Source organism: Zwartia lucis, assembly GCF_965234455.1.
Taxonomy (GTDB): Bacteria; Pseudomonadota; Gammaproteobacteria; order Burkholderiales; family Burkholderiaceae_B; genus Zwartia; species Zwartia lucis.
Genome location: NZ_OZ248472.1, coordinates 1,033,495 through 1,264,180, shown reverse-complemented (window position 1 = coordinate 1,264,180; position 230,686 = coordinate 1,033,495). Strand labels below are relative to the sequence as shown.

General features: G+C 50.7%; 195 protein-coding genes, 3 tRNA genes, 3 rRNA genes and 1 other RNA gene (2 of these 202 running past the window's edge). 74 read left to right on the top strand and 128 right to left on the bottom strand.

The window, feature by feature from the left end:
* Positions 1-620: the final stretch of a transglycosylase SLT domain-containing protein gene (locus AC8GE9_RS05960; RefSeq protein ID WP_506676194.1), read on the top strand. Its footprint begins 739 nt before the window's first position; the window shows 620 of its 1,359 coding nt (coding positions 740-1,359); its start codon lies off the left edge, out of view; its stop codon occupies positions 618-620.
* A 62-nt stretch (positions 621-682) separates the two neighbouring features.
* Entirely contained in the window at positions 683-1,468 is a 786-nt protein-coding gene (gene fabI, locus AC8GE9_RS05955) for an enoyl-ACP reductase FabI (RefSeq protein WP_506676193.1), read from the top strand.
* Positions 1,469-1,487: 19 nt separating this feature from the next.
* Here fabI and AC8GE9_RS05950 read toward each other — a convergent pair whose 3' ends face one another.
* The 4 genes from AC8GE9_RS05950 to AC8GE9_RS05935 are packed head-to-tail and all read right to left on the bottom strand — an operon-like array spanning position 1,488 to position 5,108.
* Positions 1,488-2,021, bottom strand: coding sequence for a chromate transporter (locus tag AC8GE9_RS05950; RefSeq protein ID WP_506676192.1), 534 nt, complete (start codon positions 2,019-2,021; stop codon positions 1,488-1,490).
* Positions 2,018-2,587: a chromate transporter gene (locus AC8GE9_RS05945; RefSeq protein ID WP_506676191.1), complete on the bottom strand. Its 570-nt coding sequence runs from the start codon at positions 2,585-2,587 to the stop codon at positions 2,018-2,020. The genes AC8GE9_RS05950 and AC8GE9_RS05945 overlap by 4 nt, the downstream gene beginning before the upstream one ends.
* On the bottom strand, positions 2,584-3,429 hold the full coding sequence (locus AC8GE9_RS05940; protein WP_506676190.1) for a hypothetical protein: 846 nt from the start codon (positions 3,427-3,429) through the stop codon (positions 2,584-2,586). Before AC8GE9_RS05940 ends, AC8GE9_RS05945 begins: the two co-directional genes overlap by 4 nt.
* Positions 3,430-3,455: 26 nt before the next feature.
* Positions 3,456-5,108 carry a SulP family inorganic anion transporter gene (locus AC8GE9_RS05935; protein WP_506676189.1) on the bottom strand — a complete coding sequence of 551 codons (1,653 nt, stop codon included), beginning with the start codon at positions 5,106-5,108 and terminating at the stop codon, positions 3,456-3,458.
* Positions 5,109-5,358: 250 nt separating this feature from the next.
* Between AC8GE9_RS05935 and AC8GE9_RS05930 the strand changes: the two genes are divergently transcribed.
* Positions 5,359-6,873, top strand: a complete 1,515-nt coding sequence (locus AC8GE9_RS05930; RefSeq protein WP_506676188.1) for an amidase — start codon at positions 5,359-5,361, stop codon at positions 6,871-6,873.
* Here the strand turns inward: AC8GE9_RS05930 and AC8GE9_RS05925 are convergent.
* Positions 6,859-7,437 carry a hypothetical protein gene (locus AC8GE9_RS05925; RefSeq protein WP_506676187.1) on the bottom strand — a complete coding sequence of 193 codons (579 nt, stop codon included), beginning with the start codon at positions 7,435-7,437 and terminating at the stop codon, positions 6,859-6,861. The genes AC8GE9_RS05930 and AC8GE9_RS05925 overlap by 15 nt on opposite strands.
* A gap of 22 nt (positions 7,438-7,459) precedes the next feature.
* Positions 7,460-8,539: a GTP cyclohydrolase II gene (ribA, locus tag AC8GE9_RS05920; RefSeq protein ID WP_506676186.1), complete on the bottom strand. Its 1,080-nt coding sequence runs from the start codon at positions 8,537-8,539 to the stop codon at positions 7,460-7,462.
* 152 nt (positions 8,540-8,691) lie between these two features.
* On the opposite strand from ribA, the gene AC8GE9_RS05915 reads away from it, so the two are divergent.
* Complete coding sequence (locus tag AC8GE9_RS05915; RefSeq protein ID WP_506676185.1) at positions 8,692-9,504, top strand: RibD family protein; 813 nt, start codon at positions 8,692-8,694, stop codon at positions 9,502-9,504.
* 3 nt (positions 9,505-9,507) lie between these two features.
* Here the strand turns inward: AC8GE9_RS05915 and AC8GE9_RS05910 are convergent, their stop codons facing one another.
* Genes AC8GE9_RS05910 through AC8GE9_RS05900 form a run of 3 tightly spaced genes read right to left on the bottom strand, consistent with a single transcriptional unit; the run spans position 9,508 to position 12,008 of the window.
* Positions 9,508-10,566, bottom strand: coding sequence for a glycosyltransferase family 4 protein (locus AC8GE9_RS05910; protein WP_506676184.1), 1,059 nt, complete (start codon positions 10,564-10,566; stop codon positions 9,508-9,510).
* A gap of 3 nt (positions 10,567-10,569) precedes the next feature.
* Entirely contained in the window at positions 10,570-10,971 is a 402-nt protein-coding gene (locus AC8GE9_RS05905; protein ID WP_506676183.1) for a 6-pyruvoyl trahydropterin synthase family protein, read from the bottom strand.
* 38 nt (positions 10,972-11,009) lie between these two features.
* Positions 11,010-12,008: a zinc-dependent alcohol dehydrogenase gene (locus AC8GE9_RS05900; RefSeq protein WP_506676182.1), complete on the bottom strand. Its 999-nt coding sequence runs from the start codon at positions 12,006-12,008 to the stop codon at positions 11,010-11,012.
* A gap of 107 nt (positions 12,009-12,115) precedes the next feature.
* Here AC8GE9_RS05900 and mdoH point away from each other — a divergent pair, with 107 nt between their 5' ends.
* Genes mdoH through AC8GE9_RS05885 form a run of 3 tightly spaced genes read left to right on the top strand, consistent with a single transcriptional unit; the run spans position 12,116 to position 16,508 of the window.
* Positions 12,116-13,861: a glucans biosynthesis glucosyltransferase MdoH gene (mdoH, locus tag AC8GE9_RS05895; RefSeq protein WP_506676181.1), complete on the top strand. Its 1,746-nt coding sequence runs from the start codon at positions 12,116-12,118 to the stop codon at positions 13,859-13,861.
* On the top strand, positions 13,858-15,636 hold the full coding sequence (locus AC8GE9_RS05890) for a glucan ABC transporter ATP-binding protein/ permease (RefSeq protein ID WP_506676180.1): 1,779 nt from the start codon (positions 13,858-13,860) through the stop codon (positions 15,634-15,636). The genes mdoH and AC8GE9_RS05890 overlap by 4 nt, the downstream gene beginning before the upstream one ends.
* Positions 15,637-15,656: 20 nt before the next feature.
* The gene (locus AC8GE9_RS05885) at positions 15,657-16,508 is read left to right on the top strand and encodes a hypothetical protein (RefSeq protein WP_506676179.1); all 852 of its coding nucleotides are present in this window, start codon (positions 15,657-15,659) and stop codon (positions 16,506-16,508) included.
* 23 nt (positions 16,509-16,531) lie between these two features.
* Here AC8GE9_RS05885 and AC8GE9_RS05880 read toward each other — a convergent pair whose 3' ends face one another.
* From AC8GE9_RS05880 to AC8GE9_RS05870, 3 genes are all read right to left on the bottom strand, one after another.
* Positions 16,532-18,373 carry a potassium transporter Kup gene (locus tag AC8GE9_RS05880; protein WP_506676323.1) on the bottom strand — a complete coding sequence of 614 codons (1,842 nt, stop codon included), beginning with the start codon at positions 18,371-18,373 and terminating at the stop codon, positions 16,532-16,534.
* 100 nt (positions 18,374-18,473) lie between these two features.
* Positions 18,474-19,319, bottom strand: a complete 846-nt coding sequence (locus tag AC8GE9_RS05875; protein ID WP_506676178.1) for a fumarylacetoacetate hydrolase family protein — start codon at positions 19,317-19,319, stop codon at positions 18,474-18,476.
* 115 nt (positions 19,320-19,434) lie between these two features.
* A complete protein-coding gene (locus tag AC8GE9_RS05870) occupies positions 19,435-20,781 on the bottom strand; it encodes a class-II fumarase/aspartase family protein (protein ID WP_506676177.1) in 1,347 nt (448 codons plus the stop codon).
* 159 nt (positions 20,782-20,940) lie between these two features.
* On the opposite strand from AC8GE9_RS05870, the gene AC8GE9_RS05865 reads away from it, so the two are divergent.
* A complete protein-coding gene (locus tag AC8GE9_RS05865) occupies positions 20,941-21,921 on the top strand; it encodes a tripartite tricarboxylate transporter substrate-binding protein (RefSeq protein ID WP_506676176.1) in 981 nt (326 codons plus the stop codon).
* On the opposite strand, the gene AC8GE9_RS05860 is transcribed toward AC8GE9_RS05865, so the two are convergent.
* Positions 21,918-22,856, bottom strand: a complete 939-nt coding sequence (locus tag AC8GE9_RS05860; RefSeq protein WP_506676175.1) for a reductase — start codon at positions 22,854-22,856, stop codon at positions 21,918-21,920. The two genes, AC8GE9_RS05865 and AC8GE9_RS05860, sit on opposite strands and share 4 nt — an antisense overlap.
* Positions 22,857-22,900: 44 nt before the next feature.
* The gene (locus AC8GE9_RS05855; RefSeq protein ID WP_506676174.1) at positions 22,901-23,812 is read right to left on the bottom strand and encodes a DMT family transporter; all 912 of its coding nucleotides are present in this window, start codon (positions 23,810-23,812) and stop codon (positions 22,901-22,903) included.
* Positions 23,813-23,893: 81 nt separating this feature from the next.
* Between AC8GE9_RS05855 and AC8GE9_RS05850 the strand changes: the two genes are divergently transcribed.
* Positions 23,894-24,733, top strand: a complete 840-nt coding sequence (locus AC8GE9_RS05850) for an NADPH-dependent oxidoreductase (protein ID WP_506676173.1) — start codon at positions 23,894-23,896, stop codon at positions 24,731-24,733.
* Between the two features lie 54 nt (positions 24,734-24,787).
* Here AC8GE9_RS05850 and AC8GE9_RS05845 read toward each other — a convergent pair whose 3' ends face one another.
* Positions 24,788-26,629, bottom strand: coding sequence for an ABCB family ABC transporter ATP-binding protein/permease (locus tag AC8GE9_RS05845; protein WP_506676172.1), 1,842 nt, complete (start codon positions 26,627-26,629; stop codon positions 24,788-24,790).
* Positions 26,630-26,754: 125 nt separating this feature from the next.
* On the opposite strand from AC8GE9_RS05845, the gene AC8GE9_RS05840 reads away from it, so the two are divergent.
* Positions 26,755-27,978, top strand: coding sequence for a serine hydrolase domain-containing protein (locus AC8GE9_RS05840; RefSeq protein ID WP_506676171.1), 1,224 nt, complete (start codon positions 26,755-26,757; stop codon positions 27,976-27,978).
* A gap of 10 nt (positions 27,979-27,988) precedes the next feature.
* Here AC8GE9_RS05840 and AC8GE9_RS05835 read toward each other — a convergent pair whose 3' ends face one another.
* A complete protein-coding gene (locus tag AC8GE9_RS05835) occupies positions 27,989-28,795 on the bottom strand; it encodes an enoyl-CoA hydratase-related protein (RefSeq protein ID WP_506676170.1) in 807 nt (268 codons plus the stop codon).
* Positions 28,796-28,984: 189 nt separating this feature from the next.
* On the opposite strand from AC8GE9_RS05835, the gene AC8GE9_RS05830 reads away from it, so the two are divergent.
* Positions 28,985-30,589 carry a flavin-containing monooxygenase gene (locus AC8GE9_RS05830; RefSeq protein ID WP_506676169.1) on the top strand — a complete coding sequence of 535 codons (1,605 nt, stop codon included), beginning with the start codon at positions 28,985-28,987 and terminating at the stop codon, positions 30,587-30,589.
* 93 nt (positions 30,590-30,682) lie between these two features.
* Here AC8GE9_RS05830 and AC8GE9_RS05825 read toward each other — a convergent pair whose 3' ends face one another.
* Together AC8GE9_RS05825 and AC8GE9_RS05820 are read right to left on the bottom strand one after the other, a co-directional pair.
* Positions 30,683-31,228: a YeeE/YedE thiosulfate transporter family protein gene (locus AC8GE9_RS05825; RefSeq protein ID WP_506676168.1), complete on the bottom strand. Its 546-nt coding sequence runs from the start codon at positions 31,226-31,228 to the stop codon at positions 30,683-30,685.
* Positions 31,228-31,794 carry a YeeE/YedE thiosulfate transporter family protein gene (locus tag AC8GE9_RS05820; protein WP_506676167.1) on the bottom strand — a complete coding sequence of 189 codons (567 nt, stop codon included), beginning with the start codon at positions 31,792-31,794 and terminating at the stop codon, positions 31,228-31,230. Before AC8GE9_RS05820 ends, AC8GE9_RS05825 begins: the two co-directional genes overlap by 1 nt.
* Positions 31,795-32,020: 226 nt before the next feature.
* Between AC8GE9_RS05820 and AC8GE9_RS05815 the strand changes: the two genes are divergently transcribed.
* The gene (locus AC8GE9_RS05815) at positions 32,021-33,394 is read left to right on the top strand and encodes a hypothetical protein (RefSeq protein WP_506676166.1); all 1,374 of its coding nucleotides are present in this window, start codon (positions 32,021-32,023) and stop codon (positions 33,392-33,394) included.
* A gap of 106 nt (positions 33,395-33,500) precedes the next feature.
* Here the strand turns inward: AC8GE9_RS05815 and AC8GE9_RS05810 are convergent, their stop codons facing one another.
* Together AC8GE9_RS05810 and AC8GE9_RS05805 are read right to left on the bottom strand one after the other, a co-directional pair.
* The gene (locus AC8GE9_RS05810) at positions 33,501-34,571 is read right to left on the bottom strand and encodes an extracellular solute-binding protein (RefSeq protein ID WP_506676165.1); all 1,071 of its coding nucleotides are present in this window, start codon (positions 34,569-34,571) and stop codon (positions 33,501-33,503) included.
* A 66-nt stretch (positions 34,572-34,637) separates the two neighbouring features.
* Positions 34,638-36,230, bottom strand: a complete 1,593-nt coding sequence (locus AC8GE9_RS05805; protein WP_506676164.1) for an ABC transporter permease — start codon at positions 36,228-36,230, stop codon at positions 34,638-34,640.
* Positions 36,231-36,301: 71 nt separating this feature from the next.
* Here AC8GE9_RS05805 and AC8GE9_RS05800 point away from each other — a divergent pair, with 71 nt between their 5' ends.
* From AC8GE9_RS05800 to AC8GE9_RS05790, 3 genes are all read left to right on the top strand, one after another.
* On the top strand, positions 36,302-37,366 hold the full coding sequence (locus AC8GE9_RS05800; protein WP_506676163.1) for an ABC transporter ATP-binding protein: 1,065 nt from the start codon (positions 36,302-36,304) through the stop codon (positions 37,364-37,366).
* A 139-nt stretch (positions 37,367-37,505) separates the two neighbouring features.
* Positions 37,506-39,401, top strand: coding sequence for a TRAP transporter permease (locus AC8GE9_RS05795; RefSeq protein WP_506676162.1), 1,896 nt, complete (start codon positions 37,506-37,508; stop codon positions 39,399-39,401).
* Positions 39,402-39,410: 9 nt separating this feature from the next.
* The gene (locus AC8GE9_RS05790; RefSeq protein ID WP_506676161.1) at positions 39,411-39,830 is read left to right on the top strand and encodes a VOC family protein; all 420 of its coding nucleotides are present in this window, start codon (positions 39,411-39,413) and stop codon (positions 39,828-39,830) included.
* Positions 39,831-39,835: 5 nt separating this feature from the next.
* Here AC8GE9_RS05790 and AC8GE9_RS05785 read toward each other — a convergent pair whose 3' ends face one another.
* From AC8GE9_RS05785 to AC8GE9_RS05755, 7 genes are all read right to left on the bottom strand, one after another.
* The gene (locus AC8GE9_RS05785; RefSeq protein ID WP_506676160.1) at positions 39,836-40,744 is read right to left on the bottom strand and encodes a DUF6268 family outer membrane beta-barrel protein; all 909 of its coding nucleotides are present in this window, start codon (positions 40,742-40,744) and stop codon (positions 39,836-39,838) included.
* Positions 40,745-40,774: 30 nt separating this feature from the next.
* Complete coding sequence (gene phnE, locus AC8GE9_RS05780) at positions 40,775-41,575, bottom strand: phosphonate ABC transporter, permease protein PhnE (RefSeq protein ID WP_506676159.1); 801 nt, start codon at positions 41,573-41,575, stop codon at positions 40,775-40,777.
* Complete coding sequence (locus AC8GE9_RS05775) at positions 41,572-42,417, bottom strand: PhnE/PtxC family ABC transporter permease (RefSeq protein WP_506676158.1); 846 nt, start codon at positions 42,415-42,417, stop codon at positions 41,572-41,574. The genes phnE and AC8GE9_RS05775 overlap by 4 nt, the downstream gene beginning before the upstream one ends.
* Complete coding sequence (locus AC8GE9_RS05770; protein WP_506676322.1) at positions 42,408-43,244, bottom strand: phosphonate ABC transporter ATP-binding protein; 837 nt, start codon at positions 43,242-43,244, stop codon at positions 42,408-42,410. Before AC8GE9_RS05770 ends, AC8GE9_RS05775 begins: the two co-directional genes overlap by 10 nt.
* 8 nt (positions 43,245-43,252) lie before the next feature.
* A complete protein-coding gene (locus AC8GE9_RS05765; protein ID WP_506676321.1) occupies positions 43,253-44,095 on the bottom strand; it encodes a putative selenate ABC transporter substrate-binding protein in 843 nt (280 codons plus the stop codon).
* Between the two features lie 170 nt (positions 44,096-44,265).
* Positions 44,266-45,255 (bottom strand): Bug family tripartite tricarboxylate transporter substrate binding protein, encoded by a 990-nt coding sequence (locus AC8GE9_RS05760; protein ID WP_506676157.1) that lies wholly within the window; start codon positions 45,253-45,255, stop codon positions 44,266-44,268.
* Positions 45,256-45,277: 22 nt separating this feature from the next.
* On the bottom strand, positions 45,278-46,393 hold the full coding sequence (locus tag AC8GE9_RS05755; protein WP_506676156.1) for a DSD1 family PLP-dependent enzyme: 1,116 nt from the start codon (positions 46,391-46,393) through the stop codon (positions 45,278-45,280).
* Positions 46,394-46,514: 121 nt separating this feature from the next.
* Between AC8GE9_RS05755 and AC8GE9_RS05750 the strand changes: the two genes are divergently transcribed.
* From AC8GE9_RS05750 to AC8GE9_RS05730, 5 genes are all read left to right on the top strand, one after another.
* Positions 46,515-47,588, top strand: coding sequence for an ABC transporter ATP-binding protein (locus tag AC8GE9_RS05750; protein ID WP_506676155.1), 1,074 nt, complete (start codon positions 46,515-46,517; stop codon positions 47,586-47,588).
* A gap of 10 nt (positions 47,589-47,598) precedes the next feature.
* Entirely contained in the window at positions 47,599-49,266 is a 1,668-nt protein-coding gene (locus AC8GE9_RS05745; RefSeq protein ID WP_506676154.1) for an ABC transporter permease, read from the top strand.
* 15 nt (positions 49,267-49,281) lie between these two features.
* Entirely contained in the window at positions 49,282-50,286 is a 1,005-nt protein-coding gene (locus AC8GE9_RS05740) for an extracellular solute-binding protein (protein WP_506676153.1), read from the top strand.
* Positions 50,287-50,322: 36 nt separating this feature from the next.
* Positions 50,323-51,510, top strand: coding sequence for a voltage-gated potassium channel protein (gene kch, locus AC8GE9_RS05735; RefSeq protein WP_506676152.1), 1,188 nt, complete (start codon positions 50,323-50,325; stop codon positions 51,508-51,510).
* 222 nt (positions 51,511-51,732) lie between these two features.
* Positions 51,733-52,686 (top strand): TAXI family TRAP transporter solute-binding subunit, encoded by a 954-nt coding sequence (locus AC8GE9_RS05730; RefSeq protein WP_506676151.1) that lies wholly within the window; start codon positions 51,733-51,735, stop codon positions 52,684-52,686.
* Between the two features lie 89 nt (positions 52,687-52,775).
* Here the strand turns inward: AC8GE9_RS05730 and AC8GE9_RS05725 are convergent, their stop codons facing one another.
* Both AC8GE9_RS05725 and AC8GE9_RS05720 read right to left on the bottom strand, forming a co-directional pair.
* A complete protein-coding gene (locus tag AC8GE9_RS05725; RefSeq protein ID WP_506676150.1) occupies positions 52,776-53,276 on the bottom strand; it encodes a cupin domain-containing protein in 501 nt (166 codons plus the stop codon).
* Between the two features lie 110 nt (positions 53,277-53,386).
* A complete protein-coding gene (locus tag AC8GE9_RS05720; protein WP_506676149.1) occupies positions 53,387-54,313 on the bottom strand; it encodes a histone deacetylase family protein in 927 nt (308 codons plus the stop codon).
* An 83-nt stretch (positions 54,314-54,396) separates the two neighbouring features.
* Between AC8GE9_RS05720 and AC8GE9_RS05715 the strand changes: the two genes are divergently transcribed.
* On the top strand, positions 54,397-55,290 hold the full coding sequence (locus AC8GE9_RS05715) for a DUF6279 family lipoprotein (RefSeq protein WP_506676148.1): 894 nt from the start codon (positions 54,397-54,399) through the stop codon (positions 55,288-55,290).
* Between the two features lie 25 nt (positions 55,291-55,315).
* On the opposite strand, the gene AC8GE9_RS05710 is transcribed toward AC8GE9_RS05715, so the two are convergent.
* Complete coding sequence (locus tag AC8GE9_RS05710) at positions 55,316-56,941, bottom strand: MFS transporter (RefSeq protein ID WP_506676147.1); 1,626 nt, start codon at positions 56,939-56,941, stop codon at positions 55,316-55,318.
* 173 nt (positions 56,942-57,114) lie between these two features.
* Between AC8GE9_RS05710 and AC8GE9_RS05705 the strand changes: the two genes are divergently transcribed.
* Complete coding sequence (locus tag AC8GE9_RS05705) at positions 57,115-58,086, top strand: Bug family tripartite tricarboxylate transporter substrate binding protein (RefSeq protein WP_506676146.1); 972 nt, start codon at positions 57,115-57,117, stop codon at positions 58,084-58,086.
* 74 nt (positions 58,087-58,160) lie between these two features.
* On the opposite strand, the gene AC8GE9_RS05700 is transcribed toward AC8GE9_RS05705, so the two are convergent.
* From AC8GE9_RS05700 to AC8GE9_RS05670, 7 genes are all read right to left on the bottom strand, one after another.
* Positions 58,161-58,940 (bottom strand): SDR family NAD(P)-dependent oxidoreductase, encoded by a 780-nt coding sequence (locus AC8GE9_RS05700; RefSeq protein ID WP_506676145.1) that lies wholly within the window; start codon positions 58,938-58,940, stop codon positions 58,161-58,163.
* Positions 58,941-58,974: 34 nt separating this feature from the next.
* Entirely contained in the window at positions 58,975-59,940 is a 966-nt protein-coding gene (locus AC8GE9_RS05695) for a Bug family tripartite tricarboxylate transporter substrate binding protein (protein ID WP_506676144.1), read from the bottom strand.
* 39 nt (positions 59,941-59,979) lie between these two features.
* Positions 59,980-60,861, bottom strand: coding sequence for an ABC transporter permease (locus tag AC8GE9_RS05690; RefSeq protein ID WP_506676143.1), 882 nt, complete (start codon positions 60,859-60,861; stop codon positions 59,980-59,982).
* A complete protein-coding gene (locus AC8GE9_RS05685; RefSeq protein ID WP_506676142.1) occupies positions 60,854-61,651 on the bottom strand; it encodes an ABC transporter ATP-binding protein in 798 nt (265 codons plus the stop codon). Before AC8GE9_RS05685 ends, AC8GE9_RS05690 begins: the two co-directional genes overlap by 8 nt.
* A gap of 2 nt (positions 61,652-61,653) precedes the next feature.
* Entirely contained in the window at positions 61,654-62,661 is a 1,008-nt protein-coding gene (locus AC8GE9_RS05680; protein ID WP_506676141.1) for an ABC transporter substrate-binding protein, read from the bottom strand.
* Positions 62,662-62,759: 98 nt separating this feature from the next.
* Positions 62,760-63,683 carry an NAD(P)-dependent oxidoreductase gene (locus AC8GE9_RS05675; RefSeq protein ID WP_506676140.1) on the bottom strand — a complete coding sequence of 308 codons (924 nt, stop codon included), beginning with the start codon at positions 63,681-63,683 and terminating at the stop codon, positions 62,760-62,762.
* Positions 63,684-63,696: 13 nt separating this feature from the next.
* Positions 63,697-65,043, bottom strand: coding sequence for an MmgE/PrpD family protein (locus AC8GE9_RS05670; protein ID WP_506676139.1), 1,347 nt, complete (start codon positions 65,041-65,043; stop codon positions 63,697-63,699).
* Between the two features lie 104 nt (positions 65,044-65,147).
* Between AC8GE9_RS05670 and AC8GE9_RS05665 the strand changes: the two genes are divergently transcribed.
* Entirely contained in the window at positions 65,148-66,497 is a 1,350-nt protein-coding gene (locus tag AC8GE9_RS05665; protein ID WP_506676138.1) for an MmgE/PrpD family protein, read from the top strand.
* A 12-nt stretch (positions 66,498-66,509) separates the two neighbouring features.
* On the opposite strand, the gene AC8GE9_RS05660 is transcribed toward AC8GE9_RS05665, so the two are convergent.
* Positions 66,510-67,487, bottom strand: a complete 978-nt coding sequence (locus tag AC8GE9_RS05660) for a Bug family tripartite tricarboxylate transporter substrate binding protein (RefSeq protein WP_506676137.1) — start codon at positions 67,485-67,487, stop codon at positions 66,510-66,512.
* Positions 67,488-67,598: 111 nt separating this feature from the next.
* Here AC8GE9_RS05660 and AC8GE9_RS05655 point away from each other — a divergent pair, with 111 nt between their 5' ends.
* Positions 67,599-69,191: a class I adenylate-forming enzyme family protein gene (locus tag AC8GE9_RS05655; protein WP_506676136.1), complete on the top strand. Its 1,593-nt coding sequence runs from the start codon at positions 67,599-67,601 to the stop codon at positions 69,189-69,191.
* A gap of 83 nt (positions 69,192-69,274) precedes the next feature.
* Entirely contained in the window at positions 69,275-70,300 is a 1,026-nt protein-coding gene (locus AC8GE9_RS05650) for a methionine synthase (RefSeq protein WP_506676135.1), read from the top strand.
* A gap of 123 nt (positions 70,301-70,423) precedes the next feature.
* Here AC8GE9_RS05650 and AC8GE9_RS05645 read toward each other — a convergent pair whose 3' ends face one another.
* A complete protein-coding gene (locus AC8GE9_RS05645) occupies positions 70,424-71,248 on the bottom strand; it encodes a mechanosensitive ion channel family protein (protein ID WP_506676134.1) in 825 nt (274 codons plus the stop codon).
* A 176-nt stretch (positions 71,249-71,424) separates the two neighbouring features.
* On the opposite strand from AC8GE9_RS05645, the gene AC8GE9_RS05640 reads away from it, so the two are divergent.
* The 6 genes from AC8GE9_RS05640 (at position 71,425) to AC8GE9_RS05615 (ending at position 78,468) form a co-directional block, all read left to right on the top strand.
* Positions 71,425-72,729, top strand: coding sequence for an ABC transporter substrate-binding protein (locus AC8GE9_RS05640; RefSeq protein ID WP_506676133.1), 1,305 nt, complete (start codon positions 71,425-71,427; stop codon positions 72,727-72,729).
* A 36-nt stretch (positions 72,730-72,765) separates the two neighbouring features.
* Positions 72,766-74,460: an ABC transporter permease gene (locus tag AC8GE9_RS05635; RefSeq protein ID WP_506676132.1), complete on the top strand. Its 1,695-nt coding sequence runs from the start codon at positions 72,766-72,768 to the stop codon at positions 74,458-74,460.
* The gene (locus AC8GE9_RS05630; protein ID WP_506676131.1) at positions 74,457-75,536 is read left to right on the top strand and encodes an ABC transporter ATP-binding protein; all 1,080 of its coding nucleotides are present in this window, start codon (positions 74,457-74,459) and stop codon (positions 75,534-75,536) included. The genes AC8GE9_RS05635 and AC8GE9_RS05630 overlap by 4 nt, the downstream gene beginning before the upstream one ends.
* A 22-nt stretch (positions 75,537-75,558) precedes the next feature.
* Positions 75,559-76,422: a methyltransferase domain-containing protein gene (locus AC8GE9_RS05625; protein WP_506676130.1), complete on the top strand. Its 864-nt coding sequence runs from the start codon at positions 75,559-75,561 to the stop codon at positions 76,420-76,422.
* 88 nt (positions 76,423-76,510) lie between these two features.
* Complete coding sequence (locus AC8GE9_RS05620) at positions 76,511-77,497, top strand: Bug family tripartite tricarboxylate transporter substrate binding protein (protein ID WP_506676129.1); 987 nt, start codon at positions 76,511-76,513, stop codon at positions 77,495-77,497.
* Positions 77,498-77,661: 164 nt separating this feature from the next.
* Positions 77,662-78,468: a class I SAM-dependent methyltransferase gene (locus tag AC8GE9_RS05615; RefSeq protein WP_506676128.1), complete on the top strand. Its 807-nt coding sequence runs from the start codon at positions 77,662-77,664 to the stop codon at positions 78,466-78,468.
* Between the two features lie 26 nt (positions 78,469-78,494).
* Here the strand turns inward: AC8GE9_RS05615 and AC8GE9_RS05610 are convergent, their stop codons facing one another.
* The gene (locus AC8GE9_RS05610) at positions 78,495-79,463 is read right to left on the bottom strand and encodes a Bug family tripartite tricarboxylate transporter substrate binding protein (protein ID WP_506676127.1); all 969 of its coding nucleotides are present in this window, start codon (positions 79,461-79,463) and stop codon (positions 78,495-78,497) included.
* A gap of 108 nt (positions 79,464-79,571) precedes the next feature.
* Here AC8GE9_RS05610 and AC8GE9_RS05605 point away from each other — a divergent pair, with 108 nt between their 5' ends.
* The 5 genes from AC8GE9_RS05605 to AC8GE9_RS05585 are packed head-to-tail and all read left to right on the top strand — an operon-like array spanning position 79,572 to position 84,387.
* Positions 79,572-80,435 (top strand): methyltransferase domain-containing protein, encoded by an 864-nt coding sequence (locus AC8GE9_RS05605; RefSeq protein WP_506676126.1) that lies wholly within the window; start codon positions 79,572-79,574, stop codon positions 80,433-80,435.
* Positions 80,436-80,491: 56 nt separating this feature from the next.
* Positions 80,492-81,991: a class I adenylate-forming enzyme family protein gene (locus tag AC8GE9_RS05600; protein ID WP_506676125.1), complete on the top strand. Its 1,500-nt coding sequence runs from the start codon at positions 80,492-80,494 to the stop codon at positions 81,989-81,991.
* Positions 81,992-82,023: 32 nt separating this feature from the next.
* Positions 82,024-82,827 (top strand): citryl-CoA lyase, encoded by an 804-nt coding sequence (locus AC8GE9_RS05595; RefSeq protein WP_506676124.1) that lies wholly within the window; start codon positions 82,024-82,026, stop codon positions 82,825-82,827.
* Complete coding sequence (locus tag AC8GE9_RS05590) at positions 82,820-83,548, top strand: SDR family oxidoreductase (RefSeq protein WP_506676123.1); 729 nt, start codon at positions 82,820-82,822, stop codon at positions 83,546-83,548. Before AC8GE9_RS05595 ends, AC8GE9_RS05590 begins: the two co-directional genes overlap by 8 nt.
* Complete coding sequence (locus AC8GE9_RS05585; protein WP_506676122.1) at positions 83,545-84,387, top strand: SDR family NAD(P)-dependent oxidoreductase; 843 nt, start codon at positions 83,545-83,547, stop codon at positions 84,385-84,387. The genes AC8GE9_RS05590 and AC8GE9_RS05585 overlap by 4 nt, the downstream gene beginning before the upstream one ends.
* Here the strand turns inward: AC8GE9_RS05585 and AC8GE9_RS05580 are convergent.
* The 3 genes from AC8GE9_RS05580 to AC8GE9_RS05570 are packed head-to-tail and all read right to left on the bottom strand — an operon-like array spanning position 84,384 to position 87,805.
* The gene (locus AC8GE9_RS05580) at positions 84,384-85,397 is read right to left on the bottom strand and encodes a Bug family tripartite tricarboxylate transporter substrate binding protein (protein WP_506676121.1); all 1,014 of its coding nucleotides are present in this window, start codon (positions 85,395-85,397) and stop codon (positions 84,384-84,386) included. The genes AC8GE9_RS05585 and AC8GE9_RS05580 overlap by 4 nt on opposite strands.
* A gap of 51 nt (positions 85,398-85,448) precedes the next feature.
* Positions 85,449-86,798 carry an amidase gene (locus AC8GE9_RS05575; RefSeq protein WP_506676120.1) on the bottom strand — a complete coding sequence of 450 codons (1,350 nt, stop codon included), beginning with the start codon at positions 86,796-86,798 and terminating at the stop codon, positions 85,449-85,451.
* Positions 86,799-86,833: 35 nt separating this feature from the next.
* Positions 86,834-87,805, bottom strand: coding sequence for a Bug family tripartite tricarboxylate transporter substrate binding protein (locus AC8GE9_RS05570; RefSeq protein WP_506676119.1), 972 nt, complete (start codon positions 87,803-87,805; stop codon positions 86,834-86,836).
* Positions 87,806-87,978: 173 nt separating this feature from the next.
* On the opposite strand from AC8GE9_RS05570, the gene AC8GE9_RS05565 reads away from it, so the two are divergent.
* The gene (locus AC8GE9_RS05565) at positions 87,979-88,911 is read left to right on the top strand and encodes a LysR family transcriptional regulator (RefSeq protein WP_506676118.1); all 933 of its coding nucleotides are present in this window, start codon (positions 87,979-87,981) and stop codon (positions 88,909-88,911) included.
* Between the two features lie 3 nt (positions 88,912-88,914).
* On the opposite strand, the gene AC8GE9_RS05560 is transcribed toward AC8GE9_RS05565, so the two are convergent.
* The 4 genes from AC8GE9_RS05560 to AC8GE9_RS05545 form a co-directional block, all read right to left on the bottom strand.
* Positions 88,915-90,246, bottom strand: a complete 1,332-nt coding sequence (locus AC8GE9_RS05560) for an MmgE/PrpD family protein (RefSeq protein WP_506676117.1) — start codon at positions 90,244-90,246, stop codon at positions 88,915-88,917.
* A 173-nt stretch (positions 90,247-90,419) separates the two neighbouring features.
* Positions 90,420-91,433, bottom strand: a complete 1,014-nt coding sequence (locus tag AC8GE9_RS05555; RefSeq protein ID WP_506676116.1) for a Bug family tripartite tricarboxylate transporter substrate binding protein — start codon at positions 91,431-91,433, stop codon at positions 90,420-90,422.
* Positions 91,434-91,502: 69 nt separating this feature from the next.
* Positions 91,503-92,504, bottom strand: coding sequence for a Bug family tripartite tricarboxylate transporter substrate binding protein (locus tag AC8GE9_RS05550; protein WP_506676115.1), 1,002 nt, complete (start codon positions 92,502-92,504; stop codon positions 91,503-91,505).
* A 35-nt stretch (positions 92,505-92,539) separates the two neighbouring features.
* Positions 92,540-93,166 (bottom strand): glutathione S-transferase family protein, encoded by a 627-nt coding sequence (locus AC8GE9_RS05545; RefSeq protein WP_506676114.1) that lies wholly within the window; start codon positions 93,164-93,166, stop codon positions 92,540-92,542.
* Positions 93,167-93,388: 222 nt separating this feature from the next.
* On the opposite strand from AC8GE9_RS05545, the gene AC8GE9_RS05540 reads away from it, so the two are divergent.
* The 3 genes from AC8GE9_RS05540 to AC8GE9_RS05530 all read left to right on the top strand — a co-directional run bounded on the left by AC8GE9_RS05540 (position 93,389) and on the right by AC8GE9_RS05530 (position 96,412).
* Positions 93,389-94,366: a tripartite tricarboxylate transporter substrate binding protein BugD gene (locus tag AC8GE9_RS05540; RefSeq protein WP_506676113.1), complete on the top strand. Its 978-nt coding sequence runs from the start codon at positions 93,389-93,391 to the stop codon at positions 94,364-94,366.
* A 106-nt stretch (positions 94,367-94,472) separates the two neighbouring features.
* The gene (locus AC8GE9_RS05535; RefSeq protein WP_506676112.1) at positions 94,473-95,018 is read left to right on the top strand and encodes a TRAP transporter small permease subunit; all 546 of its coding nucleotides are present in this window, start codon (positions 94,473-94,475) and stop codon (positions 95,016-95,018) included.
* Between the two features lie 5 nt (positions 95,019-95,023).
* The gene (locus tag AC8GE9_RS05530; protein WP_506676111.1) at positions 95,024-96,412 is read left to right on the top strand and encodes a TRAP transporter large permease; all 1,389 of its coding nucleotides are present in this window, start codon (positions 95,024-95,026) and stop codon (positions 96,410-96,412) included.
* Positions 96,413-96,491: 79 nt separating this feature from the next.
* On the opposite strand, the gene AC8GE9_RS05525 is transcribed toward AC8GE9_RS05530, so the two are convergent.
* On the bottom strand, positions 96,492-97,589 hold the full coding sequence (locus AC8GE9_RS05525; protein WP_506676110.1) for a TRAP transporter substrate-binding protein: 1,098 nt from the start codon (positions 97,587-97,589) through the stop codon (positions 96,492-96,494).
* 195 nt (positions 97,590-97,784) lie between these two features.
* Here AC8GE9_RS05525 and AC8GE9_RS05520 point away from each other — a divergent pair, with 195 nt between their 5' ends.
* The 3 genes from AC8GE9_RS05520 (at position 97,785) to AC8GE9_RS05510 (ending at position 101,135) form a co-directional block, all read left to right on the top strand.
* Positions 97,785-99,623, top strand: coding sequence for a gamma-glutamyltransferase family protein (locus AC8GE9_RS05520; protein ID WP_506676109.1), 1,839 nt, complete (start codon positions 97,785-97,787; stop codon positions 99,621-99,623).
* Between the two features lie 70 nt (positions 99,624-99,693).
* Positions 99,694-100,662 (top strand): Bug family tripartite tricarboxylate transporter substrate binding protein, encoded by a 969-nt coding sequence (locus AC8GE9_RS05515; RefSeq protein WP_506676108.1) that lies wholly within the window; start codon positions 99,694-99,696, stop codon positions 100,660-100,662.
* 14 nt (positions 100,663-100,676) lie between these two features.
* Entirely contained in the window at positions 100,677-101,135 is a 459-nt protein-coding gene (locus tag AC8GE9_RS05510; protein ID WP_506676107.1) for a GAF domain-containing protein, read from the top strand.
* Here AC8GE9_RS05510 and AC8GE9_RS05505 read toward each other — a convergent pair.
* The gene (locus tag AC8GE9_RS05505; protein WP_506676106.1) at positions 101,108-101,398 is read right to left on the bottom strand and encodes a hypothetical protein; all 291 of its coding nucleotides are present in this window, start codon (positions 101,396-101,398) and stop codon (positions 101,108-101,110) included. The two genes, AC8GE9_RS05510 and AC8GE9_RS05505, sit on opposite strands and share 28 nt — an antisense overlap.
* 180 nt (positions 101,399-101,578) lie before the next feature.
* On the bottom strand, positions 101,579-103,186 hold the full coding sequence (ggt, locus tag AC8GE9_RS05500; RefSeq protein ID WP_506676105.1) for a gamma-glutamyltransferase: 1,608 nt from the start codon (positions 103,184-103,186) through the stop codon (positions 101,579-101,581).
* A 105-nt stretch (positions 103,187-103,291) separates the two neighbouring features.
* On the opposite strand from ggt, the gene AC8GE9_RS05495 reads away from it, so the two are divergent.
* A complete protein-coding gene (locus AC8GE9_RS05495) occupies positions 103,292-104,302 on the top strand; it encodes an alpha/beta fold hydrolase (RefSeq protein WP_506676104.1) in 1,011 nt (336 codons plus the stop codon).
* 7 nt (positions 104,303-104,309) lie between these two features.
* On the opposite strand, the gene AC8GE9_RS05490 is transcribed toward AC8GE9_RS05495, so the two are convergent.
* Complete coding sequence (locus AC8GE9_RS05490) at positions 104,310-104,660, bottom strand: DUF805 domain-containing protein (protein WP_506676103.1); 351 nt, start codon at positions 104,658-104,660, stop codon at positions 104,310-104,312.
* A 180-nt stretch (positions 104,661-104,840) separates the two neighbouring features.
* On the opposite strand from AC8GE9_RS05490, the gene AC8GE9_RS05485 reads away from it, so the two are divergent.
* The 3 genes from AC8GE9_RS05485 to AC8GE9_RS05475 are packed head-to-tail and all read left to right on the top strand — an operon-like array spanning position 104,841 to position 108,787.
* Positions 104,841-106,016: an MFS transporter gene (locus tag AC8GE9_RS05485; protein WP_506676102.1), complete on the top strand. Its 1,176-nt coding sequence runs from the start codon at positions 104,841-104,843 to the stop codon at positions 106,014-106,016.
* Positions 106,017-106,023: 7 nt separating this feature from the next.
* On the top strand, positions 106,024-107,424 hold the full coding sequence (locus tag AC8GE9_RS05480; protein ID WP_506676101.1) for a DUF2868 domain-containing protein: 1,401 nt from the start codon (positions 106,024-106,026) through the stop codon (positions 107,422-107,424).
* Positions 107,417-108,787, top strand: coding sequence for a GTPase/DUF3482 domain-containing protein (locus AC8GE9_RS05475; RefSeq protein ID WP_506676100.1), 1,371 nt, complete (start codon positions 107,417-107,419; stop codon positions 108,785-108,787). The genes AC8GE9_RS05480 and AC8GE9_RS05475 overlap by 8 nt, the downstream gene beginning before the upstream one ends.
* On the opposite strand, the gene AC8GE9_RS05470 is transcribed toward AC8GE9_RS05475, so the two are convergent.
* Positions 108,788-109,672 (bottom strand): NAD(P)-dependent oxidoreductase, encoded by an 885-nt coding sequence (locus AC8GE9_RS05470; RefSeq protein WP_506676099.1) that lies wholly within the window; start codon positions 109,670-109,672, stop codon positions 108,788-108,790.
* A gap of 189 nt (positions 109,673-109,861) precedes the next feature.
* Here AC8GE9_RS05470 and AC8GE9_RS05465 point away from each other — a divergent pair, with 189 nt between their 5' ends.
* Both AC8GE9_RS05465 and AC8GE9_RS05460 read left to right on the top strand, forming a co-directional pair.
* The gene (locus tag AC8GE9_RS05465; RefSeq protein WP_506676098.1) at positions 109,862-110,758 is read left to right on the top strand and encodes an amidohydrolase family protein; all 897 of its coding nucleotides are present in this window, start codon (positions 109,862-109,864) and stop codon (positions 110,756-110,758) included.
* A 121-nt stretch (positions 110,759-110,879) separates the two neighbouring features.
* Entirely contained in the window at positions 110,880-111,854 is a 975-nt protein-coding gene (locus AC8GE9_RS05460) for a Bug family tripartite tricarboxylate transporter substrate binding protein (RefSeq protein ID WP_506676097.1), read from the top strand.
* Positions 111,855-111,905: 51 nt separating this feature from the next.
* Here the strand turns inward: AC8GE9_RS05460 and AC8GE9_RS05455 are convergent, their stop codons facing one another.
* The 10 genes from AC8GE9_RS05455 to AC8GE9_RS05410 form a co-directional block, all read right to left on the bottom strand.
* Entirely contained in the window at positions 111,906-112,640 is a 735-nt protein-coding gene (locus AC8GE9_RS05455) for an SDR family oxidoreductase (RefSeq protein ID WP_506676096.1), read from the bottom strand.
* The gene (locus AC8GE9_RS05450; RefSeq protein WP_506676095.1) at positions 112,637-113,461 is read right to left on the bottom strand and encodes a TauD/TfdA dioxygenase family protein; all 825 of its coding nucleotides are present in this window, start codon (positions 113,459-113,461) and stop codon (positions 112,637-112,639) included. The genes AC8GE9_RS05455 and AC8GE9_RS05450 overlap by 4 nt, the downstream gene beginning before the upstream one ends.
* Positions 113,462-113,469: 8 nt before the next feature.
* Positions 113,470-114,444, bottom strand: a complete 975-nt coding sequence (locus AC8GE9_RS05445; RefSeq protein ID WP_506676094.1) for a Bug family tripartite tricarboxylate transporter substrate binding protein — start codon at positions 114,442-114,444, stop codon at positions 113,470-113,472.
* Between the two features lie 111 nt (positions 114,445-114,555).
* The gene (locus tag AC8GE9_RS05440; protein ID WP_506676093.1) at positions 114,556-115,542 is read right to left on the bottom strand and encodes a Bug family tripartite tricarboxylate transporter substrate binding protein; all 987 of its coding nucleotides are present in this window, start codon (positions 115,540-115,542) and stop codon (positions 114,556-114,558) included.
* Between the two features lie 116 nt (positions 115,543-115,658).
* Positions 115,659-116,576 (bottom strand): allantoinase PuuE, encoded by a 918-nt coding sequence (locus AC8GE9_RS05435; protein WP_506676092.1) that lies wholly within the window; start codon positions 116,574-116,576, stop codon positions 115,659-115,661.
* A 34-nt stretch (positions 116,577-116,610) separates the two neighbouring features.
* Entirely contained in the window at positions 116,611-117,087 is a 477-nt protein-coding gene (locus AC8GE9_RS05430; RefSeq protein WP_506676091.1) for an ureidoglycolate lyase, read from the bottom strand.
* Between the two features lie 35 nt (positions 117,088-117,122).
* The gene (locus AC8GE9_RS05425) at positions 117,123-117,944 is read right to left on the bottom strand and encodes an ABC transporter permease (protein WP_506676090.1); all 822 of its coding nucleotides are present in this window, start codon (positions 117,942-117,944) and stop codon (positions 117,123-117,125) included.
* Positions 117,937-118,791, bottom strand: a complete 855-nt coding sequence (locus AC8GE9_RS05420; protein WP_506676089.1) for an ABC transporter permease — start codon at positions 118,789-118,791, stop codon at positions 117,937-117,939. Before AC8GE9_RS05420 ends, AC8GE9_RS05425 begins: the two co-directional genes overlap by 8 nt.
* Positions 118,788-119,816: an extracellular solute-binding protein gene (locus AC8GE9_RS05415; RefSeq protein WP_506676088.1), complete on the bottom strand. Its 1,029-nt coding sequence runs from the start codon at positions 119,814-119,816 to the stop codon at positions 118,788-118,790. Before AC8GE9_RS05415 ends, AC8GE9_RS05420 begins: the two co-directional genes overlap by 4 nt.
* Positions 119,817-119,844: 28 nt before the next feature.
* Entirely contained in the window at positions 119,845-120,918 is a 1,074-nt protein-coding gene (locus AC8GE9_RS05410) for an ABC transporter ATP-binding protein (protein WP_506676087.1), read from the bottom strand.
* Positions 120,919-121,072: 154 nt separating this feature from the next.
* Here AC8GE9_RS05410 and AC8GE9_RS05405 point away from each other — a divergent pair, with 154 nt between their 5' ends.
* Together AC8GE9_RS05405 and AC8GE9_RS05400 are read left to right on the top strand one after the other, a co-directional pair.
* Positions 121,073-122,047: an MBL fold metallo-hydrolase gene (locus AC8GE9_RS05405; RefSeq protein ID WP_506676086.1), complete on the top strand. Its 975-nt coding sequence runs from the start codon at positions 121,073-121,075 to the stop codon at positions 122,045-122,047.
* A 94-nt stretch (positions 122,048-122,141) separates the two neighbouring features.
* Positions 122,142-122,462, top strand: coding sequence for an addiction module antidote protein (locus AC8GE9_RS05400; RefSeq protein ID WP_506676085.1), 321 nt, complete (start codon positions 122,142-122,144; stop codon positions 122,460-122,462).
* Positions 122,463-122,471: 9 nt separating this feature from the next.
* Here the strand turns inward: AC8GE9_RS05400 and AC8GE9_RS05395 are convergent, their stop codons facing one another.
* The 3 genes from AC8GE9_RS05395 to AC8GE9_RS05385 are packed head-to-tail and all read right to left on the bottom strand — an operon-like array spanning position 122,472 to position 123,734.
* A complete protein-coding gene (locus tag AC8GE9_RS05395) occupies positions 122,472-123,089 on the bottom strand; it encodes a MarC family protein (protein WP_506676084.1) in 618 nt (205 codons plus the stop codon).
* Positions 123,090-123,108: 19 nt separating this feature from the next.
* Positions 123,109-123,486 (bottom strand): type II toxin-antitoxin system PemK/MazF family toxin, encoded by a 378-nt coding sequence (locus AC8GE9_RS05390; RefSeq protein WP_506676083.1) that lies wholly within the window; start codon positions 123,484-123,486, stop codon positions 123,109-123,111.
* Positions 123,480-123,734 carry an AbrB/MazE/SpoVT family DNA-binding domain-containing protein gene (locus tag AC8GE9_RS05385; protein ID WP_506676082.1) on the bottom strand — a complete coding sequence of 85 codons (255 nt, stop codon included), beginning with the start codon at positions 123,732-123,734 and terminating at the stop codon, positions 123,480-123,482. The genes AC8GE9_RS05390 and AC8GE9_RS05385 overlap by 7 nt, the downstream gene beginning before the upstream one ends.
* Before the next feature lie 234 nt (positions 123,735-123,968).
* On the opposite strand from AC8GE9_RS05385, the gene AC8GE9_RS05380 reads away from it, so the two are divergent.
* The gene (locus AC8GE9_RS05380) at positions 123,969-124,727 is read left to right on the top strand and encodes a thioesterase II family protein (protein ID WP_506676081.1); all 759 of its coding nucleotides are present in this window, start codon (positions 123,969-123,971) and stop codon (positions 124,725-124,727) included.
* A gap of 58 nt (positions 124,728-124,785) precedes the next feature.
* Positions 124,786-125,652, top strand: a complete 867-nt coding sequence (locus tag AC8GE9_RS05375) for a dienelactone hydrolase family protein (RefSeq protein WP_506676080.1) — start codon at positions 124,786-124,788, stop codon at positions 125,650-125,652.
* 54 nt (positions 125,653-125,706) lie between these two features.
* Here the strand turns inward: AC8GE9_RS05375 and AC8GE9_RS05370 are convergent, their stop codons facing one another.
* From AC8GE9_RS05370 to AC8GE9_RS05330, 9 genes are all read right to left on the bottom strand, one after another.
* Positions 125,707-127,017, bottom strand: coding sequence for a hypothetical protein (locus AC8GE9_RS05370; protein WP_506676079.1), 1,311 nt, complete (start codon positions 127,015-127,017; stop codon positions 125,707-125,709).
* Between the two features lie 29 nt (positions 127,018-127,046).
* A complete protein-coding gene (locus tag AC8GE9_RS05365; RefSeq protein ID WP_506676078.1) occupies positions 127,047-127,913 on the bottom strand; it encodes an ABC transporter permease in 867 nt (288 codons plus the stop codon).
* Positions 127,906-128,700, bottom strand: a complete 795-nt coding sequence (locus AC8GE9_RS05360) for an ABC transporter ATP-binding protein (protein WP_506676077.1) — start codon at positions 128,698-128,700, stop codon at positions 127,906-127,908. Before AC8GE9_RS05360 ends, AC8GE9_RS05365 begins: the two co-directional genes overlap by 8 nt.
* 28 nt (positions 128,701-128,728) lie before the next feature.
* Positions 128,729-129,736, bottom strand: coding sequence for an ABC transporter substrate-binding protein (locus AC8GE9_RS05355; protein WP_506676076.1), 1,008 nt, complete (start codon positions 129,734-129,736; stop codon positions 128,729-128,731).
* 70 nt (positions 129,737-129,806) lie between these two features.
* Positions 129,807-131,411, bottom strand: coding sequence for an acyl-CoA carboxylase subunit beta (locus AC8GE9_RS05350; RefSeq protein WP_506676075.1), 1,605 nt, complete (start codon positions 131,409-131,411; stop codon positions 129,807-129,809).
* A 4-nt stretch (positions 131,412-131,415) separates the two neighbouring features.
* Positions 131,416-131,634: a biotin/lipoyl-binding carrier protein gene (locus AC8GE9_RS05345; RefSeq protein ID WP_506676074.1), complete on the bottom strand. Its 219-nt coding sequence runs from the start codon at positions 131,632-131,634 to the stop codon at positions 131,416-131,418.
* A 65-nt stretch (positions 131,635-131,699) separates the two neighbouring features.
* Positions 131,700-133,217 carry an acyl-CoA carboxylase subunit beta gene (locus AC8GE9_RS05340; RefSeq protein WP_506676073.1) on the bottom strand — a complete coding sequence of 506 codons (1,518 nt, stop codon included), beginning with the start codon at positions 133,215-133,217 and terminating at the stop codon, positions 131,700-131,702.
* A 48-nt stretch (positions 133,218-133,265) separates the two neighbouring features.
* Positions 133,266-134,513 (bottom strand): CaiB/BaiF CoA transferase family protein, encoded by a 1,248-nt coding sequence (locus tag AC8GE9_RS05335; RefSeq protein WP_506676072.1) that lies wholly within the window; start codon positions 134,511-134,513, stop codon positions 133,266-133,268.
* Between the two features lie 10 nt (positions 134,514-134,523).
* Entirely contained in the window at positions 134,524-135,252 is a 729-nt protein-coding gene (locus tag AC8GE9_RS05330; RefSeq protein ID WP_506676071.1) for a GntR family transcriptional regulator, read from the bottom strand.
* Positions 135,253-135,500: 248 nt separating this feature from the next.
* Here AC8GE9_RS05330 and AC8GE9_RS05325 point away from each other — a divergent pair, with 248 nt between their 5' ends.
* A complete protein-coding gene (locus AC8GE9_RS05325; RefSeq protein WP_506676070.1) occupies positions 135,501-136,256 on the top strand; it encodes an IclR family transcriptional regulator in 756 nt (251 codons plus the stop codon).
* 53 nt (positions 136,257-136,309) lie between these two features.
* Here AC8GE9_RS05325 and AC8GE9_RS05320 read toward each other — a convergent pair whose 3' ends face one another.
* The 5 genes from AC8GE9_RS05320 to AC8GE9_RS05300 all read right to left on the bottom strand — a co-directional run bounded on the left by AC8GE9_RS05320 (position 136,310) and on the right by AC8GE9_RS05300 (position 142,975).
* Positions 136,310-137,086: an enoyl-CoA hydratase/isomerase family protein gene (locus AC8GE9_RS05320; protein ID WP_506676069.1), complete on the bottom strand. Its 777-nt coding sequence runs from the start codon at positions 137,084-137,086 to the stop codon at positions 136,310-136,312.
* 4 nt (positions 137,087-137,090) lie between these two features.
* Positions 137,091-138,059, bottom strand: a complete 969-nt coding sequence (locus tag AC8GE9_RS05315; RefSeq protein ID WP_506676068.1) for a Bug family tripartite tricarboxylate transporter substrate binding protein — start codon at positions 138,057-138,059, stop codon at positions 137,091-137,093.
* Between the two features lie 84 nt (positions 138,060-138,143).
* Positions 138,144-139,796 carry an AMP-binding protein gene (locus AC8GE9_RS05310; RefSeq protein ID WP_506676067.1) on the bottom strand — a complete coding sequence of 551 codons (1,653 nt, stop codon included), beginning with the start codon at positions 139,794-139,796 and terminating at the stop codon, positions 138,144-138,146.
* 12 nt (positions 139,797-139,808) lie between these two features.
* Complete coding sequence (locus AC8GE9_RS05305) at positions 139,809-140,585, bottom strand: enoyl-CoA hydratase/isomerase family protein (RefSeq protein WP_506676066.1); 777 nt, start codon at positions 140,583-140,585, stop codon at positions 139,809-139,811.
* 83 nt (positions 140,586-140,668) lie between these two features.
* On the bottom strand, positions 140,669-142,975 hold the full coding sequence (locus AC8GE9_RS05300) for an acyl-CoA dehydrogenase family protein (protein ID WP_506676065.1): 2,307 nt from the start codon (positions 142,973-142,975) through the stop codon (positions 140,669-140,671).
* Between the two features lie 218 nt (positions 142,976-143,193).
* Here AC8GE9_RS05300 and AC8GE9_RS05295 point away from each other — a divergent pair, with 218 nt between their 5' ends.
* The 3 genes from AC8GE9_RS05295 to AC8GE9_RS05285 all read left to right on the top strand — a co-directional run bounded on the left by AC8GE9_RS05295 (position 143,194) and on the right by AC8GE9_RS05285 (position 147,090).
* The gene (locus tag AC8GE9_RS05295; protein ID WP_506676064.1) at positions 143,194-144,126 is read left to right on the top strand and encodes an acyl-CoA desaturase; all 933 of its coding nucleotides are present in this window, start codon (positions 143,194-143,196) and stop codon (positions 144,124-144,126) included.
* Positions 144,127-144,288: 162 nt separating this feature from the next.
* Entirely contained in the window at positions 144,289-146,181 is a 1,893-nt protein-coding gene (locus tag AC8GE9_RS05290; protein ID WP_506676063.1) for a carboxylesterase/lipase family protein, read from the top strand.
* Between the two features lie 33 nt (positions 146,182-146,214).
* Positions 146,215-147,090, top strand: a complete 876-nt coding sequence (locus AC8GE9_RS05285; protein ID WP_506676062.1) for a lysophospholipid acyltransferase family protein — start codon at positions 146,215-146,217, stop codon at positions 147,088-147,090.
* Between the two features lie 18 nt (positions 147,091-147,108).
* Here AC8GE9_RS05285 and AC8GE9_RS05280 read toward each other — a convergent pair whose 3' ends face one another.
* The 7 genes from AC8GE9_RS05280 to AC8GE9_RS05250 all read right to left on the bottom strand — a co-directional run bounded on the left by AC8GE9_RS05280 (position 147,109) and on the right by AC8GE9_RS05250 (position 156,353).
* A complete protein-coding gene (locus AC8GE9_RS05280) occupies positions 147,109-148,302 on the bottom strand; it encodes an MFS transporter (protein WP_506676061.1) in 1,194 nt (397 codons plus the stop codon).
* Between the two features lie 158 nt (positions 148,303-148,460).
* Positions 148,461-149,264, bottom strand: a complete 804-nt coding sequence (locus AC8GE9_RS05275; RefSeq protein WP_506676060.1) for a metallophosphoesterase — start codon at positions 149,262-149,264, stop codon at positions 148,461-148,463.
* A 26-nt stretch (positions 149,265-149,290) separates the two neighbouring features.
* Entirely contained in the window at positions 149,291-149,902 is a 612-nt protein-coding gene (locus AC8GE9_RS05270; protein ID WP_506676059.1) for a class I SAM-dependent methyltransferase, read from the bottom strand.
* Between the two features lie 10 nt (positions 149,903-149,912).
* A complete protein-coding gene (locus AC8GE9_RS05265; protein WP_506676058.1) occupies positions 149,913-151,043 on the bottom strand; it encodes a DUF3419 family protein in 1,131 nt (376 codons plus the stop codon).
* 71 nt (positions 151,044-151,114) lie between these two features.
* Entirely contained in the window at positions 151,115-154,333 is a 3,219-nt protein-coding gene (locus tag AC8GE9_RS05260; protein ID WP_506676057.1) for a cytochrome P450, read from the bottom strand.
* The gene (locus tag AC8GE9_RS05255; protein WP_506676056.1) at positions 154,330-155,484 is read right to left on the bottom strand and encodes an acyltransferase family protein; all 1,155 of its coding nucleotides are present in this window, start codon (positions 155,482-155,484) and stop codon (positions 154,330-154,332) included. The genes AC8GE9_RS05260 and AC8GE9_RS05255 overlap by 4 nt, the downstream gene beginning before the upstream one ends.
* A gap of 89 nt (positions 155,485-155,573) precedes the next feature.
* Positions 155,574-156,353: a DUF5765 domain-containing protein gene (locus AC8GE9_RS05250; RefSeq protein ID WP_506676055.1), complete on the bottom strand. Its 780-nt coding sequence runs from the start codon at positions 156,351-156,353 to the stop codon at positions 155,574-155,576.
* A gap of 271 nt (positions 156,354-156,624) precedes the next feature.
* Between AC8GE9_RS05250 and AC8GE9_RS05245 the strand changes: the two genes are divergently transcribed.
* From AC8GE9_RS05245 to AC8GE9_RS05230, 4 genes are all read left to right on the top strand, one after another.
* A complete protein-coding gene (locus AC8GE9_RS05245; RefSeq protein WP_506676054.1) occupies positions 156,625-157,788 on the top strand; it encodes an iron-containing alcohol dehydrogenase in 1,164 nt (387 codons plus the stop codon).
* A 138-nt stretch (positions 157,789-157,926) separates the two neighbouring features.
* Positions 157,927-160,203, top strand: a complete 2,277-nt coding sequence (locus AC8GE9_RS05240; RefSeq protein WP_506676053.1) for a hypothetical protein — start codon at positions 157,927-157,929, stop codon at positions 160,201-160,203.
* A gap of 233 nt (positions 160,204-160,436) precedes the next feature.
* Positions 160,437-162,275, top strand: coding sequence for an SLC13 family permease (locus AC8GE9_RS05235; protein WP_506676052.1), 1,839 nt, complete (start codon positions 160,437-160,439; stop codon positions 162,273-162,275).
* The gene (locus AC8GE9_RS05230; RefSeq protein ID WP_506676051.1) at positions 162,272-163,309 is read left to right on the top strand and encodes a hypothetical protein; all 1,038 of its coding nucleotides are present in this window, start codon (positions 162,272-162,274) and stop codon (positions 163,307-163,309) included. Before AC8GE9_RS05235 ends, AC8GE9_RS05230 begins: the two co-directional genes overlap by 4 nt.
* A 203-nt stretch (positions 163,310-163,512) precedes the next feature.
* Here AC8GE9_RS05230 and AC8GE9_RS05225 read toward each other — a convergent pair.
* From AC8GE9_RS05225 to AC8GE9_RS05205, 5 genes are all read right to left on the bottom strand, one after another.
* Positions 163,513-163,589 (bottom strand) — tRNA-Lys (locus AC8GE9_RS05225).
* A 44-nt stretch (positions 163,590-163,633) separates the two neighbouring features.
* Positions 163,634-164,935: an amidase gene (locus AC8GE9_RS05220; RefSeq protein WP_506676050.1), complete on the bottom strand. Its 1,302-nt coding sequence runs from the start codon at positions 164,933-164,935 to the stop codon at positions 163,634-163,636.
* Between the two features lie 80 nt (positions 164,936-165,015).
* On the bottom strand, positions 165,016-167,184 hold the full coding sequence (locus tag AC8GE9_RS05215; RefSeq protein WP_506676049.1) for a glycoside hydrolase family 31 protein: 2,169 nt from the start codon (positions 167,182-167,184) through the stop codon (positions 165,016-165,018).
* Positions 167,185-167,232: 48 nt separating this feature from the next.
* Positions 167,233-168,951, bottom strand: a complete 1,719-nt coding sequence (gene mnmC1 / locus AC8GE9_RS05210; protein ID WP_506676048.1) for an FAD-dependent 5-carboxymethylaminomethyl-2-thiouridine(34) oxidoreductase MnmC1 — start codon at positions 168,949-168,951, stop codon at positions 167,233-167,235.
* A gap of 2 nt (positions 168,952-168,953) precedes the next feature.
* Positions 168,954-170,621 carry an AMP-binding protein gene (locus tag AC8GE9_RS05205; RefSeq protein ID WP_506676047.1) on the bottom strand — a complete coding sequence of 556 codons (1,668 nt, stop codon included), beginning with the start codon at positions 170,619-170,621 and terminating at the stop codon, positions 168,954-168,956.
* 86 nt (positions 170,622-170,707) lie between these two features.
* Between AC8GE9_RS05205 and AC8GE9_RS05200 the strand changes: the two genes are divergently transcribed.
* The 3 genes from AC8GE9_RS05200 (at position 170,708) to mgtE (ending at position 174,509) form a co-directional block, all read left to right on the top strand.
* Positions 170,708-171,907 carry a M20 aminoacylase family protein gene (locus tag AC8GE9_RS05200; RefSeq protein ID WP_506676046.1) on the top strand — a complete coding sequence of 400 codons (1,200 nt, stop codon included), beginning with the start codon at positions 170,708-170,710 and terminating at the stop codon, positions 171,905-171,907.
* A gap of 72 nt (positions 171,908-171,979) precedes the next feature.
* Positions 171,980-173,023: a YeiH family protein gene (locus tag AC8GE9_RS05195; RefSeq protein WP_506676045.1), complete on the top strand. Its 1,044-nt coding sequence runs from the start codon at positions 171,980-171,982 to the stop codon at positions 173,021-173,023.
* A gap of 19 nt (positions 173,024-173,042) precedes the next feature.
* A complete protein-coding gene (gene mgtE / locus AC8GE9_RS05190) occupies positions 173,043-174,509 on the top strand; it encodes a magnesium transporter (protein ID WP_506676044.1) in 1,467 nt (488 codons plus the stop codon).
* Here mgtE and AC8GE9_RS05185 read toward each other — a convergent pair.
* Positions 174,472-175,113: a cysteine dioxygenase family protein gene (locus AC8GE9_RS05185; RefSeq protein WP_506676043.1), complete on the bottom strand. Its 642-nt coding sequence runs from the start codon at positions 175,111-175,113 to the stop codon at positions 174,472-174,474. The two genes, mgtE and AC8GE9_RS05185, sit on opposite strands and share 38 nt — an antisense overlap.
* 133 nt (positions 175,114-175,246) lie before the next feature.
* Between AC8GE9_RS05185 and AC8GE9_RS05180 the strand changes: the two genes are divergently transcribed.
* Positions 175,247-175,711 carry an Lrp/AsnC family transcriptional regulator gene (locus tag AC8GE9_RS05180; protein WP_506676320.1) on the top strand — a complete coding sequence of 155 codons (465 nt, stop codon included), beginning with the start codon at positions 175,247-175,249 and terminating at the stop codon, positions 175,709-175,711.
* Here the strand turns inward: AC8GE9_RS05180 and ydiK are convergent.
* The 3 genes from ydiK to AC8GE9_RS05165 all read right to left on the bottom strand — a co-directional run bounded on the left by ydiK (position 175,696) and on the right by AC8GE9_RS05165 (position 180,624).
* Entirely contained in the window at positions 175,696-176,757 is a 1,062-nt protein-coding gene (ydiK, locus tag AC8GE9_RS05175; RefSeq protein WP_506676042.1) for an AI-2E family transporter YdiK, read from the bottom strand. The two genes, AC8GE9_RS05180 and ydiK, sit on opposite strands and share 16 nt — an antisense overlap.
* Before the next feature lie 37 nt (positions 176,758-176,794).
* Entirely contained in the window at positions 176,795-179,554 is a 2,760-nt protein-coding gene (gene secA, locus AC8GE9_RS05170) for a preprotein translocase subunit SecA (RefSeq protein ID WP_506676041.1), read from the bottom strand.
* A gap of 89 nt (positions 179,555-179,643) precedes the next feature.
* The gene (locus tag AC8GE9_RS05165) at positions 179,644-180,624 is read right to left on the bottom strand and encodes a M23 family metallopeptidase (protein ID WP_506676040.1); all 981 of its coding nucleotides are present in this window, start codon (positions 180,622-180,624) and stop codon (positions 179,644-179,646) included.
* Positions 180,625-180,641: 17 nt separating this feature from the next.
* On the opposite strand from AC8GE9_RS05165, the gene AC8GE9_RS05160 reads away from it, so the two are divergent.
* Complete coding sequence (locus tag AC8GE9_RS05160; protein ID WP_506676039.1) at positions 180,642-181,190, top strand: DciA family protein; 549 nt, start codon at positions 180,642-180,644, stop codon at positions 181,188-181,190.
* Here the strand turns inward: AC8GE9_RS05160 and lpxC are convergent.
* The 16 genes from lpxC to rnpB form a co-directional block, all read right to left on the bottom strand.
* Entirely contained in the window at positions 181,129-182,052 is a 924-nt protein-coding gene (gene lpxC / locus AC8GE9_RS05155) for a UDP-3-O-acyl-N-acetylglucosamine deacetylase (protein ID WP_506676038.1), read from the bottom strand. The genes AC8GE9_RS05160 and lpxC overlap by 62 nt on opposite strands.
* Before the next feature lie 170 nt (positions 182,053-182,222).
* Positions 182,223-183,386, bottom strand: a complete 1,164-nt coding sequence (gene ftsZ, locus AC8GE9_RS05150; RefSeq protein WP_506676319.1) for a cell division protein FtsZ — start codon at positions 183,384-183,386, stop codon at positions 182,223-182,225.
* A 170-nt stretch (positions 183,387-183,556) separates the two neighbouring features.
* Positions 183,557-184,783 carry a cell division protein FtsA gene (gene ftsA, locus AC8GE9_RS05145; RefSeq protein ID WP_506676037.1) on the bottom strand — a complete coding sequence of 409 codons (1,227 nt, stop codon included), beginning with the start codon at positions 184,781-184,783 and terminating at the stop codon, positions 183,557-183,559.
* A gap of 4 nt (positions 184,784-184,787) precedes the next feature.
* A complete protein-coding gene (locus tag AC8GE9_RS05140; RefSeq protein WP_506676036.1) occupies positions 184,788-185,594 on the bottom strand; it encodes a cell division protein FtsQ/DivIB in 807 nt (268 codons plus the stop codon).
* Positions 185,595-185,606: 12 nt separating this feature from the next.
* Positions 185,607-186,563: a D-alanine--D-alanine ligase gene (locus tag AC8GE9_RS05135; RefSeq protein ID WP_506676035.1), complete on the bottom strand. Its 957-nt coding sequence runs from the start codon at positions 186,561-186,563 to the stop codon at positions 185,607-185,609.
* Positions 186,560-187,957 (bottom strand): UDP-N-acetylmuramate--L-alanine ligase, encoded by a 1,398-nt coding sequence (murC, locus tag AC8GE9_RS05130; protein WP_506676034.1) that lies wholly within the window; start codon positions 187,955-187,957, stop codon positions 186,560-186,562. The genes AC8GE9_RS05135 and murC overlap by 4 nt, the downstream gene beginning before the upstream one ends.
* Positions 187,954-189,033 (bottom strand): undecaprenyldiphospho-muramoylpentapeptide beta-N-acetylglucosaminyltransferase, encoded by a 1,080-nt coding sequence (gene murG / locus AC8GE9_RS05125; protein WP_506676033.1) that lies wholly within the window; start codon positions 189,031-189,033, stop codon positions 187,954-187,956. The genes murC and murG overlap by 4 nt, the downstream gene beginning before the upstream one ends.
* Complete coding sequence (ftsW, locus tag AC8GE9_RS05120; protein ID WP_506676032.1) at positions 189,030-190,220, bottom strand: putative lipid II flippase FtsW; 1,191 nt, start codon at positions 190,218-190,220, stop codon at positions 189,030-189,032. The genes murG and ftsW overlap by 4 nt, the downstream gene beginning before the upstream one ends.
* A complete protein-coding gene (gene murD, locus AC8GE9_RS05115; protein ID WP_506676031.1) occupies positions 190,217-191,749 on the bottom strand; it encodes a UDP-N-acetylmuramoyl-L-alanine--D-glutamate ligase in 1,533 nt (510 codons plus the stop codon). Before murD ends, ftsW begins: the two co-directional genes overlap by 4 nt.
* Complete coding sequence (gene mraY / locus AC8GE9_RS05110; RefSeq protein ID WP_506676030.1) at positions 191,746-192,918, bottom strand: phospho-N-acetylmuramoyl-pentapeptide-transferase; 1,173 nt, start codon at positions 192,916-192,918, stop codon at positions 191,746-191,748. The genes murD and mraY overlap by 4 nt, the downstream gene beginning before the upstream one ends.
* Positions 192,908-195,742 (bottom strand): bifunctional UDP-N-acetylmuramoyl-L-alanyl-D-glutamate--2,6-diaminopimelate ligase MurE/UDP-N-acetylmuramoyl-tripeptide--D-alanyl-D-alanine ligase MurF, encoded by a 2,835-nt coding sequence (gene murF / locus AC8GE9_RS05105; RefSeq protein ID WP_506676029.1) that lies wholly within the window; start codon positions 195,740-195,742, stop codon positions 192,908-192,910. The genes mraY and murF overlap by 11 nt, the downstream gene beginning before the upstream one ends.
* Positions 195,739-197,469 (bottom strand): peptidoglycan D,D-transpeptidase FtsI family protein, encoded by a 1,731-nt coding sequence (locus AC8GE9_RS05100; RefSeq protein ID WP_506676028.1) that lies wholly within the window; start codon positions 197,467-197,469, stop codon positions 195,739-195,741. The genes murF and AC8GE9_RS05100 overlap by 4 nt, the downstream gene beginning before the upstream one ends.
* Positions 197,466-197,762: a cell division protein FtsL gene (gene ftsL / locus AC8GE9_RS05095; protein WP_506676027.1), complete on the bottom strand. Its 297-nt coding sequence runs from the start codon at positions 197,760-197,762 to the stop codon at positions 197,466-197,468. The genes AC8GE9_RS05100 and ftsL overlap by 4 nt, the downstream gene beginning before the upstream one ends.
* The gene (gene rsmH, locus AC8GE9_RS05090) at positions 197,762-198,796 is read right to left on the bottom strand and encodes a 16S rRNA (cytosine(1402)-N(4))-methyltransferase RsmH (protein ID WP_506676026.1); all 1,035 of its coding nucleotides are present in this window, start codon (positions 198,794-198,796) and stop codon (positions 197,762-197,764) included. The genes ftsL and rsmH overlap by 1 nt, the downstream gene beginning before the upstream one ends.
* Positions 198,797-198,799: 3 nt before the next feature.
* Complete coding sequence (gene mraZ, locus AC8GE9_RS05085; protein ID WP_506676025.1) at positions 198,800-199,228, bottom strand: division/cell wall cluster transcriptional repressor MraZ; 429 nt, start codon at positions 199,226-199,228, stop codon at positions 198,800-198,802.
* A 241-nt stretch (positions 199,229-199,469) separates the two neighbouring features.
* An RNA gene (gene rnpB / locus AC8GE9_RS05080) (RNase P RNA component class A) lies at positions 199,470-199,878 on the bottom strand.
* A gap of 83 nt (positions 199,879-199,961) precedes the next feature.
* Between rnpB and AC8GE9_RS05075 the strand changes: the two genes are divergently transcribed.
* Complete coding sequence (locus AC8GE9_RS05075) at positions 199,962-201,818, top strand: ATP-binding cassette domain-containing protein (RefSeq protein ID WP_506676024.1); 1,857 nt, start codon at positions 199,962-199,964, stop codon at positions 201,816-201,818.
* Here AC8GE9_RS05075 and pyrC read toward each other — a convergent pair whose 3' ends face one another.
* Both pyrC and AC8GE9_RS05065 read right to left on the bottom strand, forming a co-directional pair.
* On the bottom strand, positions 201,819-202,874 hold the full coding sequence (gene pyrC / locus AC8GE9_RS05070) for a dihydroorotase (protein ID WP_506676023.1): 1,056 nt from the start codon (positions 202,872-202,874) through the stop codon (positions 201,819-201,821). It lies immediately after the preceding gene.
* A gap of 47 nt (positions 202,875-202,921) precedes the next feature.
* Positions 202,922-204,109 carry a M20 aminoacylase family protein gene (locus AC8GE9_RS05065; RefSeq protein WP_506676022.1) on the bottom strand — a complete coding sequence of 396 codons (1,188 nt, stop codon included), beginning with the start codon at positions 204,107-204,109 and terminating at the stop codon, positions 202,922-202,924.
* A gap of 210 nt (positions 204,110-204,319) precedes the next feature.
* Between AC8GE9_RS05065 and AC8GE9_RS05060 the strand changes: the two genes are divergently transcribed.
* Positions 204,320-204,739 carry an SWIB/MDM2 domain-containing protein gene (locus AC8GE9_RS05060; protein WP_506676021.1) on the top strand — a complete coding sequence of 140 codons (420 nt, stop codon included), beginning with the start codon at positions 204,320-204,322 and terminating at the stop codon, positions 204,737-204,739.
* Positions 204,740-204,833: 94 nt separating this feature from the next.
* Here the strand turns inward: AC8GE9_RS05060 and AC8GE9_RS05055 are convergent, their stop codons facing one another.
* The 6 genes from AC8GE9_RS05055 to AC8GE9_RS05030 form a co-directional block, all read right to left on the bottom strand.
* On the bottom strand, positions 204,834-205,190 hold the full coding sequence (locus AC8GE9_RS05055) for a DUF4870 family protein (protein WP_506676020.1): 357 nt from the start codon (positions 205,188-205,190) through the stop codon (positions 204,834-204,836).
* Positions 205,191-205,385: 195 nt separating this feature from the next.
* Positions 205,386-205,498, bottom strand: a 5S ribosomal RNA gene (gene rrf, locus AC8GE9_RS05050).
* A gap of 269 nt (positions 205,499-205,767) precedes the next feature.
* Positions 205,768-208,646 (bottom strand): 23S ribosomal RNA (locus tag AC8GE9_RS05045).
* Between the two features lie 398 nt (positions 208,647-209,044).
* Positions 209,045-209,120 (bottom strand) — tRNA-Ala (locus AC8GE9_RS05040).
* 8 nt (positions 209,121-209,128) lie between these two features.
* A tRNA-Ile gene (locus AC8GE9_RS05035) sits at positions 209,129-209,205 on the bottom strand.
* A 126-nt stretch (positions 209,206-209,331) separates the two neighbouring features.
* A 16S ribosomal RNA gene (locus tag AC8GE9_RS05030) occupies positions 209,332-210,862 on the bottom strand.
* Together the 16S, 23S and 5S rRNA genes with 2 tRNA genes alongside form the textbook arrangement of a ribosomal RNA operon.
* A gap of 551 nt (positions 210,863-211,413) precedes the next feature.
* On the opposite strand from AC8GE9_RS05030, the gene rng reads away from it, so the two are divergent.
* The 3 genes from rng (at position 211,414) to AC8GE9_RS05015 (ending at position 215,113) form a co-directional block, all read left to right on the top strand.
* Positions 211,414-212,877, top strand: coding sequence for a ribonuclease G (gene rng, locus AC8GE9_RS05025; RefSeq protein WP_506676019.1), 1,464 nt, complete (start codon positions 211,414-211,416; stop codon positions 212,875-212,877).
* A gap of 194 nt (positions 212,878-213,071) precedes the next feature.
* The gene (locus tag AC8GE9_RS05020) at positions 213,072-214,067 is read left to right on the top strand and encodes a Bug family tripartite tricarboxylate transporter substrate binding protein (protein WP_506676018.1); all 996 of its coding nucleotides are present in this window, start codon (positions 213,072-213,074) and stop codon (positions 214,065-214,067) included.
* 2 nt (positions 214,068-214,069) lie between these two features.
* Positions 214,070-215,113: a hypothetical protein gene (locus AC8GE9_RS05015; RefSeq protein ID WP_506676017.1), complete on the top strand. Its 1,044-nt coding sequence runs from the start codon at positions 214,070-214,072 to the stop codon at positions 215,111-215,113.
* Between the two features lie 7 nt (positions 215,114-215,120).
* On the opposite strand, the gene AC8GE9_RS05010 is transcribed toward AC8GE9_RS05015, so the two are convergent.
* The 4 genes from AC8GE9_RS05010 to msbA are packed head-to-tail and all read right to left on the bottom strand — an operon-like array spanning position 215,121 to position 219,385.
* Positions 215,121-216,500, bottom strand: a complete 1,380-nt coding sequence (locus AC8GE9_RS05010; protein ID WP_506676016.1) for an amidase — start codon at positions 216,498-216,500, stop codon at positions 215,121-215,123.
* Positions 216,497-216,706, bottom strand: a complete 210-nt coding sequence (locus tag AC8GE9_RS05005) for a hypothetical protein (protein ID WP_506676015.1) — start codon at positions 216,704-216,706, stop codon at positions 216,497-216,499. Before AC8GE9_RS05005 ends, AC8GE9_RS05010 begins: the two co-directional genes overlap by 4 nt.
* 39 nt (positions 216,707-216,745) lie before the next feature.
* Positions 216,746-217,597, bottom strand: a complete 852-nt coding sequence (locus tag AC8GE9_RS05000; protein ID WP_506676014.1) for a nitroreductase family protein — start codon at positions 217,595-217,597, stop codon at positions 216,746-216,748.
* Between the two features lie 3 nt (positions 217,598-217,600).
* Entirely contained in the window at positions 217,601-219,385 is a 1,785-nt protein-coding gene (msbA, locus tag AC8GE9_RS04995) for a lipid A export permease/ATP-binding protein MsbA (protein WP_506676013.1), read from the bottom strand.
* 172 nt (positions 219,386-219,557) lie between these two features.
* Between msbA and AC8GE9_RS04990 the strand changes: the two genes are divergently transcribed.
* Both AC8GE9_RS04990 and AC8GE9_RS04985 read left to right on the top strand, forming a co-directional pair.
* Positions 219,558-220,457: a glycosyltransferase family 9 protein gene (locus AC8GE9_RS04990; protein WP_506676012.1), complete on the top strand. Its 900-nt coding sequence runs from the start codon at positions 219,558-219,560 to the stop codon at positions 220,455-220,457.
* Positions 220,458-220,472: 15 nt separating this feature from the next.
* Positions 220,473-221,240 carry a YdcF family protein gene (locus AC8GE9_RS04985; protein ID WP_506676011.1) on the top strand — a complete coding sequence of 256 codons (768 nt, stop codon included), beginning with the start codon at positions 220,473-220,475 and terminating at the stop codon, positions 221,238-221,240.
* On the opposite strand, the gene AC8GE9_RS04980 is transcribed toward AC8GE9_RS04985, so the two are convergent.
* Genes AC8GE9_RS04980 through dnaE form a run of 4 tightly spaced genes read right to left on the bottom strand, consistent with a single transcriptional unit; the run spans position 221,216 to position 227,763 of the window.
* Positions 221,216-222,370: a glycosyltransferase family 4 protein gene (locus AC8GE9_RS04980; RefSeq protein WP_506676010.1), complete on the bottom strand. Its 1,155-nt coding sequence runs from the start codon at positions 222,368-222,370 to the stop codon at positions 221,216-221,218. The genes AC8GE9_RS04985 and AC8GE9_RS04980 overlap by 25 nt on opposite strands.
* Entirely contained in the window at positions 222,363-223,118 is a 756-nt protein-coding gene (locus AC8GE9_RS04975; RefSeq protein WP_506676009.1) for a polysaccharide deacetylase family protein, read from the bottom strand. Before AC8GE9_RS04975 ends, AC8GE9_RS04980 begins: the two co-directional genes overlap by 8 nt.
* A complete protein-coding gene (locus tag AC8GE9_RS04970; protein WP_506676008.1) occupies positions 223,111-224,259 on the bottom strand; it encodes a glycosyltransferase family 4 protein in 1,149 nt (382 codons plus the stop codon). Before AC8GE9_RS04970 ends, AC8GE9_RS04975 begins: the two co-directional genes overlap by 8 nt.
* 15 nt (positions 224,260-224,274) lie before the next feature.
* Positions 224,275-227,763, bottom strand: a complete 3,489-nt coding sequence (gene dnaE, locus AC8GE9_RS04965; protein WP_506676007.1) for a DNA polymerase III subunit alpha — start codon at positions 227,761-227,763, stop codon at positions 224,275-224,277.
* A gap of 104 nt (positions 227,764-227,867) precedes the next feature.
* Here dnaE and AC8GE9_RS04960 point away from each other — a divergent pair, with 104 nt between their 5' ends.
* On the top strand, positions 227,868-228,767 hold the full coding sequence (locus AC8GE9_RS04960; RefSeq protein ID WP_506676006.1) for an aspartyl/asparaginyl beta-hydroxylase domain-containing protein: 900 nt from the start codon (positions 227,868-227,870) through the stop codon (positions 228,765-228,767).
* 41 nt (positions 228,768-228,808) lie between these two features.
* On the opposite strand, the gene hrpA is transcribed toward AC8GE9_RS04960, so the two are convergent.
* Positions 228,809-230,686, bottom strand: partial view of an ATP-dependent RNA helicase HrpA gene (gene hrpA, locus AC8GE9_RS04955; protein ID WP_506676005.1) — the final stretch only. Its footprint extends 1,983 nt past the window's final position; 1,878 of the gene's 3,861 nt are visible here — the last part of the coding sequence; the start codon falls outside the window, past its right edge; it ends in the stop codon at positions 228,809-228,811.

Sequence of the window (230,686 nt, the reverse complement as noted above, 5' to 3'; positions counted from 1 at the left end):
AGAAAACCGTCAATATCGACTATGTCCTAGCCGCTCAGTTCGCCGAACTATCGTTGGAGGACTTTCAGGCGCTGAACCCCTCGTTCAACCAGTCCGTGATCTCCGTCAAAGAAAACCACGCTATCATCCTGCCACGCGATCGGGTCGCCATCTACAACAAAAACCTTGCTCAATATCGCGGTGATCTGACCTCATGGAGAACCTATGAGGCACAAGAGGGTGAAAATCTAGCCGCCATCGCGAGTAAATTCGGTGTCCCTGAGGGACGTTTACGCCAAGCGAATCGCATTCCCGGCAACGTACGGCTCGTGAGCGCTCAGACACTGCTCATCCCCGGCCCAAGCGGCGAAGGCATTCGCCTCAATCCCGCCGACAAAACTTCGTTAGCGCAAGCCGGCCAAGGCAACACAGCACGAACAACGACAACCTCAACGCCTAGTCGAACGGCGACGAACGCCCCAACGCGTACTCACATCGTTCGCTCTGGCGATACGCTGGGCAGCATCGCTCAACAGTACAGCACGACGGTGGCCGCCATTCGAGCGCTGAACAACTTAAAATCGGATACTCTGCGGGCTGGCACTCGGTTACAAATGCCAAGCGCTGCGAGTCGCATTTAATTGACTCGCCTCAGCAATAATGACAGTTAAATTTTTTAATTTTTTATCTTTAGGACTAGTCCATGGGCTTTCTATCTGGCAAACGTATCCTGATTACAGGCGTGATTTCCAATCGCTCGATCGCCTATGGCATCGCAAAAGCCTGCCACGAACAAGGTGCAGAACTCGCCTTTACCTTTGTGGGTGAACGTTTTCAGGAGCGGGTCACTGAGTATGCCGCGGAGTTTGGTAGCTCAATCGTCTTACCCTGTGATGTCGGCGACGATGGCCAGATCGAAGCCACCTTCACCGAACTTGTCAAACACTGGGATGGCCTCGATGGCCTCGTGCACTCGATCGGTTTTGCACCTCGCGAAGCGATCGCGGGCGAGTTTTTAGATGGACTATCGCGCGAAGCCTTTCGGATCGCGCATGACATCTCCGCCTACAGCTTTCCTGCGCTCGCCAAGGCAGCTCGTCCCATGATGCAGGGTCGCAATGGCGCGCTGCTTACGCTGACCTATCTAGGTGCTGAAAAAGCAATGTCCAACTACAACACGATGGGTCTGGCCAAAGCCTCACTCGAAGCCTCGGTGCGCTATCTCGCGTCCAACCTCGGCCCAGAGGGGATTCGCTCAAATGGTATTTCAGCGGGACCGATCAAGACCTTGGCTGCCAGTGGGATCAAGGACTTTTCAAGCATCCTCAAGGTCGTCGAAGCCAATGCGCCGCTGCGTCGCAACGTCACCATCGAGCAAGTCGGTAACGTCGCCGCCTTTTTGCTGTCCGACCTTTCGGCTGGTGTCACGGGCGAGATCATCCATGTCGACTCTGGCTTTTCAAATGTGGTGTGCGGCCTGATTGACTAAGCTCACCGCTTGAGCCACATCACCGCATTCCAGTGAGATGCATCAATAATGCTCCGACCGCACCGGCCCCCAAAATCAAGAAAACGGGGTTGATGCGCGTACGGAGAAGCAAACCAAAAGCCACGAGTGCAAGAATGATGGTCAAGGGTCCGACAAGGGCGGCCTTGGCAACAGCGTAGACGCCTGAGCACATCAACCCGATCGCAATCGGCTCCAAAGCCCTTTGCACGGCTCGACGCCAAGGGCGTTCACCGATTTTGTTCCAAAGACGCCCTACCGCTAAACACAAAATGCTTGAGGGCAGAAAGAACGAGAGCAATACGACGCCCGCGCCGAGCAGTCCTGCAATTTGAAAACCAAAGACCAAAACCATCATCATATTGGGGCCCGGTGCGAGCTGACCCAAACTATAAATATGTACAAAAGCGGTGTGATCGATATTGAAACGCTGCGCCAAGATAGTCTGCATTTCAGGTAGCACCGCCGTGCCTCCACCGACGGCCAGCACGGACAACATCCCAAAGGTCATCGCGAGTTGTAGTAAAGCGCTCATTGAGAAGAAGCCTCCTCTTTGCGCGGGCGATAAAGAAACAAACCGATCGGCGCCATAATCAGCAGTACTGTCACGAGTGAGAGCTTGAACATGCTCATCAAGACAAAGGTCGCGATGATCATCGACAAGGAGCGCATATGCCGAAAATGCTGATCACCTATTTTGTAGGTAATAGAAGCCAATAGACCCGTCGCTCCTGCAGCAATACCAGCCAGTAAAATATTCATGATCGGGTAATCAGCACCCTCGCTATACGCGACCCCCGTCATCAACACAAACAAACCTCCCGGCAAGATCAAGCCGATGGAAGCGACGCATGCGCCAAAAAAACCACGCAGCCGATCGCCTGCGAGGAGCGCAAGATTGACTGAATTTAAACCCGGCATGGTTTGACTGATCGCAAGCGTCGCCATGAACTCGTCGGGCGTCAGCCACTTACGCTTGTCGACAAGCAAAATGCGCTCATACGCCACGATACCACCGCCAAAGCTTACGGCGCCAATCAAGAGAAACTCTCTAAAGATAAGCCAAAGCGTCGTGGTTTGGCTCGACGTGGAATCACTCATTCCTCACTCCCGTATACAAGCGCGGTCTTGGTGCTTCCTTCAACAAGCCACTCAGGGATCGCGAGCTGTAAATTTTTGAAAAACTTATCCGCGAGTTGATGGGCAACGCTATCGTCACGGTTCGTTTTTTGGACCCGGTATGAAAACGCGAGCTCCCCCACAATCGGTTCGCCTACGCTGCGCATCCAAATCGCCACATCGATATGCGCACTCACGTTAGGTCCAAACACAATATTGCCAAGTGGCAAACAAGCCTCGAGGATTTTATTTGCCTTGCCACCCACAACCGAAACGGGCACCTCGGGCTTGAGTTCTAAACGTCCTAAATCAGGAAAGAGGCGTACGAGACTACCCATTTTTCCCTCAAAAACCTGATCGACGGGTACGGAGTCCATGATGGCATTGTTGGAGTAAATCATCCGTGTCGTACCTGATTTATCGCCTCGCAAAATTTCTTCTTTCAGGCGCATTTTTGTTTTAAAGGCCGTATCAGGTGTTGGATCGTAGGCAATTGATGCTTGCAAAGATTTGGCACGACACTTTAGCGTGACCTCGCACCAGTCGTCGATCCAAACGTTTTGTCGCGACTCACGCACTCGCAAGATTAAATTATTTTTCCTGAAATCTTGCTCAGGCGTATCAAAAAAATAAACGCTACGCAGTCCCGTGTTGGCATTATCAAGATGAAAAAAATCCACGCCCTCTTTCTGACAAAATGCCACAATCAGATGACTCAGTTGGGTAATACGACTGTAGCGATCAAGGCCCTCAGGTTTAAGCAATAGCTTGAACTCACGATTCGTAATCTTCTTGTCGAGTGGTGTCGTCGTCATAGTATTCATAGAGTGAGTTGTTATATAAAATTAAGTTAGATCGTTTTGAGTGAAAGACGTGCGTGTTCGAACGCTTGCTCAAGCGTGTCGCAATACTGGGCAAAACCATGCTCGCTTACTAAACCAGAACGGCGCATTTTTTGTAGGACTCTTGCATTCGCCTCACACAGAAAAACTTGAACGCCGCGTTTGTGTATATCACTCACGACATCCTCGATGGACTGCAAACCCGTCGCATCGATAAAGGGAACTCGGCGCAAGCGAATCACGAGAGCCTCCGGATCGGTAGCGGTGTGTTTAAGTACACGCTCAAAACTTTCGATTGCCGCAAAAAACATGGGGCCATCGATTTCATAGACCATCACACCCTCGGGGCGCTTAAAGTTCTGGCAGCCTGCAAACTCGCGTTCGAGAGTATCCTCTGCGATTTCGCGCGTTTCAACTGACGCGGCCATACGTCTGAGGAAATGAAAAATTGCGAGCATCACACCGATATTGACCGCGACTACGAGATCCACGAAGACTGTCAATAAAAAAGTGACAATCAACACAACGCGATCAGCGGTCGGCGCACGAAACAAAAGACGACCAAAATTGTGCAACTCACTCATATTCCACGCAACGACAAACAAGATCGCTGCCAAAGCCGCCAAGGGAATGCTTGAAGCGAGAGGTGCAAGCACTAAGAGGATCAACACAAGGGTCAACACATGGACGATACCGGCTAAGGGACCCGTACCACCGTTTCTAATATTGGTCGCAGTACGCGCGATCGCCCCAGTCGCGGCAAAACCACCAAACAATGGCGTCACGATATTGGCCACGCCTTGGCCGATGAGTTCTTGATTGGAGTTGTGGTGCGTGCCGGCCATTCTGTCGGCAACAACCGCCGACAGCAGGGACTCGATCGCACCTAACATCGCAATCGTGAAAGCCGGCCCAACCAGACTGAGAACCTGTGAAACGTTCATATCGGGCCAGGCAAACGATGGCAGACCCTGTGGCACACCGCCAAACATAGACCCGATCGTGGCGACCCCGGGCAACTGCACCACCGCCTGAAAAATGGTCGCAAACACCATCGCCAATAATGGACCAGGGATGCGTTTAAAAATTTTAATTTTATTGGTGAACAATACGATCACCAAACTGAACGCAGCGATCAGCAATGTCGGCCAATGGGTCTGAGGCAATGCCAACAGCAACGACCAGATTTTTTCATGGAAATGATCGCCGCCGGTTTTAGGTAAGCCTAGGAAATACCCCCACTGTCCGACAAAGATGATCACCCCAATACCGGTCGTAAAACCAATAATGACAGGCGACGGGATGAACTTGATGAGGCCGCCCATTTTGGCCAATCCCATGACGAGCAAAATAATCCCAGCCATCAACGTCGCGACCTGCAAACCGGCGATACCGTACTTGGCGGTGATGCCAGCCAAAATCACGATAAACGCACCCGTGGGTCCTGAGATTTGCTGTCGGCTACCCCCCAACAACGTGACGAGTCCTCCACCAATGATCGCTGTGTAGATGCCTTGCTCAGGTCGCGCACCCGAGGCAATCGCAAACGCCATGGAAAGAGGCAACGCCACAATACCGACGATGAGTCCTGCCAGGATGTTAGGCCACCATTGGCTGCGGGCGAACAGTCCCGCGCGATACCCTTCTACTAAAGCAATCATAATTGTGCCTTCAATGGATCAATCGTGATAGCGCCGCAAACGAAATAGTCAATGACAGCGCTGAAAGGTCTGATTGATTATAGGGGCATGTACCAGAGTATTGATCTCTCTCAAGACAAGTGTTTACATAAACGTCGCCAAACTTGTCGTCAGCGAAATCGGCAAGGACTATACTCATATGGCCATCAACGAATTGTAAAAGACGCTGATGAGTATCCACTCAATCCCTCATCTAAGGATCGCAGGCGCCATGAACCTTCCCGAACTTTCTGCCCTTGAGTTACGTCGACTGATCGGCACTCGACAGATTTCCCCGGTTGAGTTGATGGAGGCCTGCATCGCGCAGATCGAAAAATACAATCCGGCGATCAATGCGATCGCTGCAACCGACTTTGATCGCGCGCGCCAAACTGCTAAAAAAGCCGAAACAGCTGTAATGCGCGGCGAATCGCTGGGTTTGCTACATGGCTTGCCGTTGGGTGTCAAAGATTTGCAGGACACCGCGGGTCTTTTGACGACTTACGGTAACGTCGGTTTGCGTGGCAATATTCCTGTAAAAGACAATAGCCTCGTCTCACGCTTGCGCCAAGCAGGTGCAATCGTGACGGCTAAAACCAATACGCCCGACATGGGCGCTGGCGCAAACACCCGCAACGCCGTGTGGGGCGCGACCGGCAACCCCTTTAATCCGACACTCAACGCAGGCGGCTCTTCGGGCGGCTCGGCAGCGGCACTCGCGACCGACATGCTCCCTATTTGTACGGGCTCAGATACAGGCGGCTCGCTCAGGATACCCGCGGCAATATGCGGCGTGGTGGGGATGCGTCCTTCTCCTGGCACGGTTGGAAACGATACGCGCGCATTGGGCTGGTCCGTCATTTCGGTGTTAGGTCCGATGGGACGCACTGTCTCGGATGCGGCTTTTATGATGGCTGGATGCATCGGACGAGACGCCATGGATCCCCTCGCCTATCCCGTCGATCCGGCAAGTATTTGGCCGATGCGCCACATTGACCTGTCGACTTTACGCATCGGCTATACCGAAGACTTCGGCGTGTGTATTGTTGATCAGGAAACACGACGAGTATTTCGTAAACGCATGGCGGCCATCACGCCACTCGTGCAAGTATGCGAACCTGTCGATCTGCGCTGCACCGAAGCAGATCGCGCCTTTGATGTGTTGCGCGCGGAAAATTTCGTCGCGGGTTTTTCTGATATCTGGCGCAACAAACCTGAAACACTCGGACCGAATATTTGCGCCAATATGGAAATGGCCGTCACGATCACGCTCGAAGACCGCGCGCGCGCACACCTTGAGCAAACACGCATTGCACGTCAGTTTGCGGCAGCCACTGAACAATACGATTTGATTTTGTCACCCGTTGTGCCCGTCACGCCTTTCCCCTGGACGCAGCTCTATGCGCCCGAGGTCGACGGTCAAAAGATGAGAAATTATTATCACTGGCTCGCACTGACGTATGTCGTGACGCTCGCCACCAATCCTACGATTGCGCTACCTTGCGGACGTGACGAGCAGGGCATGCCGTTTGGCTTACAAGTCACAGGTAAACTTTTCGAAGATGGTCGTTTGATGGCAGCTGCGCATGCACTCGAGCAGGCCTTCAGTTTCGACTCCGAACTCAAGCGCGCCAAGCCAGAGATGAATCAGCTGCTAGAGCCCCACCCCGAGCTCAAATCAATCGTCACGCATCCTCCAGTCTATGAAGGCCTTGTGACGGATCATCCCACCTCACCAGCGGTATAAAGTAATTCCGCCGCCGATGTCTTCGTTGCGCGTTTCATCAGGGAGAGAGCGGTATTTGGTCACGCGCGCGCCATCGTTACCAAGATAGACGTACATAATCTCGGCATTACCTTGGCCGCGCATATAGCGGTAGGACCAGATCCACTGTCGATCATCACCCCAGTCGTCGCGGGTAATGTTTGCGGGAGGACCGAACTCGCAGTGCACTCGCTCGCGCGTCCAGACCTCTCCATTGCCCAAAATACTGAAGCTCTGATCGGTGAGGATCTGCTGTGGTCCGCCAACAGTCCCTTGCTTGGAAACATGCAAGGCATAGGCAGTTTCACCCTCGGGTTGCTGTGTCCACACCATACGCTTTCCCCCGTCTCGCGACGGACAAATGATGTCAGGGGTGCCGTATTGCTTGATCACCTGGGTCACCGGTGTACCGGGCTGTACACTTGAAATCTGTGCGCAGCCCGACAAGATCAATGCAGAAAGACCGAGAGAAACCCAACCAATCGCTTTAGCACGCTGGGCTGCGGTAAAGGTACTCTGCACACCAAATTTTTCTTTTTGAATCATGACATCCACCTATGGGGTCAAGTTAAAACTCGAACATGTGTCCGCTTTTCGCGGCCTTGGTCCGGAGATAACCATCATTATGCTCGTTTGACGGATAGATGTGTGGCACGCGTTCAACGACCTCGATGTCGTGCTGAGCCAAAGCGGCAACCTTGGTTGGATTATTAGTCATCAATCTGACGCGGCTCACGCCCAACAAACGCAACATCTGCGCAGCCGGTAAATAATTGCGCTCGTCCGAATCAAAGCCAAGATGCAAATTAGCATCCACCGTATCGAAACCAGAATCCTGCAGTTGGTAGGCCCGCAGCTTGTTCACCAAGCCGATACCGCGGCCTTCTTGGGCAAGATACAAAAGGATACCGCTACCGACTTTGGACATCTCTGCAATCGCGCCGCGCAACTGATTTCCACAGTCACAACGCAACGATCCAATCAAATCACCCGTAAAACATTCAGAATGCAAACGCACCAAAACGGGTTGCGTCGTATCGACATCGCCGATCATGACCGCAAGGTGTTCGATACCACCGTCTCGCGGACGAAATGCCACGACACGCGCGTTTTCAGCGTTTTCCAATGGAACACGCGCCTGGCTCACAAGTGTGAGAGCCTTGGCTGCGTTTTGGATATAGTCCTGAATAAGACTGGCTTTGACCGACAAAATATCTGGTGTGCCGACGCCCTCGACAATCAGCGCCGCTGGCAACAACCGTGAAAGCTTAGAAAGCGTCACGCAAGATCGAGCAAGCGTATCGGCATCACTCAAGACAAGGCCAGACAAATCCGGACGCTGTATCAGCGCCGCCAGTGGATTGGCCAAGAACTCAATGATCGTTAATTCCAGCCCTTGGGGATGTGTCACCACACAGGCTAAACGGTCGGTCTTGTCAAGACCGAGCACATTGGCACGCGTGCCTGTCATGACAAGGCGGGGAGCGCTATGACCTTTTCGTGTCAACAGCCCAAGATGCTCGGGCGTCAGGGCTTCGGCAGCCAGCATTAAAAGACTGACATCGCCATGATGCACACGCACAATCGCTCCGCGGCGCAATTCGGAAATGGCGCGGTCTACTTCAATGAGTGGATCAGGATTTGACAAGGTAGGCTGGGCTAAAAGGTGAATAGGAGGTGAATAGGGCTTTAAATATAAAAACTTAGGCAATAAAGAGCACAATCTAATATTATTACAGCATAAGGTAAATCCCTAATGGAATACACCTACTTCGTTCTCAATTTCGGGAATTTTTAACTTTGGTTTCATCTACACCCGACTTTCACCTTCAGGGCGAGCAAACCCCCTCAGAGGCGCTTGCTCAGTGGAAAATGTTTTTAAAGGAATTCTTTAGTTCCGATCCTCTGGTTATCTCACCCTTTCAGGCGCTTTTCGAGCCCCTCAGAATCAGTCAAGTAGATACGATGATGGTGGTCGGACAACTCGGTCAAACCATGGACGGTCGAATTGCCACGGTGACCGGTCAATCTAAATACATCAATGGCCGTCCAGGTTTAACGCATCTCCACCAGTTGCGCGCCTTGCTTGATGCAGTCGTAGTTGGAGTCGGCACCGCCATCGCCGACGATCCGCAACTCAATGTCAGATTAGTCAGTGGTAAAAATCCAGCACGGGTCGTCATTGACCCCAAAGGCAAACTCAATCCTGAAGCACGGGTCTGGCTTGACAATGGCGCACGTCGATTATGGATCATCTCTGAAGGCGTTGGAATCACCGCACCGGCAGGCGTTGAAATAGTCGCGCTCCCTGCGCTTGATGGACGCATCGCGCCTCCAGACATCTTGAGGTGCTTGCATCAGCGCGGGCTGAACCGCGTGTTGATCGAAGGGGGTGCGGAAACGGTCTCACGCTTTTTGCAAGCGGGTTGTCTCGATCGACTGCACTTGATCGTTGCGCCCATTTTGATGGGTTCGGGTCGTGCAAGTCTCAATCTACCCGCGATCGAACATATGGATCAGGCACTGCGCTTGAATGTTCTCACGCACTTGCTGGGCAATGAAATTTTATTTGATTGCGATTTGACTACGCAACGCACAAAAATTTCTGCTTAACGTCTAAGACTGCGTCTGCAACCGCTCCAGCACCTCAGCAAAACGCTGAACTGTTTGCTCCCAAGTCGGCTGCTGCATCGCTGCACGTTTCGCACCTTGAGAGAGGCGCTCACGCAACGCCTTGTCCTGCATCACCGCACGCAAAGCCTGCGTCAGACGCAGCACATCACCTGGAGGCACGAGCACGCCTGCCTCTTGGGGTACGGTATCGGGGATCGCACCACCCGTTGTGCCAATGACCGGTAAACCTCGCGCCAAAGCCTCGGCATAGGCCATCCCATACCCTTCAAAAAACGAAGCCAACACAAACACATCCGCACTTTGATAAAGTGCTTCTAATTCTGTGTCATTGACCGCGCCGAGCGTCCGGACGCGTTGCTGAAAACCAAAACGCTCAATATCCCATGCAAGCTGCTCAGGCGCCTTGTCATCACGCATCAGATCACCCGCGATCGTCAGAGTCCAGGGTAGTGCCGAAAGAGGTTGCAAGGCTGCGAGCAACACGTCAAAGCCCTTGCGGGGCGTGACCGAACCCACCGACACTAGATGCAAGGTCTCAGAACCGCTCCCCTGAGCGAGTGCAGCACGCGCGGTACCGGGACGGACAACATCAATCGACGCAGCAGCAACCGCAAAGAATTGCTCCAAATCTCTTGCAGTCGAAGGCCCAGTCACGATCACCTGTCTGACGTGACTGAGAGCCCGCGTCTCGCTGTCTCTAAAAGCTTCGGCTTGAAGCGGAGTGATACCCGTCTCAAAGGCCAACGGGTGGTGTACCAAGGCGATCACCGGATGATGCCGAGACAAGGCCGCGACCGCTTCGGGCAACACACCTGAAGCTAGACCATCGATCACAACGAGAGTGCCTGAAGGTACCGTTTGCAAAAGCGTTGAGGCGCGCGCGAAGGTTTCCGCATTAGGATAGGGAAAGCCGGCACCTAAACTGAGTAAGTCGACTTGCCACCCCAAGCGCTGCAGTCCTTCAATGATGCGCCGATCGTAGATGTAACCCCCCGTCGGTGTTTCAAGCTCACCGGGAAAGGCAAAGACCAGTCGTTTCATGTTTTAGTGAATCGCGGCTTCGTACCAAGCACGGGCCACATGGGACTCGGAAATCGTCACACGGATGGCATGCAACTCTTTGCCATCTCGTCCGAGGCCGCCACTTCGCGCGGCCTTGGCCAATTGATCAAAAATATATTTTGTCAGAAACTCGGTAGTGGTGTTGACCCCCTTGAACTCAGGGCGCTCGTCAAGATTGCTGTAGTTCAAGGGTTTGAGCGTGTCCTTGAGGACATCGAGTGCACGGCCGATATCGATCACGATGCCGTTGGGATCGAGCTCTTTAGAAATAAATGCTGCATCGACCACGAAGGTCGCGCCGTGCAATGCCTGCGCAGGTCCAAAAACGTCTCCGCGAAACGAATGGGCAATCATGATGTGGTCACGGACTTCGACTGTAAACACGGCAACTCCTTAGGAAAAAATGGATCAAAAAGATGAAATCAAGGGTAACGGATCAGCTGACAAAGAACGGTGCTCTGACGGCCTAAAATTTCGGGTAAACATGCAGGTAAAGTTGTGAAATCTACCGCGGGAGCCAGCAGTACATCGAGACGCGCGTCCTGAAGCATATTCAAGGCAGCGCCCAAGCGACGACGGTAGGTCCAGCGTGGCCGACGAGAAGCCGAAATATGACCAACCTGACTGGATTGCAGTCTAAGCTGACGGCTATGAAAAGCGCCCCCTAGCGGAGCGTTGACAACGCCAGAACCATACCAGCTGAGTTCCAGAACGGTCGCCTCTTCGCCGGCACAAGCCAGCGCCGTCGCGAGTCCGGCGGGATTGGCGCTGCAATGGATCACTACATCGCACTCGAGAGGAGCGGCTGCAGGCGGCGCAAAATTCACACCCAAGGCCTGAGCGATCCCGGCTCGCTCAGGGTTGACATCCACCAACGTCACTTCAGCACCGGGAAAATGTCCGCACAAATAGGCGACCAAGCAACCGACAACACCCGCGCCCACCACCGCAATACGGTCACCGGGTCCGGGGGCTGCGTCCCAAACGGCATTGAGCGCGGTTTCCATATTGGCCGCCAATACGGCGCGGGATGCTTCCACCCCCTCTGGAACAACCATCACAGCACTCGGCTCGGCCTGAAACACGGTCTGGTGCGGCATGAGGCTGAATACGAGCTTACCCAACAGAGACTCAGGTCCCACTTCGACACGTCCCACGTTCGAATAGCCATACTTTACGGGAAAGGGAAAGGCGCCACCCATAAATGGGGCGCGCATCCGAGCGAACTCGCTCTCGGGAACCTGTCCGCGATAAACAAGTGACTCCGTTCCTCGGCTCAGGGCTCCAAATACCGACCGCACTTGGAGGGTCTCACCTGTCAAGCCGACAAGCGTCTCCTCGCGTAACTCCGAACGCTCAGGAGCGACATACCAAAGCGCCTGAGCGCTAGTCGACACGGATAAAGGGGGCTGATCTCTCACCACGCATGCGTCCTAGGTTTTAAATGTAAACAATCCGCTCTGATTTATACTAATAGAGCATTTCGCAGAGTATAAGTGAGCCAGAGGCCATCCCCTTGAAAACCTTTATGAATAACCCTTCTGCGCGTGCGATCTCCGCACGCCGCAGCCTTTTTTGTTTGCTTTCAGTCAGTTCAGCTTTATTCATGCTTTGGCTCATGCATGAAGCCCTCTCCCCCCAAGTACCAACCGCGTTGTACATCGCACTCCTGATCATGCAGGGGGTGACTTTACCTTGGATGGTGGTGGGCTTCTGGAATGGTTTAATTGGCCTCTTGTTGTACCAACTTTCGACTGGACCTACCGCTGCTGTCTTGCCTCGGGAAATGGACATCTCAGGGACAGAACTCCTGACAAGCTCCACGGCCATTTTGTTGAGTATTCGCAATGAAACGCCCGAACGCATCGAACGCAATCTTGAAACGATGCTCCACGGTCTCGCACAACCCGGGATTGGCGAACACTTTCATCTCTACATCTTGAGCGATACCAATGACCATGTGATTGCCGCACAAGAGCAAGCCTGTTTTGACGCCATGCAGCAACGCTGGAGTTCACGCATCGCGATCACCTATCGCTGCCGTACGGAGAACATAGGGTACAAAGCAGGAAACATCGCAGACTTTTGTAAACGTTGGGGCACCCAGCACGATTTTGCACTGACGCTCGATGTGGACAGCTTCATGACGAGCGATTCGATATTGCGCTTAGTGCGTATGATACAAGCCAGTCCTCGTTTAGGGATCTTGCAAGGCCTAGTCGTTGGACTACCTTCGACCAGTGCGTTTACCAGACTGTTCCAATTCGGCATGCGTCTGGGCATGCGTTCCTACACGATGGGTTCGGCTTGGTGGCAGTATGACTGCGGCCCTTATTGGGGACACAACGCCGTGATTCGTCTCGCTCCTTTTATCGAGCACTGCGAGATGCCCACACTCACAACGCGTGATGGTTCGACACGTCATATTCTGAGTCATGATTTAGTCGAAGCCGTGCTCATGCGGCGCGCCGGTTTTGAGGTGCGCGTCTTTCCTCAAGAGGATGAGAGCTGGGAAGAAAATCCGCCCACACTGACCGAGTTCATTCGTCGCGATCTACGATGGTGCGAAGGCAATTTGCAATACATTCATTTGCTAACCTTGCCCGGACTCAAGCTGATGAATCGCTACCAACTGGCCCTGGCGATTTTTATGTTCTTGGGTTCAGCTGCCTGGATCGCCATGCTGGTGCTTGGAACACTGGCGCTCAGTCTGCATACGAACGCTGCAGACTTTGCTCAAAGCACGGCGTCACTCATATTGTTGATCTGTACACTCTTGATGTGGTATCAACCAAAAATCGCAGGCGCTTTGGATGTCCTACTGCGTCCAGAAGAACGCGCGCGCTTTGGTGGTGGCTGGCGCTTTGCGTTAAATCTGAGCTTGGAGATGCTTTTCTCAATCTTGATGAACCCCATCTCTTGGTTGAATCAGACGATGTTTATGACTGGTCTGATTTTTGGTAAAAAAGCGGGCTGGACAGCTCAGGCCAGAGACGATCACACCATTCCATTATCGGTTGCGATCAAACAATTTTGGCCGCATACGCTATTGGGTCTGATACTGTCAGGACTTCTACTCGTCACCCACCCTGCAGTTCTGCCCTTCGCTCTGATATTTTTTAGTGGTCTGCTGCTCGCCATACCCCTTGCGGTCTTCACCTCACAACCTTGGCTAGGGCGGTGGATGATTTCGCATCGCCTACTTTCCTTGCCTGAGGAAATCAATCCACCCGAGGCTTTAAACGCACTCCTTAAGCCCTCTGAGCGCTCATGAAATTTATTCGCCTGTACTTGCGGGTGCTCGACAAACTAGGCTCGGATCGCCGACTCGGCTGGATGCTTGCCTTGGCCAACGTCATGCTCGCCATGGCGCTCTTTGCGGAGCCAGTTCTTTTCGGGCGTGTGATCGACACGCTGTCTTCAATCCCCAGCGATCAGCCAGCCGCAATTTGGGCGGGCGTCTGGCCTTTGCTATTGCTGTGGACCGGCTTTGGTTTATTCACCATTTTGTGCTCAACGCTGGTCGCGCTTTTTTCTGATCGCCTTGCCCATCGTAGGCGTCACGCAATATTCGGCGAGTATTTTGCACACGTGCTTCACTTGCCCCTTGCGCAACAGTCACGTACGCATTCCGGTAGGCTCATGAAAATCATGCTGCAAGGCACGGACACACTGTGGTGGCTCTGGTTGAGTTTTTTCAGAGAGCACCTGGCGGCCTTTGCGTCCTTGGTCGTCTTGGTGCCGCTCGCGCTCTATATTAACTGGCGTCTCGCTCTCGTATTGATTGTCTTGTGTCTGCTATTTGGTGTGCTGACTCATTTCATCTTGAGAAAAACCCAAAACCTACAACAACAAGTCGAGAGTCATCATTCTGATTTAGCAGAGCTTGCATCAGATACGTTGGGTAATATCGCGCTTGTGCAAAGTTTTTCGCGCATTCAAACCGAAGTCAAAGCGTTGCATACGATTAGTCAACGCGTACTTGGTGCTCAACTTCCGGTTTTGTCTTGGTGGGCACTCGTCACAGTATTGACTCGCTCAGCCACAACGTTAAGCATTTTGTGTATTGTCATTTTAGGTGCATGGCTCTATACCAAATCACTCATCACGATCGGCGAGATCGTGACGTTTATCGCTTTTGCTGGCATGGTGATCGGACGTCTCGAACAAATTGTCGCATTTGCCAACAAACTCGCGATGGACGCACCGCGATTAAAAGAGTTTTTTAGCGTACTCGATACTGCGCCTGAGATTCTGGATGCGCCAAACGCGATTGATCCAGGTCGTTGCGAGGGGAACATCGAATTTCACAACGTCAGTTTTTCTTATGATGGCAAACGACCCGCAGTCGACAAACTCAGCTTCAAGGTCGCGCCCGGTCAAACCTTGGCTTTAGTTGGAACCACCGGCGCTGGAAAATCCACCGCACTCAGTCTGCTTTATCGCGCCTTTGACCCACAGTCTGGCACGATTACGATCGACGGTCAGGATATACGATTGTTTCAGCTGACCGCGTTACGACGCAACATTGGCGTTGTCTTTCAGGAGCCTCTGCTCTTTAATCGCTCGATCGCGGAAAACCTTCGTGTCGGCTCCCCAGAGGCGACCGAGGCCGACCTGAGACAAGCCTGCGCACGCGCTCAAGCCTTAGACTTTATTCTGAAACAACCCAAAGGCTTTGACACGACGATTGGTGAGCGTGGACGCAGCCTGTCGGGCGGTGAGCGTCAACGGCTATCGATTGCTCGCGTACTGCTCAAAGATCCCCCGATATTGATTCTGGACGAGGCGACGAGTGCGTTGGATAGCTCGACCGAGACCAGTCTGCTCAAGGCGATGGACGAGGTCACGCGTCAACGCAGTACTTTGGTCATCGCGCATCGACTCAGCACGATTCGTCAAGCCAATATGATTTTGGTGATGGACGCGGGTCGCGTCATCGAAGCGGGCACCTTTGATGCGCTCTTTGCACAAGGCGGTCGATTTACCGAAATTGTGAAACAACAATTCAATGCGCCCGTTGAGCATACGCCTCAACCGATTAAATAGTTTCTTTAAATGGAATCAATATGACAGGTTTTTCTGCACAATGGCTCGCCCTTCGAGAGCCTGCGGATCATCGCGCTCGCGATGTTTCCTTACACGATAAAGTGGTGCACGACCTTGCCCATTTGGCTCGCGTGCGTCCGGGTCCCATCAACCTTGTGGATCTTGGTTGTGGTTCGGGCTCTAACTTACGTGCCTTGGCGCCACATCTGCCTGTGACACAGCATTGGACGCTGGTTGATTATGATCCTGCTTTGCTGAGTGCAGCAAAGGCCGCACTGATGCAATGGGCCGACAAGATTATCTCCGAACAAGAAACACTCGTAGTACTTAAAAATGAAAAACATATTTCTATCGACTTTCTCTGCGAAGACTTGTCGAGCAATCTTGAAGCGGTGCTTTCTCGGCCTATGGATCTGCTGACTGCGGCTGCATTTTTTGATCTGGTCGCCGAGGGCTGGCTGGAGCGGTTTTGCGGCTTACTCAGCGCTCCGCTCTACACCGTTCTAACGTATAACGGCCAGGAATCCTGGAGCCCACCCCAGCCCACCGATTTAGCGATGCTTGAGGCCTTTCGTGCCCACCAGCAAACTGACAAGGGTTTTGGCGCAGCAGCGGGCCCAACTGCTGCCGGCGTGATGGAGAGACTTTTAAAAGCGCGAGGTTTTGCTGTGTCGAGCGCTCAGAGCCCTTGGAAACTAGACGCGTCTGACCGTAGGCTGATCGAGCAATTAGCGATCGGGAGTGCGGGCGCCGTATTAGAAACGAAACGGGTCTCTGTTGAAGAAGTCAGCGCTTGGAAGCAAAGCCGAAGCTTGGCCCAAACTTGCGAGATCGGTCATACAGATCTGTACGCACGGCCTCGTCAGTTTTAAGCATCGTCCAAACGACTCAGGGTTTAAATTTCTATCTTGGCGCCTAGCTCAACCACGCGATTAGGCGGAATCTGGAAAAAGTCAGAAGGTTTTGCCGCGTTCTGATACATCCAGGAAAAAAGCTTTTCACGCCAAAGCGCCATGCCGGGTAGCTTGCTGGGCACAATCGTGTCGCGCGCCAAAAAGAATGAGGTGTCCATTTCATCAAACTCGAGCCCGTGCTTGGCGGTAATTAATGCCAAGACAGATTTCATGTCGGGAGTTTCTTTGAAACCATGTACCGCCCGCACCACGTAAATGTCTTTACCTAGCTCTTTGAGTTGCAAGCTTTCATCATCATTCACATAGGGCACATCCCACGTGCTTAACTTGATGAAAAATACGCGTTTATGTAACACCTTGTTGTGCTTGAGATTGTGCAGCATCGTAGCCGGCGTGTGATCTACATGTGCGGTTAAAAATACGGCGGTTCCCTCGACGCGGTGTGGAGGGTAAGCCAAAATGCTAGTCACAAAATCAGCCAAGGGGATCGAACCGTCGATCGCTTTTTCACGTAGCAAACGCCGCCCTGTGTACCATGTGATCAAACACGTAAAACACCCTAACCCGAGTAACAGGGGATACCATCCACCATCTTTGAGTTTCATCAGTGTCGCCGCCCATAAAGAAAAATCAATCGCAAAAAATACGATTAAAAAAACTCCGGCAATCCATGGGCTCAGTTTCCACTCTCTTATCATTACCACGGACAACAAAAGCGTAGTGATCAGCATCGTTGTCGTGACGGAGATCCCGTAGGCTGCAGCAAGATTGCTGGACTCGCGAAACTGGATGACAGTAAAGAGAACCATCACCAAAAGAGCCCAGTTCACCACGGGAATATAAATCTGACCACGCTCGGCGGCGGAGGTGTGGTTGATACTCATTCTTGGTAAAAAACCAAGAAGAGTCGCTTGATTTGCCAAGGAGTATGCGCCGGAAATCACCGCTTGCGAGGCAATGACCGTCGCGCTTGTTGCAAGGATTAACAAAGGTATGAGTGCCCAACTCGGCGCCATTAAATAAAAGGGATTGCGGATCGCGCTTGGATCCAGCATCAACAAAGCGCCCTGACCGAAATAACATAACAACAGGCTGGGCATGACAATAAATAACCAGGCGTAGCGGACAGGTTTTTTACCAAAGTGACCCATATCTAAATAGAGCGCCTCAACGCCCGTCACCACCAACACCACTGAACCCAAAACAATGAACGCTAAAAAAGTATGATCATAGATAAAATTGATTGCGAACATTGGATTGATCGCCAACAAAATTTCAGGGTATTTCAAAATATTGAAAATACCCAGTGCAGCGAGCGATATAAACCATAACAATGTAATCGGCCCAAAAAGCTTACCGACAGCGGCTGTACCGTACTTTTGAATCACAAAAAGGGCAATCAGAATGCCGACGGTAATCGGGATCACGACTCTTTTTAACTCTGGGGCAATAATTTCTAGCCCTTCAACAGCAGACAAGACGGAGATCGCTGGTGTGATAACAGATTCTCCCACCAACATGCAGGCACCAAACATTCCCAACACCATAATGGCGAAATGAGGCTTGCCTGTGCTCTTGAGCGATCGGATGCCTAGCGCCATCAGAGACAACACGCCTCCCTCACCCCTGTTGTCGGCGCGCATCACAATCGCGACATATTTGATCGTGACGATGAGCATCAAGGCCCAAAACAGCATCGACAAAATACCGAGCAAAGCTTCAGTTGAGTAAGGAATACCGTGCAAAGGGCTAAAGCATTCCTTGAGTGCGTAGAGAGGGCTGGTACCAATATCGCCAAAGACGACACCGATCGCCGCAAGCATCAAAAGGTGAGTCGGACCATGCTCCACCTGACTCGCTTTCACCGCAACCGGCTCAAGGATGCTGGACTGCGAGTACTGAGGATCGCTGATTGTCATATTGCTAGGAAACTTGATTGCGTAAAACGCCTATTTTATCAATGATGACCTCGACAACGTCACCCTTTTGCAAAAATCTAGGTGGCGTACGACTAAAGCCCACCCCTTCGGGGGTACCCGTCGCAATCACATCGCCCGCATGCAACGCCGTAAAACCAGAGATGTATTCGATCAGCTTTGGAATCGTAAAAATCATATTGTCGAACGCGGTGTGCTGCATCGTTTCACCTGACACGCGGGTGGTCAGCGTCAGCGGATCAAGATCGCCGACCTCGTCGGGGGTCACCAACGCGGGACCGATCGAGCTCGAACGATAAAAGTTTTTACCTTGGTCAAGTGTGCGCTGAAACTGATAATCCCTGACAGAACCATCCATAAAGCAGGTATAGCCCGCGATGTATTGAGCGGCGTCTTCGGCGCGGACTTTACGGGCAGTTTTACTGATGATTACTGCAAGCTCGCCCTCGAAATCAAACTCGGGAGACAGTGTCGGCTTTTCAAAATCTTCGTTATGGGCCACGAGCGCCGCAGGAGTTTTAAAAAAGGTGCGCGGAAACTCGGGGAGCTTGTGTCCCGCTTCGGCGGCGTGGGCTGCATAATTAAGCCCAACGCAATGGATCGTCACGGGCTCTAAAAACAGGGGCAAATAACGAATCGAAGATTCGTGCATATCAGCAACAGCGGCATCCGCAACAGCACGCTTCGCCGCGGCAAAACCATTTTTCTGGACCAACTGCAACAGCGTTGGGTAGTCTTTGCCGATACGTGAATCTAGATTCACAATACCACCGTCCTCACGCAACATACCGTAGGCGTTGTTTCCTTGATGAATGTAACTGACGAACTTCATGCTGATGTCCTTATAAGTATCGATACTGAGCTTTTGGAATATTAGGCTAGAAATACGCGGATCGCTTTCGCCGATCAGGATTTTCTAAATAGTCCCGAAGACGCCTCCGCGATCCTTAAGCCTTATTCCACGCACGCATACGATCCACCATTTGTGGGGCGGCTCCCAAGTAATTCGCGGGATCGCAGAGTCGGTCGATTGTGGCGCGGTCAAGCTTGCTGCTGACGGTGCTGTCTTGATAAAGCACCTCAGCGAGCTTTTTTCCTTGTATCGAGGCGATCCGGCACGCGTCATACACAACATCATGTGCGGTCTGACGACCAATGTGTGGCGCCAAGCCCATCATCACTGCTTCGGCCACAATCAAGCCACCCGTCAAGTCAAGATTTTTAAGCATACGTTTAGTGTCGACCTCGAGACCACTGAGCATAAACTTCGCTTGCTTGAGAGCCCCCGCTGTCAAAATAAACGACTCGGGAATCGCTGACCATTCGATATGCCAGGGTCCCGTCGCACGTTCAAAATCTTGCACCATCGCATCGAGTGCGAGGCCCGCATGTTGACGTACGGCCTTTGAAGCACTGAGCATGAGCTCACAGGAAATTGGATTTCGCTTTTGTGGCATGGTGCTCGAGGCGCCCCGACCTTTGACAAAGGGCTCAAAAGCTTCACCCAGTTCGTTTGCCATCATCAGCATAATGTCGAGGGCGATCTTGCCAAGAGAACCCGTAACAAGCGCTAGAAACTGAATCGTTTCAACCAAACCATCGCGCGCGACATGCCACGTCACAGGCGCCGAGCCCAAGCCGAGTTCTTTCATGAGCGCGTCTTGGACAGCCAAGCCCTGCTCACCGAGTGACGCAAGCGTACCGGCGGCGCCACCAAACTGTCCGATCAACACGCGCGGTTTTAGTTGTGCCAAGCGCTCGCGATGACGACGCACCATCAATAACCACACCGCCGCTTTATAGCCAAAGGTGATCGGTAATGCGTGTTGCAAGTGCGTCCGTCCGGCCATTGGGGTGTCACGGTATTGCAATGACAGCTGATCCAGGATCGCATCGAGTTCGTCTAAATCTTTTTCAATAATCGCAAGACCATCGCGCACCTGTAACACAGTCGCAGTGTCCATGATGTCTTGCGTGGTCGCCCCCCAATGCAGATACTCGCCTTCGGGGCCGCACATTTTTGAAATCTGATGCACGAGCGGCAAAATCGGGTAACCCACGATTTCTGTTTCACGCTTGAGTTCAGCCATATCGAGTTTGGTCGAGTCGGCACGCGCGATGATTGCGGCCGCCGCAGACTTAGGGATAACGCCTAGCTCACCCTGCACTTTCGCCAACGCGATTTCAGTATCGGTATAGCGTCGCAACGTGGCCGCATCATCGAACACCTCACGCATCGCTGCGGTCCCAAACATATCCTTAAAAATAGAGGATTCGATCATTGAAATTGGCATGAGAATAGACTCGAAAATGGCTCGGAAAAGTGTCGAAAATAGCAAAAAAACGGCAGCCCATAAGGCAATATCGCCCAATAAACGTATCGCATAGTATATTCGGCTTCACGGTCTGGCCTCATTCGCCCGAAACCCAATCACGATCAGGAGATTTTCAATATGAACAAGGCATTCTTGCGCACACTTTGCGCTTCCTTGCTGCTTAGCGCGGGCTCATTTTCCGCGGTTGCTCAAGACTATCCCAACCGCACCATCACCATGGTCATGCCCTATGCTCCGGGCGGTCCGGGCGACACCATCACGCGCTTGTTTGCAGCCGCGATGCAAAAAAATATTGGTCAGCAAATCATTGTTGATAATCCAGCGGGTGCGAGTGGCAGCATCGGTACCGCGCGCGTCGCACGCTCGGCTCCAGATGGCTATACGCTCTTGATGACGCACATTAGCCATGCCACGAATCCGATGATGATTAAAAATCTTTCATATAGCCCTGTGACCGACTTTTCACCGGTCGGCCTTGCGACCGTAGGCCCGATGGTGGTGGTCGCGCGCAAGGACTTTCCTCCTGCAAACACCAAGGAATTTGTCGAATACGTCAAAAAGAATCAAGACAAAATCAGTATGGGTAACGCCGGCGTGGGCTCTGCGTCACACATGTGCAGTTTGATGTTCATGGAAGCCCTCGGCGTCAAGCTCAACAACATCCCTTACAAGGGTACGGCACCCGCCATGAACGACTTGATGGGCGGTCAAATCGATATCTTGTGCGACCAAACCACCAGCACCGTCGGCCACATCAAGAGCAATCGCGTCAAAGCGTATGCTGTGGCGGGAACACAGCGGATCGATTCCTTGCCTGATCTGCCAGCGATCACCGAAGCTGGTGTCAAAGGCTTCGATCTGAGCATTTGGTTTGGAATCTATGCGCCAAAAGGCACGCCCCAGCCCGTGATTGACAAGCTCTCGGCCTCCTTGGCCAAAGCTGTGCAAGACCCTGACGTCAAGTCGCGCTTGGCCGGCATGGGCACTTCACCTGTTTCGCCAGACCTCGCTGTGCCAGCAAAACTCGCTGAGCATCTGAAAAAGGAAATCGATACGCTCGGTCCCCTCCTTCAGAAAGCAGGCGTTCAAGCAAACTAAGTCAGCTGATCCGCGCGCAAGGCGCGAGCAGCTTCTTTGGCCCGGTCGTTCTCGGAACGCAACCGGGCCAATTCTTGTGGGCTCACCCGCGCAACATTCGAATAGTCTTGTTTCCACGCATGCGACGCACTCCAACGCTGAGGTGATTGAACCGTCGTGCGTCCCGCAGGTGCCGACTCCAACGTGCGCAACGCCAACTCGAGTGTCGCGCTCTGCGAAGCAGGATCGTTCGGCTTGCCAGCGGCATTACCGAGAGGAAAATCACTAAACATCACACGTGGAACGCCACAGTGCTCAACGATGTCTTTGGCACATGCCAGTAATACCGTCGAAATACCGGCAGCCTCGAGATAGCGCGCGACCAAACTCAGTGTTTGATGGCACACGGGACAATTGGGAACAAGCACGACTGCTTCCACACCATCCGCCTGGCAACGCCTAAGAACCTCTGGACAATCCACTTCGATCGTATGTCGTTGACTGCGATTAGTAGGGATACCAAAAAAATGCGGAGCTAAGCGTCCGATACGTCCTGCCGCCTCAGCCTCTCTAAGGGCAGGTAAAGGAAACCACGTTCGGCTGTCCTCCATTGTGGTGTTTTTACGATCGATTGCCACATGAGAAATACGCACATCATGGTCTTGCCGGACATCGCCTGAGTAAACCTTGTAAAACTTGGCCTCTGCGTTGTAGGGCGCGCCAATGCCTTGTTCACCCTTGGCGGGATCATAAGGTGAAGCGGTGGAGATCAAGGCAACGGTCATTTGCGCAAGCGGCTTGCGCAAGGGTGTATGCGGCACCTCAGCATAATGCGCCCAACGATAGGGATTGCCGTAACCCAAAGCAAGATACCAATCGCGCGTTCGGGTCATGTAGGAGATCGGTACGTCCTCATCCGAGGCGAAGCCGAGGTCTGATTCCGTTTGACTCATCATGACTAGCTCCTTGAGATCACTGAAATGAAGATCGCTGAAATTCTTTACTGCTCAATATTTTTTTTACGACCCGACATCGTGCCCAGCACGATACCCACAATAATCAGTCCCGCGGCCAAGACCAAGGGCAATCCGAGTGTCTCACCCAAGAATACGCTCGCGCAGACCAGGCCGATCACTGGCACACCCAGCAAACCCATCGACACCATTCCCGCAGGTAGGTCTCGGCTGACCAAGTTCATCAACAAATACGCCACTCCGTTGCCGATCAGACAGTTAAAACCAATGAGCAACCAAAGCTCAAGCGTCCAGTTGATCTCCGGGATGCCCTCAAGCACCAACGCCAACACCAACTGAACCACACCTCCAACCAACATTTGCCAGGGCAATAACGAAAAGGGCGGCGTCACCCATTTGTGTACGCGTCCATACACGATAGACATCGCCCAACAAAGGGCCCCCGTCAGCATAAAAACATGACCAATGACAATGTTGGAATCACTCCAATCCATCTGTCCGGGCTGCATGATCAACACCACACCCGAGAGTCCGATTAATAAACCCAGTAGCCGTCTGATCGTCAAAGGCTCTCGCAGAAAAAACCAGGCGGCGGGAACGACCCAGAGCGGCGAGGTATAGGCCAGCACGATCGACTTGCCCGCCGGTAGAAACTGTAAGCCAACGCTGACCAAGACAGAAAACCCCACCATGTGAAGCAAGCCGATACTGAACACCACGGGAAGATCCGCTTTAACGGGGATACGCAGCTGCCCCGTCGTCAGACACAACACAAAAAACAACGCACAAGCCGGTAGCAAGCGTAACGCAGTCACCCAGACAGGCGTCACATACTCAAGCGTCATCTTGGCGATCACCCAATTCAGGCCCCATGCCAGCACGAGCAGCGCCAATAGCAACATCGCCCGACGGCGGCGCTTTTGCTCCTCTAAAGTCAACGTGTACTCCTCTGTATTTTGGCATTGACTGTAACCCAAGGTATGCTATGGCATCTTCATGTCGCAACGGAAAGCAAGCAAATGAGCACACAAACAACAAAAGACCTCGAAACGCTCCTCAAAGCACGGTACGGACAAGGCACTAAAGTCCTCGACGCGTTGAACCCTACGATCGAAACCCTTTTCCAGCACAAATCGGTACGCGGATTTACCGATCAGCCCTTGGCGCCCAATACCGCGGAGCTCCTCGTGGCTGCAGCCCAGTCCGCTTCGACCTCCTCCAACCTGCAAACCTGGAGTGTGGTCGCGGTCGAGGACCAAGGTCGTAAAGACCGTCTGGCGGCGATGGCCGGCAATCAAAAGTGGATTAGCGCCTGTCCTTTGTTTTTAGTTTGGGTGGCCGACCTCGCCCGGCTCAAAGCCTTGGGCGATGAACATCAGCATGCCTATGAAAGTCTGAACTACCTCGAAATGCTGATAATGGGTACGATCGATGCCTCGCTGGCCGCCCAAAATGCCACGATCGCTGCTGAGTCCCTCGACTTGGGCATCGTTTATATCGGTGGTATTCGTAACAAGCCATTGGACGTCGCCAAAGAGCTAGGCCTCCCACCCATGAGCTTTGCGACTTTTGGTATGTGCGTAGGACATCCTGATCCCGCCACAACCGCTAAAAACGTCGTCAAGCCACGCTTGCCACAAAGCGCAGTGCTGCACAGAGAAACCTACAATCCGATCGCGCACAAAGAGGCAGTGGATGCGTACAACGTCACGATGGAAAAGTTTTACGCCGAACAAGCCATGAAGCCGCTCGGCCCCTGGCACATCCAGTCATTAAATCGTGTCCGCGGACCAGAGGCGATGACGGGACGTGACTTGCTGGTCGATGCTCTGAAACAGCTTGGTTTTGACATGCGCTAAACGTTCGACATCCTGACGGAGTTGACGGGATATTGATAAAGGGGGTGAAGAGCGTCAGCTCTCACCCTCTTCTCTTTTCTGCATCCGCCACATTTGTGCGTACGTACCGTTGGCTGCGATCAAGTCCTGATGCGTGCCGCGCTCAATCACCCGACCATGCTCCATCACTAAAATCTGATCGGCATGCACGATCGTCGATAAACGATGCGCGATGATCAAGGTGGTGTGGTTGCGCGCGAGACTGGCGAGCTCGTCCTGAAGCGCGCGTTCGGTCTTGGAGTCAAGCGCGGAGGTCGCCTCATCAAAAATCAACATGGCAGGTTTTTTCAGCAAAGTCCGTGCGATCGCGACTCGCTGTTTTTCACCGCCTGAGAGTTTGAGTCCGCGCTCACCCACCTGAGTTTTATACCCATCGGGCAAATGCTCAATGAATTGATCCATCTGCGCGGCGCGCGCCGCAGCCTGCACCTCTTGCTCGGTCGCACCCGGTCTTCCGTAGGCGATGTTATAGCCAATCGTGTCGTTGAACAGGACCGTATCTTGCGGAACGATCCCAAGCGCTTGACGCAAACTGCTCTGTTGCACCGAGCGTAAGTCTTGGCCATCCAGCAAAATCCGACCATGCTGGACATCGTAAAAACGGAACAACAAACGCGCCAAGGTACTTTTGCCCGCGCCGCTGCGCCCTACTACGGCCGTCGTCGTACCCGCCGGCATCACAAAGCTCAGATCGTGCAGGATTTCCCGATTGGACTCGTAGTGAAACGACACATTTTCAAAGCGTACTTCAGGTCCATTCTTTTGATCGGCGATACGTAAGGCAGGCGCGTTTGGTGCATCGGCAATCTCGCGATCCGACTCAAGCAACGTAAACATCCGATCAAGATCCGTGAGCGACTGTTTGATTTCACGGTAAATCACGCCAAGAAAATTTAGAGGGATGTAGAGCTGGATCATCAAGGTATTGACCAACACTAAATCGCCTAGCGTCATCGAGCCGTCCGCGACGCCTAAGGTCGCACGCCAAAGGATCAACACTAAACCCGTTGCGATAATGGCTTGCTGACCGACATTTAATAACGATAAAGACTTTTGTGACTTGATCGCGGCTGACTGGTATCGCAGCAAATTTTCGTCGTAACGTTTGGCTTCGAAAGCTTCATTACCAAAATACTTGACCGTTTCGAAATTCAGTAACGAATCAATAGCTTTTTGATTCGCGCGCGAATCCATATCGTTCATGGTCCGGCGCAAGTGTGTGCGCCACTCAGTCACGTAAATGGTAAAGATGATGTAAATCACCAAGGCGCTGAGCGTAATGCCAGCAAACCAAATGTCGTAGTTGTAGGCGAAATAGCCCAACACCAACAAAAACTCGAACAGCGTGGGCACAATGCTGTAGAGAGAAAATGAGACTAAAGATTGGATGGCACGCGTACCGCGTTCAATATCTCGACTCACCCCACCCGTTTGCCTTCCAAGGTGAAACCTCAGCGATAGCGCATGAAGATGCTGAAAAACCTCAAGCGCGATCTGTCGCACGGCATGTTGCGTGACGCGCGCGAAAAACAATTCGCGCAGCTCAGTAAAAAGAGAAGACGAAAATCTCAGCAACCCATATCCGATGATCAACGCGATCGGTACCACCAACAACGCGCCTGCGGTGTTGTTACGCACATCCAAAGCATCGACCATGTGCTTGAGCATGATCGGGATGCCCAAGTTAGCGAATTTAGCGGCGAGCAAACAGGCCACGGCCATGGCGACGCGCAGCTTGTATTTCATTAAATAAGGGAGCAAGTCACCAATGATGCGCCAGTCGCTTCGCTGACGTTGAACACGAGGGCGATTGGGATCGTGAGAAAAATCGGGGGAATTACGGCTTGAGTGTCTCATGCATTGATTCTATCGCCGAAACAACTTGACGGTCGGAATAGACCTTCGTGTATAAATTCCCTTACGACGCCTATATTCTCCTTTACCCTCCTTTACCCTCCTCGCTCCCAACCTGGCCGCCTTCCATGACCCTACCGCATCACGCCACAGACGCCACGCAAAGTCAGCGCCTTCTGCTCAGCCGACAAGCTGATAACGTGCTGAACGAGGCAGTCTCCCGTGGCCGTATTCCCGGTGTAGCTGCCGCGGTCACCCATGCGACAGAAACTCTTTACGAGGGCGCCTTTGGTTTACGTGTGCAAGATCAACCGACGCCAATGACCTTGGACACGGTGATGTGGATCGCCTCCATGACCAAGCCGTTGGTGGGTGCAGCGGCCATGCAGCTTGTCGAACAAGGCAAGCTCAAACTCGATGAGCCCATCGCACGCATCCTGCCCGAGATCGATACGATCCAAGTCATCACGGGGTGGGATGCTCAGGGTCAGCCCATGCTTCGGCCGCCCAAAACGCCGATTACGCTGCGACACCTCATGACGCACACCGCAGGTTTTACCTCGGACATTTGGAGCCAGAACGCATCGCGCTTTCTCAAGCTGCATAAACTGCCGCGCGCGGGCTCAGGACAACGTAATGCGCTCCACATCCCGCTTTCCTTCGATCCCGGCGAGCGCTGGGAGTACGGGATCAACATCGACTGGATTGGCTTGGCGATCTCAGCAGTCACCGGTATGCGTTTGGGCGAATACCTCCAGAAACACATCACTGCGCCCTTAGGTATGCACAGTACCGGCTTCAAAATCACCTCCGAGATGCGTGCGCGCGTGGCCAAAGTGCATTTACGCAACGCCACCGATCAATCTCTGAGCGTGCTCGATTTCGAGGTTCCGCAAGAGCCCGAGGTCGACCCGGGTGGTGGTGGCATGTACTCCACCGCGAGCGATTATCTGCACTTTACCCGCATGATGCTCAACGACGGATACGCCAATGGACAACAGCTTCTCAAACCTCAAACCGTTGCCCTGATGTCTAAAAATGCGATGGGACCGCTGCGTGTCAAAATGCTACATACGGTCAATCCCAACATGTCACTGGATGCAGAGTTTTTCCCTGGCGTTGAAAAAACATGGGGGCTGACCTTCATGATTAATGAAGCGACAGCCCCTACGGGTCGTTCAGCTGGGAGTTTGGCGTGGGCGGGTTTGCCCAACGCTTATTTCTGGATCGATCCAGTCCGCAAGATCGCAGGCGTGTTAATGATGCAGATCTTGCCTTTCGTCGATACATCCGCGATCAAACTGTTTACGGATTTTGAGACAACGGTTTACCAGTCGCTCAACACCGCATAGATAAAATCGTTCACTGCCCGGGATACCAGCTAGGCAAACGCTTTTCGATAAAAGATGCCGTCCCTTCCGCGGCCTCAGCCTGTTGACGCATCTCCGAATGCTGTTTGATTAAATCGTCAAACAGCGCATCGTCTAGAAAGGACCCGGCGACTGCCATCGTTCGCAGCTTGGTCGCCGACACCGCGCCTGGTGCGTTCATCAACAAGGCATCAACAATGCGCGCCCCGGTAGCCTCGAGTTCCTCAAGCTTGCAGACCTCGTGCGCGAATCCAATGCGAAGCGCCACATCCGGACCAAAACGTTCGGAAGACAAAGCATAGCGACGCACGTTCCGCACCCCCATGGCCTGGCAGAGTTGCGGCAAAATAATTCCGGCGATCAACCCCCAACGGGCTTCGGTAATGGCAAAAACAGCATTGTCTGCAGCCACAACGATATCGCACACCGAAGCGACGCCTGTACCGCCCCCAAAACACCCACCCTGAATCAGTGCGACGGTTGGAATCGGCACGATATCCAGACGGCGGACTGCTTCGGCGGTCAAGCGCGACACCCGCTCATTTTCTGCGGGCGATGTGTGCGAAACGCTGGAAATCCAAGCCAAATCAGCACCCGCCTGAAAATGACGACCGTTGCCTTTGATCACCACCACCCGTGCATCAGGCTTGGGGCCCAACAAATCAAGCGCCTCGTGCAGTCCTGCAATCATGTCGCCGTTATAGGCGTTATTGACCTGCGGACGATTCAAGGTCACGGTCACGACCCCACGCATATCGACGTCACAGAGGACGGTTCCTTTGCCGAGTTCTTTTGTCATCACTCCCCCTTTTTTCATTCATCATTGGTATTTTTAACCTGACGATCAGCATAACTCGTAATGACTCGACCAAGCCTTGAGGGAAATCCATGCCGCTCCTCAGGCATTTGTCACAGTTTGATGTACTATTTCTGAAAAATAATCAGAATAATCGGATCCACTCAAACCTAAGAGACAGCAGAACATTCCATGCAGACATTAGACGCCATCATCATAGGCTCTGGCTTTTCGGGCATGTATCAACTCTACAGCTTGCGGGACAAGCTTGGCATGACCGCCAAAGTCCTCGAAGCCGGGAGCGGAGTCGGAGGCACTTGGTTCTGGAATCGTTATCCAGGCGCACGTTGCGACTCCGAAAGCCATACCTACATGTATTATTTTTCCAAAGAAATCATCCAGGAATGGGAGTGGTCAGAGCGCTATCCTCAGCAACCTGAAATCTTGCGCTATTTAAATTTTGTCGCAGACAGGCTCCAACTGCGCTCTGATATCGAACTCGATACGCGGATGTCGCAAGCCCATTTTGACGAAGCGACGCAGCGTTGGCATGTGAAAACGGAAAACGGCAAGGAGTACAACGCCAAATTCCTGATCACCGCGGTGGGTTGTTTGTCCTCGGCCAACATGCCCAAGATCAAAGGTTTATCCGACTTTAAAGGCAAGTGGTTTCACACAGGACAATGGCCTCACGAGGGCGTGGACTTCACCGGCAAACGCGTCGGTGTGATCGGTACAGGTTCGACCGGCATTCAGGCGATTCCGGTGATCGGCGCAAGCGCTGGACACCTAACGGTGTTTCAGCGCACCCCCAACTACAGTTTGCCCGCACGCAACGCGCCGTTGACGCCTGAGTTTAAAAAATACGCGAAAGAACACGCAGAAGATATCCGCAAAATCATGACCAGCAACACCAATGGCCATGGTTTTTATATCGAAGATAAATCTGCACTTGATGAGCCCGAAGCCGATCGCGTCCAAGCCTATGAAAAAAAGTGGGAGCAAGGCGGCTTTCAGTTTCGAGCCCTCTATCGCGATATTTTGACGAGTTCAGAGGCGAACGAAACAGCGGCCACCTTTATCCGTAACAAGATAAAGCAGGTCGTTAATAACCCTGAAGTCGCCGAATTGTTAGCGGATATTGATCACCCCTTCGCCGCCAAACGTCCCCCAATCGATTCGCAGTATTTTGAAACCTACAACCGCGATAACGTTTCACTGGTCGATATCCGCAAAGCACCGATCGAATGCATCACGGCAACGGGCATTCAAACGGCCGACCAGGAATATCCGCTAGATATCATCGTGTTCGCGACAGGCTTTGATGCCATGACGGGCTCCTTGGTCAAGCTCAATGTGACAGGTCGGGAGGGTCGCACGCTCAAGGACTATTGGCACGCGGGCCCACGTACCTATCTGGGTCTGCAGATTCCTGGCTTTCCTAATTTCTTCACAATCACCGGTCCCGGCAGTCCCTCCGTGCTGTGCAATATGCCACCCGCGATCGAGCAACACGTTGAATGGATCACACGCTGCATCCAACACATGCGCGATAAGGATCTGGCGTCTATCGAGGTCCCAGAAGCCTCGGGTGATCTGTGGCAAGCAGAAGTCGATGCGGCGGCTAACGCCACCCTACTTCCAAAGGTTAAACACTCTTGGTATCTCGGTGCGAACGTCCCGGGTAAACCACAAGTGTTCATGCCTTATGCGGGCGGATTGAGCCACTATCGTGACATTTGCGAAGATGTCATCAAGGACAATTATCGGGGCTTTGAGTTTCAGGCCGCGCGCTGACGTTTAAAGCCCATTCACCTCTTTCGGGTGGTGATCGTAAAAATGCCGGGATGAGTGATCATCACCGGCATTTATTTGTTTTACTGTTTTTATTTATTTCCCATTCTTTTCGACCCAGGCAAACAGCGCGATCCCAATCACGATCAGTGCACCAAAAATCGTCCATGCCGGTATGTGCATGAGCTGAGGAAGTGTCAACTTGCCAAGCTTTCCAACCGACAAGATATTGGCCCGCACCCACTCAAACGAGAACGCATAGAGGATTGCCCCAAAGATCATGCCTACCGCTCCCACGAGCGCATGGATGCTGCCTGTTCCAATCGCAGCGATCCCAGTACCCGGACAGTAACCGTACAACACCATACCGATCCCAAAAATGGCCGCGCCGATGATGGTACCCAGCATATTGGCATCACGCACATGCCACTTGGCGAGCTCCATGTTGGTCAATACCAGCACACCAATGCCTCCCACAATGATGGCTGGAAACATCACCTTGAGGACAGTGAAGTCCTTGAGGCGGAACTGATTCACGATCACGTTGTAGTTTGTGACTTTGCCTCGCTGCAACAACCAGCCAAATACAAAGCCAAACACAACGGCCAAGAGCAATGCGCTTTCACCTTTAATTGGAAACATTATTTTTCTCCAGATACTGTTGAACGTGATCCACCGTAGATGATCGCTGCGGTGATGATTCCAGACACAAACATCACCGCCAGAAATGTCCAACCCACCACGGCAAGTTGCAAGGACTGGGATATGCCATTACCGCTTGTGCACCCACCGGCCATGCGAGCGCCATACATGGCGAGCGCACCGCCGATAAAGGCGACGCTAAAGCGACGTGTTTTCGAAGAACCAAATCTCTCTTGCCACACACTCGGAATCGACTCGAACTTAAACGTGCGTGACAAGAGTGCCGAGGCCAAGGCACCAAAAAAGGTACCGATCAAAAATAATGTGCCGTAGTCCAGTTTCATCGCATTGGTTCGCCAGTAGGCGTTTGCCGCTACGGTATCCGCACCTACGATCGGTGAAATCATACCCCCCGCAATTTGACCTATTGAAGTCGTGATGCCCAGAGGTGCCGCCACCACGACAAACACGACCCAACTCAATACGCCGATACCTATGCCCACGATATAAGGTGACCACCTGCCAGCAAAGCGCCCTGCTAAGTGAACCGATTGTTGTTGTGTCATGAACGTTCTCCTTATGACGGTACTTAAAGAAATTGCTAACCCGCAAAATCAATATACTTTTTAACAATTTATTTTTATATATAATAATTTCATTGATTTTTTTTGGTCTTGATCTAGATCAAAGGCATACGCTTGTTTAAGCAACTTGGTGACATCCGCCACTAGTGCGATAATCCCTAGTTGCACAGATGTCTTTTACTCACTTCACATTTGAGGCTTTACGCTCATGGCACAAGAATTGGATTTGCTAAAAATCGCCCAAGAAGAACAGAACGGCGATCTTTTCAATATGCTCGACGGTATTTACAAGCGTTCATCGGCCAAACCCGTTGGCTGCCCTGACGCAATCATCTGGGAAGGCGGCAACGCCACAGGTGGCGTCAAACCCGTCGCACACGCATTCACAGACATGTTCGCTTTGAACGGCACACTGATGGCACTCGACGTGCTGGGCTTGCCTTTCCTCGGCGTCCCGATGATGGCGCAGTTCCGTCATGACAGCAAACTCCAGTCACTCGAGTGGTTCGGCAAGCTGGACTACACAGCGCTGAAGTGGTCGACTGCTGGCGACTTCATGGTCAACGAAGGTGGCAAAAAAGTCGTGGTGAACGGCAAGTCTGCTAACGCCCCCCTGCGCACCGCCGCAGGCGTGTATTGCAACGTGCGCCCATACGGCGGCATCACCAGTATTCGCTTTATGCCAGGCCTGCCTTACTCGCAAGACAAAAAGAAGTTCAATGTTGATCACGCCACCGGCGTCATTCACTCCGAAATGAACACTCCCGGCATTCGCATGGCCTATGCGGCACGTCTGTTCTTGAAAATGGTACACGAGACAGGCCAAATCGGACGCGTGGCGACCAAGCCCACACAGGCTCAAGAAGACGCCATCAATGCAGGCATCATGCGTTGGTTGTTGCAAGGCACCAAGTTCAAGCTCAAGCGTCAATACACCGTTGACGCCTACGAAGAGCACCGCGCCAGTGTTGATGCCATCGTAGCCTTGCTCCCCAAGGACTTTAAAGCTGGCATGGAAAACTGGACAGGCGATATTTACGAACACATTTCCGACACCAACTTCGGTTTGTTGTTGCATGACATGATTCGTCAGCGTCCTTGCATCGTCTATGCAACAGACTTGGACGGCGATCGTTTGACCGACTTGATGGCCGATGCACCAGACGTTTTGCGTGACTGGGGCCAAATCGTGCTGGACAAGGTTGGCGCCAAAGTCGACATGAAGAAACTGTGGGTGGACATGGGCTACACCATGACCAATGGCAAAGACATGACCAGCGTGATGTATCGCGTGCATGGCGCCCCCATCTACGAACAGACACTTGGCTCAGCTGATGCCATGTTGTTGCGTTTGCTGGACGGTGACGAAACAGTCGGCGGTGAAAAGCAGCCTTATGATCCACGCATCCACTTTGTTCTGATTAATGAGGCTTACAAAGCCGCGAACCCAGACAACAAAGAGTTGGCTAAGTGGCTCGACGAGCAACTCGCGACGTTCGACAAGATTTATTCGGTTGAGCGTCCACGTTATATCGACGGTTACAAGAAACTCAAAGCTGCAATCCGTCCTTGGGGCGCTTAAGTTTCTAAAATTTAAGAAACTCAATTAAAAAAAATCCCGCGAGTTTAAATGTTCGCGGGATTTTTTCACTTCTTCTTCACTTCATCACTTCTTCTTTACTTCAAACTCATTTGAACCGTGCGCGGTCCAGAATTTTCTGAGCGGCGATTTGGTTGCGCCCCATCGCAGCAACCGGAACGTCCTCAACCTTGAAAGATCCGAGCTGTTTTAGGCCTGGATTTTCAATCTGGACCGACGCGACTGCGGGCCACTCGTTGTTACCGTCTGCAAAATAAACCTGCGCGTCATCGGTCGCGAGGTACTCAAGAAACTTCTTAGCGGCCTCTGGGTGTGGCGCATTTTTGGCCATCCCGCCACCAGCGATATTGATGTGCGTCCCACTTGTCGCTTGATTGGGCCACAAGAAGCCTACCTTGGCCATGAGCGCTTGATCCTCAGGCTTAGTCGAGCGCATCATCCGTACAAAATAGTATGAATTCGTCAGTGCCACACCACACTCACCTGCAGCAACGGCTTTGATCTGATCGGTATCTCCACCTCGAGGCGCACGTGCTTGGTTGGCCACCATGCCCTTGGCCCACGCCTCGGTGGCAGCCTCTCCACTGCGGTCGATCATCGCACCCACAAGGGACAACATATAGGGGTGCGAACCAGAGCGCGTGCAAACCTTTCCTTTGTTCAGAGGATCTGCTAGTTTTTCGTAGGTGTCGACATCCTCAGGCTTGACGCGGGCCTTGTTGTAGACGATGACGCGGGCGCGGGTGGAATAACCTACCCAGGTGCTGCCCCCGCCTTCGACTTTCGCTCTCAAGTTTTGTGGGATACGCTCGTCTATCAAGGCTGACTGGAAGGGCTGAAACATGCCATCCTTTTCAGCGCGCCACAAACGGGCAGCATCCACCAGCAAAATAACGTCTGCGGGACTTTTAGCACCCTCGCTTTTCAAACGCTCTATCAGGGCGTTGTCGCTCGCCTCAATACGATTAATCTTGATCCCTGTCGCCTTGGTAAATCCACCATAGAGAAGCTCATCCGTCTGATAGTGACGCGCGGAGTAAATATTGAGTTCCTGGGCGGGCTTGCCCGACTGGGCGAGAGCCCCTCCAACAGAAGCGATTGACAACAGGCCGGATGCTAAAGTTTTGAAAACAGTTTTGAAAACGCCTTGCTTGTTCATCAAAGAATGATCCGTAAAAGCCCTAAGAGTCAGAAACATCATCATACCACTAAATGCGAATCATTATCAATAGCGATTGGCTTTTGACATCGCTCGAGACAGCAAAATGACCGGAATCAGTCCGGCAACCACAATCGTCAAGGAGGGCAAGGCTAACTCTGACAAGCGTTCATCGGCGGCGAGTTGATAGGTGGCCACCGCCAAGGTGTCAAAATTAAAAGGACGCAGCAGCAGCGTTGCGGGCAACTCTTTCATCACATCGACAAAGACAAACAAGCCCGCGGTCAGGACACTGCGTTTGAGTAGCGGAAAGTGAATGGCGCGCATCGTTTGCCAAGGGGTCGCGCCTAATAGGGCTGCACTGCCGTCCATCGAAGGCGTAATCCGTGAAAGCCCCGCTTCCACACTTTGCAAACTCGAGGACAGAAACCGAATCAAATACGCGTAAATCAACACTGACACCGTCGCAGACATGATCCAGGCCATTTGAAACAAGCCTAAAACGGACAACATACCCACTGCCAGCACAGCTCCGGGAAGGGCGTACCCCAACCCCAGCAGCCGGTTGACCCAATGCATGGTGGCGCTTTTAGTCAGCCTCGCCCCATAGGCCAGAATCAATGCGCATGCAACTGAGATCAACGCCGTGATTGCAGAGAGTCCAAACGAGTTTTGCAACCAGTCCAGGTAGCGCGCATCTAGACTCAAGCCCTGCTCCCACAAAAGTTTCAGCAAAGCGGCCACCGGCAAAAGAAACGCACATGCCAAGGTCGAACCGCAGGCGGCAAACGCCCAAAAAGCTTTTTTACCCCGCAAAAGACGAGGAGGCGCGACGCGTTGTACAACTCCGGAACTGACATAGCGCATGCGGGCGCGATTGGTCTGCTCAATATAGAAAATCAGCACTACAAAGACCAGCAAACCCAGTGACAACTGCACTGCGGCCAAGCGGTCACTAAAGGACAACCATGCCCTGAAAATACCGGTTGCAAACGTCTCCACACCAAAGTACGCCACGGCACCGTAGTCGGCCATGACCTCCATCAAGGCGAGAGCCATTCCGGCAAAAATCGCAGGGCGCGACATGGGCAGCACCAAGCGGTAAAACGCCTGAAAGCCGCTATAACCAAGAGTTTCAGCTGCTTCGGACAAACGGGCGCTGCGATCCAGAAATGAGGTCCGGGCGATCAAGTACACATAAGGAAATAGGCAAAAAGAAAACGCCCACATCGCGCCGCCCAGAGACCGCGGATCGGGAAAGAACCAGAGCTGCTCCAGACCCAACACATTGCGTAACGCAGTTTGAATCGGACCCGAAAACTGCAAAATATCGACAAATAAATAGGCCATCACATACGTCGGGATCGCGAGCGGCAAAATCAGCGCCCATTCAAAGAGCTTTTTGCCGGGAAACTGGTAGTTGGCGACCAGCCAGGCATTGCCAACCCCGAGGACAAACACCCCAAACCCTACCCCGATGAGCAGCAACAGTGTGGACGTGACATACTCACCCAATACGTGCTGCCAGAGATGTTGCAGAGTGCCTTGGCGGCTGAGCTCCTGCGAGGCCTCACCCGTGCCCTCGGTAAAAAGGGGGATAAACAGGCCCAGCAGCGGAAGCGACAACAAAACTGCGATCAGGACAACGACTCGACTCATTCGTGTTGCGCTCGGCTAAAAATATAAAAGGGTTCTAGAATCAAACTGTTGTTAATGAGAAAATTATAAAGATGAATTCCCCACCGCCTTTGCTAGCCCTCGATCACGTCGAAATTAGTTACCCGCGTCTAGACGGTCCAGGGCGCGTGCAGATTGTTCGGGATTTAACCCTCAGTCTAGCCCGAGGCAGCATTGCGTGTTTGCTCGGCCCCTCAGGCTGTGGCAAATCCACCATTCTCAGAGCCATTTGTGGCTTCGAAGCCCTGCAAGACGGCACCGTCAGTATGCATGGCAAAGTAGTCAGTGCCCCAGATATCCAAGTCGCTCCCAACCTGCGCAAGGTTGGAATGGTATTTCAGGATTTTGCGCTTTTCCCCCATCTCAGCGTTTTGGAAAACGTCATGTTCGGTTTACGTGCCCTTTCACCGGCGAAACGCCGCGAGGTCGGACTCCAGTGGCTTGAGCGCGTCTCTCTCGCGGACAAGGCGGGAGCTTACCCACATGAATTGAGTGGCGGTCAACAGCAACGCGTCGCGCTCGCGCGCGCCATGGCACCCGAGCCTGACTTGATTTTGCTCGATGAGCCCTTCTCCAGTCTAGACATTGATCTACGCGAAAGACTCGCCAGTGAAATGCGCGATATTTTAAAAACCAATGGCGTGACCGCCTTGCTCGTCACACATGACCAATTTGAAGCCTTTGCGATTGCGGATCATATCGGCGTCATGTCCGAGGGACGTATCGTGCAATGGGATACCCCCTACGACCTGTACCACGAGCCCATTAACCGTTACGTCGCGGACTTCATCGGCCGTGGCGTCTTTGTCAAAGGCATCATTCAACCTAACGCCATGGTCAAGATCGAGCTCGGGGAGCTACAGCTCGACAATGACCACCACGACCCGCTCGGTACCGAGGTCGAGGTCCTTTTGCGTGCCGACGACATCCAGCATGACGATGCCAGCCCACAGCTCGCCGAGGTCGTGCGCAAAACATTTAGAGGCGCGGATTTTCTCTATACCTTGCGCTTGCCTTCCGGTCAGGAAGTACTGGCTTATGTGCCCAGCCACCACGACCATTCGCTTGGCGAAAAAATTGGGATCCGGCTCGGCGTAGACCACGTCGTGACCTTTTAGACAAAGCCTGGTTAGGACCTCCTTATTGATCCACCTAAAGGAAAACCCTGTGTTTGAACAAAATGCGCCCATCCCTGGGGACTGCCTGTGTAGAATCACTTAGCCTTTAACGAGTCAGCGCAACACCAAGGATATCGCTATGCAGCAGGTTATTTCCGATGAAAGTATTGCCGTAGATCCCACCTCGAAAGTTCTAAAAAAACTTATTACAGTCATCGCTGTCGCGATGTCGCTGTACCACATGTACGTGGCAGCATTCGGTCCTCCGGAGGCGGTGGTTTTTCGTGGCACGCACTTGATGTTTGCCTTGGCGCTGGTCTTCTTGCTCTACCCTTCCCGTGCAACAGGTGGATTGTTACCGCGCTCCTATGACATGCTGCTGCTGGCATTAGGTCTAGCGGCGATCGCTCATATCTTTGTCGACTATGAAAACTTCACCAACCGCATTATTTACATCGACGAATTGACCAAGCAGGACGTGTTCTTTTCCTTTGTCATGGTGATTATCGTCCTAGAGGGGACACGCCGGGTGATTGGTTGGGCACTACCGATCACTGCGATTGTGTTTGTGATCTACGCCGCGTTTTTTACTCAAATTAAGTTACCGGTTCTGTTGGAGCAGCTCTATCTCTCAACCGAGGGTATTTTTGGCTCTACGCTGGGTGTTTCCGCCTCCTACGTCATGTTGTTCGTGATTTTTGGCGCTTTTATGGAAAAGAGCGGAACAGGCCAACTGTTCATGGACTTTGCCATGGCACTAACAGGACGCAGTGCGGGCGGCCCTGGTAAGGTCGCTGTCGTGAGCTCCTCTCTTTTCGGAACCGTTTCTGGCAGTGCTGTTGCAAACGTGATGGTCGATGGTCCGATTACGATTCCCCTGATGAAACGCACAGGTTTCAGGCCGCCTTTCGCTGCGGCGGTGGAGGCCGTCGCCTCGACAGGAGGGCAGTTGATGCCTCCCGTGATGGGCGCGGCAGCCTTCGTGATGGCTGAGTTTTTATCCGTCCCCTACGCACAAGTCGCTATGTGGGCCGTCATTCCCGCCCTGCTTTACTACGCCTCTGTCTTTTTTGCCGTGCACTTTGAAGCAAAACGCCACGGCCTAGGCGGCGTGCCCGAAAATGAATTGCCCAAATTTATGCACGTCATGAAAGAACGGGGCCATCTATTCATTCCAATTCTGATCATCCTTGTTGGTTTGTTTAATGGTTACTCGGCACCTCTTTGCGCGTTGGTGGCTGCCATCAGCTGTCTCCCGGTCGCACTCGCTCGCAAACTGACGCGCCAAGGTATCACATGGATGTCCGTAATCAACGCGCTTGAAGAAGGCGCGCGCAATGCTTTGTCCGTGGCCATGGCTTGCGCCTGCGCGGGTATTGTCATTGGTTGCGTCACCATTACAGGCCTGGGGATTGTTTTCACACAGGTTGTCATTGAGCTTGCGAATAACTCCCTGTTCCTCGCTCTCTTGCTGACAGCGATGGCCGGCATCATCTTAGGCATGGGAATGCCGACAACTCCTGCCTATATCGTGATGGTGTCGTTATTGATCCCTGCAATCATCAAACTCGGCGTTGAGGTGCCTGCCGCACACATGTTCGCGTTCTACTTCGCGATTTTGTCAGCGATCACTCCACCCGTCGCGCTTGCCGTGTTTGCAGCCGCAAGTTTAGCCAAAGCAAATATGTGGGAATCGGGCTTTGCTGCCATGCGCGCCGCGGCTCCAGCCTATATTGTGCCTTTCATGTTTGTCTATGAGCCATCCTTGCTGTTGATCTTTAAAGAGGACACTTCCTACCTCACCGTCTTTTGGTCAGTCGTGACAGCCTTAATAGGCGTCATTGCGCTCGCGGGCGGATTTTTCGGCTGGCTTGTCGGCTATGCGACGACCCTACAACGCATCCTCTTATTTATCTCGGCGATTTGTCTGATTAAACCAGGCCTCATCACGGATACGATCGGCTTCGGTCTCTTGGCCTTTGTTGCGATTACCCAGTGGTATCAAAACAAAAAAACTCCCGGCGTGACAGCTTAGGAGAAGCTTATGAGCATGGCCATGATTCACCTCTCTATCCCGATCAAAGACATCGCGTCCACGGTGCGCTTTTATCGGGATATCCTAGGTTGCACCATTACACGTCAACAGACCGATCGACTTGATATCGATTTTTATGGACATCATCTCGTCGCGCAACTCTCGGAGCTTGAGGCCTCGCACAAGTCAATCACGATCGGAAGAGGTGATTATCCTTTGCGGCACTTTGGTGTGATTGTGAAGCCTGAGGTGTACGAACGGATGCTGGCAAATCTGATTTCAGCCCAGGTCACGTTCGCGATGGCGCCTGATAGGATTTTCATCGGCACGCCTCGCGAACAAACCGTTTTCCTGGTTTTCGACTTTTCAGGCAATGCCGTTGAGGTCAAAGGCATGCCTGACCCTCAGCAGGTTTTTGCTGAGGGTTAAAGCGGTTAGAAACGTTTTGAGAACGACAGCGCCATCGCGAAGCCCGTCTGATAATTGTTGCTGAACTGCGTTGTACCTGACGTATCCGTCGCCGAGAGTCGTCCACCTGTCGTCGCAGCCGCGTACAAATCCACACGCGAAGTACGATCAATCGCATAGGACAGTCTGGCAAAAACGGGGACGAAACTGTTTTGACCAACTCCGTTTGCCACCGGGCTATTTTCGTTCAAACGAAAGCGATAAGAACGATACGCACCCCCACCACCCAGGGTCCAACGATCCGTCAAAGCATATGACAACTCAAGACCCGCGCCGCCAGAGGGGCCGGCGGGCAGCGGGTTGCTCAATCTCAACTTGTCCGTGATGTTCCAGTTGACTAAGAGATAGGGAAAAATTTTAGTTTGATCGATCTGCCGAAAGACACCCGCGCCCAATCCGAGCGTCAAGTCTTTGGAAAACGTTCTCGCCACACTCATCACAGCGCCATAGGTCGCCGTGCCGCCCGTACCCGTGCCGGTTTCACCCGACCACTCAATTGTTGGCGCGAAACCAAGGCGCCACTCAGGGCTAGGGGAGTAGCCGAAATTCATGCCTAAAGCAGGGGTATTGATAGACGTCCAAGGCGCCTGGCTGTTGAGTCCGCTCCACGACCATTTCTGATAGTTATACTTGGCACTCACGCCTGCGGAAAACGCGCTGGTGACTTGGCGCGTCACGTTGACATTGGCGGAGGCATCCCACCAGTTAAAACTTCCGCTGTCCACGATACGCGTATTAAATTGGTTCAAGCCTGTCACACCCACGGACACGCTGGTTTCACCTGGCGCTTGACGTGGTTGCGCGACAACCGCGGCAGACAAGGTCCCCAAAGCGAGGGCGATTCCGAGACTTAGTGGGTAGGTGAAGCGAGACATAGTGAATGACCTTTTAGAGATGATGGAGCACTAGCGCGACAATAAGCGTCTAGCAAAATAAGACAACGTATCGACGAGAATCACAAGCAAAATCATAGCCGCTAAGATGCTGCTTGTTTCTTGCATCTGAAATAAACCCATGTGAAACGACAACATTTGACCCAAACCACCGCCGCCGACGACCCCTAGCACGGCAGCGGCCCGAATATTATTTTCCCAACGATACAACGCATAGGACATCAATTGGGGAGAAACGGTCGGCAGTGTTGCATATAAGAACACCCGGCCCTCGCCCACACCCTGAACGCGAAGAGCCGTTGCGGCATTTTGCGGGGAATTTTCGATGGATTCAGCAAATAAACGACCTAAAACACCCGTCGTGTGCAAAGCAAGGGCCAAGGTGCCGGCAAACGGTCCAAGACCGGCGGAAATCAACAGCAAAGCCGCCCAAACCAGCTCGGGAATCGCGCGTAAGGCATTGAGCAATAAGCGGGTCAAAAACCGCCAACGCGCGGGATCACCAGCAAAACTACGACTGGCGGGCACGGCGAGTAAGAGACCGAAGATTGTTGCAAGCAAGGTCCCTACCGCGGACATCGCGAGTGTCTCAAGGCTGGCGCGCAACAGCTTGCTTAAAAATACGGGCTCAAGGTTGGGTGATAACAACTCCCCCAAGAACTTACCCATGCGGGCCAAGCTCTCAAGGGACAACACCCGGGCAAGCTGCAAATCAAGGGACCAAAAACTCAATACGATCAGCGCGATGGTTCCAAACAACACCCAAAAGACGGACGAATCCAGTCTTAACCAATGTCTTGGGCGCGTCATCATTGCAAAGCCCTCCGCATCCAGGTGCTCAAGAGATCGGCCAAACCGACCAATAAAATAAACACAATCAACATGGTTGCGACTTCGGAACCGTTGAACATGCGCATCGAATTGTCCATTTGCTGTCCGAGTCCACCGGCGCCGACAAAACCGAGCACGGTTGACGCACGAATGGCGCACTCCCAACGGTAAATCGTGTAACTGGTCAATTCGGTCGCATTACCTGGCAAAACGCTGAAGAAAAAAGTCTGAATGCGCCCAGCACCGTTTCGCAGTAACGCCGTTGCAGGCTCGCGCTCGCCACTCTCAAGAATCTCTCCATACACTTTGCCAAGCATCCCGGCGTAAGTCAGTGCGATCGCCAACACGCCCGCGGCCGGACCGAGTCCCACCACACGCACAAACACAAGCGCCCAAATCAATTCCGGCACGCTACGCAACAGAATCAACAACCAACGAATCAATTGCCGTACCACAAAGGGTAAAGCGCGCATCCGTCCAGACAAGGAGGACACCGACAACACCGTCGTGGACAAGAGCGTCAAAGGAATCGCAAATAACAATGCTAGAAAAGTGCCCGCGGTCGCAATCGCGACAGTACGCCAAGCCTCTCGAGCCACAAGTTCCAAAAACTCGAGGTTGAGTGCGGGCGGGAAAAATTCAGAGAGAAAATGGGTCGTGACTTTGAGGTTTTGCGCCTCAAAAAACACCCACGGTCGAAACTCGGTACTCACCAAGGCAGGCCAAAGAATCACGCATGCGACAACAAACCAAAACACGCGTCGCGACCAAGCGGGATCGCGCAAAGAGGGGTCTTTGATACGGGCCATCGGAATCAGGCGCATCCCACACGAACTTCCCGCTTGGCGGGAGGGAGCTCTTCGGGAGCCACTGGCGCTTCTACTTGCGCCAGCTCATACTCAAACTGCGCGTACAGATGTGCTAAGCGCTCAGGTGTGACTTCGTGTCCCGGGAGATCAAAAACGAGTTTTCCCTCTCGCAATCCAAGCACGCGAGGAAACTCCGCCGTCGCGACATTGACTTGATGCAAGGTGGTCACCAAGGTGACCCCTTTGGCGCGCGCTTCACGCAACAGCGTTGCGATGGCTTGCCGTGCTCGCGTGGGATCAAGCGCCGACAGTGGCTCATCGATGAGCCAGAGTCCTGCAGGGGCGAGCAAGGCACGCGCGAGACCGACACGTTGCCGTTCTCCACCAGAAAGCCGGTCGACACGCTCCCATATTTTTTCCTGCAAATCAAACTGGGCCAAGGCCTTGACGACCTCATCCACGTGCTGCGGGTAGAGCAAGTTTTGTAGACTGCGCCAAAGCGACAGCGCCGGCAACTTGGCTGCGAGTAGGGAGACAACGACACGCTGCCTAGGTGGCAAGGGCGGGCTTTGAGGCGCATAAAAAAGGCGCCCCCGCTGCCGCTGGAGTTGACGCGTCGACAAGGTCCAGACTGACTCCAGATCTAATGTCACCGCACCTTGCGAAGGCCTGAGTGCAGCACCCAACAGTTGCAACAAAGTCGTTTTGCCTGCACCCGAAGGGCCAATGACAGCCACATGCTCGCCGGGCTCGATCGAAAGCGTCAACGCATCGATGGCCGGGCGGGATTGAGCAGTCGCCGCCGGATGACGTGCGGTGACGCCGTTGAGCTCAACGCGCAGGCCGGACATTATTTAATCAAACCCGCGCTTTTACCTGCCGACTCAAGACCTTTGTAGTTGTCAGGTGTCGTGGGGATGTATTTACTCGCGCGATTCAGTGTCAGGATTTCCTTACCCTCGGGCGTATTCATATCAAGCGCCAATAAGGCTTTGGTAATTTTTTCACGCAAGGCGACAGGCATGTCTGCATTGACAGACCAGTTGTAATTGAAATAAGGCGGTGTGGTGAAAAAGACATCGACCTTGTTGGTGTCGACCTTTTTTTCGTTCACAAATTTGTTCCACACGGTAATGTCGAGCGCGGCGGCATCGACGCGGCCACTAACGACAGAGGCGATCGTTGCATCGTGCGCACCCGAATAGGCGACACGCTTAAAGTCACGATCTGGGTCGATACCGGCATCCAACAAGAAAGAACGAGGCATCAAGTGACCCGAGGTACTGGACTGCGATCCAAAGCTCACTTGCTTGCCCTTCAGGTCAGCCAGCTTGGTGATACCGGAGTTTTTTTGCGTGATGAATACTGAACGAAATTTGGTGTCTTCTTCGCGCTGCGCGATCGGAACAATCTTGCCTCCGGAGCGAATTTGAGCCTGCACATAAGTGAAGCCTCCAAACCACACCAAATCCACTTGCTTGTTGACCAAGGCTTCTACCGCGGCCGGATAGTCATTGACAGGCACAAAGCTGACCTTCATCCCGACGGTTCGCTCGAGGTATTTGGTCAGAGGACCGAATTTACGCATTTGCTCGGTGGCGGCCTCTTCGGGAATCGTGGTCACACGTAGCACCTGCTGTGCGTGCGAAACACCAGAAATCAAGGTCACAAAAGTGACTAGCGCGCCTGCGATGAGTCGCGAAAAGCGAAAGGATTGAAGGGTTGAAGACAAAGAAGTCACCTGAAAACGGTTAAGGATGTATCAGTATAGGAGAGACCCGAGGCTCTCGCGCCGATAGACCCTTTTTAGCCGTCCCGTTTAGTCAAAGTGACTTCTTGTTTGCTAAGATTTATTTAAATTTGTTATTTAATATTTAACGCTTTAATAAGCGTCGTCCATTTCTTCTCGTCGGTCTTGAGATTGGCGGTCACCACCTCGGGTGTCGAGGTATCAAGCTCAATGCCTAATTGACTCAAGCGTTTACGCAACTCGTCGTCCTTGCCCAGAGACTGCATCGCGGTTGAGATTTTGGCCTGCAAGGCCTTATCCATCACGGCCGGAGAGACCAAGGCCAACCAGAATGTCGCTTCAAAATCCTTGGTACCCAAGGCCTCGTTCATCGTGGGCAAGTCAGGCAAGGTCGAGATGCGTTGCATCGAGGTCACTGCTAGACCTCGCGTCTTGCCGCTCGTGATAAAGGGCATTGCTTCGCTCGCGGCTGAAAACATCATCTGTACTTGACCACCGATCATGTCTTGCGCAGCGGGCATACCACCCTTGTAATGCGCGACCACCATTTTCAGACCAAATTCCTTGATGAAATATTCGGCGGCGAGGTGATTGATCGAGCCCACCCCCGAAGTGCCAATCGCATATTTATCGGGATTTTTCTTGATGAGTTCAACGAGCTCTTTTGCGTTTTTAACTGGCAAATCTTTATTCGTCTGCAAGACAAAAGGCGCCTTCATCATCATCGAAATCGGCGTAAAGCTCTCGTAGGGTTTGTAGCTCACCGTACCTTGAAGGGTTGGATTAATGACAATAGAGACTGGCGCTGCATAAAGCGTATAGCCATTTGGCTTTTGACTGGCCACATAGGTGCTGGCGACAGTCGAAGCTGCCCCGGCCCTGTTCTCGATCACCATATTTGCTCCAAGCTTATTGCCAAGGGCTACGGCAATCGCGCGACTCGACACATCACTCACACCGCCTGCTGGGTAGGGCACGATGAATTTGACGGGTTCTTGTGGATAAGCGGCGACTGATTGCGCGGCACTCAACTGGGGTAACGCGAGCGCGCTCAAGGTCACTGCGGCTAACGCTAAACGAATTCGTGAATGATACTGATGCATGATGTTATCTCCAGATATTATTTTAAAGTGCGGCACCACGTGCGGCGATCGGCCAAACTGCTTCGACCTTTCCACCACGAATACAAATCAATTCATCATATAAATTTACGGTCGGGTCGCAATGCCCGGGAACCAGCAACAAGCTATCGCCCAACGCGGGATGATTGGCCTGCGCGGTCTCCAACACACCATGCTCGTCGCTTGCCTTGGTGTACTCGACACCGGGCATTTGCCACACCACAGGCAGGCCGGAGTCGACACTCGATGCTTTCAATCCGGCATCGACCACTGCTCGGTTCGCCGTCGGGCGACTCAAGACCGCGGTTTTAACGAATAACGCATGCTCGAACTGAATATCTTGAGGACCTTGTTGATTTTTAGCGTAATCGGCATCCATAAAAATATAGGAGCCAGACTGCACTTCATTAAAGACGCCTGAATCGCGCTCAAGCACCACCGACCCAGTCCCGGCCCCGGTAATACGCTCGACTTTCATCCCCAGCTTTTCAATCGCCGCACGCATGGTGAGGGCGATATCGCTGGCTTGACGAATGGCAGCTTGTCTTTTTTCAGGTTCGCGGTAGTGCTGAGCACTTCCGTGATAGCACTGTAAACCCATAAAACGTAGGTAAGGCGCAGCCTTGATTTGCTTTGCTAACGCGGTCACTTCATCGACTGAGACCGCACCGCAGCGTCCCATCCCGACGTCGACTTCGATATAGACATCCACCTTAATCTTGCGTAGGCTCGTCGCTTGCGCAAACTGTGCCACCTGTTCGGGGTGATCGACCAGCACGCCAATCGTCGCGCGGGCTGCCATATCCAGCACATGACCAACCTTTTTTGCACCGACGACCTGATTAGTGATCAGCACATCCTGAACACCGGCCTCGACAAAGCGGGCGGCTTCGCTGACCTTTTGACAACAAATCCCGATCGCGCCTTGCTGAATTTGACGCAATGCGATGTCGGGGCACTTGTGGCTCTTGGCGTGGGGCCTGAGACGCATATTGCTGCCCTCGAGCGCTTTTTGCATCCGCGCGAGGTTGCGCTCAAACGCATCGAGGTCAAGAACCAAGGCCGGTGTATCGATATCTTCGAAGGCATCACCAGGATGCGCTGCTTTCCAAGGGGACATGTCAGTTTCTCAAAATGATCAATCCAGAGATTGATCTAAAACGAATAGGCTACCATTAAGACCTATAAGCATAGCCTTCAAAATCTTTCTCGGCAAAAAATTTCTTTATATACCGGCAGACATGGCAGACATCACACTCAAAAACGTTGTCAAACAATATGGCGACGTCACTATCATAGATAAGCTCTCTCTTGCTGTCGCTCACGGTGAGTTTTTCACACTTCTAGGACCAAGTGGCTGTGGTAAAACGACATTGCTTCGGATGATCGCAGGATTTATCATCCCCGACGCAGGTCAAGTACACATTGGCGACGAAGATGTCACTCATCTTGAGGCATACAAACGAGAAACCGGTATGGTTTTTCAGGACTATGCATTATTTCCCGACAAAACCGTATTCGATAACGTCGCCTATGGCTTACGCGTAAGAAAGTTTTCTAATCAAAGGATTGATGAGAAAGTCGATCGGATTTTGCAACGCGTCGAACTTGCTCACCTGAAAAAACGCTATCCCGGAGAGCTGTCTGGTGGTCAACGACAACGTGTCGCGCTCGCTCGAGCGCTGGTCATCGAACCAAGAATTCTTCTGATGGATGAGCCACTCTCAAATCTTGATGCAAAACTGCGGATTCAAATGCGCGACGTCATCCGCGAACTCCAACAAGAAGCCAACATCACGACTATTTTTGTTACCCACGATCAAGAAGAAGCGCTTTCGATGTCAGACCGAATCGCATTATTGCGCAACGGCAAGATCGATCAGCTCGACACACCCGAAGGCCTTTACTCACGTCCGCTCACCGCCTACGCCGCTGACTTTATAGGTGGAGCTAACTTGATTCCCGTTTCGCACAGTATTGACCGCGGCGCGCTGACTGAAGTTGCCGTTGCGGGTGGATTGATCATGATTGCCACTGACGCGCAGTCTTTGAGAGACACTGAGCAACCGAAGTATCAACTCGCCGCGCGGTCGGAGCATATTCATATTCAGTCTACTTCGACAACAAGCATTCATCATATACCCGCACAGGTCGTGTTCAGACGCTATCTGGGTTTCAAAGTGACCTACTGCCTCCGACTTGCGGATGGCAGCACTCTGATGGCCGATGTTCCCAGCGCCGCTGATCCTCGAAAAATTGCGGGCGACGCGGTTTTTCTGAGCTTCTCTCCCGAATGCCGGCTAGTTTTGGCTTAGGTGAGTGCACATGAACCTCTTTTTTAAAAAAACTGTATCCCCTTGGTTCCTTCCGGCCCTTCTTTGCCTTGGCGTATTGACATTTTTTGTCTTATGGCCACTACTTTCGCTTTTCTACTACAGCGTTGTCGACACCAAGACCGGCGCCTTCAGTCTGTCAGGCTTTCAGGCTTTTCTGGATAATCCCAGATACGTCGAAGCCTTCTTTAATACTTTGCGACTAGGCATTACCGCAACACTAGGGTGCATGCTGCTCGGTGCACCGCTCGCTTACATCGTGACACGCTTTGATTTTCCGGGAAAGTCTATCGTTGCTCTTTTACCTCTGGCGACAATCGTCTTACCCGACATCGTAGTGTCCCAGGCGTGGTTAATGCTTCTTGGTAATAATGGTCTGGCGCGCCGTGCGCTTGAGTTTATCGGGATCGAGCTGCCGAGCTTTTATGGCTGGTTCGGCATGACTTACACCCTGATACTGAACGATTACACCTACGCATACATCGGCATGCTTGCCGCGCTAAAAGCGATTGATGGCACAATAGAAGAGGCAGCGACCAACTTAGGCGCCAGCGGACTGAGGCGCACATTCACTGTGACTTTGCCGGTGCTGGCGCCTGCCCTATTAATCAATGCGATGGTGGTCTTTACCCTGGCTGTAGATAACTTTTCGATCCCGATGATTTTAGGCGGGTCGGTCGATGTGTTGTCTTCTCTCACCTACACGACCTTTCTTTCTGAGATGGGCTCAGACCCTACGATGCAAAGCGTGCTCGCCGTACTTTCCGTGCTGCTAGTGGGTTTGGTGCTTTTTATCCAAAAAACCATCGTAGAGCGTAAGACGTATCACATGCAACAAGGTCGAGCACCCAAGCCCATTCGCGCCAAAGGTTTTTCCGCTGGGCTACTTACCTTTGTCGTGCTGCTCTTTGTCGCGTTGTCGCTAATCCCCGCGATGATTGTTTTAATTGGCGCCTTTACCAAATCAAGTGGTCCTGTGATGCAATATGGAACGTTCACGCTTGAAAATATGGATCGTGCATTGCGGCAAGCGCCCGGTCCTATTTTTAATTCGCTCTCACTGGCCAGTATCGCAACACTGATCGGCACCTGTTTTGCCACGATCGTCAGTTACCTGATCGTCAAAAAAAGGATGTGGGTCGTTTCGATTTTGGATTATGTCGTGATGTTACCGTTAGCGATTTCAGGAACGGTGCTCGGTATCGCATTGATTCAAACTTATAACAGCGGCATGATTATTCTCACGGGCACTTGGGCCATTATGGCAGCAGCCTACTTTGTACGAAAAGTTCCTTTTTCAATTCGCTCTGCCTCCGCCTCCCTCTACAGCATCCCGGACTCAATAGAAGAGGCTTCAATCAATCTTGGTGTACCCCCGATTAAAAGCTTTTTCAAAGTCATTCTCCCCGTCATGAAACCCGCGATCCTTGGAGCCGCTATTTTGATGTGGGTGACATCATTGTCTGAAATATCAGCTACCATTGTTTTGTATTTTGGCGGTATGGAAACGATGCCTATAGAAATGTACCGTCAGATCGACTCGGGTTACTTGGCTCGGGCCTCAGCCTACGGAGTGATCCTGATGACAGTGATCTTGATTCCGGTTTATCTTTCAATCCGTTTTTTAAAGCTTGACCTATTCTCCAGTCGCAATCCCTAACTCAGGAGTCATCGCATGACATACTTCACAATGAACCGTCTCTTAGCACCTGCAGCGCTTGGCGCCCTCACCCTGTTGAGTACTGCAACAGCCTTTGCAAACAGTGCGGTGATGTACACCTCAAACAATGTTCAGGTTATCGATACGGCTACCGATGTTGCCAAAAAAACTGCACCTGGACTCAATATTCAAAAAGTCACTTCTGGCACGGGCGCACTGATGAAACGCATCGAAGCCGAGGCAAAAAATCCTTTAGGTGATGTTGTCTGGGGTGCCGGCTTTGGCACCATGGCAGCTTTTCGTCAAAATTTCCAACCCTATGAGTCTGCTCAAGCCAAGGATATTCCTGCTCAATTCAAGGGTCCCGATCTTCTATGGGTAGGCTCAAACGCACATGTCATGATCTTGATGATCAATAACAAGCAGCTCAAAGGCGCCACCGCCCCAAAAAGCTGGACGGACTTATTCGCCCCAGCTTGGAAAAACAAGATCATTATGGGTGATCCCGCCACCTCCGGCAGTGCCTACGATCAGGTATACGGTATTTATCAACTGTTCGGCGCTGACGGTTTGAAAAAACTGGCTGCAAACGTTGTCATTTCAAAAAGCTCAGCACAAGTCTATAAGAGTGTCGCCAATGGTGAATATCCTATCGGTATCACGATGGAATACGCCGCTTACTCTTATGTTGCAGGTGGTCAAAAAGAAATTGAACTCGTCTACCCACAAGAAGGTGCATTCGTTGCACCCGAAGCTGTCGCAATCATCAAAAATCCTAAAAATGGTGCTGCAGCAGCCCAACAACTCTACGATGTGTTGCTTTCAAAAGAAGTCCAGGAAGCTGAGTTGATTCAAAACTTTCGCCGCCCGACACGCTCTGATATTGATGTCTCAAAATTGACTAAGCTTCCTAATCTGAGCAATATCAAGGTTGTTGGCACTGACCCTGCAAAAGCGGCGGCTGACTACAAAGTCGTGATCGACCTCTGGAAAGACGCCCTGAAAAGTGCCGGAAAATAATTTCTCCTAAAGCCTATCCTTTGTTTTACTTTTTTCGTGCTTAAAAAACATTCTGCACTCATAATCAACAAGGTATTCCCGGCCAATTTATGGCTGGGACTTCTTGTTTTTGTTTATGCATGGATATTTATCTGGCCGCTCGCGGTCCGGATACTAGCATCAGAACATCACGGTTGGCTTCTTCTGAACGAAAGCTGGCAAAACGTGATGGACACGATCGGTCTGATCGAGCTGCCACGCCTTGCTGTGGGTCTGGGCATGATGATCATGTCTGCCGGATTACTCTGGCGTGCTCGAATCGCTTGGGTGCTTTCGTTGACCATGCTGGCGTTCGCGCTGATGATCGAGCTCTACACCTCTAGAGGCAATCTTCTTGTAACTGCTTACAATATCGCCTTGTTTTTCGTCCTTCTCAAGCACTGGAAAGTCTTTAGTCGCATCAGCTTTGCTGCAAGCACGATGTACGCCATCATCAGCGTGAGTTGGCTGCTCTTTTATTCGGTTTCTGGCACTCTTTACTTAGGCAACTCTTTTCATCCACCTATCGAAGACCCTGTTGCAGCCCTTTATTTTTCTGTCATTACGATGGCGACTGTTGGCTATGGAGATATTATCCCCACTAATCCGACTTCGCGACTATTTGTTATTTCCATCGTCATTTTTGGAGTCACTGTTTTTGCGACGACGGTCAGCGCGCTTGCCGGACCCCTTATAGGCGGCAATCTTAAAAGATTCATTAGCAAAAGGGCTATCCTTTCCATGAGAAAAAATCACGTCATTGTTTGCGGTGCGACTCCCCTTGCCATGAATGTCATCACGGGTCTACTTGCTCGTGGTCAGCACGTCACGGCGATTGTGATGCCGTCCGTGACACACCAATATCCAGCCCAAACAGATGTCTTGGTAGGTGATGCGACGACACTCGATGTGCTTAAAGAGGCAGGATTGGAGGAGGCTCAATACCTGTTGGCGCTCAAAGACGACGATTCAGAAAATGCTTTCATCATCTTGGCAGCCAAAGAGCTTGTCGGTAACAGTGGCGTCAAAACCGTTGCCGTCGTGAACGAGTCGGTCCATCTCTCAAAAATTCAACGCGTTCACCCCGACATGATTTTTTCTCCTCAAATGCTGGGGAGCGAGATTTTGACCCGCACCCTCTCAGGCGAAGTGATCGACAGCAAGGTGATCATGGATTTGTTCTTCAAAAGCACCACATCCGACTGAGCAAATTCTGGTTAACCCTAATGAATAGAACGATATCGAGGGTCATGGTGATTTCAATCCCACGCAAGGGTGGGTTTAGGCTGATTCACTTTTAACGCGTGGTTGTATAGAATCGAACATCGGTTTGATTCCTTCAAGCCGCTTGATAAATACGTTTGACGGCCTTTTGTGTGTTCAAGGACGACGGGCGTGTTTTTTGCATAAAAATCATTTGGAGATGTCATGAAACAATCCGCAAAACATGCACTTTCAGCTGCAGCGCTGGGCGCCGCACTGCTTGCCGCAGCACCCGTATCCGCGCAGCAAGTCACACTAATGACCGGTCCACAAGGTGGTGTTTGGGTGCCGCTTGGTGGTGCCCTCAAAGGCATGTGGGAAAAAGCGATTCCTGGTCTTCAAATCACAGCTCAACCAGGCGCAGGTATCGCCAATGTGATTGGCGTCCAGACTGGTAAGGCTCAAATCGGCTTCTCAAACTCCAGCAGCGCGGTCGATGGTGCATTGGGTAACGCGCCCTTCAAAGAAAAGACCAGCAAGGTCTGCCAAATGACCAACATTTACCCACAGTATTTCCAAGTCGTCGCGACCGCGGCATCTAAGGTCGACTCTTATGCCGACATCAAAGGCAAACGTTTGGTTGCGCAATCTAAAGGCAACACGGCCGAAGCCATTACCGCAACCGTTCTTAAGCTCAACGGTTTCGACTACAGCGGACTCTCGCGGATGAATTTCCAAGCGAGCTACACCGATGCCGTTTCAATGATGAAAGACGGACATGTGGACGTCTTTACCCTTGGTACGACCGCACCAGCCTCGGCCGTGATGGATTTGGCGAGTGCCCGTGATATTAAGCTTGTCCCCGTTGACGACAAAACAATGGATGGCATGCGCAAAATGAACGCGGGCTACAGTAAGCTGATTATTAAGGCTGGCACATACCCCAAACAAGACAAGGACGTTCCTGTCATCGGCTATCAAACCCATCTGATCGTGAGTTGCGATATGCCCGAGCAAGTTGTTTACAACATGGTTAAGACCATGGCTCAAAACATTCCGGCTATGTCCGCAGTCAACAAGGCAATTGGTGAGTTGACACCTAAAATGATGGCTGCCGATGCCGGTATCCCCATGCATCCAGGTGCGATCAAGTACTTTAAAGAAGTCGGCGCACTTTGATCTCGGGCCTCTTCAATTTTTAATTCTCAGTTTTGAGCCTAGCAACCATGACATGCTTCAAAGAATGTCATGGTTGCTAGGCAGTGTCCTTAAACAACCTCGTAAGCCGCTCGTTTAACCTTTGCCATGTTTGTGCCTTCAACACGAATCAGACTCGTCGAAGCCACGCGCTCAGGCGCATGCAAATCACCTTCGTTGTAGACATGTGCCACACCTGGCGTCAGCTTGTAGGTCTTGGTCTGGCGCACTTTGCCTGGCTTGTCACCCGAGGCCGCTTCGATCAAAGCGTAATCGCGCATTTCGGTTTCGCCACGCGCTTGTCCATAAATCGCCCAGGAGTGGGCATGATCATGCGGGGTTGAACTTTTCGCACCCTGATAATTGTGTGCCACGATACAGAACCCTAATTCTGAATCTTCGTAAATGACTTCGCGCTCACCGATATTTGGACCAAGATTCGCCTCAACGAACTGTTTATCCACCAATACCTCTTTCAAAAGATCAGCGACCTTTTGACGACCGGCGGGACCGGGATAGACTTTGAGCAAATCGTGACATTGACCGGCAAACTGTTGAAGTGTGTGCGCCATGAGGAATCGTCCTTCAAATCATTGATAAAGTGCTGTCAAACAGCGGCATTTTTTCTTGCGTTGCTCATTGAATTCTAACCCCGTTCGTTCTTGAAAAACATTGATGAAGATCAAGACACAAACGAGAACGGCGCTTTGTGGAGAGAATGACTGAAATCAAGCGCCTGAAGCACAGTCTGGCGGTGAACAGTGACCGTCGTTTCAATATTGATCCCATAGCCACCCGCCATGCTGACCGCAACGGGTATGTTCAATCGTCTGGCATAGTCAAACATCATCCGATCGCGAGCCAGCATCCCCGCCGTTGTCAGCTTCAGACGGCCCAGTCGATCACCTTCATGTGGATCCGCTCCTGCAAGATAGATCAATAACTGCGGCTCGAAAAGCGAGCTGAGCCGCGCAAGCGCCCCGTCCAAGGCCTCGATGTAGACTTCGTCGGATACACCGTCCGCCAGAGGAACGTCCAAATCGCTGGGTTCTTTTCTAAAAGGAAAATTTTTATCGCCATGCAAAGACAGGGTGAAAACGCTAGGGTCATTTTTAAAAATTGCGGCTGTACCATTACCCTGATGCACATCCAGATCAATCACGGCTATCTTTAAACTGCGATCTGATGCTCGCTGCATGACGCGAGCGGCCACAGCTGCGTCATTAAAAACGCAAAAGCCACTCCCCTTGTCCCGATAGGCATGATGCGTACCACCGGCAAGATTGACGGCGATTCCGTCGCGCATGGCTGACTGACACGCGGCGATGGTCGCACCGACAGAGCGACGTGAGCGCTCAACCATGCCTGGTGTCCAAGGGAAACCGATTTCACGCTGTTCCTTGGCCTCAAGGGTCCCGGTCACAACCTTTTGAACATAAACGGGGTCGTGGGCTAACAGTAACTGCGTATCAGTCGCCGCGGGAGCCTCGCACAACTGCAAGCCAGTCGCCCCTGCCACTCCATCGCGCAGCAAGCGATACTTAGACATCGGGAAACGATGCCCCTCTGGCAGAGGCAAAACAAAATGATCCGCATAAAAAGCGTCCATATCACCTACTCCGCTCCGTGTGATCTGTTGAAAAAAAGCCATTCAGTGGCAAAATTAATCATCAATACTAGCTGGCAACACTGATGCGTGCCTCAAATTCCCTGATGCGACTCCTGAAATCGAGTGTGATTGTTGTCGCAACCTTAGTCATGACTGCCTGCAGTTCTTTACAGCTGGCCTATAACTATGCGCCCGGACTCATCGCGTACCGTGCAAACTCATACCTGAATCTTGACGAAAAACAGCAGGCACTACTGGATCAGGAATTGGCGACATTTGCAGCGTGGCACGACGAAAATTTACCGCGCTACACCTCGACCCTCAATCAGTGGGCGAACCGTCTATCCAAGCCTGAGCCCTTCACAGGCCAAGAAGTTTTAGTCATACAAGAAACAATCGAACAGCAATTACAAGCTCTCGGAACACGGACAGCGTTCCAGCTTGCTCCTCTTCTTGTGACCTTCGGGCCGCAACAAATTAAACAGCTTCAGTCAAAGTTTAAAGAGGGCAACGAAGAGTATTTTTCTGACTTTCTCAAAAATCCAGAGAGTCCTTCCAATATCAAAAAACGTCATGCACGACTGATCAAACGTTTTGAAGATTGGCTCGGCACCTTGAGCACACAGCAGAGAAATATTTTAATCACTGTGTCAGACAAGCGGGCACCCATCATCAATGCTTGGCATACAGAGAGAACATTACGGCAGCAAGCGTTGCTTGAACTGATCCAGACTCAGCGCGATGCGCCACCTGCACAAGCGCAACAAGCTTTTGAGGACTATTTGCAAAGCCTCAGTCGCTACCGTGAATCCATGTTGAGCGATCAACGAGACACGTTACGACTAGAGTGGGCGCAGGCAACTGCAGAGATCCTCAATATCGCCAACTCTGAACAAAAGAAATATCTCCAAAAGAAACTACGTGGCTATGCACAAGATTTTGCAGCACTCACGCCAAAAAGAATTGCCAAGAATTAATCTTTTAAAAAGATGACACTTTCAATTAGGCAGTCCTGAGGCGCGTGAGCTTGACAAAAGCAATAGCTAAAAACGGCAGACTCAGACCGATCAAAATTGAAATTGTTAACATCGAGCCGAGGCTGGAATAGTTGGCTGCGACTTCAACAATGCCAGTCGCGGGATTACGGACCTCACGCGTCACAGTAAAGATTTGATTGAGATATTTCGTGCCGAGTTGGCTGAGTGACAACGCGAGATTGGTAAACGATGCCATCACCGCAAAATATGTTGCCTTGAGATTTTCTGGTGCTGAGCGTGCAATCCAAGCCAGCATCGGAATCATGGCGACCTGTCCGAGTGGTGATTCGAGCGCGGCATCCACCAACGCAATGAAGCGCGCATCCACAACGCCCCCAGTCATCGCGCTTGTCCATTGATGTAAGCCATAATACATACCCAGTGTGGGCAATGACAGAACTGTTCCAAATAAGGTCAACGTCCCCACGACATAGGCAATCGAACGTTCCGCCATGAAACGTCGAAAAATAAACATACCAAGCAGAGATAGGGTGCCGGCAATCAGCGACAGCATCGAAAAAAAATGTTGATCGAACTTTAAGTCATCAATCATCCACCATGTCACACCTGGCCCGGGACTTGGGATTGCACGAAACACAAAGATCACAATCGCGGTACCGACCAAGGTCGACCGTGCCTGGGGATCGAGATCACGCGTTAACCTGACAATTAAAAAAGTCACGATCGCCATCGAACCAAGAAAAATAATTTCCTGCCCATAGGGTACTTGCGTCAAGCCCATCGTCATCGTAAAGACAACAAAGACTAAGCTTCCACCCAAAATCATCCAGTTTGGCTTGGTGACTTCAATATCGCCTGAAAGAAGGGTGTGTGCGTGTTCTGCCGTCATTCCACGTGCTAATAATTTTTTATGTGCACGTGCTTGCAAGATCGATGCCAAGATCACACCCAAGACAGAAATCAAGGGAATGGACATTGAGATCAGATAAACCTGCAGATATTTTTCTACTTTCTGCGCTTCGTCGAGTTGCTGCACACCTGCAAAGACATATAAATTGATCACTGCAACAAACACAGAGCCACCGATAATTGCGACACGCCCCAGTGTCTGCATGGTGGTGTGCATCAGCTTTCGACGCTCAGGATCAATGGGTTGACCCGCCTCATCCACGCGGGGCACCGCCTCAACGGTCATCGCATCCGCGACTGCGTCTTGCAACACATAACCAATTGGCGCGAGTAAGGCACTCAACACATACCAACTCTCAACAGGCATAAAGGCAGCCATCGCTTCACGGCTGCCGATCAACCCCACCATGATCAATAAACTTGCCGCAATCAAGGACGCACCGAGAAACAGCAAGGCCCGCTTCCATCGCCATAGCAAATCAATGAGGTGGCCAAGCACCATTTTGAGCGACCAAGGGATCACGATCCAAAAGCTTAAAGCGGCTAAAAAGGCAACGGAGAGGTTGAGGTAGTCCTTGACGAAAAAAGTACCGACAATCCCTGTCAAACTAGAAATGCCCGCAGCCATATAGACCATCAGCGGCGGCAAATAGGACAAGCGCAATTCCCGTCCAAGCTCCAGGATATTGCGGTCTATCCAGCGCCATAGCGTCAGCGTCATTTTCTGTCATCCTTCATATCGTGAATATTTTCTGCAGAATACCTGATAAAGCCACTTAGATCGGCATTTTGATTCTGGAAAGTCGTATCATGGAGCGGTGCTAAATACTGTCACAGAACAGGCATGCTCAAGCTTAGGCACGATTTAAATAAAAACATTCGGAGACCTCAACAATGTCGATCAAGAAACACCTATCTATTTTCGCAGCCGCTATTTCCTGTGTCGCGGGACTGAGCCTGTCCACACAAGCTGTCGCGCAGGCTTTTCCCAACAAACCCGTTCAAGTGGTCATCCCTTTTGCCCCGGGTGACACAGACAAAATGCTGCGTCCCTTTTTGGATCGCATGGGAGAGTTCTTACCTAACCAATTTATCCTCAATTACAAACCAGGCGCAGGCGGGGCCGTTGGAGCAGGTTTCGTCGCGGGAAGCGCACCTGATGGCTATACGCTTGTTGGCACCTCGCCCGGCTCAATTGTTGTCGTGCCGCTTGCAAATAAAGACGTCAAATATTCCACAGAATCCTTCGAGCCAATCGCTGCACTCTCAGAGGGTGGGTTCATGATTGTGGGCTCGGGCAAATCACCCATCACTTCCTTGAAAGAGTTGGTGGCCTACTCAAAGCAAAATCCCGACAAAGTCACCTATGGAACGTCTGGCGCAATGGGTATCACGCACTTGCTCGCTGAAATTTTCGCAAGTGAAGCAGGCGTCAAATGGAATCACATTCCCTTTCAAGGTAGTGGTCCAGCCATCACTGCATTACTGGGTGGGCATGTGGTACTAGCATCGACAGCTGTGGGACCCGCGCAGGTTCATATCGCTGCCGGCACACTGCGGCCACTTGCTGTGTTTGGGGACACACGCCTGAAAGCCTTTCCAAACGTCCCGACACTGAAGGAACTCGGCTACAAAACAAGTAGCGCGGGCCTGTATGGCATTCTGGCGCCAAAAGGCACACCGAAAGAAGTGATTGACGCTATATACGGCGCCGCTCAAAAGGCAATCGCCAAATACGGTCCTCAAATCACGGCTAACCTTGATGTCCTAGGTGCTGAAATCAAAGTGCTCGGACCAAAAGAGTATGCAAAATTTTTAGAAGAACAAAAAGCCCTGTTCGCTCAGGGTTTGAAGACGGTCAAATAAGCTTTAATCGATGCTGACCGATGGATATATGACTGAAGGGCTGCAGTATTAGAGCGCTCACTTAAGGCGCTAATTTACAGCGCTAACCAGCCATTTTCCATCGGCAGCACCGCACCATTCATCTGTCCACCGGCAAGTGTGCATAAAAACAAGGCCAACTCTGCCAGGTGCTTGGCTGGAATTAATTTTCCGCCAGGTTGCTTGCCTTGCAAAAACTCTGCCGTCGCAACATCCCAATCGAGATTTTTTTCCTGCATCAAGGCGCGGATTCGACTCTCGATATTTGGGGTCAGGACAGAACCCGGACATAAAGCATTGCAGGTAATGTTTTGACCCACCACCTCAGCGGCAATCGCACGGGTCATGCCAATCAAGGCACTTTTTGTGGTGACATAATCAATACGATTAGGCGTACCGCGTGATCCATAGACTGAAGTCATGTTGATCACACGCCCCCAACCCGCTTGGCGCATACCTGGCAAAAAGGCTTTGACGAAATGAAAAGGTGCACTGAGATTGACGGCCAGAGCCTGATCCCAGCGCTCAGCAGGAAAAGCCTCTATCGGTGAAAAATGTCGCGTGACCGCGTTATTGACCAAAATATCCACGCAACCAAACTGCTCAAGAACGCGTGCCGCAAGTGCCTCGATCTCCTTGGGGTTTTGTAAGTCCTTTTGGTGGTACGCAGCCGTCACACCGTGCGCTCGAAGGCTAGCAAGCTGGTCGACCACGACACTTGGATCCTCGAGACCATGCAGTACAACATGGCACCCCGCAGCCGCCAACTCCTGAGCGATCGCTAAACCAATACCACCACTCGAACCTGTGACAAGCGCTGCTTTACCTTTGAGCATTTCCAATTCCTTAGACAATCAATACCACTTAGATTTACTGCGCAGTCATCCCGGATTTTGCGACAAGATCCTTAGTAGCCGTCAGATCGCGCTGGATTTGATCCGCAAATTCCTTGGAGGTACTGGGAGAAGCATTGAGTCCCAAACCATCCAAACGTGCTTTGACAGCGGGGTCTTTTAAGGCCGTGGTCAGATCCTTATTAAGCTGCTCAACAATCCTGGCAGGCGTAGCCGCCGGAACAGCGTAGCCATACCATTCAGGCATTTTTCCTAGCTCAGGAAAACCTGCTTGCGCCGCAGTCGGGGTATCTGGCAGCACCGAGACACCCTCAGGTCCAAACATCACCAGACCTACGAGCTTACCAGCACGTATATGGGGCGCAACAGAAGTCGGATTCGCGACAAACAAGTTGATATGGCCCGCGAGCACATCCACGATACCTGGACCAGCACCCTTGTAAGCCACATGCATCATATCGATGCCCGTCACCGCCTTGAACATCTCGCCGGTCAATTGAGGTCCCGAAGCGCTTGAGCCGAAGGACAACTTGCCGGGCTGTGTTTTTGCCAGAGCGATAAATTCTTTAAGATTCTTAACATTCAAACCTGGGTTGGCGACCAAAACAAAGGGTTGCTGTGTACCACGCGTAATAGGAGTGAAATCCTTGATCGGATCAAAACCAGGATCTTTGTAAATATGTGGATTGACAGTGAAAGCCCCTTGGTGTGCGAGCACAATCGTATAGCCGTCTGGAGGTGCTTTAGCCCCATAGGCCGTTCCTATGTTGCCTTGGGCACCTGCGCGATTTTCAACAATGACTTGTTGCTTCCAAAGCTGGCTTAACTTTTCTGCAAGAATCCGTGACACAGCGTCTGTGCCGCCACCAGGTGGGAAGGGCACAACAATCTTGACTGGCTTGGTTGGATTAAAAGCTGAATCCGCCCAAACAGGTGCTGCAATACCCAAACACACTGCCAGTAAGGCTAATATTTTTTTCATGGTTGTCTCCAAAAATTAATTCGATCATTCAACTAACAGTCAGGATTGCATTCCCCAGCGGTTAATCGTTTTCTTTTCAACTGTTTTAAAAATTAAATTTTCAACGAGTAAACCGAAAATAATGACCGTCAACAGCCCGGCAAATACATTCGGAATGTCCAACATATTTTTATTTTGAAAGATATACCAACCCAAGCCCCCTGAGCCCGAGCTCGCACCGAACACCAACTCGGCTGCGATCAACGTACGCCACGCAAATGCCCAGCCAATTTTCATACCAGTCAAAATGCTTGGAAAAGCACCTGGAATCAGGATCTTGGTGACATAGGCAATATTAGACAGGCCATAATTTTTACCCACCATGCGCCAAGTGGGACTCACCGCCTTGAAGCCAGCATGGGTGTTGAGTGCCACAGCCCAAAGCACGGCATGAATCAACACAAAGATAATGCTGCCCTCACCTAGCCCAAACCAAATCATTGCCAACGGCAACAAGGCAATGGAAGGTAAGGGATTAAACATCGAGGTCAGCGTCTCCAGAATGTCAGAACCAATTTGGGTGGCACTGGCAAACGCGGTAAAGAGTGCCGCAATCGCAAGCCCCACAGCATAGCCTTGCAGCAGTACAGTGATAGAGGACCACGTCGCCAAGATGATCTTGCCAGAGATCAAGCCAGCGAAAAAAGCCTGTACCGTCGCAGAAAAAGTGGGAAACAAGAGCGGGTTATTCAACCACACTGCATAGACCTCCCAGATCCCCGCTAAAAACATTAATACAAGAGTCTTTCGCAGTAAGCCATTGGTCATCAAGCGCTCAATCGTACTGAGTGGCTTTTCAATGACACCAAAACCCGTCAGCTCGATTTCACTAATTCTTTCTAGGCGTACGCTCTGAGCGCTTTCTATCGTGTGCTCACGCATGTGCAATCCTTTCGTGATCGTGAAAAAGCAATTCTTCGATGTGTTTTGCCAAGGGCTGTCCTGTAGGACTCAGCGTATCAATCCCGTGGCAATTCAACTCAGCACGCACCTGACCTGGGTGAGGGCTCAGTAACAAGATCCTGCTACCGATACGGACCGCTTCAGGAATCGAATGCGTCACAAATAAAACAGTGAACTTCGTATCCTCCCAAAGCTGTAAAAGCTCCTCTTGCATCTTTCCCCTTGTCAAGGCATCGAGTGCTGCAAAGGGTTCGTCCATTAGCAAAATCTCTGGCTCCATCGCCATGCCCCGCGCAATGGCAACGCGTTGCTTCATCCCACCTGAAAGCGTATGAGGTAGGCTATCGGCAAAGTCCGTCAAATTGACCTTATCGATGTAATGCATGGCACGCTCTTGGGCTTCTTTACGCCCGAGCTTGCCACTTGAAGTCAAAGCAAACACCACGTTTTGCTTGACCGTTTTCCAGGGTAAGAGCTGATCGAACTCTTGAAACACCATCACACGATCCGGACCGGGCTTGTGGATTTCGACATTGTTTAATTTGATTTGACCTTCGACGGGATTTAAAAACCCGCCGACAGCCTTTAACAACGTAGACTTCCCACAGCCAGAGGGTCCCAAGATCACATACCGGTCAGACTTGAGTACATCAAAGCTGACCCGATACGTTGCCGTCACGAGGTGCTCTTTCGTACGATAGCGAAGCGTCACACCCTGAACGGACAGCAAAGGCGCTTGGGTGGACGCAGATAACACTGACGAATCCATTCTTAGTTTCCGCCAGCCACATCAGAACCCGCAAAAAACAACTCATCAATCGATTTTGGATTATTTTTAAGTGAACCAATCTGGTTCATGAAGTTTGCGTACTTCATGACGTTTTCAGGCTTAGTGGTGTATTTGATCGACGGATCGTTGAGCAAGCCAATCATGTCATCTCTGGACCACTTGCTCGAGCCGCCCATTGAGGCGATCAAGGTATCCGCCGCCGCACCTTTGTCTTTTGCAATCATTTCCTGCGCTTCTTTCAGTGCACTCACAAAAGCGGCATAGACTTTAGGATTTTTCTGTTGAAAATCCGAACGGGCAGAGATCATTGTAAAAGTAGTCGAGCCGCCCATCACCTGATCTGTGTTCATGATTGAACGCACACCGGGGGATTTTCTTTCAAGCTGATCCAGCGGGGCCGAAGCGTAATGTCCAGTGATGCCACCACTCCCAGACAATAGTGCGGCAGCGGCATCGCCGTGATTCATCGTGACGGTAAACGGATCAAAACGGAAGGCTTGATCCTTTCCGTATTTTTGAACAGCATACATTTGCATGATGATCGAAGGGATCGATGACTTCACTGATGTCACTGCGATCTTGTCGGTTGGCCGCAGATCATCAATCGACTTAAGGTGTGCGGCATTGGTATTGAGGTTCATCGGCATTGAACTCATTGCGGCCACACCCTTGACGTTCGCATTGCCCTTGGTGCGATCCCACAAAATCAAAAATGATGGTGGGCCCGCTGCGATGAAATGTGCAGAACCAGACAGCAACGCATCAATCATGGCAGAGGGGCCACCGATATTGGACCAGTTCACCTTCATGGTGTGACCAAGCTTTTGCGCGTGCTTTTCAATGAGATTGTGCTGTTTCATGATGTGCAACGGCAAAAATCCAAAGCCGCCTGCACCGAGTGGCACTTTGAGCTCTGTGACGTCTGCCTTAACGGCTAATGGCAATACCGACAGCGCAGAGAGTGTGAGTGCATAAATTACTTTTTTCATGATGGTCTCCTAGGGATAAGTTTTTTACTTTATAGAGGAATTATGAGAAATGCGCGAGAATCAATTTCAAAATCAACATCCCGACTCAACACCTCGACTCAAGATTCCGACTCCGGTATTTGCCAACCTGCGAGCTGCTCACTGAGCCGCGCGACTTCTGTGTGATCTACATTGGGCCCTAATACCCCCTTTGCGCCACTCCAGAGATCCAAACACAAATGACCAAAAGGAGACGGTACACCAAGATTTCTGGCGAGCCCCATCGCAATGGCGATGTCCTTGACCATCATATGTAGGGGAAAACCAGAATCAAATTTTCTGGACAAAACATACTGCTTAAATTTTTTCTGAGTACTGTTGTTCATTCCAGTCGAACTGTTTAGCACATCGACCATGGTATTGGGATCTAAACCAAATTTCGAACCAATGATTAATGCCTCGATGCCAATGAGGTAACCCGCACAAGACACTAAATTATTGAGTGCCTTCATCGCGTGGCCAGACCCGAGTGCACCCGTCCGTGTGACAGTCCCCATGCGTGACAACAGTGGTTCAGCTTGATCAATGACAGCCGCCTCACCTCCCGTCATGATGGTGAGCGTGCCATTTTGTGCCCGAGGCACCGCACCAGACACTGGGGCGTCAATAAACAAAATATCCAATGCGGCCAGTCGCTCGCCCATCGACAAGGTCATTTCTGGCTGCCCAGAGGTCATGTCGATAATCATCGTATTCTTTTTTAAACGTCTCACTAAACCATTTTTACCGAACAGGACCTCTTCTACGACGCCGCTGTTAGGCAAAATCATCACCACATAGTCGGCACCCGCACCGAGCTGATCGGCTGTCAGCGCAGTCTGCTTGCCATGTTGAGCGCTAAAGGCTTCGACGCGTTGTGCGTTGGTGTCAAACACACGTACCGTGTGTCCTCCCTCAAGCAGGCGCTGTGCCATGGGTCCCCCCATCGCTCCCACACCAATAAAATGGACAACGGACGCCGCTTTCATATTATTTGATTCCATTGTGTATACCCTCTCAAGACTGACGTGCAAGCGTCATCAAGGCGCCGACATCGTCAAGTGATTCAATTGCCCACACTGCTCGAATCAGAGCCTCTTGATCACAGCCTGTATTGGCTTGCTCACTCAATGTTTTAAGCTTGTTTTCAAGATCCTGATCGGTGAGTGGCCGACCTGTCGATCCCCTTGCCTGTTCGACCACGACTGTCACAGAGGGCTCTGAAACAAAATGCAAAGTCACTTTAGCCGCATCAATAGAAAAGGTGTCGTCCACGGTGAATCTAAGCTTTTCACCAAGCGCTCTGTTGGCAGGATCCTGAACCGCTGCATCGCTAAACTCCGCGAGTCCTGCGCGTCCCTTCAAGAGCGACACAGAAACTGCGTGCTGCGCGCTCACCTGTGATTCTCGGCCAGTCTGCACACCCGGACGGTCGGTACGGTCACGCAAAAGTTTTTGTCCAGTCACTTCCACGCTTTGCAAACGTTGCAAAAGATTGTGTACAGCCTCTTTACGCGCGGACAATTGCAAACACGCTTCGATGACCGGATTGAGCACAATGCCGCAGGGGTATGGCTTGTAAGTGTTGAGCGCCATCTCCCAATGGTCACCAAACTGGTCATTGATACCCGCGAGCGCGGGCTTTTCGCCCATCACATTCAGAAACCCCCGCACACCATCAAGCGGCGCCAGCGGACCATCAAAATTTTGAGCGGCTAATAAAGCTGACAACATTCCGTTGCGCGCCGCGTTGCCTACACTCAGGCTCTTGGCCATTGTGCCCAGAGTCTCAACGATCCCGCAGGCTTGATTGGCTGCACCACCTAAGGCCCAGTTCAGCTGAGTAGGCGTCAACCGCAACAACCAACCGATCGCAATCGCCGCGCCCAAAGCCCCACAGGTCGACGTAATATGCCATCCTCGATTGTAGTGATAGGGGGAGATTGCGTTACCCACTCGGCACTCAACCTCCATACCAAGAATCAAGGCCTGAAGAAAGTCACGACCAGAGACACGGTTGACTTCGGCATAGGCGAGCAAGGCTGCGGCGATAGGGGCGGTTGGATGGATCACCGTCCGCAGATGTGTATCGTCATAATCAAACACATTGGCACTCATCGCATTGAGCGCTGCAGCATTCAGCATGTCCGTGCGCTCCGAACGTCCAATGATGGAGGCACGTTGATTCGCAGAAAATGACGTGTAGGTCGCGACGAGTTTTTCAATTGTAGGATCATGTGCCCCGGCAAAACCCACTGCAAAATAGTTGAGCAGTGAACGCTTGGCTTCGTGACGAACAGTTTGGGTGATATTTTCCCAGCGATTTTCATGGACGTTCGCACACAGTAATTGCGAGGTATTCATAACGACATCCTTGATTCAGTCTCGTGATTTAGTTATTTTTTATCTTGCAGTGTGTGATTATCACAGCTAGCCTATCATCCTAACAAATAAAACGAAGGACAAACATGACGATCGCCAGCACACTGGCACGCTTTGCCGTGCAAACTCACATAGTGGATCTTCCCCCTCTTGCGCTCGAGCGCGCCGAGATGTGTATTTCCAGTACCCTTGCAAGCGTCGCCGCCGGTACTGAAATCGACTCCGCTAGGATTATCAGAGAGCTGGCCTTAGACGATGGCGGTGCCGCACAATCAACGGTTTGGTTTAAAAATCAAAAACTTCCCGTCACTGCGGCAGCCAAAGTCAATGCCGTCGCGAGCGATGCTGCCGCTTCTGATGATAGCGATATGCGTAGCATCGCTCACATTGGTACGATTATTTCGACCGCCTCGATTGCCATGGCCGAGCATACGGGCGCCTCCGGCATGCAAGTACTTGAGGCCATGGTGGTGGGGTACGAAATCGCAGGTCGCATTGACGAGTCCCTCACGCCAGGCCGCATGAAAAACGGCTTTCACGGCAGTTTTTCAACTGTCTTTGGTGGCGCAGTCGCAGTCGGCAAACTGCTTGAACTCAACGAAGAGCAAATGACCCAGGCCATTGCCATTGCAGCCACGTCGATCGGCGGCATGGCCATCGCTGCCGACACCAGTTGTGCCCGTGAATATCACGCCGGTATGGCGGCAAGCTCTGGCATTCAAGCTGCCTTGGCCGCAAAACGTGGCTTCAAATCAGAGACCGCTATTCTTGATGCGCCGAGAGGCTTTCTAAGTGCCTTAGGCGGCACAGCCATCGAAGACATCACCAAAGACTTTGGTGAGACATGGGATATCTGCACCGATATGGCAATCAAGCTCATGCCGGGCGCCCACCCTTTTCATGCTGTTGCCGAGGCCGCTGCGAATGCAGCGATTGAGGGCAACGTACATCCGGAGGAGATCAAAGAGGTGATGATTTCAGCCGCACAAATGAAAGACTGGATGGCACCACACCATCCGACGGATTTGATTTCTGCCGCACATAGTGTTGTGTATTTTGTTGCTGCAGCCATCGTGGATCGGGGCTTTACTTGGAAGCACATTAATAAAGAATCCATGATGGATCCTAAAATTGCCGCGTTACAAGATAAGGTTGTTTTCGATCCACATCCTGCACCACTGCCAGATCGCTTTACCCACCGTCACGGCGGCACGGTGATCATTACACTTAAAGACGGTCGGAAAATTTCAAATACCTGCCGAGCAGCCCGGGGCTCTGGGCCAACGGGTGTGACGTGGGATGAAGTGGACAGTAAATTTAACCACCTCATGCCACTGTCAGGACTCGATTCAAAAAAAATCCAACAGATTCGCGAGTCAGTGCGTCACTTTAGAACCTTGCCTTCTGTAACGCCCCTGACCCATTTACTAAGATGATTCATTCTCAGATTATTTTTTTTCTTTGTTCGAATCTGATGGCCTGAGCAGTTTGCTCCAAGTCGCAATTTCATTTTTAAGAAAAGTTTCAAACGCAGCGGGAGAGGACACGGCCACTACACCATCAATCACCGCCAGACGTTTCTCGACCTCAGGTTGCGCCAAGCTCACGCGAAGCGCTTCATTGATCTTGGCAACAATCTCCTTGGGTGTGCCAGCCGGCGCAAACACGCCCCACCACACGACGGCGTCAAAGCCAGGATAGCCTTGCTCTGCGATGGTCGGCGTGTCGGGGGCTGACTTTAGGCGCTCAGCACCAGAAGTCGCGATCAACTTGATCCGCTTGCTATCGATATGAGGCTTGAGCTGAGACATGCCAGTAAACAACATATCCACGTGTCCACTTGCGACATCAAGAGCGCTTTGTCCTGCACCCTTGTAAGGAATCTTAGTAATTGTTGTGCCTGTTGCCGCCATGAAAAGCTCTGCGGCCAAATCGGTCGCTGAGCCCTCACCTGAGGTCGCGGTGGTGAGCTTGCCTGGATTTTTCTTGGCAAACGCCACGAGTTCAGCCACGTTATTGATTGGCAGACCGCTATTCACTGCGACACCCATCGCATAGGTAATCACCTGACCCACAGGCGCAAAAGCCTCTGGCGTTTTATAGGGGAGATTCGGCAGCAAGGTCGGATTTGTAGAAATCGTCGGACTGACCAACAAGAGCGTGTAGCCATCAGGTGCGGCCTTAGCCACAAGCTCGGTTCCCACAACGGTATTGCCACCCCCTCGATTTTCAATAATCACAGGTTGTTTGAGCGTCTCGGAAAACTTGTCAGACCATGCCCTGGCAATGAAATCACCGCCGCCGCCTGCGACAAAGGGCACCACAATGCGGATGGGGCGTTCGGGATAGTTACTCGCTGGACTTGCATTAGCTGCACTACAAACCAGCAACATGCCGCAAAGTAAAGCCGAGACCTTTCGATACATTCTTATCTCCTAATACGTATTCAGATATTGGTTTTGACGATTAGCGTCTACACAATCTGTAATAAGCTTACGCAACTGCTGACCAGAACACAACGAAGTCTTTACACCAAAATGAAAACACCGCTCGCCGTCCTCAACACCTTTCGTCCTCACAATGGCAGCTTGCACGATGCCTTTGCAAGTCGTTTAGCGGTCAAAGGCGATGCGCCTTTCATTATCAAAGACGGAAATACGCTCTCTTGGTCTGAATTCGATCAAAAATATAAAAAACTTGCACAGGCACTCCACCAACGTGGCGTGCGTCACGGTATGCGTGTCGCGATCATGGGACGCAATGATGCCGCACATGCGCTGACGCTGTTTGCGCTCGCCTACTTGGGCGCCATTATGGTGCCGGTCAATCCAGACTTTGGTGAACGTGAAACGAGTTATGTCTTCACGCACGCAGAGGTGTGCGGCGTGATCGCAGATGTTGCAGCCATGCCAGTCGTTGAAATCGCGTTGAAAACCGCTCATGGCGCACCTTGGGTGCTCAAGCTTGACGCACCCATCGAGTTCGCCGACTCTTTGTCTGGTGTCATCGAGCGATCTTGTGCGCCGCAGCAATCCCCACAGGGTCAACCCAGCGATACCTGCATCATTATTTATACCTCGGGCACCACAGGCTTTCCAAAAGGTGTCATGCACAGCCAGTTCAATTTGGTGACCGCTGGCGAGGCCAATGTCGAACGTCTGCACCTACAACCCGAAGATCGCGTCCTGATCATCCTACCCTTCTTTCATATAAATGCTGTTTTTTATTCTTTGAGCGGTGTATTGGCAAGCGGTAGTTGCATGATTCTGACGCCTCGCTTCTCAGCTTCAAATTTCTGGCAGATCGCCGCCGATCACGGTGCCACTGTCGTCAACATCATCGAAGCGATCGGCTCAATTTTGTGCGCGCGCGATCGCAGTGAATATCGTGCTGATCACAAGCTGCGAGTCGCTTACGGCGTGCGCAAAGGCGCAGCACCTATTTTTCGGCAAGAATTCGGCATTCATAAACTCTTTTCAGGTTTTGGCATGACTGAAATCCCAGGAGTCACCTGCAACCCTTGGGAGGGCTCTGACAAACCTGGCAGCATGGGATTGCCGGGCAAACACCCAGACCCTAACCGCCCTTGGGCCACCTGCCGTGTCGTTGACGATGGCGGCAACGATGTCGTGGCAGGCGTAGCCGGTGAGCTTTGGGTCAAAACACCCATTGCGATGCAAGGCTATTTTCGCGATCCAGAACAAACCCAACAAGCATTTCATGAAGGTTGGCTCAAAACGGGAGATCTGGTGAGATATGACGAAGACGGCTACTACTATCATCTCTCTCGCAAAAAAGACATCATTCGTCGACGAGGTGAAAATATCGCCGCTGCCGAACTAGAAATGGTGATTGGAGAGCTGCCTGGTATCTATCAGGTCGCAGCGATCGCGGTACCCTCTGAACTCGGCGAAGACGAGATTCTAATTGCTGCGGTAAAAAAACATGGGGTCACGCTCACAGAGCAAGACATCGTTGAATGGTGCCGGGAGCGCCTGACCGCTGTCAAAGTGCCCCGTTTTGTGAGTTTTTTGGATGAACTACCGTTGACGCCAACACATAAAATTCTCAAGTCAGCACTGAGAGCCGATATACAACTGCGTGCCAGAGCCATTGATTTTCAAGCATGAGCGTTCAACTTATTGTCTAATCGAGAAAATGTCCGTCCTCCCCCTCTTTTACATTCACTTCATCCTTTTACTTACACCACATCATGTCTAAAAAAATCAACACCACCATCGCTGGCAGCCTCCCCAAACCCGCATGGCTCGCTGAACCTGAAAAGCTCTGGGCGCCATGGCAGCTGGAGGGCGAAGCACTCGCGCAAGCGAAAGTCGACGCGATGCGCTTATCGGTTGATGATCAATTGCGTGCTGGCATTACGGTGATTGGTGATGGTGAACAAACTCGCCAGCACTTTGTGACGACTTTCATCGATAGCTTAAAAGGTGTCGATTTCGTCAACCGTAAAACAGTGCGTATTCGTAACCGTTATGACGCGGCCGTCCCAGTCGTGGTGGATCGCGTCAGTCGCGGTGGCCCCGTCTTTGTCGAAGATGCCAAGCGCCTTCGTATGCTGACAAATGGTCCGATCAAATTTACGCTTCCTGGCCCCATGACCATGATCGACACGCTCTATGATGACTACTACCACAGCCGTGAAAAACTGGCTTGGACTTTTGCCGAAATCTTGAACGAAGAGGCCAAAGAATTAGCGGCTGTCGGCGTCGATATTGTGCAGTTCGACGAGCCTGCTTTCAACGTTTATTTTGACGAGGTCCGCGACTGGGGTGTCAAGACTCTCGAACGCGCTGCGCAAGGCTTAGCCTGCAAGAGCGCCGTCCACATTTGCTATGGCTATGGCATTGAAGCCAATATCAAGTGGAAACAAAGCTTGGGCGACGAATGGCGTCAATACGAAAAAATCTTTCCTCTGTTGGCGCAGAGCACGATCAATCAAGTCAGTTTAGAGTGTCAAAATTCTCGCGTGCCGATGGATTTGATTGAATTGTTGCGTGGCAAGGATGTGTTGGTCGGTGCGATTGATGTGGCCACCAACACGATCGAGACGCCAGAACAAGTCGCAGATGTGTTGCGTCGAGCTTTAAAGTTTGTGAAACCTGAGCATTTGTATGGCTGTACCAACTGCGGGATGGTGCCTCTCTCTCGTGCAGTGGCCAATGCTAAGCTACAAGCGCTTGTGGCGGGGGCTGAGATTGTTTCTAAAGAGTTAGGTTGATTGTTTAGGTTTTAGATTTAAAAGCATTGAGGTGAGGTGACGAAAGGGGTGTTTGAATTTTGCTGAGCAAAATCAAACACTCCAGTTTTCAAATCTCAAAAAGAACCAAAACACTAAAACCACTTAATTCTGCTGGGAAACAAACACCGTTTGCGCAGGCATAGGCGCTGGGAATCCAGCCTCTATCAAGCTTTCACGAATCACGCGATTCGTGTCAAAGTAAACCTGCCAATAATTGTCGTTGCTGCAAAACGGACGCACCGCCAAGATTGGTCCCATTGGACTGAAATCCAAAATCTCGACCACGACACCAGGTTCTGCAAGCACATTAGGAATCGCAGCAATCTTTTCACGTAAAACCTGCATCGCAGCATTGTGATCTGCCGCTCCCGACAACTGACACTTTAAATCCACACGGCGATACGCGTTGTGACTAAAGTTTTGAATATTGTCGGCAAACACCTTGTTGTTGCCCACCATGACCTGGACATTGTCAGGTGTATTAATTGTCGTGGTAAACAAACCCAACTCTGTGACCGTGCCTGTGACACCCGCCACCATCACGAAATCACCGACCTTGAGCGGACGCAACACCACCATGAATGCACCAGCGGCGAAGTTTGCCAACAAACCCGACCATGCCACGCCGATTGCCACGCCAGCGGCTGCGATCAAGGCGGCGAATGTCGTCGTTTGGATACCAAAGTATCCCAAAATACCAATCACCAACAACACATTGAGCGTCACCGTGATGATCGAACCCACATAGCGCAAAACAGTGGGATCCATTTTTTGCTTTTCGAGCGAGCGTCGGACCAGCGAAACAGCCGTACCGATCAGCCAACGACCGATCACCCAAAAAGCGATCGCCGCTAACACCTTGATACCGAGGTCCGTCGCGGTCGACACAATGAGGTCTTGATACCGCGTAAAGTCTGCCTTATCCATGAATTGAATGCTCCTTTTAGATTGGCAAGACGTTAGAATGATTGTCAATAATTCTCAATACGCCCCTTGGAATACGCCAATTCTTACATTTGCTCCTTAAAATAGAACTGCCCTGTTAAGCTTTCTAGACGCAAAATTGATTATTTTTTACCTGCACCATCAACTACGAGGCAACTATGCAATTCTCTTTCGCTCGCACTGCGATCGCGGCCGCCCTCATCGCCCTGTTTGCTCCGCTCGCCGCTCAGGCCGACACGATTTCAGTCGTGACATCGTTTCCCAAAGAGCTCACTGCTGCTTATAAAAAGGCATACGAGGCGAAATACCCGAATGACACAGTCGAGATTCTGAACAAAAACACCTCGGCTGGCATTGCATACGTCCGAGAACAACCTGCCGGTTCGCGCCCTGAGATTTTCTGGGCCTCGGCACCTGATGCTTTTGAGGTGCTCTCAGGGCAAAAGTTACTGGTCAACATTGGTCCTGGGAATCCTGACATTCCCGCCAAAGTTGGCAACTACCCCGTCAATGACCCAAAAGGCTTTTACCGAGGCCAAGCTCTGGCTGGCTACGGCATGATGTGGAACACCCGCTACATGAAGGCCAATAAACTTCCCGCTCCAAAGGAATGGGCTGATTTAGTCAAACCGGTTTACTTTAGTCACCTCGCCATTTCGAGCCCATCACGTTCTGGTACGACCCATCTAACCGTTGAAACCATTTTGCAAGGCGAAGGCTGGACTAAAGGCTGGGAACAAGTGTTGATGATCGGCGGCAACTGCGCCGCGATTACCGAGCGTAGCTTTGGCGTGCCAGACGGTGTATCCAATGGCCAGTTCGGTATCGGTCTGGTGATCGACTTCTTTGGACTTGCCGCCAAAAATTCCGGCATGCCTGTCGATTTTGTTTACCCCTCCGTCACCTCGATCGTTCCTGCTAACATTGCCTTGATCGAAGGCGCCAAGTCCTCCGAAGCCGGCAAACGCTTTATTGACTTTACCCTTTCCGAGGAAGGACAAAAATTACTTCTTCAAAAAGATATCAGTCGCCTGCCCGTGCTGCCAGCCATCTACAAGCAAGCACCTGCTGACTACCCCAACCCTTTTAGCGGCAAAATCCAAGCAAAAGTTAATTTTGATTCGCAACTCTCTGAGTCTCGCTACTTAGTGGTGCGTTCTCTGTTTGATCAGATGATCACCTTCCGCCACAAAGAGCTTGTCGCGGCGACCAAAGCGATTCAAGACGCTGAAAAACGCCTTGCCGGACGCCCAAGCGCCCAACTCGACGAAGCGCGTAAGCTCGCGTTTTCTCCAGCGGTGGATGAAACGCAAATCAAAGACCCACAACTACTCGCCTTATTCAAAGCTAAAAAAGCCGATGCCGACGCCACGCGCGCTAAAGCCAAGATTGAAGAAGAATGGGCGAGCCGAGCGAAAGCCAATTACGCTCGTGCCATCACACTCGCCAACTCGGCGAAATAAGTCAGACAAGGCCCTTCGGGGCCTTTTTAAAGGTGCATGACAAACGTGAAGCGTAATCACCCCGGTCTGATCGCGATCGCAATCGCAATCGTCTTATTTTTATTTGTATTTTTAATCGGTCCGATTCTGACGGTCGTCTACACGGCCTTTAGCGATGGTCATGGCGGCTTCACGCTGACGCACTTTTTGGCCTTCGCCGAAATCTCACTGATGCGTGAGTCCTTTGCGAACAGTCTTTTCGTCGCTGGTATGACCGTTTTCTGGGCTACCATGATCGCCATTCCACTCGCCTATCTGACCATGCGGTTTCAGTTTCGCGGTGCGGTCCTGATTCAAACCCTTGGTGTCTTGCCCTTAGTCATGCCCGCCTTCGTGGGCGCGGCCGCTTTGCAGCTGATTTTTGGTCGCTCTGGCGCGGTCAACTTGATCCTAATGGACAATTTCGGCTTCAGTATTCCTGTCATGGAAGGATTAAAAGGTATTATTTTTGTTGAAACGCTTCACTATTTTCCATTTATTTTGCTCAACCTTTCCGCCTCACTGGCGACGATCGATTCTTCGATGGAAGAAGCAGGCCAAAACTTGGGGGCCTCAGGCTGGCGTCTTTTTAGAAAAGTTATTTTCCCGCTTGCCCTCCCCGGCTATATCGCGGGCGCGTCCTTGGTCTTCATCAAAGTGTTTGACGACCTGGGTACCCCGCTCGTCCTGAACGTCACCAATATGCTCGCGCCGCAAGCCTATCTGCGCGTGACTTCGATCGGTATCGAAGACCCCATCGGCTATGTGATCTGCGTCATCTTGGTTTTATTTTCGATCGCAGCCATGGCGGGCTCCTGGTGGTTTGTAAAACGTCGCGATTACGCGTTGGTATCGCGTGGTGGCGCCCAAGCGCCCAAACGCAAACTCACTGGCTGGCAAACGGCCTTGGCTTACGGTTGGATCTTCGGCATCCTGATGTTGGTGCTGTCGCCTCACCTCGGCATTTTGTTGATGTCGCTTTTTAAGGTGTGGAGCTTTAGCGTTCTGCCAGAGCAATTCACGCTTGTCCATTACGCGACAATCTTTACCGACGCAAAGCAAATGATCTGGAACACTATTCTGTATTGCGGACTAGCAGCCTTTATCGACATCATCATCGGTGGCGCCATCGCCTACATTGTGATCCGTACAACGATTCCTGGTCGTCAAATTTTGGATCATCTCGTGACCGTTGCGTTGGCCATGCCCGGCCTTGTGCTCGGCATCGGTTATCTACGCGCATTTCGCGGGATCGAGTTACCGTTTGGCGCAGGAGCACTCACTGCGAGCTGGGTGATTTTTGTCATTGCTTACTCTGTACGAAGACTGCCCTACGCGCTTCGCTCCTGTATGGCTGCACTGACTCAAGTGCACCCTGCTCTCGAAGAGGCTGCTGAAAACGTCGGTGCGGGTCGCTGGCGCACGATTCGTAAAATCGTCATTCCATTAATGATGGGAGGTCTTCTCGCAGGCTTTGTCACCAGCTTTATCACGGCTGCAGCTGAGATATCAGAAACGATCTTGCTCACAAGTAGGGAAAGCTTAGCCCCAATGTCTTATGGCATCTACTTGTATTTTCAGTCGATCGCGGGACGCGGTCCAGGCGCCGCGCTGAGCGTGGTTGCGATATCGATCGTCGCGCTCGGCACTTACATCACGCATCGCTTGGCTGCAACCGCCACACCCCACCAAAACGTTGGAAATCGAACATGAAATCGGTTGGTATCGAGATAAAAAATATCGCGTTGTCGTTTGGCTCCACTGCGGTACTCAAAGACATCACCCTGACGATTCAACCAGGTGAGTTCTTTGCGCTGCTTGGTCCGTCAGGTTCAGGCAAATCCACGCTTTTGCGTTTGATCGCAGGTTTCAATCAACACCAACGTGGCGAGCTGCTGATCGATGGCAAAGACGTGACGGGCACGCAGCCATGGTTGCGAAACGTTGGCATGGTGTTTCAAAACTACGCACTGTGGCCCCATATGACTGTGGCGCAAAACGTCGCATTTGGCCTAGAAGCGCGCAAACTTCCCCGCGCCGAGATTCGCACCAAAGTCGCCAGCGCGCTAGAACTCGTCGATATGGGTGAGCTCGCGAACCGTCGGCCCGGTCAACTTTCAGGTGGTCAACAACAGCGTGTGGCAATCGCGAGAACACTTGCGATCGAACCGCAGGTTTTGCTGCTTGACGAACCACTTTCAAACCTCGATGCCAAACTTCGCACACAGACACGCCAGGAGCTTGTTCAGTTGCAGCGCCGTCTTGGCATCACCACTATTTTCGTCACACACGATCAAGAAGAAGCGCTGACAACCTGTCATCGCATCGCCGTCATGGATCAAGGCGTGATTCAACAAGTGGGCTCGCCAATGGAGCTGTTTGATTTTCCTGTTAATCGCTTTGTCGCCCAATTCGTAGGCTCAGTCAATCTGTTTGCTGGTCGATTCATCACCGAAGGCGATCATCTACGGTTTGACTCTGCGACTCTCGGGATGCTGACACTACCAAAAGGCCTTGAACTGCAAAGCACCGACATGGATTTGGCTTTCCGACCGCACGCGGTACGTTTTGTCGAAAATGCTGAAACTGATTTACAAAATAACCTCGCACTGAAAGGTGAGATTGTGGATTCGGAGTTTTTAGGGGAATTCATTCGCTACGAAGTCCGCGTCGGTCAAGCAATGGTCAAAGCAGACATTCCTCACGCGCGTGGAGCATCACCTCTGCAAATAGGTGCTCAGATTCATTTGCGCATCCCCTCTCAAGAACTTAGATTTGTCACCGCTTAAACTGCCAACAGGATACCAAGCTATGCACTCACGTCGATCTACACTGAACGCCATACCCGCTCTATTGCTGACATTCGTTTTAATCGGTTGCGGGACAGTGGCACCTGTCGCCAATGAATACAAACCCACCATTGCTCAAGAAGGCAAAGATGTCATCTGGATACCGACACCGACAGGCCTTGCAGAGCGCATGCTCAAGAGTGCAAACGTCACGAAAAATGACCTCGTCTACGATCTCGGCGCAGGTGATGGGAAAATCGCGATCCTAGCGGCAAAGCAATTTAATGCAACCGCGATCGGTATCGAGTTCAACCCCGATATGGCTGATTACGCGAGAAAAAATGTCCAACTTGCCGGCGTATCCAACAAGGTCAGCATCATCACTGGGGATATTTTCAAAGAAGACTTTTCCAAAGCCACCGTTGTGACGCTCTATCTCCTACCTGCGCTCAACATCAGGTTAAGGCCCACGATTCTTGCTATGAAACCCGGGACACGTGTGGTCTCCAACACCTTCACGATGGGCAATTGGACGGCCGATCAGACCGTGCAAAGCGATAGCGGCCATATGGGTTATCTATGGATCGTGCCCGCCAAAGTCGAAGGTAGCTGGACAATCTCTGGTCTACCAGGTTTATCAAACAGCCATTCTTTGCGTTTGAGCATCTTGCAGCAATATCAAGAAATCACAGGTACGCTTGAAGTCCCAGGTAGGACGAACAGTATCTCGATCAAGGGCAGACTGAACGGCGATCAAATCAGTTTTGAATACCGAGATCAAACGGGTGTGCTGAGAAGCTTTGTTGGTAGCGTTGAAAACAATATGATCAAGGGATCCGTGAAAGGCGATCCATCCATCACCATTTCAGCTAAAAAAACCTCTTAAATGGTGCCTTATCCTCACGTATACTCGGCATTGGATGATTCAAATACTCATGCGCTTTTCAAACAAATCAGGCACTTAGGAGATCCTTTTGATCAACGCCAAACTTAAACGCTACGCTTCGGCCTTCGCACTTGGTATGCTTTCTGTGGGCGCAACCCTTTCCGCCCAGGCACAAACAGCCGCTAATTACCCAGACCGTCCCGTCAAAATCATGGTGGGTTTCACCGCTGGCGGTACAACAGACGTTATCGCACGCGCGATCGCCAACGAATTGCCCAGCCGCATGAAGGGTGCCAATTTCATCGTTGAAAATAAACCCGGTGCGGGCGGCAATATTGGAACTGCTGATATTGTCAAAGCGGCTCCCGATGGTTACAGCATTTTGATGGCCTCAGTCGGTCCCTTGACGATCAACCCCTCCTTGCAAAAGCTAGCCTACGATCCCCTCAAGGATTTGGTACCCATTATTTTGGTCGCCGACGTTCCTAACGTGTTGGTCGTCAATCCTGATAAAGGGATCAAAAACTTCAAGGATTTCGAAGCCTGGGTCAAAGCTAACCCTGGCAAGCTGAATTACGCCTCGACAGGTGTCGGTACGTCCGCGCACTTGTCGAGCTTTATGTTGATGCAGCGTATCGGTGTCGACGCACAACATATTCCTTACAAAGGTGCCGAAGCATTGAATGACTTGTTAGCGGGTCGCACTGACTTTATGTTCGCAACAATTCCTTCGGTCATTACACCCATCAAAGCTGGCAAACTGATCCCGATCGCCGTATCCAGCCTAGAGCGTTCACGCTCCATGCCCGACGTTCCAACGATCGCCGAGAATGGCTTTCCCGGCTACTCTTCTGGCTCATGGTTTGGTCTACTGGCACCTAAAGGCACTCCTCAGGCAATCATTGACAGGCTAAACAAAGAAGTTAACGCTGTCATGCCGAACCTTGAGCAGCGTTTTATCATTGCGGGTGCGGATCCTGTTGGCAAGACACCTGAGTACTTCGCAGAGTTCATGGCTAAGGAAACCGCTAAATGGAAAAAAGTAGTAGAGGACTCCAACGCGGCTCAAAAGTAAGTATTTAGCTGCTTAACGCGCTTCATCTATCAAACAGGCATCCCCGCGAACAGGGATGCCTGTTTTTTTTAATCAATTTTTAAATGATCACTGTGTCTAAAGAGCCCCTTCTGAGATCCTTCCCGCGCTTACCCTTTCGAGGTGTAGGCATAATCGCTGCGCTGATGATGAGCCTTGCCGCTGGATGCACCACGCAACATGCTGGCACGGATCAGTATCAACCCCTTATGGCTCAACGCGGCAAAGACGTGATGTGGATGCCGACTCCAAACGCGATCGTGACAAAAATGCTAGAAACAGCTCGAGTCACCTCGGTTGATCTTGTCTACGATCTGGGTGCAGGCGATGGAAAAATACCTATCGAAGCGGCACGTCACTTTGGCGCCAGAGCTGTTGGAATTGAATACAACCCGGATATGGCTGCACTTGCGAGACGAAACGCTCAACAAGCAGGCGTAAGCGATCGGGTCACGATCGTGACGGGTGATATTTTCAAGGAAGACTTCTCAAACGCTACTGTTGTCACGCTTTATCTCCTAACTGATCTTAATATCAAACTTATGCCAACTCTTTTGAAGATGAAGCCCGGTACACGTGTTGTTTCCAACACTTTTGCGATGGGCGCATGGATCCCGGATGAAGTTGTTCTGACCAACGGTGAGTCTTCTGGATACTTTTGGATTATTCCCGCAAGAGTCGAAGGCAAATGGTCAGTGACGGGACTTCCCGGTTTTGAAAATGCGCAATTGAATATTGTTCAAAAGAATCAAAAATTCGATGCACAGTTAGCGTTGACAGAAAAAAACATACAACGCATCGAGGGTGGGCTTCGAGGATCGCGCATAAACTTTGAATATCTCGATACCGACGGCAAGCTTATGCGTTTTGTCGGCGAAGTTGGAACGAACACAATACACGGTTCTATTCAGCAACAACCAAACAGCGTCGTCACTGCGAAAAGAATACAGTAAACGACGCTGAGTAAAACTTTTTAAATTTACTTGAGGCTGATGTTGGCTTCTTTGATGATCTTGGACCAACCCGCGGCCTCAGATTGCACCAGTTCGCCGAGTCCTGCGGGCGTGCTGTAACGGACATCCAAGCCCTGAGGGCTTAACTTTGCAGCGAGTTCAGAATTTGCCAAGACTTTTTTCAGGGCAGCATTAAGCTTGTTGATTGTTTCAGCAGGTGTGCCCGCGGGTGCAAACAATCCATACCAGGTGGTATACCCAAACTCCGCAAGGCCCGCCTTTGAAATTTCGGGAATCCCCATTTTTTCTGCGCCAGCACTCGCGCCGCTCATGCCGATTGCGACAACAGCCCCACGATCCATCAGCGGCTTCAGTGAGGGCATGCTACTAAACAAGGCCTGCACTTCGCCAGAGGCTAAATCAGCAATCACTTGCGATGTGCCTTTGTAGGGAATGTGTACAGCATCAATCTTGGCTTGGGACTTGAACATTTCCATCCCCAAGTGAGCTGCCCCACCTGCACCCGCCGAACCGAAATTCAATTTCCCTGGATTTGCTTTCGCATAATTAATCAGGCCTTGGACGGATTTAACACCGATTTTTGAGGTCACAACCAAGACATGTGGACTCGTCGAGACCAACCCCACGGGTGCCAATTGCTTGGTCACCGCAGCAAACTTATCGCTCAATAAGGGATGGATCACCACCGTACCGGATGCGGCAAACAATAAGGTATATCCATCCGCCGTTGCACGACCCATATTGTTGAGTGCGACCACGCCGGAGCCACCAGGCTGATTTTCAACAATCACAGGCTTGCCAAGGTCATCAGCCATCAAACGGGCCACTTCACGCGCCACAAGGTCTGCCGGACCGCCCGCAGCGAACGGCACGACGAATGAAATCGACTTTGAGGGAAAGCTTTGCGCCTGCAATGGACTTGTCAGTGACAGTGCTGCGAAAGCCGTGGCCAAAAAACATAATCCGAAACGCATAAAAGATATCTCCATGTCATCAAAAACCGCTGGACAATTTAACCTCATAACCCCTAGCATAACCCTCACTGCTGTCCTTTATGACAACCTTTACTCGGAGCCATTGCAATGTTTCAACACATTTTGTTCGGACACCCCCTCAGAAAGCTTGTATCCACGACGGCCGCAATAGGATTTTTATTGATCTCGGGCACAGCACACTCCCAGTCAGATAAAAAAACCTACGAACCAACAGTCGCTCAAGCGGGCAAGGATGTGATCTGGGTCCCCACACCCAATGATTTGGTCGTCAAAATGCTTGAAACCGCCAAAGTCAATTCGAATGACGTGGTCTATGACCTCGGTGCCGGTGACGGCAAGATTCCGATCCAAGCCGCTCGTCAATTTGGCGCTCGCGCGGTTGGCATCGAATTCAATCCAGACATGGCGAACTTGGCCCGACAAAACGCTCAACGCGCGAATGTCTCCGATAAAGTCACCATCGTCACGGGTGATATTTTCGAAGAAGATTTTTCAAATGCGACGGTGGTGACGCTTTATCTTTTGACGACGCTCAATATGAAACTTAAACCGACCATCCTCGATATGAAACCCGGTACACGAGTGGTCTCTAACTCCTTTATGATGGGCTCATGGGAGCCTGATGAAATCGTTAATTCTGAAGGTGGGGGTCGAGGCTATTATTGGGTCGTCCCTGCCAAGGTGCAAGGTGAATGGTCAGTCACAGGTTTACCAGGCATCACGACGGCGAAATTAAGTCTTCAGCAAAAATTTCAAAAAATAGAAGGGACACTAACCTTTGGCGACAACCGCACGCAACGCGTCACGGGCAAACTCAATGGCTCTCAATTGACCTTGACGTATATCGATGCCAAAGATAAGCCCCAAACCTTTGTCGGTGAAGTGGCTGGAAAAAAAATCAATGCCAGCTTGAAGGATGCGCCAACGACCGTGATTGCAGCGAAAAGATAAACTCACAAGTATGTATTCAAAGCGATATTATTCAACGAACATAACAGGAAATACTGGTGTATCCAATTGACTTTTTTTTTAGGGCTTCAAAGTTATATCCTGAACGTATCGCTCTACAAAGCAGGACACTAACGCTGACCTATCGAGAGCTCGCTTCAAAAGTCAACGCTCTCGCTTCAGCGCTTCAAGCTATCGACCCGCAACCTCAAACACGTGTCGCGATCTGCGCCGCCAACACAGTCGACCACGCCACGGCTATTCTCGCCGTTCTTGCCGCAGGCAAAGTTTGGGTTCCACTCAATGCCCGCAGTACCGCCTCTGAAATCAAGCGGATTACTGACACCATCGAACCCTCCATCGTCATGTCAGATGCAAAAGGCGCCGAACTGCTCGAAGCCAGCTCCGCCACATGGCTACGACTGGATGATAGCGGTACGGTTCCCAATCAAAGCGTTGAATACTGGATCGTACGTCATGCAGGTCAAGTACCCAGCACCAACGAAGCCGGTGAAAACGCGACCCAAGCCATTAAGTTCACAGGTGGTACGACCGGTCTGCCCAAGGGTGTGATGCAGCCCTATCGCGCCTGGACGGCCGGCATCATCAATCAGGTCAGTGGCTGGCAAATCACGTCAGACGATTGTTTTGTCGTGACTGCTCCGGTGACGCACGGCACCTCCACCTATCTGCTGCCCATGCTCGCCGAAGGTGCTAAGCTTTTATTCCTCGACAAGACGGATCCCGCCTCTGTCATCCAAGCATTCCGCGAGCAAGGCGGCACGATGAGTTTTATGCCCCCTACGCTTATTTATATGGTGATGGCGCATCCCGGTGTTTCACGTGCAGATTTTCCTAAGCTGCGCAATCTGATTTATGGCGGTGCGCCGATGCCTGCCGAGAAAGTCGATCAGCTCAGGACCTTCTTTGGTGAGGTTGTCGGTACGACCTACGGGCAAACTGAAGCACCTCAAATCGTCACAATGATGCGCCCGAGTAGCTTCAAGGATCCTCTGAACCGGGGCTCAGTCGGTCGTTGCACCTGGCTGTCTGACATGGCGATTATGTCGCCCGATGGCAAAATTTTGTCCGAGGGTGAAATGGGAGAAGTCGTCGTGCGTGGACATCTGGTGATGACCGGCTACTGGCGCTTGCCAGAAAAAACCGCCGAAACGATTGTCGATGAGTGGCTGCACACTGGCGATGTCGGTTTGATTGATGAACGCGGCTATCTCTTTCTCAAAGATCGGATCCGCGATGTCATCATCACCGGCGGCTTTAACATCTACCCGACGGATGTCGAAAACGTCTTGTCGCAGCACGATGCTGTATACGAATGCGCAGTCTTTGGTATGCCCGATGAAAAATGGGGTGAGGCCGTTCATGCCGCAGTACAACTTCATCCAGGCGTGAAATGCGAACCTGAGGACTTGATTGCGCATGTCAAAACAGCCCTGGGCTCAGTCCATGCGCCCAAAAAGATTCATTTCCTTGATCAATTACCTCGCTCCTCTGTGGGTAAAGTACTAAAAACAGCTATCCGCGAACTTTTAAACTAAAAAACGACCATCTTAAAAAAGAAAATTTGATCATGTCTTCCAATATAAAAAAATTAACGCCCACAACAAAACTTTGCACGCACACCTTAACAAGCATGAACTACCGAGATGCGGATTTAGTCGAAGATCTGATCGGTAAAAAAACATTCTCCGAAGTGATGTTCATGCAAATTCTTGGCCGTGAACCAAGAGCTGTGGATATGCGCATCATGGACGCCGTGCTGATCACCTTGATGGAGCACGGTTTCACACCCAGCGCGATCGCCACTCGCATGATTTACATGAGCGCACCAGAAAACCTGCAAGGTGCAGTTGCCGCAGGCTTGATGGCGGTAGGCAGTCAGTTTGTTGGTACGATGGAAAACAACGCCGTCATTTTGCAACAAATCGTCGACTCAGCCGAACCAGAAAAATTTACCGAAAACCTGGTGATGGAAATCCGCAAAAACAAGCAAAACCTACCAGGCTTTGGTCATCACCTACATAAACCCGATGATCCACGCTCAATCAAACTACTCGCGCTGACAGAAGCAGAATCCGAACTCGAGCAAAAATATGTGGGTGCCCTACGCTTACTCTCCGCGACCGTCGATCGGGTCTACGGTCGCCACATCACGATCAATGCAACAGGAGCTGTTGCCGCGATGCTCGGAGAAATCGGGATTCCTTCCAAACTCATGCGCGGCTTTGCCGTCATCTCACGTGCCGCGGGACTTGTTTCCCACATCGCCGAGGAACAACAAGATCCGGCCGGTCGATTTATCTGGGATACGATCGATGAAATGATTCCCTATGTAGGCAATGGCCCTGGCACCGGAGGTAAAGCATATGACTGAACGCAGCGTACTCGTCACAGGCGGCAGCGGCGGTATCGGCCGCGCCATCATCACCCGTTGCATCGCAGACGGATACTCCATTATCAATCTCGATCGCGTCGCCCCCAAGACCTTGCTCAAAGGTGAAACGCATTACCAAGCAGACTTGACTGATGCGCAAGCGACGCGTGATATTTTGCAGCGCATTACGCGTGACCATCAAGTGCTGCGTGTGGTCAATAACGCAGGATTCATTCGACCCGGTACACTCGAAGACGCCACACTCGAAGATTTCGATGCGGTCTGCGCCTTGAATCTGCGTGCGCCCATGCTCGTCGCGCAAGGACTACAGCCCGGGATGCAAGCTGCCCGGTTTGGGCGCATCATCAACATTTCGAGTCGTGCCGCACTCGGCAAAGAACTGCGTACTGTTTACTCAGCTACCAAAGCGGGCCTGCTCGGGATGACGCGGACCTGGGCCCTCGAGCTCGCACCTTATGGCGTGACGGTCAATGCGATTGGTCCCGGACCGATTGCCACGGAGCTATTTCTCTCTGGCAACCCTCCAGACTCACCTAAAACAAAAAAAATCTTGGAGTCGATTCCACTCAAGAGGATGGGTGAGCCTGATGATATCGCCCATGCCGTCGCTTCTCTAATTGATGATCGGGCTGGCTATATTACTGGTCAAGTTCTTTACGTCTGTGGAGGATTGACTGTTGGCTTAGGTCAGGTCGCATGAGCTATTCAACTCTCCTTGACTCGCAGCTTCCCATCCGTACCGAAAGACTCAAGGGACGCGTGGCTTTGATTCTGGGCGCAGGTACTAGTGCACCGGGCATCAGTATTGGCAAGGCTAGCTCCATCGCCATGGCCTGTGCTGGCGCTTCGGTGGCCGCACTTGATTTCAATCTTGCTGCAGCCCAAGAAGTTGAACAAGAAATTAAATCACTCGGCGCTCAGGCCATCGCTTATCAAGCTGACGTCGCGAACTTCGAGGCGATGCAAGTCGCCATCGATCGTGTCATGCACGATTTTGGTCGTATCGACATCATGCAAATCAATGCAGGCATTGGTCGCGTAGGAGGTCCTGCCGAAACCTCTCTCGAAGACTGGGACCGCATTCAAAAGGTCAACGTCGAAAGTATTTTGATCGCTGCCAAGCTTGTCGCTCCCATCATGGTCAAGCAAGGCTCTGGCTCAATCATTGGCGTCTCCTCGGTGGCGGGTATGCGCTATCTTGGCTATCCCCATCTTGCCTACAGCGTCACCAAAGCCGCCGTCACGCACTTTATTAAAATGCTCGCGCAGCAATATGCCATCGATGGGATCCGAGCCAACACGATTGTTCCTGGCTTGATTGATACGCCGCGTATTCAGAAAAACGTGGCAAAAGTATTTGATGCGAACGCCGACATGGACAACACACGTCGGGCTCGGGATCAACAGGTTCCCATGGGACGCATGGGAACACCTTGGGAGGTCGCCTCCGTCGCAACTTTTCTGGCCTCCGATGATGCGTCTTATATTACGGGGACAGAAATCGTCGTCGACGGCGGACTGACAGGCAAGTTTGTTTAGTTTGTACTCATTGGAGTTTTGTCGACGACCTTACCCCATCGTTCTACTTCGAGCACAATAAAATCGCTGAGCTCTTTGGGGGTGCTTGTCATGGGCATGGCACCCTCTTTCTCAAAACGCTGACGCAGCTCAGGTGACTTCATCGCCTGAATGATCGCAGCGTTCAGTCTTGCGACGACTGCGTCGGGTGTGCCTTTGGGTGCAAGGACGGCGTTCCATGTGCTGATGTCATAGGTCGGCAGACCCGCAGCTTCAGCAATTGTTGGAACATTCGGCAACTGTCCGGAGCGCTTCTTTGTCGTCACGCCCAGAGCGATCAACTTACCAGCCACGACGTGAGGCAAGGCACCCGGTACAGTGGCGAAGGTCATTTGTGTCTCGCCAGCAAGCACTGAAGTGTTGGCAGGGTTACCGCCCTTGAACGGAATATGCTCGATCTTGATTTGTGTCGCATCGTTAAACACAGCGGCCGCCAAATGGCCAGGCGAGCCGTTGCCACTGGAAGCATAATTCAGCTTACCCGGATTCTTTTTCGCGTATTCGATCAATTCTTTGATGGACTTCACTGGCAAACTTGGATTGATGACCAGCATCAAAGGAATGGAGGCGACCATCGAAACCGGCGCAAAATCCTTGATTGGATCGAACGGCAATTTGCCACGATACAGCGCAGGATTAATCCCGTGACTTGCGACCGTAGCCATATAGAGGGTGTAACCATCAGGCTTAGCTTGGGAGACGAATGCTGCACCAATGTTGCTCGCAGCACCCGGCTTGTTATCGACGATGATGGTTTGACCCAAAATCTTACCTAGTTGCTCGCCCAACGAACGCGCCAGGATATCGGTCGTGCCACCAGCGGCATAACCCACCACAAGGCGAATCGGAGCGTTTGGATAAGCCTGCTGGGCCTGAGCGCCCGACATACCGAAGGTCATCGCCACGGCAGATAAGGCACCCGCTGCCCACTTCACTGAGCGAACCAAGGGAGTAGAGCGATTGTTTTGCATGAGTGTCTCCACGAAAAACTGAACTATACCCAAACTTGGCTGTAAATGGGGTCAGCGCAGCATTTCATCGATCCATTGTGCATGTGCACAAAGATCTCTATCCCGTTGCTCTAAATGAAACAATTGAATTCCGAAGGGCAAACTATCTACATTTAATTTTGGCAAGGTCACGGCAGGGAATCCCACTAAGTTCGCAAAAGATGGAAACGTGCGGCTTCCCGTGTACTCCAAACCAACTGGAGCAGGTCCGGACGACGCGGGCAACAGGAAGCCATCCGCATTCAACTCCTTAGCCACAAGCGTCATTTGTCGCTGCAAGTCTCGCCGCATCTGCAGCAGATCTGCATAATCCGCTCTTGACATCGTTTGTGCTTGCTCGACCATCCGGTGAATACGCGGTCCGATCTTTTCGCCGTAACGCTCAACATAATCCTGAAACGGCCACTGCATTTCATAGACCACAATTTCCAGTGCTCGATCCAGACACGACTCCAGTGTTTCTTCTAGCTTTTCAAGGACTTTGTGCGTATGACGGTCAAGTATGCGAATACCCGCTTTAGATAACTGAAGAACAATATCATCGAAGGCTTGATGCGCAGAGGCTTGCATCTCGCCCCACCCGCGGGTGTAGAGTCGTATCAGATTCGCCGGCTTAGAGGGAATAAGTGGCTCATCAGCACCTTGCATGAACGGATAACCTGAGCCACCCACCGACAACGCAATTCTGGCGGCTGTATCCCAAACATCATCTACCGATGCGCCGATCACGCCAACATGATCACTCGTTGGAGACATAACATGCACACCCTCCATTCTGAATGCACCATATGTTGGCTTGAAGGCATACGCGCCGCAATACGAAGCTGGGCGTAAGGTTGATGCTTGTGTCTGCGTTGCCAGCGCTACAGGCAGCATGCCTGCACCTACCGCAGCTGCAGAACCGCTTGACGAACCTCCAGGCGTTCGCGACACATCGAAAGGATTGGTTGTCTGTCTTGACGAGCCAATTGCAAACTCTGTCGTGACCGTTTTGCCAACGATGACCGCCCCACCACTTCTTAAGGCGTGCACACACGCGGCATCGTGAGGCGTTTGATAGTTTACATAAGCGGGTGAACCCATTTGCGTAGGAAAGTCACACGTTGCAATAATGTCTTTGATGCCTACAGGGCACCCGTCTACCAGCGACAAAGGTTGCCCTGCAAGATAGCGCGCCGTGGACACATCCGCAGACCGCCTTGCCGACTCAATATCCATAGCGACAAATGCCTGGACAGCAGGTTCGAACTTTGCAATGTTTTCCAGGCACTCTTCAAGTAAGTCACGGGGTGTGGACTGGCCTGAAAAAAACGCCTTTCGCCTGTGAGAAAAAGAAACCAGTCTAGGATTTTTCCAAGTCATGAATCATTCGCCCCTGCGTGATGTAAGTCAAAGAATTAGTCTGTTTTCGCACCAGATTTCTGAATGATACCTTTGTACATCTGAACGTCTTTCACAATTTTTTCCGCAAAATAAGTTGGTGTAGAAGCAACCTCTAACATTCCCTGTTGCTTAATTTTTTCACTGATCTGCGGCGATTTCATCACGAAAATTAAGTCCGAATTTAATTTTTTAACGATCGCAGGAGACATGCCCGCAGGACCAAGAAAGCCGAGCCATGTCGAGAGGTCAAACCCAACAAATCCGGACTCAATCATCGTAGGTGCTTCAATAAAACCACGCTTAGCAGTCGTTAAGGCCAACGGGCGCACTCTACCTGAACTAATGTAAGCCATCACTGAAGGCAGCGTTGCAAAAGTCATCTGCACATGACCCGCTAGCAAATCAGCAATCACTGCACCGCCACCTTTATAAGGAACATGTAAAACATCAACGCCAGCAGACTGTTTAAAAAGCTCTGCTGCCAAATGGCCGCCTGTGCCATTTCCGGGTGAGGCGTAATTAATTTTTGTCTTGTTTTCCTTGATTAATGCGACAAGTTCAGCCACTGAATTCGCCTTCACGCTGGGGTGCACAACCAAGACATTGGGCAACTCAACCGCCAGAGTAATGGGCGTGAAATCTTTTTCAACATTAAAAGGTAGCTTGTTTGTCATCCCTGGGCTGATAACAAAAGCACTACTTGTAAGAAGCACGGTGTAACCATCAGGCTCAGCGCGCGCAACAATTTCAGCGCCAATATTGCCACTTGCGCCGGGGCGATTTTCCACAACCACGGGTTGTCCCCAACGCTCAGTCAAACTCACGCTCATTGTCCGGGCCAATAAATCTGCGCCACCACCCGGTGCAAACGGCACTACGATTTTTACAGGTTTATCAGGAAACTTCTGCGCCTGTACGACCGAACTACCCAACCCCGTGAGTAGAATGACACCAAGCGCCAAGAAATGCTTTATTTTTATCATCATTATTCTCCAGTATTTGTATATGTATTGCTACTGTGACATTCGCTTTTAGTGTGTACTACCAGTATGTTCGATGCAATTTAAATGTGTTTAAACATGGGTTAGTCTTTGGTTAAAACAGCTTTCATAATGCCCGATTTCCGATCCATTATCGATACTTTTTCACAAACAAGGGAATGAAGACACATCACCCGCACGCCGGATCAGCACAACTCATTAGTTATTTTGATCTGGTCGACTTCAGACTCCTCCTTCATGTTGCGGAGACGCTGAGCCTTTCGAGAGGTGCAGAACTCTCCAATATGTCAGCGCCTGCCGCGAGCACCAGAATCAAAAAAATTGAAGAGGTGTTGGGCACAAAACTTTTTGTTCGAAATTCGCATGGCTTATCGCCAACACCTCTAGGTCTAAGTGTATTGACAAATGCGAAGAAAATCCTTTCTCAGTTTGAAAACATGCTCGGGGAATTGAGCGCAACGTTGAATTTGATGAAAGGTGACATTCGACTGCATGCAAACACCCTGTCAACGCATGGCTCAATGCCTAATGTGTTGCAGCGCTACCTTCTACAATATCCTGAGATTAATATAATATTACAGGAACATGCCTCTTCAAATATCACTCGATCACTTGTTAGTGGAGAGGCAGATATCGGCATCTTGGCATCAGAAACTCGAAGCGACAGACTCGAATATCTCCCTTACAGCAAAGAGCGACTTGTGCTCGTCACACCGCTCTCGCACCCTCTTTGCAATACGTCCTCACTTCATTTTCACCAAACACTAGGTGCTGATTTTATCGGGTTGCCAGAGCACGCTGCGCTTCAGCATTTCATCATGCGGGTCGCCCGTGACGAGGGTGCATCGATAAAGCTGCGCATTCAGGTCAACAATTTTGATGCGCTCTGCAAGCTCGTAGAGTCTGGCATTGGTATAGCAGTCATACCTGAAGCCATTGCAATATCTCAAGCTCGCACACGCCGCATCGCAATTGTGACCCTCCTTGATCAATGGGCCGTACGCGAGCTCAACATTGCGCTGCGCAAAGGTGAACCACCCTCACTACCCGTCCAACGACTGATTGATACGTTGCTGGAGCGCCATCTATAAAATCTAACCCGTCGACAGCAACGTCCCAAGCACACCTGCATCAGGAAGCGTATTTACTTGCCAACATTGCTTAAGAGCGTCGTTGACCTGCGAAGCGGGCAAAATATCTGAGACCAGATCAATGAATTTTTGGTTTAAATTCGCATCGCTCATCGGACGCTCAAGGCTTCCTAATGCGTGATCCACGTGATGGTGATGCGTCGCACCGTCTTGCAGCGTGACGGTGATGTGCGCTTCATCGACACGAATACTGGTGTCTACCTCAACAGTGACCTTTTTTCTCAGGGCCGTGACGTCATCTCCTCGCACTGCACTGTCGGTGTAATGCTTGGACGTACTGAAACCCGTCAGCAAAACAATTGCAGCTGAATGATAGACACTGAACTTTCCCTCGAGTCCGGTCGTGGGTTGAGGTTTTCCGGTCAACTCTACAACGAGCGGATTGACACGTAAATGCAACGACGCAATCTCCTGAGGCTTGAACAGCTGCTTTGCGTAAAGTGAAATGCAACCGTCAATCACAGGATGAATCACGAGGCCGCAGGCATAAGGCTTAAAAGCGTTATCCATCACAACCCATTTTTCTCCCAGACCCTCGATCGTATCGTTCAAGTGCGCGTGTGTAGACATTACTCTGGCAAAGCCGCGAGGCGCCTCGATGACACGCTCCGAGCTGGTAAAGCCCGCACGCGCCATTAGAGCCGCACTCAAGCCGCTCTGTGCAGCACGACCTGGATGCAAGCTTTTACACATTGTGCCGAAAACTTCACGCAAGCCAGAGGCTTGTGTGGCAGCAATGCCAAATGCCCACGCCATCTGTTTTGCATTGAGCTTTAAGGCATACCCAACCGCTGCTGCGGCGCCAAACCCACCGACAGTACTTGTGACATGCCATCCAATATCGTAATGGGCAGGACACACTCCTAGCGCAATTCGACACTCAACCTCAATGCCAAGCGCAATCGACTCAACAAAGGTGGGACCATCAATAGTTTGAAACTGCGCAAGTGCGAGCATTGCCGATAACACCGGACCACTTGGGTGAACCAAGGTCGCGTGATGCGTATCATCAAAATCAAGCACGTGAGAGCTGATGCCATTAAAAAGGGCGGCATGTAACGCATCCACACGTTCACTGCGCCCCAAAATACTCGACTGCCCGATACCCATGAATGGACCGAAAGCCGCCAGCGCGTTGGTGACTGCTGGGTGGCGAGAACCGCCGATCGCACAACCTGCCCAGTTCACAAGTCCCCGGGCCACTTGGTGCCGTACCTCTACGGGTAGGCGGGCCGATTTAAATTCTGCAACAAACTCAGCGAGTATTTTCGTCACTGGAGTTTCTTCTGATGCAGGCTTTGTCAGCTCAGTGCTTGGTTTAATCATCGCCATCTACCTACTCGCACAAAATAATCAGAACTCTATTGTGAGTATTTTTATTGAATATGAATTCATATTTGTGGAAAGGCAGTTTTGGCGATGTCTAAATCATCAAACGCAATGCCGGATCAGTTCGTTTCTAATTTTGCCTCAGTCACGATCTTTTTCCAACGTGGGACATCAACGGCTAGGAACTTAGCAAACTGTTCCGGGGTATCGGGTCTGATATTGCCTCCTTCCTTGGACAACTCCTCGACAAGCTTGGGATCTTTCAAGATTTTGAGAATCTCTTTATTTAAAAGATTAATCACTGCAGGTGGCGTTCCGGCAGGAGCGACCAAACCATACCAGTTTTCAATCTCAAAACCGGTCACCCCTGCTTCGGCCACTGTGGGCACGTTAGGAAACGCTGGAGAACGATCTGAGGACGTCACCGCGAACGCCCGGATTTTGCCACCTTCGACATGTGGTTTCACAACAGCTAACGTGCTGAAATACAACTCAATGCGTCCACCAATCATGTCTGTGATTGCTGCGGCTTGTCCTTTGTAGGGCACATGCACGATTTTAATTTTGGCCTCAGAGCCAAACATCTCGCCAGCCAGATGACCTGCTGTGCCCGACCCGGGGGAGCCATAACTCAATGCACCTGGCTTAGCCTGTGCCATTGCAATCACTTCCTTGAGGGTTTTTGCCTGCAAGGTTGCGGGACCCACAATCACAAGCGGCGCAGACACTAAACGCGTAATAGGAGCAAAGTTTTTGAGAGGGTCGTAATTCAGAGTGGGTCTCAACGCGGGAGCGACACCCATATTCGCAGCCTGAGCAAACAAAATGGTATAGCCATCGGGCTTGGACTGCGCGACATACGATGCCGCGATGGAGGATCCCGCACCAGGTTTATTTTCAATAATGACGGGCTGCTTCAAGACCGTCGAAAGCCGGTCACCCACCGAGCGCGCCATCAAGTCGGAGCCACCGCCCGGAGGAAATCCGACCACGATCCTGATGGGTTTGTCGGGAAACGACTGTGCCACCACAGTCAGCGGCATCACGGCGAGTACGCCGCCCGCAATCAGGCCTGAAATACTGCGACCCAAATACTGAACGGCGGTGAGTTGTTTGAATTTTTTTGCTTTCATTTTTTGTCTCCTGTCTAGCATGACAGCCAGTTGAAATGCACCTAATTTATGCACTTAATTTTTATGCGCTCAATTAACTTTGATCCCTGCTTTTTCAACCACGGGTTTGTACAGCGCCAGGTCACGTTTGATTTCATCACCAAACTGCGCGGATGATGCGTTTGCTGCTTCAATCCCAGACCCGAGCAACTTCGCCTTCACCGCAGGATCCTGCAAGACGGCATTGATCTCCTTATTGAGCTTAGCAACGATGGCGGCAGGCGTCTTGGCTGGAGCCATGATACCCACCCATGAGTTCAACTCAATCCCGGGGATACCCGACTCTTTAAAAGTTGGAATGTCGGGATAGGCCGCCGAGCGCGTCGCGCTTGGTACGCCAAGAGCCACCAGTTTTCCTGCTTTCAAGTGTTGATTGATCGAGGCAGCGGAGGCAAAGGTCAAGGGAATATGTCCGGCCAAAGCGTCGGCTACAGCAGGACCGCCCCCTTTGTAAGGGACATGTACAAAATTAGAATTGGACTGTTGCTTGAGCAACTCGCCAGCCAAATGCACGAGACTGGCGTTACCTGAGGTGCCGTAGGAAAGCCCCCCTGGAGTGGCTTGCGCCAAGGCCACCAGCTCTTTCAGGTTCTTTGCCTTGACGTCTGGATTCGCCGCCAAAATGACGATGGAATTGCCGATTTTGGCGACAGGCGCAAAATCCTTGAGCGTATCGAAACCAATCTTTGAATAAGCGTGAGGGTTAATCACCAAGGTGCCATCCAACGCCAAAAAGAGCGTGTAGCCATCGGGAGCCGCAGTCGCTACCTGCTGGGCACCAATATTGCCGGACGCGCCAGGCTTGTTTTCAACGATGACTTGCTGACCGAGTCGTTTGGATAAGCCCTCGGCCACAATACGGCCACTGGTATCCGTCACGCCACCAGGTGCAAAGGGCACCACAAGCTTAATCGTCTTGGTCGGGTAAGCATCAGCCGCTTGCGCTTGTGCCTGACCACTCGTCAGGACGAGTCCGGTCATCGCGATGAACGACGCACAGATTTTTTTCATGTGTAAAGTTTGCTTCTTCATTTTTATCTCCTCAACAATTCGTTATCAACAAATCGTTATTTAAGTGCGACAGCAAAACCGCGCTGAACCGCAGGGCGTGCCATCATTGTTTCGTACCAACGCTTTACATTCGGAAAATCCGCCAAATCGACCTGATGGCGAGGGTGCCTCCACACCCAACCCAAGAGTGCGAAATCGGCGATCGACAGATCACCTGCAAAAAAAGTCTGCTCCGCAAGTCGTCGATCCATGACTCCGTACAAACGGCGCGTTTCAGCCATGAAGCGCTGTACGCCGTAGCGTTTGTCCTCCTCATTGGTCAGACCAAGAAAATGATGGACTTGACCGGGGATGGGACCAAAGCCCGCCATCTGAAACATGAGCCACTCAAGAACCGCAACTCTGGCAGCGCCTTTGGCCGGTAAAAACTTGCCTGTTTTCTCAGCGAGATAAATCAAAATCGCCCCAGACTCAAACACGCTGAGGGGTTTGCCGTCCGGACCGTCGCGATCCACAATGGCAGGGATTTTGTTATTAGGACTGATTTTTAAGAAATCGGGTTTGAACTGCTCGTCCTTACCGATATCAACCGGGATCACGTCATAAGCCAGACCCATTTCTTCGAGGGCCACGGAGATTTTGCGGCCATTAGGCGTATCAAAAGAATAAAACTGGATGGTCATAGAAAAAGGTCTCTGTCGTTAAATGTTTAGGTTTGTTTAGGTTCTCAGCCATCGAATATACCTATTCTCTGAGCGAATGAACACAAATCATCTCTGACGGGCTTTAAACGGGGGCTGTGCAGCCTAAATCCCTTATTTTTTATGCACTTGCGTTCTATTGAATCATGCTTTAATTGCTGTTTTAGTATTTCCCCTTCACTTTAGACTGACCCCGGAGCCAAAATGAAAACATTTTCACTCACAATCGGTGCCTTGTTGTCTGCGGTCGCGTTTTCAGCGTCGGCACAAAGCGCAGACAACTTCCCCTCAAAGACCATCAACATGGTGGTTCCCTTCGCAGCGGGCGGCCCAACCGACAACGTCGCACGCTCGCTGGCCGAAGCCATGCGTCCCACGCTCAAACAAAGCGTCGTGGTCGAAAATAAAGCGGGCGCAGGCGGCACAGTTGGAAGCTCCTTCGTTTCGCGCGCCAACCCCGATGGCTACACCGTATTGTTGATGCACGTTGGCTTCACAACTGCACCCGCCCTGTACAAAAAGCCCAACTACAACCCCATCGAAGGTTTCGAGCCTATTGGTCTCGTTGTGGACGTTCCGATGACGATCGTCGGCCGCTCCGACTTTCCTGCCAACAACATCAAAGAATTGGTTGAGTATGTCAAGAAAAATAAGGACAAAGTTTCCTTGGCGAATGCCGGTATCGGCGCTGCCTCACACCTGTGCGGCGTGATGTTCGCCAGTGGCGTCGGTGTGAATCTGCTGACAGTCCCCTACAAGGGCACAGGCCCAGCCATGAACGACTTGGTGGGCAAACAAGTCGATTTGTTATGTGATCAAACCACCAACACGACTCAGCAAATCAAAGCAAACACCATCAAGGCCTATGCTGTGACAAGCAAGACGCGTGTCGCCACCTTGTCAAATTTGCCCACGATGGATGAGTCAGGTTTCAAAGACTTTGAAGTTGGTATCTGGCATGGCATGTGGGTTCCCAAAAATACGCCAGCACCTATCCGCGCAAAGCTTGTAGAAGCTCTCCAAGCAGGCTTGGCCGATCCTAAGTTTCAGGAGCGCATGGCGGGTCTGGGCGCACAAGTCCTGACCAAGGATGCAAATCCTGCTGCCCTGGACGCTAAAGTCAAACAACAACTCCCTCAATGGGCTGAGTTGTTCAAGAAAGCAGGCGTTGAACCCCAGTAATTGCACCCGAAACTTTCTTACTGCGCGCCAAGAGCGATAGACCTCTTGGCGCGTTTTCCTTTAGTTCTTTTGGAGAATCCGCATGCTAACAATCCTAGCAGTCATAATGCGGTCAATAAACGCGATCAATAAAGCCATTGGCAATACGTTTGCTTGGCTCTCTCTTGCAATTGTTTTAGTCTGCTTCGCAGTCGTCGTGGAGCGCTATCTGTTTTCAACCACCAGGCTGTGGATGCAGGATTTATATGTCTGGCTCAATGGCGTGATGTTTACCGCTGTCGCTGGCTTCGCCCTATTTAGAGAAGATCATGTACGGGTTGATATTTTTTATCGACCCGCCTCGCCCACTAAAAAAGCGATCGCCGACTTGGTCGGTGTGTGTGTATTTTTGTTTCCCTTCATGTTTGCCATTTATTACATTGGTCTGCCCTACGTTCAGCGCTCCTGGCGCCTGATGGAAAATTCTGCAAACGTGGGCGGCATGCCAGGACTGTATGTGTTGAAAACCTTTATTCTCGTTTTTGTAGTCCTGGTCGCCTTCCAAGGCCTTGCCATGGCGATCCGCTCTATTCTGATGCTTGCCAAGCGCGAGGATCTCATTCCAAAGGACTTCCGTTACCCAACGATCGCGCAAGCGACTGGCAAGGAGTGACGAACATGGATTACGTACTGATCGGTGAAATTCTTGCGGGTCTGATGTTTTTTGGTGTGATCGGCATGTTGATGCTGGGCTTTCCAGTTGCATTCTCACTGGCTGGCACCTCACTCATTTTTGGCGCAATCGGCTACTACTTTGAGGTCTTTGATTTTTCAAATCTAGCCTCGCTTGCAGGTCGATATATTGGTTTTATGACCAATGAAGTATTGGTTTCTGTCCCGCTTTTTATCTTTATGGGCGTCATGCTTGAGCGCTCCAAGATAGCCGAGGAATTGCTGCTGACAATGGGCAAACTCTTTGGCAATGTGCGAGGTGGCTTAGGGATTTCCGTGATTTTAGTCGGCGCCCTTCTCGCTGCATCAACAGGCGTGGTGGGTGCCACCGTCGTGACCATGGGCTTGATTTCTTTACCCGCCATGCTCAGAGCAGGATATGACCCCAAACTCGCCAGTGGAGTGATCTGTGCATCGGGCACCTTGGGGCAAATCATCCCACCCTCCACCGTACTGATTTTCATGGCCGACATACTTGCGGGCATCAACTCACAAGTACAGATGTCAAAAGGTAATTTTGCGCCGACTCCTGTCTCAGTAGGTGATTTGTTTGCGGGAGCCTTCATTCCCGGCATGCTGTTGGTACTGCTTTACTTGGGATGGATGGTGTTTAAAGCGATCGTCGATCCGAAATCATGCCCGGCCACGCCCTTTAGTGATGAGGAGAAAAAGGGGATTTTCAAAGAAGTCATCACAGCGATGGTGCCACCACTATTGCTGATCATCGCCGTACTGGGATCCATCATCGGTGGAATCGCCACACCTACTGAAGCTGCTTCCGTCGGCGCGGTTGGTGCAACGATTCTGGCTGCCTTACGTTGGCGCTTGTCCTTGAGAGTGTTACGCGAGGCTGCTATATCGACTGCAACGATCACCTCGATGATCTTTATTATTCTGTTTGGAGCCTCTGTATTCTCGATCGTCTTCCGTCAAATGGGTGGAGATAATCTGGTACATGAATTCCTCTCGGGGCTGCCAGGTGGGGCGATGGGCGCGATGATCGTGGTGATGCTCATCATGTTCGTCCTCGGCTTTATCTTGGACACCTTTGAAATTATTTTCATCGTGATCCCGATTACCGCACCGGTTCTGTTGATGCTTGGGCTCGACCCCATCTGGCTTGGCGTAATGGTTGGCGTCAATTTACAAACAAGCTTTCTCACACCTCCGTTCGGATTCTCATTGTTTTATCTGAGAAGTGTCGCACCCAACAGTATTTCGACGGGGATGATTTACAAAGGCGTCATTCCCTTTGTTTGTCTGCAGGTGCTGGCGCTTGCTATTTTGTTTGTATTCCCAGAACTCGTCACCTGGTTACCAAAGATTCTTTACTAAATATCCATAAAAATATTCATGAAAAAAACCCGGTGATCTATGACAGATCGCCGGGTTTTTAACTTTCAAACTAAACGTATTAGATCTTAAAGTACTTAGCGCGCGCGGCAATAAATTGCGCATCCGTACCTTCAGTTTTGAGGCGAACGGTGTTGAGCCCTTTGACAAAACTCTCAGCCGTCTTTTTAGTCAACGCATCGCCTTTATCGCGGATGGAGGTCAAGACCTCTAATGAGGCCTTTGCAGCGGCCTCAACCACGCTATCGGGGAACTGAGGAATAGCTTTGACGCCATGATCTTTGATCAGCACTTCTAGTGCACGTGGGTCATTGGCAGCAAAGTCAGAAGCAACCTGGTCGTATTCGGCCTGGCACACATCGCGCACCAGATCCTGCAAGCTCTTTGGCAAGGCTTGGTATTTCTTTTTGTTAACCACCAACTCTGTTGCCAAACCTGGCTCGATGAAACTCGAGGTGTAGTAAATCTTGCGAGCTTTGTAAAAACCAAGCGCGAGATCGTTATAGGGGCCGACAAACTCAGCGGCATCCAGCGCACCAGACTGCAACGCTTGGAAAATCTCGCCAGCGGCCATGTTCGTCACAGAGGCGCCCATCTTGCCCCAAACCTGACCACCCAAGCCAGGCGTACGGAAACGCAAGCCTTTGACATCTTCAAGACTCTTAATTTCTTTAGGGAACCAACCACCGGCTTGTGTCCCGGTGTCACCCGACAAAAAGCCCTGCAGTCCAAATTGGTCATAGACCTCATCCCAAATTTGCTGACCACCCAAATAGCGCACCCAGGCCGCGAGTTCGCGACTGGTCATACCGAAAGGCACACCGGTAAAAAAGGACAGTGCCACGCTCTTGTTCTGCCAATAGTAAGCAGCACCGTGCGACATCTCAGCACCACCGTCAATCACGGCATCGATGGATTGAAGTGCGGGGACAAGTTCGCCCGCAGAAAAAACCTGAACGGTCAGTTGGCCGCCTGACGCTGCGGTAATACGATCGGCCAAGCGCTGCGCACCCACACCCAAACCTGGAAAATTCTTGGGCCATGTGGTCACCATGCGCCATGTGATTTTGCGTTGAGCAATAGCGGGGGCAGCAACGGTTGAAAGGCCAGCTGCGCCGGCAATACCTGCTTTGGTGATAAATGATCTACGGTTCATCATGGCGGTGTCTCCATCAGCCCAAAAAATGTAAAAGATAAAATCAGTAAACGATTATATTGCGCCCACCTCCATTAAAACCTAGGAAAACCCTAGGTTTTAATCAAAAATCAGCGATTGCGACGCAATAAATACCTATTAATATCTTCGACTGCGCCCGCAAGCTCACCCCCACTTTGCAATCACCTAGGCAGCTATATGGATTCGTTTACTACTCGTCCAGAAATTATTGGCACTTTTGGCGTGGTCTCCTCAACACACTGGCTGGCCTCACAGACCGCCATGTCTATCTTGGAGCGTGGCGGCAATGCCTTTGATGCTGCGGTAGCTGGCGGCTTCGTATTACAAGTCGTCGAGCCCCACCTCAACGGCCCAGGTGGTGAAGTTCCGCTGATGTTGTGGAGTGAAAAAGAACAACGCATGCGTGTGATTTGCGGCCAAGGCTGCGCGCCCGCCTTGGCAACGCCCGAATACTTTCGCGAAAAAGGTCTTGGGCTCATTCCTGGCATCGGCCTCTTACCCGCAACCGTTCCAGGCGCTTTTGGTGCTTGGATGACGATGCTACGGGACTACGGCAGCATGTCTCTTGCCGAAGTGCTTGCACCCGCTATCCGTTATGCTGAAAAAGGCTTTCCCCTGATCCCGCGAGTGGTTCAAGCCATTACTGCGGTCCAAGACTTATTCCGCGCCGAGTGGCATAGCTCGCGAGACGTCTGGCTCCCCAAGGACAAGGTCCCTGCGCCTGGTTCACTCTTTCAATCCACGGCGCTTGCCAAGACGTATCGAACAATCATCGAACAAGCCGAAAGCCAAGGCGGTACGGATCGTCTCAAACAAATCGAGGCTGCGCTAGACATTTGGTATCGGGGCTTCGTGGCACGCGCGATCGATGACTATTACACGCACGCTGAAATCAGGGACACCACCGGCGAACGTAACAAAGGGCTTTTGCGTTACGAGGATCTCGCCAAATGGCAAGCCACCTACGATGAACCAATCACGGTTGAGTTCGGTCGCTACACCGTCGCGAAATGCGGCGTGTGGTCGCAGGGCGCGACCTTCTTGCAACAACTTACGATCCTGAAAAACGCTGAATTACAAAAACACGCACCGGACTCTTTTGAGTTTGTGCACCATGTTGCGGAGGCCGCCAAGCTCGCACTTGCAGATCGTATGGTCTGGCTCGGCGATCCAGATTTTGTCGCTGTGCCACTTACAACGATGCTGAGTTCGGATTACGGCAAACAACGCTTTGCACAAATCGCGGCACTTGCATCTAAAGCCTTACGACCCGGTCAACCCGATGGTCGCCAGCCGGCCATGCCTGACCTAGATCTCGGCGAGCGCATCCTGGCCATCTCGGATACGCGCTACGGTATCGGCGAGCCAACCTTTGCAGCCTTGCCGCCTGCACGCGAGTGGGCGGACAAAGAGATCTTTGTCGGTGATACCTGTCATTTAAGCGTGATTGATCAAGAGGGCAATATGGTTTCAGCCACACCCTCAGGTGGCTGGCTTTCCTCAAGCCCCATCATTCCTGCACTCGGATTTTCTATCAATACCCGACTGCAAATGACCTGGCTTGACGAGGGTCTGGCAAGCCAACTCCAGCCGGGCAAACGACCCACTACAACGCTATCACCTTCGATGGCCTTGCGTGATGGCAAACCATATATGGCATTTGGCACACCAGGCGGAGATCAACAAGACCAGTGGCTGCTGATTTTCTTTTTGCGTCACGCGCTCTATGGCATGAATCTACAAGAGGCCATTGAGGCACCGTCGTGGCATTTGGATCATTACCCCTCGTCATTCTGGCCGCGTACCACTAAACTCAACCGTATCACGCTCGAATCACGTATGCCTGAAGCGACGATTGAACAACTCAAGCAAGTCGGTCACGATGTGAAGGTTGGTGCGGCATGGTCGGAGGGACGCATTTCAGCCTGCACACGCGAAACCGACCTGAACGGACAGCTTGTCTTGCGTGCAGGTGCCAATCCGCGCGGCATGCAAGGCTATGCAGTCGGTCGTTGAACACATAAAAACCTGATGACCTACCAACACCAGTACGTATTTTTAATTCAAGTTAAAGACGGAGTCACTCATGAACAAATATCTCACTCGCCTACTCGTTGCTAGCGTATTTTCTTGCGCAGCCCTCACATCTGCACATGCCGCGTATCCAGATAAGACCGTATCCGTCATTGTGCCCTGGGCACCTGGTGGCTCTACAGATATTTTGGCGCGGATGTTGTCAGAAAGTTTGACGAAAACACTTGGCCAGACCTTTATAGTAGATAACAAACCAGGCGCCTCCGGCAACATTGGTTCTAACACTGTTGCCAAAGCAAAACCCGATGGCTATACCTTGCTCGTGGGCTCGATGAGCACCCACGCGATGAACGGTGCGTTATTTGCAAAAATGCCTTTTCATCCTGTCGATGATTTCACGCCTATTGCACTAATCGCATTGGTCACCAACACCATGGTGACCAATGCTGCTGTCCCCGCTAAAACTGTGCCTGATCTGATCGCCTATGCAAAAGCCAATCCTGGCAAACTCAATTACGCCTCCGCTGGCGTGGGCTCTACCAACCACATCAGTGCCGCCATGTTTGAGAAAGCCGCTGGCATCACGATGAATCACGTCCCGTACAAAGGTGGCGCACCCGCCGTGCTCGACACAGTCTCCGGTCAGACACAGGTGCTGTTTAGCGCAGGCACGCAGACCTTGCCTCACGTCAAGTCAGGCAAACTCAATCTTATTGCTGTCACTGAAGATAAACGTGCAGAGTTATTGCCCAGCACCCCAACGGTTGCAGAAACACTACCCGGTTACGAGATGGTCGTTTGGTATGGTGTGTTTGGTCCAAAAAATTTACCTGCAGACATCACTACCAAACTCAATGCAGAGATCAACAAAACGCTCGCACAACCTGCTGTCATTGAAAAAATGCGCGGCATTGGCGTCGAGGTCGTGCAATCGACACCTGCAGGTTTTACTAAAACACTTCAAGCTGATACCGATCGCTATACAAAGCTCATCAAAGAGCTAAACATTTCAGCTGAGTAAAGCGCGAGGCGAGTTTGAACGACGCACACGACAATAAAGTGCAGCAGCTATGCCATGGCATCGATCAGATCGCCATGGCTTTGTTGGATCGCGAACTGCTCACTATCAACAACTTTTATCCTGAGCACATGGAGCTTGAGCGACTGTTTAGCTCAAACCCTGAGGCCTATCCGCCGGGCGGACGCAAGCAAAAGAAAGGGACGGCCTGGGGTCAGCATGTTCTCATTGACCAAAAAATATTTATCGGCGAAGGCACTGAAGCGATTCGGCAATCATTTGATGACCATGAAACCATTGCACGCTTAGGTTTGCAATCCGTCATCAATATTCCCATCACGCGTGATGGAGTGTGTTTGGGTACACTCAACATCCTGATGAAACACCCTCACGTTAAACCAGAACACATCAATATTGCACAGCAACTGGGTGCACTGCTGAATAATAATTATGGGGTACTGAGCTTCAAGACTTGAATAGACTGAATGAGCTTCGTAAACTGCACCTTGTCTTTTTTATCTATCGACTTGGTATTATCAGTTTGGGAATTGAGTAAAGATTCAGCATTTTCTAATTCCCGAATAAATCCAATTGCTGCTTGAGCCTTTTGCTGCTGAGTGCCTGGCACAAGCTCATAGATATTTAAATAAAGAGAGGCCAAACTCCTATTCTGTAACTCAGGACTCAATGGAAACTTGCTTTTAAACAGTTTATCTAGCGCATCTTTTGCGTCACCCACGGTTTACGCATGCCGATGACGCTCTTCGGGCTTCAATGATTTTTTTCTGGTCGTCTGACAGCATCTTTGTCATCCTGCTAGGAGATTGATGTTGGACTTATGTTACATCACCTAATCTTATGCTTATTCTAAAATAAAATTTTAAAATAAAAATTTAGATGATTGACAAGTAAAGGATCATTAAGATCGCGCGTAAACCACGCCCGCCCCCCCTCTAGGATCCGCCCCTCCTCTCATACGACCACCAATCGTTGAAATCACATGTGCACGCGACATGCTGGGCTCAAAACTATGTGCACTCTGATGCACAACATGCCCCATTGCGCGTAATTCGCGGATCACTGAACGTGGCACAGTCGCCTCAGTATGAATACCCAAGCCCTCGCAATGTATCCGAGGGACGGTGACAGCTTCAACAGGCGACATCCCAAAATCCACGATATTTAAAATCGATTGCAACGTCGCGCTGATAATGACACTCCCACCTGGGGCTCCCGCTAAGAGGACTGGCTTACCATCCTTGAGCAACATCGTGGGTACCATCCCAGTCGTACGTGCCTTGCCAGGCGCCATCGAATTCTTTTTGCCCGGCACGGGATCAAACAATTTCATTGAGTTGTTGTAATTAAAACCCAAGCCGGGCGTCACAACACCCGCAGCCGTTCCAAGCGTATGTGTCATTGATACGGCATTACCTGCTGCATCCATGACACAGACATGCGTGGTACAGCCCGGTGGGGCTTCTTCTTGGCCCCCAGCATAACGACCGCTTTTGATCCGTTCCGCCCAGTACGCTGCGCGTTTTTTGGAGATCAGCATATCGGTGGGCACATCCGCAAAGCGTGGATCGCCAAGATAGGCGTTACGATCGACGTGCGCCGCGGCCATGGCGCGCGCAACTAAATCTATATGTCGCGTCGATCCGTGCTCGAGCGCACTCAAATCAAAATGCTCCAGAATCTGTAACATCTCAATCAAGGTCGCACCACTACCGGGGGGCGGATTAGACCTCACCTCATAGCCACGATAATGACCGACGAGAGGCGCACTCTCTTCGGGTTGATAGTCCGCCAAATCTTGCCGCGTCACAAAGGCGCCATTTAATGCCAAGTCTCGAGCGATTTCATCACCGAGCGCACCTTGATGGAACTCTCGCCAGCCACCCTTCGCAAGACGCTCAAGCGTCCGCGCATAGTCGGGAAGCCTCATTACGTCACCGACTTGATAGAGTCGTCCCTCAGGGTGCAAGTACACACGCGCACACTCTGCTGTCTTACGAATGCGTGTGAGCCCATCAGGAATACCTGGCTGGGCATAACCACTCCACACGCTCGCACCATTTGGTGTCACGATGATGCCCTCAACCGCCTGCTCAATCGCAGGCGCAATCAAATCGGCCCAAGGCATTGAGCCAAGCTTTTCATGAAGTAAACCCAGACCTGCAGGGGTGCCGGGCGTCATGATGGCGGTGTAGCCGATTTCACTTCGAAAGTCGTCAAACAAGCTATAGCCTGAAATAGGCGTACGACCTTTGCAATCCTTTTCCCACATCTCGGGGCGCACCTTCGATCCCGCTCGATTGTAGAAATCAATCATGCCACTCGTGCCTGTTTTGGCAGCGTAATAATGCAAGGTCCCCATACCGCCTAAGCCACACATAAAGGGGTCATTGACCATTTGAGAAAAGGCTGTTGCGAGTGCGGCATCGAACGCATTGCCACCTTTTTCAAGTATTTCAGCACCTACCTCGGCAGCACGCGGCTGCGGACACACGACGACCCCTTTCATCTCATCTCCTATTTTGTTCGACTCGTTTCATCAAAAATTAACACGATTTACAAATAGAGGATGCAGGCATACAGTATGCCTATCCAAAAAATTCAACACTAAACAATGACTGCTGACTCGACCAGACCCCCTGCGCACGAAGGCCTCTTTACACTCAAGCACTTTACTTTTGAGTCTGGCCAAACACTACCCGAACTTAATATTGGTTATCTCCGCTTTGGAGAACTCAATGCGCAACGGGACAATCTGTTGCTGGTGTTGCCTGGCACCGGTAATGTGAGGCATAGCATCCTGGAACACATCGGCTCTGGACGTTCCTACGACACAGATCACTATTGCGTCATCAGTACCGATGCGATTGGGGGCGGGACCTCGTCCAAGCCCGCCGATGGTTTAGGTGCTGCCTTCCCAAATTACACCATTCGAGACATGGTGCATGCTCAGGTGCAATTGGTCAAAAATGGACTTGGCCTTGGAGATCAGCCCATCGCCGTACTTGCCGGAGCATCCATGGGTGCCTTCCAAGCACTTGAGTGGCTCATTCACTTCCCCGATATGGTTCGGTCAGCAATCCTGATGGTTCCGGATTGGCGCGCGAGCAATAGTTTTCAACTCGCAACGCAACGCATGGTCGATATAATTAAGCTCGATCCTCATTGGAACAACGGCCAATACACTTCGGCACCCACTGAAGGCCTCAAACTCGCAGGCAAACATTACTTTGCCTGGACCGTCACGGATACATATATTGCTGAGTCGGATTACACCGCGCTTGAACGCGAGGCCACCGCTGCAGCAGATTGGTTCGCAAGCTGGGATGCATGGAGTTTACTGAAGCGCTATCAGGCATCCTCACAGCATGACGTAAGCGTATGCTTTGACGGTAATCTGGCTAAGGCCCTTGCGCGTGTCAATGCCAATACACTCGTGCTGCCTTGCATGACAGAGCGCTTACTAAGTGTAGAGGGCGCCCAACAACTTGCCCAAGGTCTGGCGAAAGTCACCTATGCGCCAGTTGACTCAAATAAAGGCCATCTGGCCTGGCGGGCCATGCCTGGTTCGAGTCAAACACAATTCATCAACCGAACAATCAGGGAATTTCTGAGCCTGTCTTAACGGGCACTCAGACGGAATAGGCACCATATTTATTTGAGGATTTTTCACTATCCATCGCGAACCAGATAATCAATAGCAAAATACCAATAACCGTGATGACCAACAACTGCCACCATCCACTGCGCCCAGTGTCATGCAGGCGGCGGCTACCCGCGGCGAAGGTTGGGATCAGAAAAATCAGAGCGATCACATTACCCAAAAATGCACCGCCATCGACCAAGGTAGCACCAACAACCGTTGCACCCCAGCCAAGCAAAACTGTAAACAAATAAAACCACCAGAACTCACTTCGCGTCGCGCGTCCGCTAAACGTGGCGTATTTGGATAGGCAGGTTGAGACAGCCGTAGTGAAATTCATTGAGATGCTCCGAATAAGTCGTTGTTAAACCACGTCAATTATTGTTATTTTGATAAGCTTTATAACCTAGATCAACAGATCTTTCTCACATACGGTATCCTAAGATGGTGTAACCCAACCGCGCTGCGCTGCAACTATCGCTGATTTTTTTTGTCTTTAGCTCACCGTTAACAACCTCTTGTGAATCATATTCTGATTGCCCTGGTGGCAATGTTCTTGCAACAAACCTTCGCAGCCATAGGTCGTGCCTTGCCGGCTGTGATTGCACCTGCCATCATTGCAGATCTCATGATCGATTCGGCTTGGATTGGTGTCTACTTTTCAATCGCAGCAGGCGCGGCACTTTCCACCCAACTCGGCTGCGGCAGCTTCATCATTCGTTTTGGTGCGATGCGCATGAGTCAGTTGGCGCTTGTATTGCTCGGTCTAGGGATGGCGTTGGCCACAATCGGGCATCCTATTGCACTCGTACTTTCAGCAATGTTGAGCGGTGGCGGCGCAGCAGTTTCAACACCCTCGAGTTCTCATTTATTAGGGCGTTGCTCCCCCCCTCGTTATTTACCTTTAATTTTTTCAATCAAACAAACTGCTGTGCCTGCAGGTTTATTACTAGCAGGAATCTTGGGACCGCAACTGACGCAATGGTCAAGCTGGCGATACACCATGCTCATTACTGCCTTGGCTTGTATTGCATTCACATTGATGCTGCAACCCTTGGTCAAAAAATTTGATGACGATCGAGATCCCACCCGCAAATTTCATTTGTCTGATTTTGGCAATACGCTTCGCGCCGTTATAGGAACAAGAGAGTTACGCAATCTCTCTTTTGCATGTTTTGCTTTCAATACCGCACAAACAATTTTCACCGTCTATTTTGTCGTCTACCTCACGACAATGGGGTACACCTTAGTTGCTGCAGGATTTATCTTTTCGATCGCAGTCGCGGTTGCCGTCCCAGGCCGTATTATTTGGGGCTTGCTCGGTAGCTCCTATGTGCATCCGCGTACGATGATGGCCGCGCTCGCGATTGGAATGGCGATTAGCATGATGCTCCTCAGTCTCTGTGCCGAGGGCTGGCCCACGATTATCATAGGTATCGTGGCGACCCTCATCAGCGCGACAGCCCTGTCATGGCATGGCGTATTGCTAGCTGAAACAGCGCGAGAAGCGCCTGAGGGTGGCCGCGGTGCGGTCACTGGCGGAGTCTTGTCGTTTGGACAAGTCGGTGCCCTCACCGCACCTTCGATCTTTTCTCTTTTACTTGGCATGACCAACAATTACGGCATCGGCTTTATTGTTTGCTCCTTACCTGCCTTATTCGTGGGTATTGTGTTAATTCGTCAAAGACGACGGTAGCCTGGTGATGGAAAAGCATGATTCGGTCACGTTTAACCAAGCTTGGCTTTGCGAAGTCATCCATTTGAGAGAGAGCCAATGGGGTCCACAAGATGACAGCAAGGCAAGGCTTCTAGCCCAAAACGAACGTTCTCCAATGGCAAAAATTATCCGTCGTGCCAAAGAGCTGAACCAGTCGAGCGGCCTCGCAACTGCCATGACGACACTCAATTCTGCTGGCTGGTTGGCCTTCTTCGTCATATTTAGCGTAGCCATCATCGCTGGCGTTAGCAGTGCGTTTGCCACGCTCGGGAACGGTACTCAACCCGTTAACATCGTCTGGGCCCTTCTTTCGCTTTTGGGTCTAAATTTGCTTTCTCTCATTATTTGGTGTGTCACGCTGCTGTCACCCACCGCGTCTGGTGGGCGACTCGCACAACTCTGGCCTTGGTTGACGCGCAAAATAGCGCGTGGCCCAGATATAGGCTTAGCTGTTCAAGCATGGTGGAGCGTATGGCACCAAGCACGCGCCACACGATGGCTCTTAAGTGCCGGCACACATTTTATCTGGATGATCCTATTGCTTGCAGCTGCTGCCGCAACCCTCTTTGCACTTTCAACACGTCAATATGATTTTGTATGGGAAACAACCGTCTTGTCTTCAGAGGTATTTGTGACCGGAGTTGGACGATTGGCCGTGATCCCACAATGGTTAGGCTTTCCCGTGCCAGATCCTGAGCTTGTGCGAGTCAGCGGCTCAGTCTCGCAAAACAGTGCCGATATCACGCGACAGTTGTGGTCTGGATGGCTCTTAGGTTGTCTCATGATTTATGGCGTACTGCCCAGATTTTTCTTGTGGCTGATGTCTACTTGTATTGTCTTGAAACGTCGCGTCCATATCAAACCAGATCTCACATCTCCCTATTATGTCGCCGTCTTGAACCGAATGCGCTCAACGACGCCTCATTCCACAGACACCCCTCCACCTGCGTCTGTTTTTAAAATCGACCCTAAGAAAAGTTATTACTCCAGTAACACCTTCCATACTGAATATTTTTTAGTTGCGATCGAACCTGATCCACAGGATATCTGGCCTCCCGAAGGTATCGGCTCAATCGTCACCTGCGCGGGGCCCATCGATTCGCGTGCGTCGCGTCATCAAGTCTTAGGCACCGTGGCGCACACACGCCCTAAAAATCTAGTGTTAGTCTGCGATGCTCGGCATTCACCAGACCGTGGCACTCTGCGTCTCATCACAGACCTTTCCGAATGCGCCAACAAAACCTTGATATGGCTACGTCATAGCCAAGCGTCAAACGCTCACACGGCGGCTTGGCGAGCTCAACTGGGTCACCATACCCCGCTCGAACTTTCGACCCGAGACGATGCCGCAAGCGTGATGCAATGGTTTGAACGTCATCATGACTGAACAATCGACACTGCAAATAGCGGTTGTTGGTCACACCAACGTTGGCAAAACGTCCTTGCTGCGCACCCTAATACGGGACATCCACTTCGGAGACGTCGATGATATGCCTGGCTCGACCCGACAAGTGCAAGGCGCGCGCATCATACTCGGCTCACATACCGCGCTCGTTCTTTTTGATACGCCCGGAATAGAAGACAGTATTGGGCTACTCGATTACCTTGAACAACTGTCGGACCACAGACAACGCCTTGATGGTCCCGATCGTATTCGACTCTTTTTAGACAGTCCAGAAGCCTCGGCTCTATATGAGCAAGAGGCACGTGTACTTAAAAAGTTATTAAGTTGTGATGCGGGTCTTTATGTCGTTGACGTGCGTGAGCCTGTTCTTGCTAAACATCGCGATGAACTCGCCATTCTGTCGGGCTGTGCGAGACCCTTGCTACCCATATTGAATTTTGTTGCAAGTGACACAGCACGCACGCAAGAATGGCGTGATGCACTGGCTCGCGTTGGTTTGCATTCGGCATTATCGTTTGACAGCATGAGCCCACCCATTGATGGCGAAGAAAAGCTTTACCAAGCCTTATCACTTTTTCTTTCGTCCTATCAGCAGACCTTACTGGCGCTCCAAGAGCAGGCATCCAGGCAACGCGTGGCAAGACACGCCGCCTCAATCAATCTGATTGCCAGTATGCTGATTGACGTCGCCTCGCTCAGGATTCGAACATCCGTTGAGGCAGATACGCTTTCAAACAAAATTACACTTCAACAAAGTCAAATTCGTGAACGCGAGCAAGCGTGTGTCAATGCTTTGCTGAGTTTGTTTCAGTTTCGTCCAGAGGACTATTTATCCAACCCACTCCCTCTTACCGAAGGACGCTGGGAACTCGATCTATTTAGCCCTCAAGCACTGCAACACTTTGGCGTGCACGTCAGCATGGGCGTCGCAGCTGGCGCTGCTGCGGGGGCCACCGTCGATGTGCTCAGTGCTGGGCTCAGTCTCGGCACAGGCATGGCGATCGGCGCGATTGCCGGTGGTGCATGGAAAGCCATTGATCGCTGGGGTGACAGAGTACTAGGACAATTGCGAGGTTTTCGTGAACTCACTGTCGATCAGTCAATTTTGCAAGTGCTTGCGCTCAGACAAATGCAACTACTCAACGGTCTTGAACGTCGGGGTCACGCCACACTCAACCCTCTTCGTCTGGAACACGCCCCCCAACTATCACTTGAAAATCCAACGTTGACAAAGACCATCGCGCTTGCGCGCGCGCATCCCAATTGGTCTTCAATCAGCGATGATTTTAATGATACTCCGGCTCGTCAGCGCGCCATTGAGACGCTTGCGCAAAGTCTGTCTTAATCAGACCTTAGTTTCCAACACGCGACTAATCACGGGGTGATACAGAGCGCCATCGCCTCGCTCCACCGCAAGCTCAAAGAGTCGACGGACATTGCGTGCGCCAGCGGCATCAACTTGGGTTTGCTCTGCGAGATCCAAGGCATAACGTAAATCTTTTGCCGCATACTCGACAGAAAAGGCGCGCTCAGGAAAGTCTCCTGGGATGATTGCTTTCAGTCCGTGGTTTCTAAGTGCGAAACTATCAGCAGAACCTAACGCCAAGGTTTCAAATAACTTTTTCGGATCGACACCCGCTTTCTGCGCGATCGCGCGCGCTTCGGACAAAGCCGCAACCGTCTCAAACAACACCATATTATTTAAAATTTTGACGACCTGACCACTGCCTACCGGTCCGCATAGCGTGATCTCAGTGGCAAAAGTGGCAAGGTAAGGTTCAATCTGCGCAAAATCATGCTCAATCCCACCCACCATGATCGACAGCGTGCCCGATTCAGCCGCTGCACGTGTCCGTGCAACGGGTGCATCCATCAACAGCACCCCTTTCGCTTTAAATTTTGTATACAACGCTCGCGTGAGTTCAACAGGTGATGTGCTGAGATCCACCACGATCTGACCTGCTCGACAGTTTTCCAACAGACCATCCGCTTGTTCACAAATCTGTGACACCACCTCACCCGAAGGCAAGGATAAAAACACTATGTCAGAGCCGCGTATCACCTCACCTACGGACTTTGCTGCGTCAATTGTTTTGCCTAATCTATCCAGAGGTGCTTGTTGCGTATCAAACGCTAATACCCGAGTAGCTTGCTTAACCGCCAAATTACGGCACATGGGCTCTCCCATTACGCCCAATCCAATGAACCCTAGCTTTTTGATATCGCCCATGCTTGTCTCCGAAAATATATTGCGTTCGTCGGTATCTTTATAATTTAGATATCCTATTTCTGACACTATAAAGGAGTTCACGTTAGACCAAGTTAGCGGACGCTTGTCTTGCAATGTGGACGCAGCGTCGACTGAAGGTCAATTTGTGGTTAGTATTGAATGTCGATTCTTTTAACCCTAGACACTGTCATGCAACCACCTTTCACCGTACCCGTCGACTTCAAACCACTCGGCTTGGCTGGCATCTGCGATTGCCACACCCATATTTTCCCACCCGCTGAGCAATTTCCTTTTGCTGCAAAGCGCCATTACACACCGGCTGTTGCGTCGCTTGAGGCGCTTGATGCCTTGCACATGGCAATGGGTGTTGATCGTGTCGTCCTGGCACACCCAAGCCCCTACGGCACCGACAACACCAGCATGCTGTATGCGCTTGAGTCCTGGGGACCCGCGCGTGGCCGTGGCGTCGCCGTCATCGATGATAGCTTTAGTCTCGAGACTCTAAAAAAGTTTCATTCCGCTGGCGTGAGGGGTGTCCGTGTCAACTTAGAAACACATGGGCATAACGATCCAACATCTGCCGCAAAACAACTTCGAGCAGCTGCCGAGCAGGTCGCGCCACTTGGCTGGCACGTTCAGGTCTACACCAATCTTGACGTAATCGCGGGCATGCACGATACGATTCGCGCATTACCTACCCCACTGGTGGTCGATCATTTCGGCAAACTCGATGCCAGTAAACCCCTGAGCCAGCCAGGCTTTGATGCACTGTGCACACTCGTCCAGTCCGGCAAAGTCTATGTCAAACTTTCCGCGCCCTATCGTATTTCGGAGCTTCCTGGCTATCCAGATGGCGAAGCTTTTGCGCGCGCTCTGATCAATGCCAACCCAGATCGTATGGTCTGGGGCACTGACTGGCCGCACCCCATGCCACCTAAAGGGGTCAAACGCGACCCAAAGGTCATCGAATACTTCAGGTCCGAAGACGACTTCACCGCACTAACGCGTATTGTCAAATGGGCAGGCGATCCTCTCACCGTTAAAAAAGTACTCGTCGATAACGCTGCTAGCCTCTACGACTTTTAATCTCCACACAGGGTAAACTCCATAGGCTAAATGCATCGGGATTGGTTAACATGGTTAGCTAGTCTATGAGCGATCTGGCCTTCCTATTCCGCTCTGGTTTACTTAATCGTTGGAGACCTCAATGAAATTTCTACCCTTAGCGAGCGCCGTTGCGGCGACTTTTGTATTAACCGCAGGCGCTGCGCACGCTCAAGCCTATCCTAACAAGCCTGTCACGCTCGTGGTCGGCTATGCTCCCGGTGGCGCCACAGACCGCGTCGCGCGCTTAATTGCCAAATCACTCTCCGAACAAACTAAACAGAGCTTCGTGGTTGAAAACCGCGCAGGTGCCAATAGCAATATCGGCGCTGACTTAGTCGCTAAAGCCAAGCCTGATGGCTATACGCTTTATGTCGGCTCCGTCGCCAACACGATCAATAAATCACTTTACAAAAAACTGAACTATGACATCCTGACCGACTTCGCGCCCATCGTCACGTTGACGACGATTGCGAATATTTTGGTGATTAATCCTAAATTGCCTGTCAAAAACCTCAAAGAATTTATCGCTTACGCTAAGGCAAACCCAGGTAAAGCATCTTGTGCCTCTTCTGGCGCCGGTTCCTCCATCCATCTTTCCTGCGAACTTTTCAAAATGCAGGCTGGTGTTGATCTCCTGCATGTTCCTTACAAAGGTAGTGGCCCAGCTGTAATAGACCTCGTCGGTGGTCAAGTGGACTCCATGTTTGATAATCTACCCTCGGCAATCGGCCAAGTTCGCGCTGAAAAGTTGCGTGCACTCGCTGTCACCTCTGCTGCCCAATCACCCTTCGCGCCTGGCGTCCCTACTGTGAGCGAGTCTGGCGTACCTGGCTTTGATGTGTCTGCATGGTTTGCGATCTATGCACCAAAAGGCACACCGAAAGATGTGATCGACCTGCTCAACACAGAAGTCAAAAAAGCACTGGCAACCGATGAACTCAAAAAAGCATATGAAGGCGCTGGCTTTGAATTGCCACCCGCTCCAAATACACCGGAGCAACTCGCAAAAAGAACGCAAGACGAAGTGAGCAAATGGGCTGCAGTCATTAAAAAGACTGGACTGTCACAAGACTAAACGTGCAGCGGTATGATCCATCCGGGGCAATCTTTAGATTGCCCCGTTTTTTTATACTGGTGTTGCTCCAATCGACAAACCACCACAGACATACAGCACTTGCCCTGTGATAAAACTTGCATCGTCGGACAAGAAATAGGTAATCGCGCCTGCGATTTCCTCTGGGGTTCCCACGCGCTTGAGTGGGATACGCGAAGCAAAAGCCTCGCGCGCCTCGGGCAACATTGGATTGTTTTTCAAATACAACTCAGTTGCCACCGGCCCTGGTGCAACCGCATTGACGGTGATGCCCTGCGCGCCCAGTTCGAGCGCCCAAGTCCGAGTCATGCCAATCAAACCGCTCTTGGCGCCAGCATAGGCGGTTCTTTTTACCATTCCTAACGCAGCACGACTTGAAATATTGACCACGCGTCCACGACCTTTACGCACCATCGAGGGCAAGCATGCCTGCAAACACTGCATCGGTGCCCGCATGTTGATTTGCAAAATTTCTTCGAACTCTTTGGACGTTGTTTGCGTCAACAAACTCGACGTAGTCTTGCCTGCGTTATTGACCAAGTGATCGATCTCAAACTGCTCAGTGATCTGCGCTAACACCTGTGCAGTCTCTGACTCCGAAATCAGATCAGCTGTAAAAAATGGTCCTGGAAAATTGACATCGACTGCAGAGCGAGCGATGCCAATCACGGTTCCGCCATCTTTAGCGATGCGCTGCGCCGTCGCGAGCCCAATGCCTTTACTTGCGCCGGTGATCAACGTCACCGTACCAGCAAAGCGTCCACTCATACTGGACTCGTACCTTGAATGGTGATGCGGTGCATCTCACGACGCTGACCCGGATAGTCATTGATGGCATAGTGCATGGTGCAGCGGTTATCCCAAAACGCCATTGAGCCTGGCTGCCAACGGAAGCGGCATGTCAGTTCAGGCTTGCTACTCACCTGATAGAGATACTGCAGCAAGGGCAAACTCTCGTCACGTGTCATCCCTTCAAAGCAAAACGTAAAAGGCTGGTTCACAAACAAGCTCTTGCGTCCTGTTTCCTCATGCGTCCGCACAACAGGGTGACGGCTGTCGATACGACCCACGTCTTCACGCAATTTGGTTGAACGCGTGCTGTTGCGAAGTCGAGCATTGGCATTCAGAAAATCATTTGAGTGGATCACATGCAAGCCCTCGAGCTGCTTTTTCATGGCGTCGGACAAACGCTCATAGGCTAAATACTGATTGGCCCAAAGCGTATCGCCACCCACCTTGGGAACCTCACGCGCATACAGTACCGAGCCCAGCGGTGGCTGCGGCTGGTAGGTCTCGTCCGAGTGCCACGTATCACCGATGACATCCTTGTCGGTGACTTCTTTGACGACAGGCATGATTTGTGGGTAGGTGGGGTGCGTTTGATAGACAGGGGTTGTGCTGATCGGACCAAACTTTTCCACAAAGGCAATCTGCTGCTCAGGCGTCAGCGTCTGGTCACGGAAAAAAATCACCAGATTATCGAGCAAAGCCTGACGGATGTCCTTGATTGTTGCCGCGGACAAATCTTTGGACAGGTCAACACCTAAAAGCTCTGCGCCTATCGTACCGGTTAATTTTTTGACTTCCATGTGAATGATTACTCCGGCTTAATACCAGCGGCCTTGACAACATCAGCCCATTTTTTCAAATCAACATTGACGATGTCAGCCACTTCTTTCGGTGAACGGTAGCTGGCGGTCGCGCCCTGCTCGTTAATTTGTTTGACGAACTGAGGCGAAGTGATGACCGTCTTCATCGCGTCAGTGAGTTTCTTGACCACAGCGTCAGGCATATTTGCAGGACCAAACACAGTGAACCAGGCATCTAACTGAAACGAAGGTAAGCCCGCTTCAGCAGTTGTAGGCACATCAGGCAGCATCGGGTGACGCTGCTCACTGGTGATGGCGAGCGCCCGCAACGTTCCAGCCTTGAGGTGGCCCATCGCTGTCGGTGGTGTTGTGATGAACAAATCAATCCGACCTGCAAGCAAATCCTTCATCGCTGGTGCGGCGCCACCATAGGGCACATGCACCATCTTGGAGTCGGTCTTGAGCTGGAGTAATTCTGCACCCAAGTGCTGAATGGAGCCCACACCAGAAGAGGCGTAATTTAGTTTGCCGGGATTTGCCTTTGCGAACGCCACCAAGTCTTTCAAGTCCTTGAACTGCGAATCTTTAGGTACGAGGACCAGGTGAGGACCCCTGATCACTTCTGCGATAGGCGTGAAACTCTTAACAGGATCCCAAGGCAAACTCTTAGCCAATGCCGGATTACCCGTGTTAAAGCCCTCATACGCGAGCACGAGGGTATAGCCATCAGGATTCGCACGCGCAATGAATGAGTTACCGATACCACCGCTCGCGCCAGGTTTGTTTTCAACAATCACCATCTGCCCCAGCACATCCTTGAGCTGATTGGCCAATATGCGTCCAGCGATATCCGTCGTACCCCCCGCCGCGACAGGCACGATCAGTGTGATGGGCTTTTGCGGAAACTCCTGGGCCACCGTAGCCGTCGCAGCAAGCGAAAACGAAAGACCTAGGGCTAAAGCTTTAAGTTTGTTCAATGACATGTCCTCTCCAGATACGATTGATTTTTATGTGGTCATACTGACAAGTGCAATCTTATAACGAATTCATCACCCATTATTCAAGCTGGCCTCCTCATTGCACTGATCGCTAAATCACTGCTGCACAATGCCCGCTTGCGTGATGATGTCCGCATATTTTTGACGGACCTCTTGCAACATCGTATTAAACGCGGGTACCGAGTTCGCCGACACACTAAAACCCAAAGCTTCGATTTGCTTGATATTGGCTGGATCTCGGACGATCGCCATCACATCCTTGTTGATTTTTTCCAAGATAGCCGTAGGTGTGCCTTTGGGCGCCAGCATCCCTTGCCAACTTTCGATATTGACCGCTGGATAGCCCGCTTCGGCCATAGTCGGCACCTCCGGAAATACAGGTGATCGATAATCCGTTGTAACCGCTAAAGCACGCAGCTTGCTAGCCTTGATCTGCTCAGTGACTGCCGCGAGCGTAATGACGGTGGCATCGATATGCCCTGCCATCGCATCCAAGGCCGCTGGCGCTCCGCCTTTGTAGGGAATGTAGTTAACCTGTATGTCTGCGGCCCTTGCCAGTACTTCGTGTGCAATGTGCGCAATGCCGCCGCTCGTCGGTAAGCCTAGGGAAATTTTCCCTGGATTTTTTTTGGCATACTCCACATACTCTTTGAACGTCTTCGCTTGAAAGTTCGGATTCGATACCAACACCTGTGGATTCACGACCAAACGCATGACACCTGTTAAATCATTCAGCGTGTAGGGGGGATTTTTCATGAGAATCGTATTGAGAACAATGGCATCACTATGCAAGACGAGCGTATAGCCATCGGGCTTTGCTCTGGCCACCTGCGCTGCACCAATCGCACCGCCCGCACCCGTCACGTTTTCCACAATGACAGTCTGTCCCCAGGCAGTGCTAAGTTTTTCCGAGATCAGACGCGCGATCTTGTCCGTGCTGCCACCCGCGGAAACTGGCACGACAATCCGTACCGTGCGCTGTGGATAACTATCGGTCTGAGCAAACAGTGAGGCGCTAAATGAGGTGCCTGCAACTAAAAGGAAAATGGCTGCGATACCCTTGGGTAACATTTGGGTGAACATCTTGTCTCTCCTGTTTTTTAAACCTTAACACTGATTAAGATAAAAAAAACAGTCCCTCAGAAATAACATCCCGCTTCTCACGACCTCGTCCAAAAGTACAGTTGATCCAGCTCTAATTAGGGCTTGATACCTGGGTACGGGTGCGTTTTCAACCAGTGATTAGCAATATCAATTCTGCGTGTCACCCAAACGTCTTTTTTGGTTGCAATATAGTCTAGTAATCGTCGCAGCCCAGCGGAGCGGGCTGGGTGACCGATCAGACGCATATGCAAACCCACAGACATCATTTTTGGTTGCGTTTTACCCTCTTCGTAAAGAGTATCAAAGGCATCTTTGACAAAATGAAACCACTCATCAGAAGTGCCGACAGTACCCGCATACTTACCATCGTTGTTGGTCAGAGAATAAGGCACAACTAAATGCGGCTTACCTTCAACGGTTTGCCAAAAAGGCAACTCATCTGCATAGGAATCAGAGTCGTATAAAAATCCACCCTCTTCCGCAACCAATCTGCGCGTATTAACGCTGGGACCATAACGGCAGTACCAACCGAGTGGTCTTTCACCAATCGTTTTTTTGAGTGACTCAATTGCTAAGCGAATATGCTCTCGTTCCTGCTCCTCGGTCAACTCAAAATGCTTGATCCACCGCCAGCCGTGGCAACAAACGTCATAGTCCATTTGCCTGATTTTTTCGGCAGCCAAAGGATTGCGTTCCAAAGCAAGTGCGCAGCCAAACACCGTTAAAGGCAGACCTCTTTCTTCGAAAAGCTTAACGAGCCGCCAAAATCCAACGCGGCTTCCATATTCAAACATGCCCTCTGCAGCCAAGTCACGGCCATTTCCTGCCTGATTTAGTCCATGGGCTTCTGTTAAACCCGTTTCTGAAAAACTTTCACCATCTTGTATTGAAGGCTCTGAACCTTCCTCGTAATTCATCACAAAATTCACCGCCAAGCGGGCACCACCTGGCCACTTGGGATCGGGAGGATTATTTGCATAGCCAATCAAATCACGAGAAGGTTGCCATTTCATCTTAAGTCTCCGAATGTCGTTGAATCAATTAAAGCTAAGTGAGCTTGACCATAAAAGGAGTCACAGGGACAAACTCTTCGTCACCACTCGTATTGTCTCGCCACATAAAGATATTGAATTTCGCAGGTTCGCCAAAAACCGTCAGTCCATGATGCCAAGTGTTTGGCTTATAAGTGATACCTTGTTGACCATTCGCCAAAAAAGCTTCGACGCGATTCAAATCTGGCTTTCCGTCTGGGCCATGTGGTGCCACAACAATCAGCCATGATTTGACATGCGCAGGTAAAAACGACTGCGAAGAAAACTCGTGACGCTCAAGTAAAGAAACCTCGATCGGTAAATCGCTATTAGGCTCTTTAAACGTTGTTGAGAGAGAAGGTAAAGCATGCGCGCGTAAGTTGCCGAGTGCATCAGAGTAGTAAATTCTGCCAGGCTGCTTGGGCATTTCAATGACATCACCAAAAGGCGCGAAGTCTTGGGCATTTAAAGGTTTAACGAAAAATGAATTCATAGTGTCACACGAAAAGGTGATGCAAGTTGAGAGGGCTAGCCCTTGATGCGTTGACTTAATCCCGTCAAACGCTCCATGAGTAACATTAAAATCAATACAGAAATAATCAACACACCCGAGACCGCGGCGACACGAACGTCAAGCGTAGACTCCATCATCCCCCAAAGCCTAATCGGCAACATGTCGCTCTTGGGACCAGATAAAAAGAGGGAGACAGGTACGTTATCGACCGAAGCCATAAAAGCCATGAACGTCCCCGCTGCGATACCCGGCATAATCACGGGCAAGGTAATCCGCCGAAAAGTATATAGGCGCGTTGCGCCAAGGCTCGCCGAGCATTCAAGGAGCGATGGATCAAGCTGAGTCAGACTTGCCAAAGTTGTCCTCAACACAAAAGGAACAATCATCACGAAATGACCAATCACGATCAAGGCCAGAGAGGGCCTAATACCAAGTAATGAAAAATACATGAGTGCTGCAAGGCCGAACGCGATTCCGGGCAAAATCAGTGGGGACATAAAAAACGAATCAGCGAATTTTGACCAACCCGATCGCGTTGAAGCAATGCCAAGAGCGGCGCACGTTCCAAGCAATGAGGCTGCCCCAGCAGCCCACATCGCCACTTCAAGTGTATTGAATGCAGCACGATGAATTTGACGAGACTCAATTGGATCGAAAAGTTTTTCATACCATTGGAATGAAAAACCTTGGGGTGGAAACTTTAATGACTGGCTGTCTGTAAATGAAGTGATTAAAACTACGATGACAGGTCCCAACAGCACAAGGATAGCCAAACCAGCAAGACTGTAAATGACAAACTCGTGCGTCAAATCTCCGAATGAGTTTCGTCTAGACATTAAGATACCTCATGCTTCTGCGACCAATGAGATTCAAAAGAATGATGCAACTCATCACTGACAACAATAGCGTGACCGCGGCGACCGATGCTAAAGGCCAGTTGTACACAACGAGAGATTGTTGCCAAACCACTAAAGGCAAATAAACCAGTCGATTTCCACCGATAACAGACTGTGAAATAAAAGCTGTTGTAGAACTCGCAAAGACCAGCGTACATCCTGCAATCAAACCCGGCAAACTCAAGGGGATTGTGACCTTAAAAAAAGTTCGCCAGCGGGATGCGCCTAAAGCCGCAGAGGCATCATGCACGCTAGGATCAATCCTCGACATGACGCTGATCAAGGGCAACACCATCAGTGGTAACTCAATTTGAGTCAATGAAATAATCAAACCCAACTCCGTTTGCAGCAACCTGAGGGGTGTAGAGGTTAACCCCAAGCTGAGAAGCGTTTGATTAATGACCCCTTCACGACCGAGAATCACAATCCAGGCAAACGTTCGCACCACGACCGATAACAGCATCGGCATAATAATAATCAAGATTAAAATTTTCTGGATTTTCGGACTGGCTCGCATATAGACCACAGCAAGCGGGTAACCGATCAAAAGCGTAGCCAATACCGTCAACAAACCAAGTTTTAGGGTATTTCCAGTGACGACCCAATAAAAAGGATCACCTATGAAATTTGCCCACGTCTTGAGTCCGACTTGAGTGATCTTGTCATCCTCAAATCCACTCACAATAAACAGAATCGCTAGAGGTGCGACGAAAAAAGCAAGAAACGCAACTGCGAGTGGCAGTGTCAGTTGCCACTCGCGAGCCTTAAAGGAAGTCCTAGATATCAAGACACTTCTTTATTGAAACGCGTGATCCACTCTGCACGCAATGGGTTGATCTGAGTCCAATCATGCTGGATCATCTTGCTCATTTCACTCAGATTTTTAATTGGTAACGATCCATCGAGTGCAACTTTTGTATTGACAGGGGCCATGAAGTAAGGCGGCTTCATCAATTGTGCCTGCACATCAACGCTAAGAACTGTATCAATGTATTTGTAGGCATTCTCGATGTCTTCTGATCTTTTAGCAATGTGCATCGTTGTAAAGAACGTCGCGATACCACTCTCAGGCGCAATAAACTCAATATCCACACCCCTCGATTTCAAAATGCCGACAGTTTGTGTGTTCGCGTACATGACATCACACTGACCTTGTTGGAAAAGACCAGGCATAGCAGCTGGTGCTCCAATCACCGCCACTTTTTTAAGAACCTTTCTTAACTCAACAAAAAATGGATCCACGTTTGTCAGCGACCCACCAAAGGCCTTGGCGAATTCAATGATGGCAACCGTACCAAATGTTGTTTGAAATCCAGTTAACCCAAGACGCGACACATAGGGCTCTTGAAAGAGGTCTGCCCACTTAGTAGGTGGTTTACTAAATTTTTTAGGGTTATAAGCAATGCCGACAAATTGTGCAGTGATCGGCACTCCAAAGGCATCCACTAGTCCGGGGGGCAAGGCGGAAGCGTTTTTCAGCTTGCTGACATCAAATTTTTCAAATAAACCATCTGCCTTTCCCGTCGCGCTCGGTCCTGGATCAAGAACAAACGTGTCAAATACAGGTCGCCCCCGCGCGGCCTTCGCTTTTGCGATCTGATCCACGGCAAAAAGCGGTTGAAGCTCTAATTCAACACCTGCATTTTTTTTAAGCGCGGGCGCTACGATTTTTCGGTATGCCTCATCCCAAGCTCCTGGATAAATAGCACTACTGACCGATCCTTTTGCAAACGCTATATTTGGATATGTCACTGCACCAGCAATAGCGGCTGTAGTCTGTAGAAAATGACGGCGAGAGATATAACTCTTCATGACAACTCCTAAAAATGATTTAAATGCATTAAGCTGCGACTGGAAAGATTGTGGGGTTCGCTTCTGAACGTAATCCGCACCATGCCGAACTTTGCATAGGACGATGACCGAGCCTGGGTACCGTGACTTTGAGGGCAGTACGATCTTTAGTCCAAGCCTCTATCACAACAGAGGGGCCTAAAGGGAGCGTCAATCCAATATCAACAGGCCAGTAGCCGGGGATACTTTCAGAGGAAAAATTCAAATGCTCTGGCCTGATGGATACGACAACGCGATGGCCAGCCACGAACTTTCCGGTTGCTGGCAGCTTGATTTCAGAGCCTGCATCGAGCGCGATGACATCCATCTCTGAATCGGTTTGCTTGACGATTCCAGGTAATAAATTAGTGGATCCAATGAATCCATTCACAAAAGACGTCGCAGGCTTGTCATACACCTCCGTAGGCGTGCCAAACTGTTCAACATGCCCTCGATTCATCACGGCGATACGGTCAGCGATACTCATTGCCTCTTCCTGATCGTGCGTAACCATGATTGCGGTCAATCCCAACTGGCGCTGCAATCTCTTGATTTCAATTTGCATATCCAAACGCAAGTTTTTATCAAGTGCGCCAAAGGGCTCATCAAGAAGCAAAATCGTAGGTTCAGTCGCAATCACACGCGCTAGAGCGACCCGCTGCTGCTGGCCTCCGGACAACTGTCGTGGAAAACGATCGGCAATATGCGGTAACTGAACGACCTCCAGGCAGTGTGCAACTTTCTTTTTAATTGTCGCTCGATCTACGCCTCTGGCTTGCAAGCCATAGGCGACGTTTTCCCCAATCGTCAAGTGCGGGAAAAGTGCGTAATTTTGGAAAACAATCCCGATGTTTCTTTTGTTGGGTTGTAGATGATCAATCGAGGAACCATCAATTCGAATTGAGCCTCTGTTTTGAGCGACAAAACCTGCGATGATGCGTAAAAGCGTTGTCTTGCCACAGCCAGATGGCCCCAACAAGGCCACAATTTCACCCGCGTTGATTGACAAGCTGACATCATCAACTGCCGTAAAGGCACCAAACGTATGTGTCACCGATTCAATATCTAGTGTGTGGTGCGGCATAGTTATCTAAACTGGATTTATTGTCACGATTAAATCTATCATAGTTATCAAAAATCAACAATTATTACAAACGTGTACCCCGCACATTCGACACCAATTTCCATCTCTTTTTCTTTAAACTCCTCCATACCATCTAAAGCCTTAGGAGCTTGCCATGTTGCTTGATACTGTTGATGCGTTAGATATCCATATCCTTGTTGACAACACGACGGATATGCTTTCAACGACGCCCGCAGGCGTATCCAGCGAGGCCATGGGCTTGTTCAGCAGAGGCGGTCAAATGATGGCGGGCCTGTGCTTATGTTGCGCTGCACACGGTCTGTCTTGCCTCATCACCGCCCGTAAAGGTACTCAGGAACGCACCGTCCTGTTCGATACTGGACCAGAGGATTACGCGTTTGAGCGCAACGTCAGTCGACTCGGTGTCGACCTCGGCAAAGTTCAATCCGTCGTGCTTTCCCATGGTCATTGGGATCACGCGGGCGCTTTGTTATTGGCCTTCAATACGATTCGTCAGCGCAATGGTGGCAAAGCGATTCCGTTTTACGGACACCCCGACATGTTTTATAAGCGTGCCGGGACGCTTCCGAACGGCAAGTATCGTGAGATGGTCGACATCCCAAGCGTCGAGCAACTCACGGCCGCTGGCGCGGAGGTCTCTCTGCATCGTGAAACCGTCTCCTTACTCGACAATATGTTTGCCTTGAGCGGAGAGATCCCCAGACGCACGCCCTATGAGCGCGGCCTGCCCGGTCAGGTGCGTAAAAATGCAAAGGGCGAATGGGAGAAAGACGAGCTGTTGCTCGATGAAAGATGGCTAGGCGTGAACGTCAAAGACAAAGGACTCGTTATTTTTACAGCCTGCTCGCACGCTGGCGTCATCAATGTGCTCCTTGACGCGAGAGAGCGCTTTCCAAACACGCCGATCCACGCAGTGTTCGGTGGGTTTCATCTGTCGGGCGCCAACGAAGCCATCATCCCAGAAACCGTCGAAGGTCTAAAGCAGTTTGGACTCAAGCTCATTGGCGCAGGTCATTGCACAGGGTGGCGCGCCATCGCAGCGATGTCGAACGCGTTTGGAGATCAGGTTTTAGCGCCGACCGCCGTGGGCAAGAAGTATGTCATTTAGACATGACACCGCATTGCTACAAATCATCAAACCAAATACGCGTACGTTGTTATCGTTGAGGCTGATAGTCTTAAGGATCTAATTGGAGGACTAAATGAAAACTGTAAAACCAGAAAAGAAAATTAAAATTAGTGATCTAGCTGAGTTTGACATAACTCGTTATCTAAAAAGTAAGCGAGCAATGACTGAGTATTTGAATCAAGTCATTGCAGAGGGAGATGAGGCTGAGTTAGCTACTGCTTTAGGGCATATTGCTAGAGCAAAAGGTATGGCGGAGATTTCTAAATCGAGCGGCATCACTCGAGAGGCCTTGTATAAGGCACTAAAGCCTAATACAAAACCTCGTTTTGACACGGTATCTAAAGTTCTAGGCGCCTTAGGAATGAGAATTTCAGTCCATACCCGTACGATTTAAACCACTCACTTACATACCAAAACTCTCCTTAATCGCGATCACCATGCCCGTGACTGCGATACTGCAAATCATCAAACCAAACACGCGTGTGGTGATTTGTATGCCGATCGTGCCGATATAGCGAATGATCAAACCTCCCGCCATAAAGGTAAGGAGGTGAATCGACAAGCACAGCAACACAACGAAGGTGGTTTGTAGTTGCTCAGACATCACTCGCGCATTGTTATCGCTCAGCATCACCACCGTCAAAATCGCACCCGCGCCTGCGATCGAGGGCATCGCTAAGGGATAGACCGCGCGTTCCAAAATGGAAGCATTAGGCGACATTTTAGAAATCTCTTCATGCATTTTCCCCGTCACCATGCTCAGGCCTAGCGTAAACAAAATAAAAGAACCCGCGAGCTGAAATGAAGAGGTGGGGATATCCAGGACTTTTAAAAACTGCAAGCCTAAAAAAATAAAAGCAGTGAGAATGCCAAAAGCAACAGCCAATGCCGTCAACGCGACCTTGAGAGCATCGCGCCACTGCAGACCATAGGTCACCGCCAAAAATACAGGGACGGTCGCGATCGGATCAAGGATCACCAATAAAGTAAAAAATTCGTAAACAAAGTCTGAAGGAAACATATGTTGATATTTTAGAAAATTAAGCGAGCTTTACGATCTGGTTAAAAACAAGCAGGACCTCAGCAAAAATGCTCTGTGCAAGGGCTCCAATCGGATGCGGTGTCGCCGCTCGCTCTCGCCAATCAAAAGACTTGGGCTGATGGCAAAGCACATAGCTAGACTTGCTGGCTTTACGGATCTTTGTGGTGCCTACAGAGACTGCGAATGGGTTATCTGCATTATATTCAGCGGTTGTCATCGGCAAACCGATGACAAGAGATGTTCGCGCATTAAATGCACTCGGTGACAGCACTAAAAAGGGGTGTATATCCTGCATTTCACGGCCACGCTGAGGATTGCAGTCGATCCAGATCACCTCTTGGCGCTCAGGCACCCAGTCTTTGCGATTTTTCACCATTTCTCAGCGCCTCGAGACTCGTTCGCAACCATCATTTCTCCGCCATGTTTTTGGGGATCGTAACAAGCCAAGCGATCCTCAAGAGTCATGGGTTTTGCTTTGCATGGCGTAATGATGACGGTCTGTCCCCGTACAGCAATTTCAACACACTGATCCACCTTTAGACCTACAGCCTTTGCAATCGCTGCGGGCAAGCGAACACCGAGACTATTGCCCCATTGCTTCACATTTAAACTGACCGCACTCATATCAAATCTCCGTAGATGTATAAACATAAGTATATACTTTAGCTCCTTTTATAACAATGTTGAGTTGTCTCACGCTGAGATTGGCCTTGACCACCTTCATGTATTAGATCTCACAGCCAATAACATTGGGTATAGTAAAAATGTAAAAAAATGTGACTTTGTATACTGCACCCAGAATCATCCCATTGCCGATACCGATACCGATACCGGAATCATTTCATTAAAGAGGGGTTTATGTCACAGCAGTCTTCCAAGTGGATTGTCCCACTCACTCCCTCGCATCTCAGTCAGCAAAAATTATTTTGCTTCCCATATGCCGGCGCGGGAGCATCGATTTACCGCAGCTGGGGAAAGTTACTGCCTAAAAATATCCAAGGTTTTGCGATTCAATCTCCCGGAAGAGAAACACGTTTTTCCGAAGATCTACTCACGACGCTTGATGAGTATGCAGACCAAGCTTTCAATGCTATTGCGCCTTATTGTTCGGCCTCAGGAAAGTTGATTCTTTTTGGACATAGCTTAGGCGCCTTAGCGGCTTATGAAACCGCGAAAAAATTACAAAGCGCGGGACATCACGTTGATTTGTTAATTGTGTCGGGCCGTCAAGATCCGACCACAAAAAGCAAACGTCCGCCCATTTCTCACTTGAGTTCAGACGCATTCGTTCAACAAATGGGAACCTATAACGGCACCCCTGCTGCTATTCTCGAAAATCAAGAGTTACTCGATATTCTTTTACCGATGATTAGAGCTGATTTTTCAATGGCTGAAAAATATAATCGTTTGCCGATTACCTACCTTTTAAATTGTCCCATCCTGGCTTTAGGCTCACGACAAGATGAATGGCTAGATCAAGACAGCATCGCTGGCTGGGAAAATGTATCAAAAGGGTCTTTTGAAACACACTGGTTTGAAGGCGACCACTTCTATCTCAATCAACACACTGAAGCCCTTGTGGATCATATTTCCACAAAAATATTTACTTTGTGTTGATTGTGCGACTGAACGGGCGAATTTTTTAGACAATTGAGACAATGGGAAAATCAAGATCATGCTTATAAAATTATTAGGACTTCTTCTCATTACATTGTCTAGCTCGATATCTGCACAATCGAAGCTGATTGAAGAAGTCATTACCATCCCCGTCTCTGTGCAAAATGCGCACGGAAAAATCAACAATCACAATGTCATTGTGACTATTTTTAGAGATGCTAATCGAAAAAAATCACCCTACTTAATTCTCAATCACGGACGTTCAGGCTCTGCCGCAGAGCGAGCCAAAATGGGTCGGGCAAGATACTCTGCAGCATCTAAGTTCTTTGTGGAACAGGGCTTTGTTGTCATTGTGCCTACACGGGGTGGGTATGGAGAGACAGGTGGTGAAGACACTGAGTTCAATAGCAACTGTTCCTTTCCAAACTACCCAGGTGTATTCAAAGCCGCCATCGACACATCAACGACTGTCCTAAATGGATTAAGCGATCAGTCGTATATTGATTTCACCAAAGGTATTGCTGTTGGACAGTCTTTCGGTGGGGCCACTTCTGTCGGATTATCTTCTTCCGATTTGCCAGGCTTAGTAGCCGCTTTTAATTTTGCTGGAGGAGGTGGCGGTGATCCCGTTAACAAGCCCGCCTTCCCTTGCCGCTCTGATTTATTAGAAAAACTTTTTGCAAGCTACGGCGCAAAAAATAAAGTGCCTGTTTATTGGCTATACAGTGTTAATGACAAGTATTGGGGTGAGAAATTACCAAAAGAATGGTTTGAAGCCTTTATCAATGCCGGTGGAAAAGGAAAGTTTTATAGCTTACCGGCTTTTAAAAACGACGGGCACTCGTCGTTTACTGGCAATGCAGACGCTTGGAAACCCATCTTTGTGGAAACGGTGAAGTCTCTCGGTTTCGTCGCGCCGAAGTAGTATGACTGTGTTGGACAGCCTTTCAAGGAACATTTTGGTTACTTAATCGGATGATCAAGTGCCAAATAATAGAACCCGATTTAACAAGCAGAGCAACAGGCTGATCACGAAGCTGTTCAAAAGTGCCATATTTAGTAGACGTATGCTAACAAGTCGGGTCACAGGAACTTGGAAAACAGCAGCTGATACGGAAATGGGTAACGTCCAAACCGATACCGCAGCACTCATTCCCCAGGCAAAAACACACATAGCGCCAATAATGAGCGGGTGAATGCCGAAGTCCTGTGCAGACAAAAGTGGCACCAAAATACTCGCGCCAATCATTGGGTGAAGGCCTATTTGCCCTAAACCAACAAGCGTCAGTACTGACAGTAGAATAAAGACTTCTGGATTGATGAGCGCAGGCTCAATACTTGCAACTAGCTCACGAAGATAGGGCAGACTGCCAACACTTGCGCTCAACAACATGGCCCCGATGACAATGAGTAGTTCGTCAGAAATCCTGGACATGCCTTGTGCTGCGTTGATGGCAGTTTGGCGGATTGTGACTGGCCTATAGAGGATGAGCAAAACAGCGAGGAATGGTGCTACAAGCACAACGGATTGTGCACCGCTGAATCCGAATAATGTTGAGCAACCTAAAATGCAGACAGTCACAACGAGTAACGGCCAAGCCAAGCTTTTGAACGAGTAAAGGGAGCTAAAAAGTTCTTGAAAACTTACGCGACCCGTTAAAAAATATTGAAATACCAGTAGACTGAAAACAGATATTGACAGGCAAACCAGAATCAGTAGACCTAACGAGACCTGGGTCAGCATTGCACTGACAAAACCCATCGAAACAAAAAAAGGGGACCACATCACGGCGCTGGCAACCCCAAGTGCCGCGGCCTGAGCCAACTTCGGCAGTTCCTTGGGAGCAAGTGATGCTGTCAGGTTACTGGCCAATAAGTGCAAAGATCCAACATTGAGCAACGAGCCAAGCGCATAGTTACCCGTTAGCGCTCGAAGCAGTGGATTGGGCCGGTCATTTGCATTGAACCGAACATTGGCAAACAGTGCTGAGTAGTCCTGAAAGCTTGCCCTTAAGAAGATGACAGCCGGAATAAAAGCGCCAAATATCTCGGCTCGATGCAGTCCAACCCATAACGGCTCTATGGAACCAAGCCAGACCATAGACGTGGCAGAAATCGCCAGGGCGATCAGAAAGATTGCGCGTACATGAAAGCTTGCTCGGGCAAAGGCACTGACTGCAAAAATGCATAAAAATACGATGGCTGCAAAAGAAAAGATGTATTTACCCGAAAGCAAATACATCTCTTCAAGAATCAGCAAGAACAACAAAGCAAACCCTGACAGACTCAATAGCCTGTCAGGGCGTCCCCCCGCCCTTCTTAATGTTGCATGCCCCACTTTTTGATTGTTCTAGCTTCCAGATTATTAAAAAAGACGTTCTCAACTAGCAGACCCACAATGATGATGGTGAACAAGCCAGCAAAAACACCAGGGATATCAAGCAAGTTCTTATTTTCGTAGATAAACCATCCCAATCCACCTGATCCAGATGAAACGCCAAACACAAGTTCAGCTGCAATCAACGTACGCCAGGCAAACGCCCAACCGACTTTTAGGCCTGTCAAAATACTCGGAAATGCAGCCGGTACCAATATCATGTATACATAGCGTAGACCGCTCAAGCCAGCGTTTCGACCGACCATGCGCAAGGTATTGCTCACACCGAGAAAGCCTGCATGGGTGTTCAAGGACACAGCCCAAAGTACCGAGTGCACCAGAATGAAGACAATACTCGAAGCACCTAGCCCAAACCAGATGAGCGCCAGTGGTAACAGTGCAATGGCTGGCAAGGGGTTGAACATACTCGTGAGCGTCTCAAGCAAATCAGACCCAACCCGAGTGGTGATCGCTAAAAAAGTCAGCACTGTTGCGCAGAGCAGGCCGATCCCATAGCCGATAAGCAAGATCTCGATTGAGTGCATTGCCTTACCGAGCAATCCCCCATTGACTATGGCATCAATGAAGGCAGTAATAGTCGCGCTGAATGTTGGGAACACCAGCGGATTATTCAGGTTTAGCGCATAGATTTGCCAAATACCAGCAATGATGATCAGAAGAATGGATTTTCTTAGCCAGCCCTGGTTTGAGAGTCGCTCCCAAACGGTGAGCGGCTTCTGAACGACACCGGAAACCGGACTGGTTTGCTCCCGGATGAATTCTGGTCGAAAAGTTTGCTCTTTATGCATGATCCGTTTCCTCATCTTCAATAACGTCTTTAAATAACATGTCATGAATTCGATCTGATAGCCGGGCGCCAGAGGAATCCACGGGGTCTAACCCATCGCTATTGAGCTCGGCTTTCACTTGGCCCGGATGAGGCGATAACAATAGGATTCGATTACCGATCAGAACCGCTTCCGGTATTGAGTGCGTGACGAACAAAACAGTAAATTTGGTATCTTCCCAGAGTTGCAGCAATTCTTCTTGCATCTTTCGTCGGGTCAAGGCGTCTAGTGCGGCGAATGGTTCATCCATCAACAGAACATCGGGCTCCATCGCCATGCCTCTGGCGATTGCAACGCGCTGCTTCATGCCACCCGATAACGTATGTGGCATTGAATTGGCGAATTTTGTTAGGTTGACTTTGTCAATGTAATAAAGAGCGACTTCTTCGGCCGCTTTCTTGCCTAACTTTCCTGAGGCCTGGAGAGAAAACATGACGTTTTCCTTGACTGTCTTCCAGGGCAGCAATTGATCAAACTCTTGAAAAACCATGACTCGGTCTGCACCCGGCTTCTGAACCGCAGTTCCATTAACCAGGATAGAGCCTTCAGTGGGGCGAAGAAACCCACCAATGGCCTTCAAAAGCGTCGATTTGCCGCAGCCTGAGGGTCCAAGCAAAATGAACCGGTCAGACGGATAGACATTAAAGGAGACTCGGTATGTTGCAGTGACCAAATGGTCTTTGGTTTTGTATTGCAAAGTCACTCCATTTACTTCGACCAATGGCTTTGCTTCATGGGACACTTGCATTTTCTCTCCAGTATCAGGACAACAGAGCCTAGCTGCCGTTCAGGTTGTGAATATTTTCAAAGAAAAGCTCCTTCCATGACTGAGGACGATTTTTCAGTATCTTAATATCGTTCATGAACTGCGCAAAGGGAAGCAGTCGTTGAGGCGCCAACTCATACTTAATAAGCGGGTTCTGCATGATGGCGAGGATATCCTCGACTTTTTCTTTGCCGCCACCTTCGGCAACGTAGATTTCAGCAGCCGCCTTCATGTCTTTGTTGATAAATGCAGTCGCCTCTTGGAGCGCAGCCATCACGGCACCGAACGTCTTTGGATTCTCTACACGGAACTTGTCTGCTGCCCACACCATCAGGAATGTATTCGGGCCGCCCATCACATCATACGAATTAAGCACAATGCGAATTTTGGGGTCAAGGATCGCTCGATTCCAAAAGGGTGGTGAAGTGAATTGAGCAGTAACACCCCCGGTGCCTGATAACAATGATTGAAGGCCAACTGGATGGGACAGATTTACCATTAGCGGGTTGAATTTCCTGTAGTTATCCATGCCGAACTCTTTTACAGCAGCCATTTGCAGGTAAATTGTCTGCACTGAGCTACCAGCTCCTGCCATGGCAATGCGGTCTTTGTCTGTGAAGTCTTTCAATGCTTTCACATTTGGATTGCTCGTAATGAGCATGTTTGGCATGGAAGAAAGTGCAGCGACTCCTTTGACATTCATGTTTCCTTTGGTCCGATCCCAAAGAATCAAGGCCGGTCCGGTGCCACCGGAGGCAAAGTGCAAGCTTCCGGATAACAAAGCATCGTTGGCAGATGAACCACTTCCCAAGGTTGCCCAGTTAACTTTGGTGTTATTTAATCCAGCCTGTTTTAGATGTTTCTGTACAAGCTCATTGTGCTTCATCACAGAGAGCTGAAGGTAACCAATGCCGTACTGAGACATCAGGTTGACCGCGGGGACTTCCGCTTTTGCAGCACTAACGCTTAATATAGCCAGCGCGCTGGCCACAAGGGCTACTTTACGTATCAATTTCATAACTGTCTCCTGTGTAATAGGCAGCGCTCTTTCAGACGCCTTATTAATGCCCTGACTGCTTTATGACATGTCAGGGTCTAACTCCATACTTGGGCTTGGGCCCAAGCGAAGTTAATCTTTTGTATTTCGAGGCTTCTATAAGCCTGCATAAATACGCTCGCGTCTCACGCGGATCAATGATTTCTTCGACACCAAAAACTTCAGCAGTTAGGTAAGGTGATGCAAACTCGCGAAGCTCTTGCTCGATCTGCTGTTCGCGTTCTTTTGGATTCTTGGCTGCTGCAATTTCGCGTTTAAAGGCAGCACTCACACCGCCTTCAAGCGGCAGTGATCCCCATTCAGCCGACGGCCAGGCGATCTTCATGTCTAGTCCATTTTTGTCAGTAGCGCCCATGCCTGCCATGCCATAGCACTTGCGTACCACCACTGTGTAGATAGGTATGGTTGCCTGCAGACCAGCGCAGACACACTTCATGCCCTCACGAAGTGTGGCTTCTGCCTCGGCGTCTTTACCGACCATGAATCCAGGGACATCAACAAGAAACACAACCGGGATGTGGAATGTGTCGCAAAGGTCGATGAAGTGGGTTTGTTTTCGGGCGGATTTGGCATCCATTGCGCCGCCGTAAACCATCGGATTGTTCGCGATGATGCCTACTACGTTTCCATGCATGCGGGCTAACGTGGTAATCACGCTCTTGCCAAAGGTAGGTGCAATCTCAAAGGTAGACTCTTTATCTACGATTAAGTTGATCAGTTTGCGCATGTTGTAGGGTCTGCGCCTATTTTTGGGGATGATGCTCGCCAAAGCCTCTTCGCGCCTGTTTGGTGGATCAGATTGGTCACCTACAGGTGGCAGTTCCCAAACGTTCTGAGGCATATAACTGAGAAAGCGCCGAATCATTTCCCAACATTGCTCTTCATTTGCGGCGACGTTGTCGATCGTTCCGGCTTGGTCAACGGCGACTGCAGACCCGCCAAGAGCCTCTTTAGTGATTTCCTGACCCAGTGATCTTGCAACAACTGGAGGGCCTGCGGCAAAAACTTGACTTGTTTCTTTGACCATGACTGACCAGTGGGACAGAATGGCTCGTCCTGCAGGGCCGCCGGCAGCCGTTCCCATGACAGCACAGACGACAGGTACTTCACCAAGTAGCCGAACAGATTGTTCAAAACCATGCACGCCGGGAAAGACAGAGTGGCCTCTTCGCAAAATTGACGTCACACTGCCACCGGCGCCATCGATAAGGTTCACTAAGGGAATTCTGTAGTCGTGAGCCAGATCTTCGATAAAGCCACCTTGACCACCTTTTTTACGGTCACCGCTCCAGCTAATCCCACCTTTGACGGTGAAATCCTCCCCGCCTATGGCAACAGGCCGACCCCAAATTTCGCCAAGCCCGCAAACATAAGGGGCCGGGGTAAAACGTTCGAGCTTGCCGCTTTGGCGCTCACTTTTTCCAGTCAGCGTGCCGACTTCCTGAAAACTTTCTTGATCTAATACGCCATTGAGTCGCTCGCGAATGGTCTTTCGGCCATTGGCATGATGCCGCTGGATCGATTCTTCTCCTCCCAGAGCCAGGGAAAGCGCGCGACGTTGCTGCAGTTCAGCTAGCTCAACAGACCAATCGTCTAAGTCATCCGCACCAGCGGGGTTTGTATTGACAGGATTCATGAGATTAACCTATGTCTGCCAGAACCTGCCCTTCGGCAACGGAGTCCCCTTCCTTGACGTGTAAAGCTAATAGCTTGCCTCCATCTTCACAAACCAAAGGAATTTCCATTTTCATGGACTCAATGATCATGATGCTGTCGCCCGGCGCAATATCGTCACCCACTGCAGCGACAATCTTCCAGACAGATCCGGTGACTTCTGATTTGAGCTGTTCTGCAGCCATGTTTAATCCTTAAGTATGTTAATGAATAGTCGCTGATTTTTGGGGAATACTTTTCTTCTTGGTGGTTAATAACTTGTTGGCCAGGCACGCATCAAGTGCTCACCGATGCCGTTAGTGAGTCGAAGGCTGTGAATATCAAGCATTTCCTTTAAAAACGAACGCGTCTCGGTCGGCAAGATGACCGTCTGTACAGCGTAGATTGCTGCAATGTCCCAAACAGAATTGGCCTTGTTCATTTGTGCAAGTGCCTCGTCAAAGCCGGCATCACCCGGTGAAAGTCCGTGCACGATCTTCACGGCAAATTGGGCGTCCATGAAGCTGACCTCTGCGCTTGGCCATGCGGCAAATTCGTCTGAGTTTTTGCCGCCACCCATGTTCAAGTAGGCTTGACCATAACTTTTGCGCAGCAAGATAGATATTTTGGGTACTGTTACCAATGACAATGCATTCATGAAATTCATGATTTTTCCAGGTGCACGGCGCTTTTCAGCTTCCGTACCAATCACAAAGCCTGGTGTGTCCACTAAAAAAACCAGGGGAATATTGAATGAATCGCACATCACAATGAATTTGGTGATCTTGTCACAGGCATCGGTGTCAAGTGCGCCTCCCTTGTGCATCGGATTGTTAGCGATGAACCCCACTGACTTTCCATCTAGACGCGCCAGAGCTGTTACTGCCGTTTTACCAAAGCGTGCTTTCAACTCAAAAAAAGAGTCTTTGTCGACAATGGCACGGATAACTTTTCGGACATCGTAGACTTGGGTGCGTCTCTCAGGGATCAAACTCGCGATATCCTGCACGGCAAGGTCTGACCCGTCAGGCACGCTGGCTACTGGCGCTGGTTCCTGATGGTGTGACGGGAGATAACTCAAAAACCGTCGAATTGCTTCTAAAGCTTCTTCGTCAGAGTCAACCACCATATCGGCAAAGCCTGTCACCTCGGAGTGCAAACGCCAGCCACCCAACGCTTCAGGGTCCACTTCCTCGCTAATGGCCATAGACGCAAGAATTGGGCTTGAGACAGCGAGAATAGCCCCTTTGCGCATAACGTTAAAATCGGACATAACCGAGTACCAGGAAGACGAACCGTATGACATCCCAAGCGTAGCTGACACCCATGGAATTTCACGCGTGCGGCGATACTGAGTGCCGTCATTGCCCAGCAATGAACCCATACCGGCCGAGCCCATGTGGTCAGGCATTCTTGCGCCCGAGGACTCGCCAAGAAAAATCAAGGGCATGCCGCGCTGTGTAGCGGTTTTCTTTATGTGTCCAATTTTCTTGCCGTTGGTCGCTCCGCTTGATGCGCCAAATACTGTGAAATCGTTTGATACAGTCGCAACACGGCGCCCATCAATTTTTCCAAATCCAGCCACTTTGCCATCGCAAGGGGACTTGTCCTTGGCGCTCGCCAAAGACGAGGTCGCAAATAGCCCCGACTCTAGAAATGATCCCTGATCCAGCAAAACATCAATACGTTCGCGAGCGTTCAGAAACCCCATCGCCTTGCGTTTGGCCAATTTTTCCGGGCCACCCATTTGCAGAGCTTTTTCTTTTCGTGTGTTGAATTCTTGATGCATGTATAACCCTTAATCTTTACACTTTTTCAAAGTTCGTATTCAAAAAAATCAGACGTTCTGAACGTGCGGCCGCTTGGCCTCAGAGCGGTCATAAATGACCCCTTGTGATTCAAGACGATCGAGCTCCGCATCGCTGAGTCCTAGTTCGGCAGACAGCGTGGTGCGAGTGCTCGCACCAACCCATCCACCGGTATGCTTAATCTTGCCTGGTGTTGCAGACAGCCGCGGTACAACCTGAGCCATGGCGACCGAACCGAGCTGCTCATCGCTAACATGTTGAATTGAACCGCGTGCCTGGTAATGCGGGTCGTTGAAAATATCTTCAATCGTGTAGATTCGCATGGCTGGGACGTTGACCGATTGCAAAATAGCTTCAATTTCTTGCAGGCTGTGACTTTCCGTCCAAAGGCCAATGTCATGATCGAGCGCTTCAAAGTGCTGTCCGCGAGCTGTTGCGGTGCTGTAGCGCTCGTCTTGTAGCAGCTCGAGGCGGTTCATGGCATGACATAGCCGCGTGAATACCGAATCAGCCATCGCCGTGATATGAATGTGCTGTCCGTCTTTCGTTGGATACAGGTTATTTGGAGTGCTCTCTGGAAGGCGCGAGCCGCAACGATTGGCGATATGACCCAATTTGTCATATGCCGAAATCCAAGGCTCCATGAAGCTGAAGGCACATTCATACAGAGCGGCATCTATGCATTGACCGATGCCAGTTTTGCCTCGAACGACCAACGCGTTCATGGCACCGAAGGCTGCATACAGACCCGTTATGTAATCAGTCATCGAAACAGCGACCCGACCTGGTGGGCGGTCAGCATCGCCAGTAAGGTGTCTTAACCCACTCATGGCCTCGCAAATCACCCCGTAACCGGCACGATCTTTGTACGGCCCATCCTGTCCGAAACCGCTGATTCGGACCATGATCAGACCTGGGTTGTCTTTTCGTAGATCCTCATAACCCAGTCCCCACTTCTCCAAGGTGCCAGGCTTGAAGTTTTCAATGACGATATCTGCTTTTAAGGCCAATTTTTTTGCAATCTCTCGTCCTTCGGGAACACGCAAATCAATCGACAGTAGCGTTTTGTTGCGAAAAATGCTCGCTGCATAAAGAGAAACCCCATCCTTGCGCTTGCCCATGGAGCGCACGGGATCACCCTCGGGAGGTTCTACCTTGATGACTTTGGCACCAAAGTCGGCTAATAACCGCCCACAGAATGGGCCTGCCACTGTAGATCCCAACTCCAGAACAGTGATGCCATGTAATGATTGTTGCGTTGCATTGATCGGGCTCATATGTATTCCGTTAAAGGACGTATTTTTGATAGCGTTCTATATATGACTTGGCGCTGCGCATCGTTTCCCTGCGCGCTTGTTCTGCTTTCTCCGGGTTTGACTCACACATGGCCGTCAACACAGCTTGATGTTGTTTCAACCCTTGAGCGGCCCTGCCAGGCAGGATGATCGTGCGACGGATGACCGTCTGAGTGCGCTCAAAGATAGTGTCAAGAATTTCCGCCAGAATCTGATTCCCAGTCGATGCAACCACATCTGCATGGAATCTCTCATAGGCAACGATGTATTGATCAATGTCACCTTGTTTGACACAATTTTCTAGGTGATCATTGAATTCCTTGAGGTAGGCTTGCCACTTTTTTGAGTCTCCGCGAATCGTTGCTAAGCGAATACACAAGCCCTCAAGAACCTCACGCACTTCGTAAAGATCAAAAATCTGTGAAATATCCAGACGAACCACAATCGCACCACGATTGGGAATGCGCTCGACGAGCCCGCGCTGCTCAAGAGTACTCAACACGTCGCGAACACGACTTCGCGAGATGCCGTACTTCTCAGACAAGAAAACTTCACTAAGCTTCGACCCTGGGGGTATCTCCTGTGTGGCGATCAAGTGCCGCAACTCCTGCGTCACAACGCCCACATCCTTCTTGTTTGCAACCGCACGCGAGCTGTTTCTAACCGTCTCTTTTGGCTGACTCGCAGACTGTGATTGGCGCGGCTTGCGAGGCAGTGACATACGAAGACTCCTAGAAGGCAGATCTCACTATACAAAAGAGCAAACAAAATTGTCAACATTTTTGCGACAAACATGTTGACGCATTGCAGCAAAGGTCAGCAGCGAAGATGCTGCAGGTGCTCTGCTGATTTACAGCGTTGTTCATGGTGATAACAACTCGTGGACTTGGTGGATTGGGCAATACTCGAACTCGCGACCAACGAATTAAAAAATTATAAAATGTGTTTTCTAATGCTTTGAGGATCGTCATGGTCAACAAAAGATCCGCTGAGGGATCGTCCGGCGCATTGCGTCGCGGCCTACAAATCCTTGCGCTACTCCATAGAAATCATCCTGCAAGCCTTTCGATCCAAGACATCTCCAGCCAATCCGGTCTTCCAAGACCAACGGTATATAGATTGCTAGAGGCACTCATCGACGAAGGATGCGCGACACGCTGTCAACAATCCGGTAATTTTGAATATATTGGACTTGGATCGAGACTTCCTTTACAACCGCTTCAGCATAAAAATCTCGAAGTGGTGATGACGCGCATGAAAAATATTGCTCAACGCACCGGAGACTCCGTCTACCTCGTCATCCAAAACGGGGTTGATTCGATGTGCGTTCATCGTGAGCTCGGCCACTACCCCATACAAGTGAACTCCCTAGCGGTTGGTCAGCGCCAACCCCTAGGAATCGGCTCTGGAGGACTATCAATCTTAGCCGCAGGCTCTGACGAAGAATTAGAAAGAGTCATTCAAGTGAACACTCCCCGCTTTACGCAGTACAACGGGCTTTCAGCCACAACGGTTAAACAATTAGTGCACAACACACGATCAAGGGGATACGCGATTATTGGTAGTTATGCCATTCCAGGGGTCACGGGCGTAGGCATGGCTGTATTTGATAACGGCAAACCCATTGCAGGGCTCTGCGTATCCTCCACAACAGAAAGAATGTCCATTGCACATCAGCGCCTCATTGCTAAATGTCTGCAAGAGGCGCTAAGCGGATTGCGTTAATACTAACCTTCACTACAAGACACATTGCCTGCTTTCAACACAAGAGTAAGAGGCTATTGTCCGATAAAAACAGGCGGACGTTTTTCAAGAAATGCAAGTTGCGCCTCTCTTGAGTCTCGTGTCTTACCAAGTGCAATCGTCATATCCTGTTCATAACGATAAGAATCGCGCAGACTCATCTCTTCAATTGCATTTAATGTTTGTTTACTGAGCTGAACGGCCAAGGGGCTTTTGCCCGCGATCGAATGGGCAAACTCTAACGCTTTGGGCAACAGCCCTTCCGGACTCACCACGCAATTCACGACGCCGAGTCGAAATAATTCGGCAGCAGGAACTCTATATCCCGTTAAGGCCATCGTGCGCAACATTGAGTGTGAAAACAAGCGCGAAGCATGACCAGCCCCGCCCATTAAACCCACATCGACTTCGGGCAAGCCAAGAGAACCGTTTTCCGAGGCGATCAACACGTCTGCAGAGGCAGCTAGAACAAGACCCGCGCCTAAAGCAGGTCCGTTCAGCGCAGCAACTACCGGTTTGCTGCACTCCCTGATTGAGTGAAAACACTCTCTTGAGCGACGAAGATGTGCGGTCAAATCACCGGGGTCTTTGATGACTCCAGCACGTCCCTTTAGGTCTGCACCCGCACAAAAAACCTTACCCTCTCCGATCAGAACAACAGCCCGAATCGCTTCAGTTTCTGAAATAAAATCGAAACAATGCGTGAGTTCATCACTCATTACTTTTGAAAAGGCATTCACGGGCATGTTGCTAAGCGTCACAATCGCAACGCCAGCGTCGGCTTGAAAGCGGATTTGTTTATATTCTGTCATGGGGTCATTGCGCGGTAGCGCCCGATTCCTTAACGATCTTGCTCCACTTATCCATGTCACTCTTCACCAACTCCAAGAAGGCCTGTGGTGAAATAACACTTGCCTCAAACGCCTGCTGCTTTAAGCGCTCTTGAAACTCAGGAGAAGCGACAGACGTGGCGATCGCTTTTTGTAACTTGTCGACAACATCCTTAGGCATTCCTGCCGGACCCGCAACGCCCATCCATCCTGTCACATCGAAACCCGTCACGCCTTGCTCCACCATCGTGGGTACGTTGGGTAACAATTCAGAACGCTTAGTACCGCTTACTGCAAGCGCTTTGACTCGACCCGACTCAATGGCGGGGCGACCCGTTGAAACAAGGTCAAATAAAAACGTAATATTTCCAGCCATCACATCACTCATCGCTGCAGCACTGCCTTTATAAGGAACGTGTTGTGCCTGCATTCCCTGACTCTTTTTAAACAACTCTCCGGCGAGGTGACTCGTCGTTCCAATACCACCTGAACCAAAATCAGTCTTTCCGGAAGGACCCTTTCCTCGTGCAATTAAATCATTCAAATTTTTGAAAGGCGCTTGTCCATTGACGACTAGGACTAACTCGTAGTTTCCAATCGTTGTAATGTAGGAAAAATCCTTAAGCGAGTCATAGCCGATCTTTGGAAAAATGAACGGATTGATGGCCTGCGTTCCAACCGTAATCAGCATGATTGTGTACCCGTCAGCGGGCGACTTCTTAACGGACAGGGCAGCCACGCTTCCACCCGCACCTGCTCGATTATCGACAATCACCTTCTCGCCAAGCACTTCACTCAACTTAACAGCCAAGGTTCTACCTAGTAAGTCGGTTGGACCACCTGCTGCAAAAGGAATCACAAAAGTAATAGGCTTGTTTGGGAACGGCTGCGCATGCGCATATAAACTTGTAATCAGCAGAATGGCTGCACTAATGAATTGAATAATCGTCTTCATGTTATCTCCATTTGTTATAGGTACCAGCAACTCTTGTTGAACGAACGCATTACAAAACAACTTCATTCAAACTGAATTTATATTTTATTGATCGGCCATCAGTTCAGCTCTAATTTGTACTTTCCTAATTTTTCCTGCAGCAGTCATCGGCAGCGCATGACGAATTTCAAGTCGCTCTGGAAATTTTTGCCGTGCGATATTGGCCTCAATTAAAATTTGAGTCATCTGCTTAAACGTAAAAGAAGTCCCCGCGCGTGGGACAACAACGGCACACACCATCTCTCCACGCTCACCATCGGGTACTCCCACAACAGCGACGGACATTACAGAAGAGTGTGCGGAGAGAATGTCTTCAATTTCCTTTGTACTGATGTTTTCACCTTTACGAATCACGATGTCCTTTTTTCGCCCCGTAATGGTCAAGTAGCCGTCATCATCCAAGAATCCAAGATCGCCTGTGTGAAACCACCCTTCTTGGTCAAACGCGCGTACATTCAACTCCTCTTTGTGATATCCCATCGACAAGTCGGGTCCACGCGTCAAAATCTCACCAATCTCGCCTAATGCCTTTTCTGTTACGCCATCCTCTGAATCAATACATTTCAATTCAATATGAGGATGCAACTTACCATCAGTATGAGCACTCTTTAAAAGGTTTCGCGCACCATCATTTACGTAAAGCATTCCAGAGATGGTCGGATGCTCAGTACAGCCATACGCACGGTAGGCTTTGATACCGCGCGAATTCGCCTCTGTAATAAGACTTGGTGGCACATCCGCCCCGCCACACCGAAAAGCACGCAAACTTTTAATGCTATGACGTTGAGCGCGCTCATCGTGCAACAGGTCATGCAAAAATGGGGTTGCACCAACAGTCCAGGTACAGCCTTCCTCTTCTATTAACTGAGCCGCTTTTCCTGGATCCCAAGTATCAAATAAACAAACTCTATTGCCTCGTACAAAGGGCAGTAAAAGGTAATAAATCAGTCCTGTGATATGCGTAACTGGTGATGCACCAAACAAAATATCGCTTTCATTGATACGGTTGTTCTCGATCAAATTAAGCAGATCAAAGATCATCACATTTTGCGTATTCTCGACACCCTTGGGCTCAGACTCGGTTCCAGAGGTATACAAAAGATACGCTAAGGCATCAGGATGGATCGCTTGTCCTGTAGGTTTCACACCCTTGAAGGCCTCAATAATCGCATCAAAAGAAATAAATGTTTCGCTTGCTGGACCACAGGTCACAATATGGGGAATTTTGCAATCGAGCATGCTGACCATCTCGCTATAGTCAAAGCCGCGGTAGGTGCCAGGGATGATCAGTAGGCTTGTCTCTGCATCTCTCAGGATGTAATTGAGTTCGCGCTCGCGGTAAATCGGTACGATAGGATTCAGAACCGCAGCGATTTTTGCACACGCAAGGTGAATAACTTCGGCTTGATACCAGTTTGGCAGTTGAAATGAAACGACATCTCCAGAACCCAGGCCAAGGGACTCCATCCAAGCCGCAAAACTGTCAGCCATTTCCAGAATATCGAAATACGAATAACGGTTTTGACGATCTACAACAACGACCTCGTGCTGTCGAGAGAGGTAGTAGTCGCCTATAAAATCAAGAATATTTCTATTTGGCCAAAATTCATTATTTCGCTTTTGTAATTCTGGGGTGAAGCGTAATGGCCATCTAGGTAATGTCCGATCTTTTGGATGACTCAAAGACGAGTCGGTCATGAGTGTGTCCTTTTAGTTTTCAAACTTAGGCTTTCTTTTCTCTTTAAAGGCTTGAGCAGCCTCCTTAGAGTTGGGATGCGCCGTGATGATCGCAGTTGCGTAAGTTTCAACGTGATAGCCGTCTGGCAGATTCATCGACTCAGTGAGGTTAATCACTTCCTTCATCAGACTCACGCCAGCTGGACTTTTCTCTGTAATTTCCGAAGCAAGCGATAAGGCCACCTGCAGCAAGTCGTTTCGCTCGGTCACTTGATATATGACACCAAGACGCTGTAGGTCTTGCGCCGACAGCATTCGTCCTGTCAATGCCATGAGTCGCATCGTCTTTTCAGGCACAACCCTCGCCAAATGTTTAGTACCGCCCATCACTCCTGCATTGATCTCGGGGAGACCGAACTTCGCTTGCTCGCATGCGATGACAACATCACATACCATCGCAATGACAAGGCCAGACCCAAGAGCAAAACCATTGACGGCCGCAATGACAGGAACCGGAGCATTTCGAATGCTCTCAAACGCTCGCCGGGCATAACGAGACCGCTCCCTCGCTGAATTTGGGTTTAAGTCTCCAAGTTCTTTGACATCACTGCCTGCACTAAAGAACTTATCGCCAGCGCCAGTGATGATCACACAGCGGACTGTTTTGTCCTGTTCAAGCCCACCAAACAAATCACATAAATCTTTGTAGGTCTGCAAAGTGATTGCGTTGGCGGGTGGGTGATTGATCGTCACTAACAACACATGCGAGTTCTCTTGATCTCTCTCGCTGTGAACACATGATGCAACCATTGCGCTTCCTTAAAATATGACAAGCATTCTCATACAGCCTGATGTTGACCGTCGTCGACGTATTCAGCCAATCGGTATATTCCTTACTCCCCGGGGATTTCCAACACATTCCTTGCAATGATTTCGCGCTGAATTTGCGAGCTTCCGCCATAGATGGTGGACGGTATCGCGTTGTAAAGAATGGCAGGAGGCTGAAGATTGGGAAGCTCATCAAAATAAGCCTCGTTTAGAGCGCTTAACTCATGCGCCCAATCGTTGAGCGCCAAACAGATACCTTGGTACGTTTCCGTTCCCCAGATTTTTAGCAAAGAAATGCTAGGCGGTATCGGTTCGCCTCGCTTCACGAGATCTGCATACTTTGCATAACAGGAGGCCTGATCATCGACCTGCAAGTGCATTTCAGCATATTGAGCACGAAACATGTTGTCGGCAAATAGACCCTTCTTGTCAGCCAAGCTCTTTAACTGGCTCAATGCGTAGCGTCCTTGCTTTGGGCTCCCTAAAAAAATGCGCTCAAAACCTAATAAGGCCTTGGCCATCGCCCAGCCCTGATTTAAGTCTCCGACTAAATTTTCCAAGGGAACTCTGACATCCTGCAAAAAAACCTCGCAGAACTCAACTTGTCCACTGATATCCCGGATGGGCCGAATCGTAATACCCGGCGTACTTAATTCAATCAGAAGAAAACTAATTCCAGCCTGTTTTTTAGTCGTCTTGTCAGTCCTGACTAAGGTGAACATATGCGTAGCATTGTGGGCCAGCGTCGTCCAAATTTTTTGACCATTCACCACAAAACTGTCGCCCTCAACAACAGCCTGCGTACTGAGTGCGGCAAGGTCTGAACCCGCACCCGGTTCTGAGTAGCCTTGACACCAGCGGTGTTCTGCTGAAAGTATCTTCGGTAAAAATCTTTCCCTCTGCGCTGCAGTGCCGTGCTTGATGAGCAGTGGGCCCACCATCACAGGGCCCATGTCAAGGGTTCTTGCAACCCCGTATCCCTCATACTCTTCAACATAAGCAATCAACTTTTCGGCAGACAGTCCGAGCCCCCCAAACTCTTTGGGCCAGCCAGGCGCTAACCATCCTTGCTTTGACAGCGTCTCAGTCCAGCTCTTGACTTCGTCCCAATAAAGTCTGCGCTGAATATTTCGCATGTCTTCAGGATAGTTGCTTCTAAAAAAAGTACGCAACATTGCCCTGAAGTCTTCCTCAGACATACTATTAAAATCGTTATCGGAAGGAATCTCTACCTTTCGCTCCTCCGCGTCGGGTGACACGCCCTCAAGTAGGCACGAAAGATAGCGATCTCGGTTCACACTTGCATTGCCTAGCCATGCCGACAGAAACGTAGCTCTCTTCAAATACAAACCAATGCTGTATTCATCTGTAAAGCCAATGGCCCCATGAAATTGAATTGAACTACGTGTGACAAACAACGACGCATGTGAAAGTCTGGCCTTGACTCGACTTGCATTTATTTTTAATGAAGAATCATTCAGTGATGTGTTTAGATTTTCTTCTAAAGTTGCACGTGCAATTTCTGTGTGAACATAACAATCAACAATTTTGTGCTTTAACGCTTGAAATGATCCCACAGGTTTACCAAACTGCTTTCTGAGTTTGACGTAGCTTAAGGTGATTTCAAAAGCTTTATCGATCACGCCAAGTAAATCGGCCGCCACAATTATTCGGGTGTAGTCGCAGGCTTGAGTGATCATCTCCGAGACGTTGTGACTGACTGCCAAGACGTTACGGCCACTCACGCGAACGTGATTAAACTGAATGTCTGCTACGCTCGAGCCATCCACGCCTCTGTACGCCTTGCATGTCACGCCGACTACATCACTTGGCACCCACAGCAGAAATGACTCGCCGGTCTCGGAGCAGCCGTTTACCACCCAACCATCCGTATCTGTCGAAGGCACCACGAAGCACTTGGCGCCATTTAATTCAACTTCGGCTCCGTCGCGACGAATGCGCATCGCAGGTATCCCGGGATCAATTTGGCCAAGGTGCTCCTGCCATGCAACACCTCCAATCAGAACACCCTCCATGATTTGATTCAGCAGCTCAGCCTTAATGTCGCTGGGTGGACATACGTTAAGCAGTGAGACTAATTGCACGGCGGTTGCTATATATGGTTCGGGTAGCAGTGACTTTCCAGCTTCGGCAGCAATGGCAGCCATCTCACCAAGACCTAAGCCAAGACCACCGTCCTCTTGGGGAATCAATACAGAAAACCATCCTGCCTCCGCAAGCTGTTTCCAGACTTTGCGATCAGAACCATTGCCGTGCATATTATTTTTACGATTTCTCGACTCGTTATCGAGTCGACTCATCAAATCTTTTGCACTCGCTGAAAATTCCTCTTGAAACTGTACCCCTAGCATGTTGTTACCCTCTATCGCTTATGATTTTTATATTTTCTAATTTTGTTTGACTGCATATGCTCGACACAGTGTAGGCAGCACTTAGGAACACTTCAATTCTGTTTGTCCGTATTTTGGACAACAATGTGCATATGCCGCCGTGTTGTTGCGCGCGATAAGATCAGCTATCCTTCAGCAGCGTTGCTGCAACCAATTACGGAACTTTAGGCGACACCGTCATGCCAAAGAAAATAGTGCGCTTACCACTTCCAGATGGAGTCGCGCTTCGACAGATCGCCTGGGTCGGTGTGCTGACGGTTGTCGGTGTTCACCTGATGGCAATGCTTGCATGCTTGCCATGGCTGTTCAATTGGTCAAGTGTGTGGGTCATGGTAGTTGGTGTATTCGTAATCGGCTACCTAGGGATTAATCTTGGCTATCACCGCCTGTTGACCCATAAAAGTTTAGTGTGCCCTAAGTGGCTTGAATATGTTTTTGCCGTACTGGCAATTTGCTGCATGCAAGATACTCCCGCAAGGTGGGTTGGGATACATCGTTGGCATCACGTTAAGTCTGATGAGTCAGATGATCCTCATACCCCCTTGGCAGGATTTCTTTGGGCGCATGTAGGTTGGCTATTTTTCAAAAATGACCAAATCAATCGCGACGCGATCTATACCCACTTCGCCAAAGATATCTTGCGCGATCCTTTTTACAAAAAGCTCGAGACAACGGCACTATATGGTTTGATCGTCGTTGGGTCTTGGGTATTGTACTTTTCAGTCGGCTTTGCACTAGAACTACTTTGGAGTGGATCCCTCTTGCAAGCGACTCAATTTGGTTTCAGCATATTAATTTGGGGTGTTTTTGTCCGTACGGTTGTGGTCTGGCACGTCGCTTACACGGTGAATTCTCTCGCGCACTTGTTTGGATATCGTAATTACAATACCCCAGACAACAGTCGCAATAATTGGTTTGCCGCACTGATATCCTTCGGCGAAGGGTGGCATAACAACCACCATGCAGACGCTCGTTCTGCTCGGCACGGACACCGTTGGTTTGAGATCGATCTAACGTTTTCGGTGATTCAGTTGCTGGAGTGTGTGGGTCTAGCATCCAAGGTGGTCAGGCCGAGTAAGCGACTGAATGATGATAAATCATCGACATGGTAGATTAAGTCATACCTTTGGCAGCTGAATTGTTAGCGATTGCAACAGCTTGATCTTCTCTAAAGTAAACCACGGCGCTTGCCAGATCTCAATAAACTAAGCGCTATTTTCTTTTACCTGGAACAATGGTTATGGGATTTTGCAGTATTTCAGTAGATAATTATCTTGTCTGATAATCCCTGTTTTTTCTATAGGTTGCAACCGATGCTAGCCTTGAGCCGTCATTTCTTCCGATGTTTCTTCATCAGCCTGCTGGCCCTCTTATCAGCATGTTCTGACGGTGAATTGAGGAATTCAATTAGTCTGACGCCAGTGATACAAATTTCTACGGGTAGTATTCAGGGTGTGGTACGTGCCTATAATCCTCCGCCAGCAACTGGCGGCGTTGAATCAGGCAACCCTTATAGCGTGTACGAGTATCGTGGAATACCCTATGCTTTGGCACCAGCGGGGACTCGTCGTTGGGCCTTACCAATGCCTGTTACCACGCTCGGCACTGACGTTTTTAAAGCTTACGATTTTGGTCCCGCATGTCCTCAGCAAGCGCGCTTTAATTTAACTGAAGGCAGCACAAATGAAGATTGCTTAAGTATCAATGTCAGCACACCTGCTGGCACCAAGTCTACAGATAATCTACCCGTTTTTGTTTGGATTCATGGTGGTGCATTTATTGGTGGATCTTCCAATTTATATCGACTGGATAAATTGGCAGCCGAAGGAAAGATGGTTGTTGTTTCAATGAATTATCGCCTTGGTGCTTTAGGCTTCATGCCGAATCCTGCCTTCGAAACAACGTCAAATGGCAAAATCTTTAATGGTAATTATGGCTTGGAAGATCAGCGTCTAGCCATGCAATGGGTCCAAAACAATATTGCATCATTTGGGGGAGATAAAAACAACGTAACCATTGCAGGCGAGTCGGCAGGAGCCGGCTCTGTTTGCATGCATATTTCCGCACCCTCTCAGGTCAATGGTTTATTTAAGAAAGCGCTGACAATCAGCGCAGGTTGTATGGCGCAATTGCCTACAGTCGTTCAAGCTCAGGCCAAAGGTAAGGCAAGCGAAAGTATTCAAAATGGTTTAGGTTGTCCAAGCAATGCAGAAACCTTGAGCTGTATGCGTAGCAAAACGGTCGCCCAAATCTTGGAACAGCAGGGCGTTTATACTGACGCCAATCCTGCGGACATTACCTCATTCTCTCCTGTGACAGGTGATCCAGCTGCATCGCCGGTATTAGTTAACACAACAGTACCCTCATCATTTCAATATGCTGCTGCGAACAATTTATTGTTAACTGTACCGATGGTGATGGGTGGTACCAAAAACGAGCTAGGTTTGTATGTGGGTTACTACTGGCAGAATGCACAGGAGAACAGGAACCCAGCCATTAATAGTTCTACGATTGATGACGTATGGTTGCCTATGTTTTATCCAGGTCCTGCATTAAGTCCAACCTATTTCTCGTCCCAGATCAGTATGAACCCGAATTACTGGACAGGATTGCATTCTAGTGATCCCAATGTCGTTGCAAAAACCTTTGGTCAGGTGCTCTCGGACTATAACCCTGAAGTGGGTATTAATAATTGCCTTTATTTACAAACTTCAAATGTCATTCTGAACTATGTGAGTCGAAACCCTTCGGTATCAGCACCTATTTATCAATTTGAATTTGACGATCCTGCTGCGCCAGTATGTAAAGTAGGCATTTCTGAGCCTTGCCCCACATTTGATCTGGGTCCGGTTCATTCCTCTGAGTTGAATTACCTATTTCCCAATTTATCTAATACGTCCGCCATCAACACACCAGATTTGAAGCCAGCTTCTCAAGGATTGGCCAATCAGATGGTGGCGTATTGGGCTCAATTTGCCTACACGGGCAATCCCAATCTAGCAAGTTTGCCTGCTTGGCCTCTTTATGCCGGCGAGCAATCTTCTAGTGTGCTGTTGCTTAAGCCAGGAGCAGTTGCACCTTACGATGCCGACTCAGCGCATCAATGTACGGCGTTTTGGGCCACGAGCAATATGTATGATTTGAGAAATGCGCCACCCTTTAACTGAGCATGCGGTCCCACATTACCCGTCCATCAGAACATGCAAAGAAATTCTGAAAGTTTTTACAAGAACGCTTTTACTTACGCCCAAACTTCACAACCGCTTGCGAAACGTTTGATGATCAGTGGAATTGAAAATTTCACTGCTCGATTCAGTCTAATCGAGCGGATGCGCCGTTACGAAGACGAAGGGAAAATGTTGGCCGAACCAAATGTCTGGAAAAGCGTCGTGAACTGTTATGGAATTAGTCTGGAGTTCGTTAACAGCAACCTGTCAAATATCCCAAAAACAGGCCCACTTATTTTGGTTGCCAATCATCCTTACGGGATACTGGACAGCATGGTGATGGGGTATATCTTATCGTGTACAAGGCCAGAATTTCGAATTATTGCTCATCAAATTTTTATGACATCGCCCCAAATTAGGCCATTCCTCTTGCCTATCGATTTTGACAATACTAAACAAGCATTAGTCGCAAATGCAAGAACCCGAAAGGATGCAGTCAGTGCTTTGCTTGAAGGATCTGCAATTGGCCTCTTTCCAGGCGGCACGGTATCAACGAGTGCAAGACTCTTTTCAAGACCAATGGATCCACGTTGGCGCGCCTTCACGGCGCGCTTGATCTTAAAGAGCGGGGCAACTGTCGTCCCAATATATTTCGAGGGCGAAAATAGCCGTCTGTTTCAGTTGGCTAGCCATGCGCACAGCACACTTCGAGTTAGCCTATTGCTAAGGGAGTTTGCAAAACGTGTGGATACGCCCGTAAGGGTGGTGATTGGCGAGCCTATTGCCCCTGATGATATTCAAGCACGTGCAGGCAACACCCATGCACTGATGGACTTCTTGCGTCGCTGCACCTATGAACTAGCCCCAACGCCACTCGATTCGTTTGAATACGGTTATGATTTCGGCTAAGGCAAAAAACGATAAGTGTCAGTTTAGTTGATGCCGTCTAAAGGTGATGACGAAAAAAAACAAAGCAAACCCTGTGAGCAACGCAAGAACAAAAAATGAGATACCTGGAAAATACCAGACAGTCCCCGTGTTTGTGAAATAAAAGAATAATTGCGTGAGCATCAGCGGACCAATAATTGATGCCAAGCTATTTAAACTGCTTAGTGCGCCTTGCAACTCCCCTTGTGAGTCAGCGGGGATTTGACTTGTCATGATGAGTTGCAGTGATGGGAGAACGAATCCTGATATTGCTGTGACCGCTATGATCAGATAAAGCTGCCAACCGTGCTCGGCAAACGCATAGCAAATATAGGCAACAAGAGCTCCCACCATACCTAAGACAATCGCTTTGAAAGATCCTAGGCTCCGCAAAGCCCAGCGATAAATTAAGCCTTGCATGATCACCATCATCAACCCATAAAATCCTTGCGAAAGGCCTATTTCGAGTTCAGACCATTTGAATTTTTCAATGACAAAAAACGTCCAATAACTAGGTAACGCGAAGGGTGCGATGACAAAAAGAAAATAGGCCAACGTTATACCCTTCATGGCTGGATACTTTGCTATACGAAGCATCGAACCAATAGGATTTAGCTCTTTAATTTTGAAGTCTCGCCGAGCACTTTTTGCAAGGGACTCATTTAAGAAGAAGAAGCCGTAACAAAGATTTGCCATACAAAGTATGCTGGCTACAGCAAAAGGGGCGCGAGTATCCCAGGCCCCCAAAATACCGCCAATGACGGGACCAATCACCAACCCCAGTCCGAAGGTTGCGCCAATCAGCCCAAAACGCTGTGCCCGTTGCTCAAGGGGTGAGATGTCAACAACATAAGCGTAAGCACAAGCATACGTCGCACTTGCACAGCCAGCAACTATGCGCGAGAAAAATAGCCATTCAAGCGTTGTCGCAAAAACAGGTATGCAGTAGGCAACGGTTAATGCAAGTAGGGAACAAAGTAAAATTGGGCGACGTCCATATTTATCTCCCAAATTCCCTAAAATAGGTGAAGAAAAAAACTGCACGCAAGCGTAAACAAGAAAAAGATATCCAGATAAAAGGCTAGCCTCCGCCAACCCTAGTTTTCCTACAGTCATGATGATTTGAGGAGTGACCGGTAAGGTAATACCAAAACTAATAGAGTCAATGAGCATGACTCCAACAATAAATGCCATGGAGTGTGTTCGTTGAGTGAGTAGGTTCGACACTGTGCGTCTCTAGCGGTTAATGGACTTATCACCAAAAGATAAGTCCAGATAGTGTTGTATAACTATTTAGTCGATTTAATCAAGCTTGTTATAAATGAATCATCTTCTCAATAAATCCAGAATAATTACTGATTCTTAACTATGGATATCGTACCTTTATCAGTTGAAAAAATCGACGTGCTATATCCGTTATAGTCGCTAAAATTACCTGTATTGACATAGACGTTGTTATTATCAAAATACTGAGTCTTACGATGATGACTATGTCCAAAAGTCACTAATGTTTTTCTTTGGCCAAACAGTTTCTGTGCCTTATTTAGGAAAAAATCGTCTAGCGAAGAATAATTCACGTCAGAATTTAAACTAGCGTAAGAAAATGCAAATCTGATAGCACGATCTTTGAATTTTTCGTAAAGGTTTCTCTTATCCTTGGATAGACGCCACTCATGCAAGGATTGGGCGATCATATTATCCACACAAAACTGCTTTCCAGAGAGTTTCATGCCTATTCTATCTACCCACCAACCCAAGCAATACATTAAATGGAAATGCCATGCATATTGCGAATAATGTTCTAACGGCGCTCTGAGTAAATGGCCGTGCTCAGCAATGAGCGTGTAGTCATTATCCAACTGAACAGTCAATGACTGCGGTAACCCGAGTAATTGTTCAAGCGGATAATCGTGATTACCAACTATCCAATGATAATTCTTTAGAGACATTATTTTTTCTATCACGGGCAGACGATCTTCTATAACTCTTTGTGCCTGGTCGTTGTGTGAGAATTTAATACGTGCACTTTTTAGAACTTCGAGTATGTCACCATTAAAAAGAATAAGATCATATTGTGCTTCCCATCTGCTTAATAGATCCAATAACTGACTATTATTAAGTTTTAGTGCATCACTTGGGTCACCATAGATACCCATATGCCAATCAGAGGTGCACAGTACATTCATCTTTTTTGACCGATGTAATGGAAATATTTCCAAATCCCGCCATAGGCAGAACTAACCTGGATTTGCTTTTTTACAAAAAATTTATCTAACAACTCCTCAGGGAAATGTGTTCGGATTGGTATACTGTGCGAAATCCAGCGTTCAAAAAAACTATTATTAGAGCTAAAGAAATCTACGCATGCAAAATGGCCTTGATTAGCTAAATGCGTTGCGATTGCGCTTAAGAAAATTGGCAAATTTGGCACCGTTGATGCGGTGTAGGAACACAAAATCAGGTCAAATGTTGGTAAGGACGTATGCTGATCAAACATCTCATTGATCAAGGTAATATTTGTATTTTGAGAAATTTTTGTTCGAGCTACATTTAACATTTCCGGCGAAACGTCTAAACCTGTAATGCTAGAACTCGGAAATAACTTGTTTAATTTAATCAAATTCACACCCGTGCCACATCCAATTTCAAGAATGGAAGACGGATTTAACTTTCTTCCTATTTGATTAATCAAATGATTGCGACCAAACAAAAAAAATCGTCGATTTAAATCATAAATTAACGCATCTTTTTTATAGTGCCTGATTAAATTATCTTTGGTGTCAAGTGTGCCCATTGGATTAAATTTATTTAACAAATAACAAATGGGTTTTATTATAGATGCCTAGTCGGTCCATCGAAATATGTGAATCAATATCTGTGGAAATTTCGACATGCTTTTTTACAAAATCAGGCAACCATTCAAAACCAGAAAAGTATGAGCGAATAAGTAATTTCGTACCGGGTTGGGAGCGGGATAAGATCGCTCGCCATTGATGCTCAAGTAATTTCTGATTGTGAACCAACCAATCTAAATGATCAAGTAAAGCGAAGTGGCTAAAGTATTGCTGCGTACTATTTAGATAATCTGCAACGTACGCATTCGTAACCTTTACCTTGTGATGCGCCTTTTTAAGGCATTCAAAATTACATTCTTTTAAATATTCAGGTGCGGAGTCACGTCTATAATTTCCAAAAATGTAAAGATGGTAGAAATAATTTTCCTTGGCGGGTAATTCGGTTAACGTATATTTTATTCGAGTATTTAAAAATTTCATCACCTCCGATGGTTTATGACTAATCATTCCGAGTTGCCGACTGGGAATTCCAAGTCGAGTTGTGACATTAATCAATAACTTACTCAATACACTATTGAATACCGGCTCTAAATATTTCTCATATACTAAAGTTTGCTCTTTTTTATCATCCAATTCAAATAATCTAGCAATATGTCTTAAATGAGCATCATTTAAAAGCCCAAAACAACGGGTAATAAAACCACAACCAGTATGATAATGGAATCCTCGATTTGAACTATTAATCTGAAAGTTTCTTATATTTTTATCCCAATATGTTGCGCATTTTCCGGACAATCCAGGTCGATAATTTTGAGCATAAGATGAATCAAGCGATTCGTGTAATCCAAGACCGAACATCTTCCATAGATCTTGATGATTTCCATGCTCGATCACTTGCTTTTTCAAATTAACTAATGCGACTTGACAAGGATTAGCATCAACACAATGAACACTAGAAACATTAGAATCTAAGGCATAGTGCAATGCATTACATCCACCGCTTGCCAATACAAAAATATTACTCTCAGGGGTAGGATCAAACAAACGCATGTCCGTTCGTGGATCTTCCATGCATACGTTATAAACTATTTTTTTATTGAACAAATAGTGATAGAATTTTTTTTGCAGAAAAGATTTCATAAATTGAGGTTATAAATATTGCCGTAAGACAATCATTGTTAAAGATTGCCATTCAATTGTCCGTCAAATAATTACTTATTCCCACCCCAAATATCCTCGTGGAGTCTTTTTTCTGCTCTTAATCTCGTAAATAATTCCTCCCCAAAGGCAATTGGAATTGATTTTCCAATTGTTTCGCCATCCCCGCATACATACACATTTGCCCCCTCATGAATTAATTGTGTCAATTCGGTCTTATTACTTTCTATGACATCCTGAACATAGGTCTTATGCAGAACGCCATCAATGATATTTCGAGAAAATGCCCAGTAAACTTTGAGTAAACCCTGCCGTTCGGCCTCAAGCCATTCTTGGGCGTATAACTGGTCGTGGTCAGGCTTCCGACAGCCTGCAATCAAAATGCATTGACCAAGTTGCTGACCTTGAGCCTTAAGAATGGCTCTAGATTGAATAAAGGAACGATATGGAGCAATGCCCGTTCCAGCACCCACCCAAATCATTGAAGTCGCTGAATCTTCAGGCAATCTAAAGTGAGAAGGCAGGATCCCAACGCGTATGAAGTCCCCTGGATTAAGCGACTCAAGATAATTCGAGCAGATCCCTCTAAAGACACCCTTGCCTGAGGAGTGTGGATTCCTTAAAACCCCTACTGTGATACTGAGCTCCCTAGGATTGACCAATGGCGATGAGGATATTGAATAATATCGACGCTTGAGAGGACGCAGTATATTTAGAGCGAGAGCAAACGGAAATTCAGGATAAGATTTAGACTGAAGAAAGTCGATCAAATTGACTTTTTTGTCCCTGATCAGAGCATTAAATTCGGACTCAGACAAACTTAAAACTTCTTTTGCATATTGCTTGAGCTGTCCATCAACATGCGACTCCATAAACTTGAAGTCGCTCCGCGTTAACGTATGATTAAGGTCGATATAGCGCATAAACAAAAACCAATATGTAATTGGCGAGTGTATCGGCAGCCAATTAGATTGTGGATCATGCGAATCTATTGATATTAATTCCTCCGAATTCAGACCAAATGCCCTGATGGCTTTAGAGATCTTTGCTCTTGAGTTATAAGCCAGAACATAGACATAATCACCTGCTTGATAACTAAAGTTTTCTGGAATAGAAAAACTAATATGCCGAGTGGATCGATCATCGGATTCATGATGCGCTCGCTGAATCAGCTCATCATTTTCAAGTACCTCAAAAAATTTCATATTAGAAAAAAGTGAGACTATTGGCGCTTGAGGTACCGTTGAAATGTCATAAGTAAACTTATTTTGCGGTAATACGGATACATCCACCCCATTGGACTCCCAAAACTGGCTTATCCAGCGATCTAGAAAAGCCTGATGATCATCATTAGAAACATCTAACTTGAGCATAGGTAAAATTAAACTGCCTCCATGATCAGTTACCTTTTTCTCAACGAGTCGGGGTATAAACATATAAGAACTTTGCCACGTCACATCGCCAACACCGATGAGAGCGCAATCAATACCAGTAAAGTCCAGATCCCCTTTATTCAGAAGATCTACAAATCTTTGCGCATTGAGGGGGGGGATACTGTTGTAAGTTGAGGTAATGATCAGCAGCTTATTTTTCTTCTGTAAGCGATTAGGTAATTCATTTAACTCAAAAATGTTAGGAGCAAATCCATACTGCCTAGCTTGTTGCGCCAATTTTCTGGCAATTGTTTTTCCAAAACCACCGTTTGATCCATAGGCAATATCGATCTCACGCAAGTTTGACGCTGGCAATATAGATTGCCCAGCCGTAAATGAGAATGGGCACTTTTGATTTACTGGCTGCCGTTGTTTAGCCGCCTCGAGCTCATGATCGTCATTGATACCAATAGCAGCTTGACTCCTGGTATTTGAGCTTATTGAGCGAGCTTTAAAGGAAATTTTTAGATTCTTGGGGTGAGCACCCGAGGTCGTTGAATCACTCACGAGGTTATATTTTGGGTCCAATCTCAAGTCAAAATTACGCAAGAGACTGACAATAATCGTCATCACCTCCAGAAATGCAAAACCTCGTCCAATGCAAGACCGCTTGCCAAGGCCAAAAGGGAGATAGGAACCCGGAGTGATTTGAGCTTCTGCTTCTGGCAAGAAGCGATCAGGATCAAATTTAGATGGATTTTTCCAGTACTTAGAATTGTTGTGTATAGCATAGAGAGGTAAGTAAAAAAGGGTTCCCTTTTTAACGTCTACACCATCTAGCACCTCAGTATCCTCAAGTGCGTATCTCATGACAACCCCAAAAGAAGGGCTAATACGCTCAACCTCCTTAAATATACGAGGCAATAAATCTAGTTGATTGATTTTTTCATGAGTAATTTGCTCATCTGGATCAGGAAATAGGCTATCCACTTCAGCATAGGCCTGTTGAAGTAAATCTCTATCAACACATAAGTAATATAAGATCCACTCACTTGCCAAGCGCGAAGTTTCGTGAATGCCCAAAATCAGTGCAATAATTTGATTCGCGATTGTTGCGTTAGATAATTTTTTTTCTGAAATTGGATCGCGTGTTTCGAGCATAAAACTTAGAAAATCCAAATAATCTTCTTTTCGATCATCTGCTAATCTATCGGCAATTTTCTCTTTGACGTATGACCTCACCTTCGTCAAATTTGCATTCATTTTTCTATTACGGATGAAGCGTAACTTTTTAATAAATTCGGGTTCATTACTATACTGTATTGCCATCAGCAAGCCTTCTTCAAATGCTTGCATTAACTCCGAGTGTTCGCTCTTAAACAAGGCGCCAAAATTTTCACTCATGGTTGCTACACCGGCAATATCCCATATCGCCTTACTCACTTCTTCGCCAATCAAAACATACTCACCAGATGGCTGACCGTAGCGTAATTTAGTACACAGATTATTCGAGACAGCATTAATACCAGAACAATACTTCTTTAGATGCTGCCCAGCGAGCCCGCTAGACACAATCCTATTACTTTGTAACCAAATATCCTCGTGTGACCATACCGAAAATAGAGAGTCGTCTAGCAGAAGCTCAAAAGAATTAAAGATATATTTATCAAATCTACTATCATCCTCTAGTTCCTTTACTAAATTAGCGTTTGCCGTAAAAACTGCATATTTCCAGGTTGTATTCGGCTGAGGAAGAATAAAGGTTTGATAATTAGTGTTGTAGAGCGAAGTAAAACTATTAGTACTCGAAACAAGGTTAGGAGCACCCTTCATTAATGCCGATAATAGAAACTTTATTAGAGTCAAGTGTGTTAACTTTGAAAATGTTTTTGTGCTCATTTAAGACTCTTATCAGTAGTAAGTTTTCTTTTGAAAAGTAACTTTTTAGCAATTATATAAGTGCTATAGGTAAAACAAGAAATCATAAAAGTAATAGCAATAATGTAGACATATTTTATAAATGCATTTATTTGCCAGTCTGAAATTAAGAATTGTACATACAAAATGATTGGCACATGAATCAAATAAATCCAATACGATGCGCTCACTAAGTAATTAATAGTGCCAGAGGGTTTAAATTTTTCATGCGTAAAGAAACCAAATAATCCCAAGCTCAAAAAAACGGCAGCTATTGGAACGGCAATATTACCTAATATACCCAGCATAATAAATTGCTCGTCCTTGTTCACAAACAACCAATAACGTACCCAAAGCAGAATAAATAAGGCAGCACTCCCAAGCAGAAGGTTTTTCTTTACTGAACGGCGTACCCGTTCGAAAAGGGAGACATTAATATACAGAAGCCAACCTATAAGAAAAAAAATGAGGTAAAAGAAAATCTTATCCATTGGTTGACTGATTGCGAAAGCATAGATGAATTGATCGCCAGGAAATTCAGTCCAGGATAAGAAGCCGATCAATCCAATACATATTAAATACAAGATATTCCAAAAAAGCTGATTTTCATTTGAATCAGCCTCTAAAAGGCGTTGAAGATAGTCATGTGTAATTGGAAAAAAATATTTGATCGATACAATAAAGCTTATGACTAGAGCGGTAATAATTATTAAAATTTCTAAAAACCAAAAATGAAAGACCGGGTAGTTTTTCCAATGAAATTGATTATCGGTTTCCCATGGATTAGTAACAAAACCAGCCGAAATGTATTCTATGACCATTAAAGGTGTCAAAAAGATCATGGATGCAATAAAAGGAAGTACGATTTTTTTTGTTCTTTCGATGAGGTAATTTTTAGTACTTAATTTACGATATAACAAGGCACTAAAAAAACCAGCAAGAAGAAAAAACAATGGCATCCTAAATGAATGCGTCCCCATCAATATGGTGTCATACACCCAACTCTTACTGTCGTAATAGATAATCCAAAGTGGTATAGGAATCTCAGTAAACGGAATTGATGCATGAAAAAACAAACCCAATATTAAGGCGAAAGATCTTAAGATATCTAAACCGTGGTATCTACGATTCATGATTGTATTATTATTAATCATCATTTTTTTTAACAACTGTCAGTTTAAGATCATTAGCAAAGAAAATTTTTCTTTAATTAAAATCGAATCTATTTCAACTTCAAATCATTTGAAAGCGGACAGTCAGATCGTCTCAAAATAAACCGCCATAACGGCCAATTTTGTACGAACATAAATCTACGTATCGGAGTTTTTATCACCACCGCTATAATCCCAATAGATAACAGACACCAAATTGCCGCGACTTCGTTCATGTTGGTGGTGAGGGCCATGGACAAGCTTGGACCGATCAAGAAGTGATAGAGAGTCAAGCGCCATGATCCATACAGCAACGGCAAAAAGAACACTGCAATCTTATAGGTCGGATATCCCGTTAAGACATATCCCCAAAATGGATGGGCGGCAATAGGGTTAGTGATGCCGTTGACGGGAACTTCCCAGGCAATGTGCCAATTCCCGCGGGATGAACACAATTGATCTGAACAAAAGAAATACCCAAGAATACATTGCCCCGCCCATTCAAAGGGGTAAAGCTGCAACAACATAAAGATGGCTGAGGCAAAGCAAACGCCATAGACCCACCATTGAATTTTATGGCGCACAATAGCCGGGATGAAATACATCGCGAGCATGTTGATAAAAAACGGCTGAAACGTAATGTGCAAATATCCAAGCAGAGTCGCAATTTGGTTTGATGGCAGATTGCATTGGTCAATAACCGAATAGGTCAAGCCCTGGAGCAGTTCCATCGATGAAAAATAAACAAGCGGCAGCCACAGCATGTAGGATTCTTTTTTGTAGGCCGCTATCCCTGCAAACACAAATCCACCCGCCGCCAGAGCCAAAGATGCTTCACCACTCCAGCACATTTAACTATTCCTTATGCTTATTACGTGTGCAATATTCCACATTAAAGCCAATGCATGATGTTGGGGTCAAGCAATTCTAGTGAACGATCCACGAAAATGTATTGATCTTAGAACACAGTGTTACCGGACAAAGATCGACACGGTGTAGGCGGCACTTAAGCACTCTTGAATTCTATTTGTCCGTATTTTGGACAACAATGTACTTTAAGACCGCAGAGCACTGCGTGACAATCTATCTTACGTTTGATCCTCGCTCGCGGAGAGCTCTGATATGTCAATCATCACCCTGCCAAAAATGGATCGAGTCATTCTGAGCAATGATGCGAGGGTCACACTAAATGAGGAGGTATCTCGCCTTAGGGCAAATCGTGTTTTTATGATTGCCAGCACAACCCTTTCTCGAAAGACAACAATCATTGATGAACTTGTTCAAGCCTTGGGAAAACGCTTCGCAGGTCTTTACACGGACATCGCACCGCACACCCCTTCTGCCAGCATCATTGCTTGCGCCAAAAGTGCCCGACACGCATACGCAGACTTGATTGTGACCGTCGGTGGAGGCAGCATCACTGATGCTGGAAAAATCGCAGCGCTCTGCATGTCTCAAGAGATTGAACGGCCTGAGCAACTGAAGCCTTTTTTCAACTCACTTGATGCAGACGGGAATCGTCATGAACCGGTCTTTAACCCTCCTGACGCGCGTGTGATTTGCATCCCCACAACGCTCTCTGGCGGAGAGTTTAATTATCGCGCTGGTCTCACCGACACTCAATCAGCCACAAAACATATCATTGGCCATCCGATGATGATTCCTAGCAGCGTCATCCTTAGCCCGGATATTTCAAAGCACACGCCGAGAGAGCTGTTTTTATCAACGGGCATCCGAGCCTTAGACCATGCCATAGAGACACTGTGCTCCATTGATGCCAATCCCTACACTGATGCTCTCGCCATACAAGCGATCAAACTCCTTAATAAAGGTCTCCAAGAGGTGCAAAACGATGAGGCAAACAACGCAGCTCGGCTAGATTGTCATGTTGGGGCTTTGCTCTCAATGACCGGCGTCGTAGGGCGATTACGCCTTGGGGCAAGTCACGCAATCGGTCACGTTCTTGGCGCACGTGCTGGAATGCCTCATGGCCACACTTCCTGCGTCATGCTTGCAACAGTCATGCGTTACAACGAATCAAAACTTGAGCAGTCTTTCTCCAAAATTATTGAAGCCATGGGCAGTCAGGATTGTTCGCCATCTGATCAGGTTGCTCACCTAGTGCAAGATCTGCACTTGCCCCATCGACTTCGTGACTGCGGAGTGACGAGAGAAATGCTACCGGGACTCGCGCAGGCATGTATGTCAGAACCATGGATCTATTCAAACTGCGCTCCAATTCAGTCTTGGAAAGACGTGCTGGGTTTGCTCGAAGCGGCTTACTGAGCGACAGGTCATATGTGCAGGGATGAGAAAGCATCATTTACGGACGAGCAGATCGTTCGCATATTGCATTTCATAATATTTAATTATATGATTTTCATATTCTATAAACCTATCTAGTCATCATTTCATTGAAAAATTATGTCTATTCGATTACTGCTAGTGTCGCTAACTTCATTTTTTTTAATGGCCTGTGGCGGCTCAACTGGCAACTCGCCAGCCCCTGAAAATGTCAAGACCACGATCAAAGTTGAAAACCCCAGCAACCAGACTTTCGCCCGGGGAACAGTGATCACGAAGAGCGATCAGGTGCTGTTTAATGATGATGTTAATTGCGCGAGTGATGGCTGTTTTATTTACTTACCAATAGAAGTCAATGAGCCCGTAACTGTTCGCTATATTGGTTCGGATGGTCGAATGCTTGGCGCTTTTCAGTTTCCATCTGCATTACCAAGTTACTCAACGATCAGACTAACAAATTTAAGCACTGGCTTATACCTTGTTAATAGATTATTAACCCAGCAAATGTCAAAAGATGGCATCGCTTGGCATAACTTAATCACTCGACTGAACGTTTTTTTTACTAATTATGAAAGTCCAGATGGGACATCAGACCCCTTTGAAGAAGTCGGAATGTTTTACAAGGAGCAGTTAAAGAATCCTGCATTAACTGAAACTAAATTTTTAGAGGACATCCGTTTACGACTGTTGAACTGGGATGTTGCATCTGCTAACGAATTACCTACCAATACCAAGCTATCTGTACGAACACCTTTCGCAAAACTGATTGCTTGGTTAGATGGTTTGCGCAGTGGAACTATTTCTGTGATCAAATCTGCCCATGCTCAACAGGCAACAGGCTGCTCAGCTGAATTACAGACATTCTTAGGTCAAACGCAGAATGTCGGGGGGATGTTTCCCTACATTGGAGGAGTTATTCAAGGTGTGACACAAATTTTCCAAGACGGTTGTGGAACTTCTTCAGAATCATTTACAACCATACTTGCAAAAATGGACACCCTACAATCTAGCATTGACTTGCTCGGCAATAATGTGGGAACCTTAACATCATTTCTTACTAGCGCTACAGCAAATGCGCAAACAGTTCAATTCGAAAATTTACGTATACGGTCGAACGCTGTTGCCAGTCAATATCAGCAATTCCTCAAGAACAATGGCTCTACATCATTGGTACAGTATTTTCAAAATAAGGGCGGCTGGAATAATGGACTGGCAGCAGGAGGGCTGGTGATTAAAGATATACTTTATTCGCCATACAGATCCTCTGCAGACCTGCAAATGCTTCAAGTGATTGCCAACGTCACAGGTAACGCAAATTTCAACACCTACCTTGATGCTCTTAAAACAAAATGCAGTATGCTACCCAATAATTCAAACGAAAACTTTGTCACAGTTCGTGGTAATTGCAACGCGATCATTTCATCAAATTCAGCATTCTTACTAGGTGCTCAATCGGGATTGTTACCAATATTTCAGGATATATATGCTGTCTTAGATCAATACAAGGATGTAGTGCAGCCTTCACAGGCAATCGTTGCGAATGATTTCCCATTACCTCCAGGTGTAAACTCATACTCCAGCGCAATTGCGGATATAAAGAAAATATTTACTCAACAACAAACTCAAATGGTGGCCGGCTATAAAAGCGTGGTTGGCGGTGAGGGTTTTTTCAATGTATATGACGGGCTAAATACAGCACTGATGGCCAAAATAGTAGAGCAGGATTGTATGCAAGCTGGTAGCGAAACGATCAAACATCCAGCGATTACTGGTTGGTTTGCTCCAAACTCCAATGCTAACGATAACTATATTGTCACTGAATGTAAAAATAGTTATTTCAATGGGCAGGTTAATGCTAATAGTCGTTCTACAGCCCGTTATTACTATAATAGTCAAGGTAGTTCCGACGCAAATGATCCAGCAAATGTTCTGGGCGTCCTAGTGCCCAGTGGTTTAGTGGTAGGTGGATGGCGCGAATACGATAACAATGTCAAAACTGATACTTATAGTAGTGCGGGCAGGACTTATGCGGCTAGTATGCCTTGGGTTGTCGCCTACAATAATGAAAACAGGCGAGACCAAACTATTGTTAAATTTAGTAATGGTAATGGTGGTTCCGCTGCTTTTTATGGTCAAGGGAATAATAATTATTCAATCAATATGCCTGCTGGGGGTCAAAGCGCTACAAACTTCACGTGGGTATCTTTCATCGATAAAGACGGCTTTTCTTATGCCATCTATCTAATGTTCGAATACAACAAAAATGTTAATTACAACGCATGGATGGCTTGTGTCACTTATGACTGTGAACTCGCTAGTAATAGCAAGGCTCTGAAGTTTAAGAATGGCCCAGAAGTTGAAATGATCTCATCGTTGAACCAGTACATCAAATATTAAAGAGCATCAGAGCTAAACCTGTTTGTTACTAATTATGCACCGCGTATATCTATCTCGAATAGGTTCATATGCACATATTTAGGCGTGATATAACATCTGAAGATTAAATCATAAGGTGGGTCGTCTCAGTAGGGTAAAGTCTGAATTCAAGATAATTGAAAACTTAACCAACACTATAAAATTTAAGCCTAATTCAAGTATTTTGATTGAGCACTCTTTCTCTATGAAACTTTATGACCTATCTAAATCGCACTATTAGTCAAGCACTCAAAGAAGATGCAATATTTAGTGATCTTTCAGAAGAGGAATTAGCTAAGCTAGTTGGTGCAGGTGAGATTTGTAATGTCCAAGCAGGATCGGTTGTTTATAAATTTGGAGATAATGCGAATTTTTTATATGTCATTATTTCAGGCAGTGTTCGGATATCAAATGAATTTAATGAAGAACTCACCCATGAAAGTGGGTTTTTTGGTGAAGAGGTGGCGACCTTAGAGAGTTATATTACCAGCGCCACCGCCGTATCTGATTTAGTGTTATTGCAACTTAACAAGCAGACCTTATTGGATTTGCAGTTACAAAAGCCGAAATTAGCAATTAATACAGGTGCGTTGATTCTTACTCGTCATATTGGTACGCGAACGAGTAAAAAAGAGGTAGTACAAAAAAAATTAATCTCCACGCTCTCAAATAAAGATAAATTAGGGTGGTTTTTATCGGCGGTATTGCCAATAGCCTTTTTTTTTATTGCTCAGTCCAGCGGTTTCTCTATTCATGCATCCATATTTATCGCCATTATTTCTGCGGTAATTTTAATGTGGGGCTTTTCAATTGTTGATGAGTTCATTCCGCCAATAGTTGCTATGGTGGCTTGCATTCTGACGGGGCTAGCCCCACCCAATGTTGCCCTTGCAGGATTTGCGACTCCGGCATTGCTTATTTTACTGGGTATTTATGCGCTGACAGGAGCCATTACCAAATCAGGACTCAGTTACCGTTTAGTTTTGAATTTAATAAAAATTTTGCCACGATCTGCTTTTACCAACCAAATTGTGCTGTTGTTTAGTGGCTTTTTATTATCTTTCGTAACCCCTTCGGGAAATAACCGAATTTCATTATTACTTCCCGTGTTCAGGGATATGGTGACTGGACTAAAGCTGGGAAAGCAAAGCTCTCATGCGACTGCCTTAATGGCTGCCACTTTTGGCGGTGCAATGATTTTCTCTCCCATGTTAGCTGTTAGTAAAAGTGCAAATATAACAGCTGTGTCACTTTTGCCGGAGTCATTACAGCAGCAATTTCTGGGATTCTATTGGCTATACTGCGCATTATTTTTTATCATTGGTATTGTAGCGGTTCACATCATATTAATACGCATAATTTTTTCTAATTCGAGCACTGTGCCAATTAATGAAGCGATTCTAACGAGCCAATTAGAATGCTTGGGCCCGATGAAACCCGCAGAAAAGTTGGTTGCTTCAATATTTTTTTCATATATTCTTTTTTGCGTCACCTACTCCATTCATCAAATTAATTTATCAGTAATTTCTGGCGTACTTTTGATATCACTTCTGCTGTTCGGCGCATACTCAAAAATTGACTTCAAAAACCTGACTGATTGGCCTATGATTTTTTTTCTGCTTGGTGTTGATAGCTTAATGAATATCATGGGTTATTTGGGGCTTGATCAATCCCTCGCAAAGTCTATGCAGTATTTGTATCAGTTTATCGATGGGAGACTATGGCTGTTTTTACTGGCAGCCTGCGCAACAATCTTGATTATTAGATTGGCCCTTCCTTTAACGGCGGGAATGCTAACTTCTTTTGCAATACTATTACCAGTTTCTTTGAGTCAGCATATTCATCCATGGATATGTTTATTTGTTTGTGCTGTTTTTAGTGATATCTGGTTTTTGCGCTATCAAAGTTCGGTATATTTACAAGCAAGATCTACCATTGGTTTGAGTATTTATTCAGAGCGCAAATTTCTAATCTATAACTGGTGTCTTAATATTGGTCGTGTATTGGTGGTCTTTGCCTCTATTCCCTGGTGGATTTACTTGGGGTTGGTATGAATAAATTAGGAAAATATTTTTGGGCAGGATTTTTCTTACTCATTTTTTTAATTTTTTTTGTGACTATTAGGGTAACAAAACCACGTATCCTAATACTTTCTTCATATAGTCAGAATAATCAGATTTCACAATATATAAAACAGGGTGTGGATACATCAATCGCTAGTAACCGTATGCCTGTTTCAATCCTGACTCACTATATGAGCATCAATAAAACATCTAATTCAGAGCAAGTGATTAGAAGAGATAATGAGGCATTAAGCTTCATTAAATATTTTAATCCTAACGTACTGATTGCCGTTGGCTTTGATGCAAATAGGTTGTTAGCAAAACGTATGGACAAATTTAGTTCGAATATGTGGATAATTCCTGTTGCAGTTGATTCAGAGCTACCCGATATTGGCTATCAAAAAACCGCTAACGTAGTGGGTGTTATCCGTCGGATGCCCTATTTTGGCATTGAAGAATTTTTATCGAAAACTGAACAACGTCAAAAAGTTTTTGTATCCATTATTGGAGCTGATACTCCATCCAATCAAGTGCGTATTCATCAACTAGAACAAACCCACTCTACCAATATTGAGATAAAAAGTAAGCTTCTATCAAGCTGTTTTAAGGATTGGAAACAATTCATTCGGCAATTACCGCCTAAAATCGATGGCCTATTAATACTGCCTACTCAAGAATTGCAAGAAGAATGCGATCCCGGCATGTCCCTTTTAAGCGGAGATCAATTTATACCCTGGATTGAAGCCAACTCAACCCCATTACCTATTGGTTTAGATGGTTCTTTTGTAAGAAATGGGGGAGCTGTAAGTTTTTATCCCTCCTATGATGAGGAGGGTGCATTGGCAATAACTCTTGCTCTTGATATTCTCAAATCTAAAGATAGAACAGAAATACGGCCCATTTATTCTGATAGTTATCAAATTGCATTAAAGAAAGAGCGGTTAGAAAAGCGAGGCATATCCATTCCTAACGTTTATTTGCAGTACGGGGCTAAAAGCGGCCTAAATTACCGTGATTCTGATTGAGTCGTATATTTAGCTGTGTATATTGAGTTCTTAATTAGTTCTAACTTAGGTATTTTTGCGCGTCTTGAAAACTCAAGCCAATTGAAGCTATAGTCTGGTTGACTCCCACCTCGGAATATTAAGGTTAGGTCAAGTGTGCAGTGTAATTTTAGGAAAAAAAAATGACCTACATTGATGTAAGCCATTCATTTTTAAATTGAGCTTGGTGGGCTGGGCGAGACTCGAACTCGCGACCAACGGATTAAAAGTCCGCTGCTCTAACCAACTGAGCTACCAGCCCCAAGCCAGACATTATGACTTTTTCAGATACGGCTGTCAAACGAGCTAGGCCTTGGCTAACAATGCCTCGATTTTTCCACCAAGAGTCAGTAACTGATGGTCCTGTCCCTCGACAGCGACAAGTTGGACCGCGAGCGGGAGCCCCTGGCCACCCTTGCCAAAAGGCAAGCCCAAGCAAGGTACGCCAATCGTTGTCCAGGTTCGATTAAACATTGGTGAACCCGTACCATTTTTCTTGAGCGGCGCCTCTCCTGGAGAAGCGAGTGTCAACACCGCATCGAGATCTTTGGCTGCTTGCGTGAACATCTGACGGCATCGTTCTGCATGCTCACGCTCGGCATCAAACTGCGCAGCACTGATCTGTAAGCCAAACTCGATCATGGCAACCGTCAAATCTCCCAGCGGCGCTTTGTTGCGGTAGAGCTTTTCGTAGAAACGACTCATCTCGTAGCTCATGATGATGCGGTTGGATTCGCCCAGAGCAATAAAATCTTTGGCTGGCAGTTCAACATCGACAAGTTCGATATCGTTCGCGCGTAACAACGCTCGAGCGCGCTCAAGCGCTTGCACTGCATCGGCATCGGCCTGCGCGGCCTCCGGACCCGGAAACCAACCCACACGCAACGCGCCTGATTTTTCTGCCGCATTGGATGCACCCAACAACACCGAGGCCAACAGTTTCACGTCATCGACTGACCGCCCAAACCAGCCCATCGTATCCAACGTAGACGCCAAGGGATTGACACCTTCGAGCGGAATTTTTCCACGTGTTGCTTTAAAACCCACGATGCCACAATAGGCAGCCGGACGAATCGTCGAGCCCGCAGTCTGTGTCCCTAAAGCCAAACCCACCATGCCATCAGCAACCGCGGCGGCCGAACCGCTCGATGACCCGCCGGGTGTATGCTCAAAATTGTGTGGATTGACGGTTGCACCCGCAAATTGGCTCGCAAACTCAGTGGTGACCGTTTTCCCCATCATCAAAGCGCCGGCAGCCTTCAATTGCGTGACGATTGCGGCATCCTTGGCGGGACGGTTTCCCACAAAAGCCGCGGAGCCGTACTCGGTTGGCATGTCGCCCGTATCGATGATGTCTTTGATACCAATCGCGATACCCGCGAGGGGCAATTTTTCTGAGCGCGATGACACCGCGGCTAATTGCGCCCGCACATGATCTGCATCGTGCCATTTAAATGCGCGCACAGAGGGCTCACGCGCCGCAATACGACCGAGTTGCGACTCTAGTACCTGCGCGTGCGAGACTTCACCGCGCGCGATACGTGTGGAAGTCTCTGTGACGGTTTGAGCGTAAAGTGCGTGGGAATCAGCGCTGGGGATAGTCGACATGTCTAAGGGCTCCAAATGAAAACATTGAAACCCATCAGACACCAAGAAAGCGCTTATGGCAAGAGGTTAAAAATTAAGTACTAGCGTGCGCGAGAGATGCGGACTTCGGCACCACGACGCTTGACCTCAAGTCCCTCAGAAGGAGAAATTTTCAAGCCTTCGAGCCCTTTGATATAACTTGATCCCTGCATTTGCATGACGCGGATTTTATTGCGCATCACAACGGGATTGTGAACGGGCATACCAAACATCCAGACCTCGTCCAGAATACGGGCTGAATTAAACTCACCGGTGTGCTTGGCAGTCGGTCCCAAGCAAAGCATGTGACCTTCGCGACCAAACACGGGCAATGCGCCCAGGCCACAGGTGACGGTCAGCACAGAGCCGCCTTCGTAACGCCAGCCGGTGTTGAGATCCCACCAAGCTTCGCCCGCTGGCAAATACACCTGAATATCTTGGCCTGGCTGCATAGCGGGTGCCACCAGCACGGCAGGCCCGAGCAGGTATTGCGTATCCCAGCGCTGCGCTTCTTTATCGGCAGGAAAAGACAGTGCCATCGACCGCTGCACGGGCAAACCAGTCCGGGCGGCATCTTCGATAGCGCCCAGCACATAGGGGATCAAACGATAACGCCATTGCAACCAAGTTTGGATATGGGCACGGGTGGCCTCGTCGAACGCCGTCGGCACAAGCTGTGGATGCGCTTGGAAAGAGAAATTACTGGAAAAAACAGCCATGCCCAACCAGCGTAAATACAGCTCTGGCGTCATGGTGTCCAAGGGAGCCAAGGCGTTGCCGAGTGCGTGCATCTGAACGGGTAAGCCACTCGCACCAATCGCGAGTGCCGAGCGCAAGGTCTGCTGAAGACCTGCCCAGGTATTGGGCACACGCGGTGCGCTTTGCCATAACAATCTTTGTGCGCCGGGAAATAAATCCGAACTAAAAACAATCCCTTCGGGCGGCACTTTGTGACCCGCAGCTGCGTCAAACAATGCGCGCCGAGCCAAAGCAGGATAAAGCGAACGAAGCACTGCGCCGCTCTCACCGCCGCGCGCGACGACATTGTCGGGGATGTCAAACTGAACATCACAAGCCGTCGCCCCCACACCTTCTTCGGCGAGATGACGATGGCGCTCTGACCAAGTATTTAATACATCGCGATGCGTCAGATCCAGCAGTGCGAAGGGTTTGCCCGCTGTTGCGGCCACACCGGGGAAAACATGGGCCTCGCCACTTTCATTGCAAAGCAGCCAACCTCGGTCCTCGAGCTCAGCAAACGTTGTCGTATCGATCACCACGGCTGGCAGTGTATGCAAACCTAGGTGCGTCGCTTTTTTGACGAACGCATCAATGGATTGCTTGGGACTCGGAAAACGCTCGGCATCCCACTCGGGTAAAAGCTTGGAGTCCTGGTAGGTCCAGGCAGAAGGCGGCAACAACAGCACGCCATCCACCGCGAACTGTTGCTTGCGAAATTCGGCGATCAACTCGGCCGTTTGGGCAGCGCTCAGTGTGTCGTGCTGTTCGACCCAAACACCCATCGACCACAACGAAGGCTGTCCAGCACGACCGGTCAACTGCGTGTACTGATTCAAAATTTCAGCAGGTTCGGCGGCAAACAAAAATAGATCGAGCGTTTTGTCTTCAATCGCGATCATGTAATGAGAGGGCGACTCAGCGCCCAAATCATGTTCGACGCGCGAAAGCGTATTGACATAAACACCCCAACCCGAAGGACCCCAGGCCAGAGGTAGCGCACGATGCTCGGGTGCGTCAGAAATAATTGTTTCCGAGCGGCGATCGAGGTCACCAGAGGTCTCGCCTAAACCGAAAATCTTTTCTTTGGGGGCGAGCTCAAAACCGACCGTCCATAGAGCCTCTTGGAGGGCGATACCACTCGTAGCCAACGACAGGGCTTTTTTACCCAAACGCTGCACGTCGATTTTGAAGGGGTTGACTGAAATATCGAGTACGGTGTCGCCTTGAACTAAGCGCCAACCTTTTACGCCGCCAGTCAGAGGCTCCAGAATCGCCTCACCAATCGCCTCCGGACGTGCCAACAAAACCTCCGCATGCGCGCGCGCTCGAACGCCAGGCAAAATATCTGCAGCGACGGCCTCGGGAAGTCCACAGCGGATTCGAAATACACCGGGAGCATGAGGCTCAACAACAAGCTTCATCCCCGCACCCGCGTCGAATACGACCCTCGAAGGTAACGAATCGACAAGTTTTAGCGTTTCAAGGTGCATGTTCAGCGCGTAAGAAAAAGCGACTAAGGGCGCTATTTTGGATTTTGTCTAAGTTTGACTAATTTTGTCCATTATATCCCGTTCCAAGGCCAAGGGCTCGCCACTTAAGGCCCCGGCAATCAGATCCCCCGCCAAACTCGACCAAGTCAAGCCTCGTGAAGCAAAACCCGTCGCCACCCAAAGGCCCTGCGTCTGCGCCAAGGGACCGATCGCAGGCAGGCGGCCAGGCAAGACAGCCCGCCAACCCGCCCAGCCTGGCATAGCCGCCAGGTCTGTCAACCCGGTCATCCCGGTCAACTCGGTCAAGCCAGCGAGCCCGAGGAGCCCTGCCGCACGGACGACGTTGCCCTGCGCACCCTCTAGACTTGGTTCGATCCGCTCGGCGCCATGCACATAGCTGCTCCCCACGGCGCACAAACCGTCTAGAGAGGGCAACACATAGCCATCCCCGGAAACAATACAGCGAGGCCCACCGGCCAACAACTGCTCGGGCAACAGGGTAATCTCGCCGCCAAGCTGATGCATAGCGGAGATTCGCGCATGATGGTTGAGTAGCCCGCTCTTTTGCAACAGCGCTTGCGTTCCAAACGCACTCGCCAGGATCACCTGCGGTGCTTGGGCCCTGACCTCTCCCGATACATCCAGAACATGCCATTGACCGTTGACCCTCTTGACCTGATCCACCTGTGCGTCCACGCGCTCAATACCCGGTGACTGAAGCAATGCCTCAATGAGTCGCTCGGGTCTAATGCGAGCCGCGCTTGGAAAATAAAGCCCCCCGCGCGCCAATGACACACCCGCGATGTCACTTGCTTGCGCGCACGACACATAACGCACCCACTGCTCAGGCAATGCAAGCCCTTCAAGCACATGTGCCAGATCAACCACACGACCGCTCACACGCTCAAGCTGCAATGCGCCGCAACGCCACAGCACCTCTTGGCTCACGTGCGACCAGCGCGCCTGGGCACGCAGGCTTCCCGCACGCGACAACCTCGCGCGTACATCGTCATCGCGCGAGACCATGGGTGTTAAAGCAGCAGCAAGATGCCCACTGTGCGCCTGCGCGCGACGATGACCGACATCCAGTACCTGCACTCGCCAACCTCTTAAAGCAAGGGCATGGGCCACACCTGCGCCAGCAATGCCGCCTCCCACAACAACGGCGTGGCGATCCTCTTTTTTAAACTCAGGCTGACGCACCATGCGTTGCGTGGCGACATGAATATTTTCTGTAGAGCCTATCGATTCCGTCAGACAACCTTGCACGACCTGTCCATTCGCAAGCGCAAGCCATAAGCGTGCGGGGTCGCGCGCCAAACGCTGCAGCGACGTCTGCCAACACGAAGCAAGCGGTCCTTGTGAGCTCTCTGCTCGATCACTGAACAACACCGCATCCACCACCGCCGCCAATCCTGGCAATGTGCGCTCGACGGGACCCACGGCAAGTGTGAGCGTCACGGCGAGTCCCTCAAAGTCCAGACGGTGCGTCCCAGGCATGCTTAACGGCCACTGTCGCACCAACTGTTCAACCAAGTCATGCGCTTCGGGTGGCGTTTGCGCGCGTAACCGACAACGCAACACAGGCGCCTCGACGAGAGAGGGACTCAGGGCCACAACATGCAAGCGCGCGGGACGTGTCGACTCTTGCCTCCAACGCTCCCACAATCTAATAAACGACACCCCATCGCCAAAATCACTTTCTAACAAAGTGTATTGGGCGCGCGCGCGCCAGTTCTCTGGCAACCCCAAACGGGCGAACAACATTGTTAGGCGTCCCGGAGCGCGCGACGCAAAATTTTGCCCACCGGACTCTTGGGTAACTCATCCCTAAACTCGATGACTTTCGGACACTTGTAACGGCTCAAATGCTGCTGACACCAAGTGTGAATCTTTACCTCATCCAATAGGGGGTCGCGTCGCACCACGAACAATTTCACCAGCTCACCCGAATGCGCATCAGAGACACCCACCGCAGCGCATTCAAGCACCTCTGGCAGCTCGGTCACGACCGCTTCGATTTCACTGGGGTACACGTTAAATCCTGAAACCAAAATCATGTCTTTTTTGCGATCCAAAATATAGACATAGCCTTGCGCGTCCATCCTTCCAATATCGCCTGTTCGCAAAAAGCCCTCGGACGTCATGACAGCGGCAGTTTCCAAAGGCGCCTGCCAATAACCGCGCATCACTTGAGGACCTCGTACCGCGATTTCTCCCTCCTCACCCAAGGCAAGACGCTGTCCTTGCTCGTCCACAATACAAATCTCAGTGGAGGGAACAGGCAAGCCGACGCTACCCGAGTACGCAGTCGCGTTGGTGGGATTTGCGGCGACAACAGGAGACGTTTCCGATAAACCATAGCCTTCAATCAATGGGCGTCCTGTGACGTTGCGCCAGCGCTCGGCCACAGCGCGCTGTATGGCCATGCCACCACCAAAAGCCAGACGCAAGGTCGAAAAATCCAGTTTGGCAAACTGCTCATCATGGGCCAGTGCGTTGAACAAAGTGTTGATGCCTGGCAGCACATGAGGCGGCTCTTTACGGCATGCAGCAATCAAAGAGGCACGATCTCGGGGATTGATGACCAGCACGCTTTTCATTCCCGCATGGATCGCATAAAACCCGCATACTGTCATCGCGAACACGTGATAGAGGGGCAGCGCCGTCAGCATGGTCAGGGGACCGTCCAACAAATCATGCAGCGCTGGCCTGGCCACGGCGTCGACCTGCAAGACGTTGGCCACCAAATTACCGTGTGTCAGCATCGCCCCTTTGGGCTGCCCCGTCGTCCCGCCGGTATATTGCAGCGCGGCCAAGTCATTCAGACTCAAGACCGGCCGCACCCACTGTTGCTGTTGACCGCGCTTGAGCACGGCGTCCCAGGACCAGGCACCCGGCAGTGGTTTTTCTGGACCCAACTTGCGCACATAGCGCGCACCTAGCGTGACTAAATTGCCCTTTAAAAACCCAAGCATGGCGCCTGGTGCCACCACCACCCGGTGTTTTAGCGCAGGACAGTCCGTGACTTGCTCCACTGTGCGCGCAACGCTTTCAAGCACCACAATGGTGCATGCACCGCTATCCCTCAGTTGGATTGACAACTCTCTAGGCGTACAGAGTGGATTGATATTGACGATCACATGCCCCGCGCGCAAGGTTCCCAACAACGCCACGAGGTAAGGCATGACATTGGGCATCATGAGGGCGACACGCGAGCCCGAAGGCAAGGCCTGCGCGTGCAACCATCCCGCAAATGCCTGAGCATGTCGGTCAAGATCTTGATAGCTCAGCGTCACACCAAAAGAGCTCGCCACGGTCCGCTGGGCATGCTTTTTACACGCGCGATCCAGTAAATCGACCAAGGAGACATAGTCATGGGTCGGAATCTCAGCAGGCACACCCGCCGGGTAGTTGTTTATCCAAGGAAATGGCATAGTCGGATTTAGGGTGAGGGTTATTCAGTCGTGACAACGGTTTGGATTGATAATACTGTTAGACATACTCATTTAAAGTGATTTGCATGAAACTTCTAGAGCCCTTTCTCAATTGGCAGTCCGAAATTCAGGCAATTCGCCGCGATCTCCACGCGCATCCAGAACTTTGCTACGAGGAAAAGCGCACCGCCGACGTCGTGGCTGAAATGCTCCAAAAATGGGGCATCCCGATTCATCGTGGCCTAGGCGGTACGGGCGTCGTCGGCATCATCCAAGGTCGTACGCCCGGCACCCGCGCGATCGGTTTGCGCGCTGATCTCGATGCGCTTCCGATGCAAGAGCTCAACACCTTTGAGCATGCCAGCCAACATCCCGGCAAAATGCATGGTTGTGGCCATGACGGTCACACGGCCATGCTGCTGAGTGCGGCCCGCTACTTGGCCGAGCATAAAAATTTCGATGGTACTGTTTACGTCATTTTTCAACCTGCCGAAGAAGGCGGAGCAGGCGCCAAACGCATGATGGAAGATGGCTTGTTTGAAAAATTTCCCATGCAAGCCGTCTTTGGTATGCATAACTGGCCAGGTCTACCCGTCGGTCACTTTGGTCTCACCGCTGGCCCGATCATGGCCTCGAGCAACCAGTTTCGCATTACCGTTCGCGGCAAAGGCGCGCACGGTGGCATGCCCCACCTCGGCGTAGACCCCGTCATGACCGCAGTGCATATCGCACAGGCCCTGCAAAGCATCGTGACACGCAACCGTCACCCTCTCGAAGCCGCAGTGTTGAGCATTACACAGATTCACGCAGGCAGCGCGGACAACGTCATTCCGACCGAAGCCGAAATGCGTGGCACGGTTAGAACTTTTAGCGTCGAAACGTTGGATATGATTGAACAACGCATGGGTGAGGTCATCGAGCACTCTGCCGCGGCGATGGGCGCCCAAGCGGATTTCACCTTTGTACGCAAATACCCTCCAACGATCAATCATCCTGTTGAGTCTGCGTTTTGCGCGGACGTACTGCGCGAAATCGTGGGTGCTGACCAAGTCGATGACCACGTCACACCCACCATGGGCGCCGAGGATTTTGCCTTTATGTTGCAAGAGGTCGCCGGGTGCTACGTATGGATTGGCAATGGTTTAGGAGAGCACCGGGATGCTGGACATGGCCTCGGCCCCTGCATGCTGCACAATGGCTCCTACGACTTCAACGATGCGCTATTGCCTTTGGGCGCGACCTATTGGGTCAAAATCGCTGAAAACTGGTTTTCCCAAGCGCGCTAAAAGGATCTCTTGGTTTGGGTCGAGGTATCGGGTTAGTATCACGATCACTCTCAACTAGTCTGCCGGATAGGTATGTCTCATCCCACCAAAGCAACCATGTCACCTTGGCGTGACAGAATTAATGGCGTCCTGTTCGTTGGCTTGATGGCTGCGGCGGTCACGCAACTCGCTGGCATTGCTTTCGTCAAATCACTCGGCTTTAGCCCGCTTGTCGTCGGTATCGTCTGCGGCATGCTGTATGGCAACTTCCTGCGCGGCACCATGCCCGCGGAATGGAGTGTCGGCGTTCAATTTACGGCGAAACGCATGCTCCGCGTAGCCGTCGCCTTTTATGGATTGAATGTCAGCATCCAACAAATTATCGAGGTCGGACTACCGGGACTTGTTGTTTCAGTGGGTATCGTTGGAGGTGTGTTGATTCTGGGCACGCTCATCGGCACCAAACTCCTCAAGCTCGATCGTGACACGGCGATGCTGACTTCAGCCGGAAGCGCTGTGTGTGGTGCCGCCGCGGTGCTAGCGTTCGAATCCACCCTTAAATCTGCCCCGCACAAAGCTTCAGTCGCGGTTGCAACCGTCGTGCTCTTTGGCACGATCTCAATGTTCCTCTACCCGCTTTTGTATCAGGCGGGTTGGTTTGATATGGATCCTCGCGCCTTTGGTATTTTTCTTGGCGGCTCAGTCCATGAGGTCGCTCAAGTCGTCGCCTCGGCCAGCAACATCGATGCCGCCACGACCGAGGTGGCCACGATTGTAAAAATGACACGTGTCGCCTTGCTTGTTCCAGTGCTGATCATTCTGGGCCTCTGGCTTCAACGCGTCGCCATTGCCAACGCCGAGGCGGGTGCACCACGTCCCAAACTGCCCATTCCTTGGTTCGCGATCGGCTTTTTAGTCCTCGCCCTGATCAACTCCGCAAACATCATCCCTCCCGCAGTTTTACAAGCCTTGCGCGCGCTCGATATTTTCGTTTTGACGATGGCCATGACTGCACTCGGTATCCAAACACGCTTTACACAAATCCGTGATGCGGGCCCGCGTGTCGTAGTACTTGGCGTGATCCTGTTTATACTGCTTGCATTCGGCGGCTACGCCTTAGTGAAGCTCGTCACCTGAACAACCATGGTGTATCCGCATGACGCAAACACCTGTCGATCCAGCAGCATTAGTTAGGCGCCTTGATCCCGAGGACGCTCAGCTTGCGCTCGCCAAAGTTCAGGAACTATTACATCGTCAAGCGTTAGTCGAAAATCTGGTGCATCGCCAAGAGGATGGCGACCAACGGGCTGAACTTGTTGAAAACCTCCTTCATCGTCAGCACGAAGCCGAGTTATCTTCGCTGGTCAATGATCTACACCCTGCGGATATCGCCTTTATCCTAGGCTCAGTCCCAAACATCGAACGTCAGATGATTTGGCGTTTGGTCAACGCCGAATATGACGCCGATGTGCTGCTTGAGGTCGACGACTGGGTCCGCGAATCGCTCATCAAGACCATGGATCGTCAGGATCTGGTCGCCGCCACCGAGAACATGGACGCGGACGAGCTCGCAGACCTTGCGCCTGACTTGCCCCCCGATGTAGTGGCCGAGGTTCAAAAAGGCCTGACTGAAGAAGAGCGCGCCCGTCTCATCGAGGCCATGGGCTATCCCGACGACAGTGTCGGCGGCATCATGGACTTTGAAATGGTCCGTGTCCGCGAAGACGTCTCTCTCGAGGTGGTTCTGCGCTACCTCAGACGCCTGCCCGAGCTCCCAGACCATACGGATCAGATTTTTGTCGTCAATCGTCAAGACAAGCTTCTGGGTTCGCTCAGCCTGTCATCACTGCTCGTCAACGAGCCGGACTCGCAGGTGAGTGACGTGATGAGCACGGACTACTTGTCGCTCAGCCCCCTGGATGCCGATGCAGAAGCCGCCGGCGCATTCGAACGCTATGACTTAGTGTCCGCGCCCGTGGTGGATGATCTTGGTCGTCTGATTGGTCGTGTCACGATCGCCGAGGTCGTGGACGTGATCCGCGAGGACTCGGATGAACAGGCACTATCACGCGCGGGTATGCAAGACGAGGATATTTTCGCGCCCGTGAGCCGTGCGCTGCGTAATCGTGCGCCCTGGTTGCTGTTGAATCTCTGCACAGCCGCCACAGCATCTTTTATCGCTTCGCGCTTCGAAGACACGGTCAGTACTATTGTCGTGCTCGCTTTCCTGATGTCGATCGTCGCGGGGATTGGCGGTAACTCCGGCAACCAAACCATGACCTTGATCATTCGTGCGTTGGCAGTGGGTCGAATCACGGACAACAATGTCTGGCAACTCTTTAAACGCGAATTGCTTGTGACCTTCATGGTGGGTCTTGTCGGCAGTGCGATCGCCGCGGTGTTTGCCTGGGCGATTTCTAGTTCGATCGCGATTGCGCTCGTGATGATGGCCGCCATGATCTGCAATATGCTGATTGGTGCCATGATCGGTGTTCTCGTCCCGATCGTACGAACCCGTTTTGGAAAGGACCCTGCGATGGGGTCCTCGGTACTGCTAACCTTTGCGACGGATTCGCTGGGTTTCTTTATTTTCTTGGGGCTTGCGACGGCGTTTCTACTCTGAGCGAGACTGCCATCATGCGGTTGACATGCGTACTCATACGCGCAGCATCAATCCCATACACATGAATCGATACAACCGTTTTATCGCCTTCGTTATGAAGGCGATGGATAAAGTCCATTCCGCCATGACCACAGACACTTTGACCTGCAGCACGCGTCACGCGATTGAACAAATAAGCCTGTTCAGCAGCTCGATCGTACTCAAAATGACTTTCAGACAAGACCCCGCTCAAGACGCGATAGGCACACCACGTGTAGTGCGCATGCACCGGACTGCCCTGCGTTGGGTCCCAGCGTAACGCCACGACGGTAAACATCCCCGCGGGATCGGCATACAGCAGGTGTCGCGAGTAGGTTTGAGTCGAATAAGGCATCAACATGATCGTGTTGACCAATCGGTCCGTCGACGCACGATCCAGCGCTTGATTCAAGGCCTGACGAACACGGTATGGCACTAAGTCTGCCTCGCCTAAACATGCTTGGCGAATCGACTGCGCCAAACCTGGGACTTCAAGCTCGAGCAAGGACTCGGATTGCGCATGCGCCTCGGCTGCAGTGGCAACGCTGGCTAAGGGTAATGACTGGACTGTTGGCGAGGTCTGCATAACAAAAGATCCATACATACGATCTCTCATCATAGAACCCGACCTTGAGAAATAAATTGCAATTTATCTCAATGAGCATTAAAAATTAGATTTTATTTCTAATAATTTATATTTAAATAGAAAAATGATGCAAATAGACAAAAAAGATCGCGAAATTCTTAGGCTGATGCAAGAAGACGCCAGCATCTCTTTGGCTGACCTCGCAAGCGCGGTCAACCTCACACCGACACCCTGCTGGAGACGTCTGCAAAAGCTTCAAGAAGAAGGCATCATCAAAAAACAAGTCGCGTTATGCGACGCACGCAAGCTCAATCTCGGACTGACAACCTTTGTCACGATCCGGACCAGTCAACATAATGAAAAATGGATGAAACGCTTCGTCGATGGCGCCACAAGCATTCCCGAGATTGTTGAGATCTATCGCTTGAGCGGGGATGCGGACTATTTGCTCAAAATCGTGGTGCCAGACATCGATCGCTATGACAGCGTATACAAACGCTTGATTCGCTCCGTGGAGCTCCTCGATGTCAGCTCTGCCTTTGCTATGGAAACGATTAAGTGCACCACGGCACTCCCGTTGGATTATGCGCCCGGCTGATCGTCTGGGACTTCCGCGACCCACGCTTGCGCGAGCGTATAGGTCACGGCCAAAGCAACAGGCCCTACAAAAATACCGATCAAGCCAAAGCTGAGCAAGCCACCAATTACACCCACAAAGATCAACAACAGTGGCAAGTCCGCGCCGCGACGAATCAACATCGGCCGTACAAAATTATCCATTGTGGCGACAATAACGCTCCAAACAAGCAAAAAGGTCGCCCAAGCATTGTTGTCGCCTTGCCAATACATCCATGCGACCGCGGGGAACAACACCAATCCCGGCCCGGCCTGAGCGATACACAACATCAACATGAGCGCGGACAATACCGCAGCAAACGGCACACCGGCAATGACCAGACCCAGCCCACCCAAGCCGGTCTGCAAAACCGCGGTGACACCCACACCGAGTGCAACGGCGCGAATCGCCTGCCCCGCCAGCACAACTGAACCCTCGCCACGCTCACCTGCCAGACGCCTGCCCACACGGCGTGCCATGAGGGCAGCCTGCTCACCCGAACTGTAGAAAATAGCAGCGATCAATACGACTAGAAAAAACTCAATGAGCATCCCGCCCAAGCCACCAAACTGGGCGAACAACCATTTACCTGTTTCGCTTGCATAGGGAGACACATGATCAATGAGACCGCTCATCCCACCAGAGCTCAAACTCAACCAGAAAGCCGCAATTTTTTCACCAACCAAAGGAATGCCAGAGACCCACTCAGGTGACCCTGGCATACCTCTGCTCGCCAAGCCCTGACCAAAGGATATCAAATCATGGGAGCGCTCAGCGATCGTTCGAATCGCCCACGACAACGGCATCACGAGCAGCAAAAGCATGCCGAGCGTCATCACCAAGACCGCTGGAGCTCTGCGGTTGCCAAAAACCCGCTCCAAGGCCTTGAGCCAAGGCCAGGTCGCCACCACAATCATTGTGGCCCAAACCATTGCAGCCAAAAAGGGCTTGAGCACCCAAAAACACAGTGCGATCAAACCAACAACCAAAATGGCCGCCAAAGTGTTGCGAGTTAGATCATGTTTCACGTGTGCTCACTCTAGGGCAGGAAGATAAGGTTAAAAATCAGGTCAATTGACCGTGGCACTGCTTGTACTTTTTACCACTGCCGCAAGGACAAGGGTCGTTACGACCAACCTTGGGAGCGGCGTTGCGCAACGTACCGGGATGCTCTTGGGCAACGGCTCGACGCTGAGTCTGCGTTTCCTCCGACTTCGCCTCTTCGTAATTGGTGTGCTGATACTGAACGTTTTGCATTTGAACGGCACGGGCTGCTTCAGCTTCTGCTTGGTCAATCTCTTCTTGTGTCTGAATACGCACCGTCATGAGGATACGTACGACGTCATCACGCACGCGATCGAGCATGCCTGAAAATAACTCGAACGCCTCACGCTTGTACTCTTGCTTGGGGTTCTTTTGAGCATAGCCGCGCAAATGAATACCCTGGCGCAAGTGATCCAGCGCCGAAAGATGTTCACGCCATGCAGTATCAATGACTTGCAGCATAATAGAACGCTCAAAGCCGGACCACGACTCCGCACCCACGGCCTCGACCTTTTGCTGATAGGCAGCCTGAGCCGCCTGCAGGACCTGCTCGAGGATATCTTCTTCGGAAACGCTTTTGGTATCACGCAAGTAATCAGACAAGGGGACATTGAGTTGCCAGTCAGATTCCAGCGCTTTTTGCAACGCATCGATATCCCACTGCTCTTCGACCGAGCCTGCAGGTACATATTTGGCGACTAAGTCTGTAAATGCACCCTGCCGCAAATTATCAATCGTCTCGGCAATGGATTGTGCTTCGAGCACCTCGTTGCGCTGTGCGTAAAGCACCTTGCGCTGATCATTGGAGACATCATCGTACTCAAGCAACTGTTTGCGTACGTCAAAGTTGCGACCCTCAACCTTGCGCTGTGCGGTCTCGATCGAGCGCGACACCATGCCAGCCTCGATCGGCTCGCCTTCGGGCAGTTTGAGTCGATCCATAATGGCTCGGACACGATCACCCGCAAATATACGCATGAGCGGGTCTTCGAGTGACAAATAGAAACGCGAAGAGCCGGGATCACCTTGGCGTCCAGCACGACCACGCAACTGATTGTCGATGCGTCGCGACTCGTGACGTTCTGTACCGATGATGCGCAAACCACCCGCAGCCTTGACTTGTTCATTCATTGGCAGCCATTGCGCACGTATCGACTCGATCTGAGCGGACTTATCTGCCTCGCTTAGCGCTTCATTTTCACGCACGGTCTCGATGATTTTCTCAATGCTACCGCCCAGCACGATATCCGTTCCACGACCCGCCATGTTGGTGGCAATCGTGATGTTGCCCGGCTTGCCAGCCTGAGCCACGATCTCCGCCTCTCGCGCGTGCTGCTTGGCGTTGAGCACTTCGTGGCGCAGGCCAGCTTTAATCAGCAAACCAGAAAGCAGCTCGGAGTTTTCGATACTCGTTGTTCCCACAAGCACAGGTTGCCCGCGTTGCTGGCAGTCCCGAATATCTTCGAGAATTGCATTAAATTTTTCACCTGCTGTTTTAAAAATCTGATCATTCTGATCGGCACGGACCATCGGGCGATTGGTCGGCACAATGACAGTTTCGAGCCCGTAAATTTCCTGGAACTCGTACGCTTCGGTGTCCGCCGTACCCGTCATACCGCCAAGCTTTTCGTACATGCGGAAATAATTCTGGAACGTAATCGACGCCATGGTCTGATTTTCGTTTTGAATTTTCGCGCCTTCTTTGGCTTCGACAGCTTGATGCAAACCATCGGACCAACGACGACCCGCCATCAGACGACCCGTGAACTCATCAACAATCACCACCTCGCCCTCTTGCACCACATAGTGCTGATCAAGATGGAAGAGATTATGAGCGCGCAATGCAGCCATCAAATGATGCATCAGCGTGATATTGCGCGCCTCATATAAAGACTGGCCAGCAGGGAGCAGGCCAAGCTCAGTCAGAATTTCTTCGGACCGCACATGCCCAGACTCAGAAAGGAAAATCTGATGATTTTTTTCATCAACCCAGAAGTGTCCTTCGGGTTCTGGTTCCTGGGGTTTGGGTTCCGTGGCCATTCGTTGCAACATAGCCGGCACGACGTTCACCCGCACATACATCTCAGTATGATCTTCTGCTTGTCCTGAAATGATCAAAGGCGTGCGCGCCTCATCAATCAAAATCGAATCAACTTCGTCAACGATCGCGAACACGAGCGTGCGCTGGCGACGATCCTCCGCGCGATGTTCCATGTTGTCACGCAGATAATCAAAACCAAACTCGTTGTTCGTCCCGTAGGTAATATCAGCGCGATAAGCTGCGATTTTTTCTTCGTTAGTCTGCTGGGGTACAACAACGCCCACGGACAAGCCTAGAAAGTGATAAAGGCGTCCCATCCAAGCTGCATCGCGTCGCGCAAGATAATCATTGACTGTCACGACATGAGTGCCACGCTCAGTCAGCGCATTGAGGTAGACCGGCAGCGTCGCCATCAAGGTCTTACCCTCTCCGGTTCGCATTTCCGCAATTTTTCCACTGTGCAACACCATACCGCCGATTAACTGCACATCGAAATGTCGCATCCCAAAAACGCGCACACTCGCCTCGCGCACGACTGCGAAGGCTTCGGGCAATAGAGCGTCAAGCTTGACACCGGCTTGAATACGCTCGCGGAAACTGTCCGTTTTCGCGCGCAACGCCTCGTCCGATAAGGCCTGCATCTGCGGCTCAAGCTGATTGATTTGCTCAACCTGCCGTCTCAACTGTTTGAGTGTGCGATCGTTACGGCTACCGAAGATTTTTTTTAGCAAAGAGAACATGCGTGATGAACCTGTTCGAGTTCCCGCGTCAAAACACGAGAAAAACTAAGAAATTGTTAGTGTGGTGATTACCCATTAAGGTGTTGAGTTTAACGCACGCGCGGCTGCCATGTCATCGAGGATGACCCTGCGACAGGTCGCGCACTAGCCACCGGCGTTGTGATCGGTTGTCCGGCTAAAAAAGCTCGGGGATCGAGGGGTTTGTCATCTTTTCTAACTTCGAAGTGTAAATGGGGCCCCGTAGACAGGCCTGTCGAGCCCACGCGTGCGATCAACTGTCCCCGGGTCACAACCTCACCCTCTTTGACTAAAATAGTCTTGGCGTGTGCGTAACGCGTCATCAAACCCTCGCCGTGATCAATTTCCACCATATTGCCGTAACCACGGTGCACCGTCACGGTCCTCACCACCCCACCTGCTGCCGCGCGTATCGGCGTGTCATGAGGCGCACTAAAGTCCAAACCCTCGTGCATGCTCATCTGACCGTTAAACGGGTTACGTCGCCAGCCATAGGACGAGCTCAGATACGGGTAGAACTCGATGGGCATCGCTGTCGGCAAGCGCGCGACAGTTGCGGCTTGTTGCGTCACCGCCAGATCCAGCATCGACAAATAATCCCCTTGCCTAGACAGATTTTTTTGTAACCAGCCCAATTCACCCTCGAGCTGTGCAAGAGGTGGAGTATTTGCCTCGGAAGCGGGGACCCAAAGGTCATCCAACACAAAAGTCGCCTCAGGCAACTCAGGCACGATCGTGACATCTTTGTCGGGCAAACCTGCGACTTTAGCCACACGCTGACCCAAACCGTCAAGACGTGCTACGGTAGCCTGTAGCTCGCCCACCTTGGTCGCAAGTAAGCGCATCGCCTGCACATCTGAAACTGGAGGAGAGGACACGACGGGACGCACAACATGCGTTTCGGGCTGCACCGTCCAAAGCAAGCGTTGCAAGGCGGCGCCTGCAATCAAGGCCACCACAAACAAAAGACCGCCTATTAGGATTAGACGGCTTACACTCACCGTAATGGGTGCATATTGCCCCTGCCGCGAAGGCATAATGACTAACTTCATCTCATCATCCTTTAACTATGGTCGCTTCCCCACCTCGCCGATCGCACACTAATGGGCAATCTGGCAGCACCCATTTAATTGGGTGGCTGGGTCACGACTCGCAATCAGCCAACGTATTGGCGACTGCGCAAATGCATCTCAAAATGCGAAGTGCCGTGGTCAGTGCGCTTCCGCAAAATATGCGCAGCGCCTTCGAGGTTGTGAAACTTGAAAACCATGTTCTGACGCTGATGGTTTCGAGTGCTGCGTTCGCTGCGAAGTTCCGTCAATTAGCGCCACGTGTTACGACGCACATGCAATCACTGGGTTGGAACGTCGCTGAAATAAAGTTAAAAGTTCAAGGAGGGCTTGGGCTACCAGAGGTCGCAAAACCCCCTAGAGAAGCTCGCACATTGGATCAACAAGACCTTAAGGCATTTGAGGAGTTACGCGGCGCCTTGCGTCCAGGTCCTCTTGCCGATGCCGTCGCAAAACTACTCAGGCATCATCAACCTCAAGGCACGACTAAGCCAGTTTCCACTCCTGCTGATATGCAGCAGGAGCCTCGGCCTGAGAACCATAAGTAACGATCTCCCAAGCATCTTTTTGGGCTAGTAAACTCAAGGCCAGTTGGTTATTGAGCGCATGACCGGATTTACACGCCACATAGCGCGCGACAAGAGGCTTACCAATCAGATAGAGGTCGCCAACGGCATCCAGAATCTTGTGTTTAACAAACTCATCGTCGTAACGAAGACCGTCAGTATTCAGGACGCGATACTCATCCATCACGATCGCGTTATCCAAACTACCACCACGCGCCAATCCCATGGAACGTAAAGTTTCGACTTCGTTGACGAAACCAAAAGTGCGTGCGCGCGCGATCTCTTTGACATAAGACTGTGTCGCAAAATCGATCTCGGCGAAGTTGGCAGTCGAATTAATCGCAGGATGGCGAAAATCAATGGAAAACGCCAAAGCAAAGCCATCATGAGGCTCAAGGCGAGCCCATTTGGCTTGGACGCCCTCGCCTTCGCTGACTTCGATGGTTTTGAGGACACGCAAAAATTTCTTGGGTGCGTTTTGTTCCTCGATACCCGCCGAACGCAGCAAGTAAATAAACGTCGCCGCGCTACCGTCCATGATCGGGACTTCTTCGGCGGTCAAATCAATATGAAGATTGTCGATGCCCAAGCCCGCGAGAGCCGACATCAGGTGCTCGACTGTTGACACGCGGCCCACACCCTCTCCAAGTACGGAAGCCATCCGCGTATCTCGCACCATCGCAGCCTGCGCAGGAATATCAACGACCTCAGGCAAATCGACCCGATGAAAGACAATCCCCGTATCAGGCGCGGCTGGGCGCAGCGTCAACTCGACACGGCGGCCAGAGTGAAGGCCGACCCCTGTGGTCTTGACGAGATTTTTAAGCGTACGTTGGCGAAACATAAGTAAAAGAAAATTCCTTGAAATCTGGCACTATTGTACCGCTTTTGGTGCTTATTGCATCGCAAAAAAAGGGGCGACAAGACACCCGGCCTGGGGCAGACCGGGTGCCAAACCAAAAACCAGAAGCCTCAAAAGAGGCCTAAGGTATAGGGAGTCAGATGCTTAGACGATCAATCCGCCTGACGACGCAAAAACGCAGGGATGTCGTAGTGCTCCATTCCCGACGTCTCAAGCGCGCGCACTTGAGCGCTTGCTTGCGAGCGAGGGTTACGCAACACCGAAGGCACACCCAGATCCTGACTGTTGTGACCAACAAGCATGTTATCCGTCCCTGTGCGCTGCATTTCCATTGGCTCCGAGACGAGCACTGGACGGCTTTGCGCACGGCCTAAGCCTGTCGCCACAACCGTCACACGCAAGTTATCGCCCATCGTGTCGTCATAAGCCGTACCAAAGATCACTGTCGCTTCAGGCGCTGCAAATCCGCTGATGTGATCCATAATGGCACGCGTCTCTTTCATCTTGAGCGAGCTGCTTGCCGTAATGTTGACCAACACGCCACGCGCACCGTTCAAGTTCACGCCTTCGAGCAACGGACATGCCACGGCTTGCTCTGCGGCAACCTTGGCGCGATCCGGTCCAGCAGCCATCGCGGTACCTAGCATCGCTTGACCTTGCTCGCCCATAATGGTCTTGACGTCTTCAAAGTCGACGTTCACGTTACCTTCGACGTTAATAATTTCGGCGATTCCGGCACACGCGTTATGCAAGACATCGTCAGCCGCCTTGAAACAATCCGCCTGCGTAGCATCCTCATCCATCAATTCGTACAGATTTTCATTCAACACAACGATGAGCGAATGCACAGACTTGGATAACTCATTGATGCCGTCTTCCGACATTTTCATGCGCTTGGTGCCTTCAAAGGAGAAAGGCTTGGTGACGACGCCGACCGTCAAAATACCAAGTTCCTTAGCCACCTCAGCCACCACGGGACCCGCGCCCGTACCGGTGCCACCGCCCATGCCTGCGGTAATAAACACCATATTGGCGCCGCTTAGTGCAGAGCGAATTTCCTCGCGCGCCAATTCGGCTGCTGCACGGCCCTGATCAGGCTTGGCACCCGCACCCAAACCAGTACGACCCAGACGAATCTGGACAGGCGCATTGGTTGCAGCCAATGCTTGCGCATCGGTGTTGCAGCAAATGAAATCGACGCCCTGTACCCCGGAACGAATCATATGCGAGACAGCATTGCCGCCCGCTCCACCAACACCGACGACTTTAATGACGGTGCCCTTATTGGCGTTATCTAACATTTCAAACATCATGATTGACTCCCTCAAGTCTTAAACTTCGAACGTTTCTAAATTCCCCAAACTACATTTTAGAAATCGTCTCAAACCCGATGCCGAACGTATCCGCATCGGGCTTGAAACATCTCCACTTCAAGCCGAGTCGCACCATTGCTGCTCGACTTGTTTGATGTCCGAAGACATCAAATTCATTGCGTAAACCACTCTTTCATCCGTGCCAATATAGCTTTAAAACTTCCTGACGTCTGCGTAAATTTACGACCACGCAAGCGCTGCATTCTCGCCTCGCCCAACAAGCCCATGACCGTCGCAAAACGGGGGCTGCGCATCACATCCGCCAAGCTCCCGTCATACTCAGGCACCGCCACGCGTACAGGCTTTAAAAAGACATCCTCGGCGAGTTCAACCATACCCGGCATCATCGACGATCCACCGGTGAGCACCACGCCAGAGGACAACAGGTCTTCATAGCCAGACTCGCGGATCACTTGCTGCACCAAGCCAAACAGTTCTTCGACGCGCGGCTCTATCACCGCACCCAGCGCCTGACGCTTGACTTGCCTAGGACCGCGATCGCCGAGGCCAGGAACCTCGACCACTTCGTCTGGACTCGCGAGCACTTGCTTGGCCACGCCGAAACGTAATTTGATGTCTTCAGCATCTGGCGTTGGCGTGCGCAGCATGGCCGCGATATCGCTGGTGATCTGATCTCCGGCAATCGGTAGGACGGCTGTATGACGAATCGCCCCACCCGTATAGATCGCGACATCGGTTGTGCCACCACCAATGTCGACCAACACCACGCCTAACTCTTTTTCGTCTGCTGTCAAACATGCGAGGCTGGAAGCAAGCGGCTGTAAGATCAAATCCTGCACTTCCAAACCGCAGCGGCGCACACATTTCACGATGTTCTGAGCCGCGCTCACCGCGCCCGTGACAATGTGCACTTTGACTTCCAGGCGCAAGCCGCTCATTCCGATAGGCTCGCGGATGTCCTCTTGTCCATCCACGATGAACTCTTGAGTCAACACATGCAGGACTTGTTGATCCGTCGGAATATTCACCGCCTTAGCCGTTTCGATCACGCGCGCGACATCCGCCGCCGTGACTTCCTTGTCTTTAACGGCCACCATGCCGCTCGAATTGAAGCTACGGATATGACTACCCGCAATACCGGTATAGACGTCGCGAATTTTGCAATCCGCCATCAGTTCTGCTTCTTCGAGGGCGCGCTGGATGGAGTTGACCGTAGTCTCAATATTGACTACGACTCCTTTGCGCATACCTCGGGACTCGTGCTGGCCCAAGCCAAGCACTTCAAAACGCCCCTCGGGCAATACCTCGGCGACGACAGCAACTACTTTGCTGGTGCCGATATCGAGGGCGACGATCAGATCCTTGATGTCACGGGTCATGGCGTTATCGTTTCTTTTTGAGTTGAGGGTTTTCGGGTAAGGCTGCAAGCGTTAGTGCAAAACCGTTGGGATACCGCAGATCGGCATGCGTCACCGCCCGATCTCCAATTTTTTGGCTTGCCATGGGCAAAGCCTGAACAAACCGTTGTATGCGCTCCGCAAAAGGCAAAGCGCCCGGAATACCACCCTGCGGATCGGGTGCGTCGGCACCTGGATCGCGACCGAGTGCCAGCGTCATACCATTTGAGAGCGTGACTTGCCACGCTAAGCGATCGCTGAGTGAGAGCTTGCGAACGGTCACATCCAAAGGCGCGAACCAACGCGCGAGTTCGGCGTAGCGATGGACCACGAGCCCCTCTTTGCCCTCGGGACCGTCGAATTGGGGCAGCACCACATCGTCGTCCAGTTCCCCTTGGTTCGCGGTAAAGACCTGTCCCCAGGTATTGAGCATCTGACTCTCGTTCCACAACGCAAGCGGTTGTTGCTCTTCGATCGAGACCCTGATCGCGTTGGGCCAAATGCGCCTGACGGAAGCGGAACGAACCCAGGGCGCATCCTCGAATACTTTCTGCGCATCGACTAAGTTGATCGTAAAGAAATTGCCCGTCAGATTTCCCGCAATGGCGTTTTGAATACTCGCCGGCGTCACATAATGCAAAGTCGAATTGGGCGCGGGCTCGATCTCGATCGCTTGCAGTTCGAATTGTGGTCGCTGAATCAGCCAATAGATCCCCCCGGCCAACATGGCCAGCACCGCCAACACCATGAGGGTGTTGGCAAGACGGTTGATCGTACGGGCTTCGTTCCACACAAATAACTCCGCTTATCCTTGAAGCTGATTGACGCGTCCCACTTTACAGCGCGCGTCCTTCAGTATGTTTACACATAACTCGGGATAACTCATCCCGACCGCTTTAGCCGCCATCGGCACAAGCGAATGACCCGTCATCCCGGGCGAGGTATTCATTTCAATCAGCCAAGGACGGTCTTGCGCATCCAAAATCACATCTGCGCGTCCCCAGCCTTCGCAACCCAGCGCACGATAAGCCTGCACACTCAGCTCAGCGATGTGCTGCGACAGGGCGGGTGCAATCGGTGCCGGACACAAATACTGGGTCTCGTCCGAAAAATATTTATTCTGGTAGTCGTAGTTACCACCTGGCGCGACTATCTCGATGGGCGGCAGCGCTCTCGCGCTCGGGCCTCGACCCAATACTGCGACCGTCAACTCGCGTCCGGTAATGAACTGCTCTGCCAATACGACCTCGTCGTAGCGCGCAGCAAGCCGATAGCCGTCGACCAGCGCGTCTACTTCGCTGACTTTGACGATACCAAGCGTTGAGCCTTCATGCGGCGGCTTCATCATCAGAGGCAAACCCAAGGCCGAAGCCGCTGCGGACACGCCATCCTCACCCGTCAGCTCTACATAGCCAGGCGTTGGTAATCCCGCCTGAAGCCAGACACGCTTAGTCATGACTTTGTCCATGGCAAGGCTCGAAGCCATCGGACCACTGCCCGTGTAAGGGATCCCCAATAATTCCAAGGCTCCCTGCAAGGTGCCATCCTCACCATAACGTCCGTGCAAGGCGATAAACACACGATCAAAGCCCTGCTGTGCAAGCTCCGACAAACTGCGCATACCGGTATCGAACAAATGCGCATCCACGCCTTGACTGCGCAGCGCGGCATGAACGCCACCACCTGACATCAGCGAAACCTCTCGTTCCGCGGATTTTCCACCATAGAGCACGCCGACCTTGCCGAGATTTAGAGGACTCATCGCATACCCCCTAATTGTTCGGGAACCTTGCTGATCGAGCCCGCCCCCATCACGATGACCACATCACCTGCTTGTGCAAAATCCCGAATCGCTTTGTGCATCGTGCCAACATCTTCGACAAACACAGGCTCCACCTTGCCGGCGACGCGCACGCCACGCGCAAGCGCACGTCCATCGGCTGCGACGAGTGCGGGCTCGCCTGCCGCATAGACTTCCGTCAGCAGCACGGCATCCGCAGAGCTTAGGACTTTGACGAAATCCTCAAAACAATCTCTTGTGCGCGTGTAGCGATGAGGCTGAAACGCCAACACAATACGTCTTTCAGGCCAAGCGCCTCGTGCAGCCGCCAAGGTCGCCGCCATTTCAACGGGATGATGTCCATAGTCATCAATCACGCTGAACATGCCGCCGTTTTTAGCCTTGAAGTCACCCACCTGCGTAAATCGTCTACCTACACCACCGAAACTCGACAAGGCGCTGGCGATGGCGACATCGTCCACACCCAGCTCTGTTGCGACGGAGATCGCAGCCAACGCATTCAATACGTTGTGCAATCCTGGCAGGTTTAACTCAACTGACATCTTGGGCAAGGCGCCCTGGCGTGTTTGACGCTCCACATCGAACATCATCCGCGTACCCGTTGCGCGCACGTTGGTCGCGCGGACTTGTGCGTCTGCGTGAACGCCATAAGTAATGACTGGTCTGGATACAAACGGCAAAATCTCACGAACATTCGCATCGTCAGAACACACGATCGCACTGCCATAAAAAGGCAAACGCTGCGTAAACTCGACAAACGCACTCTTGAGTTTTGCGACATCGTGACCATAAGTATCCATATGGTCAGCATCAATGTTGGTGATGATCGCCATCACGGGTAAAAGATTCAAAAAGGAAGCATCGGACTCGTCGGCTTCGACGACGATAAAGTCGCCCTGTCCTAAACCGGCATTCGCACCCGCAGAGTTCAACCGACCGCCGATCACAAAAGTAGGATCAAGCCCGCCTGCAGCCAGAACGCTCGCCACCAAGCTCGTCGTTGTCGTTTTTCCATGCGTGCCGGCCACGGCGATCCCGCGCTTGAGTCGCATCAACTCGGCCAACATGACCGCGCGCGGCACCACAGGAATCCGAGCCTCGCGCGCCGCGATCACCTCAGGATTGTTATTGGCCACCGCCGTCGATGTCACGATCGCGTCTGCACCTCTCACGTTTTCAGCCTGATGGCCTATAGAAATCAACGCACCAAGATCGGCTAAACGTTGCGTGACTGCGGACTGTGACAAATCTGAGCCAGAGATACGATAGCCAAGATTGAGCAATACCTCGGCGATACCGCTCATGCCAGAGCCGCCAATGCCCACGAAATGGATATGCTCGATTCGATGCTTCATTTCACCACTCCGACTAATTCTTCACAAATATCCGCGATCCGCTCGGCGGCCATGGGTCGCGCGTGTGCTCGGGCGCGCTGCGCGACATCCGCGAGCTCCGGACGCGCGCGTTCAACAAGCCATTGCGCCATCTGCGGCGCCGTCAGATTTTCTTGTTGCAACAACCAAGCAGAACCATCTTCACTCAAAAATCTTGCATTGGCGGTTTGATGATCATCGACAGCATGTGGAAAAGGTATAAAAAGAGCCGCGACGCCGGCCGCGGCGACTTCTGCAACCGTCATCGCTCCCGCGCGACAAATCAGCAGATCGGCTTGGCCTAACGCCTGCGCCATATCATCGATAAATGCCACGCAATCCGCCTGAACGCCGACCTGTTTGTAGGCCGCTTCAAGCGCTTCCAAATTTTTTGCACCAGACTGATGTACAACCAATGGACGCTGCGCCTCTGGTATCAAGGCAAGTGCCTCGGGAATGACCTTATTCAATACAGTAGCACCGAGACTACCGCCGACCACGAGCACGCGCAAAGGTCCCATGCGTTGCGCATAACGTTGTGCAGGCTCAGGCAACGCCACGACATCCTGACGCACCGGGTTGCCGACCACCTCGGCACCCGGCAAGGCACCCGGAAATCCCGCCAAGACACGCTTAGAAATTTTAGCGAGTGCTTTATTTGCCATGCCTGCGATAGCATTTTGTTCATGTAAAACCAAGGGGCGAGTACGCAACACACTCACAACGCCGCCTGGAAATGAGACATAGCCGCCCATCCCTAACACCACGTTCGGACGAATCGTGGAGAAATGGCGCCATGCTTGATACAAGGCGCGCATCAACAAAAATGGTGCGAGTAATTTGGCACGCAGACCGCGACCGCGCAAACCTGCAAAACGTAAAGGGGCTAATTCATAACCGCGCGCAGGAACAATCTGTCCTTCCATTTTTTCAGGATGACCTAGCCAACGGACTGTCCAACCACGCGTACGCAAAACATCGGCTACGGCCAGCCCGGGCATGATATGCCCGCCCGTACCACCGGCCATAATCAAAATCGTGGGAGAGGCGCTTGTCATGAGCGGACCCCTCGCATCAAATTTCGGTTTTCAACGTCAACCCGCAACACAAGCGCCACCGCAATCAGGTTCATCAACAAACCCGAACCGCCGTAGCTCACGAAAGGTAAAGTCAACCCTTTCGTTGGCAATACACCCAAGCAGACACCCACATTAATAAAGGCCTGAACGCCAAACCAAATTCCAATACCCTGCGCCACCAAGCCACCAAAAACTCTTTCCATGGCAATGGCCTGCCTACCAATTTCAAAACAGCGCTGCACCACGACGGCAAAAAGCACCAAAACCAACATGATGCCGACAAAGCCTAACTCCTCGCCGATCACTGCGACAATAAAGTCAGTGTGCGCCTCAGGTAGATAGTGCAATTTCTCGACACTACTTCCGAGCCCTACCCCTGTCCACTCTCCCCGTCCCACTGCCATCAAAGAGTGCGACAACTGATAGGCCGTTGATTGTGCGTACACAGGATTCCAGGGATCAAGATAGGCAAAAACCCGCTCAAGTCGCCAAGGCGTTAGCCAAATAATGAGAGCGAAACCAGACAATAAAATGCCAGCGAGAGAGGAAAATATTTTTGCACTGATTCCACCCAAAAAGAGAATACCCATCACGATGGTGACAGTCACGATCAACGCGCCTAGGTCAGGCTGTTTGAGTAATAAAAGTGCGACAAAGCCTAAAATCAACGCAATCGGCACAAAGCCTCGAAAAAAACTTTGCAAGTGCTCTTTTTTGCGGATGACGTAATCGGCCGTCAAAAGAATGACGGCAAACTTCATCAGTTCCGAAGGCTGAAACGTCACGGGCCCCACCGGTAACCAACGCATCGCGTTGTTCGCTTTTTTACCGATGCCAGGGATGATCACCAATACAAGTAAGAGCACCGTGATACAAAACAAACCAATTGTCATCCGACGCCAGGCCGTCATCGGGACGGTCAAGACCATCGTGGAGACAAAAAGTCCAATCGCCACGTAAGCACATTGGCGCAGTACAAAAGAGTAACGGCCATAATTGGCGCGCGGTCCATCAGCGAGCGCAATCGCCGCCGAATACACCATCAAAATTCCGAGTCCCACCAAAATACTGGTCGCGATCACAAGCGGCAAGTCGTAATTACGCATGGTCGTTCGACCTGGGGATACCGCATTGACGCTGCCGGTCAGCTCTGCGAAGAGGCTCATACTACCTCTCCTTGATCAAGCGCGAGATCCATCACAGTGTCAACAAATACTTGACCACGATGAGGGTAGTTGTTAAACATATCGAAACTTGCGCATGCTGGCGAGAGAACAATGGCGTCTCCCTCTTGCGCATGCTCAAACGCCTGCAATACGGCATGCTGCATATCGCGCGCCAACACACAAGGCACAGCAGAGGGGGCTAGCACCTGCGACAACAGGGGCCCGTCCTGACCGATCAAAATCGCTGCGCTGACATGGCGCTTGATCACAGGCACCAACGGTTCAAAGTCCTGGCCCTTGCCTACGCCGCCTGCAATCAATACGATTCGACGACCAAGCCCCTCGATTCCGGCAGCGGTGGCGCCCACATTGGTGCCCTTGCTATCGTTGAAAAAATCAACACCCCGTATGCTACGCACAAACGCCATACGATGCGGCTCACCCTCATACTCTGAGGCTGCCCGCAGCATAGGTGCCCAATTCGCGCCACATGCACGACCGAGCAACAAGGCAGCCTGACAATTGAGCGCATTATGCAAACCTTTGATACCCAAGGCGTCGACGGGCATTAAACGCAGCATACGTCCGACTTGCCGCTCCGGGGCGGGCGCATTTTTTTTGCGTCTTGTCGGGGCGGGCACATCATCCTCGAACTCTGTTGCCTCCGAAGAGCATAACCACATCACATCATGACTGACCTCGATCCCGACATCACCGATCAGCATCGGCGTATCACGCCCAAAACTACGAGCATTCATCGCACGTTGAGAGTCGATCAATGACATGACATTGGCATCATCGCGATTCAAGATCCACTGATCCGCCATGGGGAAAATTCGCGCCTTCGCTTCGCGATACGCTTGCATCGTGATATGCCAGTCGAGATGGTCTTGCGTCAAATTCAATACCGTCGCAGCCGTCATCTGCAAACTACGTGTCGTTTCCAACTGAAAGCTCGAGAGCTCGAGCACCCAGACATCGGGTAAGTCTTGTTGGTCCAAGGCCTCCATTAACGCATGCAACGCCGCGGGGCTGATATTGCCGGCAGCTCTTGCGCGCAAACCTGAAGCCTCAAGCATGCGACGCGTCAGGGCGGTGACAGTCGTCTTTCCATTGGTGCCCGTGATCCCTAGCACTTTAGGTGCGTATTGACGCTCTGCATTTAACATCTTGAGTGCGCGAGCAAACAACTCGATCTCGCCAGTCATTTCAACGTCGCGCGCTTTTGCAGCCTCGAGCAACTCGCGCACTGGCGACATACCCGGCGAGAGTCCAGGACTGAGGACCAGTTGTTGGACGTCATCGAGCAAGGATTCGTCAAATACATCACACCCCAGATGCCACTCGACACGCTTGGCGTCAAGCTCGGCGGTCAGCGCCTCCAAGCCGGCAGGCGTCGCACGCGTATCGGCAATGCGCAGCAACGCTCCATTGCGCGCGCACCAGCGAGCGGCGGCAATACCTGTCTCACCGAGCCCTACGATCAGGACACGTAAAGGAAGGCCAGAGGACACGACTGCTTCGTTCATCGAATCTTCAAAGAAGATAAACCAATCAACACCAGCATCATGCTGATGATCCAAAACCTAATCACGACTTGTGTTTCTTTCCATCCACCCACTTCAAAGTGGTGATGTAGAGGCGCCATGCGCAGCACCCGCCTACCTTCCCCATATCTCCGCTTGGTGTATTTGAACCAAAACACTTGCACCATCACCGATACCGTTTCAGCCACAAACACACCGCCCATGATGAACAGTACGATTTCCTGCCTCACGATGATGGCCATCGTGCCAAGCATGCCGCCCAACGCGAGAGCGCCAACATCGCCCATAAAGACTTGCGCAGGATGCGCGTTGAACCACAAAAATGCGAGGCCTGCGCCGGCAAGCGCCGCGCACAACACCATTAACTCACCTGCGCCAGGCACATAAGGGAACAAGAGGTATTTCGAGTAATCCACCCGGCCCACCACGTACGCAAAAATCCCAAGCGCTGAACCCACCATCACAGTCGGCATAATGGCCAACCCATCTAACCCGTCCGTTAAATTGACGGCATTGCTTGTGCCGACAATCACAAGCCAACTCAGCGCCACAAAACCAAACACACCCAATGGGTAAGTGATCGTTTTGAAAAAAGGCACCATCAAATCCGTACGCGTGGGGAGATCGATCGTAAAACCACTCATCACCCAATCACGCATCAAAGGCCAAACATTCGCAGTCGCGGGGGCCGATACTGCGAAGGTGAGATAAACAGCGGCCACTAAACCGATCAATGCTTGCCAGAAAAATTTCTGCCGCGCGGGCATGCCCTCGGGATCGCGATGAACGACTTTTCGATAGTCATCGACCCAGCCGATCCAGCCAAATCCAAAGGTCACGAGTAACACGACCCAAACAAAACGGTTAGTCCAATCGGCCCATAGCAAGGTGCTCATCCCAATCGAAATCAGAATTAGCGCACCTCCCATCGTGGGTGTTCCGGTCTTGACAAGATGCGTCTGAGGACCGTAACTACGGACAGCTTGTCCGATCTTGAGGGCCGTTAGACGCCGAATCACAAATGGCCCGGCAACCAAGCCTATGAGCAGCGAGGTCGCGCATGCGAGCACGGCCCGCAGCGTGATGTACTCAAACACAGCAAAGCTGCGAATGTGGTTGTCTGCTATCCAACCAAACAGTTCATACAGCATGCTTCACCGCACCCTCGGGATGAATCCCTTTTGTTTTTAGATAATCTTTTACGATGCGCTCCATGCGCATAAACCGCGAGCCCTTCACCAACACACTCTTCGCAGAAAGCGCGCGCAACATTTCGCACAACTGCTCCGACGACGTGCCAATCACGCCTGACGCGCCAAAAGCGCGGGCACTTTCACGCGTCGCCTCTCCAAGCGTCAGCAAGTGCTCAACGCCCCGTTCACGCGCATATGCGCCAATTTCACGATGCATTTCCGGACCGTTGTCACCAACCTCACCCATATCGCCAAGCACGAGCACTCGTGGTGCAGGCAAGGTGGCGAGCACATCAATGGCGGCGCGCACAGAATCAGGATTGGCGTTGTAACTGTCGTCGATTAACACGCTTTGGTTGTTTAAACGATGTGTTTGCATCCGACCCGCTACGGCCTGAAAACTTTCCAAGCCCAGAGCAATCGCCGAGCGAGGCGCGCCGGCCGAATGCGCGCAAGCCGCTGCGGCCAGAGCATTACGTACATTATGCAAACCCGGCACTGACAGTTGAATATTGCATTGACCATCAGGCAGATTCAAGACGAAAGCCGAGCCAAGCGCATCGGTTTGAATCTCGCTTGGCCACACCTCAGCTTGTTCTGTCATACCAAACCGCAACGAAGGATGCTGGCTCGACAAACGACCCCATAGCGCGGAAAATTCTTCATCCTCAGGATAAATCTTGATGCCGTCCTCGCTGAGCGAATCAAAAACCGAGCCGTTTTCACGCGCGACAGCTTCTACGCTCGCCATAAACTCTTGGTGCTCTCTTTGTGCGTTGTTGACTAACGCAACCGTTGGCTCCACGAGCCGAGCGAGCACCTCGATTTCGCCAGGATGGTTCATACCCAACTCAATCACAGCAGCTTGATGCGCACGACGCAAACGCAGCAGCGTCAACGGCACACCAAGCTCGTTATTCAAATTGCCGACCGTTGCCAAGCTTTGTTCGTGGCCAAGCCACGTAACCAAGATAGAGGCGATCATTTCTTTGGTCGTCGTTTTGCCGTTGCTGCCAGTGACGGCAATCATCGGGATCGAGAATTGACGACGCCAAGCTTGACCCAGCGCGAGTAACGCTGCGCGCGTGTCACCCAGTGCAATTTGAGGGAGCGCAAGGGTCGCATCACTCTGGTCGACGATTGCCACACTCGCGCCTAATTCCGCGACTTGTTTTAAAAAATCGTGTCCGTCGAAATTCTCACCACGAAGGGCAACAAAGACCGCACCCGCATCAAGCTTGCGTGAATCCGTCTGCACCGGACGCTCTTGTCTTAATACAAAGGCTGCCTGCGCCCACTGACGATCATCAAACACATGGCGGACACCGTACACTTCTTGATACGTCTCGTGTCCCTTGCCTGCAATGAGAATCACATCGTTAGCATCTGCGCCCAGCACGGTTTGAAGAATCGCTTGTGCCCGATCTTCAATAATAAGAACATTCTTTTTTGATGTATCAGGAAGATCGGCAACGATATTGGCCAAAATTGTCGCAGGCTCTTCATTTCGCGGATTATCGCTTGTCACAATCACATGATCGGCCAAGCGTTGAGCAACACTCCCCATAATGGGACGCTTACCCGCATCGCGATTCCCGCCACAACCAAAGACACACCAGAGTTTGCCTTGTCGCGACTGGGTCAAAGGACGTAACGTCCTAAGAACGCGATCCAATGCGTCCGGCGTGTGGGCATAATCCACGACGACCACAGGCACGGCCACTTTCGACAAAAGAGAGGTCACACGTTCGAGTCGTCCATCGACCGGATTCAAATCGGTAATCGCTGCACTGATTTTTTTCAGATCCCAGCCTAACGCTTGCAGTATGCCCGAGACACATAACAAGTTCGACACGTTGTGGTTACCCAGAGCACGGCTTTGTACCTGCTCTTGTCTGCCCTGCGACTTGAGTATAAAGGCCTTGCCATGCGCTTGCGGCTGCAACTCGCTCGCCGTCAGCGTCGCGCTACCCGCTTGATTCGTAATACTGTAAGTCAACACCGCACATGAGACTTGCTGAGCGAGTCGAACACCCACCGGATCATCCAGATTCAAGACGGCAAACTTCAGTCCAGGCCATGCAAACAATCTGGCCTTTACCTCTTCGTATGCCTGCATGGTCTTGTGATAATCGAGGTGATCACGCGACAAATTGGTGTAGCCGGCAATATGAATCCGGACGCCATCTAGACGCCCCTGATCCAGCCCGATCGAAGACGCCTCCATCGCAACATAGTCGGCACCGACTTCGTGCAGCATCGCCAAGGTTTTATGTACCGAAATCACATCGGGCGTTGTCAATTGTCCTGGCACTAAATAGCCGTCAGGATATGTCACGCCCAGGGTGCCGATCACCCCCACCCGTTGACCATCGCCTCTGAGAGCTTGAGACAGCCAATCGACACAACTTGTTTTTCCGTTCGTGCCTGTCACTGCAATCACGGTCAGCTTTGCTGAAGGACTGCCATACCAAAGGTCCGCCAATGCGCCCAAGCGCGCCTTTAAACCGAGCACGGTAAAAAGCGGTACCTCAGCATCGATGGATTGCCATGCCTGAGGATCATCGACCTGCATCACCACGGCAGAGGCACCACGCTCGATCGCCGCAGCAATAAAGTCACGTCCGTCGCTCAGCTTCCCAGAGATCGCGACAAATACATCACCAGGCATCACCAAACGAGAGTCGGACGTTAAGTGTGCGCCACACTCCACGGTCCGTCGCAACCATGCGATGAGATTCTCATTGGACGTGCTGTCGTCGATCAACACTGAACGCGTCATCGGGCACCTCCCTGAGTGGCAGCCACCACCGACGAAGAGAAAGGCGCATCAGGCTGCACCCCCATAATGCGCAACGTACTACCCACGATAGAAGAAAAAACCGGCGCAGCCACCAAGCCACCGTAGTAAGCCCCCGAGCTCGGCTCGTCGATCGTCACAGCGACCACGATGCGCGGATCGGAAACTGGCGCAAAACCGACAAAAGATCCCCGATAACGGCTTGTGCTGTAACGCCCATCCACGATTTTTCGCGCGGTTCCGCTCTTGCCAGCGACACGATACCCCTGAACGGCTGCGGCTTTAGATCCCTCGGGTCCCGCAGCAGTCTCGAGCATGATGCGCACACGCTTTGCCACATCTGGCTGAAAAATACGCGTGCTCGCCATCGCATGATCCCGCTTGACGAGGGACAAGCCCACCATATCCCCATCCCGGGCGAAGGCCGTATAGGCGCGTGCCATTTGCAGCAAAGACACTGATAATCCATAGCCATATGACATGGTGGCTTTTTCAATCAAACGCCACCTTTCCCAAGGCCGTAGACGACCTGCGACTGCACCAGGAAAGCCTGTCTGCGGCACCTGACCAAAGCCCAAGTCATTAAAGCGCGCCCACATTTCGCGAGATTCAAGCTTTTCAGAAATTAATGTCATCCCAATATTGCTAGACTTAATCAGGACACCGCTCGTATCCAAGACACCATTGGCCTTGACATCACTAATGATCGCGCCTTGATACGGAAACTTACCGTTGCCCGTCCTAAATTGCGAGGTGGGCGTGATGCGATTGAGCTCCAAGGCCAGCGCCAACGTGAAGGGCTTCATGATCGATCCAGGCTCAAACGTATCGGTCAGAGCCTGATTGCGTAAATTTCCACTTCTGAAAGACTCGCGCTTATTAGGATCGTAGGTTGGCATATTGCCCAACGCGAGAATCTCTCCCGTTTTGACATCAATCACCACCGCCGCAGCACCTTTGGCCTTTGTAGTGGCCATCGCATCCTGCAACGCGCGATAGACCTGGTATTGAATCCGCGTATCGATGGATAGTTTGATGTCGCGACCATCCTCCGGAGAGTCGATTTCGCGAACATCATCAATATTGCGCCCCATCCTATCCTTCATCACGCGACGACTTCCTGCCCGACCGGCCAGTTGATCATTGAACGCAAGCTCTATGCCCTCTTGACCCTTGTCATCGAGATTATTCAAACCAACAATATTGCCCGTGACCGAGCCTTCAGGATAAAAACGACGATTATCCGGATGCAAACTGACTCCAGAAATGCGTAGCTGTTCGATTTTTTTACCGATATCGAGCGGCACCTGCCGCTTAAGATAGATAAAGTTTCTTTTCTCATCCGCGACTCTCTTGCGCAGTTCAGCCAGAGGCATCTCAAGCAGATCAGCAAGACTTTGCATCTTGGCGACCGAAGTCTCACGGTGCTGACGTGGCTGAAAAGCGACTGCATTCGCGGGAATACTCGCCGCCAACACCACATCGTGACGATCTAAAATTTTTCCTCGGCTTGCATGCAAGGTCAGCGTATGCTCATAACGCTTTTCGCCCTGCTGCTGCAAAAACTCAGTTGTGATCCCTTGCAAGTAAATAGCGCGTCCAGCCAACACCAAAAAGCCCAGACCAAACAAAATCAGTATTAAACGACCGCGCCACATCGGATAACTCATCTGCAGCACGGGGTTTTTAAAGAAAGGCATGCGTTTCATCGCGCACCTCCTTGCGTACCCGAACCAGAACGTGGCTGTGCCACGTAGACCGTGCGATCAGGCACGATGCCTGTCATCTTGAGTTCTTCGCGCGCCAAGCGATCAACTTTGGCATTGTTAGACTCCGCAGCCCTGTCAAGCTGAAGTCGGCGCCAGTCGATTTCAAGCTCGTGCGACTTTTCCTTGTATCGATCGAGCTGATCATAGAGCTGGCGAGATTGATAGCGCGCCGTGACCAACGATGATGCCGAAAACATCAAGACCAGCGCGACGAGAATGCAGACACGACCCATCAATGTCCTCCTCTCTTGTGCCGAGAGGGGACTGCGACCGGCAATAACGTTACTGTCCGTTCAGCCACGCGTAAAACGGCAGAGCGCGAGCGTGGGTTCTCGCTGATCTCGCTATCCGAAGGCAGCACCCGAGCTAACGCAAGCAAAACGGGCTGAGGCATTTCGCTTTCGCGAAGAGGGAGGCGGGCATACGCAGCTTCCGGACGGGATGCTGCTGCAATAAACTGCTTGACGACGCGATCTTCCAACGAGTGGAAGCTAATCACGGCCATACGTCCGCCTGTTTTCAGTAAGGTCAGAGTTGCCTGGAGGGCGCTCTCGAGCTCTTCGAGCTCACGATTGATGTAAATCCGTAAAGCTTGAAAGGTGCGTGTAGCCGGATGCTGGCTCTTTTCGCGCGTGCGGACGGTGCTTGACACGAGCTCGGCGAGGTCGAGCGTGGTAAGCAGCGGACTTGTTGCGCGGCGAGCAGCAATCGCCTTTGCAATCTGAAAAGCAAACCGTTCTTCGCCATATCGAACTATGACCTCCCGCATCTCATCAACACTTGCCAGCGCCAACCATTGCGCCACTGTCTCGCCGCGCGTCGTATCCATTCGCATATCGAGCGGACCTTCGCGCATAAAAGAAAAACCTCGGGTGGCGTCATCAATCTGTGGGGAGGAAACTCCCAGATCCAACATCACGCCATCCACTTCGTTCACATCTCGCGCAGACAACGCACTCAACATGTCGCCAAAACCCTCGTGAATCACCGTGACTCGGCTATCCACGCGGGCCAACTCCTGCGCCACCTCAATCGCCTGCGGATCCTTATCAAATACGTAAAGCTTTGCATCTGGATTTAACTTTTGCAGCAACAATCTCGAATGACCACCCCGCCCAAACGTCGCATCAACAAAAACGCCGGATAGCCTCGCGGTCTGCGTATCAGTATTTGCCGAGGTCTTAGAGGCGCGCTTGCCGTAACCCGGCAACACTAAGGCTTCAACAGTCGGCTCGAGCAGCACGGGCCGATGACTGAACACAGTCACGAATTAAAACGAAAATTGATTTAAAACATCCCCCATGCCTTGCGACAAATCCGCAGCCTCTCGGCGCGTCAATGCTGCGGCATCCCACAATTCAAAGTGCGCACCCATTCCCAACAACATCACGTCTCGAGACATGCCCGCAGCCTGTCTAAGCTCTGGCGCAACGAGCACGCGGCCCGAACCATCAATATCGACATCTTGAGCATTACCTAACAGCAAGCGTTGAAGCGCGCGCGCCGACATCGGAAAAGCGGCGATCTGCTCGCGCTTTTGCTCCCATTCGGGGCGCGGATAGACCAATAAACAGCCATCAGGGTGCCGCGTAATCGTCAGGCAGCCATGCGCCTGCTCAATCAGAGCGTCGCGATGCCGGGTCGGAATATTGATCCGACCTTTCGCATCCAGCGTGAGCGCACTACTTCCTTGAAACACCGAATAACCCCACTTTGTTGCACAAAAATGCACTTTTCACCACTCTAAGTGAATGATTAAGTTTGGTCAAGTCAGAATTTTGATTTTTTTCAATGGCGACAAGGACTTAGAACTGTTTTTTCAGAACCTACAGAAATAAATTATTCAAATAAATCATGTGATTGGGCGATCTAGTAAATGTTGAATATCAACACTCACCATAGGGATAACCCCTGCATACATCGAGTCGTCTATTTGGAAAGTGCAAGACAGATCTATAGGCCGGATTCTGTAAACCCCCTTGCGAGGGTCAGCAATCATTCCTCTGGGCATTTCATTGCTGAAATGCTCTAGCCACCTACCCGCATACTTGAACGGAGCCGCCCGTCGTGGTCGAAACCACACGCATGCCTATTTGGTGTTGCTCCGGATAGAGGTTGCCGCGTTTCACCTTGCAATGCCCGATCCGCAAGCGGACCCTACACCACGGTGACACCGTGGCGGAGTGCATCTTGCGACACGCCCTCACTGCAAACTCGTCTCTGTGGCCCTAGTCCTCGTCGCCCGCACGCTTGCGCGTGGCGCGCCGGACGGTCGTTAACCGTTATCCTGCCCTATGGAGTCCGGACCTTCCTCGATGCACGAAGCACCGCGATTGCCCAATCTGCCTTGCATGCCCATTGTAAGGCCATACAGCCAAGGGAAACTCCTGCGACAATAGCGGACTTAACTTCTCACTGCAGCCGCATCAAACATGTCCAGTCAAGCTCTAATTACCCTAAATGCTGTTCACCTCGCCTATGGACACCATCCTTTGCTAGACGGTGCAGACCTCGCCATTCATGCGCACGAACGTATCGGCTTGATCGGACGCAACGGCGCCGGCAAATCCTCTTTGCTCCGACTGCTCGATGGACGCACACAACCTGATGATGGCGCGATCAACATCGCAGGCCACGTCAAAGTCGCGACTGTCGAACAAGAGCCACAGCTCGATGAAACACTGACGATCGAGCAGGCCGTGTTCGGCGAATACGATCCAGAAAGCGAAGACTGGAATCGTGCCTCGCGCGTTCGCGCGCTGATAGACAAGCTCGGTCTCCCCCCCGAAGCTATTGTAGGCACGCTCTCAGGCGGCATGCGCAAACGCGTAGCACTGATCAGTGCCATGGCCAACGAGCCGAGCTTGCTCTTGCTTGACGAGCCCACCAACCATCTTGACCTCGATGGTATCCAATGGTTGGAAAGCACTCTCAAACAGTGGCCTGGCAGCGCTATTGTGATTACTCATGACCGACGCTTTCTAGATTCCATTGCCACGCGCATCGTTGAGCTTGATCGCGGTGCGCTTCTGAGTTTTCCAGGCAATTTCTCCGAGTGGCAAGTTCGCAAAGCACAGTGGCTCGAATCACAACGCCTTGAAAATGCGCGCTTCGACAAATTGCTGGCCCAAGAAGAAATCTGGATCCGCAAAGGCGTCGAAGCACGACGCACCCGTAACGAAGGCCGCGTTCGTCGACTCGAACAATTACGTCGCGAGCGTGCGGATCGCCGCGATCGTCTAGGTAATGTTCAACTCGCGCTCGACTCAGGCCAGCGCTCAGGCAAGCTCGTCGCCGAACTCGAAAACATCAATAAGTCCTTTGGGGACCTCTGCGTCGTGCACGACTACTCCACCTCCATCATGCGCGGCGATCGCATCGGTTTCATTGGTCCGAATGGTGTGGGTAAATCGACGCTTCTCAAACTAATTCTCGGTACCCTGCGACCTGATAGCGGCACAGTGAAATTAGGCACGAACCTCAGCGTCGCCTATTTCGATCAAATGCGAAGTCAACTCGATGAAAATGCCACCCTGGCAGATGTGATCAATCCGGGGAGTGAATGGATTGAAATCGGTGGCACACGTAAACACGTGATGAGCTATCTAGGAGATTTTTTATTCGCACCTGCACGCGCGCATTCACCTGTCAAAAGCCTCTCGGGCGGTGAACGTGCCCGCTTGCTTTTGGCAAGACTCTTTGCGCGCCCAGCGAATATCCTGGTGCTGGACGAACCCACGAACGATCTCGATATCGAAACACTCGAGTTACTCGAGGAACTCCTTCAAGACTACCCCGGCACTGTTTTGCTTGTCAGCCACGATCGCACTTTCTTGGACAACGTGGTCACCCAGACCATTGCCAGTGAAGGTGACGGTCGCTGGAAAGACTACGTCGGTGGCTTTGTCGACTGGGAGCGTCAGCACAAAACAACCCAGGGACCTTCCGCAATTGCCCAACTGAAATCTGCACAACAAGTCGCAAGTAATACGCTAGATTCAGGCACTGCCAAGTCAACGCCTGCAGCGACAGCAACAACACCCCCACCTGCCAAAGCGCGCCCAAACAAACTCGCCCCTTGGGAGCTCAAAGAACTCGAGCAACTTCCGCTTGATATTCAAAAGCTTGAGCAAGAACAGGAGGCACTTGTCGCTAAGATGGGGCAAAGCGAGCTTTACAAAAATGACCCTGAAAAGCTGACTTCTATCCAGTCAAGGCTGACTGAAATCGATGCCTTGTTACTCAAACACTTCGCGCGCTGGGAAGCGTTGGAGGCTCGTCAATCCTGATTAGGCGCGTACACGCCACTTGAGCGTTTCACCGGCGGCCAAGGGGACGATCGTTTCCTTGCCAAAGGGCAGCTCGGTCGGGATCGGGAAATCACCTCTTTCCAGCGTGAGCGTTCCTGTATTACGCGGCAACCCATAAAAATCCGGGCCGCGAAAGCTAGCGAAAGCCTCAAGTTTATCGATCTTGCCCACACCATCAAAAGCCGTTGCATACAACTCCATGGCGTGCAGCGCTGTATAGCAGCCCGCGCAACCACAGGCATGCTCTTTAAGCCCTTTGGAATGAGGCGCGCTATCTGTACCCAAAAAGAATCGCGGGCTGTCACTGGTCGCAGCCTCAACTAAAGCGCGCCGATGGACTTCACGTTTTAAGATCGGCAAGCAATAAAAATGCGGTCGAACCCCACCTTGAAAAATAGCGTTGCGATTGTAAAGAAGATGTTGCGCCGTAATGGTCGCTGCGACTGGGCCCTTGGCATCGCGCACATAGTCCACACCCTCTTTGGTGGTGATGTGCTCAAACACGACCTTCAAAGCCGGAAACGCTTTACGCAAAGGAATCATGACACGATCGATGAACAGGGCTTCGCGATCAAAAACATCGACCGCAGGATCCGTCACCTCGCCATGCACCAACAAGGGCATTCCGATCCGCTGCATCGCCTCTAGCACTGGACTGCAACGTGCCAACAGGTCCGTGACGCCCGCATCTGAGTTGGTCGTAGCGCCCGCAGGGTAAAGCTTGAACGCGACTGCTGCGCCTGTCTCAAAGGCCTCTACAGCTTCGTCGGGCTGGGTGTTATCTGTCAAATAGAGCGTCATTAACGGCTTAAAGCTTCCTGCTGGCACACCCGCGGCCAGGAGTGCTTGCTCGATACGCTCGCGATACGCGACAGCCAGGGCCGCGGTCGTGACGGGTGGCTTGAGGTTTGGCATCACAATGGCTCGCGCAAACTGTCGTGCCGTATCGCCAACCACGGCACGCAAAGCCTCGGCGTCGCGCAGATGGAGGTGCCAATCGTCGGGGCGTGTGATGGTGAGCGTCGTTTGAGTCATGCTGAATGATGAAGGTTAAAGGGTAGATAAAGATAAAGCTTTGCGCCCTAAAGAGGCATGCTGCGCTCAACCAAGGCGGCGAAGGTTGCGCTTCCAACGGGGATCACGTCGTCATTAAAATCAAACTTGGGGTTGTGCAGGAATTTACCTTCCTCGGCACCACCCTGACCTAAACGAAAGTAAGCACCAGGCACTTTTTTCAACATAAAGGAAAAATCTTCAGACCCCATCGAAGGGGTCAGATCCCGCACCACGCGCTCCGCACCAAAAAGGTCTGTTGCCACATCGGCGACAAAATGCGCGCAAGCCGAGGTGTTAATGGTGGCAGGATAGTTACGCAAGTAATTGAACTCAGCCTTGGCACCATAGCCCTCGGCGATCGACGCGATCAGTGTGCGCATCCGCGCCTCAACCACTTTTTGCACATCATCACTGAATGTCCGCACAGTCCCAACTAGTTTGGCCTGACCAGGAATCACGCTTGCGGCCGAAGCTGATCCCGCGTGGATATGTCCAAAAGACAGCACAGCCGCCTCGAGCGGATGTACGTTTCTTGAAACAATTGTTTGTAAAGCCGTCACCATATTGGCCGCCACCACGATCGGATCGATCGTCTGGTAGGGATGCGCACCATGGCCACCACGTCCTTGGATGGTGATGTCAAATTTATCCGAAGCGGCCATCATCGGTCCAGGATTGATCCCTACCACTCCCGCAGGCAGGCCCGGCCAGTTGTGCAGCGCATAAATCGCATCACAGGGAAATCTTTCAAACAGACCGTCTTCGACCATTGCTTTTGCGCCACCCAGCCCTTCTTCGGCCGGTTGAAAGATCAAAATTGCAGTGCCATTGAAATTTCTGTTTTGCATCAGATATTTAGCAGTGCCAAGCAGGATCGTCGTATGGCCATCATGGCCACACGCATGCATCATCCCTGGCACCTTTGAGCAGTATTCCGCCGTGCTGTCCTCGCTCATCGGCAAGGCGTCCATATCTGCACGCAGTCCGATCATTTTGCCGGAGTCGCTACGTTGACCTTTAATCACCCCCACAACGCCTGTTTTCCCGATCCCTCTATGCACTTCGACGCCAAGCGCGGTGAGGGCACCCGCCACAATGCCGGAGGTCCGGACTTCTTCGAAACCGAGCTCAGGATTGGCATGCAAATCCCTTCGGACCGCCATGAGCTCTTTGTGGAACATTTGAATCGCAGCAAGCGGAGATCTTGGTTGCATAGTTTTAGCGTCAGAAAATTGATCACAGCGCAGAGTTTACCCGTCTTGAGTTGCTCTGAATACGTCTTATTTGTTTTTACAAGGAGGTCAAGCAACCCGGTCATTTGAGACAATTTTGCGACGTTCTCTATAAATTCTTTGTCTTTCACTGTGAGAAGCGTTATGCTGCGCCCGTTGTGCACATTAATCTGTTCCACTAGGAGAGCCCATATGGCCACCGCCAAGAAACCAGCCGCAAAGAAAGTTGTCGCCAAAAAAGTCGCTGCAAAAACACCTGCAGTGAAAAAAGTTGCCGCCAAAAAAGTCGCTGCAAAAACACCTGCAGTGAAAAAAGCTGCGGTAAAGAAAGCTGCCGCTAAACCAGCTGCAAAGAAAGTGGCACGCACCCCCAACGCCGCATTCATGAAAGCCTTGACACCGAGTGCTGTGCTGGCTGCCGTGATTGGCGCTGCCGCTGTGCCTCGCACAGAAGTGACGAAAAAGATTTGGGACTACATCAAAAAGCATGACCTGCAAGATCCCAAAAATCGTCGCAATATCAATGCCGACGAAAAGCTCAAGCCTCTGTTTGGCAAGGCTCAGGTCTCAATGTTCGAACTGACAAAAATTGTCAGCGGTCATTTGAAATAAATCGTTATTTGAAATAAACCGATTTGGTTTTTTCAAATGATTAAAAAAGGGCGCTTTTTTTAAGCGCCCTTTTTGTATTAAAGGTGTTGATCAATTAGTTGGGGGCATTCCACTCTAGGAGTGCCAGCCATCCCTTAATCAGACGATACAAAATCCAAATTCCTGTCGCAACCACTCCAAGCCAACCGATATAAATATAGGTAGCGATACCGCTAATCACCAGGGCAAGCAATCCCCACCAGAAAGTCTGCATCAGCCAATCAAAATGAGAGGCATAAACTGTACCGGCTGCGTCTGGCCTTTTTACATAGAGCAAAACCATCGCCGCAATGGTCGCAATACCAAACATGCCGCCACTCAGTAAACCAATTGCAAACAGGGCATAGGCAACTTGAGTCAGCGTGCGCAAATCAATGGGGGGTTTGCTTTCTGGGCTTTGTTCATTCGACATTTGCAACGCTCCTTAAGTAATCGATGAGTGTCTTGAAAAGTATTTTGGATATTTCACTTGAACACCTCACACTCATGCATAGCAATTATCTTACATAATTGGCGTACGTGCACCACACAAACGTGATGTCACTGTGATCTATCGCCCAAAGACAAAACCCCTCAAGGCAAGGCCTGAGGGGTTTTGAGGGTAAGAGCTTGACGATGACCTACTTTCACAGACGTACGTCCACTATCATCGGCGCTAAGGTGTTTCACGGTCCTGTTCGGGATGGGAAGGGGTGGGACCACCTCGCTATGGTCGTCAAGCGTAGCTTGTTGAACTGCTGAGGCGCCTTGTGCGTACGCAGGGTACGGACAACGGCTTTTCAGCAATTCCAATCTGGGAAGAAGCGCAACGACGAATCTGGTGTGTGTGAACGACTTGCGTTCGAACTTTTAAACTACGTTGGGATTGTTACTTGTGTAGCGACCCTCGCGTGGTGTTGACAACACCACAGATCAACTACGCCTTAATGACTTAATTTATTTGAACGACACTTAAACGCTATAACAAACAGAATAACCTGTAGGGTTATAGGATCAAGCCGCACGGGCAATTAGTATCAGTTAGCTTAACGCATTACTGCGCTTCCACACCTGACCTATCAACGTCCTGGTCTTGAACGACCCTTCAGGGGGCTCTAGGCCCCGGGATACCTAATCTTCAGACGAGTTTCCCGCTTAGATGCCTTCAGCGGTTATCTCTTCCGTACATAGCTACCCGGCAATGCCATTGGCATGACAACCGGTACACCAGAGGTACGTCCACTCCGGTCCTCTCGTACTAGGAGCAGGCTCCGTCAAGTATCCAACGCCCACGGCAGATAGGGACCAAACTGTCTCACGACGTTTTAAACCCAGCTCACGTACCTCTTTAAATGGCGAACAGCCATACCCTTGGGACCGGCTACAGCCCCAGGATGAGATGAGCCGACATCGAGGTGCCAAACACCGCCGTCGATATGAACTCTTGGGCGGTATCAGCCTGTTATCCCCAGAGTACCTTTTATCCGTTGAGCGATGGCCCTTCCATACAGAACCACCGGATCACTATGTCCTGCTTTCGCACCTGTTCGACTTGTCAGTCTCACAGTCAAGCACGCTTATGCCATTGCACTATCAGCACGATTTCCGACCGTACCTAGCGTACCTTCGAACTCCTCCGTTACACTTTGGGAGGAGACCGCCCCAGTCAAACTGCCCACCATGCACTGTCCCCGACCCGGATAACGGGCCAAGGTTAGAACCGCAAACAAACCAGGGTGGTATTTCAAGGTTGACTCCACGCGATCTAGCGACCACGCTTCAACGTCTCCCACCTATCCTACACAGGCCGGTTCACAGTCCAATGCAAAGCTACAGTAAAGGTTCATGGGGTCTTTCCGTCTAGCCGCGGGTAGATTGCATCATCACAAACACTTCAACTTCGCTGAGTCTCAGGAGGAGACAGTGTGGCCATCGTTACGCCATTCGTGCAGGTCGGAACTTACCCGACAAGGAATTTCGCTACCTTAGGACCGTTATAGTTACGGCCGCCGTTTACCGGGGCTTCGATCAAGAGCTTGCACCCCATCAATTAACCTTCCGGCACCGGGCAGGCGTCACACCCTATACGTCGACTTTCGTCTTAGCAGAGTGCTGTGTTTTTAATAAACAGTCGCAGCCACCGATTCTCTGCGGCCTCATCATGCTCCGAGCGCGAGCTCTTCACACTACCGAGGCATACCTTCTCCCGAAGTTACGGTATCAATTTGCCGAGTTCCTTCTCCTGAGTTCTCTCAAGCGCCTTGGAATATTCATCCCGTCCACCTGTGTCGGTTTGCGGTACGGTCTTGTATGACTGAAGCTTAGAGGCTTTTCTTGGAACCACTTCCAGTTACTTCGCGAACAAGTTCGCTCGTGCCACACCCTTGAATCCCGCGCCCGGATTTACCTAAGCGCCTTCTCCAATGCAGCAACAGGGACATCCAACACCCTGATAACCTTTCGCAATCCGTCCCCCCATCGCATCATACAATGGTGCAGGAATATTAACCTGCTTCCCATCAGCTACGCATCTCTGCCTCACCTTAGGGGCCGACTCACCCTGCGCCGATGAACGTTGCGCAGGAAACCTTGGACTTACGGCGAGGGGGCTTTTCACCCCCTTTATCGCTACTCATGTCAGCATTCGCACTTCCGATACCTCCAGCAGCCTTTACAAGCTACCTTCGCAGGCTTACGGAACGCTCTCCTACCGCTTGTCATAAATGACAAACCCGCAGCTTCGGTCTATCGCTTAGCCCCGTTACATCTTCCGCGCAGGACGACTCGATCAGTGAGCTATTACGCTTTCTTTAAAGGATGGCTGCTTCTAAGCCAACCTCCTGACTGTCTATGCCTTCCCACTTCGTTTCCCACTTAGCGATAGTTTGGGACCTTAGCTGGCGGTCTGGGTTGTTTCCCTCTTGAGTCCGGACGTTAGCACCCGGTGCTCTGTCTCCCTCGCTGTACTTGCCGGTATTCGGAGTTTGCCATAGTTTGGTAAGTCGCCATGACCCCCTAGCTATAACAGTGCTCTACCCCCGGCAGTAATACGAGAGGCACTACCTAAATAGTTTTCGGAGAGAACCAGCTATTTCCAGGTTTGTTTAGCCTTTCACCCCTATCCACAGCTCATCCCCTAATTTTTCAACATTAGTGGGTTCGGTCCTCCAGCACGTGTTACCGTGCCTTCAACCTGGCCATGGATAGATCACCTGGTTTCGGGTCTACACCCAGCGACTAGACGCCCTATTCGGACTCGCTTTCGCTACGCCTTCCCTATTCGGTTAAGCTTGCCACTGAATGTAAGTCGCTGACCCATTATACAAAAGGTACGCAGTCACCCCTCTCGAGGCTCCTACTGTTTGTATGCACACGGTTTCAGGATCTATTTCACTCCCCTTCCGGGGTTCTTTTCGCCTTTCCCTCACGGTACTTGTTCACTATCGGTCGATCACGAGTATTTAGCCTTGGAGGATGGTCCCCCCATCTTCAGACAGGATTACACGTGTCCCGCCCTACTTATCGTACGCTTAGTTCCACAATCAGAATTTCGTCTACAGGGCTATCACCTGCTACGGCGGGGCTTTCCATCCCCTTCAACTATCCCAACTGCTAAAACGTACAGGCTCTTCCGATTTCGCTCGCCACTACTTTCGGAATCTCGGTTGATTTCTTTTCCTCGAGCTACTGAGATGTTTCAGTTCGCCCGGTTCGCCTCCTCAGACCTATGTATTCAGTCTGGGATACCGCTTGCGCGGTGGGTTTCCCCATTCGGACATCTACGGATCAATGCTTGTTTGCCAGCTCCCCGTAGCTTTTCGCAGGCTACCACGCCCTTCTTCGCCTGTGATCGCCAAGGCATCCACCATGTGCACTTAGTCGCTTGATCCTATAACCATACAGGCTATAAGTCTCGCTTGGTCTAGCGTTTGTGTCGCTCTTCTTTACTCTTTGGCGCCGTATCGCAGTGTAAACACCGTAGTGTCAACACGCCATACTGCTTGAGAATTGAACAAATTAATAATGCAATCACAACCCATTTATTAGCTCCTCGCCACAACCACACCAACACTCTCGTATCAATATGCTTGCGCCAAGACAACCAAAAACTTTCGTTGTGCTTCTTCCAGATTGTTAAAGAACAAGGTATTGCATCAGACACATGCATTAAACAAAATGCTTAAAATAAATGCCTAACTCTTAGGACTCTAAGTCTCGATTGATTCGATAGACTCAGAACACTAAGAGTTAAACACTACCAACCGCTTATTTTGATCACCAGTCAAATGGTGGAGGATGACGGGATCGAACCGACGACCCCCTGCTTGCAAAGCAGGTGCTCTCCCAGCTGAGCTAATCCCCCATAAACCCTGGTGGGTCTGGATGGACTCGAACCATCGACCCCCGCCTTATCAAGACGGTGCTCTAACCAGCTGAGCTACAGACCCGGCCGACTGGCATAAAACCCTCTCGCGCGCACCACCATCTCTGGCAACCCGCACAATACTTCTACCTTGTTTCCTAAATAAACAACCGATAAGTGTGGACGCTTTCGCTTCGTGTACGCTGCTCTGAAAGGAGGTGATCCAGCCGCACCTTCCGATACGGCTACCTTGTTACGACTTCACCCCAGTCATGAACCCCACCGTGGTAATCGCCCCCCTTGCGGTTAGGCTAACTACTTCTGGTGAAACCCACTCCCATGGTGTGACGGGCGGTGTGTACAAGACCCGGGAACGTATTCACCGCGACATTCTGATCCGCGATTACTAGCGATTCCGACTTCATGTAGTCGAGTTGCAGACTACAATCCGGACTACGATCGGGTTTCTGGGATTGGCTCCCCCTCGCGGGTTGGCGACCCTCTGTCCCGACCATTGTATGACGTGTGAAGCCCTACCCATAAGGGCCATGAGGACTTGACGTCATCCCCACCTTCCTCCGGTTTGTCACCGGCAGTCTCATTAGAGTGCCCTTTCGTAGCAACTAATGACAAGGGTTGCGCTCGTTGCGGGACTTAACCCAACATCTCACGACACGAGCTGACGACAGCCATGCAGCACCTGTGTTCCGGTTCTCTTGCGAGCACTCCCAAATCTCTTCGGGATTCCAGACATGTCAAGGGTAGGTAAGGTTTTTCGCGTTGCATCGAATTAATCCACATCATCCACCGCTTGTGCGGGTCCCCGTCAATTCCTTTGAGTTTTAATCTTGCGACCGTACTCCCCAGGCGGTCAACTTCACGCGTTAGCTGCGCTACTAAGGCCCGAAGGCCCCAACAGCTAGTTGACATCGTTTAGGGCGTGGACTACCAGGGTATCTAATCCTGTTTGCTCCCCACGCTTTCGTGCATGAGCGTCAGTATTATCCCAGGGGGCTGCCTTCGCCATCGGTGTTCCTCCGCATATCTACGCATTTCACTGCTACACGCGGAATTCCACCCCCCTCTGACATACTCTAGCTCGGTAGTTAAAAGTGCAGTTCCAAGGTTGAGCCCTGGGATTTCACACCTCTCTTTCCGAACCGCCTGCGCACGCTTTACGCCCAGTAATTCCGATTAACGCTTGCACCCTACGTATTACCGCGGCTGCTGGCACGTAGTTAGCCGGTGCTTATTCTGCAGGTACCGTCATCCACACCAAGTATTAATTGGTGCGATTTCTTTCCTGCCAAAAGTGCTTTACAACCCGAAGGCCTTCATCGCACACGCGGAATGGCTGGATCAGGGTTTCCCCCATTGTCCAAAATTCCCCACTGCTGCCTCCCGTAGGAGTCTGGGCCGTGTCTCAGTCCCAGTGTGGCTGGTCGTCCTCTCAAACCAGCTACGGATCGTCGCCTTGGTGAGCCTTTACCTCACCAACTAGCTAATCCGATATCGGCCGCTCTAATAGTGAGAGGTCTTGCGATCCCCCCCTTTCCCCCGTAGGGCGTATGCGGTATTAGCCACTCTTTCGAGTAGTTATCCCCCGCTACTAGGCACGTTCCGATACATTACTCACCCGTTCGCCACTCGCCGCCAGACCGAAGTCCGCGCTGCCGTTCGACTTGCATGTGTAAGGCATCCCGCTAGCGTTCAATCTGAGCCAGGATCAAACTCTTCAGTTTAATCTCTGTATAAATCGTATTTCCTTGACCCAAGTCTCCTCAGGCCGGTTATACGTCGCTGCTCAAAGGAAGTGAGGTTATTTATATCAAGCTTTGACACTTAATATTCATTTCCAAACTTCTTTGTGAGCACTTGATTTCGTTTGCAATCACTGCACCTGTTACAGCACAGCAACCTGCGACACTCATTCCAAGCGCCCACACTTATCGGTTGTCAAATTTTTAAAGAACAAGGTACCGCTAAATCTGCACTGCTAGTGTTTCCACTATTTTTTTTCTTTTAGTTATTCACCAGAAGCAGAGAGACGAGATTATGAAGGAGTTTTTTATCCATGTCAAATCAGTTTTCATCATATTGCAAAATTATTAAAGCATTTTTGCGGATCACATCGCCGACTAAGACAATGCAAGTATATGAAGTACTGACTTGCCATCCGTAATAAAACTAAACCTAAAGAATCTAAACCTGAATCTAAAACATCAGCACATCTTTAAAGCCAAGCCCGCTAATATAGCACAATTACTTAGGCATTATTTGAGACTGACTTTCTATGACTGAAGATATTCTGATTAACGTCACGCCCTTTGAGACACGTGTGGCCCTCGTGGCGCGTGGTGCGGTGCAAGAACTCCATATGGAACGCAGCACACAGCGCGGCCAGGTGGGGAATATTTATTTAGGCAAAGTCGTACGTGTTTTACCTGGCATGCAAAGCGCTTTTGTTGAGATCGGGCTTGAACGGGCTGCTTTTATTCATATTGCTGACCTGAGGGAAAACCGCAGTGAGCGTGCACTCACGACACCCCAGACGCCCATTGAAAAGTTGATATTCGAAGGCCAGAGTCTCATGGTGCAGGTCATTAAGGACCCACTAGGCACTAAAGGGGCGCGCTTATCCTCACAAATCAGCATTGCGGGAAGAATGTTGGTCTATCTTCCGCACGAGCCTCATATCGGTATTTCTCAAAAAATCGGCTCTGAGTCTGACCGCCAGGCGCTGCGTGAGAGACTACAAGCCCTCGTCTCGCCCGAAGAAAAAGGCGGGTTCATTGTTCGCACTCAAGCCGAAGGCGCGACGAACGAGGAGCTCGAAGCAGACCTCGCCTACCTCAAAAAACTCTGGGCTAATGTTCAACAAGGCGCGCGGACCCTTCCAGCCAGCAGCCTGCTGCATCAAGATCTCACACTCGCTCAACGCGTCCTGAGGGATATGGTGACCCCGCTCACGAACCAGATTTTGATCGACTCTCGTACTGTCAGCAGTGAGCTTAAAGCTTGGGCTGACATTTATACGCCCTCGGTTTCTGAGCGCATCAAACATTACAGCGCCGAGCGCACCTTATTCGATACGGCCAACATCGAGGAGGAAATTATTCGAGCGCTTTCAAGACGGGTCGATCTCAAGTCAGGGGGCTACTTAATCATTGACCAAACAGAGGCGTTGACCACGGTTGATGTCAACACAGGAGGTTTTGTCGGGGGCAGGAATTTTGATGACACTATTTTCAAGACCAACCTCGAGGCCGCACAAGCGATTGCCCGTCAACTGAGACTCAGAAATCTGGGCGGCATCATTATTCTCGACTTTATCGATATGGATGATGTTGCACATCGCGATGCGGTGCTCGCCGAGCTCCATAAAGCGCTCTCTTTTGACCGCACAAGAATGACCGTGAATGGATTTTCACAACTTGGCTTAGTAGAAATGACCCGCAAGCGGACGCGGGACTCGCTCGCGCATCAGTTGTGCGAGCCCTGCCCGACCTGCCAAAGCAGAGGTCATGTGCGCACCAATAAAAGTATCTGTTATGACATTTTGAGAGAGATCCTGCGCGAGGCTAAGCAATTTAACCCCCGCGAATTCAGAATACTCGCCTCTCAAGGCGTGATTGACTTGTTTTTAGAAGAAGAGAGTCAGCATCTCGCCATGTTGGGGGACTTTATCGGCAAAAAAATATCTCTTGAAGTTGCGATGGACTATACGCAAGAGCAGTATGACATTGTATTGACTTAGTGCACGGCGACATTGACAACAATCAAACGTCAACTGTGACTGCTGCGGGGAACAGCACGGGTTAGGTGACAATGAATCAGATCTTGTCAATACAGGATCATATGGATATGAGAAAGCCTCCAAACTGGGTGCTTGGAGGCTAAACTCAGTTGAGGTTCTCAATAAGACACCAAACAAATCCAGAGGAGAAACATATGGTGAAGTTTTCAACATTAAGCGCAGCACGCCTTTTAGGTCTCGCATCTTTTGCAGTGGCAGGAGCGTTGAGTTTTTCTTCCGTCAGTGCCCAGTCAAACTATCCAGACAAACCCATCAGATTTGTCGTGCCCTTTTCAGCCGGCACAACCACCGATGTGATCGCACGCGTCTATGCAGACAAGTTAGGTAAATTGTTAGGGCAATCCGTCATTGTTGAAAACAAAGCCGGCGCAGGTGGCAATATTTCAGCTGAATTCGTTGCGCGCGCCGCTCCAGACGGCTACACATTGACCTTCTCGAACAGCGCGACCAACGCGACTAACCCGACCCTGTACAAAAAAGTAAACTTTGATCCGATCAAGGACTTTACACACATCGCATTGATGGTGTCGGCGCCCAACATGTTGGCGATCAATCCAAAGATCCCCGCGAACAACATGGCTGAGTTGATTGCTTACGCTAAAAAAAATCCGGGTAAGTTGACCTATATCTCCGCGGGTTCCGGTACCTCACCACATATGGCGGGCGAGCTTCTGAAAACATTGGCTGGCATCGACATTCAGCACGTCCCTTACAAGAACATCAACCAAGGCTTTACTGATCTGTTCGCAGGCACTGTTTCCATGACGTTCTACCACGTACCGGTGATTTACCCGCATGTGAAAGACGGCCGACTCCGTGCTTTAGGCGTGGCCACGAGCGAGCGCAGCCCGATTGCACCCGAAGTGCCACCGATTTCCGACACCGTCAAAGGCTATGATCTTCGCCCTTGGTGGGGTCTAGCAGGTCCTGCAGGCATGCCAAAAGATGTTGTTGAGAAATTGTATAAAGCCACAACACAAGTGTTGGCAGACCCTGAGGTGCAAGAGCGCTTTAAAAATATGGGCTTGATCATCACGCCAATGACAACACAACAGTTCAATGACTTCACGGTCACCGAATTGGCGAAGTGGAGCAAAATCGTGAAGGACTCAGGCGCAAGCGCCAACTAAACATGAAGCAAACGCACTCTGCATTACTCCTGCCCACCACTGTGGTGGGCAGTTATCCTCAGCCTGACTGGCTCGTCGACCGCGAACAACTCTCCAAAGGCGTCCCGCGCACACGACAGCAGGAGATCTGGCGCATTCCCGCCGAACGCCTCGAACAAGCGCAAGACGATGCGACGATTCTGGCGATCCGGGATATGGAACGCGCGGGCATCGACATCATTACCGATGGCGAAATCAGACGAGAGAGCTATTCAAACCGTTTTGCGATGGAACTCGAGGGTGTTGATGGTGATATCCCCGCTATCATTACGTCAAAAGCGGGCTTGAAAACGCCTGTCCCCCGCGTGGTCAGCAAAATCGTACGTACGCACCCCGTTGAAATCCGTGATTTGCAATTTTTGAAAGCCAATACAGATCGTCTGGCAAAAATCACCCTGCCCGGCCCCTTCACGATGGGGCAACAAGCCAAAAATGAGTTTTATGCCGATGACGAAGAAATGGTCATGGACTTTGCTGCAGCAGTTAATGCAGAAGCATTGGACTTGCAAGCGGCTGGCGCGGATTTTATTCAGCTCGACGAACCTTGGTTACGGCACGACCCCGAAGCGGCAAAACGTTATGCGGTCAAAGCCATTAATCGTGCGCTCCAAGGCATCACTGTGCCGACCATCGTGCATCTGTGTTTTGGCTATGCGGCTGTGGTCAAAGGCCAAAAACCAACGGGATACTCTTTTCTACCCGGTTTGAGCGACACGATTGCAAAGCAAATTTCTATCGAAGCCGCACAACCCCGGCTTGATCTTGGCGTCTTGAGCGATCTTGCAGGAAAAAAAATCATGCTGGGCGTCCTAGATCTTGGCACACACGAGATTGAAACGCCAGAACAGGTGGCTGAGCGTATCCGCGCAGGACTCAAGTATGTGGCGGCTGAAAATATGATTCCTGCCCCAGACTGTGGGATGAAATATCTGCCTAGAGATGTCGCCTTTGGCAAGCTACGATCGCTTGCCGAAGGGGCGAAAATCGTCAGAAAAGAGCTCTCCTGATCCTTCCTCAGGAAAGTTCGGGATGCATCTTGTGCCAAGGGGTGGCTTGCTCAAAGGCCGCCCCAGCACGCAACACAGTGACCTCATCGTAATTCTTGCCGATCAATTGCAGCGATAGTGGCAAACCATTGCTGGCTAAGCCACTCATCATGGCCAGTGCGGGGTGACCGGTTAGGTTGAAAGGCACCCGTGCCTGCCTCGTATACGTTCGCAAAACCTCTTGCGCATCGTCAATGCGGCATGCGGGATCAAAAGAGTTAGCCGCCAGCAAGATGTCAACCTCCCCAAACGCCTGATTTACCGCATCAATCAACACGCCGCGCGATTGCATCGCATGCACGTAGTCACCCGCACTTAAGAAGGCGCCGCATAGCAGTTTGCGACGCGACATTTCCGCATAGTCTTCAGGCCGATTGCGCAAATTACGGGCATGGATCGCCCAACCCTCTGACATCAGAATGATTTTCTGCGGGGCGCTGAACTCTTGAAGTGTCGGCAACGTAATGTCTTTGACCTGCGCCCCCAGTTTACGAAATACATCGCACGCTTCATTCAAAGCCCGTGTGACTTCGGGGTCAGCGTGTTCATCCTTTTCATGAAAATGACGGATGAAGCCGATTCGCAAACCTTTCACGCCAGACTTGAGGTCTTTTGAGTAAGTCTCTGGCCTGCTGGTTTGAGGTGCAGACGAAGTTTTCACCATCGCATCCAACAACAAGGCAAGGTCTTGAACCGATCGCGCCATCGGCCCGACATGATCGAGCGACATGGACAACGGATAAACGCCGCGACGTGAAACGAGATCATAGGTCGGTTTAAGGCCTGCAAGACCGCAAGCAGCGGCAGGATGACGCACAGAGCCTCCAGTATCCGTACCAAGGGCAAGTGGCAAGAATCCAGCAGCCAGTGCGGTCCCGGAGCCGGAGGACGAGCCACCTGGATGGTGAGCGATATTCCATGGGTTTCGGGCGGGCGGGAAAGGCAAGTCAAAAGAAGGACCACCGATCGCAAACTCATGCAACGCTAATTTACCGAACAGAATCGCACCAGCGGCACGCAAAGCGGTAATCACCGAAGCGTCATCGGCTGCGACATGATCAAGCATCACTTTCGAATGACAGCTCGTGCGTTGTCCCTTCATATCGATGATATCTTTGATTCCGACCGGAACCCCGTGCAAGGGACCAAGACTTCGCCCGGCTTTGATCTCCCGCTCGGCTTGGCGCGCAGCTTGGAGTGCGGCTTCACGATCAAGCTGAATAAACGCGCGATATTGAGGTTGCAGAGCATCAATGCGCGAAAGCAACGTTTCAATCACCGTCACTGGAGAGAGTGTGCCTGCGGCATAGCCTTGGCTGATTTCGGAGGCGGTCATCCAGTGCATCATGATTTCACCTGCATGACGGGCCAGGCTTCGGCCGTATTGTCGATGGGTAAACTCAAGGAAGCACGAATTTTCAAGGCTGTTCGGGCAGCGGTGTTGACATCCTCGGGGAAGCGCAACATCGCACGCTCAAGTCCCGCTAGTCTGGCGAGCGTCTGGATATCGTCACTTTCGCTGTTTGAGTTGGTATTGCTTATTTTTGTGCTCACCCAATACTCCCTTTAGTTATCTGAATTTTTATATTTACTTTACTTCAAGCTAAATTTTTTACTTCGGACAAAAGCGCCAAAATCGGCGCGCTCCGGAACTGAGTAATGACGGGCCTTGTCTTCGGACCAGCCGTTGAAATCCGCATCCGGATAGATATTTGAATGGCGTTGCCTACGAAGGGGGAATAACGCGTGACGACGGGCGTCATAGCGATCGATCTGCTCCCTGAGGTCTAACTCGCTAAACTGATCGAGGTGCGTAGTCACCGACCGCGGTAATCTTGGGGTGATGCGCCCAGACTCCAAAGGGTAGCCAAGGCATAGACCCGCGACGGGAAAAACAGCCTCTGGCAAGCCAAGAAGCTCGCTAGTCTTTTCGGGGTGATTACGGACGGCACTAATCGGAACCGTCACCAAGCCAACCGCCTCGGCTGCCCGAATAAACTGTGCGAGCACGATCCCCGCATCGACCGCCGCATTCATGAAGTGATCAAGGTGATCATTGGCAAACGTTTTACCACGCCATTGCCCAATCTGTCTGATCCTGCGGTTATTCCCGCAAAACATCAACAATACGGGTGCATCGTTGATCCACGGCATGTCGGGAATCAAGTCTGCGATCGCTTTGACTCGGACTCGATCTGCGACATGCACGATGTCTGCTTGCTGTAAATCAGACTTAGATGGCGCAGAGAGCGCACAGGCGAACAACAAGTCAAGGAGCTCTTGTGAGATGGGTTGAGCAGACCATTTTCGATGGGAGCTGTGTGTGAGCATCCGCAAGAGCTCCTCACCACCGGTCAAATCCTCCGGAACAAGCACAGATTCACCAAATCTCCTGAGGGCTGCATCGGCTATTTGTTCGGACAGCGAGATAGGGCTTTGCGGCATGATTTAGGTCTCCACATCTTCTCGGAATTGCATTTGATAGAGCGCGGCATATGCGCCTGCGCGCGCGAGTAGCTCGCTATGCGAGCCTTGCTCAACAACCTGACCTTGATCCATCACGACGATCTTGTCCGCATTTTGAACGGTCGAGAGGCGATGCGCAATGACCAAAGTCGTCCGTCCCTTCATCAAGGTTTCCAGGGAGGCCTGAACCTGACGTTCGGACTCATTGTCCAATGCGGAAGTTGCTTCGTCGAGAATCAAGATAGGCGCATTTTTAATCAGTGCGCGGGCAATTGCGAGCCTTTGTCGTTGTCCTCCAGACAAGCGTGTCGCATTTTCTCCCACCCGTGTCTGAAGACCGAGGGGCAAACCTTTAACAAAATCAAGGAGGTTTGCCGCATCCAGTGCCCTCATGATTTCTGCTTCAGAAGCATCATGCAAAGCACCATAACCAACATTGACCGCGATCGTGTCATCGAACAAGACAACATCCTGACTCACAAGAGAAAGCTGTTCGCGCATCGCCCGCAGATCTAAAGAGGCGATGTCACGACCATCAATCATGATCTCCCCGCCCGAGGGTGAAACAAACCGCGGCAACATATTGACCAGCGTCGTCTTGCCACTGCCCGATCGCCCGACTAACGCAACCGTTTGACCAGGCTCCACAGAAATCGTGACGTTAGTCAAGGTATCGTTCTGAGCGTCAGAAAAACGATGCGAGACGTGCCGAAACTCAACCCGACCCAGTGCCCTGCCCTCGAACCGACCCGTACCAGTTTCAGGCTCGGAGGGCTGGTCGACCAGAGTAAAAACGCTCTCTGCTGCAACCAGCATTTTTTGCATCTTGCCCGCGACTTTTGTTAGACGCTTGATTGGATCAAAAATTTGAGCGAGTGCCGCCATGAAGGCAGCAAAACTTCCTACGGTCAAAGTACCCGTATTTGCCTGATTAAGCGCGACGGCAATCACAGCTGCCACTGCGATGGCGATGATGACCTGCGTAATAGGTGTCATCGCAGCATCGGAAATGGCTGCACGCATGTCAAAACGCCTAAGACGGCTACTGACATAGGAGAACCGGCTGCGCTCAAATGCGTACCCATCGAAAAGTTTGACGATCCTCTGCCCGTCGATCCCTTCGCCAACGACACGCGTCAGTTCAGCGTTCATGTTGACCGTATCTTGGTTGATTCGCCTGAGGCGGGCGATGAAGTTGCGAGAAATTAAAACCGAGACCGGCATCGTCACCAAAATAATAAGGGTCAGCTCCCAAGACATATAAAGGAGTACACCAATCATGGCGAGCACGATCAAGGACTCGCGCACAATAACCGTGATGACCTCAGTGGCATAGCTGGTGACGTTGCCGGCATCTACCGTAAATCTGTTGAGCAACCTGCCTGTGTCGCCTTTTTTAAACTCACTGTCAGGCATCGTCAACAGCTTTTCAAACATATCGCGGCGAACACCAAGTAATACATTGTTCGCAACCCATGCTAGCAAATAGTCGCTGAAAAAATTACAAATGCTGCGTAAAAAAATCATGCTGATGATGACAATGGGAACTTGCCAAACATATTCTGGCTTTGATCCAGAAAAGCCTTCGTCGAGTAAAGGCTTCATCGCCAACGCCAAGGTTGGCTGGGTCGCGGCAGCGCCCGCCATGCAAAGCACGGCGATGACCAGGCCTTTCCAATACATGCCAACGCGACCGTAAATGCGCATCCACAGGTTATTTTTGAGCGCTTGGGAAGACTCAGACGCTGTTCTGGCAGTTGAAGTCAAAATGTGGCTCTAAAAACAATAATTTTCTGATTTTACCCGCCTGAGCCAATCTTAGTCATTAGAATGCAATGTGCCTATTCCCTGATTAAATTTGATCATGACCGCCTCAACTCCAACAAAATATTCCAACGTCGTGCTTGTCCGCCTTCCAAACTGGATCGGAGACACTTGCATGTGCCTCCCTGCTTTAGATTTGCTTAGCCAAGCTGGCGTACCCTTCGTCGTGTGTGCGCGCGGATGGGCCAAATCGCTCCTATCAGGCTTGCGCACAGAGGGGTTTATAGAAATGAAAGACTCCCTCAAAGCCAATGTTCAAGCGCTTCGTGACTGGAGGCAACAAAACCCCTCCCACCATCATGCCTTACTGATGCCAGACTCCTTCACAAGCGCACTCACCTTTCGACTGGCTGGCTTTAAAAGCGTTGGCTGGCGCGATGATGGGCGCTCGCTACTCTTGAAATGGCCGCAAACCAAACCCGCCGAGAAACTCCACGCCGCTCACGCTTGGTTCGAACTGACCAAACGCGCGCTGCAGTGCTGGGGTTACGATACCTCGCAAGCAACGCTCAAAGATTCTTGCACGCTGCCTATCACCAACGAACACAAACAAGCGGCGGCGGCGGCACTTCGCGAAGCGGGTTTAAAAAGCGGCCACTTTGTGTTGATTGCGCCCACAGCGACCGGTCTGCACCGAGGTCAAAAAAAAGTTTGGCCGCATTTTGATGCGCTCGCCCGAATTCTCCAGAACAATCGCGTCAAGGTTGCCATGTGCCCACCCGAAGACGAGCAAATACAGGCTAATCGTACCGCTCCGACAGTGGACTGCATACGTCCCTTGGACTTAGGTGCTTTTTGTGCTCTGACGAAAATGTCAACACTGGTGATTTGCAATGATTCCGGCGTCGCGCACTTATGTGCTGCGGCAGGTGCGCAACAGCTCACTTTATTTGGCGTCACAGACGTCGAGCGGACAGGCCCCTGGAGCAACAAGAGTTGCAATTTGGGGAACAACGGGCAATGGCCGAGTACGGTTGAAGTGGTGACGCGCGTTCAACAATTGTTGACATCCTAAGGCAGGGTAAAGCCATTGCTTGACTCAATCCCATTCGCCAATCTTCTTCTGTATCCCCCCGGCCTCTGTCTGATTTTATTGGCCGTCGCAGTTTTACTGAGCGTGATTAAACAGCGCGCCCTTGCCATTATCCTGTCGGTCGTCGCGATATGTTGGGTACTGGCATGGTCACTTCCTGTCACGACTCTTTTTTTAGGCGGGCTACTTGAGTCTCGCCATCCCCACAAAGACCCGAAAGACCTACCTCGCGCGGATGTGATCGTTGTGTTCGGTGGCCACACTCAGGGGAATCGGGCGAACTGGTTTGAGCCTTATAAGCGCGCGACAGCAATCGACCGGATTGATCGCGCCGAAGCGCTTTATCTCGCAGGAAGAGCGCCAAGGATCTTGTTGTCTGGTCGTGCTCGCGAAGGAAAAGTCAGTGAGGCTCAGATCATGGCTCGCATACTAAGGCAGCGTGGGATCCCAGACTCCGCTCTGCTAATGGAAAATGACAGTCGCAACACTTCTGAAAATGCCAGATTTACTGACATCATCATGCGCGGCCATAAGCTCAAGAGCGCGTTACTCGTCACCTCGGCACTTCACATGCCTAGGGCATTAGCAAGCCTCGAGAAGCGAGGGATCAAAGTCACCTCGGCCGGCAGCGGGCCTCAGATCGTCCTACCTGATTCAAACGCACCGGATATCTGGTTGCCACAGCTTCGGAGTCTCGACGCGAGCAGAACCATCATCAAAGAGTATCTCGGCATTTTGGGTTACTGGATACGAGGCTGGCTCTGAGACACTTTTTTCTGAGTCAACACCCTCGCATAAACGGTCTCATAACGCTGCGCGACCGTTTCCCAGGAAAATGTCTGTACCAGCGCATGACTTTCGCGCACAAACTTCTCTCTCAATTGTGGGCTCTCGCCTAACCCACAAATGGCCTCAGCCAATTGCTTGTCGTCTCTTGGATCGTCAAGCACCCAGGCATCATGCTGATGCCTGACGTAGGCTGCAAAACCACAATACTGCTCGGCACTCAGGACGACCGGCAAACCGTGCGCCATGGCTTCCAGCGGCGCCATCGCAAAACTATCCCGAAGTGTCGGATGCACACAAATATCGGCACTTTGGTAATAAGCAGAAACGTTGGAGGTCGGTTCGAGCAATCTCACACGCGTATTCTTTTCAGAATGATGATGAAATAAATATTGTTTTGACTCAGCGTCTGCGCCTAGCACAACGAGTTTGTAGTGCTCTGGTAGCGTGTCAAGTGCTTGCAGCAAGACAGCCAACCCTTTTTTTAGAGGATTTCGGGCGACTAAGAGGCAAACGATATCCGTATCTTGCCAACCAAGCTTCTGACGGATGCTTGACCTCAAGAGAGGGTCGAGGCTTTGCATATGCGCACCCGGTGGAATCATTTCTATTGACGCTATTGCAGGATACGCCGTCTGAAGTTGCTGGGTCACGCTAGGCGACACCGCGACCACCTGATGTCCAGGCACACAGAGCAACGAGGACGACTCAAGCCATAGATGGGCAATATTATGAGGCTCAAGGTAGCTCAAGTACCCGCGCCATCTGGCACGCATAAAAAAACGGCGATATTTGACCGGGACGACATGGAAAACATGAACATCTCCTGCCGGCCCCATCGCATGTGAATGCACGACATCAAAGCCTGAAGAGGTGAGTTTCTTGGCGCAGTATGCAAAATGCAACGCACGCATCCAGCTCGGCAACCCCTTGAATCTTTTAACGGAAATCTCAGTGACAGGCAGATCGTGATCAAACTCACAGGCGATGACAGTGACATCATGTCGTTTAGTCAATATTTCAAACAGATTGACCGCATAGGCTTCAGCCCCGCCAAATTTGCGACCGAAACGTTCCGTAATGAGCGCAATCCGCAAACGCTCAGCCACGTCTGCGGTCCTCATAATGCGTCAAACACTTTTGAAAAAACTGTAGCAAGTGCGTCGAGCGCCAAACTCCCACTCGCGGGAGCAGAAAAGGAGAGTCTTTTGCGCCCGCCAATCCTCGTTGAGTCGTCGTAGCGCTGCGATATCCGGCCTCGATGACCAACTCAGCGTGTCTGGGGGAAAACTGACCATACGGATAACAAAACGCAGTTACTTCTGAGTTGACTGCATCGGCAAGCATGAGACGAGAATAAGCGATTTGATGTCGCGCCTGTTCAATGGCTAAATCCGGCAAGTGAACATGATCAAGCGTGTGAGAACCGACCTCCTGCCCAGCTTGAGTCCACTCCCTCGCCTCGGTTTGAGACATGAGAGGGGAAAAGGGAACGTTGTTTTGCGCATCCCAAACGTTGCCTCCGTCAAACTGATTGGCCACAAGGTAATTGGTCGAAGTAAAACCGAGTTGAGTCAGGACAGGAAGTGCATGCTTAAAAACATTACGATATCCATCATCAAACGTAATCCCAAAAACCTTTCCGGTCAGCTCCCCCTTAAGATAGGGCATCAGGTCTCGCATACTCAGCCCGCGATAACCGAGCTTGTGCATCCAGTACATTTGGCGCTTAAAACTTTTGGGATGAACCGTCAAACTCCGAAAGGAAGTTCCTCTGGGAGCAGGTATGTCAATTTGGTGATACATCAAGATGGGAATGGCCCGGGCAGTCCCCATGGGCTGTTGCATCTCAGTCATGCTGCACCATTTTTAACCGTCTTCGAAGGGGGTGTCCTTGACTCAGCCAATGACCATAACATTGCTCGGTTCTACGTACCAATGCCTCTGGGGTGAATTCTGAAGCGGGGTCATTCCAAATCCGGTCATATCCCGCACGCCCCATTTTTTTTCTGAGTTCGGGATCCTCGCTGAGCTTAGTGATGATGTCTCTCAAGCTTTGATCGTCATCTAACTCAACGAGAAAACCTGAATGACCATCCACCAGCATCTCCGGAACGCCTCCGACAGCCGTTCCAATGACAGGGATTTTGGCACACGCTGCTTCGAGATACACCATGCCACTGGCTTCGAGGCGTGTCGTCATGCAAAACATGTCAAAACCCGTCATCAGATTCATCACATCGTCTCTTCTACCCATTAAGTGAACGCGTTTTTCAAGACCGAGCGTCGCAATTTTTTGTGTGAGAGCACTGAAAACAGCCCCACCACTCCCCACGATGACCAAATGCAAATGACTTTTTTCTAAAAACAGAGGAGCCATGGCTCGAACGAGTTCAAGATGCCCCTTGGTCGGCCTCAGGGCTGCGACACAACCGACTACGACATCCTGAGCTGTCAAACCGAGCTCTTGCCGCAAAGTCGACTGGTCAATTGGTGCAGGTTTAAAAACCGGCGTGTAAATATTTTCAATCTGCTCAGGGGCAACACCTTTGGTGATTAACTGACTGCGGACAAAGTGACTATCCGTTGTCACGCAATGTGGGAGCCACGTATAGGACAAGAGCGAATTGACCCGGTTGGCAAGATGACGCGTACGCACAATCAGAGGCGTACCCGCCAACCTGCCTGCCGTCGCGCAAATGATCGTATCCCGGCGACTATGGGTATTAAGCACGTCAAAGCGACCATGTTTAAGAATACGGCGCATGTTGACGACACCACGAATAAAATTCATCGGGCCATCCATCTCCATCGTGTGAACGACAAAGCCTGCACCTTGCAAGCGCAGAGTGAGTTCGGCATGGGGCTGACACACCGCCTCAAGATGATGTCCCGCATTACGCATCGCCATCATTTCTTTGAAGATGCGGTGCTCCTGACCACCAAAATCGGTCGCAGCTTCGGAGTGGAGGATTCTCAGAGTTTGCTTGTCTTGCATTGTGCTAAATCACTATTATTTGTAGGCGACTTCGACATCTGCCAACGAAGTCCAATCCGTCAGCTGCGCGACTAGTTTGTCAGACAACCTGACGCGCCAAGACTCATCCAGTCTGAGCGTACACAATGCACCCTCTGTCTCATACTGAATCTCGACGGGAGTGCCGGGCATACCATTTTCCGGTGCGGCCCGAAAAGGATTAAGCATGCGTTTTAACATGACCGCATCAGCATTCCCATTGAGACGAATACGCAAGGTTTTGGCACGCGCCTCCCGAGCGAGTTGCAAATCGTAAATTTGCTCGGCCACCACGCGCATCCCACCAGAATACTCGTCGTTCGTGACCTTGGCCTGAACAATCAGGAGCTGATCATCGCGCAAACGCTGACGATGTTGCTCCATCAGCTCGCTATAGACAGACACCTCGACTTGGGAGGTCCCGTCATCCAGTAAGACAAACTGCATTTTCCCCCGGCGGGTGATCATCGTTCTCGACCCAGAAATCACACCAGCTAACCATTGAAGATCACGGGAAGGCTCAAGCCGATTTAAGGCTTTGGTCACAAAATTCCTAACCTCTGCGCGCCAGGCATCGAACAGATGTCCGCTGAAAAAATAACCCAACGCAAGTTTTTCTTCGGACAGGCGAGCGTGTAGATCCCAGGGCGCGCACTGCGCCAGCTCGCTTTCAACCACATCCGCACCGTCATCGCCAAACAAAGACACCTGGTTGGCACTTCGGGCGGCTTGCTCCGCAGCTTCGAGCGCTGTGCCAAGTGAGGCAATGAGCGCGGCCCGATTCGGCTCGATCTGATCAAAGGCCCCCGCCCGAATCAACGCCTCAATGCTGCGTCGATTGACCGTATGGCGATCAATTCTGCGGCAGAAGTCGAATAAAGAAGCGAAAGGGCCGTCCGCACGTGCACGTAAAATCTCCTCGACCGCTCCCTGCCCCGTCCCCTTGACGGCGCCCATTCCGTAGCGAAGCGTACGTGGAGGCAAACCTTTTGCCGAGTGCTCGTCGGAAACCGGCTCGAAACGATAGCCTGAAGCATTCACATCGGGCGGTAACACCTTGATGCCATTGGCCAGGCAATCACGCCAGAAAATCTGAACCTTGCCGGTATCGTCCATGTCGGACGACAAGGTCGCCGCCATGAACTCAGCGGGATGATGCGCCTTGAGCCAGGCAGTCTGATAAGCGATCAGCGCGTAGGCCGCAGAGTGTGATTTGTTGAAGCCGTAGCCTGCGAACAACTCCATCAAGTCGAAAAGCTTGACCGCGAGTTTGGCGTCATAGCCCTTTTTAATCGCGCCCTGCTCGAACAACTGACGGTGCGCCGCCATTTCCTCGGGCTTTTTCTTGCCCATGGCGCGTCTGAGTAAATCTGCGCCACCGAGTGAATAACCACCGATAATTTGCGAGATCAACATCACCTGCTCTTGATACACAATCACACCGTAGGTGCTTTTAAGTGTGTTTTCAAGATCAGAGTGAAAATAGTCCACCGAAGCGCGACCGTGTTTACGGTTTACGAAATCGTCCACCATGCCAGACTCGAGCGGGCCAGGACGGAATAGCGCCAACACAGCGACGATGTCTTCGAAGGTGTTCGGACGGAGCTTTTTAAGCAGCTCTTTCATGCCACGCGATTCGAGCTGAAAGACCGCTGTCGTATTGGCGTCGCAGAGAATTTGGTAGGTTGCGGGATCATCCAGCGACAAGGACATGATGTCAAAGTCACGCATCGCAGGATTGAAGGCACGTACAAAACGTACCGCCCAATCCAAAATCGTCAGGTTGCGCAAACCCAAAAAGTCGAACTTGACCAGTCCCACGGCCTCGACGTCGTCCTTATCGAACTGGGAAAAGGCGCTGCCCTCTTGACCAGGCTGACAATAAAGCGGACAGAAGTCAGTGAGCTTACCCGGAGCGATCAGCACGCCGCCCGCATGCATCCCGACGTTGCGCGTCAGGCCCTCCAACGGACGGGCGAGATCCACTAACGCACGGACCTCCTCTTCGGATTCGTAGCGGGCTTTGAAAGAAGGTTCGTCTTTGAGCGCGCGATCGAGCGTCCAGGGGTCAGCAGGATTATGTGGGATCAGCTTGGACAGACCATCGCAAAGCATGTAGGGCATATCGAGCACGCGTCCGGCATCGCGCACAACCGCTTTGGCTCCGAGCGTACCAAAGGTCGCGATTTGACTAACCGCCTCGCGACCGTACTTTTGTTTGACATACTCGATGACGCGCTCGCGATTATCCTGACAAAAGTCGATATCGAAGTCAGGCATCGACACCCGCTCGGGGTTGAGAAAGCGCTCAAACAGCAAGTCATAGCGGATGGGATCCAGGTCAGTAATGCCTAAAGAATACGCAACCAAAGAGCCCGCTCCCGAACCACGGCCCGGCCCCACAGGTACGCCATTGCTTTTGCCCCAGTTAATAAAATCCTGAACGATCAGAAAGTACCCGGGGAAACCCATCTTAATGATGGTTTGGCACTCAAGCGCCAGACGAGCCGAATACTGAGGGGTCGCGCGGGTTCGCGCGACGCTATCCGGAAACAACTGCAACATCCGTTTTTCAAGACCAATTTCAGAGAGATGAATCAGATAATCATCCAGAGAAAAGCCCTCTGGCGTTGGAAAGTCAGGCAACTGAGGCTGCCCAAGCACAAGCGTCAAATTGCAGCGCTGCGCAATCGCCACCGCGTTGGCCAAGGCAGAGGGCACGTCACTAAATCGCTCAACCATGGCTTCGGTTGATTGCAGATACTGATCGGGCGTGAAATGACGAGGACGGCGGGGATTCGTGAGGATTTCACCTTCGGAAATGCAGACTCGGGCTTCGTGAGGGTGAAAATCCTCGGATCCTAGAAACTGTACAGGATGTGTCGCCACCACGGGCAAATCACACTCGGAGGCCAAAGCAAGCGCCGCGCGGACATAAGACTGATCCGCCTCGGCTTCGGTGCGCTGAAGTTCGATGTAATAGGTGCCAGGAAAAACATTTTTCCATTGCAGCGCCAAGGTTTTCGCCAACTCCGAGTTGCCAGCCATCAAGGCTTGGCCGACATCGCCGGCGCGCGCACCTGACAAGGCAATCAAGCCTTGTGCCCCGACAAGCCACTCTCGGCGCATTTCAGCGCGGCCGCGATGGGCATTTGTGAGCCAGGCACGGGTCAAGAGCTCACATAACGTCAAATATCCCACACGACTCGCGACGAGAAGTAAAATACGAAATGGTTTGTCGCGGTCTTCGTCGTTTGTCAGCCAAATGTCGCAACCTGCGATTGGCTTGATGCCTGCCGAGCGGGCTTCTTTGTAGAACTTGATTAAACCGAACACGTTAGACAGGTCTGTCAAAGCGACTGCGGGCTGGCCGAACTGTGCAACCCGACGGATGAGCTCCGGAATGCGCACGGTACCGTCTACAACCGAGTATTCGGAATGGATGCGAAGGTGAACGAAGGGCTGAGAATGGACGCTTTCTGACATAGGTCAATTGTACCTTTTGTTAGAACACCTATCGTTATTTTTAGTCGCAATTTGAGCAAGACTGCCGCGAGCTTGCGGCACAACGTTTGAGCAAGGAATACTGCATGAAATGGACTGTTCTGGAAACCTGGCTTGCCGCCGTTCTCTTTGCTCACTTACGCGGTCGCGTCAGACTTCCCCTTGGGCGCCAAATGCTGGATCATTCGAGTATTTTGGCCCCCATCAATGCATTCATGGTGCTGGCCTCGCGCGTGCCGACAACCCCCTATATTTCTATTGACACGATGCCCGAGCTCAAATTGCTCGAAGACAACTGGGAAACCATCCGCGACGAGGCTCTGCATCTGGCAAGTTTGCGAGAAATCAAAGCCCCCGAACTCCATAACGACATTGGTTTTAATTCTTTTTTCAAGTACGGCTGGAAGCGCTTTTACCTGAAATGGTATGACGCCAAACACCCTTCCGCGATCGCTTTGTGTCCTAAAACAGTCGCCCTACTCAACCAGATTCCCTCGGTCAAGGCCGCGATATTCGCGGAGCTCCCTCCAGGCGGTCAACTCAACCCGCACCGAGACCCTTTTGCGGGGTCTTTGCGCTACCACCTCGGATTGGCGACACCGAACGACGACCTCTGCTATATCGACGTGGATGGCATTCGACATAGCTGGCGCGATGGAAAAGGCGTCATTTTCGATGAAACTTATGTGCACGATGCCTACAATAAGACCCAGCAAAATCGCATCATTTTATTTTGCGACATCGAACGCCCACTTAAATGGCGCTGGGCCGAGTGGCTCAACCACTGGTTTAGCAAAATCGCCATGTCCGCTGCGAGTTCTCCCAATGCCGAAACCGATCAGACAGGCCTTGTCAATAAACTGACGCATTACCACTGGATCATTGATCAAAACCGTCGTGCGTTTAAAAAAGCAAACCGGACTGCCTACAAAGCCACTAAATTTGGCTTGGTTGGTTTGGCAATCGTATTGTTTATTGCCTGGTAAGTCATGACTTCCTGATGCCTCAAGACCAGAGTCGCTAAGCTCTAGCGCTGCATGGCCTCCCAGGTTTTTTGTAAGCGCTTGACCGATACAGGCATCGGTGTGCGGAGCTCTTGAGTAAAGAGAGCAACGCGCAACTCCTCCAATAACCACCGAAACTCGTCAAGCCCTGCATCTGATGCCCCCTTGAGCGCACTGCGGGCTCGACTGTAATGGGTCAGCACGGATGCCATTTCCGCCATAAGGCGCGCATCTCGGGTCGGATCAAGCTTAAGTTTGTCGATCCGCGCGACCGCGGCTTTGAGGTAACGCGGCACATGCACAAGTTGGCTATAGGGTGTTTCCGCAATAAAACGCGGTGAGACAAGCTGTTGCAGGTGTTGCTGTAAATCAGCATAGGCTGAGGGAAAGGTTTTCGCCTGTGCAAGCTTGCGCGCAACCGCGGTCCATCCCTCAAGGACAGCAAACGCGAGCCTGGCAACCTCTTGTGCGAGAAGCCCAAGTTTAGTCTTGGCCTCCTCTCGTCGCGCCTCAAAGGTCTGTGCATCATCCGGCCAGGGTTCGGCCAGACAGGCGCCGATCAATGCGCAATCAATAATTTGGTCTCTGAGCTGCTCCTGAGTGCCAAGCTGTAAATAAAGCATGCCCATTTTTGTCAGCTCATGCAGATTTTTTTCGAGAAACTTGACCTGTTCGCGCAAGGCGAGGCGGAACAAGCGAACCAGACCGCGCTTGTGCGCCCGAAGGGCCACTTGCGGATCATCGAAGACATCCAAAGCGCAGGCAGTGCCACGTTCGACGAGTGCTGGATAGCCCACGACAACTTGATCTTTACGACGGATCTCCATGAGTTCAGGGAGTTTGCCAAAACTCCATTCCGTGATTTCGTCCTGAGAAAGTACGCTCGCGACCTCTTGGTCACGGATTGCGAGCTTTTGAAAGGTGGCCTGAGCTTGTTTGCCGAGCTCGGCTTTGATCTGAGCGAGGTTACGACCCGCCGCTAACATGCGTCCATGCTCGTCAAGGACTTTAAAGGACATGAACAAATGCGCAGGCAGGGTTTCGGGTTTGAAATCTGTCACAAGGGGTCGAATCTTGAGCTGCTGCCAGATATCTTGAATCAGCCCATCGAGCAAGCTACAAGGTGGCTGTTCAAGTCGGTCGTACCAGCGTTCATAAAACCCCGCAGCATAGTCCGGCAATGGCACACAGTGGCGCCGTATTTTTTGAGGCAGAGACTTGAGCAATAGTTGCGCTTTTTCCTTGAGCATGCCGGGCACGAGCCACTCACAGCGCGCGGCATCGACTTGATTCAGAAAGTAAAGAGGAACCGTGAGGGTGAGTCCGTCTTTGGGAGAACCCGGTTCGAAGTGGTAATCCACCGCCAGCCTGACCCCTTGCCAGTCGAAAAACTTGGGGAAAATATCCGTGGTGACACCGGCCGCCTCATGACGCATCAAGGCATCGCGGGTCAACATCAATTGTTGAGCGTGTTCCTTGGACAAACCCTTGACCCAGTGCTCGAGTGTCGCGGTCTGTGCGATGTCCGCAGGCAAAAGCTTGTCGTAAAAAGCCAGTATCAGGGCATCATCGACCAAAATATCCGGGCGTCGGGTCTGATGCTCAAGCTTTTCAATCTGAGTAATCAGCTTGCGGTTGTGGGCAAGAAATGGAAGCGGGCTGTCGATATCGCCCGGAATCAACGCTTGCAGGATAAAAATCTCGCGCGCCTGCTCCGGCGCAATCGGTCCGTAATGCACCCGTCGACCCGAGTAAACGGTCAAACCATAGAGCATCGCTTTTTCATTGGCGACCACTTGTCCGAGCTTGCGCTCCCAGCGCGGATCGCTCCAGGAGCGCTTGAGCAAATGGCCTGCCACACGCTCGACCCAGGAGGGATCAATTTTGGCCACGCAACGCGC

Bases quoted from the DNA above. Each gene is read 5' to 3' on its own strand.
- AC8GE9_RS05230 (WP_506676051.1), top strand. From the start codon at position 162,272: ATGAATAAATTAGGAAAATATTTTTGGGCAGGATTTTTCTTACTCATT.
- ftsL (WP_506676027.1), bottom strand. From the start codon at position 197,762: ATGGGTCGTGTCTGCATTCTCGTCGCGCTGGTCTTGATGTTTTCGGCA.
- AC8GE9_RS05275 (WP_506676060.1), bottom strand. From the start codon at position 149,264: ATGGGTATCTATGGTGACCCAAGTGATGCACTAAAACTTAATAATAGT.
- AC8GE9_RS05480 (WP_506676101.1), top strand. From the start codon at position 106,024: ATGGAAAAGCATGATTCGGTCACGTTTAACCAAGCTTGGCTTTGCGAA.
- AC8GE9_RS05325 (WP_506676070.1), top strand. From the start codon at position 135,501: ATGGTCAACAAAAGATCCGCTGAGGGATCGTCCGGCGCATTGCGTCGC.
- AC8GE9_RS05565 (WP_506676118.1), top strand. From the start codon at position 87,979: ATGAAGACACATCACCCGCACGCCGGATCAGCACAACTCATTAGTTAT.
- AC8GE9_RS05310 (WP_506676067.1), bottom strand. From the start codon at position 139,796: ATGACCGACTCGTCTTTGAGTCATCCAAAAGATCGGACATTACCTAGA.
- AC8GE9_RS05800 (WP_506676163.1), top strand. From the start codon at position 36,302: ATGAATTCCCCACCGCCTTTGCTAGCCCTCGATCACGTCGAAATTAGT.
- AC8GE9_RS05235 (WP_506676052.1), top strand. From the start codon at position 160,437: ATGACCTATCTAAATCGCACTATTAGTCAAGCACTCAAAGAAGATGCA.
- AC8GE9_RS05795 (WP_506676162.1), top strand. From the start codon at position 37,506: ATGCAGCAGGTTATTTCCGATGAAAGTATTGCCGTAGATCCCACCTCG.
- AC8GE9_RS05875 (WP_506676178.1), bottom strand. From the start codon at position 19,319: ATGAAGTTCGTCAGTTACATTCATCAAGGAAACAACGCCTACGGTATG.
- AC8GE9_RS05330 (WP_506676071.1), bottom strand. From the start codon at position 135,252: ATGTCACTGCCTCGCAAGCCGCGCCAATCACAGTCTGCGAGTCAGCCA.
- AC8GE9_RS05850 (WP_506676173.1), top strand. From the start codon at position 23,894: ATGAGCACACAAACAACAAAAGACCTCGAAACGCTCCTCAAAGCACGG.
- AC8GE9_RS05720 (WP_506676149.1), bottom strand. From the start codon at position 54,313: ATGGACGCTTTTTATGCGGATCATTTTGTTTTGCCTCTGCCAGAGGGG.
- AC8GE9_RS04960 (WP_506676006.1), top strand. From the start codon at position 227,868: ATGAAATGGACTGTTCTGGAAACCTGGCTTGCCGCCGTTCTCTTTGCT.
- AC8GE9_RS05625 (WP_506676130.1), top strand. From the start codon at position 75,559: ATGCACTCACGTCGATCTACACTGAACGCCATACCCGCTCTATTGCTG.
- AC8GE9_RS05375 (WP_506676080.1), top strand. From the start codon at position 124,786: ATGCTTATAAAATTATTAGGACTTCTTCTCATTACATTGTCTAGCTCG.
- ftsA (WP_506676037.1), bottom strand. From the start codon at position 184,783: ATGACCCGTGACATCAAGGATCTGATCGTCGCCCTCGATATCGGCACC.
- AC8GE9_RS05280 (WP_506676061.1), bottom strand. From the start codon at position 148,302: ATGGCATTTATTGTTGGAGTCATGCTCATTGACTCTATTAGTTTTGGT.
- AC8GE9_RS05690 (WP_506676143.1), bottom strand. From the start codon at position 60,861: ATGCGTGAGCACACGATAGAAAGCGCTCAGAGCGTACGCCTAGAAAGA.
- AC8GE9_RS05455 (WP_506676096.1), bottom strand. From the start codon at position 112,640: ATGAGTGGACGCTTTGCTGGTACGGTGACGTTGATCACCGGCGCAAGT.
- AC8GE9_RS05250 (WP_506676055.1), bottom strand. From the start codon at position 156,353: ATGTGCTGGAGTGGTGAAGCATCTTTGGCTCTGGCGGCGGGTGGATTT.
- AC8GE9_RS05945 (WP_506676191.1), bottom strand. From the start codon at position 2,587: ATGAGTGATTCCACGTCGAGCCAAACCACGACGCTTTGGCTTATCTTT.
- AC8GE9_RS05200 (WP_506676046.1), top strand. From the start codon at position 170,708: ATGAAACTTCTAGAGCCCTTTCTCAATTGGCAGTCCGAAATTCAGGCA.
- AC8GE9_RS05365 (WP_506676078.1), bottom strand. From the start codon at position 127,913: ATGCATAAAGAGCAAACTTTTCGACCAGAATTCATCCGGGAGCAAACC.
- phnE (WP_506676159.1), bottom strand. From the start codon at position 41,575: ATGATGACGCGCCCAAGACATTGGTTAAGACTGGATTCGTCCGTCTTT.
- AC8GE9_RS05010 (WP_506676016.1), bottom strand. From the start codon at position 216,500: ATGATGCACTGGATGACCGCCTCCGAAATCAGCCAAGGCTATGCCGCA.
- secA (WP_506676041.1), bottom strand. From the start codon at position 179,554: ATGTTCTCTTTGCTAAAAAAAATCTTCGGTAGCCGTAACGATCGCACA.
- ftsW (WP_506676032.1), bottom strand. From the start codon at position 190,220: ATGAGCCTCTTCGCAGAGCTGACCGGCAGCGTCAATGCGGTATCCCCA.
- AC8GE9_RS05075 (WP_506676024.1), top strand. From the start codon at position 199,962: ATGTCCAGTCAAGCTCTAATTACCCTAAATGCTGTTCACCTCGCCTAT.
- AC8GE9_RS05545 (WP_506676114.1), bottom strand. From the start codon at position 93,166: ATGACCATCCAGTTTTATTCTTTTGATACGCCTAATGGCCGCAAAATC.
- AC8GE9_RS05570 (WP_506676119.1), bottom strand. From the start codon at position 87,805: ATGATGATAAAAATAAAGCATTTCTTGGCGCTTGGTGTCATTCTACTC.
- AC8GE9_RS05265 (WP_506676058.1), bottom strand. From the start codon at position 151,043: ATGAAATCTTTTCTGCAAAAAAAATTCTATCACTATTTGTTCAATAAA.
- AC8GE9_RS05385 (WP_506676082.1), bottom strand. From the start codon at position 123,734: ATGAGTGCGGTCAGTTTAAATGTGAAGCAATGGGGCAATAGTCTCGGT.
- AC8GE9_RS05260 (WP_506676057.1), bottom strand. From the start codon at position 154,333: ATGAGCACAAAAACATTTTCAAAGTTAACACACTTGACTCTAATAAAG.
- mdoH (WP_506676181.1), top strand. From the start codon at position 12,116: ATGAATAACCCTTCTGCGCGTGCGATCTCCGCACGCCGCAGCCTTTTT.
- AC8GE9_RS05830 (WP_506676169.1), top strand. From the start codon at position 28,985: ATGCAGACATTAGACGCCATCATCATAGGCTCTGGCTTTTCGGGCATG.
- AC8GE9_RS05615 (WP_506676128.1), top strand. From the start codon at position 77,662: ATGATGAGCCTTGCCGCTGGATGCACCACGCAACATGCTGGCACGGAT.
- AC8GE9_RS05285 (WP_506676062.1), top strand. From the start codon at position 146,215: ATGCAAAGAAATTCTGAAAGTTTTTACAAGAACGCTTTTACTTACGCC.
- AC8GE9_RS05705 (WP_506676146.1), top strand. From the start codon at position 57,115: ATGTCGATCAAGAAACACCTATCTATTTTCGCAGCCGCTATTTCCTGT.
- AC8GE9_RS05475 (WP_506676100.1), top strand. From the start codon at position 107,417: ATGACTGAACAATCGACACTGCAAATAGCGGTTGTTGGTCACACCAAC.
- AC8GE9_RS05540 (WP_506676113.1), top strand. From the start codon at position 93,389: ATGAAAACATTTTCACTCACAATCGGTGCCTTGTTGTCTGCGGTCGCG.
- AC8GE9_RS05440 (WP_506676093.1), bottom strand. From the start codon at position 115,542: ATGTTCACCCAAATGTTACCCAAGGGTATCGCAGCCATTTTCCTTTTA.
- AC8GE9_RS05820 (WP_506676167.1), bottom strand. From the start codon at position 31,794: ATGACACAACAACAATCGGTTCACTTAGCAGGGCGCTTTGCTGGCAGG.
- AC8GE9_RS05470 (WP_506676099.1), bottom strand. From the start codon at position 109,672: ATGGGCGATATCAAAAAGCTAGGGTTCATTGGATTGGGCGTAATGGGA.
- mraY (WP_506676030.1), bottom strand. From the start codon at position 192,918: ATGCTGTATGAACTGTTTGGTTGGATAGCAGACAACCACATTCGCAGC.
- AC8GE9_RS05020 (WP_506676018.1), top strand. From the start codon at position 213,072: ATGGTGAAGTTTTCAACATTAAGCGCAGCACGCCTTTTAGGTCTCGCA.
- AC8GE9_RS05300 (WP_506676065.1), bottom strand. From the start codon at position 142,975: ATGCTAGGGGTACAGTTTCAAGAGGAATTTTCAGCGAGTGCAAAAGAT.
- AC8GE9_RS05100 (WP_506676028.1), bottom strand. From the start codon at position 197,469: ATGAAACGCATGCCTTTCTTTAAAAACCCCGTGCTGCAGATGAGTTAT.
- AC8GE9_RS05700 (WP_506676145.1), bottom strand. From the start codon at position 58,940: ATGCTCAAAGGTAAAGCAGCGCTTGTCACAGGTTCGAGTGGTGGTATT.
- AC8GE9_RS05185 (WP_506676043.1), bottom strand. From the start codon at position 175,113: ATGCAGACCTCGCCAACAGTCCAGTCATTACCCTTAGCCAGCGTTGCC.
- AC8GE9_RS05660 (WP_506676137.1), bottom strand. From the start codon at position 67,487: ATGTATCGAAAGGTCTCGGCTTTACTTTGCGGCATGTTGCTGGTTTGT.
- AC8GE9_RS05890 (WP_506676180.1), top strand. From the start codon at position 13,858: ATGAAATTTATTCGCCTGTACTTGCGGGTGCTCGACAAACTAGGCTCG.
- AC8GE9_RS05840 (WP_506676171.1), top strand. From the start codon at position 26,755: ATGACCCTACCGCATCACGCCACAGACGCCACGCAAAGTCAGCGCCTT.
- AC8GE9_RS05710 (WP_506676147.1), bottom strand. From the start codon at position 56,941: ATGACGCTGACGCTATGGCGCTGGATAGACCGCAATATCCTGGAGCTT.
- AC8GE9_RS05520 (WP_506676109.1), top strand. From the start codon at position 97,785: ATGGATTCGTTTACTACTCGTCCAGAAATTATTGGCACTTTTGGCGTG.
- AC8GE9_RS05460 (WP_506676097.1), top strand. From the start codon at position 110,880: ATGAAATTTCTACCCTTAGCGAGCGCCGTTGCGGCGACTTTTGTATTA.
- AC8GE9_RS04990 (WP_506676012.1), top strand. From the start codon at position 219,558: ATGTGCCTCCCTGCTTTAGATTTGCTTAGCCAAGCTGGCGTACCCTTC.
- AC8GE9_RS05245 (WP_506676054.1), top strand. From the start codon at position 156,625: ATGTCAATCATCACCCTGCCAAAAATGGATCGAGTCATTCTGAGCAAT.
- AC8GE9_RS05340 (WP_506676073.1), bottom strand. From the start codon at position 133,217: ATGCATCAAGAATTCAACACACGAAAAGAAAAAGCTCTGCAAATGGGT.
- AC8GE9_RS05730 (WP_506676151.1), top strand. From the start codon at position 51,733: ATGAAACAATCCGCAAAACATGCACTTTCAGCTGCAGCGCTGGGCGCC.
- AC8GE9_RS05270 (WP_506676059.1), bottom strand. From the start codon at position 149,902: ATGGGCACACTTGACACCAAAGATAATTTAATCAGGCACTATAAAAAA.
- AC8GE9_RS05355 (WP_506676076.1), bottom strand. From the start codon at position 129,736: ATGAAATTGATACGTAAAGTAGCCCTTGTGGCCAGCGCGCTGGCTATA.
- AC8GE9_RS05465 (WP_506676098.1), top strand. From the start codon at position 109,862: ATGCAACCACCTTTCACCGTACCCGTCGACTTCAAACCACTCGGCTTG.
- AC8GE9_RS05950 (WP_506676192.1), bottom strand. From the start codon at position 2,021: ATGAGCGCTTTACTACAACTCGCGATGACCTTTGGGATGTTGTCCGTG.
- AC8GE9_RS05685 (WP_506676142.1), bottom strand. From the start codon at position 61,651: ATGGATTCGTCAGTGTTATCTGCGTCCACCCAAGCGCCTTTGCTGTCC.
- AC8GE9_RS05555 (WP_506676116.1), bottom strand. From the start codon at position 91,433: ATGAAAGCAAAAAAATTCAAACAACTCACCGCCGTTCAGTATTTGGGT.
- AC8GE9_RS05725 (WP_506676150.1), bottom strand. From the start codon at position 53,276: ATGGCGCACACACTTCAACAGTTTGCCGGTCAATGTCACGATTTGCTC.
- AC8GE9_RS05295 (WP_506676064.1), top strand. From the start codon at position 143,194: ATGCCAAAGAAAATAGTGCGCTTACCACTTCCAGATGGAGTCGCGCTT.
- pyrC (WP_506676023.1), bottom strand. From the start codon at position 202,874: ATGACTCAAACGACGCTCACCATCACACGCCCCGACGATTGGCACCTC.
- AC8GE9_RS05550 (WP_506676115.1), bottom strand. From the start codon at position 92,504: ATGAAGAAGCAAACTTTACACATGAAAAAAATCTGTGCGTCGTTCATC.
- AC8GE9_RS05805 (WP_506676164.1), bottom strand. From the start codon at position 36,230: ATGAGTCGAGTCGTTGTCCTGATCGCAGTTTTGTTGTCGCTTCCGCTG.
- AC8GE9_RS05195 (WP_506676045.1), top strand. From the start codon at position 171,980: ATGTCTCATCCCACCAAAGCAACCATGTCACCTTGGCGTGACAGAATT.
- AC8GE9_RS05415 (WP_506676088.1), bottom strand. From the start codon at position 119,816: ATGAAGAGTTATATCTCTCGCCGTCATTTTCTACAGACTACAGCCGCT.
- AC8GE9_RS04970 (WP_506676008.1), bottom strand. From the start codon at position 224,259: ATGCAAGACAAGCAAACTCTGAGAATCCTCCACTCCGAAGCTGCGACC.
- ggt (WP_506676105.1), bottom strand. From the start codon at position 103,186: ATGAAAGGGGTCGTCGTGTGTCCGCAGCCGCGTGCTGCCGAGGTAGGT.
- AC8GE9_RS05880 (WP_506676323.1), bottom strand. From the start codon at position 18,373: ATGCTTGCGGCGATCGGTGTCGTCTTTGGCGATATTGGTACCAGCCCT.
- AC8GE9_RS05715 (WP_506676148.1), top strand. From the start codon at position 54,397: ATGCGTGCCTCAAATTCCCTGATGCGACTCCTGAAATCGAGTGTGATT.
- AC8GE9_RS05495 (WP_506676104.1), top strand. From the start codon at position 103,292: ATGACTGCTGACTCGACCAGACCCCCTGCGCACGAAGGCCTCTTTACA.
- rng (WP_506676019.1), top strand. From the start codon at position 211,414: ATGACTGAAGATATTCTGATTAACGTCACGCCCTTTGAGACACGTGTG.
- AC8GE9_RS05525 (WP_506676110.1), bottom strand. From the start codon at position 97,589: ATGATGAACCGTAGATCATTTATCACCAAAGCAGGTATTGCCGGCGCA.
- AC8GE9_RS04975 (WP_506676009.1), bottom strand. From the start codon at position 223,118: ATGACTGAGATGCAACAGCCCATGGGGACTGCCCGGGCCATTCCCATC.
- AC8GE9_RS05535 (WP_506676112.1), top strand. From the start codon at position 94,473: ATGCGGTCAATAAACGCGATCAATAAAGCCATTGGCAATACGTTTGCT.
- AC8GE9_RS05220 (WP_506676050.1), bottom strand. From the start codon at position 164,935: ATGTCGACTATCCCCAGCGCTGATTCCCACGCACTTTACGCTCAAACC.
- AC8GE9_RS05815 (WP_506676166.1), top strand. From the start codon at position 32,021: ATGGCACAAGAATTGGATTTGCTAAAAATCGCCCAAGAAGAACAGAAC.
- AC8GE9_RS05675 (WP_506676140.1), bottom strand. From the start codon at position 63,683: ATGGAATCAAATAATATGAAAGCGGCGTCCGTTGTCCATTTTATTGGT.
- AC8GE9_RS05450 (WP_506676095.1), bottom strand. From the start codon at position 113,461: ATGGAAGTCAAAAAATTAACCGGTACGATAGGCGCAGAGCTTTTAGGT.
- AC8GE9_RS05810 (WP_506676165.1), bottom strand. From the start codon at position 34,571: ATGAACAAGCAAGGCGTTTTCAAAACTGTTTTCAAAACTTTAGCATCC.
- murF (WP_506676029.1), bottom strand. From the start codon at position 195,742: ATGACGCGTTCAGTGTTGATCGACGACAGCACGTCCAATGAGAATCTC.
- lpxC (WP_506676038.1), bottom strand. From the start codon at position 182,052: ATGTTTCGCCAACGTACGCTTAAAAATCTCGTCAAGACCACAGGGGTC.
- murC (WP_506676034.1), bottom strand. From the start codon at position 187,957: ATGAAGCATCGAATCGAGCATATCCATTTCGTGGGCATTGGCGGCTCT.
- AC8GE9_RS05865 (WP_506676176.1), top strand. From the start codon at position 20,941: ATGAACAAGGCATTCTTGCGCACACTTTGCGCTTCCTTGCTGCTTAGC.
- AC8GE9_RS05845 (WP_506676172.1), bottom strand. From the start codon at position 26,629: ATGAGACACTCAAGCCGTAATTCCCCCGATTTTTCTCACGATCCCAAT.
- murG (WP_506676033.1), bottom strand. From the start codon at position 189,033: ATGACAAGCGCCTCTCCCACGATTTTGATTATGGCCGGTGGTACGGGC.
- mgtE (WP_506676044.1), top strand. From the start codon at position 173,043: ATGACGCAAACACCTGTCGATCCAGCAGCATTAGTTAGGCGCCTTGAT.
- AC8GE9_RS05395 (WP_506676084.1), bottom strand. From the start codon at position 123,089: ATGTTTCCTTCAGACTTTGTTTACGAATTTTTTACTTTATTGGTGATC.
- AC8GE9_RS05430 (WP_506676091.1), bottom strand. From the start codon at position 117,087: ATGAATTCATTTTTCGTTAAACCTTTAAATGCCCAAGACTTCGCGCCT.
- AC8GE9_RS05870 (WP_506676177.1), bottom strand. From the start codon at position 20,781: ATGCCAATTTCAATGATCGAATCCTCTATTTTTAAGGATATGTTTGGG.
- AC8GE9_RS05530 (WP_506676111.1), top strand. From the start codon at position 95,024: ATGGATTACGTACTGATCGGTGAAATTCTTGCGGGTCTGATGTTTTTT.
- AC8GE9_RS05000 (WP_506676014.1), bottom strand. From the start codon at position 217,597: ATGCCGCAAAGCCCTATCTCGCTGTCCGAACAAATAGCCGATGCAGCC.
- AC8GE9_RS05305 (WP_506676066.1), bottom strand. From the start codon at position 140,585: ATGGTTGCATCATGTGTTCACAGCGAGAGAGATCAAGAGAACTCGCAT.
- AC8GE9_RS05860 (WP_506676175.1), bottom strand. From the start codon at position 22,856: ATGATGAGTCAAACGGAATCAGACCTCGGCTTCGCCTCGGATGAGGAC.
- dnaE (WP_506676007.1), bottom strand. From the start codon at position 227,763: ATGTCAGAAAGCGTCCATTCTCAGCCCTTCGTTCACCTTCGCATCCAT.
- AC8GE9_RS05335 (WP_506676072.1), bottom strand. From the start codon at position 134,513: ATGAGCCCGATCAATGCAACGCAACAATCATTACATGGCATCACTGTT.
- AC8GE9_RS05445 (WP_506676094.1), bottom strand. From the start codon at position 114,444: ATGTCATTGAACAAACTTAAAGCTTTAGCCCTAGGTCTTTCGTTTTCG.
- AC8GE9_RS05160 (WP_506676039.1), top strand. From the start codon at position 180,642: ATGGTCGCTTCCCCACCTCGCCGATCGCACACTAATGGGCAATCTGGC.
- AC8GE9_RS05910 (WP_506676184.1), bottom strand. From the start codon at position 10,566: ATGAAACGACTGGTCTTTGCCTTTCCCGGTGAGCTTGAAACACCGACG.
- AC8GE9_RS05925 (WP_506676187.1), bottom strand. From the start codon at position 7,437: ATGATTCAAAAAGAAAAATTTGGTGTGCAGAGTACCTTTACCGCAGCC.
- AC8GE9_RS05135 (WP_506676035.1), bottom strand. From the start codon at position 186,563: ATGAGTCCTCTAAATCTCGGCAAGGTCGGCGTGCTCTATGGTGGAAAA.
- AC8GE9_RS05215 (WP_506676049.1), bottom strand. From the start codon at position 167,184: ATGCACCTTGAAACGCTAAAACTTGTCGATTCGTTACCTTCGAGGGTC.
- murD (WP_506676031.1), bottom strand. From the start codon at position 191,749: ATGAACGAAGCAGTCGTGTCCTCTGGCCTTCCTTTACGTGTCCTGATC.
- AC8GE9_RS05930 (WP_506676188.1), top strand. From the start codon at position 5,359: ATGAACCTTCCCGAACTTTCTGCCCTTGAGTTACGTCGACTGATCGGC.
- AC8GE9_RS05580 (WP_506676121.1), bottom strand. From the start codon at position 85,397: ATGCAAAACAATCGCTCTACTCCCTTGGTTCGCTCAGTGAAGTGGGCA.
- AC8GE9_RS05590 (WP_506676123.1), top strand. From the start codon at position 82,820: ATGACTGAACGCAGCGTACTCGTCACAGGCGGCAGCGGCGGTATCGGC.
- AC8GE9_RS05345 (WP_506676074.1), bottom strand. From the start codon at position 131,634: ATGGCTGCAGAACAGCTCAAATCAGAAGTCACCGGATCTGTCTGGAAG.
- AC8GE9_RS05775 (WP_506676158.1), bottom strand. From the start codon at position 42,417: ATGCGCCTGATTCCGATGGCCCGTATCAAAGACCCCTCTTTGCGCGAT.
- AC8GE9_RS05645 (WP_506676134.1), bottom strand. From the start codon at position 71,248: ATGGATAAGGCAGACTTTACGCGGTATCAAGACCTCATTGTGTCGACC.
- AC8GE9_RS05670 (WP_506676139.1), bottom strand. From the start codon at position 65,043: ATGAATACCTCGCAATTACTGTGTGCGAACGTCCATGAAAATCGCTGG.
- fabI (WP_506676193.1), top strand. From the start codon at position 683: ATGGGCTTTCTATCTGGCAAACGTATCCTGATTACAGGCGTGATTTCC.
- AC8GE9_RS05750 (WP_506676155.1), top strand. From the start codon at position 46,515: ATGGCAGACATCACACTCAAAAACGTTGTCAAACAATATGGCGACGTC.
- AC8GE9_RS05065 (WP_506676022.1), bottom strand. From the start codon at position 204,109: ATGCAACCAAGATCTCCGCTTGCTGCGATTCAAATGTTCCACAAAGAG.
- AC8GE9_RS05885 (WP_506676179.1), top strand. From the start codon at position 15,657: ATGACAGGTTTTTCTGCACAATGGCTCGCCCTTCGAGAGCCTGCGGAT.
- AC8GE9_RS05515 (WP_506676108.1), top strand. From the start codon at position 99,694: ATGAACAAATATCTCACTCGCCTACTCGTTGCTAGCGTATTTTCTTGC.
- AC8GE9_RS05205 (WP_506676047.1), bottom strand. From the start codon at position 170,621: ATGCCATTTCCTTGGATAAACAACTACCCGGCGGGTGTGCCTGCTGAG.
- AC8GE9_RS05655 (WP_506676136.1), top strand. From the start codon at position 67,599: ATGAAAACACCGCTCGCCGTCCTCAACACCTTTCGTCCTCACAATGGC.
- AC8GE9_RS05240 (WP_506676053.1), top strand. From the start codon at position 157,927: ATGTCTATTCGATTACTGCTAGTGTCGCTAACTTCATTTTTTTTAATG.
- AC8GE9_RS05380 (WP_506676081.1), top strand. From the start codon at position 123,969: ATGTCACAGCAGTCTTCCAAGTGGATTGTCCCACTCACTCCCTCGCAT.
- mnmC1 (WP_506676048.1), bottom strand. From the start codon at position 168,951: ATGTTGTTCGCCCGTTTGGGGTTGCCAGAGAACTGGCGCGCGCGCGCC.
- AC8GE9_RS05585 (WP_506676122.1), top strand. From the start codon at position 83,545: ATGAGCTATTCAACTCTCCTTGACTCGCAGCTTCCCATCCGTACCGAA.
- AC8GE9_RS05610 (WP_506676127.1), bottom strand. From the start codon at position 79,463: ATGCGTTTCGGATTATGTTTTTTGGCCACGGCTTTCGCAGCACTGTCA.
- AC8GE9_RS05055 (WP_506676020.1), bottom strand. From the start codon at position 205,190: ATGTCGAATGAACAAAGCCCAGAAAGCAAACCCCCCATTGATTTGCGC.
- AC8GE9_RS05635 (WP_506676132.1), top strand. From the start codon at position 72,766: ATGACAAACGTGAAGCGTAATCACCCCGGTCTGATCGCGATCGCAATC.
- AC8GE9_RS05360 (WP_506676077.1), bottom strand. From the start codon at position 128,700: ATGCAAGTGTCCCATGAAGCAAAGCCATTGGTCGAAGTAAATGGAGTG.
- AC8GE9_RS05015 (WP_506676017.1), top strand. From the start codon at position 214,070: ATGAAGCAAACGCACTCTGCATTACTCCTGCCCACCACTGTGGTGGGC.
- AC8GE9_RS05835 (WP_506676170.1), bottom strand. From the start codon at position 28,795: ATGACAAAAGAACTCGGCAAAGGAACCGTCCTCTGTGACGTCGATATG.
- AC8GE9_RS05745 (WP_506676154.1), top strand. From the start codon at position 47,599: ATGAACCTCTTTTTTAAAAAAACTGTATCCCCTTGGTTCCTTCCGGCC.
- AC8GE9_RS05695 (WP_506676144.1), bottom strand. From the start codon at position 59,940: ATGAAAAAAATATTAGCCTTACTGGCAGTGTGTTTGGGTATTGCAGCA.
- AC8GE9_RS05315 (WP_506676068.1), bottom strand. From the start codon at position 138,059: ATGAAGACGATTATTCAATTCATTAGTGCAGCCATTCTGCTGATTACA.
- AC8GE9_RS05595 (WP_506676124.1), top strand. From the start codon at position 82,024: ATGTCTTCCAATATAAAAAAATTAACGCCCACAACAAAACTTTGCACG.
- AC8GE9_RS05435 (WP_506676092.1), bottom strand. From the start codon at position 116,576: ATGAAATGGCAACCTTCTCGTGATTTGATTGGCTATGCAAATAATCCT.
- AC8GE9_RS05790 (WP_506676161.1), top strand. From the start codon at position 39,411: ATGAGCATGGCCATGATTCACCTCTCTATCCCGATCAAAGACATCGCG.
- AC8GE9_RS05935 (WP_506676189.1), bottom strand. From the start codon at position 5,108: ATGATTGCTTTAGTAGAAGGGTATCGCGCGGGACTGTTCGCCCGCAGC.
- AC8GE9_RS05390 (WP_506676083.1), bottom strand. From the start codon at position 123,486: ATGGTGAAAAATCGCAAAGACTGGGTGCCTGAGCGCCAAGAGGTGATC.
- AC8GE9_RS05940 (WP_506676190.1), bottom strand. From the start codon at position 3,429: ATGAATACTATGACGACGACACCACTCGACAAGAAGATTACGAATCGT.
- AC8GE9_RS05630 (WP_506676131.1), top strand. From the start codon at position 74,457: ATGAAATCGGTTGGTATCGAGATAAAAAATATCGCGTTGTCGTTTGGC.
- AC8GE9_RS05680 (WP_506676141.1), bottom strand. From the start codon at position 62,661: ATGAAAAAAGTAATTTATGCACTCACACTCTCTGCGCTGTCGGTATTG.
- AC8GE9_RS05400 (WP_506676085.1), top strand. From the start codon at position 122,142: ATGAAAACTGTAAAACCAGAAAAGAAAATTAAAATTAGTGATCTAGCT.
- AC8GE9_RS05605 (WP_506676126.1), top strand. From the start codon at position 79,572: ATGTTTCAACACATTTTGTTCGGACACCCCCTCAGAAAGCTTGTATCC.
- AC8GE9_RS05350 (WP_506676075.1), bottom strand. From the start codon at position 131,411: ATGAATCCTGTCAATACAAACCCCGCTGGTGCGGATGACTTAGACGAT.
- AC8GE9_RS05785 (WP_506676160.1), bottom strand. From the start codon at position 40,744: ATGTCTCGCTTCACCTACCCACTAAGTCTCGGAATCGCCCTCGCTTTG.
- AC8GE9_RS05825 (WP_506676168.1), bottom strand. From the start codon at position 31,228: ATGTTTCCAATTAAAGGTGAAAGCGCATTGCTCTTGGCCGTTGTGTTT.
- AC8GE9_RS05165 (WP_506676040.1), bottom strand. From the start codon at position 180,624: ATGAAGTTAGTCATTATGCCTTCGCGGCAGGGGCAATATGCACCCATT.
- AC8GE9_RS05575 (WP_506676120.1), bottom strand. From the start codon at position 86,798: ATGACTTGGAAAAATCCTAGACTGGTTTCTTTTTCTCACAGGCGAAAG.
- AC8GE9_RS05760 (WP_506676157.1), bottom strand. From the start codon at position 45,255: ATGCATCAGTATCATTCACGAATTCGTTTAGCGTTAGCCGCAGTGACC.
- AC8GE9_RS05060 (WP_506676021.1), top strand. From the start codon at position 204,320: ATGGCCACCGCCAAGAAACCAGCCGCAAAGAAAGTTGTCGCCAAAAAA.
- AC8GE9_RS05425 (WP_506676090.1), bottom strand. From the start codon at position 117,944: ATGTCTAGACGAAACTCATTCGGAGATTTGACGCACGAGTTTGTCATT.
- AC8GE9_RS05410 (WP_506676087.1), bottom strand. From the start codon at position 120,918: ATGCCGCACCACACACTAGATATTGAATCGGTGACACATACGTTTGGT.
- AC8GE9_RS05255 (WP_506676056.1), bottom strand. From the start codon at position 155,484: ATGAATCGTAGATACCACGGTTTAGATATCTTAAGATCTTTCGCCTTA.
- AC8GE9_RS05755 (WP_506676156.1), bottom strand. From the start codon at position 46,393: ATGTCCCCTTGGAAAGCAGCGCATCCTGGTGATGCCTTCGAAGATATC.
- AC8GE9_RS05640 (WP_506676133.1), top strand. From the start codon at position 71,425: ATGCAATTCTCTTTCGCTCGCACTGCGATCGCGGCCGCCCTCATCGCC.
- AC8GE9_RS05490 (WP_506676103.1), bottom strand. From the start codon at position 104,660: ATGAATTTCACTACGGCTGTCTCAACCTGCCTATCCAAATACGCCACG.
- AC8GE9_RS05405 (WP_506676086.1), top strand. From the start codon at position 121,073: ATGTTGCTTGATACTGTTGATGCGTTAGATATCCATATCCTTGTTGAC.
- AC8GE9_RS05665 (WP_506676138.1), top strand. From the start codon at position 65,148: ATGACGATCGCCAGCACACTGGCACGCTTTGCCGTGCAAACTCACATA.
- AC8GE9_RS05650 (WP_506676135.1), top strand. From the start codon at position 69,275: ATGTCTAAAAAAATCAACACCACCATCGCTGGCAGCCTCCCCAAACCC.
- AC8GE9_RS05320 (WP_506676069.1), bottom strand. From the start codon at position 137,086: ATGACAGAATATAAACAAATCCGCTTTCAAGCCGACGCTGGCGTTGCG.
- AC8GE9_RS05740 (WP_506676153.1), top strand. From the start codon at position 49,282: ATGACATACTTCACAATGAACCGTCTCTTAGCACCTGCAGCGCTTGGC.